Consider the following 225,399-nt stretch of genomic DNA (forward strand, 5'->3'; position numbering starts at 1 on the left):
TGATCGGTGGCTCGACGGCCGAGACCAAGAAGGTCAAGCCCCCGCGCACCCACTGGGACATGCTGCTGGAGCGCCGCTCCACCGAGGAGCTCGAGGAGCTGCTCAACGAGCGCCTGGAGCTGCTCAAGCAGCGCCGTCGCTCCTCCTGACCCAGCACTGACGCCGCCGGCCGCGCACCCCTCGGGGTGGGCGGCCGGCGGCGTCTCCGGGCTCAATCTCACCGCCGGCCGGGCCATGGCCTCGCGCTGCCGCAGCCCGCACCCCGACGGAGGAGCCGCCGGCGCCTAGCGGCGACCGGTGAGGCGCTGCACGCGGTTGCGCACGCCCCACTTGGTGACCATGAGCAGCGCCTCCCGGACGATGTTGCCGCTCATCTTCGACTCCCCCAGCTCGCGCTCGGTGAAGGTGATGGGCACCTCCTCCACGGTGAAGCCCTGCTGGATGGTGCGCCAGGCCAGGTCCACCTGGAAGCAGTAGCCCTGGGAGGCGATGGTCTCCAGGTCGAGGTCGGACAGCACCTGCCTGCGGTAGGCGCGGTAGCCGCCGGTGATGTCCTTGAGGCCAACCCCCAGCGCCAGCCGCGAGTAGAGGTTTCCGCCGCGGGAGAGCCACTCGCGGTGGCGCGGCCAGTTGACCACCTTGCCGCCGGGCACGTAGCGCGAGCCCAGCACCAGGTCGGCACCGGCGTCCACGCGGGCCAGCAGCGACGGCAGCTGCTCGGGGGCGTGGCTTCCGTCGGCGTCCATCTCCACGATCACCGCGTAGCTGCGCTCCAGCGCCCAGCGGAAGCCGGCGATGTAGGCGGCACCGAGACCGGACTTCTCCGTGCGATGCATGACGTGCACGCGGTCGTCGGCGGCGGAGAGCTCGTCGGCCAGCTGACCGGTGCCGTCCGGGCTGCCGTCGTCCACCACGAGCACGTGCGCGTGAGCCACCGACTCGTGCACCCGGCCCACGATCTTCGCCAGGTTCTCCAGCTCGTTGAAGGTGGGGATGATGACCAGCACGCTCGCGCTCGCTGGGCTACCCGCAGCCCCGTCAGTCCCGCGCGGACGATCGTGCTCCGCCATGAACATCCTCCTCGTCGGCTGTTGCCGTGTCGTGTACCGGCTCGTCGCCCCGCGACCAGCGCGGGCGAACGAGGGCTGCTCCGAGCGCGAGCACCGCGAGGGTGCTGATCGCTGCTGGCGGGAGGTTCCCGAGCCGAGTGGCCAGAGTAGTCGTGGTCCGCAGCGGAACCTGCGCAACCAGGGTAGCTGGGGTGAAGAGTGACGTTTGCGACAGCACTGCACCGTCCGGGGCGATGGCCGCGCTGGCACCGGTGGTGGCGGCCACCAGCACGGCCCGGTCGTGCTCCACCGCCCGCACCTGCGACATGGCCAGCTGCTGGTAGGTCATCTCCGTGCGCCCGAACGTGGCGTTGTTGGTGGGCACCGTGATCAGCTGCGCCCCGGCGCGCACCGAGTCGTTCACCAGGTAGTCGAAGGCCACCTCGTAGCAGGTGGCCACCGCCAGCGGCACCCCGTTGAGGTCCACCACGCCGTTGCCGTCCCCGGGCACGAAGCGCCCCGCTAGGTCGGCGTAGGAGGAGAAGTGGCGGAAGAAGTCGCGGGCGGGCAGGTACTCGCCGAACGGCACCAGCACCCGCTTGACGTGCTGCTGGCCCGGCCCGGCCGCGGGATCCCAGACGATGGCGACGTTGCTGGTGGTGCGGTCGGCGTTGACCAGCACCGCCCCCACCAGGATGGGTACCTTCACCGCCCGCGCGGCCCGGGCGACCAGCGCGGTGGCGTCGGCGTTGGCCAGCGGGTCGATGTCGGAGGCGTTCTCCGGCCAGATCACCAGCTCGGGCTGGGGCACCCGCCCGGCGGCGACGTCGGCGGCCAGGCGCTCGGTCTCGGCCACGTGGTTGTCCAGCACGGCCCGGCGCTGGGAGTTGAAGTCCAGGCCCTCCCGCGGCACGTTGCCCTGCACCAGCGCCACGGTCACCGTGCGCCCCTCGGTGGGATCGGCAGCGGTGCCGGCCAGGGTCGCCGCCAGCGCCAGCGGCACCAGCAGGCCCAGCACGCAGCCGAGCACCGCCCACGCGCGGGCACGTGGGGGCCGCAGGTGCAGCACCAGGGCGGCCAGGCAGGCGCCGATCAGCGCCACCGCCAGGCTCAGCCCCGCCGTGCCCGCCACCGACGCCAGCGGCAGCAGCGGCCCGTCGGCCTGCCCGAAGGCCAGCTTGCCCCAGGGAAAGCCGTTCAGCGGCACCGAGGAGCGCAGCCACTCGGTGCCCACCCACGCACTGGCCACCCACAGCGGAGCGCCCGGCAACCGCACCAGCACGGCGGACACCGCCCCGAACAGGCCGACCGCCAGTGCTTGCACCGCGGCCAGCGCCAGCCACGGCAGCGGCCCCACGTACACACCCACCCACGGCAGCAGCGGCACCAGGAAGCCCAGCCCGGCCAGGTACCCGTAGCCGAAGCCCGCCCGCGGCCGGGTCCCGCGCAGCACCGCGCACAGCACCGCGATGCCCACCGGCGCCAGGAACCACAGCGGTCGCGGGGGGAAGCTCAGGTACAGCAGCCCGCCCGCCACCAGCGCCGCCAGGCACCGCAGCGCCACCGCGCGGGAGGGCACCCGGGGCCGGGGCCGCCAGGAGCGGCGCCGCTGGGTGGCGGGCAGGCCGGGCACGTCAGCGCTCGTAGATGGTGCGCCCGCGGTGCACGGTGCGCACGCACTCCGGCAGGGCCGCGTCCGGGTCCAGCCGCGGCAGCGGGGCGACGCCGGCGCGGGGGTCGGTGGACCAGCGCTGCACGGAGTCCTTGGGCGCGGCCACCACCAGCTCGTCGCAGTCCCACACCGCGTAGGAGGCGGGGGCACCGGGGGTGAGGGTGCCGGCCATGCCGTCGCGCACTCCCCCGGCCCGCCAGGCCCCGCGAGTGGCGGCGGCGAAGGCGGCGCGGGCGGAGATGGCGCTGCCCGGGGTGCGGTGGTGCACCGCGGCCTGCACGGCGCGCCACGGGTCGAGGGTGGTGACGGGCGCGTCCGAGCCCAGGCTCAGCGCCACCCCGGCCGAGGCCATCGCGGAGTACGGGTTGAGCCGGGCGCCACGGTCGGGGCCCAGCCGCTGCGCGTACAGCCCGTCGCTGCCGCCCCAGAGCGCGTCGAAGCCGGGCTGCACGCTGGCCAGCACGCCCCAGCGGCCCAGCGCCTCGGCCTGCCCGGGGGTCATCATCTCCGCGTGCTCCAGGCGGTGCGCCCGTGAGGCGACCTTGGGCACGCCGAGCTCGGCCACCACGTCGCTGATGGCGTCCACCACGGCCTGCATGCCGGCGTCGCCGATCACGTGGAAGCCGGCCTGGGTTCCGGCGAGGGTGCAGGCCCGCACGTGCGCGGCGATCTCCTCGCGCTGCAGGTACGCCGCGCCGGTGCCGGCCTCGGGGAGGTCGCAGTAGGGCTCGTGCAGCCACGCGGTGTGCGAGCCGAGGGAGCCGTCCACGAACAGGTCGCCGGCCAGGCCGGCGGCGCCGGTGCGCTCGAGCAGGTCGCGGGCCTGGTCGGCGTCGGTCACCGCCTCGCCCCAGTAGCCGCGCACCTGCACCCCGTGGTCGGCGGTCAGGGTCGCGCGGAAGTCCTCCAGCCCGGCGATCTCCGCGCCCCCGCACTCGTGCACCGCGGCCACCCCGTGGGCGGCGGCGTGGTCGAGGAAGGTGAGCAGCGCGGCCCGGCGCTGGGCGGCGGTGAGGCGGACGCGGGCGGCCTCGCGCACCAGGTGGTGGGCGTCCTGGCTCAGCGGGCCCTCGTCGGACCAGCCGGTCGCCTGGCGGACGCCGGTGGCCTGCTCCACCAGCGGGGTGGACACCCACGCGGAGTGCACGTCCACCCGGGAGAGGTACACCTGTCGGCCGGGCACGCACTCGTCCAGCTCGGCGCGGCTCGGCGGACGCTGCTCGCTCCACCGCGACTCGTCCCAGCCGTGGCCCCACACCACCGCGTCGGGGTGGGCCGTGGCGTGAGCGCGCACCAGCTCCAGGCACTGCGCCTTGGAGGTGGTGCCGGCCAGGTCCAGCCCACTCAGTGCCAGCCCGGCCGCGGTGCAGTGCACGTGGGAGTCCACGAAGGCCGGGGCCACAAACCGGCCCTGCAGGTCGATCACCTCGGCGTCGGGGTGCATCGCCCGGCCGGGCGCGTCCATCCCGGTCCACACCACGGTGCCGTCGGTGACCGCCATGGCGGTGGCGTCAGGGGAAGTGGGGCTGTAGATACGACCGCCCAGCAGGAGTTGCGTGCTCACGATCGGCGAGTCTGCCCGAGCGGGGGCCGGCCACGACGAGTGGGCCGGGCGGCCGGGTGCGTCAGGAGGTCAGCGGGGTGCGCGGCGGGCCGGAGGGGCCCTCGTCGTGCACCTCCACCACCTCGCCGTCGATCACGTCGCCGTAGCCACCCTGGCGGTGGCCGCCGGGAAAGCGGCCGGCTCCACCTGCCGGGCCCGGACCCATGCCCGGGAAGCGAGCGAACGCGTTGGTGGTCATCACCTGCACGCGGCGGGCCACCACGGTCTTGAGCACCGGGCGCAGCAGCCAGCGGGTGGGCGGCAGGAGCAGCAGCAGCCCGAGCACCGCACTGACGAAGCCGGGGACCAGCAACAGCAGCGCGCCACCCGTGCGCAGCGCCACGTCGGCGTAGTCGGCCTGCGGGTGCCGCTGCGCCGGCAGCCCCTGGCGCTGCGCCTCGCGGATGGCCTGCATCCCGCGCTGGCCCTCCCGGCGCAGCAGGTACCCGCCGAGCAGGGAGCCCAGCACCAGCAGCCCGACGGTGGGCAGCACACCGAGGGCGCTGCCCACCCAGATCAGGGCAGCGACCTCGGCTACGGCGTACAGGGCGAAGATCAGGACCGGCATACGGACTCCTCGGGCGCCGCGCGGGCGACGGTGGTTGGTGTCTGTCCGTACAACGCGCCGGACACCGATTTTTCTCCCAGTCACGCGTCCCGGCGGCTGACCACCGCGACGGCGGCGGCGAAGACCACGGCCACGAAGAGGACGAAGTACACCAGGCTGCCCCACGGGCTGAGCGGGTAGTCGCCGGTGACGAAGCCGTCGGTGAGGAAGTGGTTGGCGTTGGCGAAGGGCATCCACTCGCCGATGTCGTCGCCGACCTTGGGGATGAGGGTGACCAGGCCCTCCACCAGCAGCGGCCACAGCAGCAGCAGCGCGATGGCGCCGGCGGACTGGCGCAGCAGCGCGCCCACGGCCACCGCGAGCACGGCCGACAGGCCGTAGATGACTCCGGTGCCGGCCACCAGCCGCCAGTCCTCCTCGCTGCTGACCGGCAGGGCCGTGCTGTTGAGCAGCCGCGCCAGGGCCACCGAGCCGAAGGCGAAGATCTCCCCGAGGACCAGCCCGATCACGCCCAGGAAGCCGGCCTTGGCCGCCAGCACCTGCCAGCGCCGGGGCGCGGCCTGGAAGGTGGTGCGGATGACGCCGAAGCGGTACTCGGTGGTGATGCTCAGCGCGGCCATGATCATGATCACGTACATGCCCATGCCGGATGCCCCGGTGAGCACCAGGGTGAGGTCGTAGTCGGGGACGTCCTGGGGCACGTCGCCCCGGTAGGACCACGCGAACAGCAGCGCGAAGCCGAAGCTGATCAGCGCGGCGATGGCGGCGCACCACCAGGGTGAGCGGGTGGACGTGAGCTTGATGCGCTCGACCTGCAGGAGACTCATGACTTGCTCATTTCGGTGCGGGGGGCGATCGGTGCCTGGCCAGGACCCGGCGGGGTCGCGTGGGCGGGCACGGATGACTGGTACTGCACGTCACCACCGGTCAGCTGCATGAACGCCTGCTCCAGCGAGCCGCGCTGCAGGCTCAGCTCGTGCAGCACGATGTTGCCTGCCGCAGCGAGCTCGCCCACCTTCTCGGTGCCGACGCCGTTGACCAGCAGGGCGTCGGGTCCGTCCTGCTGCAGGTCGATGCCGTGCTGGCGGAGGCTGTCCCGCAGGGCGTCCAGCTGGGGGCTGCGCACCCGCACGGTGGCGGAGCTCGCCTGGTCGACGAACTGCTGGGTGGTGCAGTCGGCGATGAGCCGGCCGCGGCCGATCACGATGAGGTTCTCGGCGGTGATGGCCATCTCGTTGAGCAGGTGGCTGGACACCAGGACGGTGCGCCCCTCGCGGGCCAGCGCCTGCATGAACTGCCGGATCCACACGATGCCCTCGGGGTCGAGGCCGTTGACCGGCTCGTCGAAGAGCAGCACGCCGGGGTCGCCCAGCAGGGCGGCGGCGATGCCCAGGCGCTGGGACATGCCCAGGGAGAAGCCGCCGGCCTTCTTGCCCGCCACCTGGGAGAGCCCCACCAGGCCGAGCACCTCGTCCACCCGGGAGGCGGGAATGCCGTTGGAGGCGGCCATCCAGCGCAGGTGCGCCCGGGCCGAGCGGTTGGGGTGCACCCACTTGGCGTCCAGCAGGGCCCCGACCTCGCGCAGCGGGTGCTTGAGCTGGTGGTAGGCCGTGCCACCGATGGTCGCGGTGCCCGACGTGGGCCGGTCCAGGCCCAGGATCATCCGCATGGTGGTGGACTTGCCGGCGCCGTTGGGGCCGAGGAAGCCGGTGACCTTCCCGGGGTGCACCGTGAAGGTCAGGTCGTCGACGGCCTTGGTGGCACCGTAGGACTTGGAAAGGTTGCGCACTTCAATCATGTGCCGGATTATTCCCTAGTTGTCGGGCGTTCTGGGGCACCCCCGAAACCTGGTGTCGCACTGGGCCCGCCGGGTCGCACCAGCCCTGTCTCGTAGGCCAGCACCACCGCCTGGGCCCGGTCGCGCAGCCCCAGCTTGGCCAGCACCCGGCCCACGTGGGTCTTGACCGTGGCCTCGGAGAGGAACATCCGGGTGGCCACCTCGGCGTTGGATAGCCCCCGGGCCACCTGGGTGAGCACCTCGCGCTCCCGGTCGGTGAGCACCTGCAGGGCACTGGTGTCCATCCCAGTGGTGCCCATCCCGCTGCCGTCCGTCCCGCGGCCGTCCGTCCCGCGGCGGCCCGTCACCACGGCGGGCGACCCCTCGACCAGGCGCTGCACCAGCCGGTGGGCGACGCTCGGCGTGATCACCCAGCCACCACCGGCGACGCTGCGCACCGCGGCCACCAGCTGCTCCGGCGGGGTGTCGTCGAGCAGGTACCCGCCGGCACCGGCGCGCAGGCACGCCAGGGCGTGGTCGCCGTGGTCGAGGGTGGTCAGCACCAGCACCGCGGCCAGCCCGGCGTCGACGATGCGGCGGGTGGCCTCCACCCCGGCCGGCCCCGGCGTGCGCAGCTCCATCAGCACCACCGACGGCCGCACCCGCTCCGCCACCCGCACCGCCTCGGCGCCGTCACAGGCCTCCCCCACCACGGTGAGGTCGTCGTGTCCGCCGAGCACCGCGCGGAGACCGCTGCGCATCAGCTGTTGGTCGTCGACGAGCAGCACGGTCACCGGGTTGACGTGCTGGACGGCCACGGCGCTCACGGTAGTGGGAGCAGGCCGGTCGTGGCGCGCTCACGGAGCCGCTAGCGTTGCCGCCATGCCCGCGACAGAGCGTGACGTTGACGCTGACTTCCTCGCCCTGCCCCTGCGCGTGCTGGCTGACGCGGCGCTGAGCCGGGCCCGCGAGCTGGGCGCCGAGCACGCCGACCTGCGGGTGCACCGCACGCAGACGCAGAGCCTGCGGCTGCGCGACGGGACGGTGCAGTCGGCCAACGACGGCGCCACCGTCGGGCTCGCGGTGCGGGTGGTGGTGGACGGCACCTGGGGCTTCGCCGCCCGAGCCGAGCTCACCCCCGACGCCGCGGCCACCGCAGCAGCGCAGGCGGTTCAGGTGGCCCAGACCCTGCGGGCGCTCAACCGTGACCCGGTGGTGCTGGCCCCGGAGCCGGTGTACGCCGACGTCACCTGGGTGTCCGGCTACGCGGTGGATCCCTTCGCGGTGCCCACCGCGGACAAGATCGAGCGCCTCACCGACTTCTCCCAGCGGCTGCTGGCCGCCGACGGCGTCGACCACGTGTCGGCGAGCTGCCTGCAGGTCAAGGAGCAGACGTTCTACGCCGACCTGCACGGCTCCACCATCACCCAGCAGCGGGTGCGGCTGCAGCCCGACGTGGAGGCCACCACGGTGGACCAGCAGGCAGGCGCGTTCGAGTCCATGGCCACCCTGGCGCCGCCGGTCGGCCGGGGCTGGGAGTACCTGGGCCAGGGCGACCCAGCTCAGGGGCGCTGGGACTGGGACGGCGAGCTGGCGCAGCTGCCCGAGCTGCTGGCGGAGAAGGTGCGGGCCCCCTCGGTGACGGCCGGGCCCACCGACCTGGTGATCGACCCGTCCAACCTCTGGCTGACCATCCACGAGTCCATCGGCCACGCCACCGAGTACGACCGCGCCATCGGCTACGAGGCCGCCTACGCCGGCACCTCCTTCGCCACCCCCGACCAGCTGGGCGCCCTGCGCTACGGCTCCGACGTCATGCACGTCACCGCCGACCGCACCCAGCCGCACGGGCTGTCCACGGTGGGCTACGACGACGAGGGGGTGGCCGCGCAGAGCTGGGACCTGGTGCGCGACGGGGTGCTGGTGGGCTACCAGCTCGACCGGGTGTTCGCGCCACGGATGGGCCTGGAGCGCTCCAACGGCTGCTCCTACGCCGACTCCGCCCAGCACGTGCCCATCCAGCGGATGGCCAACGTCTCGCTGCAGCCGGACCCGCACACCGACCGCAGCACCGCCGAGCTGATCAGCGCGGTGGAGGAGGGCATCTACGTCGTCGGCGACAAGTCGTGGTCGATCGACATGCAGCGCTACAACTTCCAGTTCACCGGCCAGCGCTTCTACCGCATCCGCAACGGGAAGCTGGCCGGGCAGCTGCGCGACGTCGCCTACCAGGCCACCACCACCGACTTCTGGGGCGCCATGGAGGCGGTGGGTGGGCCGTCCACGTGGCAGCTGCACGGGGCGTTCAACTGCGGCAAGGCCCAGCCCGGCCAGGTGGCCGCGGTCAGCCACGGTGCACCGTCGGCGCTGTTCCGCCAGGTGAACATCCTCAACACGCAGTCGGAAGGGAAGTCCGCATGATCACCGCCCCAGACCTCGTGGAGCTCGTGCTGGGCGCCTCGCAGGCGGACGGCTGCGTCGTCCTGGTCACCGAGTCCAGCGAGGCCACGCTGCGCTGGGCCAACTCAACCATGACCACCAACGGGCTCAGCTCCTCCCGCGAGTGGGCGGTGGTCTCGGTGCTCGGCTCCTCGGTGGGCGTGGTCAGCTCGTCCAGCGTGGACTGCGCCGACGTCACCGCGGTGGTGCGGGCCAGCGAGGAGGCCGCCCGTGCCGCCGGCCCCGCCCGCGACGCGGCCCCGCTGGTGGAGGGCTCCGGTGTCCCCACCGACTGGGACGCTCCGGCCGCGCAGACCGACATCGCCGTGTTCGACCGGCTGGCCACCGAGCTGGCCCAGGGCTTTGCCGGCAAGGACACGCTCTACGGCTTCGCCGAGCACCAGGTGCACACCACCTGGCTGGGCTCCTCCACCGGGCTGCGCCGGCGCTTCAGCCAGCCCGCCGGCACCGTGGAGGTGAACGCCAAGCGCGACGGCTCCAGCGCGTGGGGCGGGCTCGGCACCCGGGACTTCACCGACGTCGACCTCACCGCGCTGCTGGCCGACCTCTCCACCCGGCTGGGCTGGGGGCGGCGCACGGTGGAGCTGCCCGCCGGCCGCTACGAGACGCTGCTGCCCCCCTCGGCGGTGTCGGACCTGATGATCCTGCTGGCCTGGGCGATGGAGGGCCGCGGCGCCCAGGAGGGGCACACCGCGCTGTCGCGGCCGGGCGGCACCCGGGTGGGCGAGCAGCTGGGCACGCTGGGTCTGACCATGGCCTGCGACCCCAACCTGCCGGGCCTGGAGTACCCGCCGTTCGTGGCCACCACCCACTCCGACGACTCGATCTCGGTGTTCGACAACGGGATGGACGCCGGGCGGGTGGAGTGGATCCGCGACGGCGCCGTGCACGCCCTGGCCTACCCCCGCGCCGAGGCGGAGCGCTTCCACGCGCCGGTGGCGGTGCCCGGGGACAACCTGCTCATCACCGGCGGGTCCGGTGCGTCGCTGCAGGACATGGTGGCCAGCACGGAGCGGGGCCTGCTGCTCACCTGCCTGTGGTACATCCGCGAGGTCGACCCGGTGTCGCTGCTGGTCACCGGGCTCACCCGGGACGGGGTGTACCTGGTGGAGGACGGCAAGGTCACCGGCGAGGTGAACAACTTCCGGTTCAACGAGAGCCCGCTGGACCTGCTGCGCCGGGCCACCGAGGCCGGCGCCACCGAGCGCACCCTGCCGCGGGAGTGGAAGGACTGGTTCAGCCGTGCCGAGGTGCCGCCGCTGCGGATCCCGGACTTCCACATGTCCTCCCCCAGCCAGGCCAGCTAGCCGGGTCCCGCGCGGGCGGTCAGCTCGCGAAGTAGCGGCGCGGGTTGTCCACCAGCATGGTGTGCAGCTGCTCCTCGGTGACCCCGCGGTCGAGCAGCGCGGGGATCACGTCGTCGCTGATGTGGTTGTAGTTCCAGTGCGGCACCATCTGCTCCTTGGCGCCGGCCTCGAACCAGTCGATGAAGCACGCCGCGTCGTGGGAGAGCACCATCTTCTCGGCGTAGCCGCGGCGGGCCAGCTCCACCACGGTGCCCACGCGCTCCTCGAAGGGCAGCAGCACGTCCAGGCCGAAGCGGTCCATCCCCAGCAGCGAGCCGGCGTCGGCCAGCGCGCACAGGTGGTCCAGGTCGGTGGTGTCGCCGCAGTGGCCGAGGACCACCTTGCTCAGGTCCACCCCCTCCGATCCCAACACCTTCTGCACCACCAGCCCGGACTGGGTGTGCGGGTTGGTGTGCACGGTGATCGGCGCCCCGGTCTCCTGGTGGGCCTGGCCCACCGCCCGCATCACCCGCTCCACGCCCGCGGTGAGGCCGGGAGCCTCGATGGCGCACTTGAGGAAGGCGGCCCGGATCGCCGTGCCCGCGATGCCCTCGCGGAGGTCGCGCAGGAAGAGCTCCACCATCGGCTCCGGGGTGTCCACCAGCAGGCCGGGCCCGTTGTAGTGGAACTGGAACGGCAGGTCGTTGTAGGTGTAGATGCCGGTGGCGGCCACGATGTTGATGTCCACCTGCTCGTTGACCGCGGCGATCCGCGGCAGGTAGCGCCCGAGCCCGATCACGGTGGGGTCGACGATCGTGGCGATGCCGCGGGCCTTGAGCTCGGTCAGCTTGTGCACGGCGTCGGCGACCCGCGCGCCCTCGTCCCACCGGTCGAGGTAGTCGGGGTAGTTCTGCTGCATCTCGGCGTCGAGGACGAAGACGTGCTCGTGCATCAGCACCCGGCCCAGGCTGCTGCTGTCGACCGGACCGCGAACGGTGTGGACCTCGGACATCAGCGCGCTCCTGTCGACGGGGTGCCGCACCGGTGGGGCACCGCCGGAGTGTGTTGCAGCGGGGGCTGGTTCGTCAACGCCAACGCCCCTGGGATCAGCGCGGCAGCCGCCGCCACAGTGGACGCGGCAGCAGGCTCATCGCGGTGAACGCCACCCGCAGCACGCCGGGCACCCACACCACGTCCTTGCGCCGGCGCAGGCCGGCCACCACCGCGTCGGCCACCTGGTCGGGAGTGCTGGACAACGGTGCAGGGCTCATGCCCTCGGTCATCCGGCCCACCACGAAGCCCGGGCGCACCAGCAGCAGGTGCACGCCGGAGCCGACGAGGGAGTCGGCCAGCCCGCTGGCGAAGCCGTCCAGCCCCGCCTTGGCCGAGCCGTAGACGTAGTTGGCGCGGCGCACCCGCACCCCGGCCACGGAGGAGAACACCACCAGCTGCCCGTCGCCCTGGGCGCGCAGCAGCGTGGCCAGCACGGTGAGCACGTGCACCTGGGCGACGTAGTCGGTGTGCACCACCGCCACGGCGTGCGCCGGGTCGGTCTCCGCGCGGGCCTGCTCGCCCAGCACGCCGAAGCTGACCAGCACCACGTCCAGGTGGTGGCGGGCGGCGACGTCGGCCAGCAGCGGCTGGTGGCTGCTCAGGTCGTCGGCGTCGAAGTCCAGGCACTCCACCGTGGTGGCGCCAGCGGCCAGCAGCGCCTCCCGCTCGGCCACCAGGTCGTCGGCGCGCCGGGCGGCCAGCACCACGGTGCGGGCACCCTGGGCCACCAGCCGGTGTGCCACCGCCACGCCGATCTCGCTGCGCCCACCCAGGACCAGAACCGCTCCATCGCTCACGCCGAGGAGTCTGGCAGACCCGCTGCCGCTACCGTCGGGTCGTGCCCTCCACCTCCCCCGCCGCGCTGCCCGCCGTGGCCCTCGAGTTCCTGGCCGAGCGACAGCTCGCCTCGCTGACCACGCTGCGCGGGGACACAACCCCGCACGTGGTGCCCGTGGGGTTCACCTGGGACGCCGAGCGCTCGATCGCCCGGATCATCACCAGGGGCGGCTCGCTCAAGGCGCGCAACGCCGCCCGGGGTGGGCGCGGCTCGCTGTGCCAGGTCGACTGGGCCCGTTGGATGACCCTGGAGGGCGTGACCTCGGTGCACACCGATGCCGACGAGGTGGCCGAGGGTGAGCGCCGCTACGCGCAGCGGTACCGCCAGCCCCGGCCCAACCCGGAGCGGGTGGTCATCCAGATCGCCGTGGACCGGGTGCTCGGCTCGGCCAGCCTGCTGCACCCGGAGTAGGTCAGCCCGGCAGCACGGCCAGCTCGTGCGGGCGGACGTTCACCGGCTCGCCGCCGTCGGCGGTCACCAGCACGATGTCCTCGATCCGTGCGCCCCACGCACCCGGGAAGTAGATGCCCGGCTCCACGCTGAAGGCCATCCCCTCGGCCAGCTCGACGTCGTTGCCGCCCACGATGTAGGGCTCCTCGTGCACCGAGAGCCCGATGCCGTGGCCGGTGCGGTGCACGAACGCCTCGGCCAGCCCCGCCTGCGCCAGCACGTCCCGGCAGGCGGCGTCCACCTCCTCCGCCCGCACCCCCGGGCGCACCGCGTCCAGGCCGGCCTGCTGGGCCCGCTGCAGCACCGCGTACTGCGCGGCCACCTCGGCGCTGGGCTCACCCAGGCTGTAGGTGCGGGTGCAGTCGGAGAAGTAGCCCGGGTCCACCGGCCCGCCGATATCCACCACCACCACGTCGCCGGGCTGCAGCACCCGGTCGGACACCTCGTGGTGCGGGTCGGCGCCGTGCGGGCCGGAGCCGACGATGATGAACTCCGCCCCGGTGTGCCCCTCGGCGACGATCGCGGCCTCGATGTCGGCCGCCACGTCCGCCTCGGTGCGCCCGGGCTTGAGCCACTCGCCCATCCGGGCGTGCACCCGGTCGATGGCGGCGCCGGCGCGGCGCAGCGCGTCCAGCTCGGCGGCGTCCTTGCGCATCCGCAGGCCGCGCAGCACCGGGGTGGCCAGCACCTGCGGCGCCCCGCACGCGGCGGCCAGCGGCAGGGCGTGCAGGGCAGGCATGGCGTCGCTGACGGCCGCCCGCGCCGGGGTGGCCAGCAGCCCGGCGACCAGCGCGTACGGGTCCACGCCGTCCACCCAGTCGTGCACGGCCAGGCCCAGCTCGCCCGCCGCCGAGGGCCGCAGCGCCGCCAGCTCCAGCCGCGGCACCACCACCGCGGGCTCGCCCTGCACCGGCACCACCAGGCAGGTCAGCCGCTCGAAGGAGCTGGCCCGCGAGCCCAGCAGGTACTGCAGGTCCGGGCCGGGGGTGATCAGCAGGGCGTCCACTCCGGCGGCCTCCGCGGCCACCGCGGCGCGCTCCAGGCGGTCGGCGTACACGGAGGCGGGCAGGCGTTCGGCACTCATGCCTGCACGGTAGCCGCCCAGCACCCGCCGCCGTCCTGGCAGGATCGACTCCCATGACGCGCACCCTCATGCTGCTCGACGGCGCCAGCCTGTGGTTCCGGGCCTTCCACGGCGTGCCGGAGTCGCTCACCTCCCCGGACGGGCGCCCGGTGAACGCGGTGCGCGGGTTCACCGACATGGTGGCCACGCTCATCACCCGCACCCAGCCCGACCGGCTGGCGGTGTGCCTGGACCTGGACTGGCGCCCGGCGTTCCGGGTGGCGGCGGTGCCCTCCTACAAGGCCCACCGGGTGGCCGAGGAGCGTCCCCCCGGCCAGCTGGACGCCGAGGAGGTCCCCGACCAGCTGGCCCACCAGGTGCCGGTGATCATGGACCTGCTCTCGGCCGCGGGCATCGCCACCGCCGGCGCGCAGGGCCTGGAGGCCGACGACGTGCTGGGTACCCTGGCCGCCCGGGAGAGCAGGGACGCGGTGGTGGTGGTCAGCGGTGACCGCGACCTGCTGCAGGTGGTCTCCGACGACCCCGTGCCGGTGCGCGTGATCTACGTGGGCCGGGGACTGGCCAAGGCCGAGGTGTTCGGGCCGGAGGACGTGGCCGAGCGCTACGGCGTGCCCGTGGAGCGGGCCGGTGCCGCCTACGCGGAGATGGCCACGCTGCGCGGGGACGCCTCCGACGGGCTGCCCGGGGTGGCGGGCATCGGCGCCAAGACCGCCTCCCAGCTGCTGCTCACCTACAAGTCCATGGACGCCCTGCGCGCGGCCGCTGCCGACGAGGCCTCCGGCATGGCCCGGGCCTCGCGGTCGCGGATCACCGCCGCCGCCGACTACCTGGACGCCGCGCTGCCGGTGGTGCAGGTGGTGCGCGACGCCGACGTCGAGCTGTCCAAGGACGACGAGCTGCCCAACACCCCGGCGCGGCCGGAGGAGCTGAGCGCCCTGGCCGAGCAGTGGGGCGTGGAGAGCAGCGTGGCACGCCTGGTCAAGGCGATGGCCGCGCTGCAGCGCTAGGGCGGGGAGCGCCGCCCGGCGCGAGTCTGGCCTAGCGGTCCCGGTGCGGGAGGATGTCCTCCTCGTGGTCGAGCTCGCGCTGCAGCGCCCGCAGGTCGAGGTCGGAGAGCCGGCCGGCGTCGCGCCAGCGCAGGATCTCGGCCCGCTGGGCGTCGATCACCGCCCGCCGGGCGCGCAGACCCGCCTCGTAGGCCGGGGAGATGGGCAGCTCGCCGTCCTCGGCTGACTCCAGCAGGTCCACCCGCTTGCGGTAGCGCGCCAGTCGTCGCCGCAGGTTCGCCCGGGACCCCTCCATGATGTCGGCGGGAACCTGGTCGTCGGCGTCCAGCTGGTTCAGCCGGACCAGGCCCGCCTGGGCAGCCGCGGCCCGCGCCTCGTTGCGCAGCAGCGCCGCGCCGGTGACGTCGGCCCGGAGCCCCGTCAGCCGCACCAGCGGGGCGAAGGTGACGCCCTGGCCGACCAGCGTCACCAGCACCACCAGGTACGCGCAGAACAGCAGCAGGCTGCGGTCGGGGAACGGCTCACCCGCCTGGGTGAGCAGCGGCAGGGAGAAGATCGCGGCCAGGGTGATCACGCCCCGGGTGCCCGCCCAGCTGAGCACCAGCACCTCGCGGCCCCCGAGGCGCTGCTCGCCGCCGCTACCGCTGCCCCCGAGGCGGGTGCGCAGCCGTCGGGGCAGCCACTGGGTGAGCACCAGCCAGGCGGGCCGGATCAGCAGCACCAGCGCCACGGTCACCACCGACGCCCCGACGATGGTGGACACCGGGTACTGGTTGAGGTCGCGGACGATCAGCGGCAGCTGCATGCCGATGAGCAGGAAGACCGCCCCCTCCAGCAGGAAGTCCACCAGCCGCCACACCGCGCTGGTCTGCAGCCGGCTCGCCCCGGACACCAGCCGCGGCGTGTCGTGGCCGACCACCAGGCCGGCGATGACCACGGCCAGCACCCCGGAGACGTGCACCTCCTCCCCGAGCAGGTAGGCCAGGAACGGCGTGGCCAGCGAGATCGCGTTGAGCATCAGGGGGTCGCTGACGTAGCGGCGCAGCAGTCGCACCAGCAGGGCCACCGACACGCCGACGAAGACCCCGCCGGCCGCGGCAGCCAGGAAGTCCACCGTCGCGCTGCCGTAGGAGAACCCGCCGGTGGTGGCGGCGGTGACCGCCACCGCGAAGGTGGTCAGCGCGGTGGCGTCGTTGAGCAGACCCTCACCCTCGATGAGCGTGATCAACCGCGGCGGCAGCCCGGCCTTGCGCCCGATGGACAGCGCCGCCACCGGGTCAGGTGGGGCGACCGCGGCGCCCAGGGCCACCGCGGCAGCCAGCCCCAGCCCGGGCACCACCAGGCTCACCCCCACCCCGACGAGCAGCGCGGTGACCAGCACCAGCACCACGGAGAGGCTGATCACCGCCCGCAGGTTGGTGCGGATGGCCGACAGCGAGGAGTTCAGCGCCGCGCTGTAGAGCAGCGGCGGGAGCAGGAAGGTGAGGACCACCTCGGGATCGAGCTCGAGGTTGGGCCCGGGCAGCGCGGCGTAGATCAGGCCGCTCACCGTGAGCAGCGCCGCCACCGGCAGCCCGGACCGGTCGGCGACCACCTCGGCCAGGACGATCACGGCCACCGCAACCAGCAGGTAGACGAGGACGTGCGTCACCGGTTCTCCTCACTGGTTCCCGCCGCACCGGACGTCAGCGGTGGACCACTCTAGGCGGCCGCGCCCACCCGGTCGGGGCGAGCGCCACCGCCGCCGAGGAACTCAGTAGTAGGTGCCGCTCCAGGGCAGCCGAGGCGTGCCGAAGAGGGCGTCGGCCCTGGCGAGGACCTCGCTGCTGCCCCGCACGCGCCCGGCCGCGGCCAGCTGTGTGAAGGAGGTGCCGCCCAGGTACACCGCGGCCAGCTCACCTACCTCGCAGTGCAGCTCGGCCTCGGCGTCGGTGCGCTGCACCCCGTCGGTGCTGACCCGGTAGCGGCCGGAGTTGTCCGGCATCAGCTGGTCGTCCACCCCGATCACCACCGGCTCACCAGCGCCGTAGCTGCGCGCGGACAGCGCCGCGGGCACGTCCAGCAGCCGCAGCCAGGTCTCGTCCTCGACGTCGGTGGTGACCGCGGCACGGGGGTCCACCAGGGCCAGGTCGAGCACCGGGTCGAGCGGACGGCCGTGGGCCAGCAGGTGCTCGGAGAGGTCGATGCCGAAGGCGGCCTGCCACAGCGCGAGCTCCACGCGCTCGTCCACCGCGCGGAGGTCGAGCACCTCCACCACGGCCTGCTGCGGGTCGTCCCAGCCGTCCCGGTTGTTGACCGTGTACAGGAGGAAGCCGTCCACCTGGTCGTCGTCGTCCACGGTGCACAGCACCCACACCGGGCGGTCCTTGTGCAGGTGCCGATCGACCATCCCCGCCCACCACCAGCTGGGCCGGGACACGGTGCCCGGCCTGGCGGTGCGGATGCGCTCGTAGACCGCGGGGAGCTCGCGCACGGCGGCCTCGGGGGTGATCATCTTCAGGCGGCGCTCGGCGGCGGCGCCCGGGCGCAGCACCGCGCGGCGTCGGGTCACCTTCAGGGTGGCGTAGGTGGAGGCCACGCCGTAGCCGAACCGCGAGTAGATGGAGGCCTCGGTGGCCCGCAGCACCGCCACCAGCGCACCGTTGTCGCGGGTGGTCTGCAGCTGCGCCTGCATCAGGGCCCGCAGGTAGCCGCGACGACGACGGTCGGCGCGCACCCCCACGCTGCTGACCGCGGCGGCGGGCACCCGCCCCCCGGGCACGTCCAGCTCCACCTCCCAGGAGCGCGCGACGCCGCCGACCACGCCGTCGTCCTCGACGATGCCCTGCACCAGGCTGGCCCGGTACATGGGCAGCGACCGCTCCCACATCTGGTCGGTGACCGGCCCGATGAGGTACGCGCCGCCGAACACCTCCGCGGCCGCGCGGTGCAGGGTCTCCGGCAGGACGCGCACGGTGAGGACAGGGTTGTCGTTGGGGGTGCTCACCCCGTCATCCAATCAGCACGGCGAGCGCCGTGATCAGGGCCTGCCCACTTGGTACGTGCCGTCGTCGTCAGTGATGCTCACCTTGATGTCGGACTCCTTGCCGTCCACCGTCGCCTTGCAGGTGAAGGTGTTGCCGCTCTTGACCTCTTGCCCGTCGGGGCAGGACACCCCGGTGACCTCGCCGGTCTTGTAGGTGTCGGTGAGCACTTTCTGCACCCCGTCCTGCACGGCCGTGGGGCTCAGGGTCTTGGTGACGGCGAAGCCGGGCGCCACGAAGGCCAGCACCGCCAGCACGGCCAGCGCGACCACGGCCAGCCCGGCACCGGCGTACAGCGGCGTGCGCGACTTGGTGGTGGCCGGCGGCGGGGTGACGAAGGGTGCACCACCGAGCTGGCCGGTGGGCGGGCCGTAGGGCGGCGGACCATGGGGCGGGGCCGGCGGCTGGGCCGGCGCACCGTAGGGCTGCTGACCGGGGAAGCCCGGCTGCCCCTGGGGCTGGCCCGGCGGGCCGTAGGGCGGCTGCGGCTGACCGCGGTAGGGCGCCTGCGGCGGCGGACCCTGCGGCGGCGGACCCTGCGGGGGACCGCCGGGCTGGGGACCACCCGGACGCGGCGGAGCGCCACCCCAACCCTGCTGCTGGCTGCCGTCCGGCTGGCCGTAGCTGCCCTGGTACGGCTGCTGCGGCCCGCCCCACGGCGGCTGCGGAGGGTCGTTGGGGCCATGTGGGCTGCTCATCGAAACGCCTCCAGGTCGGGGTGTGTCAGTACGAATGTTCCGACAGCATGCCAGTTTTGGCGCTTCCCCGGATCAAGAGGTGCCGAGCGCGACCACTCCGCGGCGGACCGCGGCGACGGCGTCCCTGGCCACCGCGCCCATCGGGGTGCCCGCCGAGGCCACCCGCACCTGGTCGAGCAGGTCCACCACCTGGCGGCACCACCGCACGAAGTCACCGGCCGACAGCAGCTGGCCGTTCTCCCCTGCCGCGGCGAGCACGTTCGTCAGCGACTCCCCGCGGGCCCAGCGGTACACCGGCCACGCGAAGCCGAGGTCGGGCTCGCGGGTGGGGGCGAGCTTGTGGCGCCGCTCGTCGGTGGTGAGCGCGTCCCAGAGGTACGTCGTGTCGGCCAGCGCGGTGCTGACGGACCCGGCCGGCACTCGGGGCACCGACTCGGTCTCCCGTCGGGACTCGAAGACCACCGCCGACACCACCGCGGCCAGCTCGGCCGGGTTCAGCGACTCCCACACGCCGCGGCGCAGGCACTCCGCCACCAGCAGGTCGGACTCGCTGTAGATGCGCTCCAGCCGGCGCCCGTCCTTGCTGACCTCCTGGTCGGGCCCGGTGCCCTCCAGGTAGCCACGCTCGGCCAGCAGCGCCCGGATGCGGTCGAAGGAGCGGGCCAGGGAGTGAGTGGTGGCCGCCACCTGCTGGCGCAGCTTCTCGGTCTCGGCGGCGAGGCGGGCGTACCGCTCGCTCCACCGCGCGTGGTTCTCCCGGTCCTCGCAGCCGTGACAGGGGTGGGCCCGCAGCGCCCGGCGCAGCGCGGCCAGCTCGGCGTCGTCGGCGGCGGACGTTCGGCGCTTGCCCACCCGGCCGGGGGCGGTGATCCCGCTGGCCCGCAGGGTGGAGGCCAGGTCGCGGCGCACGCGGGGCACCTGGTGCTCCACCCGCCGGGGCAGCGTCAGCCGTCCCAGCACCTCGGCAGGGGTGGGGAAGTCCGCGGCCGACAGTCGTCCGGCCCAGCGGTCCTCGGTGAGCACCAGCGGGCGGGGGTCGGCGTCGTCGGGCCCGGTGTCGAGCACCACCGCGAGCCCGGCACGACGCCCGCCCGGCACGGCGATGACGTCGCCGCGGCGCAGCGCCTGCAGGGCTTCCTCCGCCTCGTGGCGCCGGGCCGCGCTGCCCTGCTTGGCCAGCCTGCGCTCGCGGTCGGTGATCTTGGCCCGCAGCTCCGCGTAGGAGGCGAAGTCGCCCAGGTGGCACTCCATCTGCTCCCGGTAGCCCGCCATCGCCTCGGTGTTGCGGTCGATGGTGCGGGACAGGCCGACCACCGACCGGTCGGCCTGGAACTGGGCGAAGGAGCGCTCCAGCAGCGTGCGGGCGGAGTCCGGGCCCATCGCGGCCACCAGGTTCACCGTCATGTTGTAGGAGGGACGGAAGGAGCTGCGCAGCCGGAAGGTGCGGTTGGAGGCGAGACCGGCGACCTGGGTCGGCTGCACCCCGGGCTGCCACAGCACCACGGCGTGGCCCTCGATGTCGATGCCACGGCGGCCGGCGCGGCCGGTGAGCTGGGTGTACTCCCCCGGCGTCAGGTCGGCGTGCGACTCCCCGTTGTACTTGACCAGGCGCTCCAGCACCACGGTGCGTGCGGGCATGTTGATGCCCAGCGCCAGCGTCTCCGTGGCGAACACCGCCCGGACCAGTCCCCGGACGAACAGCTCCTCCACGGCTTGCTTGAACGCGGGCAGCATCCCGGCGTGGTGAGCGGCGAAGCCGCGCATGAGAGCCTCGCGCCACTCCCAGAATCCCAGCACCGCCAGGTCGGCCTCGGGCAGCTCGGCGGCGTGCCGGCTGATGATCTCGGCGATCTCCGTTGCCTGCGCCTCGGTGGTCAGGCGCATCCCGGAGCGCACGCACTGGGTGACGGCGGCGTCGCAGCCGGCCCGGCTGAAGATGAAGGTGATGGCCGGCAGCAGCCCCTCGGAGTCGAGCTTGGCGATCACCTCCGGGCGGGGCAGCGGACGGTAGGTGAGCTGGCGGTACCCACCGCGCTGGGACTGGCGAGCGCGTTGGGCCTGACGGCCGCGCTGGTGCCGGGGCTGGAACGCGTCCTCGCGCCGCTCGCGCTGCTGGACGTGGTGCACCAGGTCGGGGTTGACCACGAGCTTGCGGTCCCCGGTGTTGTCGCGCTCGTTGAACAGGTCGAACAGCTGGCGGCCCACCATGACGTGCTGCCACAGCGGGACCGGGCGGTGCTCGTCCACCACCACCGTGGTGTCCCCGCGCACGGTGGAGATCCACTCGCCGAACTCCTCGGAGTTGCTCACCGTGGCCGACAGGCCCACCACCGCGATCTCCGGCGGCAGGTGCAGGATGACCTCCTCCCACACCGCGCCGCGGAAGCGGTCGGCCAGGTAGTGGACCTCGTCCATCACCACGTAGGACAGGTCGCGCACCGACTCCGAGTCGGCGTAGAGCATGTTGCGCAGCACCTCGGTGGTCATCACCACCACGGGCGCACCGGAGTTGATGGAGGTGTCCCCGGTGAGCAGGCCGACGTTGCGCTTGCCGTGGCGCTCCACCAGGTCGGCGTACTTCTGGTTGCTCAGCGCCTTGATGGGCGTGGTGTAGAAGCACTTGGTGCCGCCAGCCAGCGCCAGGTGCACGGCGAACTCGCCGACGATGGTCTTGCCCGCGCCGGTGGGCGCGCACACCAGCACGCCGTGCCCGTCCTCCAGCGCCTCGCAGGCCGTGACCTGGAACGGGTCGAGCTCGAACGGGATTCCAGCGGAGAACTCAGCCAGCCGCGGGTGCTGGTTGCGCTGTCGTGCAGCCGCGTAAGCGTCCGCCGGTGATTGCGTGTCGGCCACGGGCTCCAGGCTGCCACAGCAGCCCGGCCCTCGGTCCAGTGGCCGTGCTCGTCACACCCGCCGCGCGAAGCACCTGATCAGGTGGCGTCGTCGTAGCTGCGCGAGCCCACCCCGCTGGTCGACCCCACCCCGCTGGTCGGTGGCACCCCGCTGGTCGGTGGCACCGGCTCGGGCTCCGGGATGGGTGAGGCCTCGTCGTCGCTCCAGGAGTCCCAGCCCTGGTCGACGCGCTTGCGGGCCTTGCGGCGGTCGTGCAGCCGGGCCACCTGCACCGCGGCCTCGAACAGGATCACCAGGGAGAACGCCAGCGCGAGCATGCTGAACGGGTCCTGGCCGGGGGTGGCGATGGCGGCGAAGACGAACAGCCCGAAGATGAAGCCGCGGCGCCACTCCTTGAGCCGCGCGTAGGTGAGCACGCCCACCAGGTTGAGCATCACCACCAGCAGCGGCAGCTCGAAGCTGATCCCGAAGATGATGATCAGATTGATGATGAAGCTGAAGTACTGGTCGCCGTTGAGCGCGGTGATCTGCACCTCGGTGCCCACCGACAGCAGGAACGACAACGCCTCCGCGACGACGACGTAGGCCAGCACGGCGCCGCCGACGAACAGCGTGGCACCGGAGGCGACGAACGGGATGGCAAAGCGCCGCTCCCCCTGGTGCAGACCTGGGGTGATGAACCGCCACACCTGCCACAGCCACACCGGGCAGGCCAGCACCACACCGGCGGTGAGCGCCACCTTGAGGCGAAGCATGAACTGGTCGAACGGCGCGGTGGCCAGCAGCCGACAGCTGTCGTCCGGACCGATCTGCGCGCGCGACGTCGACGGGAGGGAGCAGTAGGGACCCTTCAGCAGGTCGCCGAGGCTCTGGGTGCCCAGCACGCCGTGGGAGTACCAGAGAAAGCCCAGGATGGTGGTGATGACGACCGCGATGCCGGCCTTGGTGACCCGGCTGCGCAGCTCGTACAGGTGCTCGACGAGGGACATCGAGCCGTCAGGGTTCGGTGGGCGGCGCCGTCGAATCTTGCGCCACCCCGACGGAGCGGACACCCTCGGCTCAGCTGGCCTTCTCAGAGTGCTCGGTCGGCAGCTGCTGGGCCTGGACCTGCTGCGCCTGCGCCTGCGCCTGCTGGGCCTGGACCTGCGGGGCAGGCTGGACCGGCACCTGCTGGACCGGAACCTGTTGCGCCGCGGTGCCGGCCTGCGGCACGGGCGGGATCACCGGGGGCGCGGTGGGCAGCGCCTGCGGGGCCGGGGCCGCCGCCTGGGTGGGAGCTGGCTTGTCGCCGTCGGAGCCCAGGTCCTTGATCTCGCTCTTGAAGATGCGCAGCGAGCGGCCCAGCGAGCGGGACGCGTCCGGCAGCCGCTTGGCGCCGAAGAGCACGACCAGCACGATGAGCACGATCAGCCAGTGAACGGGACTGAGAGATCCCATGAGATACCTCCGGTGTTGGGCCTGTGTTGAGGGTACGCGGCCGAGGTGTCCATCGCGTGACCCGACGCTGACCGGCAGGTGACACGCCGCGGGCTCACCCGGCGGGTTCGGTCGCCTCGTGGCGGGCGTAGGCGGCCAGCGCCGCCTGGGCCCGCTCCGTGCGGTGCTGCTCCAGCGCGGCCGGGGCGAGCACCCGCACCCCCGCACCGAGGCCCAGCACCAGCCGGGTGATCCACTCCAGGTCGGTGTAGCGCAGGGTGATGCGCAGCCGCCCCTCGCCCAGCTGGGTGAGGTCCTGCACGGGGTAGTACTCGGCCACCCAGGCGTGCTGCGGGGCCAGCTCCAGCACCGCCTCGGGCAGGTCGTCGCCCAGCTCGAAGAGCTCGTGGGCCTGGCGCTCACCGGTGGTCGCCGGCAGCACCTCGGGCAGCACCGTGACGTCGTCGATCCGGTCCACCCGGAACATCCGCTCGTCCTCCACCCGCCGGCACCACGCCTCCAGGTAGCTGCGCCCGTCCACCACCAGCAGCTGGCGCGGCTCCACCACCCGGTCGGTGACGTCGTCGCGGGAGGCGGTGTAGTACCGGATGCGCAGCGGGTGGCGCTCGGCCAGGGCGTTCTTCAGCGTCGCCGTGGTCTCGGCGGTGGCCGCGTCCTGCGCGCTCTCGCTGACCCCCACGGTCACCGCGCTGGGACCGCTGCCGCCACCGGCCGCGGCCTCCACCTTGGCCAGCGCCCGCTCCACCACGTCCCGCTCCACCAGCCCGCCGACGTCGCCCAGCGCGCGCAGCGCCACGGCCAGGGCGCCCGCCTCGGCCCGGGACAGCCGCAGCGGCCGCTGCAGCCCGGCGTCGAAGATCACGCTCACGGTGTCGCCCTCGAAGGACAGGTCGATCAGCTCGCCGGGGCCGTAGCCGGGCAGCCCGCACATCCACAACAGCTGCAGGTCCTTGCGCAGCTGGGTGGCACTGACCCCCAGCTCGGCGGCGGCCTCCTCCACCCGCACGCCGGGGTGCGCCTGCAGGTACGGCACCAGCGACAGCAGCCGGGGCAGCCGGTCGGTCAGCCCGCTCACGCCAGGGCTCCGGCGAGCAGCAGCAGCACGCGCTCGCGCAGCTCGGGCGGGGCGAGCACCACCGCGTCGGCGCCGTAGCCGGCGATGGACCGCGCGGCGACGTCGAGGTCGGACAGCTGCACCCGCACCACGTCCCCGTCGCGGGTCTGCTGCACCACCTCGGCGCCCCGGCGCAGCCCCACGGCACGGTCCGGGGCGAGCAGCAGGGTCGCCTCGACCGCGGCCTGCGGGGCCGGGCCGGCGGAGGCGGCGACCAGCGCGAGCAGGTCGGCGCCGTCGGGGACGGTGACCGCGCCGGCCGGACCGACCGCCTTGGCGTCGGCGATGCGCGAGACCCGGAAGCAGCGCACGTCCTGCCGGGCCCGGTCGTGGCCGACCAGGTACCAGCGGCCGCGGTAGGACACCACCCCCCACGGCTCGACGGTGCGCGCCGTGGGCTCGGACGCCGGGCCGCGGCGGTGCAGGAAGGTCACCACCCGGCCGGCGTCCACCGCGGCCACCAGCGGGCCGAAGGCGGGGTCGCTGGCGTGCACGCGGGGCTGCACGCCGGGCGCGGCGTCGGTGTCCACCTCCACCCCGGCCGCGCGCAGCTTCAGCACCGCGTTGTGCGCAGAGGTGGCCATCTGCGGGGAGTCCCAGAGCCGGGCGGCCAGCGCCAGCGCCGCGGCCTCGTCCGGCGCCAGCTCGATCTCGGGCAGCTCGTAGTCGCGCCGGGCGATGCGGTAGCCCTCGTTGGGGTCCAACCCTGAGTTGCGCCCGGTCTCCACCGGCACGCCCAGCTCGCGCAGCTCGGACTTGTCCCGCTCGAACATCCGGAAGAACGCCTCGTCGCTGGGGGCGTCGCTGTACCCGGCCACGGTGGAGCGGATGCGCTCGGCACTGAGGTACTGCCGCGTGGACAACAGGCAGAGCACCAGGTTGACCAGACGTTCACTGCGGGCGGAGGACACACGCATACCCTAGGTTGCTGGCAGCGAACAGTGGCGAAAGCGCGGTCGGGGGCGTGGTGCAGGTGCTGCAGCACAAGGGTTCTCGCACACGTGCGCTGCTGGCCTCCTGCCACCCCGAGCCCACCGTGGCCGTCACCGCGGTGGCCGGGCTGCTCGCGGTGGTGGCCGGGCGGGGTGCGGCGAGCCTGTGGGTGCTGGGCGCGGTGCTCACCGGCCAGCTCTCCATCGGGTGGCTCAACGACGCGGTGGACGCCGCCCGGGACCGGGCCGCGGGCCGCACCGACAAGCCGGTGGCCCGGGGTGAGCTGAGCACGCGGACCGTCGGCGCCGCCGCGGTGGTCGCGGCGGTGGTGAGCGTGCCGCTGGCGGTGGCCACGGGCTGGAACGGGCAGAGCGCGGTCGGGGTGACGCTGGGCCTGCACCTGCTGGTGGTCGGTGGGGGCTGGGTCTACGACCTGGGCGTGAAGTCCACGGTGCTGTCGGTGCTGCCCTACGCGGTGGCCTTCGGGGCGCTGCCGGCGTTCGTCGTCGCCCCCGTGGCCACGGTGCCGTGGTGGCTGGTGGCGGCCGGCGCACTGCTGGGCAGCGGGGCGCACTTCGCCAACGTGCTGCCCGACCTGGCGGCGGACGCAGCCACCGGGGTGCGTGGGCTGCCGCACGTGCTGGGCGCCCGCGGGTCGGTCACGGCCACCGTGGTGCTGCTGCTGGCCGCGTCGGTGCTGCTGGTGCTGGGCCCGCAGAACCTGCCGTGGGTGGTGGGCGCCGCGGCGCTGGTCACCGCGGTGGTGGCCGTGGGCGTCGGCCTGCTCACCTCGCTCGGGCTCTTCCGCGCGGTGGTGTGGGTGGCGCTGGTCGACGTGGTGCTGCTGGTGCTCTCCGGCAGCGCGCTGCGCTGAGCAGCTGCCCCGCGGCGCCTACATGGAGGCGATGAGGCGGTCCACCCGCTCGTCGACCGAGCGGAACGGGTCCTTGCACAGGATGGTGCGCTGCGCCTGGTCGTTGAGCTTGAGGTGCACCCAGTCGACGGTGAAGTCGCGCTCGGCGTCCTGCGCGGCGGCGATGAACTCACCGCGCAGCTTGGCCCGGGTGGTCTGCGGCGGGGTCTGCTCGGCGGTCTTGATCGCGGTGTCGTCGGTGACCCGAGCGACCAGGTCCTTGCGCTGCAGCAGGTCGAAGATGCCGCGGCCGCGCCGGATGTCGTGGTAGGCGAGGTCCAGCTGGGCGATCCGCGGGCTGGACAGGTCCATGTCGTGCTTGTCCTGGTAGCGCTGGAACAGCTTCTGCTTGATGGCCCAGTCGATCTCGGTGTCCACCTTGGACATGTCGTCGGACTCCACGGCGTCCAGGGTGCGCCCCCACAGCTCCACCACGCGGTCCATGCTCGGGTCGGGCTCGCGGCGGGTGAGGTAGTCGACCGCCTTGGAGTGGTACTCCCGCTGGATGTCCAGGGCGCTGGCCCCCTTGCCCCCGGCCAGGCGCACGGGGCGCCGGCCGGTGAGGTCGTGGCTGATCTCCCGGATGGCGCGGATGGGGTTGTCCAGCGCGAAGTCGCGGAAGACCACGCCCTCCTCGATCATCTCCAGCACCAGGGCGGCGGAACCCACCTTGAGCATGGTGGTGGTCTCGGCCATGTTCGAGTCACCCACGATGACGTGCAGCCGGCGGTACTTCTCGGCGTCGGCGTGCGGCTCGTCGCGGGTGTTGATGATGGGCCGCGAGCGGGTGGTGGCGGAGGAGACGCCCTCCCAGATGTGCTCGGCGCGCTGGCTGAGGCAGAAGCGCGAGCCCCGCGGGGTGTGCAGCACCTTGCCCGCGCCGGCGATCAGCTGGCGAGTGACCAGGAACGGCAGGAGCACCTCCGACAGCCGGGAGAACTCACCCTGGCGGCCGATCAGGTAGTTCTCGTGGCAGCCGTAGGAGTTGCCGGCCGAGTCGGTGTTGTTCTTGAACAGGAAGATGTCGCCACCGATGCCCTCGTCGGCCAGGCGCTGCTCGGCGTCGGTCAGCAGCTCCTCGAGGATCCGCTCGCCCGCCTTGTCGTGGCTGACCAGCTGCACCAGGTCGTCGCACTCGGCCGTGGCGTACTCGGGGTGCGAACCGACGTCGAGGTAGAGGCGTGCGCCGTTGCGGAGGAAGACGTTGGAGCTGCGACCCCAGGAGACCACCCGTCGGAACAGGTAGCGGGCAACCTCGTCCGGACTCAGCCTGCGCTGGCCCTTGAAGGTGCACGTGACGCCGAACTCGGTCTCGATACCCATGATTCGTCGCTGCACCTTGTCGACCCTACTCAGCCCGGAGGCTGCGGCGCTGAACGACGAGCAGCATCGCCTGGTCAGCGACGAAGAGACTTGTCAGGCAACTGGACCGGGGCCCGGCTCCGGGGTCTCGTCCGTCCCGGCGCTGGTGGTGCCCTCGCCCGCCGGCGGCGCAGGCTCGGGGCTGGTGGCGGCCTGGGCCGGCAGCAGGGTGGCCAGCTGTGCGGCGGCCAGCCGGCGGAACGCCCGGCGTGGGCGCGCCTGCTCCAGGACGGCGACCTCCAGCGAGTCCACCGGCACCGAGCGGGCGCCGCCGTTGGTGTGCTGCTGCAGCGCGGCCACGGCCAGCTCCAGCGCCGCCTTGAGCTGCAGCCCCGGCTGGTAGTGCTCCTTGAGGTAGGCCGACAGCGGCTCGGTGCTGCCACCCATCACGATGAACCGCGACTCGTCGGCGATGGAGCCGTCGTAGGTGATCCGGTAGAGCTGCGCCACCGGCTCCGACGCCTCCGGCCGGCCCACCTCGGCCACGCAGATCTCCACCTCGTAGGGCTTGGGCTGCTCGGTGAAGATGGTGCCCAGCGTCTGGGCGTAGGCGTTGGCCAGCGACTGCCCGGTGACGTCGCGGCGGTCGTAGGAGTACCCACGCAGGTCGGCGTGCTGGATGCCGGCGCGGCGCAGGTTCTCGAACTCGTTGTACTTGCCCACCGCGGCGAAGCCGATGCGGTCGTAGATCTCGCTGACCTTGTGCAGGGTGGCCGAGGGGTTCTCCGCCACGAACAGCACGCCGTCGGCGCAGGTGAGCACCACGACGCTGCGACCTCGGCCGATTCCCTTGCGCGCCAGCTCCGAGCGATCGCGCATGATCTGCTCGGCGGAGGCGTAGTACGGCATGGTCACGGCGGGGCTCCTGTGCTCGGCTCGGGTCGGGACGGGTGGGAGGTGCTCAGCCGCCGGGGTTGAGGTGCCGCTCGGCCACCACGGCCTCGGCGACCTCGGCCACCTGGGGCTCGGGCAGCCGCACCGCACCGTGCTCGGCGGTGATGGTGACCACCGACGGGTACAGCCCGCGGACCAGGTCCGGCCCACCGGTGGCGGTGTCGTCGTCAGCGGCGTCGTAGAGCGCCTCCACGGCGGCCCGCACCGCGGTGGCCTCGTCGCTGTCAGCCACGTAGCGCTTCTTCAGCGCCGAGCGCGCGAACAGCGAGCCCGACCCGACGCTGTGGAAGCCGGAGTGCTCCTCGTAGCGCCCGCCGGTGACGTCGTAGGTGATGATCCGGCCGGCGTGCACCGAGTCGGTCGCGTCCACGTCGTAGCCGACGAACAGCGGCACGACGGCCAGTCCCTGCATGGCCGCGCCCAGGTTGGAGCGGACCATCGAGGCCAGCCGGTTGGCCTTGCCGTCCAGCGACAGCGGCATGCCCTCGATCTTCTCGTAGTGCTCCAGCTCCACGGCGAACAGCCGCACCAGCTCGATGGCCACGCCGGCCGTGCCGGCGATGCCCACCGCGGAGTGCTCGTCGGTGACGAAGACCTTCTCGATGTCGCGCTGGGCAATGAGGTTGCCCATGGTGGCGCGCCGGTCACCCGCGATCAGCACGCCCCCACCGAAGGTGAGGGCGACGATCGTGGTGCCGTGCGGTGCCATGTTCTCGGTGAGGGTGCTGGTGGGGTGCCGGTTGCCCGGGAGCAGCTCCGGGGCGGTGCGGCGCAGGTAGTCCGTGAACGACGAGGTGTCCGGACTGGCCCCTTCTCTCATTCCCCACCCTTCTGCACGTAGGCGCGGACGAACTCCTCCGCGTTCTCCTCCAGCACGTCGTCGATCTCGTCCAGGATGTCGTCGGTGTCCGAGCTCTGCTGCTCGCGACGCTCCTGGCCGGCGCCACCGAGCTCCTCGGCACCCTCGTCGTCGCCACCACCACTGCGCTTGGTCTGCTCCTGGGCCATGTTCGACTCCCTCGTTCTCTGGTGCCGTTGCTGGGGGACCAGCGCGTGCACGTCCCTATCGAAACACTACCCACGCGCCCCTGCCCAGGACGCGAGGTGACCGCGGCCGGTCAGCCGTTGGTGAGCGCGTCCACCAGCTCCACGGCCGAGTCGACCGAGTCCAGCAGCGCCCCCACGTGCGCCTTGCTCCCCCGCAGCGGCTCGAGCGTGGGGATGCGGACCAGCGACTTGCGGCCGACGTCGAAGATCACCGAGTCCCAGCTCGCGGCGGTGATGTCGGCGCCGAAGCGGCGCAGGCACTCGCCGCGGAAGTAGGCGCGGGTCTCGGTGGGCGGGTTGGTGACCGCGGCCAGCACCTGCTCCTCGGTGGTCAGGCGCTTCATCGAGCCCCGGGCCACCAGCCGGTTGTACAGCCCCTTGTCCAGGCGCACGTCGGAGTACTGCAGGTCCACCAGGTGCAGGCGGGAGGCGCCCCAGCCCAGGCCCTCGCGGTCGCGGAAGCCCTGCAGCAGGCGCAGCTTGGCCGGCCAGTCCAGCAGCGACGCGCACTCCATCGGGTCGCGCTCGAGCATGTCCAGCACCCGCGCCCAGGTGGCCAGCACGTCCTCGGTGCGCTCGTCGCGCTCGCGGTCCAGCGCCACCATCTGCGACACGCGCTCGTGGTAGATCCGCTGCAGCTGCAGCCCGGTGAGGCGTCGGCCGTCGGCCAGCTCCACCCGCTGCTTGAGCGTGGGGTCGTGGCTGATCTGGTGCACCGCCTGCACGGGGTGCGCCAGCTGCAGGTCGGAGAGGTCGGCGCCGTGCTCGATGAGGTCGAGCACCAGCGCGGTGGTGCCCAGCTTGAGGTAGGTGGCGGTCTCGGCGAGGTTGGCGTCGCCGATGATCACGTGCAGCCGGCGGTACTTGTCCGCGTCGGCGTGCGGCTCGTCACGGGTGTTGATGATGCCGCGCTTGAGGGTGGTCTCCAGCCCGACCTCGACCTCCATGTAGTCGGCGCGCTGGGACAGCTGGAAGCCGTCCTTCTCGCCGGCCTGGCCGATGCCCACCCGACCGGAGCCGACGATCACCTGGCGGGAGGCGAAGAACGGGGTGAGGCCCACCACGATGGCGTCGAACGGGGTGGAGCGGGCCATCAGGTAGTTCTCGTGGGTGCCGTAGGAGGCGCCCTTGCCGTCGATGTTGTTCTTGTACAGCTGCAGCTTGGGGGCGCCGGGAACGCTGCCGGCGTGCAGCGCCGCGCGCTCCATCACCCGCTCGCCGGCCTTGTCCCAGATGACCCCGTCCAGCGGGTCGGTCACCTCGGGGGCGGCGAACTCCGGGTGGGCGTGGTCGACGTAGAGGCGTGCGCCGTTGGTGAGGATCATGTTGGCCGCGCCGACCTCGTCCACGTCGATCACCGGCGTGGGCTGGCCAGGACGGGTGAGGTCGAAGCCGCGGGCGTCGCGCAGCGGCGACTCCACCTCGTAGTCCCAGCGGGTGCGCTTGGTGCGCGGCACCGCCGCGGCGGCGGCGTAGGCCAGCACTGCCTGGGTGGAGGTCAGGATCGGGTTGGCCGTGGGGTTGCCCGGCGAGGAGATGCCGTACTCCACCTCGGTGCCCATGATTCTTCGCATGCGCACAATCTACGGCCGCACCGCGCGCAGCGACGTTCGTGGTTGGTGGTACTTGCAGACGAACCCACCACCGCGAAAGCGTCTGTGACCGCTACCAAGTGGACGTGACCGGCCTGGACACCCGCTGCCGACCGTCCGTCGCGGGCCTCAGACCTGCTCGGCCTCGGTGTGTCGGTCCACCTCGTCGGGGTCGGAGTCCCACACCACCAGCTCGGCCAGCACCTCGGACACCTCCGGTGCGGTGAGCAGTGCCAGGTGGCCGGTGCTGGGCAGCACGTGCAGCTCGTCCAGCGGACCGCGGGCGCTGTGCAGCGGCACCAGTCCGTCGCCCACGGCCGCAGCCCACCAGGTCTGCGGGTCCGCCGCCAGCGTCGCGGTGACACCCACGTGGCGCACGCCCGGCACCAGCGGCAGCCGGTTGGCGCGACGCAGGTCGTCGATGCCGACGCTGCGCACGTCGATCAGCTCGCCCCAGCTGCGGCTGCCCCACCACCAGCTCAGCGCCCGCGCCAGCCGGTGTGCGCCGTCGGCCAGCGGAGCTCCCTCGTGCGGGGTGCCCAGGTAGCAGACCGTGCGCACCCGCTCCAGCCACGTCTGCGCGTCGTCGTGGTGGCACGCCTCGCGCAGCACCAGCCCGCCCATGGAGTGCCCGACCAGGTCGATGCGCTCCACCGGCACCGGCCACGCCTGCAGCAGCTCGCCGAGCAGCCCGGCCAGGCGCGCGCCGTTCTCGGTGATCGAGCGGCCGGTGTTGTACCGCATCACCACCGGGGTGACGCCTAGCTCGGCGAGGTGCTCACCGTGGCTGCCGCGGCCCTGGTGGCGGTACCACCACGCCTGCTCGGTCTCCCCCAGCCCGTGCACGAACACCGCGAGGTGACCGGTGGCGGTGGTGTAGGAGGTGGTGAGCAGCGCGGTGTCCAGCCCCACGACCTTGCGCTGGTGGTGCGGGCCCAGCTCCACGGCCAGGTGGTTGCCGTCGGCCAACAGCTGGTCACCCAGCAGGCCGTTGACCGCGCCCACCAGCACCGAGCCGGCCGCCGTGCCGGTGACGACGTGGGACACCCGCTCCGCGGGCAGCTGGTCGCTGACCGCGGTCACGATCCCGGCCGTGGCCCGCGCACCGGCGCGCACCCCGGCGTAGGTCAGGGCGGCGATGCTGTTGTGCATCAGCCACGCGGGCAGCCCGAACGGACCGACCGCGGCGAAGACGGTGTTGGCGATCGTGCGGTGCGTGCCCTGCACCGGTCGGCTGAGCACGTCGACCGCATGGGCGAGCAGCTGAGCGGTGGCCCCGACCTCGTTCCTGGTCGGTGTCGCTCGTGTGCCCTGCTCGCCCATGCGGCCCCCTGGTGCCTGGAGTCGCCCCGGGACCTAGAGGTACTGCCCGGTGTTCGACTCGGTGTCGATCGCCCGGCTGGCTCCGGCGGACTTGCCGGTGACCAGCGTGCGGATGTAGACGATGCGCTCGCCCTTCTTGCCGGAGATCCTCGCCCAGTCGTCGGGATTTGTCGTGTTGGGCAGGTCCTCGTTCTCGGCGAACTCGTCCACGATCGAGTCGAGCAGGTGCTGCACCCGCAGTCCGGTGGCCCCGGTCTCCAGCACCTCCTTGATGGCGTACTTCTTGGAGCGGTCGACGATGTTCTGGATCATCGCGCCGGAGTTGAAGTCCTTGAAGTACAGGACCTCCTTGTCGCCGTTGGCGTAGGTGACCTCGAGGAACCGGTTGTCGTCGGTCTCGCTGTACATCCGCTCCACCACCCGCTGGATCATGCCGGTGATGCAGGCCTGGCGGTCGCCGTCGAACTCGGCGAGGTCCTCCTCGTTGATCGGCAGGTCCGGGGTGAGGTACTTGGAGAAGATGTCCTCCGCCGACTCCGCGTCGGGCCGCTCGATCTTGATCTTCACGTCCAGGCGCCCGGGCCGCAGGATGGCCGGGTCGATCATGTCCTCGCGGTTGGAGGCGCCGATGACGATGACGTTCTCCAGGCCCTCCACGCCGTCGATCTCGCTGAGCAGCTGCGGGACGATGGTGGTCTCCACGTCCGAGGAGACTCCCGACCCGCGGGTGCGGAAGATGGAGTCCATCTCGTCGAAGAACACGATCACCGGCGTGCCCTCGGAGGCCTTCTCCCTGGCGCGCTGGAAGATCACCCGGATGTGCCGCTCGGTCTCGCCGACGAACTTGTTGAGCAGCTCGGGGCCCTTGATGTTGAGGAAGAACGACTTGGCCTCGCGGGGGTTGTCGCCCCGCGCCTCGGCGATCTTCTTGGCCAACGAGTTGGCCACCGCCTTGGCGATGAGGGTCTTGCCGCAGCCGGGCGGGCCGTAGAGCAGCACCCCCTTGGGCGGGCGCAGCGCGTACTCCTTGAACAGCTCGGCGTGCAGGAAGGGCAGCTCCACCGCGTCCCGGATCTGGTCGATCTGCCGGCCCAGGCCACCGATGTCGGAGTAGTCGACGTCGGGCACCTCCTCCAGCACCAGGTCCTCGACCTCGGCCTTGGGCACCCGCTCGTAGGCGTAGCCGGCCTTGGTGTCCACCAGCAGGGAGTCACCGGGACGCAGGACCAGCGGGTCCGGGTCGTCCGGGTCGGCGATCAGCGGGTCGGCCAGCCACACCACGCGCTCCTCGTCGGCGTGGCCCACCACCAGGGCACGCTGGCCGCCGTCGAGCAGCTCCCGCAGGGCCGACACCTCGCCGACCCGCTCGAAGCCGGTGCTCTGCACCACCGTGAGGGCCTCGTTCAGCCGCACCGTCTGGCCCCGGCTGAGGTCGCTGATGCTCAGTGCCGGGGAGACCACGAGCCGCATCCGCCGGCCCGAGGTGAACACGTCCACCGTGTCGTCGTCGTTGGCGTCGAGGAAGACGCCGTAGCCACTGGGGGGCTGCGCGAGTCGGTCCACCTCCTCCTGCAGCACCAGCAGCTGTTGGCGGGCGTCCTTGAGGATCTCGAGCAGCTTGGCGTTGCGCTGGGTCAGGGAATCGATCTTTCGAGCAGAGGCCTCGGGTGCTCCCGCTTGCTCGTCGGTAGTGTCCGGCCGATCTGATGTGCTCACCGGCGTCTCCTCGCGTAGGGAACTTCTACGCTACAAGGATGCGTCGACAGGGGTCGAGTGATGGCCACCACGCGGTACTGTCCACCCTGGTCAGCGGCGGGACACGCGAAGGGGGCCCACGTGGCGCGAAGGTCCTGGCACGTTGCGGCTCTCGCGGCGTGCCTGGCGGCGGCCGGGACGAGCCTGGTGGCGTGCACCGTGGACGGCACCGCCGTGGCGGAGCCCCAGGCCACCACCACCGTGCCCACCTCCGCCGCCTCCACCGCCGCGAGCAGCACCTCCCGGGCGCCCACGACGGCTCCCAGCGCGACGACCACCCGTGCCACGACTCCGACGTCGTCGGCCGCAGCCACCCCCACGGTGCCGGAGGCGGCGCTCACCGAGGCGCCCACCCCCGCCGAGCTGGACCAGATCACTCGTTTCAGCACCGCGTTCGTGCGGGCGATCAGTGACGGTGACTTCGCCGCGATGCGCACCCTGCTGTGTGGTTCCCTGGCCGAGCAGCACAACCGGCAGGATGACCAACGGGCCACCCCGACGACCTTCGTCCGGGTCTCCGACGTCGGGCTGACCACCGACCGCACGAGCGCCGCGGTGACGGTGTGGGCCTACCGGGTGTCCAAGGGCCCGCCGGCCAAGCCGGAGAAGTTCGTGCTCACCAAGAGCGGCGACACCTGGCAGGCGTGCGAGCGCAAGACCCGCTGAGGGCCGGCTCGAAACCCCACGCGAGGGGCGCGGTGGCGGCGTACCGTCCGAGGTCGGAGAGGACGGTCGGCGACGAGAGGGTTCGCGGATGACGGGTTCGCACGACGACGACCCGGACGGCCGCCACGGGCAGGAGCCGCGTCACGACACGCCGTACTGGCCCTTCGGCGACCAGCCGCCAGCGGGCGACGACGATGCCACCGCCAGTCACCCGAGTCCGGACCAGCCGCCGACGGGCTACCCGCCACCGGACTACAGCACACCCGTCTACGGCACACCTGTCTACGGGGCGCCGGACTACCGCGCGTCCGAGTACAGCCCGCCCGAGCCCGGCACGCCGGGAGCCGGGCCGGGCGGTCAGCCACCGGGGTACGCCCCCACCTGGTACCTGCCCCTCGACGACACCGGGTACGGACCGCCCTCGTACGGCCCGGGCTCCTACGGTGGCGGTCCTGGCGGACCCGGCCAGGAACCTCCCCAGCCTCCGCCAGGGCACCGCACGCCGTCACCGTTCACCCTCGTGGTGGTGGTCGTGGCGGTGCTGGGCGCTCTGGTGGCGGTGTTCGCCCTGGGCACCCAGACTGACGACACCAGCAGTGCCACGCCCTCGCCCACGGTGACCGGGGTGACGGTGCTTCCCCCGCTGCCCACCACCACCCGCCGGAGCGTCCCACCGAGCACCGCCCCGTCGACGCCACCGTCCCGGCCGCCGACCTTCAGCACCGGCCCGTCGAGAACCGGTCCGCCAAGAACCGTCCCGCCGACCACCACCGCGGTGCCGCCGGGCACGGCCCTCACCATCCCCCCCGGTGCCGCTGCACCGGGCCTGTCGCCGAGCCCCTCGCAGACCGCGCAGATCAGTGCGCTCGGCGCGGCCCTGGTGACGGCGATCGGCGACGCCGACCAGGCCAGCCTCACCCGGCTGACCTGTGGCCCCCTGGCCGAGGAGCTGAGCCTGCAGCCCACCGAGCCCGACCCCACGGTGCTCGAGCGGGTGGACAACATCCGGGTCAGTGCCGACGGCGCCAGCGGAACCATGGACGTGTGGGCCTACACGATGGGCACCGGCCCGCCCGCCACCCAGGTCACCTTCCAGGTGCAGCTGGTCAACGGCGCCTGGCGCGCGTGCGACTACAGCTACTGAGCGGTCCACGCGGAGGTGGCGAGCACCTGCCGCGCTAGCCCTTGCTGGGGCGGCGCTGTGGGCGCGGCGTCACGGTGCCCTCCGCCAGGCGCCGGGCCCGCACCAGGAAGGCGGTGTGGCCCTGCATGCGGTGCTCCGGGCGCACGGCCAGTCCCACCACGTGCCAGCCGCGCACCAGGGTCTCCCAGGAGTACGGCTCGGTCCAGCACTCCTGCTCCCGCAGTGCCTCCACGACCCGGGACAGCTGGGTGACCGTGGCGACGTAGACCACCAGCACCCCGCCCGGCACCAGCACGTCCTTGACCTTGGGCAGCACCTGCTCCGGGGAGAGCATGTCCAGCACCACCCGGTCGACCTCGCCGTCGAACTCGTTGACGTCGGCCACGGTGAGGTCCCAGTTGGCGGGGCGCTCGCCGAAGAAGGTCTCCACGTTGCGCACCGCGTGCACGGCGTGGTCGTCGCGCACCTCGTAGGAGATCACCTTGCCCTCCGGGCCGACCGCGCGCAGCAGCGAGCAGGTGAGCGCGCCGGAGCCGGCCCCGGCCTCCAGCACCCGCGCACCGGGGAACATGTCGCCCTCGGTGATGATCTGCGAGGCGTCCTTGGGATAGATCACCTGGGCGCCGCGCGGCATCGACAGCACGTAGTCGGTGAGCAGCGGCCGCAGCGCCAGGTAGGCGGTGCCGGCCACCGACTTGACCACGCTGCCCTCGGGGGTGCCGATGAGGTCGTCGTGGGCCACGGCACCGCGGTGGGTGTGGTACTCACCACCCTCGGCCAGGACGATGGTGTAGTGGCGTCCCTTGCTGTCGGTGAGCTGGACTCGGTCGCCGACGCGGAACGGCCCGCTGTGCGCCATCGTGTAGGACTCCCTGCTGGTTGCGTGTTGCTGGTTGCTGGCTCGAGTGAGGGTGGCCCGAAGTTGTCGGGGCCAGCGCCTAGGGTGCCAGCATGAGCAATTTGACCGGGTCAGTGCCCCCGTCGGCCGCCGTCGGGGAGACCGTGCCCACGGCCGCCCAGGCAGGGACGGAGCACGGCGAGGCCGGGCCGCCGGCAGTGCACCAGGTCGCAGTGGAGGAGGCCGCAGTGGACGCCGCGGCCGGGCAGGCGGCCCCGGTGCGGGAGCGGCGCCGGCCCGCGCTGTCCCCGTCCCGGGCGGGTGACTTCAAGCAGTGCCCGCTGCTGTACCGCTTCCGCGCGGTCGACCGCCTCCCGGAGACGGCCAGCACCGCACAGGTGCGGGGCACCGTGGTGCACGCCGCGCTGGAGCAGCTCTACAGCCTGCCCGCCGACCAGCGGCACCTGGACAACGCGCGCACCCTGGTGGCCCCCGCGTGGGAGCGCACCGTGGCGGAATCACCCGAGCTGGCGCAGATGTTCGGGGCCGACGAGCTGCCGGAGTTCCTCGAGGCCGCCCAGGCCCTGGTCACCCGGTACTTCACCATGGAGGACCCCACTCGGTTCGAGCCCGAGTCCTGCGAGCTGCGGGTGGAGATCGAGCTGGACGACGGGGTGCTGCTGCGCGGGTTCGTGGACCGGATCGACGTGGCGCCGGACGGCCAGGTGCGGGTGGTGGACTACAAGACCGGTGCCGCCCCGCGCGAGATCGGCGAGGGCCGCGCCATGTTCCAGATGAAGTTCTACGCCGTCGCGCTGTGGCGGCTGCGCGGCGTGGTCCCCTCCCAGCTCAAGCTGATGTACCTCGCCGACGGCCAGGTGCTGCAGTACCGCCCCGACGAGGACGAGCTGCGCCGGTTCGAGCGCACGCTGTCCGCCATCTGGCAGGCCATCCTGGCCGCCGGTGCCACCGGTGACTTCCGACCCAACCCCAGCAAGCTGTGCGACTGGTGCGATCACAAGTCCCGCTGCCCCGCCTTCGGCGGTACCCCGCCGCCCTACCCGGGCTGGCCGAGCGATCCGGCGTCGGGTGAGACCAACCTCCTGGAGCGCGTGGGATGAGCCTGAGCGCGTCGGCCAGCCCCGCCTACTACCTGCCGCTGCCCAGGGCCGCCGACGGCGCGGAGCGCTTCGCCTCCACCGAGCACACGGTGGGTCCCTGGTCGGCGCAGATGCAGCACCTGAGCCCACCGTCGGCGCTGCTGGTGCGGGCGCTGCAGCGGTGCGCGCCCCGGCCAGGCACCCGGCTCACCCGCGTGACCGTCGAGGTGCTGGGCCCGGTGCCCCGTGCGGACCTCACCGTGCGCGCCTCGGTGGTGCGCCCCGGCCGGCAGGTCGAGCTGCTCGCCGCCGAGCTCACCGCCACCGACGACGCCGGCGACGAGCGCACCGTGGTGCGCGCCAGCGCGTGGCGGATGGCCACCACCGACACCACCGCGGTCGCGGTCAGCCACGAGGAGCCGCTCGCCCCGGCCGGCGAGGGCAGCACGCACCAGGCGCCCGCCTACTGGGTGCCCGGCTACCTCGACTCCGTGGAGTGGGCGTGGATCAGCGGCTTCCTGTCCGAGGCGGGTCCGGGGTCGGGCTGGGGACGGCCCCGGGTGCAGCTGGTGGCCGGGGAGAAGCTCGACCCGCTGGAGTCACTGTTCGCAGTGGTCGACTCCGCCAACGGCATGGCCGCGCCGCTGGACGTGCGCAAGTGGACCTTCCTCAACACCGACCTCACCGTGCACCTGTACCGGCAGCCGGTCGGCGAGTGGAGCGGCGTCTCCGCCACCACCAGCATCGGCCCGGACGGCGTGGGGCTGTGCGCCGCCACCCTGCACGACGAGGCCGGACCGGTGGGCCGCTCCGAGCAGATCCTGCTGGTCCGCCCGCGCTAGCTCAGGGGGCGCCCAGCCGGCTCACATGCGGCAGGAACGGATGTCCGAGGCCAGGATCGCCTTGACACCCAGCGCGGACAGCTCGTCCATCACGGAGTTCGACTGGGTGCGCGCCACCATCGCCCGCACCGCCATCCAGCCCTCGTCGGCCATCGGCGACAGCGTGGGCGACTCCAGGCCGGGGGTGATCTGCAGCGCCTCGTTGAGCACCGCCCGCGGGCAGTCGTAGTCGAGCATCACGTACTGCTGGGCGAACACCACACCCTGGATGCGGGCGGCCAGCTGGTCGCGGGCCCGGTCCCCGGCGGGGGCGCCGGCCTGCTCGATGAGCACCGCCTCCGAGGCGCACAGCACGTCCCCGAAGGCCACCAGGTCGTGCTGGCGCAGGGTGCGGCCCGAGCCCACCACGTCGGCGATGGCGTCGGCCACGCCCAGCTGGATGGAGATCTCCACCGCACCGTCCAGGCGGATGACGGTGGCCTCCAGCCCGCGCGCAGCCAGGTCGTTGTGCACCAGCGTCGGGTAGGAGGTGGCGATGCGCAGCCCGGCCAGGTCCTCCGGCTTCCACTCCCGGCCAGCCGGTGCGGCGTAGCGGAAGCTGGAGCGGCCGAAGCCCAGGGCCACCCGCTCCTGCACGGCGGCACCAGAGTCCAGCGCCAGGTCGCGGCCGGTGATGCCCAGGTCGAGCTCACCCGAGGCCACGTAGATGGCGATGTCCTTGGGCCGCAGGAAGAAGAACTCCACCTGGTTGGCGGGGTCGAGCACGGTGAGGTCGCGGGAGTCGGTGCGGCGCCGGTAGCCGGCCTCGCTGAGCATCTCGGCGGCGGACTCGGACAGCGAGCCCTTGTTGGGGACGGCAACACGAAGCATGGGTGGTTCCTTACGCGGTGGGGGACGAACAGGCCGAGGGACGGCGGCCGCCGTGGTGGCGGACCGGCCGTCACAGATGGCGGTAGACGTCCTCCAGGGTGAGCCCGCGGCCGATCATCAGCACCTGCGCCCAGTAGAGGAGCTGAGAGATCTCCTCGGCCAGCGCCTCGTCACTCTCGTGCTCGGCGGCGATCCACACCTCGCCGGCCTCCTCGAGCACCTTCTTGCCCTGCGCATGCACCCCGGCGTCGAGGGCCGCAACGGTGCCGGAGCCGGCGGGGCGGGTGGCTGCGCGCTCGGAGAGCTCGGCGAACAGCGTGTCGAAGGTCTTCACGAGCGCCGATTCTCCCACGAGGCCTCGACCGGGCTGACACCCGCCGACCACGCCGCGCAGAGGTCGGCCCACGTCACGCCCTCCAGCGACTCCCGCAGCACCCGGCCGGGACCCTCGGACACCTCGATCTCGCAGGGCACCACCAGCACGGGGCAGCCCGCGGCCTCGGCTGCGGCCGTGCCGGTGGGCGAGTCCTCCACCACCAGGCACTCCCCCGGCTCCAGACCGAGCAGCTCGGCGGCGCGCAGGTACGGGTCCGGGGCGGGCTTGCCGTGGGCCACCTCGTCGCCGCAGACGGTGACGGTGAAGCGCTCCGGGCCCATGGTGGCCAGCGCCTTGTCCGCCAGCATCCGGGCGGTGTTGGTGACCAGCGCCATCGGCACTCCCGCCTGCTGCACCAGGTGCAAGGTCTCCTCCGCGCCGGGGCGCCACGTCAGCGCCTCGGCGAACAGCTCGCCGGTGCGGGTGAGCATCCAGGTGGCGGCGTCGTCCATCGCCGGCTGCTCCAGCGGCAGGCCCAGGTCGGTGAACATCAGCTCGATGGCCATCGCCGTGCTGGAGCCGATCATGGCCCGGCGGGCGGTGGGGCTGAGCTCGCCGCCCAGGTCGCGGGCCAGCTCGTGCAGCGCGACGTCCCACAGCCGCTCGGAGTCCAGCAGGGTGCCGTCCATGTCCCAGAGCACGGCCCGCGGCTGGCGACTTCCCCCCTCCGGGTGCTGACCTGCAGGTTCACGAGAAAACGCGGTACTCAGAATGCCCTCCGAAGAGCGTGGTGTGACTAGTCGTGCCACGTCCCATCCTAGATCTCCCCTCAGCTGCGCTGGCGCAGGCTGGTGAGCACCAGCGCCCCGACGATGGCGACGACCCCGCCGACGAGGAGGGGCACCTCGGCCGCGACCTCGTCCACGAGGACACCCCCCACCGCCGCGCCGACAGCGATGGCGACGTTGCAGACCGTCACGATGACGCCACCGACCTGCTCGAGGTGCGCCGGCTCGGTCCTGGCTCCCCAGCTGAGCACGGTCGTCGGGATGCCGCCGAAGCCGAGGCCCCACAACAGGGCCGCGACGAACAGGGCCGCGACCGAGCCGCCGGTGGTGAACATGACGATCATCCCGGCCCCCAGGACCACGGGGAACAGGAACAGCCCCGTGCGCGGCGACCGGTCAGCCAGTGGGCCGGCGAGTGCCGTGCCGAGGAAGTTGGCCACGCCGAACACGAGGAGCAGCACGGCGAAGCTGCCGCCGTCGATCCCCGACATGCTCTCCGCGGCGGGCCGGATGTAGGTGAACCCGCTGAAGTGGCCGCTGAAGACGAGCAGGATCGCGAACAGTCCTGCCAGCACGACGCTGGAGCGCAGGACTGTACCGAGTGCTCGCAGACCACCGCCGGCGGCGGGCGTGACGTGGGGCAGCGTCGCCGCCTGCACCGCCAGTGCCACGGCCGCGACGCCGGCGCCCAGCAGGAACACCCCCCGCCATCCCCAGACGTCGCCGAGCCAGGCCCCGAGCGGAACTGCGGCGACGGTGGCTACTGCGACACCGGAGTTGACCACCGTGAGCGCACGACCGAGATGGTCTGGGGGCACCAGGTGCGCGGCCATCGCGGTGGCCATCGCCCAGAACCCGCCGAGCGCCACACCGAGCAGCAGCCGCGCCGCCAGGAGCACGTACAGGTTCGGCGCCAGCACGACGAGCAGGTTGGAGACGATGGCGAGCAGCGTGAGACCGATCATCACCCGCCGCCGGTCGGCACGCGGCAGCACCACCGCGATGAGCAGTGCGGAGAGTGCGGCGGCGAACGCGGTCACGGTCACCGTCTGGCCCGCTGCGCCAGCCGACACGGCCAGGTCCTCGGCGATCCGAGGAAGCAGGCTCGCCGGCAAGAACTCCGACATGACGATGGCGAAGATCCCCAGGCCCAGGGAAGCCACGCCACCCCAGGAAGCCGGGACGTCCGGGGCCGACACATCGGTTGGTGTGGTCGTGCTGGTCAAGGCTAGATCCCCTCGGTCGTGGTCGACGCCGGTGCTCGGCCAGGTGGCCTGAGCCGGCGTTCACCGACGCTAGGGGCGCCCGTCGGGCCCACCCAGAGCCCTGACGAGCGGGGGGTGCGGCAGGACCCCCGCACTGCGGTGTCCCTCGACCTACGCTCACGACATGACGGAGAAGTCGAACGCCCTGGGCGCCTTCCTGAGTGCCCGGCGAGCGCTGGTGACGCCGAAGCAGGCAGGCATCCCCGAGGTGGGGGTGCGGCGCGTGCCCGGTCTGCGGCGCGAGGAGGTGGCGATGCTCGCCGGCATCAGCGCGGACTACTACCTGCGCCTGGAACGAGGCCGAGATCGTCACCCGTCGACGCAGGTGCTGGAGTCGATCGCCCGGGTGCTGCAGCTCGACGACGAGCACCTGGCGCACCTGCTGACGCTCGTCGCCGACGTCCCCCGCAGGCGCAGACCCAGACCGCGCAAGGAGACCGTCCCGCGCGGCGCGCTCACGCTGCTGGACTCCCTCGTCCAGCCCGCCTTCATCGAGGGGCGGTACTTCGACATCCTGGCCACCAACGATCTCGCCGTCGCCCTGTCCCCGGGACTCGCCGTGGGAGGCAACCAGCTCCGGGACTTCTTCCTGGACCCGGCCCAGCAGGGGTACTACCCGGACTGGCTAGCCATGACGGAGTGCTTCATCGCGAACCTGCGGCAGGCCGTGGGCACGGACATCGACGACCCCCGCTTCATCGAGCTCACCGGCGAGCTCTCGCTGGCCAGCCCCACGTTCCGCCAGCTGTGGGCGCGCCACGAGGTCCGCGGCCAGCGTGGGACGGCCGTCCGGTTCCACCACCCGCAGGTCGGCGAGCTGGTCCTGCACCGCGAACGGCTGAGCATCGACGGCGCTGACGGTGTCCACCTCGTCGTCTACCACCCCGAGGCCGGCTCCAGCGACGCAGACAAGCTGTCGCTCCTGGCGTCCGCGGGGCTTCCCCACGCCCAGCGGAGCCACGAAGCGGTCCAGCAGCCGAACCGCGGCTGATCAGGCGTTGAAGTACTTGGCCTCCGGGTGGTGCAGCACGAAGGCGTCGGTGGACTGCTCCGGGTGCAGCTGCAGCTCCTCGGACAGCTCGACCCCGATGCGGCTGGGCTCCAGCAGCTCCATGATCTTGGCGCGGTCCTCCAGGTCCGGGCACGCTCCGTAGCCCAGCGAGTAGCGGGCGCCGCGGTAGCCCAGGCGGAAGAACTCCTGGACCTCCTCGGGGTCCTCCGCCGCCACGGCCTGGCCGTCGGGCATCTTCAGCTCCTCGCGCACGCGCTGGTGCCAGTACTCGGCCAGCGCCTCGGTGAGCTGCACGCCGATGCCGTGCACCTCCAGGTAGTCGCGGTAGGCGTTGTTGGCGAAGAGCTCGTTGGCGTAGTCGGCGATCGGCTGGCCCATGGTGACCAGCTGGAACGGCATGACGTCCACCTGCCCGTGCTCGCGGGCCTGCTCACGGGTGCGGAAGAAGTCGGCCAGGCACAGGTGCCGGTCGCGGCGCTGGCGGGGGAAGGTGAACCGGAAGCGCTCCGCGGCGTCGGGCTCCGGGGACTCCAGCACGATCACCGAGTCGCCCTCGGAGACCACCGGGAAGTAGCCGTAGACCAGCGCGGCGTGGGCGAGGATGCCGTCGGTGCTCAGCCGGTCCAGCCAGTGCCGCAGCCGCGGACGGCCCTCGGTCTCCACCAGCTCCTCGTAGGAGGGGCCGTCGCCACCGCGGGCGCCCTTGAGGCCCCACTGGCCGAGGAACAGCGCCCGCTCGTCGAGCAGGCCGGAGTACTCCGCCAGCCGCACGCCCTTGACCACCCGGCTGCCCCAGAACGGCGGGGTGGGCACGTCGACGTCGGCGGCCACGTCGGAGCGGGCGGGCAGCTCCACCTCCGGCTCGCTGGCCTTGCGCGCCTCGGCGATGCGCTTGGACCGCTCGTGGCGGGCCCGGCGCTCGTCGATCTTGGCCTGCTCGGCCTCGCTCACCGCGCCCAGCTCCCCGCCGCTGCGCTTGGCCTTCATGATGGCGTCCATCGAGCGCAGCCCCTCGAAGGCGTCACGGGCGTAGGTGACGTGGCCGTCGTAGACCTCGGCCAGGTCGTCCTCGACGTAGGCGCGGGTGAGCGCCGCACCACCGAGGAGCACCGGGATGTCCTTGGCGACCCCGCGGGAGTTCATCTCCTGCAGGTTCTCCTTCATCACCACGGTGGACTTCACCAGCAGGCCGGACATGCCGATGACGTCGGCCTTCTCGGTGAGCGCGGCCTCCAGGATGGCGGCGATCGGCTGCTTGATGCCGATGTTGACCACGTCGTAGCCGTTGTTGGTGAGGATGATGTCCACCAGGTTCTTGCCGATGTCGTGCACGTCGCCCTTGACGGTGGCCAGCACGATGCGGCCCTTGCCGTCCTCGTCGGTGGCCTCCATGTGCGGCTCCAGGTGGGCCACGGCGGTCTTCATCACCTCGGCGGAGGCGAGCACGAACGGCAGCTGCATCTGGCCGGAGCCGAAGAGCTCACCCACGGTCTTCATGCCCGAGAGCAGGGTGTCGTTGATGATCTCCAGCGGCGGGCGCTCCTGCATGCCGGCGTCCAGGTCGGCTTCCAGGCCGGTGCGCTCGCCGTCGATGATGCGCCGCTCCAGCCGCTCGAACAGCGGCAGCTGGGCCAGCTCCTCGGCCCGTGACGCGCGCGCGGAGGCGGCGGAGACGCCCTCGAACAGCTCCATCAGCTTCTGCAGCGGGTCGTAGCCGTCGCGGCGACGGTCGTAGACGAGGTCCAGCGCCACTGCGCGCTGCTCGTCGGGAATGCGGGCCATCGGCACGATCTTGGAGGCGTGCACGATCGCGGTGTCCAGGCCGGCCTCGGTGCACTCGTGCAGGAACACCGAGTTGAGCACCTGGCGGGCGGCGGGGTTGAGGCCGAAGGAGACGTTGGACAGCCCCAGCGTGGTCTGCACCGAGGGGTGCTGGCGCTTGATCTCCTTGATGGCGGCGATGGTCTCCAGCGCGTCGCGGCGCACCTCGTCCTGGCCGGTGGTGATGGGGAAGACCAGCGCATCGATGATGATGTCGCTCTCCTGCATTCCCCACTCGTTGACCAGGTCGCCGATGATGCGGTCGGCGATCTTCACCTTGTTCTCCGCGGTGCGGGCCTGGCCCTCCTCGTCGATGCAGGTGACCACCACGGCAGCGCCGTGCTCCACCACCAGCTCCATCGCCTGGTGGAAGCGCGAGTCGGTGCCGGTGCCGTCCTCGTAGTTCACCGAGTTGATGGCGCAGCGCCCACCCAGGTGCTCCAGCCCGGCCCGCAGCACGGCAGGCTCGGTGGAGTCCAGCATGATCGGCAGGGTGGAGGCGGTGGCCAGCTTGGCGGCCAGCCCGGCCATGTCGGCGGTGCCGTCGCGGCCCACGTAGTCGATGCACAGGTCCAGCACGTGCGCGCCGTCGCGGGTCTGGTCGCGGGCGATCTCGATGCAGGCCTGGTGGTCGCCGGCCAGCATCGCCTCGCGGAAGGCCTTGGAGCCGTTGGCGTTGGTGCGCTCGCCGATCATGAGCACGCTGAGGTCCTGCTTGAAGGGCACCGCGGAGTACAGCGAGGCGACGCCGGGCTCCTGGTGCACCTTGCGCACGCCGCGCTCGTCGTCGGGGATGGCCGAGATGGCGGCCACCACGGCGCGGATGTGCTCGGGGGTGGTACCGCAGCAGCCACCCACCAGGGCGAGGCCGTACTCGCGGACGAAGCCGGCCAGTGCCTCGGCGAGCTCGTCGGGCTGCAGCGGGTAGACAGCGCCGTTGGGGCCCAGCTGGGGCAGCCCGGCGTTGGGCATCACCGAGATGGGCAGCCGGGAGTGCTTGGACAGGTGGCGCAGGTGCTCGCTCATCTCGGCGGGGCCGGTGGCGCAGTTGAGGCCGATGAGGTCGATGCCCAGCGGCTCCAGCGCCACCAGGGCGGCGCCGATCTCGCTGCCCAGCAGCATGGTGCCGGTGGTCTCCACGGTGACGTGGCAGATGATCGGGATGACCTTGTCCAGCTCGGTCATGGCGCGCTTGCTGCCGATGACCGCGGCCTTCACCTGCAGCAGGTCCTGGCAGGTCTCGATGAGGATGGCGTCCGCACCGCCCTCGACCATGCCCAGCGCGGCCTCCTGGTAGGCGTCACGCAGGTCGGCGAAGGGCGCGTGGCCCAGGGTGGGCAGCTTGGTGCCCGGGCCCATCGAGCCGAGCACGAAGCGGGGCATCCCGTCACGGCCGGGGCCCATCTCGTCGGCGACCTCGCGGGCGATGGCCACGCCCTTGCGGGAGAGCTCGCGGATGCGGTCGGCGATGTCGTAGTCGGCCAGGTTGGGCAGGTTGCAGCCGAAGGTGTTGGTCTCCACCAGGTCGGCACCGGCCTCGAAGTAGGCGCGGTGGATCTCGCGCAGCACGTCCGGGCGGGTGTCGTTGAGGATCTCGTTGCAGCCCTCGAGACCGAGGAAGTCCTTCTCCACGTCCAGGTCGGCGGCCTGGAGCATGGTGCCCATCGCCCCGTCGGCCACGAGCACGCGCTGGCGAAGGGCTTCGAGCAGAGGGGAAGACGGAGAAGCAGGCATAACTACCAGCCTAGTCGCAGCCCCTTGTCGGGCCCGGGTCGTAGGCTGGTCGGTGTGACGCAGACTGAGCCACCCCGTCTGCTGGACCCGATACTGGTCGCGGCATTCGAGGGCTGGAACGACGCAGGGGACGCAGCCACCGGGGCGGTGGAGCACCTCGAGCTCTGCTGGGACGCCACCCCCCTGATGGAGCTGGACTCCGAGGACTACTACGACTTCCAGGTCACCCGCCCCACGGTACGCATGGTGGAAGGGGTGACCCGGGAGATCCAGTGGCCGGCCACCCGGCTGACGGTGTGCCGCCCACCGGGCTCCGCCCGTGACGTGGTGCTGCTGCGCGGCATCGAGCCGAACATGCGCTGGCGGGCGTTCTGCGCGGAGCTCATCGAGGTCTTCGACACGCTGGGGGTGCGCACGGTGGTCACCCTGGGCGCGCTGCTGGCGGACACCGCCCACACCCGCCCCGTGCCGGTGACCGGCTCGGCGTACAGCACCGCTGCGGCCAAGCAGTTCAACCTGGAGCAGACCCGCTACGAGGGCCCGACCGGCATCACCGGGGTGCTGCAGGAGGCCTGCGTGCGCGCCGGGGTGCCGGCCATCTCGTTCTGGGCCGCGGTGCCGCACTACGTGGCCCAGCCGCCCAACCCCAAGGCCACCCTGGCGCTGCTGCACCGGGTGGAGGAGGTGCTGGACGTGGAGGTCCCGCTGGTGGGGCTGCCCGAGCAGGCCGCCGAGTGGGAGGGTGCGGTCAACGAGATGGCCGAGGAGGACGAGGAGGTCATCGGCTACGTGCGCGCCCTGGAGGAGCGTGGCGACGCCGAGACCGACATGTCCGAGGCCGTGTCGCAGACCGACGGGGAGGCCATCGCGGCGGAGTTCGAGCGGTACCTGCGCCGGCGCGGCCCGGGCTCGGGGCCCTAGCCAGCACCGCCCGGGATCCGGGCCCTAGACCAGCTGCACGCCGAGCAGCGCGTCCACCGTGGCGGCCAGCGCTGCGGGCGCGGCGGCGTCGGTGCCGCGACGGTTCAGCGCCTGGCGCGCCCAGTCGTCGATGGCGGACAGCGCCCGCGGGGTGTCCAGGTCGTCGGCGAGGTACTGGCGCACCCGGGCGATGGTGTCGGTGGCGTCGGGACCGGCGTCCAGGGCCGCCGCCTCGCGCCAGCGGGCCAGCCGCTCGGTGGCCGCGGTGAGCACCGCGTCGGTCCACTGGCGGTCGCTGCGGTAGTGCGAGTCGAGCAGGCCGAGGCGGATGGCCATCGGGTCCACGCCCTGCTCCCGCAGCCGGGAGACCAGCACCAGGTTGCCGCGGCTCTTGGACATCTTCTCCCCGTCCAGGCCGATCATCCCGGCGTGCACGTAGTGGCGGGCGAAGCGCTCGCAGCCGGTGAGTGCCTCGGCGTGGGCGGCGGAGAACTCGTGGTGCGGGAAGATCAGGTCGCTGCCGCCGCCCTGCACGTCGAAGCCGACGCCGATGCGGTTGAGCGCGATGGCGGCGCACTCCACGTGCCAGCCAGGCCGGCCGGGGCCGAACGCCGAGGGCCAGGACGGCTCGCCGTCGCGCACGGCCCTCCAGACGGCGGCGTCCAGCGGGTCGCGCTTGCCGGGACGGTCGGGATCTCCCCCGCGCTCGGCGAAGTAGGTGGTCATGGTGGCGTGGTCGTAGCCGGACTCGTAGCCGAACTGCTTGGTGGCGTCGGCCCGGAAGTAGACGTCGGGGTGCTCGGGGTCGTCGACGACGTACGCCGCCCCGGAGGCCACCAGCTTCTCCACGATCTCGGTGACCTCGCCGATGGACTCCACCGCACCGATGTAGTCGCGCGGCGGCAGGATGCGCAGCGCCGCCATGTCCTCGCGGAAGAGCTGCGTCTCCCGCAGGCCGAGCTCCACCCAGTCCTCGCCGTCGCGGGCGGCGCGCTCGAACAGCGGGTCGTCGACGTCGGTGACGTTCTGCACGTAGTGCACCTCGTGCCCGGCGTCCAGCCACAACCGGTACACCAGGTCGAAGGTGAGGTAGGTGGCGGCGTGGCCGAGGTGGGTGGCGTCGTAGGGGGTGATCCCGCAGACGTACATGGTGGCGGTGGGGCCGGGTGCCACCGGCCGCACCTGGCGGTCGGCGGTGTCGAACAGGCGCATCGAGGGGCCCTCGCCGGGCACGCTGGGAACTGCCGGGGCCGGCCATGACTGCATGAGACCGACCCTACCCAGAGCGTGTGCGGGTCCCGTTCAGGAGGGGCGAGCGTCCGTGGCGTCAGCCACCCCGAGCCACGGGAGCTCTCAGCGCCGGCGACCGAGGTAGTCCGCCACCACCGCCGCGCCGAGCCCGTCCAGGTCCGGAGCCACCACGCGCCCACCGGAGCGGCGCGCCAGCTGGTCCACCACCGCCGCCAGGCGTGGCTCGCTGCCCAGCCGGAAGAAGGTGACCTGGGTGCCCAGCTTGGCCACCGCGTCCAGCTCACGCACCGTCAGCCCCAGCGTCTCCGCCAGCGGCGGGTAGTCGAACACCGCCCGGCCGTCGCGCTCCAGGTGTGCGGTGGGCTCGCCGTCGGTCACCACCATGAGCACCGGCTGGGTGCCGGGGTGTCGCCGCAGGTGCAGCCCGGCCAGCTTGAGCGCGTGGTGCAGGTTGGTGCCCTGCTCCCACACCGCGTCGAGGCCGGTGAGCTCGGCCACGCTGAGGGTGCGCGCGTGGCGGCCGAAGCCGATGAGCTGCAGGGCGTCGCCGCGGAAGCGGGTGGACACCAGGTGGTGCAGCGCCAGCGCGGTCCGCTTCATCGGCAGCCAGCGGCCCTCGGAGACCATCGACCAGGAGGTGTCCACCAGCAGCGCCACCGCCGCACGGCTGCGCTGCTCGGTCTCGGCCACCTCCACGTCGCTGACGTCCAGCCGCACGGGCAGCGGGTGCCCCGCCGTGCGCAGCACCGCGTTGGTCACGGTGCGGGTGGTGTCCCAGGGCTCGGTGTCACCGAACTGCCAGGCCCGGCTGGCCCCGGTGAGCTCGCCGGCGGCACCGGCGCGCCGGGTCTCCCGGTCGCCGCGGCGGGCGGAGAGCTGCTCGGCCACGTCCCGCAGCGCCGACTGGCCCAGCTGCCGCATGGCCTTGGGCGAGAGCCGCCAGCTGCCGTCCGGTGCCCGGTCCAGCAGGCCCTGCCGCTGCAGCTCACGCTCCAGCTCGGCCAGGGTGCGGGCGTCGGTGACGGCCTGCTCCCCCAGCTGGCGCTCCAGGGCGTCCAGGTCGACGTCCTCCATCCGGGCGCCCGGGTAGGCCTGGCTGAGCTGCTCGGCCAGCTGCTCCAGCTCGCCGATGTCGGCCATCGCCTGGGTCGCCTCCCCCAGTCCCATGCCCTGCTGGCCGCGGAAGTCCTCGCTGCCCTGCCAGTCCTCCCCGGGGCGGGCGGCCTGCAGCATGCCGTCCAGCTGCGCCAGCTGGTCGGCCAGCTCGGGGCTGCCGAAGGCCTGCTGCGCCAGGGCGTCCAGCTCGGCCCGTTGCTCCGGGGTCATGGAGTTGCGCATCCGCTGCGCCGCGGCGGCGCGCTGGGCCAGGGAGTCCAGCAGCTCCTCCACGTCCTGCGGGTCCTCCGGGAAGAAGTCACCGTGCTCGGCCATGAACTGCTCGAACTGCTCGTCGGTGTCCTCACCGCGGGCGTGCGCGGCGAGGAGGTCGTTGAGGTCCTTGAGCATCTCGGTGACCCGCTGCTTGTCGGCGTCGGTGGCCCCCTCCAGCGCCTGCTTCATCCCCTGGAACCGCTCCTCCAGCAGCTCGCGGCCCAGCAGGTCTTTGATCTTGTCGTAGTCCTGCTGCGCCTGGGGGCTGCGCCAGGAGTAGTCGCTGAGCTCGCGCACCGCCTCCGCGGGCGAGGGGCTGAGCGACTCCATCTGCAGCTCGGCGAAGCGGGCGTCGTCGTCCAGCGCGCGGGCCAGCTCCTTGCGCTCCTCGAGCACGGCGCGCTCCAGCAGCTCACGCACCTCGGCCAGTGTGCCGTCCAGGTTGTTGCGCTTGAGCAGCTCACGGCGGCGCTGGTTGGCCCGCGCCGCCAGCTGGTCGAGCCCGCGCTGGCCCGGCAGCCCGCGGCGCATCAGCTCGCGCACCGCCGACCGTGGCGAGGAGCCCTCCATGACGTCCTGGCCGAGCTCGTCCAGCGCCTCCCGCAGGTCCACCGGGGGCGCCAACGGGTCGGGCCCACCGCTGTAGGGGCCGTAGGCGAAGCGGTGCCTGCCGCGGGGAGCCGTCATGCCTGGTACACCGTCCGGCCCCGGTCGTCGGCGTCCTTGGCGATGCGCCGCGCCAGGTAGAGCCCCTCCAGGGCCAGCTCGGCGGCGGCGGCCCGCTCACCGTCGGTGTCGGCGTCCAGGCGCTCGTCCACCTCCTTGAGCGCGTCCACCGGCGGCAGCCCGGCCAGCAGCTGCGCGGCGGTGACGTCGTCGCCGGTGACCACCGCGGCGCCGGAGTCGATCGCGCCCACCAGCGCACCGAGGTCGATGCCGGCCAGGTTGGCGCGGGCGGTGTCGGCGGTGGCCCGGCGCAGCAGGTGCTCGAGCACCTCGGTCTCCCGGCCCTCCTCACCCGACTCGAACTCCAGCTTGCCGCGCAGCACGTCCACCACCGTGCCCAGGTCGACCACCCGGGCCACCGGGGTCTGCTCTCCCAGCACCGCCGAGCGCCGCAGCGCCGCGGCCGCCACGGTCTCGGCGGCGGCGATGGAGAAGCGGGCGGAGACGCCGGAGCGCTGGTCCACCGAGGTGGACTCCCGCAGGTAGCGGGTGAAGCGGGCCAGGATCTCCAGCAGGTGGTCGGGCACGGTGGCCACCAGGTCGGCCTCCTGCACCACCACGGCTACCTCGTCATCGAGCTCCAGCGGGTAGTGCGTGCGGATCTCGGCGCCGAAGCGGTCCTTGAGCGGGGTGATGATGCGGCCGCGGTTGGTGTAGTCCTCGGGGTTGGCGCTGGCCACCAGCAGCACGTCCAGCGGCAGCCGCAGGATGTAGCCGCGCACCTGGATGTCGCGCTCCTCCATCACGTTGAGCAGCGACACCTGGATGCGCTCGGCGAGGTCGGGCAGCTCGTTGATGGCCACGATGCCGCGATGGCTGCGCGGGACGAGGCCGTAGTGGATGGTCTCCGGGTCGCCCAGGCTGCGGCCCTCGGCCACCTTCACCGGGTCGACGTCACCGACGAGGTCGCCGACGCTGGTGTCGGGGGTGGCGAGCTTCTCGGCGTAGCGCTCGCTGCGGTGGCGCCAGGTGATGGGCAGGTCCTCGCCCAGCTCGGCGACCCGGCGCAGCGAGGCGGGGGTGATGGGCTCGTAGGGGTGCTCGCCCAGCTCGGAGCCGGCGATCACCGGGGTCCACTCGTCGAGCAGCCCCACCAGCGAGCGCAGCAGCCGGGTCTTGCCCTGGCCGCGCTCGCCGAGGACCACCATGTCGTGGCCGGCGAGCAGGGCTCGCTCCACCTGCGGCAGGACGGTCTCGTCGAAGCCGAGGACCCCCGGCCACGGGTCGCGGCCCTCCCGCAGGGCAGTGAGCAGGTTGTGGCGGATCTCGTCCTTCACGCCCCGCTGGACGTGGTTGCTGGCGCGGAGCGCGCCGACGGTGGTGGGCATGCTGTTGGTCGCAAGGTCGGTCACCGGTACAACGCTACGAGCGCGGAGTGAATCAGGCCACGCGGATATCCGCTGGCGGCACTACGATTGCTGGATGTCAGACACGTCACAGTCACCCGGCCCTGCTCAGCCCAGCCACGCGCAGGTGGGCACGGATCCCACCGAGGTGGTCACCGCCTTCCTGGCGGCGATGGACGCCCTCGACATCGAGAAGGCGCTGACGTACGCGGCCGAGGAGGTCGTCTACCAGAACGTGCCGCTGCCCCCGGCCCGCGGCAAGGATGCCTTCGCCAAGCAGGTGCGCTGGATGGGCAAGGTGGGCACCGGCTTCGAGGGCCGCATCCACAACATCGCGGCCAACGGCCCGGTGGTGCTCACCGAGCGCACCGACGTGCTGAAGGTGCGCTCGTGGGAGGCGGCGTTCTGGGTGTGCGGCACCTTCGAGGTGCGCGACGGCAAAATCGTGCTCTGGCGCGACTACTTCGACTGGACCACCGTGCTGGCCGCCAGCGCCAAGGGCGCAGTGCGGGCGCTGGGCAGCACCGTTCGCGGCCGGCTGAACCGCTGACGGCTGAACCGATGAGCCGCTGGGCCGGTCGCCCGCCGCTCGAGGCAACGAGCGACCGACCCCGGCGGGCTCAGGCGAACTCGTCCCGGATGCGGTCGGAGACGCCGGTGAGGTTGAGCTCGAAGGTGTAGCCCTGCTCGTAGCGGTAGCTGCGGTTGACGTCCCACAGGTCGATGCCGTTGAGGCAGGCCTTGGCCGCCCGGATCACCGTCGGGTCCTTGGCGGCGATCTGCTCCGCCAGCTCCAGCGCGGCTGTGCGCAGCTCGTCCTTGGGCACCACCGAGTGCACCGAGCCGAAGTGCAGCAGCTCCGCAGCGGTCACCGTGGCCGAGGTGTAGACCATGGCCCGCATCTTGTGCTGCGGGACCAGCCGGGACAGGTGGGTGGCGGCACCCAGGGCGCCACGGTCCACCTCGGGCAGGCCGAAGGTCGCGTCCTCGCTGGCCACGATCACGTCGGCGTTACCGATGAGACCGATGCCGCCACCGAGGCAGAAGCCGTTCACCGCGGCGATGACCGGCACGGCGCACTCGTAGACGGCCTTGAAGGACTCGTAGCAGCCCTTGTTGGCCCCGAGCAGCGCGGTGAAGCCGTCAGTGCGCTGCATCTCCTTGATGTCCACACCCGCGTTGAAGCCACGCCCCTCGGCGCGCAGCACCACCACGCGCACCTGCGGGTCAGCACCGGCGGCGCGGACCTGGTCGGCGATGGCGAACCAGCCGGCCACGGGCAGGGCGTTGACCGGCGGGTTGTCCACGACGATCTCCGCGACCCCGTTGGGGTGCACGGTGGTGGTGACCACGGAGGCCTCGGTCTGGGTCATGCGCGTGCTCCTAGCGGCTGGGGTGAGGTGGCGATCACGGGTGCTGGCTGCTGACGGAGACGACCTCGCCCGTCATGTAGCTGGAGTAGTCGCTGGCCAGGAAGACGATGACGTTGGCCAGCTCCCACGCCTCGGCCGGGCGCCCGAAGGCCTCCTTGGCGCTCAGCTCGGCGAGCAGCTCGTCGGTGGTCACCTTGGCCAGGAACGGGTGCATCACGATGCTCGGCGCCACGGCGTTGACGCGGATGCCGTGCTCGGCCACGTCCAGCGCGGAGCAGCGGGTCAGCGCCATCACGCCGGCCTTGGCGGCGGCGTAGTGGGCCTGGCCCTGCTGGGCGCGCCAGCCGATCACCGAGGAGTTGTTGATGATGACGCCGCTGCCCTGGGGCACCATGTGCCGCAGCACCGCGCGGGTGGCGCGGAAGGTGGACGTCAGCGTCACGTCGAGCACGCTGCTCCACTGGTCGTCGGTCATGTCGATCACCGAGGCGGTGCCACCCAGGCCGGCGTTGTTCACCAGCACGTCGATGCGCCCGAGCTCGGCCACCGTGGCGTCCATCAGGTGGTCGATCTGCTCCTGGTTGGTGACGTCGCACGGGATGGCCAGCGGGCGGGTGCCGGTGGTCTCCTCGATCTTGTCGGCCGCCTCGGCCAGGCGACGCTCGTGGCGGTCGCTGATGGCCACGGTGGCGCCCTCGATGGCGCAGCGCTCAGCGGTGGAGAAGCCGATGCCGGTGCCGGCCGCGGCGGTGACCAGCACGGTCTTGCCGGCCAGCAGGTTGTGGCCCGGGCCCGGCTGCAGGGCCGGTGCGGACGCGGTGGTGCTCTCAGACATCTCAGGCCTTCCCAAGTCGGTTGAGGACCTGGTCGGCCTCGGTGATGATGCGCTGGATGAGCTCCTCGCAGCTGGGGGTGTCCTCGATGAGGCCCACCACCTGACCGGTGGCCATCACGCCGAGGTCGGTGCGGCCGTCGACCAGCGCGGAGCGGTAGAGCATGGGGGCGTTGGCCGCCATCACGACCTGGCTCCAGGAGAGGTCGTGCGACTTCTTCATCGCCAGGCCCTCCCGCATCATGTGCGTCCACGGGGTGCCGGAGAGCTTCTGGAAGGCCACCGCGTTGCGCACCGAGCGGGCCATCCGGCGGGCGCCGGAGCTGGACTCGATCTGGTCGATGGTGCCGGCGCGCAGCACGCGCTGGGGCACCCCGTCGATCTGCAGCGTGAGCACGGTGTCGTTGACCGTCTTGGACAGGTAGACGTCCTTGACGTTGGCCGCCACCGGGGAGTCGCTGGTGAGCAGGAACCGGGTGCCCATGGCGATGCCCTCGGCACCGTAGGCCAGCGCCGAGACCAGGCCGCGGCCGTCGAAGTAGCCACCGGCGGCGATCACCGGGATGTCCACGGCGTCGACGACCTGGGGCAGCAGCAGGCTGGTGGGGACGTTGCCGGTGTGGCCGCCGCCCTCCCCGCCCTGCACGAGCACCGCGTCGGCACCCCAGGCGGCGACCTTCTCCGCGTGCCGGCGGGCGCCGATTGAGGGCATGACCACCACGCCGGCGTCCTTGAGCCGGCCGATGAGGTCCTGCTTGGGGGCCAGGGCGAAGGAGGCCACCTTGACGCCGGCGCGGATGACCAGGTCGATCCGCTTGGCGATGTCGGCGGAGTCGGCCCGCAGGTTCACGCCGAAGGGGTTCTCGGTGAGGGCCTGGACCTTGGTGATGTTGTCCGACAGCTCCTCGTAGCTCATCGCGCCGCCGGCGATGATGCCCAGGCCGCCGGCGTTGGCGGTGGCGGCGGTGAGCCCGGCGTTGGAGACCCAGCCCATGCCGGTCTGCACGACCGGGTACTTGACGCCGAAGAGCTCGGTGACCCGGGTGCTCAGCGCGGGGTGCAGGCTCACTGCTTGACCTCCGGCTTGACCTCGCGGTCGCGCAGGCTGCGGGGGTCGATGACCTCGCGGATCAGCTGCAGCTCGGCGTCGGTGGGCAGCCGGGTGAAGGGCACGTCCGCGGGGACCACCAGGTCGAAGCCGGTGGCCTCCTGGACCTCCTCCACGGTGACTCCCGGGTGCAGCGACTTCAGCCGCAGCTGGCCGGTGGGCTTGTCGTAGTCCAGGACGGCGAGGTTGGTGACCACGGTGCGCAGGTCGTGGAACTTCGCGGCCGCGGGGCCCGCCTTCTGCGCGTTGTCGTTGCCGACGCCGCACACCATGTCCACCGTGGGGGTGAAGATGCGGGTGCTGTGCTTGGGCACCCAGTAGCTGGTGGGGTGGTAGACGCTGTTGCCCGGGGCGCCACGGGCGCCGAGCAGCTGCACCTTGGGCTTGGCGTGGTCGCCGATGGCCGAGATGTTGGTGTTGCCGTAGGAGTCGATCTGGCTCGGGATCATCATCACGTGCCGCTTGCCGCTCCACACCACGTCGAAGATTGTGCGGAAGGGGATCCAGGACTCGACGTCCTCGGGCGCGGCGGCACCGATGGCCCAGGTGCCCTTGACCACGGCGGCCTCGCCGTCGGTGAGCAGCAGGTCCGGGGAGAAGGTGTGCCGCGCCAGGCGCACGCCGATGGCGGGGATGGTGCCGAACGCGCTGGCCAGGATCTCACCGTTGTCGCGGAAGGCCTCGGCGCAGGCGATGACGCACACCTCGGCCCTGCTCACGTCGGTCTGGGTCGCGCCGGTCTGGGTCGCCTCGCTCATGCCGAAACCTCCGTGCTGCTGGCGGCCACTGCGGCCTGGTAGTCGGCCTCGGAGCCGGAGAGGTAGCGCTCGCTGAACTCGGCCCAGGCGGTGGGGTCGGCGGCGGCGGTGGCGTAGGCCTTCTGGAACTTCTCGTCGCGGCCGTAGTCGGGCACGCAGGAGGTGAAGTGGGCGCCGTTGGGGGCCTCCACCACTCCGCGGACCATCATCCGGGAGATGCGCTGGGTGGCCGGGTGCGCCGTGGCGGAGAGCTCCTCGGTGGGCACGACCTTCTCGCAGGAGACGTAGGCCCGCTCGGCGGCCATGCAGTACAGGTCGTCGAAGTACGGGTCCGGGCCGAGGAACTGGGCGTTGCCCTGCATGTCGGCGCGGTTCATGTGCACCAGCGCGGCGTCGAGGTGCAGCGCCGGGACGGCCACCAGGTCCTCGCCGCTGCCGTAGGGGTCGGAGACCGTCTTGAGCTGGGGGTTGACGCGCATGACGTCGGAGCCCAGGCCGGCCCGGGTGGGCAGGAACGGCACGCGAATGGCCGCGGCGTACAGGCCCCACTGGAGCATGCCCTCGTCGTACTCGGTGACCTCGATGCTGCCGGCCTGGCGCGCCGCCCGGAAGTGCGGGTCGAGCGCGATGGAGTCCAGCGAGACGAAGCCGTAGACCAGGCGGCGGACCTTGCCGGCCGCGCACAGCAGGCCGGCGTCCGGACCGCCGTAGGTCACGATGGTCAGGTCGGTCAGGTCGGAGTTGAGAATCGCCCGGACCAGGGACATCGGCTTGCGCCGCGACCCCCATCCGCCGATCCCGATGGTCATCCCCGAGGACAGCTCGGCGACGACCTCCTGCTCGGTCATCCGTTTGTCAGCCACGTGCGTCCCTACCTCTGCTCGATCTACCTAGCAAGTGCTTGGTTGGGAGGCTAGCAGACGAGCGACCGCGGCTACTCGCTCTGCTGCGGCGCGCGGGGACACACCGGCGGGCCGTCCACGCCGCACTGCAGGTTCCGGTCCACCGCCAGCACGGCGGGGCTGGGCTGGCGCAGCTCGGGACGGCCGTGCACCAGCACCAGCGCCACCACGGCACCGGCCCCGAGCAGGCCCGCGCAGATGAGCATCGCGGCGTCGAAGCCGGGGTCGAACACCGCCGGCTGCAGGTAGTCCGCTCCCCCGAGGCCCACCAGTGCGGGCAGCGCCGCCACGGCCAGCAGTCCGGCGGTGCGGGCCACCGCGTTGTTCACCCCGGACGCGGTGCCGGCCAGGTGTGCCGGTGCCGCGGCCAGCACGGCGGCGGTGAGCGGGGCCACCAGGCACGCCAGGCCCAGCCCGAACACCGTCACTGCGGGCAGCACGTCGCGCAGGTAGGACGAGCCCGGCCCGATGCGCAGGGTGAGCAGCAGCCCGGCCGCGGCCACCAGCGGGCCCACCGTCATCTGCAGCCGCGGGCCGATCCGCTGGGCCAGCGCCCCCGAGTGCGCGGAGAGCACCAGCATCAGCGCGGTGACCGGCAGCAGCGCCAGCCCCGCCGCCACCGGGGAGAAGCCCGCCACCACCTGCAGCTGCAGCACCAGCAGGAAGAACACCCCGCCCAGCGCCGCGTAGACCGCCAGCGTCACCAGGTTGGCCGCGGTGAACAGCCGCGAGGCGAACAGCTCCAGCGGCACCAGCGGGTGCCGGCTGCGCCGCTCCACCACCCCGAAGGCCGCGAGCGCCACCAGGCCCACCCCCACCGGGACCCACTGCACGGCGATCAGCCCGTAGGTGAGCGCGGCGAGGCCGACCACGGTGAGCATCGCCCCGGTGAGGTCGAGCCGGCCGGGCGCCTGCGGGTCGCGGCTCTCCGGCACGTGGCGCACCCCCACCCACAGCACCAGCGCGGCCAGCGGGAGGTTGACCAGGAACACCGCTCGCCAGCTCACCTGCTCCACCAGCCAGCCGCCGACCAGCGGCCCGACGGCCGCGGCCACCCCGCCCAGGCCCGACCACGCCCCCACCGCCGCGCCGCGGTCGGACGCCCGGAAGCTGGCCGAGATCAGCGACAGGCTGCCGGGGGTGAGCAGCGCCCCGCCGATGCCCTGCAGGGCCCGAGCGGCCACCAGCATCTCCACGTTCAGCGCGAGGCCGCACAACAGCGAGGCCACCGCGAACCAGGCCACCCCCACCAGGAACACCCGGCGCCGGCCGTAGCGGTCCCCGAGCGCACCGCCCAGCAGGATGAGCGAGGCGAGCATCAGCGTGTAGCCGTTCAGGGTCCACTGCAGGCCGCCGAAGCCGGCGTCGAGCGCGGTACCGATCCGGGGCAGCGCGACGTTCACCACGGTGGAGTCCAGCAGGGCCATGCCGGAGCCGCCGATCGCGGCCAGCAGCAGCCAGCGTCCGCCCGCCGTGCCCATCGCCAGGCCCGGCTCGTCCACACCGTGCTGCTGCGTCAGGGTCCGCTCCCCCCGGTTCGGGCTGGTCAGGCCACTATCCCCCTGCTGACGCGGTGCCGGCTGGCGCCTGCCGGGGTCGCGCGGGAATTGCGCTGGGGATTGCTACGTTAGTTGACAGTGCAAGACTCAAGTAAGCGGAGCCGGGTGTCCGACACTCCGTGGTGAGAGAGGAACTTCATGCCAGGTTTTGACGACTTCTTCGGCTCAGGTTTCGGGGGCGAGCTCGGCGCGAACCGCCGGGTCGACCTCACGCGGGTGCTCAACCAGCAGTCGCACCAAATGGTCGAGGCCGCGGCCAAGCACGCCGTCGAGCAGGGCCACCCCGAGGTCGACTCGCTGCACCTGCTGTGGGCGCTGAGCGGCCAGGAGCCCACCAGCTCCCTGCTGCGCCGGGTGGGCGTGGACGTCGAGGAGCTGCGCAACGACGTCGAGGCACAGCTGCCGGCCCGCCAGGGCATGACCGGCCCCGCGGCCGCGCTGCCGTCGCTGGGGCCGGCCAGCCAGCGCGTGCTGCTGGCCGCCCACCAGATCGCCCGCGCGCTGGGCTCCACCTACGTCGACCCGGTGCACGTGCTGCTGGCCCTGTCCGCCAACCCGGCCAACACCGCCGGCCGGCTGCTGGCCGCCCGCGGCGCCAACCCGCAGACCCTGCAGGTGGCGGCTGGGGAGACCGACCACGACGCCTCCGGCGAGGAGCAGAGCGAGACGCCCACGCTGGACGAGTACGGGCTGGACCTCACCGCCCAGGCCCGCGCCGGCGAGCTGGACCCGGTGATCGGCCGCGCCGAGGAGATCGAGCAGACCATCGAGGTGCTGTCCCGGCGCACCAAGAACAACCCGGTCCTCATCGGTGAGGCGGGCGTGGGCAAGACCGCCATCGTGGAGGGCCTCGCGCAGCGCATCGTCGACGGCGACGTCCCGCCGCTGCTGCACGGCAAGCGCGTGGTGGCGCTGGAGATCTCCGGCATGCTCGCCGGCACCCGCTACCGGGGCGACTTCGAGGAGCGGATGAAGAAGGTGATCGACGAGATCGTCGCCCACCGCGACGAGGTCATCGTCTTCATCGACGAGGTGCACACCGTGGTCGGCGCCGGTGGCGCGGACGGCGCGGTGGACGCCGGCAACATCCTCAAGCCGCGGCTGGCTCGGGGTGAGCTGCACCTGGTGGGTGCCACCACCCTGAGCGAGTACCGGCGCATCGAGAAGGACCCCGCGCTGGAGCGCCGCTTCCAGCCGGTCAAGGTGGACGAGCCCAGCGTGGCCGACGCCATCACCATCCTGCGGGGGCTGCAGGGTCGCTACGAGGAGCACCACGAGGTGCGCTACACCGACGAGGCCGTCGTGGCCGCGGTGGAGCTCTCCGACCGGTACCTGCCCGACCGCCATTTGCCGGACAAGGCGATCGACCTGATCGACCAGGCCGGTGCGCGGCTGCGGCTGCGGCGCAGCAACAGCCCGGTGGCCGAGCTGGAGCAGAAGCTGGCGCGGCTGACCCAGGAGAAGGACCGCTCGGTGGCCACCGAGGACTACGAGCGCGCCTCCGCCCTGCGCGACGAGATCGCCGCGCTGGAGGTGACGATCGCCGGCGCCTCGGCCGAGGAGCCCTCCCACGAGGTGGGCGCCGACGAGATCGCCGACGTCCTCGCCCGTGCCACCGGCATCCCGGTGAACCAGGTGAGCGCGCACGACAAGGAGCGGCTGCGCCGGCTGGAGGACGAGCTGCACCAGCGGGTGATCGGCCAGGACGACGCGGTGCACGCCATCGCCAGGGCGGTGCGGCGCAGCCGGACCGGCATGGGCGACGGCAACCGCCCGGTGGGCAGCTTCCTGTTCCTGGGCCCCACCGGCGTGGGCAAGACCGAGCTGGCCAAGGCACTGGCCACGTCGCTGTTCGGCGACGAGGACAGCATGATCCGGCTGGACATGAGCGAGTTCGGCGAGCGGCACAACGTCAGCCGCCTGGTCGGGTCGCCTCCCGGTTACGTCGGCTACGACGAGGCCGGGCAGCTGACCGAGGCCGTGCGGCGTCGCCCGTACTCGGTGGTGCTGCTGGACGAGGTGGAGAAGGCGCACCCGGACGTGTTCAACATCCTGCTGCAGGTGCTCGACGACGGGCGCCTGACCGACGGGCAGGGCCGGACTGTGGACTTCAAGAACACCGTGCTGATCATGACCAGCAACCTCGGCTCGGACATCATCTCCAGCCGCTCCGGTGGCATCGGCTTTGCCACCGAGGCTCAGCAGCGGGAGGGCACCAAGGTGCGCGAGCGGCTGATGGGCCGGCTGCGGGAGAGCTTCCGCCCGGAGTTCCTCAACCGCATCGACGAGATCGTGGTGTTCGCCAAGCTGGAGCTGGAGCAGCTGCGCCAGATCACCGACCTGCTGCTGGGCGCCACCCGCAGCCGGCTGGCCGGGCTGGACATCGGCCTGGAGCTCACCCCGGCGGCGGTGGACTGGATCGCCGAGCACGGCCACGAGCCGGAGTTCGGTGCCCGCCCGCTGCGGCGGACCATCCAGCGCGAGGTCGACGACCGCATCGCCGACCTGCTGGTGGACGACGCGGTGACCGCCGGTGGCGCGGTGCGGGTGGACGTGGTGGACGGCGAGCTCACCGTCGAGCCCGTGGCGACGGCTGCGGTGGCCAGCCACGCGCTGGCGCTGGCGGGCTGAGCACCTCCGCACGCTGACGCGGAAGCGGCCGGCACCCTTCGCGGGGTGCCGGCCGTTCTCTGTTGGGGCGTCTGCAAGTACCACCGTGCGCCGCGGTGGGGGTACTGCAAGTACCCCCAAGCGGTCCGGCTAGACGCAGACCGGCTGCACCACGGCGTGCGGGAACTCCGCGTCGCGGTGCTGGAACGCCAGGATCGCCGGGTTCTGGATCACCCCGTCGCGGATCTCGATCGCCCGGCTGATGGTCTGCTCGGTGTCCCAGGACTCCTGCCCGCTGAGCACCGTGCGCAGGTGCGGCAGCAGCGCCAGGCTGATCTCCCACGTCGCGGAGTGCCACAGGTACGACGGGCTGTGGTCCACCGCGTAGTACTGCACGTGGTCGCCCACCAGGAACGTCGGCTCGGCGAACGACGTCGGCCGAGCCCAGCTGAAGCCCATCCCCTCGTCGCAGGAGACGTCCACCACCAGGCTGCCGGGCGCGAACGCCGCGAGGTCCTCCTCGAGCAGGAAGGTCAACGGCGCCGCGGTGTCCTGCAGGACGCAGTTGACCACGATGTCGTTCTCGGCCAGGAAGGGCGCCAGCGGCACCCGGCCGTCCACGGTGTTGGCGTAGCTGCGGTGCGGGTCCGTGGAGTCGTGCTCGAACTGCACGATGTCCACCGAGTGGATCGGCGAGCCGACCGCGGCCACCTCCCGGTTGGTCATCACCCGCACGTCGTCCACCCCGTGCGCGCTGAGCGCGGTGATCGCCCCGCGGGCCGTGGCGCCGAAGCCGATCACCGTGGCCCGCAGCCGGCGACCGTAGTCACCGGTCAGCCCTGCCAGCTGCATCGCGTGCAGCACGGAGCTGTACCCGGCCAGCTCGTTGTTCTTGTGGAACACGTGCAGGCTGAACCCACCGTCCTTGGTCCAGTGATTCATCGCCTCGAACGCGATGAGGGTCAGCCGCTGCGCGACGGCCTGCTCGGTGAGCGCGGTGTCCTGCACGCAGTGCGGCCATCCCCAGATCACCTGCCCGGTGCGCATCTCCGCGAGGTCGGCGGCCTGCACCTTGGGCAGCAGGATCACGTCGGAGCTGGCGATCAGCTCGGCGCGCGAGCGCATTCCCGCGATGTCGCGCGCCAGCTCGTCGTCGGTGATGCCGAAGGGCTCGCCGTACCCGTGCTCGAGGTAGATGCGTGCGCGCAGGTCAGGGTCGATCCGGGCGAGGTGTGCGGGATGGATGGGCAGACGTCGCTCGTCGGGCTTGCGGGAGTGCGACAGGACGCCCAGGGAGAGCAGCTCAGTGGTGGGGGGCCGGTCAGCGTTTCTTGACATTGGCCGTCACCTCGACGGCCGCGTTTGCGTTGTCGGCCTTCGTCTTCTTGTCGGCGCGCTTCTCTTTCAGCGACTTGCCGGACTTCTTCGACATGGTGGTGCGGGGCGACTTGTCAGACATGGGATGACCCCTAGATTGGGAACCTGAGCGGTCCCGTTGGCCTGACCGTACGGCAACGGTGCAATCGACAGTGTGAGGTCATCGCGCGGCTCGGACGGCGGACGACTCGCGGTGCCAGCCCGCTTGGTAGCGGTTGCAGACGCGGGCCGGCGCGGTGGGGGTACTGCAAGTACCACCAAGTCAGGACAGGCGCTCGCACAGGTGCACCGCCACGTCCTGCCCGGCGCTCTTGCCGATGGCCCGCCGCAGCTCCGCCCGCACCGGCAGCTTGTGCGTGCCGTCGCCGAGCGCCATGAACGCGCTCTCGAACGGCCGCTCGTCCATGGTGCCGCGCACCTTCACCAGCCCGCGGGTGCCGAAGAAGCCCGCCGAGTCGGGCATCACCACGTACGTCCACCCACCCTTGCCCGGGCTCTGCTGCAGGGTGGCGGTGAACCACTTGTCCAGGGGACGCGCAACGGTGCTCATGACAGCCGTCCTTCCACCGGGGTCTACTGGTGCAGACCGTGGAACGGCGCCGAACTCATCGCCCGAGCCCCTGGTCCCGAGCCCCGAAGCCGGCGGCTAGCTCGCCGCAGCGATCGCTGACAGCAGCGGCTGCGCCAGCTCCGGCCGACAGATCAGCAGGTCCGGCAGGTACGGGTGCGCCTCGTTGTAGCGCAGCGGCGATCCGTCCACGCGGGAGGCGTGCAGCCCTGCGGCGAGCACCACGCCCACCGGGGCCGCGGAGTCCCACTCCCACTGCCCACCGGCGTGCACGTAGGCCTCGGCGTCACCACGCAGCACCGCCATCGCCTTGGCGCCGGCCGAGCCCATGGTCACCAGCTCGCCACCCACCGCCTGCGCCATCGCGGCCGCGAACACCGGGGGACGGCTGGCGCTCACCAGGATCCGCGGACCCGAGCCGGCCGCGCCGGAGGCGGCCAGCACCGCGTCGTCGTCGGCGTACACCGCACCCAGCGCGGGCTGTGCCACGGCCGCAGCCGTGATCCCGGCTCGCTCGGTTCCGGCGCTGCGCTGCCACAGCGCCACGTGCACCGCCCAGTCGTCGTGGTCGGGCAGGCCGAACTCCCGGGAGCCGTCCAGCGGGTCAATGATCCACACCCGGTCGCTGCTCAGCCGCTGCGGGCTGTCGGCCGACTCCTCCGACAGCACCGCGTCGTCCGGCCGCAGCTGCGCCAGGCGGCGCAGCAGCATCTCGTTGGCCAGCTTGTCGCCGCGCTGGCCCAGCTGCTTGGGCGTCAGGTGAGCGGGGGCCTCGGCGCGGACCTGCAGCAGCAGCTGACCCGCCTCCTCGGCGATCTGCGCGGCCAGTCGGGAGTCGTTCACAGCTGCTCCAGCACGAGGTCGAGGATGGCGCCGGCCATGTCCGCGGGCGCGCCGTCCTCCGGGCGCAGCAGCAGGTCGGGTGACTGCGGCGCCTCGTAGGGCGAGTCGATGCCGGTGAAGCCGATGATCTCCCCCGCCCGAGCCTTGGCGTACATGCCCTTGGGGTCACGCTCCTCGCAGGTGGCCAGCGGGGTGTCCACGAACACCTCCACGAACGGCAGCCCCGCGGCCTCGTGCGCGGCGCGGGCCTTGGCGCGGTCGGCCCGGAACGGGCTGATCAGCGACACCACCGACACCACGCCGGCGTCGGCCAGCAGCACGGCCACCTCGCCCACCCGGCGCACGTTCTCCGCGCGGTCGGCGTCGGAGAACCCGAGGTCGGCGTTGAGGCCGTGGCGCAGGTTGTCACCGTCCAGCAGGTAGGCGGGGTGGCCGGCCGCCACCAGCCGGCGCTCCAGCTCCACCGCCACCGAGGACTTGCCCGAGCCGGACAGCCCGGTGATCCACACGGTCATCCCGCGGGTGCTGCGGTCGGTGCGCTCCACCGCGGCGGAGTGCCACACCACCTGCGCCTGCGGCAGCGACGGGCCGGTGATCATGCCCGCGGCCACCGTGGCGTTGGTGGCGTCGTCGATCAGGATGAAGCTGCCGGTGTCCCGGTTGCGGCGGTAGGCGTCGAAGAGCAGCGGCGCCTGGGTGCGCAGCCGTACTCGTCCGATTTCGTTGAGCGACAACGCTGTTGCTGACTCGTCGCGGTGCAGGGTGTTGACGTCGAGGCGGTAGTCGAGCTGGCGCACCACGGCCTTGGTGGCCTTGGTGGTGTGCAGGATCGTGTACTTGGCCCCCGGGGTGAGCGCGGCCGTCTCGGTCAGCCAGCACAGCATCGCGTCGACGTCCTGGCCCACGTGCGGACGGTTGGCGGGACGGCAGATCAGGTCGCCGCGGGAGATGTCGATGTCGTCGGTCAGCTGCATGGTCACCGCCGCCGGGGTGAACGCCTCCTCCAGCGGCACCCCGCCCGGGCCCCAGATCTTGTCCACCGTGGAGCTGAAGCCCGACGGCAGCACCGTCACCTCGTCACCGGGGCGGAACACTCCCCCGGCCACGGTGCCGGCGTAGCTGCGGTGGTCGTGCAGCTCGGGGTCGTCCGTTGCTGCCCCGCTCGAGCCGTCCAGGTTCTGCGGCCGGATCACGTACTGCACCGGGAAGCGTGCGTCGATGAGGTTGCGGTCCGACGACGACGTCACCTCCTCCAGGTGGTGCAGCAGCGAGGCGCCCTCGTACCAGTCCATGCTGGTGGAGCGGTTGACGATGTTGTCGCCCTGCAGCGCCGACATGGGGATGAACGTCAGGTCGGCCACGTCCAGCTTCATCGCGAAGACGCGGAACTCCTCGCGGATCTCCTCGAAGCGCTCCTGCGACCAGTCGACCAGGTCCATCTTGTTGACGCACAGCACCAGGTGCGGGATGCCCAGCAGGGTGGAGAGGAAGGCGTGCCGGCGGGTCTGCTCCAGCACCCCCTTGCGAGCGTCGATGAGGATCATCGCCAGGTCGGCGGTGGAGGCACCGGTGACCATGTTGCGGGTGTACTGCACGTGCCCGGGGGTGTCGGCGATGATGAACTTGCGCCGGGGCGTGGCGAAGTAGCGGTAGGCCACGTCGATGGTGATGCCCTGCTCCCGCTCGGCGCGCAGGCCGTCGGTGAGCAGCGCCAGGTCCGGCGTGGCCGAGCCGCGGTCACGGCTGGTCTGGGCGACCGCCTCGAGCTGGTCGGTGAAGATGGCCTTGGAGTCGTAGAGCAGTCGCCCGATGAGCGTCGACTTGCCGTCGTCGACGCTGCCTGCGGTGGCGATGCGGAGCAGCTGCGGCATCAGAAGTACCCGTCCTTCTTGCGGTCTTCCATCCCGGCCTCGGAGATGCGGTCGTCGGCGCGGGTGGCCCCGCGCTCGGTGACGCGAGTGGCGGCCACCTCGGCCACCACGGCCGCGGTGGTGGTGGCGTCGGACTCCACGCAGCCGGTGCCGGTGGCGTCGCCGACGGTGCGGAAGCGCACCTGAGCCTCGAAGGGCTGCTCGCCGGGCAGCAGCGTGAGGTGGCGGGTGACGGCGAGCAGCATCCCGTCGCGCTCGACCACCGGGCGGCGGTGGGCGAAGTAGATCGACGGCAGCGAGATCTGCTGCTCGTGGATGTACTGCCAGATGTCCAGCTCGGTCCAGTTGGACAGCGGGAACACCCGGATGTGCTCGCCGCGGTGGTGGCGGCCGTTGTACAGGCTCCACAGCTCGGGGCGCTGGTTGCGCGGGTCCCACTGGCCGAACTCGTCGCGGAAGCTGAACACCCGCTCCTTGGCGCGGGCCTTCTCCTCGTCCCGCCGCGCCCCGCCGAAGGCCGCGTCGAAGCGGTTCTCCGCGATGCCGCGGAGCAGGGTGGCGATCTGCAGCCGGTTGCGGCTGGCCCGCGGACCGGTCTCCTCCACGCTGCGCCCGGCGTCGATGTCGTCCTGCACGCTGGCCACCACCAGGCGCAGGCCCAGGTCGGCCACGGTGCGGTCGCGGAACTCCAGCACCTCGTCGAAGTTGTGCCCGGTGTCCACGTGCATCACCGGGAACGGCACCGGCGCCGGCCAGAACGCACGGGTGGCCAGGTGCAGCATGACGACGGAGTCCTTGCCGCCGGAGAACAGCAGGCCGGGGCGCTCGAAGACGGCGGCGACCTCGCGGAAGATGTGCACCGCCTCGGCCTCCAGCGCCTGCAGGTGGGTCAGCTCGTAGGTGCTGCTCACAGGGGGTGTCCCCCTCTGGCGGAGCGAGGGTCGAAGGTCATGGCTGGAAACACTGGCACAAAACTAGAATAAGTTCTAGTGTCGGCGGATGGACCTGGAAACGCTGGAAGAGATCAAGCGCCTGAAGTACCGCTACCTGCGTGCCGTCGACACCAAGGACTTCGACCTGCTGGAGTCGACGCTCACCCCGGACGCCGACGCCGCCTACGGGCACAAGCTGACCTTCACCGGGCGCGACCAGATCCTGGCGTTCATGCGCAAGTCCCTGGACCGCAACAGCATCACCGAGCACCACGTCGGTCACCCCGAGATCGACGTCGACGGCGACACCGCCACCGGCACCTGGTACCTGCAGGACCGGGTGATCGTGCCGAAGTACAAGTTCATCCTGCAGGGCGCGGCGTTCTACACCGACACCTACGTCCGGGGCGAGGACGGCCAGTGGCGGATCAGCTCCACCGGCTACGTGCGCACCTACGAGGCGACGATGTCCACCGACGACGTGCCCAGCTTCGCGCTCACCGTCAACCGCTGGGCGGACCGCAAGTGAGCACCGCGGGGGTGCTGGCCGACAAGGTGGTGGTGGTCTCCGGCGTCGGCCCCGGGCTCGGCCGCTCCATCGCCCTGCAGAGCGCGGCGGCCGGTGCCGACCTGGTGCTGGCCGCGCGCACGCAGTCGCGCCTGGACGAGGTGGCCAAGGAGGTCCGCGAGCTGGGCCGCGAGGTGCTGACCGTGCGCACCGACATCACCGACGATAGCTCCGCCGCAGGGTTGGTGCAGGCGTCGCTGGAGAAGTTCGGGCGGGTGGACGTGCTGGTGAACAACGCCTTCGGCATGCCGCCGATGAAGAAGCTGGCCGACGTGGACTTCGAGGCGATCCGCGCGGCGTTCGAGGTGACCGTGCTGGGTGGGCTGCGGCTGACCAAGCTGTTCGTGCCGGCCCTGGCGGAGAGCAAGGGCGCGGTGGTGATGATCAACTCCTCGGTCATCCGGCACACCCAGGCGCCCTACGGGCCGTACAAGATCACCAAGGCCGCGCTGCTGGCGGCCTCGCAGAGCCTGGCCACCGAGCTGGGTCCGCGCGGCATCCGGGTGAACACCGTGGCGCCCGGCTGGATCTGGGCCGACAGCCTCAAGTGGTACTTCGACCACCTGGCCGGCAAGCGCGGCGTGCCGGTGCAGCAGGTCTACGACGAGACCGCCGCGGCGATGGACCTGCGCAAGCTGCCCGAGCCGGACGAGATCGCCGACGCCGTGGTGTTCCTGGCGTCGCCGATGGCCCGGGCCATCACCGGACAGACACTGGACGTCAACTGTGGGGAGTTCCACCCGTGACCGCACCGCACACCACCGTCGGCACCGTCGAGGACCTGCACGCCTCGGCGTCCCGGTTGACCGGGCTGGACGACTTCGGCGACCAGGGCTACCTGGAGGGGCTGCGGGTCCTGCTGGACTCCTACATCACCGAGGCGGAGCTCACCCCGCTGGGCTCCAAGGTCGCGCGGGTGTTCCTGCGCGGCGCGCTGGTGGCCCGGCTGCTCAGCGAGGACGCCTGGAAGAAGAACCCGCAGCACGCCGACGTGGCCATCGAGCGGCCCATCTTCGTCACCGGGCTGCCGCGCACCGGCACCACGGCGCTGCACCGGCTGCTCACCGCCGACCCCGCCCACCAGGGTCCGGAGATGTGGCTGACGGAGTTCCCGCAGCCGCGGCCGCCGCGACAGACGTGGGGCGACAACCCGGTGTTCCAGGGCATCGAGGCCGCGTTCAGCCAGCACCACGTGGAGCGGCCGGAGTTCATGGGCGTGCACTACATGTCCGCCAGCGAGGTGGAGGAGTGCTGGCAGCTGCTGCGGCAGTCGATGCAGTCGGTGTCCTACGAGTCGCTGGCGCACATCCCGACGTACTCGCAGTGGCTGGCGGAGCAGAGCTGGACGTCGGCCTATGCCCGGCACCGCAAGAACCTGCAGCTGATCGGGCTGAACGACACCGACCGGCGGTGGGTGCTGAAGAACCCCAGCCACCTGTTCGCCTTGGACGCGCTGCTGGAGGTGTACCCGGACGCGCTCATCGTCCAGACGCACCGCGACCCGCGGACGGCGATCCCGTCCTCGTGCAGCCTCAGCGCCCAGGCGGCGCAGGGGTGGTCGGACAAGTTCACCGACGAGCTGATCGGGCGCGACCAGGTGGACCTGTGGGCACGGGGGCTGGACGCGTTCACCGAGGCACGGGCCAAGGCCGATCCGGCGCAGTTCTGCGACGTCTACTACGAGGACTTCGTCGGGGACGCGCTGGGCACGGTGGAGGGCATCTACCGCCACTTCGGCATCACCCTCAGCGACGAGGCGCGGAAGGCGCAGCAGGACATGCACGCGGAGAGCACCAGCGGACCGCGCACGCCGTCGCACCGCTACCAGCTGTCCGACTTCGGGCTCACCGAGGCCGACATCGACGCCCGCTTCGCCCGGTACGCGCGGCGCAACTGATCAGCGGGGCTCTCCCGAGGTCGGGCCGGTGCAGCGTGCTGCACCGGCCCGACTGGGGACGAGGCTCACCTCACCACCACCGCTCCCACTCCGCGATCGCCTGCGAGGCCTTTGCCGCGTCCCCGAGGTAGGTCGTGTCTGGGCACGGCGACGGCTCGACGTGACCCGACCACGTCGGGTGGACCAGAGCGAACCCGCCGTCAACCAGGCTGACGATGACGTCGTCGGACGGCCCGAAGCGTGCCTCCACCCGCACGACCTGACCCGCCAGCGGGTGGTCGGGACTCAGCTCCCGCTCGATCTCGCGAAGCACCGCAGCAAAGTTGTCCGCTGCCAACGGACCATCGCGGCTCCACCACTCGTCCGAGAGCTCGAGCACGGTCATGCGCTGATCGTGCCAGGCCGCCGGCTGGTCCCCGAGGGCTGGGGCGGCGGGTCGGCGTCGCTGAGGTCGGGTGGATGGTGAATCGGGTTGGTGCGTGGAACCTGTTGTGGGTCAACGTGTCTGGGTGCGATCCACTCGATGCGGCCGTGGGTGCCCATGCGGACGGTGAAGCCTTCGTGGGTGATGAGCCGGTGGTCGAACGGGCAGACGAGCGCGAGGTTGTGCAGGTCGGTGGGGCCGCCGTGCTGCCACTCGGCGAGGTGGTGGACCTGGGTCCACTGGGCGGGCATCTCGCAGCCGGGCCGGGTGCAGCCACGGTCGCGGGCGTACAGCGCCAACCGTTGCGCCGGTGAGGCCAGGCGTTGCCCCTGACCGAGGTGGAGCACCTGACCGTGGGCGTCGAGCACACAGGGCAGCCACTTCGCATCAGCGGCCATTCGGAGCACGTCACGCACCGGCACGGTCCCGCCTGAGGCGGTGCTGGCCGTGCCCGCTCGGCGTTCCAGGTCCGCCAGTCCCATGGTGACCACGACCGTCGCTGGCAGACCACGGTTGCTCGGCAGCGCACCGGAGGCGAGAGCGTTGCGACACAACGTGGCCAGTGCGTCATGGTTGCGCTGGGCGGCACTGCGCGGGTCCGCCATGCCGTCCTCGGTGACGGGCCGGGCGGCGGCGGAGAACGCAGCGTCCACCAGGGCTCGGGTCATCGGGTCGAGCTCACCGCTGATGCGGCTCATCCCGTCCGGGCGCTGCCGGCCGATGGTGAACCCGCGCCGCCTGGCCCGATCCACCTCGGAGGTTTCCCGCCCGTCGGGATCGAGGTAGGCCACCAGGCGCTCAGCGGCCTTGGCCAGTTCCGACGGCCGCAGTGCGCAGGCTTGCGCAGCCAGCGTTTGCTCGGCCAGGCCGATGGTCTCGGTGTCCAGCGATGCGGGCAGGTCGTGCATCGTCTTGGCGACGATCTCGGCGTGGCGCGGCGAGATCCCGCCCTCTGCTTCAGCAGCCGCGCACGCAGGGTGGGCCGGCCCGAGATCCTCACCAGTGAACGACGTGCGCGGACCCCGCACCAAGGCGGCTCGCACCCGGGCTCGTGCTTCCTGCATGTCCAGGTGCAGCACCTCCGACAACAACCCCGCCGTGCCCCGGGCCAAGAACACCGTGGCCAAGGAGCGGCACTCCATCTCCACAATCAGGCGGTGATCGACGGTGGGCTTCATCCGGTGCACCCGATCCACCTCGCGCACCACCGCCAACACCCCAGCATCGGACAGCCCGGCCACCGGCAGCTGCTGCAACCGTGCCATCACCGCGGCATGCTCAGCCAGCAAGGAGGCGACCTCGTCAGTGAGGTCCCCCGCTACACCGTTCGAACTCATGTTCGAATAGTACGAACAACCCCCGACAACGTCAGCGAAACCGCGAAAGCCGCTAGAACGCAGGCCAGGGAATCGCCGGACGCATCCCGGACGGCTCCGGCATCACCCGCGTGGCGAGCAACCGGCGCACCCGCGTGCGCAGCGCCTGCACCTCGGCGATGGTCAGGTGCTCGTCCAGCTGGTCGGCCAGCTCACCCTCCAACAGGCTGGCCAGCTTCGACAGCATCTCCACCGCCTCGTCGCCGATGGGCTCCCCTGCCCAGCCCCACAGCACGGTCCGCAGCTTGGGCTCGCTGTGCAGGCAGATGCCGTGGTCCACGCCGTACACGCCGCCGTCCAGCCCGGCGAGCACGTGCCCACCCTTGCGGTCGGCGTTGTTGAGCACCACGTCCAGCACGGCCATCCGGCGCAGCCCGGGGTGATCGGCGTGCGCGAGCACCACCATCTCCCCGGAGTAGTCCTGCGCCCGCAGGATGGGCATCCACCCCTGCGGCACCGCCCCGGGCGGGCACAGCTCCACCAGGTCGCTCACCTGCTCCACGTGCTCGCGGTGCGCAGCCGATCCAGAACCAGCGGCCAAGCCGGACCCAGCACCGGAGTCCTCGTCGTCGGAGATGCTGGCCGCAGGCGTGTCGATCCACAGCTGCACCATCCCGGAGCCAAACGGTCCGTCGCGCAGCACCGTCGGCGGCACCACCCCCCAGCCGCTGGCCGCCGACACCAGGTAGGAGGCCACCTCGCGGCCGGCCAGCGTGCCGTCCGGAAAGTCCCACAAGGGCCGCTCGCCCTGCACCGGCTTGTACACGCAGTGGCCGGTGACGCCGTCGAGCTCCACCGAGCACAGCAGCGTGGCGTTGCTCGCCTCCACGATGCGCCCAAGGATCTCGAGCTTCCCGGCGCGCAGCAGCTCGAGCGTGGCTGGGTCGTGCACCTGCACGGTCGTGATCAGTCCTGGCTGGGTTCGCCGGCCGACGGCGCGATGCCCACGCCGCGGCGGTACCCGTTGGTGCGCACGCACACGTGACCCTCGGGGTCCAGCGGCTCGTTGCACAGCGGGCAGGGCAGCCGCCCGGCGCTGATGACCAGCTCGGCGCGCGCGGCGAAGTCCCGGGCCTGCTCGGCGGAGAGGAACACCCGCACGGAGTCGGGACCCTCGTCGGTGTCGTCGAGCACCACCGACTCGTCCACCTCGCCCTCGGTGACGGCCAGCAGCTCCACCACCACGCAGCTCGCGTCGGCGTCCCAGCCCAGGCCCATGGTGCCCACCCGGAACTCCTCGTCCACCGGCACCGCCAGCGGCTCGAGGTCCTCCACGATGGGGTCGTCGTCGGGCAGCTCGGCGCCGAAGCGGCGGTGCACCTCCTCCAGCAGCGCGATGATGCGCTCCGCCAGCACCTGCACCTGCTGCTTCTCCAGGAGCACGCTGATGAGCCGGCCCTCCTGCACAGCCTGCAGGTAGAAGGCGCGGTCACCGGGCTCACCGACAGTGCCGACAATGAACCGGTCTGGGTTGCGGAAGACGTGGATTACTCGTGACATGGCAACTCCGACACTAGGTGAATCACTCTGGATCGGCACACCAGGGACCGGTGCTCCAGGCATGCGGGCACGGCGCTCACCCGCCCGTGCCTCCGCCGACCACCGCGTCGGCGGGAGCCGGCGCGGCCTCGCCATCGGCGGCCTTCTTGGGCGGGGTGATGCTGGACAAGTCTCCCCCGGTGTCGTTGCTGCGCAGCACGAACGGCCGCGTGTCGGTGTAGCGGACGACGCTCGCCGAGCACGGGTCGGCGACGATGCGCTGGAAGGAGTCCAGGTGCGTGCCCAGCGCGTCCGCCAGCACCGACTTGATGACGTCACCGTGGGTGCACGCCACCCACAGCACGTCAGCGCCGTGCTCGGCGGCCAGCGCGGCGTCGTGCTCACGGACCGCGGCCACCGCTCGAGCCTGCACCTGCGCCAGGCCCTCCCCGTTGGGGAACACCGCCGCCGAGGGGTGCTGCTGCACCACCTTCCACAGCGGCTCGGACACCAGGTTCTTCAGCTCCTGGCCGGTCCACTCGCCGTAGTCCACCTCGGCCAGGCGCTCCTCGGAGCGTGGGGGCAGGCCGCGGGCGGCGGCGAGCGGGGCCACCGTCTGCTGGCAGCGCAGCAGCGGGGAGGTGACGATGGCGGTGATGGGCAGCTCGGCGAGCCGCTGCACCAGGGCCTCGGCCTGCGCGGTGCCCTTCTCGTCCAGCGCCACGCCCTCGCTGCGCCCGGCGAGCACCCCGGCGGTGTTCGCGGTGGAGCGGCCGTGGCGCAGCAGGATGACCGTCATGCGACCACCCTAGGACCCGGCCGCCCCGCCGGTGAGCAGGCAGTGCACCAGTTCACCCTGAGCGGACAGCTTTCCGTGCTCAGGTGGCCTGCAGCCCGGTGGTGGTCAGCAGCACCAGCACCAGCACGCCCAGGGCGATGCGGTAGCCCACGAACAGGTAGATGGTGTGGTTGGCCACGTAGCGCAGCAGCCAGGCGATGGAGGCGTAGCCGACGGCGAAGGCGACCAGGGTGGCCACCAGCAGCTGTGGCCCGCTGGCCTGCAGCAGGCCCTCCTCGGCCGGCTCGAAGGCGTCGGGCAGGCTGAACAGCCCGGACGCGACCACCGCGGGGATGGCGAGCAGGAACGAGTACCGGGCCGCCGCCTCGCGGGTGAGGCCCAGGAACAGCCCCGCGCTGATGGTGCCGCCGGAGCGCGACACGCCGGGGATGAGCGCCAGCGCCTGCGCCGAGCCCATCACGATGCCGTCGCGCAGCGTGAGCTCCTTGACGGTGCGCCGCTTGGAGCCGAAGTACTCCGCCGCCGCCATCACCAGGCCGAACACGATGAGCATGGTGGCGATGAGGTAGAGGTTGCGCGCCCCGGAGCGGACCTGGTCCTTGAACAGCAGGCCCAGGATGCCCACCGGGATGGTGCCGACGATGACGTACCAGGCCATCCGGTAGTCCAGCGTCTTGCGGACGGCCGGCTCCCGGAAACCGCGGAACCAGGCGACGACGAGCCGGCCGATGTCGCGGGCGAAGTACAGCAGCACCGCGGCCTCGGTGCCCAGCTGCGTCACCGCCGTGAAGGACGCGCCGGTGTCGTGGCCGAAGAAGACCCCGGAGACGATGCGCAGGTGCGCCGAGGAGGAGATGGGCAGGAACTCGGTGAGCCCCTGCACCAGCCCCAGGACCATCGCCTGGAGCCAGGTCATGTCCAGAATCATTCGCCGAGGCCTGCCAGCTCCAGCGCCTCGGCGGCGGTGCGCAGCGCGGCGAAGCCGTCCTCGCCGGGCGGGCACGCGAGGTTCACGGTGGTGACCCCGGCCTCGGCCAGCGCCGTCAACCGCTCCGCGATGCGCTCCTTGGTGCCCAGCAGTGCGATCTCGTCGAGCAGCTCCAGCGGCAGCGCCGCCATGGCCTCGTCGTAGCGCCGGTCCAGGTAGGCGTCCTGCACCTGCTTGGCGGCGTCGGCGTAGCCCATGGACACGGCCAGGGCGTTGTAGAAGTTCTTCTCCCGGCTGCCCATGCCCCCGACGTACAGCGCGGTGTACGGGCGGGTGAAGTCGGCGCACCTGCGCCAGTCGGCGCCCGGGACGATGGGCATGGACGGGGCGACGTCGAAGCCCTCCAGCCCGGTCTTGCCCGCCTTGGTGCGGCCGGCCTGGATGTGCGCGAGGTGCTTGGGCAGGTGCTTGGGCGAGCAGAAGATGCCCAGCCAGCCGTCGGCGATCTCGCCGGTCAGCTCCAGGTTGCGGGGCCCGACGGAGGCCAGGTACACGGGCAGGTCCTTGCGGGCGCCGTGCACGGTGAGCTGCAGGGCCTTGCCCGGGCCGTCGGGCAGCGGCAGCTGGTAGTGCTCGCCGTCGTGGCGCACGCGCTCGCCGGACAGTGCCTGGCGCACCACCTCCACGTACTCGCGGGTTCGGCCCAGCGGCTTGCCGAAGCGCACTCCGTGCCAGCCCTCGGAGACCTGCGGGCCGGAGACGCCCAGGCCCAGGCGGAAGCGGCCGCCGGAGAGGGTGTCCAGGGTGGCCGCGGTCATCGCCGTCATGGCGGGGGTGCGCGCGGGGATCTGCATGACGGCGCTGCCGATGTCGATGGTGGAGGTCTGCGCCGCCACCCAGGACAGCACCGTGGGGGCGTCGGACCCGTAGGCCTCGGCCGCCCACACCACGGAGAAGCCCAGCCGCTCCGCCTCGATCGCCAGCTTGAGGTTGGACGCGTCGTTGCCCGCGCCCCAGTAGCCCATGTTCAGTCCCAGTCGCATGGTGCGGCAGGTTACCGGTAGGTAGTGCAGGGGGCGGCGAGCCTGGCCGGCAACGGTGCCGGTGCGGCCTAGGGTTCCTGTGCTGTGGAGCAGACATCAGTAGGAGCCAGTGGACTGCGGGTGTCCCAGACCGGCCTGGGCACCCTGACGTGGGGCCGGGACACCAGCTCCGACGAGGCCGCCGCACAGCTGGTGGCCTTCGTGGACGCCGGCGGCACGCTGGTCGACGTCTCCCCCGCCTACGCCGGCGGCGCGGCCCAACGGGTGGTCGGTGAGCTGATCGGCGACCTGGTGCCCCGCTCGGCGGTGGTGCTCAGCGCCGCCTCCGGGCTGCACCCCGGGGGCCTGGTGGACTGCTCTCGACGGGCGCTGCTGAGCCAGCTGGACGAGACGCTGAGCGAGCTGGGCACCGACCACCTGGACCTGTGGCAGGTGAGCAGCTGGGACCCGCACACGCCGGTGTCGGAGGTGGTGGACACCCTCGCGCACGCGGTGAGCACCGGTCGCACCCGGTACGCCGGGCTGCGCGACCACGCGGGCTGGCAGCTGGCCACCGCCGCGTCGCAGGGCCAGCGCAGCGGGGTGGTGGCGGTGCAGACGGAGTACTCGCTGCTGGACCGCACGCCGGAGCGCGAGCTGCTGCCCGCCGCCCGTCACCACGGGCTGGGACTGCTGGCCGCGGTGCCGCTGGCCCGCGGGGTGCTCACCGGCAAGTACCGCACCGGGGTGCCCGCCGACTCGCGGGGCGCGAGCGCGCACCTGGCCGCCGGGCTGGCTGCGCACCGCGGGGAGGACGCTGCCCTGGTGGTGGAGGCGGTGGTCACTGCGGCCGAGGGGCTGGGCGTCTCACCGCTGGCGGTGGCGCTGGCCTGGGTGCGCGAGCAGCCGGGCGTGGCCAGCGCCATCGTGGGCGCCCGCACCGCCGCTCAGCTCACCGGCGTGCTCGCCGAGCGCGACGTGATCCTGCCTACCGCCATCCGCGCAGCCCTGGACGACGTCAGCTCCGGCTGAGGGGACGGGGCACCCAGGCCGAGGGCACTGGGCACCCACGCCGAGGGCACACTGACAGGGCGGACACACCGCGTCGTCAAGCATGGGAGTTCTGTAATGGTCGGCTCACGACGGGCTGCGGCGGGCGCCGCTGCCCTGCTCACGGCGGTGGCCCTGCTGGCCACCGGCTGCTCCAGCGACAGCAGCACCCCGGAGAACGTGCGCGAACCGGCCGTGCCCGCCACCACGGCACCCACCGCGTCTCCCGCCGGCACCGTCACCGTGCTCGGCGCCCCCGCGCGGGGGATGGCCGTCGACCCCAGCACCCACGTGCTGGCCGTGCAGGTGGAGGGCCCCGACCGGCTGCTGCTGCGCAGCTCGGAGAACCCCGCCGGCGTCGCCCGCACCGTCGCCCTGCCGGCCCGCGCCGCCCAGGTGTCGTTGAGCAAGCCCGGCGGGCCCTTCCTGGTCTCCGTGCCCGGCGCCCTGCTGCGGGTGGACCAGCGCAGCGGTGACGTGACGACGGTGACCCTGCCCGGCACCCCGCAGGCCGCGCTGCAGATCGACGACCAGACCACCGTGGTGGGCACCGCCGAGGGCGAGGTGCTGGTGCTCGGCGCCGACGACACCGTCACCAAGACCATCGCCGGCCTGGCCGACGTCGCGGCGCTGAGCTACGCGGACGGCACGCTGGTGGCGCTGGACCGCAAGCAGACCTCGGTGACCCAGGTGAACCTCGACGACGGCGACCTCGGCACCAGCCTGCGCGCCGGGCAGGGTGCGGTGAACGGCACCACCGACCGCTACGGGCGAATGCTGGTGGTGGACGTGGAGCTGGGCCAGCTGATGGTGTTCACCGCCGACCCGCTGCTGATGCGGCAGCGCTTCCCGGTCGCCAACCAGCCCTACGCCGTGGCCTACGACCCCACCACCGACCTCGCGTGGGTCACGGTCACCGGCCGCAACCAGGTGGTGGGCTACGCGATGGGCGGCGGCGAGCCCGTGGAGCGGTACCGGCTTGACACCGTGGCCCAGCCTGAGACTGTTGCGGTGGACTCCGCGAGCGGCGCGGTGCTCGTCGCCTCCGCCTCAGGTGGTGGTCTGCAGCGAGTCGTCCCCGGAGGAGGCACCCGGTGATCGAGTACGAGTACCACCCGCTGCGCCTGCCCCCGGGCGTCTCCCGGGTCACGGCCACCATGCAGCTGTCCATCCAGGCGGAGTTCGGCGGCTGGGAGCTCTCCCGCGTGCGGCTGTACTCCGACGGCAGCCGCCGGGTGATCCTGCGTCGACGCAAGACCGGCCAGCAGCTGCCGGCGCCCAGCACCTAGCCTCTGCCTTGCGCCACTCGTTCCCACCACCGCGCTCGGCGCCGCACTGACCACCCGAGGAGAACCGTGTACCGCCTGCTGTTCAGCCTGCTGCTGCGTCGGCTGGACCCCGAGAAGGCCCACACCCTGGCCTTCGGCCTGCTCCGCCTGGTCACTGCCCTTCCGCCGCTGCGGTGGCTGCTGGCCCGGGTGTTCACGGTGCGCGACCCCGCGCTGCGCAGCACCGTCCTGGGCATCGACTTCCCTGCGCCGCTCGGCCTGGCCGCCGGCTTCGACAAGGACGCCACCGGGGTGGACGCCTGGGAAGCACTGGGATTCGGGAGCGTGGAGGTGGGCACCGTCACCGCCCACGCGCAGCCGGGCAACCCCAAGCCGCGCATGTTCCGGCTGGTCGACGACCGTGCGGTGGTCAACCGGATGGGCTTCAACAACCACGGCGCGGGCGCTGCGGCTGACGCGCTGCGCCGCCGCCGCACCCACCTGCCCGTCGGGGTGAACATCGGCAAGACCAAGGTGGTCCCCGCCGCCGAGGCTGCCGACGACTACGTGCAGAGCGCCCGGCTGCTCGCGCCGCTGGCCGACTACCTGGTGGTCAACGTCAGCTCCCCCAACACCCCGGGGCTGCGCGACCTGCAGGCGGTGGAGTCGCTTCGGCCGCTGCTGCGCGCCGTGCAGGACACCGTGTCCATCCCCGTGCTGGTGAAGATCGCGCCGGACCTCTCCGACGCCGACGTGGACGCGATCGCCGACCTGGCCGTGGAGCTGGGCGTGGCCGGCATCGTGGCTACCAACACCACCGTCTCCCGCGCCGGGCTGCGCACGCCGGCCACCACCGTGGAGGCGATCGGCGCGGGCGGGATCTCCGGCGCCCCGGTGGCCGCGCGGTCGGTGGAGGTGCTCCGGCGGCTGCACGGCCGGGTGGGCCAGGAGCTGGTGCTCATCTCCGTCGGCGGCATCGAGACCGCCGAGGACGCCTGGGAGCGCATCGCCGCCGGCGCCAGCCTGGTGCAGGGCTACAGCGGCTTCGTCTACGGCGGGCCGTTCTACGCCCGCCGCATCCACAAGGGCCTGGCGCGAATCCTGCGGCGCGAGGGCTTCACCAGCATCGAGCAGGCTGTGGGCAGCGCCGCTCGAGTGTGAGCTTTCCGGTCTAGGGTGCCCTCATGAACCTCCTCGGCCTCGTCACGCTGCCTGTTCGTGTCACCGTCGCCGCCACCCAGGTGACGCTCGGCCTCGGCCAGCTGGCCGCCGCCGAGGGACCGCTGCGCCGCAAGGGTGGCTACGCCGACCAGGTGACCGCGGTGTTCGGCGCGGGCGGGGTGGCCGAGCAGCTGGCGCGGGTGCTGCAGGACCCCCAGGGTCCGCTGAGCGCGCTGACCAAGCTGGCGGAGGCGCTGGAGGAAGACCGTCCGCTGGGCAAGGCCATCGCCCCGGGCGGGCCGCTGGAGCGGATCGTCGAGGAGGGCGTGCTGGAGCGCTTCGCCAGCCGCGGCGGGCCGATGGACCGGCTGCTGGCCGAGGGGGGCGCGCTGGAGCGGGTGCTGGCCCCGGGTGGACCGCTGGACCGGCTGCTGGTGGAGGGCGGCGCGCTCGACCGCATCACCCAGACCGGCGGTGCGCTGGAGCTGCTGCTGTCCCCCGGCGGTCCGCTGGACCGGCTGCTGGCCGAGAACGGCGCGCTCGACCGCATCACCCACGAGAACGGGCTGCTGGAGCTGCTGCTGCGCGAGCAGGGGCTGGCCGACCGGCTGCTGGCCGAGGACGGCTTCGTGGAGAAGCTCACCGCCGACGGCGGCACCCTGGACCAGCTGCTGCACCTGGGCGACGTGCTCAAGGACCTGCAGCAGTCGGTGCTGGTGCTCAACCGGGCCGTGGAGCCGCTGGGCGAGCTGGCCAACCGGGTGCCCAACAGCCTGCTGCGGCGCAAGGGCGCTGGGCCCAACCCGCAGATCATCAACCAGTAGCTCAGTCTCCGTGGGCTGACCGCATGACGTCGTCCGGCGGGGCGGCGGTGGTGGCGCCGGCGCGCGGGCCGGGCACGTTGCGGAAGCGGAACGGCTCGCTGGTGCGCCCGGGCTGGATGTACCAACACTGCGCGCTCTCCCCGCTGGCCAGCACCGCCTCGACGGTGTCCACCACGTCGTCGGCGGTGAGCAGCGGGAACCCGGCGTCGGTGAAGGCGGAGCGCTGCCCGGCGATGAGCGGGGTGTCGGCGAAACCCGGGCAGATCGCGTTGACGGCGATGCCCTCCCCCGCCAGCTGCGCACCCACCGAGCGGACGTAGCCCACCACCGCGTGCTTGGTGAGCGTGTACACCGGGTCGCCCGGGATGGCCACCAGGCCGGCCAGCGAGGCGGTGGCCACCACCTGTCCCCCGCCGGCGCGGCGCAGCGCGGGCACCACGGCGCAGGTGCCGAAGACCACGGCGTCCAGGTTCACCCCGACCACCGCCCGGTAGCGGGCCAGGTCGAAGGTGTCGTCGGAGGCGGACTGGCCGCCGATCACCCCGGCGTTGAGGAACGCCACGTCGAGGCGGCCGAAGCGCTCCTCGGTCTCGGCCACCATCCGGGTGGCGGTGTCCGGGTCGCTGACGTCGCCGACGACGGCCAGGCCGCCGAGCTCGTCAGCCAGGGCGGTGACGGCGTCGGCGCTGCGGTCGACCAGGGCCACCTGCGCGCCCTGGGCCACCAGCCGGCGGGCGGCGGTGGCGCCGAAGCCGGAGGCCCCGCCGGTGATCAGGACGGTCTTGCCGGCGACATCCATCGGACTCCTCAAGGGGGTGGCTCAGCAGGTGGGGATGGTCAGCAGGTGCGGAGGAACTGGTCGAGCACGCGGGTGCCGAACTTTAGGGCAGACACCGGAACCCGCTCGTCGATGCCGTGGAACAGCGCGGCGAAGTCCAGCTCGGGGGGCAGCTGCAGCGGGGCGAAGCCGAAGCAGCGGATGCCCAGCTTGTCGAAGGCCTTGGCGTCGGTGCCGCCGGAGAGCATGTAGGGCACCAGTCGGGCGTGCGGGTCGTGGGCGAGCAGAGCGGCGTTCATGGCGTCCACCAGCTCGCCGTCGAAGGTGGTCTCGTAGGGCTCCAGCGCGGTCACCCACTCGCGCTCGATGTCCGGCCCGAGCAGGGCGTCCACCTCGGCCTCGAAGGCGGCGCGGCGGCCAGGCAGGACGCGGCAGTCCACCACGGCCTCGGCGGTGGCCGGGATGACGTTGGCCTTGTAGCCGGCCTGAAGCATGGTGGGGTTGGCGGTGTCGCGCAGGGTGGCCCCGACGATGCGGGCGATGGAGCCCAGCTTGGCCAGGGTGCCGTCCAGGTCGGGTGAGTCGGGGTCGAAGTCCAGGCCGGTCTCCTCCCCCGTGGCGGTGAGGAACTCGCGGACGCTGTCGGTCATCACCAGCGGGAAGGTGTGGTTGCCCAGCCTGGCCACGGCCTCGGCCAGCCGGGTGACGGCGTTGTCGGAGTGCAGGAAGGAGCCGTGGCCGGGGGTGGCGGTGGCGCGCAGCCGCATCCAGGCGATGCCCTTCTCCGCGGTCTCCAGCAGGTACAGGCGGCGCTCGGCACCGTCGGGGCGGGCCACGGTGAGGGAGAAGCCGCCCACCTCGCCCACGGCCTCGGTGACGCCGGCGAACAGGTCGGGGCGGTGCTCCACCAGCCAGTGCGAGCCCCACTTGCCGCCGGCCTCCTCGTCGGCCAGGAAGGCGAAGACGACGTCGCGCGGGGGTACGACGCCCTCGGCCTTGAACTGGCGGGCGACGGCCAGCGTCATGGCCACCATGTCCTTCATGTCCACCGCGCCCCGGCCCCAGACGTAGCCGTCCTTGACCGCGCCGGAGAAGGGGTGCACCGACCACTCGCCGGGCTCGGCCGGCACGACGTCGAGGTGGCCGTGCATCAGCAGGGCGCCGCGGGCGGGGTCGGCGCCGGGCAGCCGGCAGAAGACGTTGGCGCGGCCGGGCATGCCCGACTCCACGTAGGTGGTCTCGTAGCCGACCTCCTCCAGCTGGGCGATCACCCAGCGGGCGGCCTGCTCCTCGCCCACCACGGTGGCCGGGTCGCCGGTGTTGGTGGTGTCGATGCGGATCAGCTGGCTGGTGAGCTCGACGACCTCAGCCTCAGCCCTGGACTCGGTGCTCGTGTCATCACTGGGGGCCACCGGGTCTTCCTACCACTCGGGTGGCGCCACAGGGCCTTCGGACCGGGACGGCGCAAGGTCCTCACCCGCTGACCACCCGGTTTGGGAAGCGCACACCGCGTCGGCTAACCTAGCCCAGCGCAGGCAAGCATGCCGCTGTGCGCATGTCCGAGTGGCGGAATGGCAGACGCGCTAGCTTGAGGTGCTAGTGCCCTATTAACGGGCGTGGGGGTTCAAGTCCCCCCTCGGACACCCAGAACACGAACAGCCCCGGCTCCACGGCCGGGGCTTTCTTGCGTCTAGGTCGTCTTCCTCAGAGGTGAGCGTCCGGCGATGGACTGCACCTCCGGCGAGCTGCGGCCTGCGCAGGGTCGCCGACGACAACGAGCTCCAGCTCATCATCTGTCCTTGGCACGTCGCTTTGGCGCGCGCAAAGCCTGGTTGAAGCGGATGTGCGGCTGAAGCAGCTGATCGTGGGCGGCGATGCCGGTGACGATGAGCGTCCGTGGCCAAGCAGTGTGCAAAGGTGCTGGCATGCACTCTCCGCAGTCGCTGGATGACGGTGATCGCCGACCGGTGGCCACCAGGGCGGCCGCCTGCGCTGAGCAAGCCCATCACGTCAGGCCTCCCGCTGTTGCCGCCGCTTGGGGGAACTCCAGAGGCCCTGGCCGCACCACGAACTGGAGGCCGAGATGACCGACCCACGACGGCTGCGGATCACCGGGATGGTCGACAGGTATGCCGGGGACGAGAACAGCACAGGCCTCGCCTGGGCACGGACGCTCGCGCTCAGCGAGCTTGTCCTGGACCGGCTCACCGGAGACCGTGAGGACGCAGGAGTTCAGATCCTCCAGAACCAGCTACGGCTCGCGGCGATCGTCACCTTCTCCTCCGGCGGTGGCCTCGACGTCGCCGCTGCTCATCACGACCGACTGGCAGCGGACCTCGACGCCGTGTGTCCAACCTTCACGCCGGGCACGCTCCGCGGCGCCGTCCTCGCTCACCGGCTGGCCGCAGAGATCTGCCGCGGCGACTTCACTGGGCTGCGGTCGTTTGCTTCCCACCGCAAGGACGGCAAGGACTACACCGCCGCTCTTCGGCTGCCGCCCGCCTGAACCCCCGTTTCCCCCGGTCTAACCGCAGTCTCACCAGCCGATCGGGCACCGGACGACGGCGCACCCCGACTGCCCCCGAGATTGGCAACGTGCCCGTGTCCGATAGATAGTTTGGTTCAGTGACGGTGCCTCATGTGAGACAGCCGTCACGACCTCCTCGAGCCTCCGTTGCCGGCGTCAATCCCCTTCGCGCGCCAACCCACCAGGCCGCCGCAGTTCCCTCGCCGGGACGTCCAGGTTCGCCCCGCTGCGCCGAGGCCTGCGCACACGGAGCGCACCTCGGGGAACCGCGCTGACGAACATGCAGGTCAGACACCCCTACCGCCCTCCGGCTCACTGACGGCGGATGCGGGCATCGCGCTGCCCTGCGGTGACGACACCGGTGCTCGCATGCCGAACCCGATTCCCCCCGCCGGTCGCAGCAAGGCTGTCACCCGCCCCACACCGGCCCGCAGTGTTCCCGTCCCTGTCCCTCGGGCGGCCTCCACCCGTTCTGGCGCTGCTCTCGCGCCCGGTGCGGGTACCTACCGGCCTGCCGCAGGCCTGGGGTCAGCAGGACGTGCAGGCCTTGCTGCGACCGTCCGCCGCTCCCCGGTGAACCCTCATGACTGTCCCCGTCCAGCCCAACAGGTCCTAGTACGCCGACCCCCGTTGACCATCACCGCAGGTCCGCGGAGAGAAGCGGTAGCGCGCTCGCACCGCCATGCCAACCCTCACCCGAGCGACCCCATGACAATCGAGCAGGCGAACGTGCTGCTCAGCCCGTGGAGAAGGAGTCACCGGAGCTGTAAGGCACTCGCCCCAGCATCGTCCCGCAGCCGCATGCGAGGGCGGAGGGGACGGCCCAGCAGTCCCTTCACCCGGCGGTTTTGCGACCCACCCCGCCGCTGGGCGACAGCGGCCTCGTGAGGAGCCTCAGCCATACACGGCAGCGCGGCACCGTCAGAACTCCGCCGCTGACACCATCGGGAGGGCGAAACGAGTTTGACCACACGGGGACGCCAACCACGAGATTCCCGAGGGTCGACGAGATTCTCCGAAAGACGTATGCGCACAACACATTCCCCGTACTCTTCCCCGTGCGACGACATGGGTAGCCGCTCACGGCACCACAAGACTCGACGCACTACCGCTGTGAGAGAGGCTTGCCCATGGGTCCATTTTCCTTCGCCCGCCCCCGGGCCGGGACCCGCTCGCGGCCTCAACATCTACGTCGGCGGCAAGCCGAAGGTGGTTCCGCAGCCCGGCCGCGGCTCCGGCACCACCTACGCCGATCGCAAGCCGGCCATCGTCGGGTGGGCCGCCCCGGCTCCGCCGGCGGGCAGTCTCGGATCCTCATCGGACACGAGAACTCCGCCGGCGTCGGCGCCCCTGCCGTCACCGCCCCCCTCCCCCAGCGCGGTGTGATGCAGCGGCAACAGATCGTGGGTGGCTACAGGTGGACCTGGACCTCGAGTTCGGTCATCACCCCACCAAGATCGGCATCCGCTGGCCTGTCTCCGCCCGCGCCCGACCTCTTGCTCGAGGAGAACCACTGCCGCGCCGCGCTGCAGTCCTGACCCTCGCCGCACCCGCAAGACCGCCACTACAGAAGGAGCGCCGACGGTGGAAGCACACCCCCGCGACCTCGCCAGGGTCTTCCACTCCGATCTCCGTCTGGTGGTGCCCCTGTTTCAACGGCCGTACGTCTGGACACGCGACAGCCAGTGGCTGCCCCTGTGGGAGGACGTCCTGGCCACGAAGGACCGCGCCGCGGACGGCGACACCGTCCCGCACTTCATGGGCGCCGTCGTCCTGGAGGTCAAGCGCACCGCGCATGGCGGCCTCGAGGTGCGCGAGGTCATCGACGGGCAGCAGCGACTCACGACGCTGCAGCTGCTGATCGCCGCTGTGCGGGATAGCTTCAGCACCCACGGCCTGCACGACGCGCAGATGGCGAAGCGGCTCACCAAGCTCCTCGTCAACGACCCCGATCTCGTCGAACGCCCCGAGGAACACTTCCGTCTGTGGCCGACCAACGTCGACCGGTTCGGCTACCGGTCGGTGATGACCGGCCAGCACCTGACGACGCCGTACTCCGACACCGTGACCGGGATCGTCGGTGCCTACACCTGGTTCCGGACAGCAGCGGAGCAGCTGGTCGCGGGCCTCGACGCCGAGGCAGGGGCGGCCGAGCTGACTGCCGTCAGCAACGTCCTGCTCACCCAGCTCGAGGTCGTCCTCATCGACCTCGGCAAGGACGACAACGCGCAGGTGATCTTCGAGACTCTGAACGCGCGGGGCACCCCGCTGCGCGCGTCCGACCTGATCAAGAACCTCCTCTTCCGCACTCTGCAGGACCACGACCGGCCGGTGGAGGACCTGTACGAGAAGTACTGGGCGCCGCTGGAGACCAAGGGCTGGCAGCAGCAGGTGCGGCAGGGCAGGTTGCTGCGGCCGCGGCTGGACGCGTTCATGGGATACTTCCTCACCGTATTCCTGCAGCGCGAGGTGCAGGCGCACCAGCTCTTCCCCGCCGTCCGCGCCCACGTGGGCAACGACCCGGACCGCGCCGAGGAGCTGCTGCGGGAGGTCACCCGCTACGCCGTGGTCTACGAGGAGCTCGACAACGGCCACGCCGGCGACGACCTGGACCAGCAGCGGCTGGAGCGCATGGAGATCGTCGACACCACGACGATGACCCCCCTGCTCCTCTGGCTGTTCGCGAACACCGAGGGAGTCGAGCGGGCACGCGCGGTGCAGTCCTTGGAGTCCTACGTGGTGCGGCGCAGCCTCGCCCGCCTCACCACCAAGAACTACAACCGCATGTTCCTCGAACTGCTTCGCCGGCTCGGCACGGGAGCCGGACCAGCCGGAGCGGTCGTGACCAGCTACCTCGCTGAACAGGGCTCCGACTCCGGGATGTGGCCAGCCGACGACGAAGTCACCCGGAGCCTGACGACACTGCCGCTGTACCGGTTGCTCAAGCGCGACCGGCTTCAGCGCGTCCTGCTGGCCCTCGAGATGACTGCGCGCACCGCGAGGACCGAGCCAGTGCCTCCGAGCAGGAAGCTGTCGGTCGAGCACCTGCTCCCTCAGCACTGGGAGGAGCACTGGGCGCTTCCCGCCGCGCTCGATGACGCCGAGCACGAGCGCGGGCGTCGCGCAGAGCTGCTGCACACCATCGGCAACCTGACGCTCGTCACCGGGTCGCTGAACGCGACATTGCCGAACGGCAGCTGGGCTTCCAAGCGCCGCCACCTGCTCGAGCACTCGGCGCTCACCTTGAATCGAACGCTGCCCGAGGCGTGGACCACCTCAGCCATCGAGGCCCGCTCCCGCTATCTCGCGACGCTGGCCATCGACCTCTGGGAACGGCCCGAGCCGACCGAGAGCCAGCTCAAGCCCCTATCAGACACCGACCGGGACCTCCGCCCCGACCGGGAGGGCAACGACGCCACACCGGCCCGGCCACGCGACGCCGAGTCCCCCAGCACGAGGCGCGGAGACATCGCCAAGCACATTGCCCACGTCTTCACCGAGCTCGAAACCGGTGACTTCTTGACCATTTCGGAGATCGCCCGGAGGCCGTCGCCGGAGTACGCCGACAAGCCCCCGTCAGCAGGAGCGATCAGCGCGCGTCTCTTCCCTGCCAACGGGCGGATGACGCTGCCAGGTGTCGAGCCGGGAACACGGAACGGCTACCGCGGTGCGGTCAAGAAGCCCTGACCGTCTGTCTCCAACCCCAGACGACCAAGAACCCCGCTAGATGACCGACAAACCTCAGCCAGGAGACAACATGACGAGCCCAATGGCACCTGCGTCCACCGGGATGGTGGTCATCAACAAGGTCATCTCGATCGGCATCGACGGTATAGGGCCGCTGTCGAGCGCTCGCGAGATCGCCGAGGAGAGCCTCGCCCACCACGGCGAAGTGGAGAAGGCCATCGACCGCCTCATCGCCACCCACATGCGGCTCGTCGGAGCGACCGGCTTCGCCACCGGGGTCGGAGGCGCGTTCACCATGCCTGTGACCATCCCCGCGGACATCACCCTGCTGTACGCCTACGCGGCGAGGTGTTCAGCGGGCATCGCCCACCTCCGTGGTTACGACGTGACCTCCGAGGAGGTGCGCAGCGCCGTGCTGCTCAGTCTGTTGGGGTCGGCAGGGTCGGCGGTGCTGGCTGACATAGGCATCAACGTGGCGAACAAGACCGCCATGGCCGCGTTGAACAAGCTGCCCGGCACGATCCTCATCGAGATCAACAAGAAGGTGGGCTACCGCCTGTTCACCAAGTTCGGGACCAAGGGCGCAATCAACCTCGTGAAGTGGATTCCGCTGGCCGGCGGCGGCGTGGGCTCTGCGGTGAACGTCGCCACCATGCGCAGCATTGGCAGGTACTCCAAGTCGACGTTCACGCCCGTATCCAGCCCGTCCGCAGGATTGGTCTAAGGCAGTGGACCGCACCCCTTCTCCGCTTGCCCGCGTGGTTCCGCTTGCCTCGGGCGGCGTCTGGCATCGCAGAGCAGAGCGCCAGTGGCATCAAGGAGCGGTGTGACGACCTCACCCCCGGCGGCTCGTCCGCCTACCCGCACTACCGGGCCATGAGCGCGCTTAGTCCTGTTGGTCCTTTCAGCGCGGAGTACTACCTCGAGCTCGCCGACGGTCAGCCGCTCCCCGACGATTCGACCCTCACCGCCACAGAGACCGAGATCATCGTCGGCGCGGTACTACCGAGCCCTGGCATGGCGGGAGCGCGCACCAACGGGTCCTCCGCGCACCGCCTGCGTCCCGGCTTGTCCGGGCTCGGACCGGGTCAGGGGTAGATCAACCGGGCGACTGACAGGAGGAAGTCGTTCCCCCGGCCGGTCGGGTCGTCGGCCATGAGCTCGGAGATCACGGTGATGGCCAGGTCTCGCCGCTTCGGCGCACGGCCGGGAGCGGCTGCTGCCAGGGCGGCGGACAGCTCGTCGCGGGTGAGGTCGGTGCAGTAGGCCGGCGCGCCGGGCTGCTGGCGCCACGAGTCCGCCAGGCTGCCGGCGTCGAAGCCATCGAAGCCGGTGTCCTCGACCAGTGCCATGCCCAGCGCCCGGTCGGCCTCCGCATCCGCGGCGACGGGGATCGCGATCCGACCTGGGGTGCCGGCAGCCGTGTGCTTGGTGGCGAACGAGCCCGAGAGGATGGCGTTCCACGCCTTGACGACGGGGCGGCCGAGCTGCTCTCCCACCCACACGCTCTCCACCTGTCCCTCATCGAGGGCGGGGATGCGGCGTTCGCGGAACGGGTAGTAGTTCGAGGTGTCCAGCAGGACGGCGCCGGCCGGCAGCTGGTCCACGAGCGGCCGGATGTCCGGGATGCGGATGAGCGGGATGGACACAATCAGTGCCTCGACGTCGGAAACGGCGTCGTGCGCGCGGACGGCCCGTCCGCCCGAGGCGGTCACCTCGGCCGGGATGGTCTCCGGACCGCGGGAGTTGGCCACCTTCACCTCGTGCCCGGCAGCGGTGAGTCGTTGCGCCAGGGTGGCGCCGACGTTGCCGACGCCGAGGATGCCGATCTGCATGATGTGCTCCTGTGATGTGGTGATCAGGTCAGGTCAGGTCAGGTCAAGCGCGGTCGCCTCGGCGGGCACCGATGACCGGCCCACGAAGAGGGTGCCGACGACCGCGCCGAGGCCGATGACTGCCGCGGTGACGAAGGCGGCCTGTCCCGCGGACTCGGCCTGGGCGAGGGTGAGCGTGCCGGCGCCCGCGGCGTCGGAGCCGATGGTGTAAGCGGAGATCAGCACGGCCCCGCCCGCGGCACCGGCAAGCTGCTGGATCGTCGTGAAGGCCGCGGTTCCGTGCGGGTAGAGATCGGCGCGCAACCCCGCCAGCGCCGTCGTCGTCATCGGCGCCCACATCAGGGCCTGGGAAGCGGACATGACCAGGTAGGCCACCAGGGCCGTCCCGACGGCGGTGTCCTCGTCCACGGTGCTGAGGAACCACAGCGATGCCGTCCAGACGAGCGCGCCGGGAATCGCCAGTGGTCGGGGGCCGACGCGGTCGTACACGCGCCCGCCCAGGGCCGAGACGAGCGAGATGGCCGCACCGCCCGGCACCAGGAACAGGCCGAGGGACAGCGTGCTCAGGCCGAGGACGCTGGTCAGGATCAAGGGCAGCACGATCAGGCTGCCGAAGCCGATCATCGCGATCACGAGCATCACCAGCAGCGCTAGCGTGAACGAGCGCGACCGGAAGACGCGCATGTCCAGCAGGGCGTTGCTCGACCGCTGCAGGGTGACTTGGCGCAGGACGAAGGCCGCGATGCCGGCCAGCCCCACCGCGATCGGGACGTAAGGGGCGACGGGTGCGTGACCCGAGACCGACTCGCCGATCGACGCCAGCCCGTAGACCAGTGCGCCGAAGCCGACGGCGGAGAGCACCAGGGACAGCACGTCGAGAGTGACGGGCTCAGGGGTGGTGATGTTCCGGAGCTTGAGCGCCCCGAGCCCCAGCGCGAGAACGGCGACCGGCAGCATGAGGATGAAGAGCCACCGCCAGCTCAGCGCCGACAGCACCACTCCCGACAACGCGGGGCCGACCGCCGGCGCCACGGCCGGCACGGCCGTGACGATCGCCATCACCGCGCCGCGCCGGGCGACGGGGACCAGACGCATGGCGGTGGTCATCAGCAGAGGAAGGAAGACGGCGGTACCAGCCGCCTGGATGATCCGGCCGGCGAACAGGACGCCGAATCCCGGAGCGACGGCAGCTATCGCCGTCCCCACCGTGAACAGCGACATCGCGCCCAGGAAGATCGTGCGCAGGTGCCATCGCCGCATCACGAACCCGGTGGCCGGGATGAGCACCGCCAGCGTCAGCAGGTAGCCGGTGGTCAGCCACTGACCGGTGGTGGGGGTGATGCCGAGGTCAGTGATCAGGGTCGGCAGCGCGACCCCGAGCATCATCTCGTTGAGGAGGACGGTAAACGTCGAGGCCATGAGCAGGCCGATGACGAGGGCGCTCCCCGGGGGGAGCCGGTCGCCGGGGTGGGTCTGCGGTGCGGGCGCTGCGAGGGCAGGTGCCGGTGATTCCTGGATGTCCACGCGATGTGTCTCCGTCCTTCTTGGTGGAGCCGGGTCAGCTCGACGCGTGCGCCGCTCCGGCGAGTCGCGGATCCAGTCCGTACTGGGCGGGAGCGCCGAGGTGGTCGCGCAGGGTGGCGCCCTCGTAGTCGCGGTGGAACAGGCCCCGCTCCTGGAGCAGCGGGACGACCTGGTCGACGAAGGCCTCGATTCCGTCGGCGTAGACGTCGATCGCCAGGGAGAAGCCGTCGCAGGCCCCGGCCTCGAACCACTCCTGCATGTGGTCGGCGACGTCGGCGGCCGTGCCGGGCACGACCGGGTGGTAGTCGATGACGCCGTGGGCGAGGACGTCGCGCAGCGTCCAGCCCTCGCGGGCGACCTCCAGAGCGTGCGGCGAGCGCGGGTCCCCCGGGCTGGGTCGCGCGGCGGCGAGCTGCTGCGGGGTGAGCGGCTCGTCGATCTGGTTGGGCGTCAGGCGCAGCCCGAGCATGGCGCCGAGATAGGTCACCCGCTGGTCGAGGTCGACGACCTCGTCCAGCTGCCGGCGCCGGTCCAGGGCGGCCCGCCGGGACGGCGCGATGCTGGGCATGAACCCGGCGAACAGCTTGACCTCGTCGGGATCGCGGCCGACGCTCTCGGCGGCCGCCCGCAACGCCGCGCGGTGCGCCCGGCCCTCCTCGATCGTGAACGGGTTGGCGTACACACCGCTGGCGTAGCGCGCGGCCACCTCGAGCCCGTTGCTTCCCCCGCCGGCCTGAAAGATGACCGGCTGTCCCTGCTCCGACGGGGGGATGGGCAGCGGGCCGCGGGAGGAGACGTGACGCCCCTGCAGGTTCACCGGCTGAATCTGGCTGGTGTCGGCGAACCGCCGGCCGGCGACGTCACGGACCCAGGCGTCGGGCCCCCAGCTCCCCCACAGCGCCTGGACGATCTGGATGACCTCGTGGAGGCGTTCGTACTTCTCGGCGCGGGGCGGGAGCGTCACGCCGTAGTTCGCGGCCGCAGCTGGGAGCGAGGTCGGGACGGCGTTCCAGCCGGCGCGACCGTGGCTGGCCACGTCCAGCGCCTTGAACTGGCGGGCGATCGTGTACGGCTCGTTCAGCGTCGTGGAGGCCGTCGCCACCAGGCCGATGCGCTCGGTGGCCCGCGCCATCGTGGTCAGGACCACCAGCGGGTCGATGGCGTGGTTCGGCACGCCCCGCTCGATGTCGTTCTCGAGCGCCGGCGTGTCGGCCAGGAAGACCAGCTGGATCTTCCCCCGCTCCGCCACCTGCACGTGCCGCGCGAAGACGTCCATGTCGGTGTAGCTCGACGGGTCGACTCCGGGCATGCGCCAGGAGCCGGGCTGGGAGCCGTAGCCGTTGGCCATCTGGATGGCCAGGAGCATCTGCGGGGTGGGCATGATCGGTCCTCTGCGATAAGGTGGAGAGCGTCTCCGCTTGACTTCACCGAAGATACGGAGACAGTCTCCGCATTGTCAACGAGGGGTGGTCCGACGTGTCCGAGGCGACAGCAGCCCGCGAGCGCAGGCCCCGGACGGACGCCCAGCGGAACAGGACGCACATCCTCGACGTGGCCGAGCAGTACTTCGCCGAGCACGGGATCACCGGATCCCTGGACGCCATCGCCAAGCGGGCCGGCGTGGGCGCCGGGACCCTCTACCGACATTTCCCGAACCGGGAAGCGCTGCTCGACGCACTGCTCAGAGCACGTGCGGAAGAGCTGGTGTCGCGTCGTGATGCGATCCGCGCGGAGGTGCACGACTCCACCGAGGCCCTGTCTCAGTGGCTGGAGGCGCTCGGGAACTGGGCCACCGCGTTCGACGGACTGCCAGAGCCGCTGCGGGTGGCCCTGTCCGAGGACACGAGCCCGCTGGCCCTCACCTGCCACGGCTTCGTCACGACCACCGACGAGTTCCTCGCCGCAGCGCAGCAGGACGGTGGCGCGCGGCCGGAGGTACGCGGCAGGGACCTGTTCCTCGCCGTGCTCGCGACGAGCTGGGTGGGCGGAGCGGCCATGGCCGACGAGTCCTCGAGCGCGGCCCTCAATGCCATGATGAGGGGCGGCTGGGAGCTCCCCCGGCCCTCCTCCACTTAGCGGATCGCCTCGTAGAGCGCGCTGCACCGCGTTCTCGGACAGCGGGGCGGGGCGCCGTCGAGCTCGCCTGCCCCGAGCCAGCAGCCGGTACGTGCGCGCCAGGCCTCGGGCGGTACCGATGCCGGTCGAGCTTGATGATGGCGTCGAGATGCAAACCCGGGCGCACCCGGCTGGCTGTCGTCGGCACCGGTTAGCGTCACCGAGTGACTACGGGCCGGCAGCTGATGGAACAGGCCCTGCGGGAACCGATGCAGGCGATCGGCTGGCGGCCCCGGGCAGCCGGGTGGTTCACCCGCTCGATTGCTCCCGAGTACACCGGTGTCCTCGCCGCCAGCGTCGCCTCCCGGTACGCCGCAGCTGGCACGGGCCACGCCACGTTGTTCGTCCACCTGGGCCGTGACGACGTGCAGCCGGTGGTCCGCGAGCTCCTCCAGAGCACCTACCAGGACGGCGGCTACCGCTCGACCAGCGCCGTCACCAGCATCGGCTACCTGATGCCCGCGCCCACCTGGCGGAGCTGGCTGGTGACACCGGAGACGGCGGCCCCGGTCGCCGCCGAGCTGGCCGCCGCGACCCGTGACCACGCCCAGCCCTACCTGGAGCGGCTCGCGGCCGATCCCGAGCGCGTGCTGCAGGCGGTGAAGTCCTCGGGAACGATCATGGCCTCGGCGGCGGGGCCCTGCACGGTCGCGGTGCTGCTCGCCCGCCTGGGTCGTCCGGACGAGGGCTGGGCCTTCATTCAGCAGCACCTGAGCTCGATCAGCTCGCGGACTGACCCGGCCGCGCAGGACAGCCGCCAGATGGCCGACCGCCTGCGCCACTGGCTCGACCGGCTGCCGCGGTAGCCCTCACCCGAGTGATGCACCGAGGCGACGTCAGGTCAGGGCAGGCGTGACCCGACGAGGAAGAGCTGGAGGAATCGGAGGGCCTGGCCGAGCGCGAAGCTGAACGGGTCGGTCGACGGGGCGACGGTGATCGGTGCGGCGCCGCGAGATGCCGCGTGCGTGTCGTCCCCGCTGTAGGTGGCCTCGATGACGACTTCCCCAGCGCGGTCAAAGGGGCGCTCGGGGATGCAGTAGGAGAGCCCGTTGACCACCGGCTGAAATCCGCAACCGAGAATAGGCGCGCCGTCTGCGGTGAAGGCCACCCGGCCACCACCACCGTTGGCGATCGCGACGGTGATCAAGGAACCGAGATTGCCCACCGAGGCGTTCACCGAAGGCTGGACCGTGGTGGTGGTGGGCGTCGTCGAGCCCGCCTGGGTCAGCCTGACCAGCGCGGGTCCCACTGTCGCGACCTGCACGCCGGCGGCGTCGCTGGCCAGGGCGGCCGGACTGGGCACTCCTGGGCTGCCCACCACCGTGTTGGTGTCGAGGTCGAACACCCCGACCACCCCGTTGCGCTCAGCGGCGTAGCCCGTGCGACTCATCGCGTCGATGCTCACCCCGATCGGGTCTCCGGGGACGGTGATGGTCGCCGACCGGGCCCGGGACGCCACGTCGAACACCTCGATCCCGCCAGCCGCGAACGACGCGGTGAGGAAGTTCGGGACGACGGTCCCCCGCCGCACGACGTAGGCCCGGCCCGTGGTGTCGTCGACCGCGACCGAATCCAGCAACCCGAGAATCGCGGTGTCCTCGGCGGGAAGGTCGACGAATCGACTCAGATCGACGAAACCGACGTAGGAGAACTCGCCACTGGTGCTGACGCCGGGGAAGGTGAGCACGGCCGCTCCGGTGCGCTCGTCGATGTCGACGTCACCTGCCTCGCTCTCCCGCAGCGTCGCGGTGGGCAGCAGGCTCGCCGGGTCGAGGCGGCGCAGCTGGTCGCCGACCAGGACGTAGGGAGCTCCGTCCCGGCCGTCCACCGCCACCGCCCGTGCGCCGCCGGCGAAGTCCGAGCCCGGCGGGACGGGAACCTGCTGCAGCACCGCGCCCGTGGACGCGTCGACCACCGTGATCGAGCTGGGCGCACCGTCGTTTCCGGGGGACGTGACGTAGACGCGGTTGCGGGCCTCGTCGACGGCGACGTCTGAGGCACCGCCGGCCAGCGGCACGCTCGCGCGCACCCCTGGGGGGTTACCGTCGACCACGGTGAGCACCCCGGGTCCGGTCCCGTCGCCGCTGGACACCGCGACGTAGGTGGTTCCGGTGGTGCGGTGCACGGCCACCGCGCGCGGCTGCCCCGCATCGTCAAGCACCGTGCGCTGCGCGGTGTACGCAGGAGCAGCCGGCGCCGCTGAGGCGACCGGAGCGGCGGTGAGCGCCGTCACCGCGGCGAGTGCGCCAGCACTCAGCAGGACTCGGGAACGGGCGGATCGAGAACCAATCATGGGACATCCTCACTGACCAGCGACCAACGTCGGCACCGACAGGGCTCTGCCTGCGCAGGGGCTACCCACAACCCCACCGCCAGCACGACGAACGTCAACCACGACCAGCTCCTGGACCCACGCGTCCTGTCCCGGCGGTTCACCGCGAAACTAGCAGGCCAGAGCACTGTTGTCACGCGTGTCAGCAAGGGCTGCCTGCTCGACGGGACCCACTCTGCAGGAGCCTCGGGCCTGGTTCTTGCCGGCCCGGAGGGCTGGCACCGATCCGGTCAAGAACGGGTCCAGCGGCGGTAGCCGGTGGCCCCGCCGGGAGCCGTTCGCTCCCAGTGGGACGCCATGGTTGCGGTCTCACCCAGCTGCACGACGGCCCGCCAGCGGTAGGTGGTGGGCCAGCGCCGGAACACGGGCACGAGGGTGGTCACCAGACGCATCAGCCACGGCAGGGGCCCTGGCCGCCACCGCTGCGTCACGTCCAGGCCCAGGGCCACTTGGTCGCCGCGGCGCTGCGCCAACCACGCACCACCCGTCACGCGGGCGCCGTCGACGGACACGTGCCAGTGCCCCGTCGCAGCCGCGCCGTCGGCTAGGGCGCGGACGTCGGGCAGTGCCGGGTCGAGGTCGACGCGGGCGCGGTGTCCACCGTGCTCGGCACCGACGGCCGTGATTCCCGACCGGTCGGGTGTCAGCTCCACGCGCTGCCCAGCCTTCCCAGGAGGCAGCGGGCCGTCCTGGCCGCGATTGACCCCGACGGCGCACAGCGGCGCGGCGTACTTGATGAGGTGCCTGCGATGCAGGCGCGCTCCCGGCAGTCGTCCCGTGGAGACCTGGTGCCCACCGATCCGGATGGTCGGCGGAGTGCTGGTGACGCGAACCAGGTCAAACCGGCCCAGCCACACGAGCAACAGCGCCGTTGGTCGGTCGACTCCCGCGCTGACCGGTGCGAGCAGCTGCGCCCGGCGACGCCGCCGACCGTCGCGGTCGTCCACCCGGACCTCGACCTCGCGTCCTTCCACGTCGGTGAACCGCACCTCAGCAACGACGCCGTCCTCGGCGACCTCCAGTCGCGCGACGGAGAACTCCGTCTCACCCCAGTGCCCGATCCCTCCGCCGATCTCGTAGCCGGCCGGGTCCACCCGAAGGCCCGGCTCGAGGTAGTAGTCCACGCGCCGGTCGGCCCGCCGAGACAAGAAGGCCAGCATGCCTGTGCCGTGCAGGTCGTCGTCGAACCACTGCAGCTCGAGGCCGTCGTAGGTCGGATCGTCCGACAGCTCGACGTTCAAGAAGCGGGCGATCGGCGACACCTCGAGCGAGAAGGGGCACGGCGGAGCCGCACTCGTGCACGAGTCGTCCTGGTGGTGCAGCTCTCCGGCGCTGATGGACATCTCCCCCCGCGGGCCCGTGCCGACCACCCAACCACCCCCGGGGCGACGGCGCCGAGCCGTTCCTCGCTGGGCCCGACCCGTGGCACCGGCTCGTCCTCAGGTCGCAGGTGGCACGATGCCCAGTGCAGCGGCGGGAGCACCGGGCCCCACCCCTCGGCTCAGGGATGTCTGACAGTGACCACCAGCGACGAGCAGACCTCCACCACGCCACCCACCGGCGACGGCGGAGCAGGTGCGCTAGACATCTGCGCGTCGCTGCAGCAGCTGTTCGCCGACCTCGTCGCCGAGCCTGGCGACCAGCCGCTCGTCGGCAGGCAGCTGGAGAAGGAGCTGCTGCGCCGCGCCCGAGTACCTGGCGACGGACACCTCGCCCGCGAGGTGGTCAACCACCTGCTGCGCACCACCAGCTCCGCCAAGGGCCGCGGCGACACTGCGACGCGGGTAGACGCGCTGCTGCAGTCGACCCGGGTCAGCACCACGGTGCTTGCCCAAGCGTTCGGCCCCCAGTGGGCGGAGGTCGTGGCGTTCGTGCGCCGCGCCGGGGTGCTCACCGCAGACGAGACGCAGCAGATCGCGGCGGCGTCCCGGCAGAACGCCGTGGTGCCGCACCCGACGATCGCGGTCGCCGAGCGTGCTGAGCGCGCCTACGCCACCAGGCGGGTGGCCGAGGCGGCGCTGAACGCCTCCGACGACGCCCTCTCCGCCGCGAACGGTGGCGGTGGTGAGCGGATGATGTCGCTCTTTCGTGGGTGGAGCCCGGGGCGCGACATCGAGGGCGCTGCGCGAGCCCTGGCGCTGCGAGACCTGCGGGGGAAGTTTGGCTTCTTCCAGGACCTCTACGACGAGATGACCTGGGCGTGGCGCGAGGTCGTGGGCCCCTTGCACCCGGACGACCCCGAGCTGCCCACGCGCGCCAGCCGCGCCACCGACTGAGACCAGCGAAGACGGGGAAGCAAGGTCCTCGGCCGCGACGTGGTCCGCAAGTCGGTCATGCCCGAGGAGCACCTGGCCGCCCTCACCGAGGCGGGCGTCCCCGAGCCACTGGCCGCGATGGTGGTCAGCGTGGACGCCGGGATCCGGGCCGGAATTTTGCCTTCCCGAACGGTGACCTCGCCCGCCTCCCGGGCCGCCCCACCACCCCGCTGGTCGAGGGGCTGCGGACCGTCGCCTGAGCGGCCCGACCCACCACGTGATCAGGTAGTGACGCGCACAGGTGCACTGCAGGCCTGTCGCGCAGACGGCGGATCGCCCGATCCGCGGAGCCCTCACTCGAGGGCCGTCACGCTCCGCCGCAGCTCTGCCATCGCCTCCGCAAGGCCCACTCGCGGCGCCCAGCCCCAGCCCCGTGCGCGGTCGGCCCGGAGCTGCCCGGTCCAGACCTGCTCGTCGGTCCACTCGGGCTCCACGCCCAACGCGTCGGTCACGGTGCCGAGGTAGTCCCGCCACGTCGCCGGCTCGCCCGCCACGATGACCGGCGTCACGCTCCCGTCCTCGGGGCCTCGCTCCGGGTCGTCGGAGGTCGCGACGGTGCCCGTGGCGACGTCCGCGATCAGGGCCGCCAGGTCGTCGACGTGCACCCAGGCCCAGGTCTTCGCCGGATTCGCTCGGCGTTCACCGTCTCGAACCTGTTGCGGGCGCAGCGTGTTCCACACGGACGTCTCACCTGCACCCAAGATCGCCGGCGGGCGGACCAGCACGGTCGTGAGCCCGGCGACCTGCGCCAGCGCGGCGTCGGCGGCGTTCTTGGTGTCGGGGTAGTCGCCGCTGCCCTCGGGCAGGAGTGCCCCGTCCTCGGCCACGTCCCCGACGCCCGCCGAGCGGTCGTAGACCCCAGCCGTCGACATGTGCACGAACCGGGCGACGCCGGCGTCCCGGGCAGCCCGAGCGAGCAACGCCGTCCCCTCGACCCCCACCCGGTGCTGCGCCTCCCGCGACGATCCCATCGGGTGGACCGTCGTGACTACCGCATCGGCACCCTGGACCACTGCCCGGGCCAGGCCCTCGTCGGCGAAGTCGCCGACGTGCTCGGTGACACCGGGGAGTGCAGGCGCACTGCCGGCGCGGCGGACGATGGCGCGCACCTGTGCCTCCCGCTCGACGAGCGCCCGGCACACCGCGGCACCCACCAGTCCGTTCGCACCGGTCACCACGACGACAGAAGAGTTCTCAGCCATGTCATTCACACTGCCAGCGACACGGCGCCCACTGCGCTGCGAACGACTGCCGGCAGCCAGGCGCCGACCCATCTGCTCGTGCACGGCCTGGATCGCCTGCAGGGGCCGCATCATGACGCGGAACTCCACGATCCGGCCCGTGTCGTCGCACCTGATGATGTCGACGCCGTTGACGTACTTGCCCTCCACGCTCGTCTCGAACTCGAGCACCGCGGTGTCGCCCGCGAGGACCTGCTTCGTGTACTGGAAGGCGCCGTCCGGCCCACCAGCCAGCGCGGCGGCCGCTGCCTCGAGGTACTGCGTCGTGACCGGCTTCCCGCGCTGCGGGGTGTAGACCACCGGCGAGTAGAAGACCACGTTATCGGCGAGCAGCTCGTCGAGACCGCCGGGCAGCTCACCTAGCATGTACCGGTGCCAGCGGGCGATCACGTCGTCGATCACGGAGCCTCCTCGTCGTCGCTGCGGTGCGCGGCCGCGCCCCTCGGGGGTGATCCTGCGCCATGCGCGAGCCTCACCCGCATCCCGCACGGCGGACCCGCCCCGGTGCGCCGGTTCCTGACCGACCTGACCGACCTGATCTGGTAGCGCAAGGTCCACCCCGGGGCAGGTTTTCAACCTCGAGGTGCCGCTGGACGACGCCGCCGAGGGCTACCGGGCGATGGACGAGCGGCGCGCCATCAAGGTGCTGCTGTGGTCCTGACGTCAGTGACCCGGGCAGTGCACCGAGGCGACTGGATGGGAAAATTGGAACATGAACAGCGACAAGACCGTGGAGAACTTCATCGCCCAGGTGCCCAAGTGCGAGCTGCACCTGCACATCGAGGGCACCCTGGAGGGTGAGCTCGTGTTCGAGCTGGCCCGGCGCAACGGCATCGAGATGCCTTACGCCGACGCCGCGGAGATGAAGCGGGAGAACCCCTTCAACGACCTGACCAGCTTCCTGGTCGGCTACTACCGCAACATGCAGGTGCTGGTCACCGAGCAGGACTTCTACGACCTGGCCACGGCCTACTTCACCAAGGCCGCCTCGCAGAAGGTGCGCTACGTCGAGATCTTCTTCGACCCCCAGGCGCACACCTCCCGCGGCGTGGAGTTCAGCACCGTCGTCCGCGGGCTGCGCCGAGCCATCGTGGACGCGCGTCGCACGCTGGACCTGCACGCCGAGCTGATCATGTGCTTCCTCCGCGACTTCTCCGCCGAGTACGCGATGGCCACGCTCATGGAGTCGCTGCCGTACAAGGACTGGATCATCGGGGTGGGCCTGGACTCCGACGAGCGGGGCAACCCGCCGGTGAAGTTCGAGCAGGTCTTCGCCCGGGCCCGCGCCGAGGGCTACCTGCTGACCATGCACTGCGACGTCGACCAGCCCGGCACGCTCGACCACATCCGGCAGGCGCTGGACGTCATCGGCGTCGACCGCATCGACCACGGCGTGAACATCCTGGACGACCCCGCGCTGCTTGCCGAGGTTGTCGAGCGCGGCATCGGGCTCACCGTCTGCCCCATCTCCAACAGCTTCGTGCGTGGCTCCGTCTGGGAGGGCGCCACCAAGCGGCTCCTGGACGCGGGTGTGCAGGTGAGCGTGCACTCCGACGACCCCGCCTACTTCGACGGCTACGTCGGTGAGTGCCTGCTGCGCGTGCACGAGGAGACCCCGCTGACCATCGAGGAGGCGGCCACGCTGGCCCGCAACGCCTTCAAGACCGCGTGGCTGCCGGCGACGCTGCGGGCGCAGTTCCTCGCCGAGATCGACGCCGCGCTGCCGGCCTGACCTCCCGCTCTCGCGCGCACCCGAACGGCGCTGCTGGCACCTGCCGGCGGCGCCGTTCGCCACGTCAGGTGTGCTCGGCCAGCAGCAGGGTCAACTCTTCTGCGTACGCCAGCTGGGTGCGCAGCTTGCGGCAGCTCTCCTGGGCGCGTTCGTGGCACTCCGCCACGAAGGCCGACGCCGCGGAGGCGTCGCTCCGGCCCCGAGCGCCGGACAGGATCTCCAGCGACTCCAGCAGCCGTCGCATCTCCTCCAGCGAGAACCCGAGGGGCTTCATGCGTCGGATGACCAGCAGGCGTTGCACGTCGGCCTCGGTATAGAGCCGGAAGCCACCCGTGCTGCGTGCGGTCGGCGTCACCAGGCCCACGTCGTCGTAGTGCCGGATCGTCTTGATCGACAGCTCGGTGCGCTCGGCGACCTCACCGATCTGCATGTGCGGACCCACCACGGAGCTACCTGACTGCGTCATCGTCGTTTGCCGTCTCTTCCTCGCATCACTTCATGATGTCAGTGGCTGGCACCAAGCTGTCCGCTCAGGCGCTGGTGCCGTTCGGCCGAGGCGGGGTTGAGTCCGATGATCTCGACGTTCTTGCCCTTGGCCGCGTACTTGGTGGTGATGGCGTCGAGGGTGGCGACGGTGGAGGCGTCCCAGATGTGGGACCCGGCCAGGTCAATGACCACGTTCTTCGGGTCGCCGACGTAGTCGAACTGGTAGACCAGGTCGTTGCTGGAGGCGAAGAACAACGGGCCGCGCACTGCGTACACCCGAGTGTCGACGTCGGGATGGGCCACCTCGACGACCTCCGTCAGGTGCGCCACTCGGCGGGCAAAGAGCACCATCGCGGTGACTACCCCCACGATGACGCCGTAGGCGAGGTTGTGGGTGGCGACCGTGACAGCAACGGTGGCGAGCATGACCGTGGTCTCGCTCTTGGGCATGCGGCTCAGCGTCTTCGGAGCGAGCGAATGCCAGTCCATCGTGCCCACAGACACCATGATCATGACCGCGACCAGGGCAGCCATCGGGATGAGCGCGACCACGTCACCGAGTCCCACGACGAGGACCAGCAGGAACACCCCGGCGAGGAAGGTGGAGATCCGGGTGCGCGCGCCGGAGACCTTCACGTTGATCATGGTCTGCCCGATCATCGCGCACCCGCCCATGCCGCCGAAGAACCCGGTGACCACGTTCGCGACGCCTTGACCCCACCCCTCACGGGTCTTGTTGGACCGGGTGTCGGTGATGTCGTCCACGAGCTTGGCGGTCATCAGCGACTCGAGCAGGCCAACCAGTGCCATCGCCAGGGCGTAGGGGGCGATGATGCGCAGGGTCTCGCCGGTTAGGGGAACATCGGGGAAGAACAGCGTCGGCAGGCTCGAGGGCATGTCACCTTCGTCGCCGACATCGGGCACGTTCAACCCCCCGACCACCGTCGCGGCCGTGAGCAGCACGATCGCCACCAGCGGGGCGGGGATGACGTTGGTCAAGCGGGGCAGCAGCACCATGATCAGCAGGCCGATGACGACCATGGGATACACCAGTGCCGGCACCCCCAGCAGGTGCGGGAGCTGGGAGGTGAAGATCAAGATGGCCAGTGCGTTGACGAAACCGACCATCACGCTGCGCGGGATGAACCGCATCAGCTTCGCAACGCCGATCATGCTGAGAACAACCTGCAAGACCCCCGCCAAGATGACAGCGGCAATGAAGTAGTCAAGTCCGTGCTCCCGGGCGAGAGGGGCGATGACCAGGGCGATCGCACCGGTCGCCGCCGAGATCATCGCTGGTCTGCCGCCGACGATCGCGATCGTCACAGCCATCGTGAAGGACGCGAACAGCCCAACCCGCGGGTCCACCCCGGCAATGATCGAGAAGGAGATCGCCTCAGGGATCAGGGCGAGTGCCACCACCAGGCCGGCAAGCACCTCGGTCCTCAGTCGGGATGGATCGCGGAGTGCACCGAGCACCGACCCGTCGGGTCGCGCACTGAGCTGAGGTTGTTCTGCCATCAAGGCTCCGTTCAAGACTGGGAGGCGCACCGCGCTCGATCGGCGAGCGCGCTCGTGCACCGGCGGTAAGGAGGCGACACCGCATCGGGGCGGCTGTCGTCGCCCGCACATGTGGCGGGGCTGGTGATCTTTCAGAAAACGTACACTACCCTTACGGTAGGGTAGGGTTAGGGGACGGCGACAGGCCGCACCAGGACAGGCGAGAGGCAGCACCGGCTCCGAAGGGGCAGCCACCAACCGCCACGCCCCGGCTGAGCCGAGAGGGGCGCGGCCCGTGTACCGACCTCCCAAGGCGTGGCGGGAGTCCGCTTCCGGCCACCTCGGTTGACCGAGATCACCGGGAGATCACGAGTTACGCGGTCCGTGTCGAGCTGCACCGCCGAAGAAGGGTCTAGCGGTGCCGGGGTGTTCGACGAGCCCTGACGCAGACGCCTCCGACCTCGCCGGATGGTGAACAGCTCGACCAGCAGCGCCCGCGCTGTCGCCGGGTCCAACGTGGGCAACTCCGCCAGCGCCAGCACCAGCGCCAGATCGGCCAGCAGCGCTGACGCCGTGCGGGCCGCCGCGGCGGACACCAGCTCACGATCACTCAAGCGCACTACCACGCGGTGCGGGCGTCGGCGCCATCCGCTTGACGGTGCAATAGGTACAAGTCAATATAGACGTATGTCGAATCAGATGTCGCATGTTGCCGAAACGTGCTGTGCGCCTCTGGCCCAGGAGCCGCTGACCCCAGATTGGGCCGCCGACCTGGCTCGGATGTTCAAGGCGCTGGGAGATCCGGTGCGTCTGCGCATGCTGAGCCTGATCGCGAGCCACGAGAGCGGCGAGACCTGCGTGTGTGACATCTCCCCGACCTTCGAGCTGTCGCAGCCGACGATCTCGCATCACCTCAAGGTGCTGCGGGAGGCCGGTCTGCTCGACTGTGAGCGCCGTGGCACCTGGGTCTACTACCGGGTGATCCCGTCTGCGCTCGTGCAGCTGTCAGCGGTGCTGTCGTTGGAGGCCGGTGTCGTCGCGGGTTCGGCCTGTGTGCCGGTCGACGCCGCGGTGGAGGTGGCGCAGTGACCGAGACCGCCACTCACCCTGCGGTCGTGGGCAAGCTCTCGACCCTGGATCGGTTCCTGCCGGTGTGGATCGGCGTCGCCATGGTCGCCGGCCTGCTCCTGGGCCGGATGATCCCCGGACTCGGGGACGCGCTCGGCGCCGTCGAGCTCGACGGTATCTCGCTGCCAATCGCGCTTGGCCTGCTGATCATGATGTACCCGGTGCTGGCGAAGGTCCGCTACGACCGCCTCGACACCGTCACCGGTGGCCGCAAGCTGCTCCTCGGCTCGCTGCTGCTGAACTGGGTGCTCGGCCCAGCGCTGATGTTTGCCCTGGCCTGGCTCCTGCTGCCCGACCTGCCCGAGTACCGCACCGGGCTGATCATCGTCGGGCTGGCCCGGTGCATCGCGACGGTCATCATCTGGAACGACCTCGCCTGCGGCGACCGCGAGGCCGCCGCGGTGCTGGTGGCGATCAACTCGGTCTTCCAGGTCATCATGTTCGCCGTCCTCGGCTGGTTCTACCTGTCGGTGCTGCCCGGCTGGCTCGGCCTCGAGCAGACCACCATCGACACCTCGCCGTGGCAGATCGCGAAGTCGGTGCTGATCTTCCTGGGCATCCCCCTGCTCGCCGGGTTCCTCACCCGCCGCTTCGGGGAGAAGGCCAAGGGCCGCTAGTGGTACGACTCGACGTTCCTGCCCAAGATCGGCCCCTGGGCCCTCTACGGCCTGCTGTTCGCCATCGTCATCCTCTTCGCTCTCCAAGGTGACCAGATCACCTCGCGGCCGCTGGACGTCGTGCGGATCGCGCTCCCGCTGCTGGCCTATTTCGCGATCATGTGGGGCGGCGGATACACGCTCGGTGCGGCGATGGGGCTGGGCTACGAGCGCACGACCACACTCGCGTTCACCGCGGCCGGCAACAACTTCGAGCTCGCGATCGCCGTCGCAATCGCCACCTACGGCGTCACCTCTGGGCAAGCCCTCGCCGGGGTCGTCGGCCCGCTGATCGAGGTACCCGTCCTGGTCGCACTGGTCTACGTCTCGCTCGCGCTGCGCAAGCGCTTCACCCGCACGGACTCTCCCGCATCAGTCGCATCGTGAGCTGAGAAGGCCAAGGAGACATCGATGTCCCAGCATTCCGACCGTCATCAGTCCGAGCTGCTCGTCCCCGACGCCGTCCTGCGGCGGGCCGCCGAACATCTCGCCGGCAGGTACACCGGAATCTTCTCCCCGGAGACTGTGGAGCGGGTGGTGGTCGAGTCGTACGCAGCGCTGCGCGAGACCGCCACGGTGCACACCCACCTGACGGCTCTCGCGCCACGGCTGGCAGCCGAACGCCTCACCGCCCGCGCCCACGCGGACGGTTCCGTGGCCACTACAGCGCCCGAGGTGCTGTTCATCTGCACCCACAACGCCGGACGGTCCCAGATGGCCGCGGCCCTGCTCGCCCATCACAGCGGCAGCCGTGTCTATGTCCACTCGGCGGGTTCGCCCCCGGCCGGTGAGATCGATCGTGCAGTCGTGGCGGTGATGGCCGATGCCGGCCTGGATCTGGCGGAGGCCTATCCCAAGCCGTTGACCGACGAGGTGGTCGCCGCGGCCGACGTGGTGGTCACCATGGGCTGCGGCGACGCGTGCGCCGTCTACCCGGGGAAGCGGTATCTCGACTGGTCGGTGCCGGACCCGCGGGGGCAATCGCCGCAGATGGTGCGCGATCCGCGAGGAGATCGATGTCCGTGTCCGCGGCCTGCTCACCGAGCTCACCACGCCCAGCGCTTCCGCCTGACCTCCACCCCCTCGAAAGGTTCTCGATGACCACCGCATCTCGAACGACAAGCCGTCGGTCCTGTTCGTCTGCGTGCACAACGCCGGCCGCTCCCAGATGGCCGCCGGATTCCTCACCGCCCTGGCCGGGGACGGATCGAAGTTCGCTCCGCGGGCAGCCCTGCCTCACGGACAGCGCCCACGAGGCCGGGAGCTGTCGGTTCTCCGGCCGACCGGTGGAGAACCAGCGCGAGGTCCATGGCGTCAGCACGCGGCACCGCTGGTGACCGTCCCGGCGGTGGAACGCCGTTCGAGCAAGACCGTGTCGCGCCACTCGCCGTCGAGCTGGGCGATGCGTTCGCGGACCCCGACGGTGCGGAACCCGGCCGAGTGGTGCAGGGCGATGCTGGCCCGGTTCTCCGGCAAGACCGCGGTCTGCAGCGTCCACAGCCCGGCCTCGTCGGCGGCGATCACCTGCCTCCGCAGCAGCGCCTTGCCGACGCCCCGACCGCGCATGCCGTCTGCGACGTACACCGAGTTCTCGGCCACCCCGCGGTAGCAGTCCCGCTCGGAGATGGGGGTCAGCGCCGCCCAGCCGACCACGGTGCCGTCGATCTCGGCGACCCAGCGGTGGTCCGGGAGCCACCGGGCATCCAGCGTCTTTCGTGGCGGCACCTCGGTGGCGAACGTGGCGACACGGGTGGCGATGCCCTCGCCGTAGATGCGCCGCACCGCCGCCCAGTCCTCGGCGGTCATCGACCGGACGGTGACGTCATCGGGGAGGTCCTCGGGGCAGCAAGGCCGCTGCGTGAGCAGGCCCATCACGGCATCGGCGGCACTCGGCAGGCCAGTGCAGCACGACGGGTTGACCACCACCACCGAGCTGGTCCCGTCCTTGTGCACGGTGACAAAGCCGACGTCGGCGAGCTTGCGGACGTGGTGGGAGATCGTCGGCTGCCCGATCCCCAGAGCCGACGCCAGCTGGCCGATACTCACGCCGGCCGGGCGGCTGGCGACCTCGTGGAGCAGGCGCACCCGGGTGGGCTCGGCCAGGCAGGCGAACCACGCGGCGTAGGTGACCGCATCCGCAGGCGGAAGCGACATCGACACCTCCGCACTGCCGCCCCCGGTGGCAACGCGGCGATCGACGGTGGTGGTGGAGGCGGCCATTCCCAAACTCTATCGATCTACGGCGATGGTTGCATCCATCGACTCACATCGATACTCTCGCAGGGGTGGATCGAGATCTATCTATGAAGGGCCTAGCCATGAGTGACTTGCCGGTGGTTGTGGTGGGAGCCGGTCCGGTCGGGCTCGCCGCAGCAGCCGAGCTGCGCGAGCGCGGACTCACCCCCCTGGTGCTCGAGCGCGGTTCCGCAGCGGGCGCGGCTGTGGCCGAGTGGAACCACGTCCGACTGTTCTCCCGCTGGTCGGAGGTCATCGACCCCGCCGCGCGGCGACTGCTCGACCAGGCCGGGTGGGACGCTCCCGACGACGATGCCTACCCCACCGGCCTGCAGTGGGCCCGCGAGTACCTCGAGCCCCTCGCCGCTGCGCTCGGCGACGCCGTGCGGCTCGACACCGAGGTCATCGGCGTTGCCCGCCGCGGACGCGACCGGGTGGTCGACGCCGGCCGCGACACCGAGCCACTCTCCGTCCATCTCCGCCGGGCCGACGGCACCGAGGAGCGGATGTTCGCGCAGGCGGTGATCGACGCCTCCGGCACCTGGGGCACCCCGAACCCGCTGGGCGGAGAGGGGCTGCCCGCACTCGGCGAGAAGGCCGCCGCCGACGCGATCACCTACCGCGTGCCCAACCTCGACGATCCGACCGTGCGTGCCCAGCACGCCGGCAAGCACACCGTGATCGCCGGCAGCGGACACTCCGCCCTGACCGCGATCATCGCCCTCGCCGAGCTCGAGCACGAGGCGCCCGGCACCCGCATCACCTGGGTCCTGCGTCGCGGCGACGTCGCCGCGACGTTCGGCGGCGGCCAGGCCGACCAGCTGCCCGCCCGTGGAGCACTGGGAATCAAGGCGAAGAAGGCCGTCGACGACGGGCTCCTGCACGTCGTCACCGGCTTTCGCACCACCGCGGTGGAGCGCACGGGCGAGAACCGGGTGGCCCTGCTCTCCGACGCTGGTCAGCGGATCGACGACGTCGACCGCGTCGTGGTGCTGACCGGGTTCCGCCCCGAGCTGTCCTGGCTGTCGGAGATCCGCCTGGGGCTCGACCCGGTGCTGCAGGCGCCGGTCGACCTGGCTCCGCTGATCGACCCGAACGAGCACTCCTGCGGCACCGTGTACCCGCACGGCGCCAAGGAGCTGAGCCACCCCGAGCCTGGCTTCTACCTGGTGGGGATGAAGTCCTACGGCCGCGCACCGACGTTCCTGGCGATGACCGGGTACGAGCAGGTGCGCAGCATCGCCGCCGCGATCGCCGGCGACCACGAGGCCGCGGCCCGGGTCGAGCTGACGCTGCCCGACACTGGGGTCTGCGGTGGTGCTGGGGTGTTCGACGAGCCCGACGCCGACGCCTCCACCGGTGGCTGCTGCGGCACGTCTGCACCCGAGCTGCTCACCCTCTCCGCTCCTGGCCCCGGCCGGTAGCCACTGCCCTTGAGGCACAAGGGAATGTGTGCCACGCTCGGCGCGCTCAGGTTGGGGCGCAGCCACGCGGTTGCGGGCCGGGGCGGACACAAAGGGGGCCGACCCACATGACCCACGCCCATGCTCGCACGGTCACGGTAGTGGGCACGGCCCGCGACGACGTGGTGTGCTGAGATGCGCACCTTGTGGGCCCTGGTGTGCATCTTCTTGGTGGGCGTGGTCGGCGTCGCCATGGCCGGTAGCGCAGCCGCGCGAGACGACAGCGTCGGCCTCATTCTGGGAGTCGTCTTGGTCCTGGTGTCCGTTGGATGGGCAACGACGACCATCAAGAAGAGGTAGCGGACTCCCCGGGACGAGCTCCGGCTCGATGGCGGCACGGAGGCGTCCGGTGATGCGGTGGAACTGCAGCGGCCACGCGGGCGAGTACGGGGCAACCTCGACCGCCACGTCGCGACCGTACCTATCTCGGTGAGCTTTCGAGCACGGTGCACAGCCCTTCTGCGGGAAACGCCGCAGCCAGGCCTCGAGCACGACAAGATGAGCAACCCCTCCCCCGAGCTCGTCAGGACCACCATGAGCGACAACGTCATCGCCGTTGCCCGCGAGATCGCCGAGCGGGCACACGCGGGACAGACCGACAAGATCGGCGCACCCTACATCCAGCATCCTGCGAGTGTTGTCGGCCTGGTGCAACGGTTGCCCGCCTACCAGGCTGCTGACCCCGACACCCAGCAGGACGCCGTGGGCGCCGCATGGTTGCACGACGTCATCGAAGACACTCCGGTCACCGCGGAGACCTCCTGTCGCGGGGGTTGTCGCCGCGGGCCGTCGATGCTGTGGTGGCGCTGACCCGTACCAAGGAGGTGCCGCCGGACGACTACTACGCGACCATCACCACCAAGCCGGTCGCCCTGCTGGTCAAGACAGCCGACCTCGCCACCAACCTCGACCCTGTGCGGGTGGCCCAGCTCGACGACGCCACCCGTGAGCGCCTGGACCTCAAGTACACCCACGCCTTGGCGCAGCTGAACGTCCCACGGGCGACCATCGACCAGCTGCATCGCTGACAAGCAACTTTCCGAGCTGAACTGTGACAACCCGGGAGAGGCAATGAGTGAACGCGTGACCCTCAGAGACAGCAACGGGCTGTACGTCTGGGCCGAGATCCTCGACGACGGCGTGCTCCAGATCGCCGGCCAGGACCTGGGTCCGCCCGGAGTAAAGGGCTCATCGGAGTACGAGTACTGGCTCACCGTGCAGCCAGACGAGATCAGCCGGGTGGTCGCAGCGCTCGGCGGTGCTAAAGGTGACGACGTGCTCCCGTTGCTGCAGGCCAACGGCGAGCAAATCTGTCGCACTGGGGAACAGACCTGGCTCAAGTCCTTAGGAATTGAACCCGGCTTCTTCAGCTACTCCAGCATGGATTAGGTCAGACCTGCCGAGAGTGACTTGCCAGTCACCAGCCGCTCTTCATCGCGCGCTCTGCATGGCTCACGATCTGATCTAGCATCGCGCTCAGTTGTGGGATCGGCATAGATGGCGCGTAACCCGGAATCGGCGCTTGAAATTGCACCTCTAGCATGACCGAATATGGTCCAACCGAGAATGACGTGCGCGACATGCCGATGGCAGTACCTATGAGTTTTGCTCCCCCTCGAGCCTCACCGAAGGGCACCCGCGTCCCGCCGTTATTCATGAAGTATGAGTCAGGCCTGGTGTTGTAATCCGCAGTCGACCGTGCCTCCTGGGGACTGTCATGGAGGTCGACCTGAAGCACTACATCTCCCTCGGAGTTTCCGCATGCGTACTGTCCGCTGTCCCGATAAGAGGTTGCCCTCACCGATGCGGAGTAGCCATTACGCTTAAGCACGGCTGGATCAAGCAGATTGCAGGCGTCGTGGACAGGCCCTGGCGGGCGTGATTCCGTGGTGAAAGCGGAACTCGGAGTTGGCGTCGTCGTTGTTGGCACAGGGCTGGCCGGAGTAGCGTGCGTTGTCGGGAGATCAGTGGATTGCGTTGTTGCCGTGGGTGGTTGCGTCACGCTGGTCAGCGCCGCACCTTCGGCCGCATCTCCCTCTGTGGCTCCGCAAGAGGTGAGCACCACGCTGATGATCGCGGCCCCAGTTAGCGCGACTGTCGCACGCCTGTGTGGTCGCTGGCGGTAGTCTACGGAGCGCATCAGTGGCATGTCTTGAGACTATCGAATGCGTTGTGACTCACTCAGTGCGGCCGTTCAAATGGCAGGTGCGGACCCTAGTTCCCGCCGAGACGCTTCGGGGCGAACGCCTCGCCCTTGGGAACCTCAGCCTGCTGGTCAAGTCCGCTGAGCGCGGAAAGGCACCACGATGCGCGTAACTCATGGCTGCACCCGCCGGCATGTGCCTCCGTGGTCTTTCGCGCCAGTCAGCTGTACGTCTCAGGCGCCGGGAGACGGTATGCGCCCTGATCAAGCTCTCCCCTATTTCCTAGGTCCGTTGCGCGCTGCGTCTCGGCACTGATCGAAATGATAGCCTCTCGCTGGCCGGGCATGGCGCGTGGCCTTTCGAGGAGGCCCTGTGTATCGTTCTGCTGACCGACTGCGCCGTCCCGCGATCGCCGCTATTGCGATGGTGGCAGTGCTGTCGATGTCCGGTTGCGGGAGCGATGCACCAGACGCATCAAGCGGGACGGACCTATCTCCCACCTCAAGTCAACCCGCATCGACTGTTCCGCCCGCGGAAACCTCGCCTGAATCATCCGCTCCGACTGCCGAGACAACCACGTCGATGGAGCCCGCCAAGCCACAGGCGGCAAAGTTCAGCAAAGCAATGGTGCGAGCGGTGGAGGTGAACAAAAAGCACAAGGGCGGCCAGGCGAACGTACATGTCGTTGCGGGAATCACCGAGAGCGGCGCCCTCCTTGATATCGCAAGAGACTGCGTGACGCACTACCTGGATGAGCAGAAAGCGGCGTTCTGCCACGTTTGGGGCACAGAAGCCAACTACGCGGCGCGCGACCCCCAGGGTGGTGGAGATTTGATGTGCTGGACCCATTATGTTGGAGTCCCCCTCGTCGGTGGAGATCCAATCGTGACGACACTTCCGCCCTACCTCCTGCAGGCGGAAGGCTGTCCGGACGCCGCTTCCTGAGGTCTTGGTCGAATGCGGTCATCGCGGCGCCGGCTATGGACAGGCCACGAAGCGCGGTACTGCTGCGACGACGCACCGGTAAGCCCTGTCACCCAGTCCCGGCCAGCATCAAGAGTTCGTCAACAACGGCCTGCACCGCGTCAAGATCGCGTCTGCACAGGCTCCTCCCCCGCTCCCACGGTGGTCCGATGAGGGAGCCCGACGCCGACCGGCTCGGGGTCCCTCTGCAGGAGGAATGCCGTGACTGGCTCTGGTCATCCGACCCCGCGCGTGGTGCTCTTCGTCCCCGTCCACAACGGAAACCTCGGCCCGGTGATCCGGCTGTTCCGCACCCCCATGGGCGCACCCACGGCCGTGGGGTTCACCACCGCGAACCAGCTCACTGACGTCCTCGGCGACACCCAGCAGTGGATCCGGCTGGCCGAGCCCGCGCTGCGCGCCATGGTGGGCCCGCTCGGAGTGGCCCAGCTGGTGATCGATCCCACCCTCGCGGCGCGCGCCGCCGCCCCCACCACCCACACGCCCGCCGCCGCGCCGACCACTGCAGCCGTCATCACCCACCGCGCTCCCGCCGAGGGACAGCCGGCATGACCACCCTCGACCACGACACGGACCTCTCGGTGTGGCCGGCCAGCGCCCGGCAACTGCCCGGCGGGGACGTCGCCGTCGGCGGTGTCGCCCTCGCCGAGATCGCCCGAGACTTCGGCACCCCCACCTACGTCCTCGACGAGGCCGAGGTGCGCTCGCGCTGCCGGACCTACCGGCAGGCCTTTCCCGACGCCCACGTGCAGTACGCCGCCAAGGCGTTCCTGAGCCGGACGATGGCCCGCTGGGTGCACGAGGAGGGCCTCGGCATCGACGCCTGCTCTGCCGGGGAGCAACACCTTGCCGTGGCCGCCGGCGTGCCCGCGCGGGACGTGCTGGTGCACGGCAGCGCCAAGACCCCCGCCGACCTGCACACCGCCCTCGACCTGGGGGTGGGTCGCATCGTCATCGACAGTCTCTCGGAGGTCCGACGGCTGGCCACCCAGGTGCCCGACGGCCACAAGCAGCGGGTGCTCATCCGGGTGGTGCCGGGCATCTCCGCCGGCGCCCACCACGCCATTCGCACCGGCACCGACGACCAGCACTTCGGCCTGGCGCCGGCCGACGGGGTGCTGTCCGCGGCCGTCTCCCGCATCCTGGCCCAGCCGCAGCTGGAGCTGGTGGGCCTGCACTGCCACCTGGGCTCCCAGATCACCGAGATCGCCCCGTTCCTCGCCGCGGTCACCCGGATGGTCTCCCTGACCGCGATGGTGCGCGACCGGTTCGGCCTGGTGCTGCCCGAGCTCGACCTGGGCGGCGGGCACGGGGTGGCCTACCGCCCCGGGGACCCGGCGCTGGACGTCGCCGAGCTCGGCGTCCAGGTCACCGAGGCCCTGCAGGCGCGCTGCGCGGTGCACCAGCTTCCCGTGCCGCAGCTGACCATCGAGCCCGGCCGCGCCGTGGTCGGCCCCGCCGGCATCGCCCTGTACCGGGTGGTGTCGGTCAAGCGGACCCCGCAGCACACCTGGGTCGCGGTGGACGGCGGGATGAGCGACAACCCGCGCCCCGCCCTGTACGGACAGCGCTACACCCCGCGGCTGGTCGGCCAGCGCGAGCGCCCGGCCGCACCCCTGCGCTCCGTCACCGTGGTGGGCCGGCACTGCGAGGCCGGTGACGTGATCGCCGCGGACGTGCCGCTGCCCGCCGACGTGCGGGCGGGTGACCTGCTGGCGGTGCCGGTGGCCGGCGCCTACCACCTGTCCATGGCCTCCACGTACAACATGGTGGGCCGCCCGCCGGTGGTCGCCGTGCACGACGGCGCCGCCCGGCTGCTGGTGCGGCGGGAGACGGTGGCCGACCTCATCGACCGCGACGTGGCCGACTGACCGCGTCCGCGGGCGAGGTACAGACCTATCGTTTGTCAATCGACTCGCCATGGCACTGCCGGCCAGTCCCGGTCAGGCGTCCTGGGTGGCGCGGTGCGCGGTGGCCACCGTCGTCAGGGTGCGCTGGACGGCCGCCAGCAGGGCGCCGACCGCGGCGACGTCGCTGGGCCCGGGCAGCGCGTCCGACATGCGCCGGGCCTGTCGGTGCAGGTCGGTGGCTCGCTGCAGCACGTGCTGTCCGTCCCCGGGGTTCGCACCGTCGCCGGGGCTCGCCGGGTACTGGCCGAGCAGGTGCACCGCCTCCGCGAGCGCGCCCAGCAGCTCGGCGAGGTGGTGGCGCAGCGCGCTCACGGCCTGGCCCTCGCCGAGCTGCTCCTGCTGCTGCGCCACGGCGGTCACGATGGGACTGAGCGGGGGCACCAGGTCGTCCAGGGCGGTGGCGGTTGCCTGGTACGGGGCTGCGCTCCCCCCGGTGCGCGCGCTGCGCCGCCGGGGGTTCTTGCGCAGGCTGTCCCGCCCGTCGGCCAGGGCGTCCTCCGCACTGGTGGTGTGCTCGAGCTGCCAGACGCGGTGGTGCCAGCTGGTCGTGCGCTCGGCGTCCACCCCGTCCTCGGTTCCCTCCGCGGTCTCCACCAGCAGGCCGGCGATGTCGTCCGCGCGGGCCGCCATGGCGGACAGGGCAGCGTCCAGCCGGATCGGCGGCAGGATCACCGCGTTGACGGCCACCCCCACCACGGCACCGAGGGCGACGGCGCCCACCCGCGACAGCAGGTCGGACTGCTCGGTCGCGGTTCCGTAGGTGAGCAGCAGCAGGGCGATCAGTGCCACCCAGCTGCCGTCCGGGTGCAGCGGCCGCCAGTGGCCGATCAGCAGGCCCAGGACCACCGCCACCGGGAGAGCGACCACCGTGGACGGGATGGCCAGGCCGACGCCGGCCGCGAGCAGCACCCCCAGGATCACCACCGTGACCTGTCTCGCGGCAGAGCGCATCGACTGGTGCACCGTGGTCCCGATGATGAACACCGCGGTGTAGGGCGCCAGCCAGGGCAGCCCCGAGCCGAGCACCTGGTCGGCGAGCAGCCACGCGAGCGCCGCGGCCAGTGCGGCCTTCCCCGCGTCGAGGAAGACCTGACGCTGCGGACCTCGCGACCGGACGGCTGCCTGGAAGAAGGTGATGGGCGAGGGCAACGAGCTGCGTGCTGCAGCCGTGGCGACCCGGGCGTGATCGGTGAATCCCACCCGGTCCATGGTCCCCGGTGGGCAGCAGCCGTGCCTCGTGGGTGCACCGTGGTGCCGACAGCCGTCCGTGGTAGCCCACGCCGGATCCGGAGCCTGCTACGGTCCTCCTCGCCAGCCACCCCCGCTCGTGCAGTGCGCACGAGCGGGACAGGGAACCCGGTGTGAATCCGGGACTGACGCGCAGCGGTGTGGGTGACGGGCCGAGCACACAAGCCACTGGACCTCCGGGTCTGGGAAGGCGCTCCGGCCCGGACGACCCCGAGTCCGAAGACCTGCTGGCCCTCGCGGTGACCGCCGCCTGGTCGTAGACGGGCTTCGCGCACGAGCCCAGACCTGCTGAAGGATGCCCATGTCCACACGTCTGTCGCCCCTGGTCGCCCTCGTCGCCGCGCTCACCGCGGCGACCGCGTTCGCCGGGTGCTCCAGCTCCGCCGAGACGATCGCCACCGCCTCCGCGGGCTCGGCCTACCCCGTCACCATCGAGAACTGCGGCCGGTCGGTCGTCATCGCCGAGGCGCCCCAGCGGGCCGTCTCGCTCAACCAGGGCTCCACCGAGATCCTGCTCTCGCTCGGCCTGGCCGACCGGATGGTGGGCACCGCCACCTGGACCGACCCCGTGCGGGAGAACCTCGCCGCCGACAACGCCACGGTCCCGCGCCTGGCCGACCAGGCTCCGTCCCGCGAGCGGCTGCTGCAGGCCGAGCCCGACTTCGTCTCCGCCTCCTTCGCCAGCACCCTGGGCGAGGGCGGCGTCACCACGCCGGAGGCCCTGGACAAGCTCGGCGTCCCCTCCTACCTGTCCCCCGCCGAGTGCCTCAAGAACAACCAGGGCGACGACGACGGCGTGCGCAGCTCCCCGCTGCAGATGGAGACCGTCTACCAGGAGATCACCGACCTCGCCGCGGTCTTCGACGTCCGCGACCGCGGCGCCGCGCTGGTCACCCAGCTGCGCGACCGGATGAGCACCGCAGCGGCCAGCCTGGACACCGCGGGCACCTCCGCGCTGTTCTGGTTCGCCAACCAGGAGTCGCCCTACCTGGCCGGGTGCTGCGGCGGCCCGGGCATCATCAGCCGGACCCTGGGCCTGACCAACGTCTTTGCCGACACCACCGCCGAGTGGCCGCAGATCAACTGGGAGACCGTGGCCGACCGCGACCCCGACGTGCTGGTGCTCGGCGACCTCACCCGCAAGAGCCAGACCGCCGAGACCGCTGCCGCCAAGATCGCCTTCCTCGAGTCGCACCCGGTGACCCGGGAGATGACCGCGGTGCGCCACCGCCGCTACATCCAGGTGACCGGGGCCGAGCTCAACCCGTCCCTGCGCACCGTCGACGGCGTGGAGAACGTCGTCCGGGGTCTGCGCGAGCTCTCGCCGCACCAGTGAGCACCCGTGCGGCCACTCGCTGGGCGCACGGGGTGTGGGTCGCGGGCCCGGTGGTGCTGGTGGTCTCCATCGCCGTCGCCATCACCATCGGGCCGTCCGACCTCAGCCCCGCCGACGTCCTCGGCGTGGTGGCCGACCACGCCGGCCTGGCCACCTCTGACCTCAGCCGCATCCAGCAGGGCATCGTCTGGGACCTGCGCCTGCCGCGCACCGTGCTGGCCGCGGTGTGCGGGGCCGGCCTGGCGGTGTGCGGGGTGATCCTGCAGTCGTTGCTGCGCAACCCGCTGGCCGACCCGTTCGTGCTGGGGGTGTCCTCCGGCGCCTCCACCGGCGCGGTGTCGGTGGTGGTGCTCGGCGCCGGCGCGGGCGCGGTGGGGCTGACCACCGGCGCCTTCCTGGGTGCGCTGCTGGCGTTCGGGCTGGTGCTGGTGCTCGCCGCGGCCGCCGGCGGCACCACCGACCGGGTGGTGCTGGCCGGCATCGCCGCCACGCAGCTGTTCTCCGCGCTCACCTCGTTCATCGTGTTCACCGCCGCCGACGCCGAGCAGACCCGCGGCGTGCTGTTCTGGCTGCTGGGCTCGCTGGCCAGCGCCAGCTGGGCCGACGTGGTGCTCTGCGCCGCCGTGGTGCTCGTCGGCCTGGCGGTGTGCCTGGCCGCGGCGACCTCGCTGGACGCGTTCACCTTCGGCACCGACGCCGCGGCGTCGCTGGGCGTGCACGTGGCCCGCACCCGGACGGTGCTGCTGGTGGTCACCGCCCTGATGACGGCAGTGATCGTCAGCACCTCCGGCGCCATCGGCTTCGTCGGGTTGGTGCTGCCGCACCTGGCCCGGGCGGTGGTGGGCGTCGGGCACCGGGCCCTGCTGCCGGCGGCGGCGCTGATGGGGGCGATCTTCCTGGTGTGGGTGGACACCGCCGCGCGCACGGTGCTCGACCCGCAGGAGCTGCCGGTGGGGGTGGCCACCGCGCTGGTCGGTGTCCCCGCCTTCGTGGTGATCATGCTGCGCAACCGGTCTCGGCGATGAGCGGCGCGCCCCTGGTGGCCCGCGAGGTCAGCTGGGAGACCCGCGGCCGGCTCATCGTCGACGGGGTGAGCCTGGCCCCGGCCGTGGGCGCCACGGTGGGGCTGCTCGGCCCCAACGGCTCGGGCAAGTCCACCCTGCTGCGCATGCTGGCCGGGCTGCGCCGCCCCACCCAGGGCACGGTGCAGGTGGCCGGCACCGACGCCGCGCGGCTGCCCCGCCGCCGGCTGGCGCGGCAGGTGGCGGTGGTGGAGCAGGAGGTGAGCAGCGACCAGGACCTGCTGGTGCGCGAGGTGCTCAGCCTGGGCCGGGTGCCGCACCGCCCGGCGTGGGCGGCGCCGTCCCGGGAGGACGCCGCCGCGGTGGCACGGGCCGCCGAGCTCACCGGGGTGGCCGACCGGCTCGACCAGCGCTACGCCACCCTCTCCGGCGGGGAGCGCCAACGGGTGCAGATCGCCCGCGCCCTGGCTCAGCAGCCGGAGGTGCTGCTGCTGGACGAGCCCACCAACCACCTCGACGTCCGCCACCAGCTGGATCTGCTCGCGCTGGTGCGCACCACCACGGTGACCACGGTGGTGGCGCTGCACGACCTGAACCTGGCCGCCACCTACTGCGACCAGGTGCTGGTGCTGGACCAGGGCCGCGCGGTGGCCGCCGGGCCGCCCGCCACCGTGCTCACCGCCGACCTCATCGCCACCGTGTACGGGGTGGCGGCGCGGGTGCTCAGCGACGAGCTGGGCACCTACGTCCGCTACCTCGGGGGGTGAGGCTCAGCCCGGTGGGGCGGGTGACACCGCACGGGTGGACACCACGTCGCCGATCACCGCCACCGCCGGGGCCTGCACCCCCGCTCGGACCACCGCGCCGGGCAGCTCGGCGAGAGTGCTCACCACCACCTGCTGGCTCGGGCGGGAGCCGTCGGCGACCACCGCGGCCGGGGTGGCCGGGTCCATGCCGGCGGCCAGCAGGGCGGCGACGATGGCGGGCAGCGTGTGCACCCCCATCAGCACCACCAGCGTGGTGCCGCTGCGGGCCAGGGCGGCGTAGTCCAGGGTGGACTGCGGGTGCCCCGGCGGCACGTGCCCGGAGATCACCGTGAAGCCCTGGGACAGGCCGCGGTGGGTGACGGGGATGCCGGCCAGCGCCGGTGCGGAGATGCTGGCGGTGACGCCGGGGATCACCCGGGTGGGCACTCCGGCGGCCGCGCAGGCCTGCACCTCCTCCATGCCGCGGCCGAACACGAACGAGTCGCCGCCCTTGAGCCGCACCACCCGTCGCCCGGCGGTGGCGTGCTCCACGAGCAGCGTGTTGATCGCCTCCTGGGAGGTGGAGCGGCCGAAGGGGATCTTGGCGACGTCGATGATCTCCGCGTCCGGGCGGGCCCAGGCCAGTGCACCCCACGGGGCCAACCGGTCCATCACCACCACGTCGGCCTGAGCCACGGCGTCGCGGCCGGCCACGGTCAGCAGCGACTCGTCGCCGGGCCCGCCGCCCACCAGCACCACGCTGCCCCGGCCTGCCTCACGCGTGTCGCGGCGCTGGCTCCGGGGTCGGGGCCGCAGCACCACGTCGTAGTCCGGCGGGTTCTCCGGTGCCGCCGGCTGCCAGCTGATCAGCCCGCGGGCGGCGAGGTCCTGCACCGCGGCGCACACCTCGGCGGCGCGCACGGTCACGTCGGCACCAGCGGCCAGCAGCGCCGCCACGTCGCGGGCGGCGTGCTCGTCACCCCCGGCGACCAGCACGGTGCGGCCGGCCACGTCGAGGTAGAAACCGCTGTACGACAATTGATTTGGGCGTGGGACAACGACAGGGCGCTGCGCTGGCATGTAGGGCTCCCGCTCGATCTGCCATGACGGATCCACGACCGCGGAAGTACGGCCGGGCGAGGCGCGAGGCCGGTCTTCGGACTTCCCAGGTAAGAGCCTGGGTCACCGCAGCGGGCCCTGTGCCGGATTCTCACCGGCTTCCCGATTCTCCCCGTGGCAGCTTCGCCGTGGGGCACCTCGAGCCTGCGGAAACCATAAGCCCCCGGTGGCCGGGCGCCCGGCAGGGGTGTTGGTAGCCTCCCGGGGCCAGTCAAGCTCCATGAGCAGTTGGAGTCAGGGAACCCGGTGAGAATCCGGGACTGACGCGCAGCGGTGAGGGTGACGGGCGGAACGTGTCCTTCGGGACGACCACTGGACCACAAGGTCCGGGAAGGTGTTCCGCACCGAGTGATCCCGAGTCCGAAGACCTGCTGGCCCTTGCGGTGACCACCGCGAGGTCATCGGCGGGCTTCGCGCAAGGGCCCCAGACCTCTGAGGACTCGTGTGACCCCTGTGCCTTCCCGTACCCAGCTCTCGCGCACCCGGGCCGACCGCTGCCCGGGCGTCACTCGCCCGTGGCCGGCCGCCGACGGAGCCCTGGTGCGGCTGCGCCTGGTGGGCGGCCGCCTCTCCCCCGCCCAGCTGCAGGCCGCCTCGGCCGTGGCGCAGACCCACGGCGACGGTGACCTGCACCTGACCGGGCGGGCGAACCTGCAGCTGCGCGGCCTGCCGCTGGCCGACGGGCGCCTGCCGGCGCCGGTGGTGGCCGCGGTGGAACGCACCGGGCTGCTGCCCTCCCGCGCGCACGACCGGGTGCGCAACCTGATGGTCTCGCCGCAGACCGGCCTGGCCGGTGGGCGCGCCGACCTGCGGGCCGTGGCCGCCCGGCTGGACCAGCTGATCTGCCTGGACCCCGACCTGGCCGAGCTGCCCGGGCGGTTCCTGTTCGTGCTGGACGACGGCCGCGGTGACCTCGCTGCCCGGCCCACCGACCTGGGCCTCGTGGCCCTGCATGCCAGTACCGCCCAGCTGCGGGTGGGCAGCCACCGGTGGGGTGCAATCGTCGCCCTCGCCGACGCCCCGCAGCACCTGGTGGTGCTGGCGCACGAGTTCCTCCGGGTGCGCGGGCACGGCGCCGACGCCCCGTGGCACGTGGACGAGCTGCCACAGCCGTTGACCGCCACCACGCTGCCGCACCCCCAGGTGGACGTCACCGCTGGACCGCTGGGCTACGGCCCCGTGCCCGGGGGCGTGCACGTGCCCGCCCCCGACGGCGTTCTCTCCCCGGAGCTGGTGTCCGAGCTGGTGCAGCTGGCCGGCGACGGCGACCTGGTGGTCACGCCGTGGCGCGGCGTGCTCGTCGCGGGGGTGACCCGATGATCGAGCTCCGCCGCCCCACCGGGCGCTACTCCTACGTCCACGACGGCCCGGCGATCTACGTCGACTCCTTCGCCACCATCCGCCGCGAGGCGGACCTGACCCAGGTACCTGCCGCAGCGGAGAAGCTGGCAGTGCGGATGATCCACGCCTGCGGCCAGGTGGACCTGACCGACGACCTGGTGATCCACCCGGACGCCGTGGCCACCGCCCGCGCCGCGCTCGCCGGGGGCGCCCCCATCCTGTGCGACGCGCGGATGGTGGCCATGGGCATCACCGCCGGTCGGCTGCCGGCCGGCAACCCGGTGCACTGCCTGCTGCAAGACCCCCGGGTGCCCGACCTCGCCCAACAGTGGGCCACCACCCGCACTGCCGCGGCGGTGTCGCTGTGGGAACCGCTGCTGGAGGGCGCGGTGGTCGCCATCGGCAACGCCCCCACCGCGCTGTTCCACCTGCTGGAGCTGCTCGTCGACGGCGGACCGCGCCCGGCCGTGATCATCGGCTGCCCGGTGGGGTTCATCGGCGCCGCGGAGTCCAAGGACGCGCTGGCTCGCTTCGCCGACGACCACGGCATCGACGTCCCCTACGTGACCGTCCGCGGGCGCCGCGGCGGATCGGCGATGGCCTCGGCCGCCGTCAACGCCCTGGCCCAGGAGGCGGAGTGAGCGCGGGCCTCGGCCGGTTCGCCGGCGTCGGCGTCGGGCCCGGGGACCCCGAGCTGATCACCCTCAAGGCGGCCCGGCTCATCCGTGACGCCGACGTGGTGGCCTTCCACGCCGGGGTGGGCAAGCAGTCCAACGCCCGGCGCATCGCCGCCGACCTCATCGCCCCCGGGGTGGTGGAGGAGGAGCTGCGCTACCCGGTGACCACCGGCGCCACCGCCCACCCGGGCGGGTACGCCGGGGCGATGGCGGAGTTCTACGCCGAGTCCGCCGCACGGCTGGCCGCGCACCTGGAGGCCGGCCGCGACGTGGTGCTGCTGGCCGAGGGCGACCCGTTCTTCTACGGCTCCTTCATGTACATGCACGACCGCCTGGCCGGGCGCTTTCCCACCGAGGTGGTGGCCGGGGTGCCCGCCTTCGCCGCCGCCACGGCGCTGGTGGCCGCTCCCCTGGTGCGCCAGACCGACGTGCTCACCGTGCTGCCCGGCACCCTGCCCGAGGCGGAGCTGGCGCGACGCCTGGCCGACACCGACGCCGCGGTGATCATGAAGCTGGGCCGCACGTTCCCGGCGGTGCGCCGGGCCCTGGAGCAGGCGGGGCGGCTGGAGCACGCGCTGTACGTGGAGCGGGCGTCCATGCCCAGCCAGCGCTGGCTGCCGGTGGCCGACGTCGACCCCGCGAGCGTCCCGTACTTCTCCATGATCGTGGTCCCTGGTGACACGCTGCAGGCCGATCCGCACGGACGGCGCGCAACCGCAACACCGTCCACACCGGACACTGCGGTGGCCGCCGAGGTCGTGGTGGTGGGGCTCGGGCCCGGACCGGAGCGCTGGCTCACCCCGGAGGCGGCGGCGGTGCTGGCCGAGGTGGACCACGTGGTCGGCTACGCGCCCTACGTCCACCGGGTGCCGCAGCGGGCCGGGCTGCAGCGGCACGCCTCGGGCAACACCGTGGAGGTGGACCGTGCCCGGTTCGCGCTGGACCTGGCCCGGGCCGGTGAGCGGGTGGCGGTGGTCTCCGGCGGGGACGCCGGGGTGTTCGGGATGGCCGCGGCGGTCTACGAGGCCGCCGACGATCCGGTGTACGCCGCGGTGCCCGTCCGGGTGGTGCCAGGGGTGAGCGCCGTGCAGGCGGTGGCCGCCCGGGCCGGGGCGCCGGTGGGGGCCGACTTCGCGGTGGTGAGCCTGTCCGACCGGCTCAAGCCGTGGCCAGTGGTGCAGCAGCGCCTGCAGGCGATCGCCGAGGCTGACCTGGTGCTCGCCGTCTACAACCCCGCGTCACGCTCCCGCACCCACCAGGTGGCCGACATGCAGGAGCTGCTGCTGCAGCACCGCAGCCCGGACACCGTGGTGGTGGTCGGCCGCGACGTCGGGCGCGCCGAGGAGTCGCTGGTGGTGACCACGCTGGGGCAGCTGGACCCGGCGAGCATCGACATGAAGTGCCTGCTCATCGTGGGCGCCACCCGCACGCGAGTGAGCGCCGGCGGGGCGGTCTGGACGCCGCGCTACGTGGACTGAGGATGCCCCTGCGAGCCGGGGTCACCCGAGGATGCGGTCGACGAGCTCGTTCACGACGGTGTCCACTGACAGGCCGGTGGCGAGCGGCACGGTGAGGTGGTCAAGCATGAGGCCATCGATGGCGTAGTGGAACAACGCGAGATCTGTTGCCCCTCCGGGCAGTCCGGCGTGCGCGTTGAAGGCGACGTCGTCGTCGAACGCACGCTGTCGCCACGCGCCGAGGGCTTTGGCGACGGTCGGGCGGCGCGCTGCTTCCAGTCGTAGCTCGAAGAGTGCGAGCGACACGTGCGGGTCAGCGCTGAGCCGCCGCACCACGTCGCGCACATAGTCGGCGAACAGCGACCGGTCCGGCGAACGACGTTCGAGCACAGCGAGAGTGCTGGGATCAGGAGTGAGCCGCTCTCCGATCCGGTCAACCAGTGCGGAGATGAGATCGTCGCGGGTCGGGAAGTAGTTGGAGGCGGTGCCCCGTGGCGTGCCCGCTGCCGCGTCGACGGCACGATGCGTGAGGCCACGTGCGCCCTCCTCGGCGAGAACGCGGATCCCGGCGTCGGCGAGTGACGAGCGTCGTTGGTCGTTGCGGGCCATGGAAGCACGATAGCCAAACCACGACGCCTGTTGTACTTTTTAACTACGACACACGTCGTGATGGGAGTCGCCGTGCGAGAGCTCGTCTACTACGTCGCCGTCAGCGTCGACGGGTACATCGCTGACCCATCGGGTGCCTTCGACGCCTTCCTCGTCGACGGCGACCATGCCTCGGTCGTGTTCGGCGACTACGCCGACGCGCTCCCGGCGCACGTGCACACCGCGCTCGGCACCGAGCCACCCAAGACGCGATTCGACACGGTGATCATGGGGTGGAAGACCCTCACCCCCGCGCTCGACGTCGGCATCGCCAGTCCCTACCCACACCTGCACCAGATCGTCGCGAGTCGACACCCACGCAACCTTGACCCGGCAATCACCCTCACCGATGATCCGCTCGCCACCGTTCGCGCCCAGAAGCAGCGAGACGGCTTGGACATCTGGCTCTGCGGCGGCGGAGAGCTCGCCGGCGCCCTGCTCCCCGAGATCGACCGCCTCGTGCTGAAGCGGAATCCCCTCGTCTTCGGGTCTGGGATCCCCCTGTTCGGCAACGCACCCTACGAGCCACGAACCTTCACCCTCACCGACACTCGCTCGTTCACGTCGGGCGTGGTGATCGAAGAGTACGTCTCCAACGCCGGAGCTTGACCGGCGCAATCGGGTTAAACACCTAGCCGGAGCTGCTGACCGTGTGCGAGCGCGCGAGCCGGAAGCCCACGTCGTCGAGCCGGGTGGTGGGGTGGTCGCGGCGGCGCACCGAGGCGCGGCAGCTCCAGGGCTCGTCGAACCAGCCGCCGCCGCGCAGCACCCGGTAGCCGCCGTACACCTGCACGTCGTAGAGGTCCCAGCACCACTCCCACACGTTGCCCAACATGTCGTGCAGCCCCCAGGCGTTGGGCTGCTTGCCGCCCACCGGGTGCGGCTGCTGGTCGGAGGTGCCGCGGTACCAGGCGATCTGGTCCAGCTCGCCGTAGCGCGGGCCCGTGGACCCGGCTCGGCACGCGTGCTCCCACTCGGCCTCGGTGGGTAGCCGGTAGCCGTCGGCGGCGGCGTCCAGCTCGACGTCCTCACCGTCGAGGCGGTAGGTGGCGTCGAGGCCCTCGCGGTGGGAGAGCAGGTTGCAGAACCGCACCGCGTCCAGCCACTACACCCCCTCCACGGGCATCGCGTCGCCGCACGTCGAGCTGGGGCGCTGATCGGTGACCCGCGCGTAGAGCTCCTGGGTGACCGGGAACTTCCCGAGGCGGTACGGGGCGAGCTCGACCAGCCAGCGTGACTGGGTGCGCCGGTCCGACAGGGTCAGCTGCCCGGCGGGCACGGCGATCAGGTCGGCGCTCGCGTCGAGGCTCATGACGGCGGACCGGCCGAGGGCGGACGGGTCCGCGCCGGGTCATACAGGTAGGACTCGCCACCGGAGGCCGGCTCCAGCGCCCGGCCCACCAGGATGATCGCGGCCTGGCGCAGCCCGGCGGCCTCCACCTGGTCGGCGATGTCGCCCACGGTGCCGCGCAGCACCAGCTCCTCGGGCTGGCTGGCGCGGTAGACCACCACCACCGGGCAGTCGGCGCCGTACTCCCCCGCCAGCTCGGCCATCACCGCACGGGTGCGGGCGATGGTCAGGTGCAGCACCAGGGTGGCCCGGGTGGCCGCAAACGCGCCCAGCGACTCGGTGTCGGGCATCGGGGTGGAGCGGGCCTGGGCGCGGGTGAGCACCACCGACTGCGCCACCAGCGGCACGGTCAGCTCCCGCCCCACCCGGGCCGCCGCGGCCGCGTACGCCGCCACCCCCGGCGTCACGTCCCACGACACCCCTGCCGCGTCCAGCCGGCGGGTCTGCTCGGCCAGCGCGGAGTACACCGATGGATCGCCCGAGGTCAGCCGCACCACGTCGTGACCACGCTCGTGCCCGGCCACCAGGTGCGCGGTGATGGCGTCGAGGTCGAGGTGCTGGGTGTCCACCAGCTCGGCGTCCTCGCGGCAGTGGCTGAGCACCTCGGCGTCGAGGTACGTGCCCGGGTAGAGCACCACGTCGGCGTCGGCGAGCATCCGCGCCGCACGCAGGGTGAGCAGGTCGGCGGCCCCGGGGCCGGCTCCGACGAAGTGCACGGTCACGACGGGTACTCCTCTGCGGCGGGGCGGGTCCAGGCCCACTGGGTGACGGTGCGGGCAGGGGTCCACCCGGTGAAGGTGCCCACCGGGGCGGCGTGCTCGATGGCCAGCCGGGTCAGCTCCCCGCCGTGGGTGGCGTGGGCCTGGGCGAGCACCGTCTCGGTCTGCAGGGTCACTCCGTGCACCACCAGCCGCCCGCCCGGGCGCAGCGCGGCCTGGCACCGCTCGAGCACGCCCGCCCGGGTGGCACCGCCGCCGACGAAGATCGCGTCCGGTGCGGACAGACCTTCCAGCGCGTCCGGCGCCCGAGCCTCGACCACCACCAGCCCCGGCACGCCGAGGCTCGCGGCGTTGCGCCGCACCCGTGCGGCCCGGTCGGGGTGGGACTCCACGGCGATGGTCCGGCACGTGGGGTGCGCCCGCATCCACTCGATGCCCACTGAGCCAGCGCCGGCCCCGACGTCCCACAGCAGCGCCCCGGGGTGCGGTACCAGGCGGGACAGCGCACTGGCCCGCAGGTCACGCTTGGTCAGCTGCCCGTCGTGCTCAAAATCGCTGTCCGGCAAGCCGGTTGCCCAGCTGGAGACCACCGGGCCGGCCAGCTGCAGTGCGATGACGTGCAGCCGCGGGGCCGGCCCGGACCACTGCTCGGCGGTGGCCTCGGTGCGGCTCTCGGTGGGTGCGCCCAGGTCACCGAGGACGGTCATCACCGACGCGCCGTAGCCGTGGGTGGTGAGCAGCGCCGCCAGCGCGGCCGGGGTGCGCTCGTCAGCGGAGAGCACCAGCACCCGGTGGCCGGGGGCCAGCTCGCGCAGCACCGCGTGCAGGTCGCGCCCCACCACGGTGACCACAGTGGTCGACTCCGCCGACCAGCCCATCCGGGCCCGGGCCAGCGACACCGAGGACACCGCCGGCAGCACCTGCACCCGCTCGGCCCCGAGCAGCTCCACCAGCGTGGTGGCGACGCCGGAGACCAGCGGATCACCGGAGGCCAGCGCCACCACCCGACGGCCGGCGTGCCGGGCCAGCAAGGCGGGTAGACCCGCGCGCAGCGGGGCCGGCCACGGCTCGCGCAGCGCGGTGACGTCGGAGGGCACCAACCCCAGGTGGCGGGCTCCGCCGAGCAGCACCTCGGCCTCGCGGACGCGGGCGCGGACCCCCTCCGCCAGGCTCTCCCAGCCGTCCGCGCCGACGCCCACCACCAGCAGCGGAGGCGTCGGCGGGTGACCCGCGCAACGGGGGGTGGGGGCAGGCATGGCGGCAGACGCTACCCTCACCCCACAGCCACGAGGTGCCCCGAGGTCCGACCCCGACAGGTCGGGTTGACGGGAGAATCTGGGAAGCCGGTGAGAGTCCGGCACAGGCCCGCTGCGGTGACCTGGACGAGGTGCGAACCGAGATCCAGGAAGTCCGAAGACCGGCCTTGTGGCTCCTATCCGATGGCGGACGAGCGGGAGCCTCCCATGCCACAGCACCAGCCTTTCGTGTACCCATTTTCCGCCCTGGTCGGGTCCGAGGACCTGCAGAACCTCCCCGACCTGGCCCTCGCGCTGGTGCTCAGCGCGGTCTCCCCGGAGATCGGCGGCGTGCTGGTGCGCGGGGAGAAGGGCACCGCCAAGTCCACTGCGGTCCGGGCCCTGGCGGGGGTGCTTCCGCCCATCGACGTCTGGTCCGGTGACCGGTTCTCCGCCGATCCGCACGATCCCGCCGCGGTGTCCCCGGACGGCGCGGGCGGCACCGTGCAGAGCCGGCCGGTGCGCCTGGTGGAGCTGCCCGTCGGGGCCACTGAGGACCGCCTCGTCGGCTCGCTGCACCTGGAGCGGGCGCTGGCCCAGGGTCGCGCGGAGTACGAGCCCGGCCTGCTGGCGCGCGCGCACCGCGGGATCCTCTACGTCGACGAGGTGAACCTGCTGCACGACCACCTGGTCGACCTGCTGCTCGACGCCGCCGCCACCGGACGGGCCACGGTGGAGCGCGACGGGGTGTCGCTGGCCCACGACGCCCGGTTCGTGCTGGTGGGCACCATGAACCCCGAGGAGGGCGAGCTCCGCCCACAGCTGCTCGACCGCTTCGGCCTGGCCGTGGACGTGGCCGCACCCCGCGAGGCCAAGGCCCGGGTGGCCGTGGTGCGCCGCCGCCTGGCCTTCGACGCCGACCCCGCCGGGTTCACCGCGTCCTACCAGCCGGCCGAGGACGCGCTGCGCGAGCGGATCCAGACCGCCCGAGAGCGGGTCCGTGCGGTGACGCTGACCGACTCCGCGCTGCTGGCCATCGCCGAGGTGTGCGCCGCTTTCGACGTGGACGGGCTGCGCGGCGACATCGTCACCGCCCGCACCGCCGTGGCCCACGCCGCCTGGTGCGGGCGCAGCGCCGTCACCCGGGAGGACATCCGCGCCGCAGCCCGCCTCGCCCTGCCACACCGGCGGCGGCGCACCCCCTTCGACTCCCCCGGCCTGGACACCGACCAGCTCGACCAACTGCTGGCGGAGAGCGACCCCGAGCCCGACCCGCCGACACCAGACGGCCCCGGTGACGGTGACGAGGCTGCGGATGACGGCCCCGCCCAAGCCCCGCAGGACAGCCACGACGCTGACACCGAGGCACCCGCCGGCGCTGCCCCCAGCACCGCCTCGGCGGGCACGCCGTACCGCTCCCGCCTCTTCGCCGTGGCCGGCACCGGCACCGATGCCGCGGGTCGCCGCAGTCGGGCCCTGACCAGCTCCGGTCGCCGGGTGGGGCGCCGCGCCGGCAGTGACGGCCCGCTGGACCTGCTGGGCGCCGTGCTCGCCGCGGTCCCCCACCAGGGTGCCCGCGGCCGCACCGAGGGCCGGCTGCGGCTGCAGCCGGCGGACCTGCGGGTGGCGGTGCGCGAGGGCCGGGAGTCCAACCTGGTGCTGTTCTGCGTGGACGCCTCCGGCTCGATGGCTGCGCGCAAGCGGATGGAGCAGGTGAAGACGGCCATCCTGTCCCTGCTGCTGGACGCCTACCAGCGCCGCGACAAGGTCGGGCTGGTCACGTTCTCCGGCAGCGGTGCTCAGCTGCTGCTGCCGCCCACCGGGTCCACCGACGCGGCCGCCGCCCGGCTGCAGACGATGCCCGCCGGTGGGCGCACCCCGCTGGCCGAGGGGTTGCTCGAGGCGGCCCGGGTGCTCGACGTCGAGGCGCGCCGCGACCCGGCCCGTCGCCCGCTGCTGGTGGTGGTCACCGACGGCCGCGCCACCGCCGGGGCCGACGCCGTGGCCCGCTCCCGCACGGCCGCCGATCGGCTGGCCGCCCGTGACGTCGCGAGCGTTGTCGTGGACTGCGAGAGCGGTGCGCTGCGCCTGGGACTGGCCGCTGTGCTGGCCCAGCACCTGCGCGCCGAGCACGTCTCGGTGGGCCGGGTGAGCGCGGACGTGCTCACCGGTCTCGCCCGCACCGCTGCCTGAGCGCAGCCACCATCTTCTTCCGACACCAGACGAGGTCACCCATGCCGCAAGGACAGCCCACCACCGTGCCCGACGACGGGCTCAGCACCCGCCAGCGCCGCAACCGGCCGCTGCTGATGGTCCACACCGGAGACGGGAAGGGGAAGTCCACCGCCGCGTTCGGCCTGGCCATCCGCTCCTGGAACCAGGGCTGGAACGTCGGGGTGTTCCAGTTCGTGAAGTCGGCCAAGTGGCGCATCGGCGAGCAGACCGTGCTGGAGCGGCTGGGCCGGCTGCACGAGGAGACCGGCGAGGGCGGGCCGGTGCAGTGGCACAAGATGGGCGCGGGCTGGTCGTGGAGCCGCAAGGCCGGCAGCGAGGACGACCACGCCGCCGCGGCCGCGGAGGGGTGGGCGGAGGTCAAGCGCCGCCTGGCCGCCCAGACCCACGACCTGTACGTCCTCGACGAGTTCACCTACCCGATGCAGTGGGGCTGGGTGGACGTCGACGACGTGGTGCAGACGCTGGCCAACCGGCCCGGCCACCAGTACGTGGTGGTCACCGGCCGCCGCGCCGATCCCCGCCTGGTGGAGGTGGCCGACCTGGTCACCGAGATGGCCAAGGTGAAGCACCCGATGGACGCCGGGCAGAAGGGTCAGCGGGGCATCGAGTGGTGAGCGCGCTGCCCCGGCTGGTGCTGGCCGCGCCCGGCACGGGGCAGGGCAAGACCACCGTGGCCACCGGGCTGATGGCCGCGCTCACCCGCGCCGGGCACGTGGTGAGCGGGCACAAGGTGGGCCCGGACTACATCGACCCCGGCTACCACGCGCTGGCCTGCGGGCGGCCCGGCCGCAACCTCGACCCGCACCTGGTGGGCGAGGGCCGGGTGGTCCCGCTGCTGCTGCACGGCGCTGCGGGGGCTGACGTGGCGGTGGTGGAGGGGGTGATGGGTCTGTTCGACGGGCGCAACGGCGGCCACGGCTTCGCCTCCACCGCCCACGTCGCCGCGCTGACCCGCACCCCGGTGGTGCTGGTGGTGGACATCTCCCGTGCCTCGCGCACCATCGCCGCCGTGGTGCACGGCCTGGCCACCTGGGACTCCGCCACGGAGGTCCGTGGCGTCATCCTGAACAAGGCCGGCTCCCCGCGGCACGCCGCGGAGGTGGCCGCCGCCATCGACCTGCCGGTGCTGGGCACGTTGCCCCGCGACCAGGCGGTGGCCGCCCCGTCGCGCCACCTCGGCCTGGTGCCCGCCGCGGAGCGGGAGCTCTCCGCCGCTGCCCTGGACCGGCTGGCCGAACAGATCACCGAGCACGTCGACCTCGACGCCGTGCTCGCCCTGGCCCGCACCGCCCCCGACCTGGACGCCCCGGCGTGGGACCCGGCGGCGGAGGTCACCGCAGCATCGGCGCGGCGGCCGGTGGTGGCGGTGGCCGGCGGGCGTGCGTTCACCTTCCGCTACACCGAGACTGACGAGCTGCTGGCCGCCGCCGGCTGCAAGGTGGTGCCCTTCGACCCGCTGGCCGACGCGGCGCTGCCCGCCGGGACCGCCGGGTTGTACCTGGGTGGCGGGTTCCCAGAGGTGCACGCCGCGGAGCTGTCGGCCAACGAGCCGCTGCGCCGGGCGATCGCCGCCGCCGTGGCCGACGGGGTGCCCACCGTGGCCGAGTGCGCCGGGTTGCTGTACCTCTCGCGCGCCCTGGACGAGCACCCGATGGCCGGGGTGCTGGACGCCGACGCGGCGATGACCGACCGGCTCACCCTGCGCTACCCGGTGGCGCGGGCCGCCACCGACTCGCTGCTCACCCGCGCCGGCGAGTGCGTCACCGGGCACGAGTTCCACCGCACCCACACCATCCCGCAGGCCGGGGATGCCCCGGCGTGGATCGTGGACGGCGTGGTGATCGGGCACACCGGGCCGACGCTGCACGCCTCCTACCTGCACACCCACTGGGCCGGGCACCCCCAGCTGGCGCAGCGCTTCGCCGACGCGGTGCACGCGCGGATGTGACCGGGGCAGCACTCCGAAGTTGTCAGGACTGCGGTCGGCTGAAGCCACGTGCATGAGAACGTGCACGGCGAACAGCCTCCACGGGGCAGTGCACTTCTCGAGCTGTGACGAGCAGATGCAAGGCCAGCGCTCCCCACAGTTGCCGTTGTGAACTGACAGTGAAGTGTGTACCTTTCTGATCGCTCAGGTTGGGAGCAACCCGCTTCGTGGCTAGATCCGTCCCCCCGCTGCCGGAAAATTGCTTGGACGACTTCTATCGAAAGGGTGGATGGGCGCTTCATGAGTCCGAACGGTTTACCCATGGGCATTGGCGCGGTAATTATTGGCGTTCTCATGATAATGTTCCGGCGCCCAATGGAGCGACACTCGGCGAACACGCTTGATGGCCGCCTCAGTGGTGCGGCCTACACGAGGGCCTGGATGGTCGTTGCCTGCCTCTTCTTGGCAGCCGGGCCGACCTTGGCCGTTGCCATTGGGATAATCGACAGATCTTGAGTCACCTGTGGTGGTGCTGGGCTGCCGGGTCGCACTGGTGCTCCTGCTTCGTGTTGCTGACGTCGACAAGATCGGCGACCCGACCGACATTGGCGGCGGAATGATCCTGCGCCTGGTCTACGCGCTGAGCGGCCTGGGCGTACTCCTCGTCGTGCACGACCTCCCCCGTCGCCGTCGGCAGTAGCCGGGGCTCGCTGTCGCACCCGACGACGATCCCCTCGGCCGCGACAGCGCAGGACGGAAACCCGATCCACGTGCAACAACTCTCTCAGGAGCACTGAACGATGAGCTTTCCAGCCTGGTCCATCCCAGCACTGATCGTCGCTGTCGCTGCATTGATCATCGTCTTCAGAAAACCCTATAGCAGGATGCTTGCGGACCATGCTAACAGTGCGCTAACCGTGCCACGCGCTTTCAAGAACAAGGACTCCGAGTTTTGGCTCAAGTTCACAGTTCTCGGCGCACTGGCAATGGCGGCAGTGGGAGTCGTGGCGCTCGTCATCTTCCGCAACCAGTAGCTCACGCCGCTCGCGTGCACTGCCCCCTGGATCAGGCCTTGGCGTAGACGGTGCCGCGGCGGATCAGCAGGGTGAAGGCGATGGTCAGCAGCCCACCGCCGATCATCAGCCCGCCCACCATGTTCAGACCGCTGATCGTGGGCGCGGCGCTGCCGGCGGCCGCGGCGGAGGAGGCCAGCAGCGTGGTGGCGATGGACGTGCCGATGCCTTGGCCCGCCATGCGCAGCACGGTGTTGGTGCCGGTCACCTCGCTGGTGTTGCCCTCGGGCACCGCCTCGACGATCAGGTTGGGCAGCGCGGTGTAGGCGAAGGCGGTGCCGATGGACACGGTGATCACCATCGCGACCATGCCGGCGACCGTCTCGTGCAGCACCAGCATCATCGCGCTGCTCAGGGTGAACAGCGCGGTGCCCAGCAGCATCGCCACCCGCGAGCCGACCGCCCGCGTGATGCGCCCGCTGAGCGGAGTACACACGAAGCCGAACATCGACCCGATGAAGCTCAGCCACCCAGCGTCGGTGGGTGAGATCCCCAGTCCGAACGGCGCGGTCGTCGGCGACTGCAGGATCATCGGGATGATCATCGTGGAGATGCCCAGCGGGCCGACGGCGATCGCCAGGGTCGCGCACATCGTCAGCGCGATCTTGCGGTCGGTGAACATCCGCACGTTGATGACCGGATCGGTCACCCGCAGCTCCCACTGCACCCAGAGGGCCAGCACGGCCAGGCCACCGACCACCAGGCCGAGGGTCTTGGGGTCGCTCCAGCCCCAGGCGCCGGACTTGTTGATGCCCAGCAGGATCGCCCCGATGGCCGGCGCGAACGCCAGGGTGCCGACGTAGTCCACCTGCTGCGTGGCGCCGGTCGGCCGGCGCCACGGCAGCACGAACCACACCAGCAGCAGGGACAGCACGGCGTAGACGGCGGCGACGACAAAGATCATGTGCCAGCTGGCGTGGTCGAGCATCAGGCCGGCCACCAGCAGCGAGGCCGAACCGGCGGCGACGGCGGAGCCAGAGATGATCGCGATGGCCACCGGCACCTTGGCGACGGGCAGGTGCTCCCGAGCCAGGCCGATGCACAGCGGGAGGATCGCGCCGGCGACGCCCTGGATGGCGCGGCCGATGATGATGCTGCTGATGCTGTCGCCGATCGCGCTGACGAACGAGCCGATGGCGGCGGCGGCCAGCAGGACGACGAGCACGCGCTCCCGGCCGTACATGTCCCCGAGGCGTCCGCAGACCGCGGCCGAGGCCGCAGCCACCAGCAGGAAGGCGGTGACGGCCCAGCCCACGGTGGCGGCGTCGCTGTCGAACTCCTCGATGAACGTGGGCAGCGCCGCGAACACCATCGACGTCTCGAACGCGCTGATGACCTCCACCGCCACCAGCACGGCGATGATCACCCACGCGGGGCGCTGTCGAGCGAAGCGGCCGCGCAGCGCCGGGGAGGTCTCGGTGCTGCTGCCAGCATGGTCGGCGGGCACGGGAGCGGGTGGTGGCAGCGTCACGGTGGTCCTTCGGCAGGGTGCGTGCGCACGTCAGCACAGCCGGGGCAGCAGCGCTGTCGGCCTGGGCGTCGTGCATGGTCGGATCTGCCGGCCGCCTTCGGCCGCGCGGCCAGCCGGCGGGCTGGCACAGATCGTGTTGTGGTGGTCGTCCTCAGGACGGTCGGTCGGAGGACGCGTGGTCGAGCTGCGCCGCCGTGGCGCCGACGTGAGCGAAGCTCCGCACGGTGCGGGTCACCGTGGGTGCATCAGGCCGGTGACCGTGGTCTGGCGCATGACGCCTGACGGTAGGGCGACCGCGGAGAGCCGGTCAAAAACCCTCATCCGCTGAGCGGGACGTCCCAGGTCCCCGAGGTTCGACGGCACGGGAGGTGCTGGACGAGCCAGCTGACCCGTACGATCGGAACCGGGCAATTCGCCCATAACGTGAGCTGGTTCGGGAACCAGGCGCGGCGCAGAGTCGTTGCGCTGTCGACCCTGCCCCACGACCTGAGAGAGACATGGACGCAGACAGTACGAACCCCCTTGTGCCGGCCACCAGTGCTGCGACAAGGGGGTGCAGAGCCTGATGTGGGTGTTGACACTGCTGCTGGGCGTCCTGGTGATCCTGGCCATCACCGCGGTCACGGGCTACTTCGTGGCCCAGGAGTTCGCGTACATGGCGGTCGACCGCTCCCGGCTGGGCGCGCGAGCCACCGCCGGAGACGCCGGCGCCCAGCGTGCCCTGGCGGTCACCAAGCGGACGTCCTTCATGCTCTCCGGCGCCCAGCTGGGCATCACCGTCACCGGGTTGCTGGTCGGCTACGTCGCCGAGCCGCTGGTCGGTGAGTCCATTGGTGACGCGCTCGGTGGAGTCTCGGTGCCCACCGGCGTGGGCATCGCGGTGGGCACGGTGCTGGCACTGGTGTTCTCCACGTTCATCCAGATGCTCTTCGGCGAGCTGTTCCCCAAGAACCTGGCCATCGCCCGGCCCGAACCGGTCGCGCTGTGGTTGGCTCGCTCCACCACCGTCTACCTGGCGGTCTTCGGGTGGCTCATCGCGATCTTCGACCAGGCCTCCAACCTGCTGCTGCGGGCGCTGCGGATCGAGCCGGTGCACGACCTGGAGCACTCCGCCACTGCCCGCGACCTCGAGCACATCGTGGCCGACTCCCGCCAGAGCGGGGACCTGCCGGGCGAGCTCTCCGTGCTCCTCGACCGCATCCTGGACTTCCCGGACCGCGACGCCGAGCACGCGATGGTCCCCCGCTCCCGGGTGGATGTCGTGCACGTCACCGATTCCCTCGCGCAGGTGCGCGCCCAGATGGCGAGCGGGCACTCCCGCTACCCGGTGCTCACCGACGACGAGCAGGTCGCCGGCGTGGTGCACCTGGTCGACGTGCTGAGCGCCACGCAGCCCGACTCCACCCCGGCCCGCGACTTCATGCGACCCGCGGTGGTGCTCCCGACCGCGATGAGCCTGCCCGACGCGCTGCGCGAGCTGACCGAGACCCGCAACCAGCTGGCCTGCGTGATCGACGAGTACGGCGGGTTCGCCGGCGTGCTCACCGCCGAGGACCTCGCCGAGGAGCTGGTGGGTGAGATCACCGACGAGCACGATCCCGCCACCCCCACCATCGTGCCGCGCGACGACGACGGCACGTGGGTGATGGCCGGCGACATCCACATCGACGAGGTGGAGCGCGCCATCGGCCGTGACCTGCCACGCGGTGACTACGAGACCATCGCCGGACTGGCCATCGACCAGCACGGCGCCCTGCCCGAGCCCGGGACGCGCATCGACGTCGAGCTGCCTCTGGATCCCGCCGACCTAGCCCTTGCCGACGATCCCGTGCCGGCCTGGTTGCGCGTCGAGGTGATCGAGATCGACCGGCACGTGCCGTCCCTGGTCCGCGTGGTCTTCCCGGCCGACCCAGCTGGGGAGGAAGACCGATGAGCAGCCCCTGGGTGATCGTCGCCGTCACCGTCGTCATCATCGCGCTCAGCGCGTTCTTCGTCGCCGTCGAGTTCGCGCTGCTCGCCGCCAAGCGGCACCGCCTGGAGGACGCCGCCGCCAACAGCCGCTCGGCCCGCGCCGCGCTGCGCAGCTCCACCGAGCTGACCGTGCTGCTGGCCGGCTCCCAGCTGGGCATCACCGCGTGCACCTTGGCGCTCGGCGCCATCACCAAGCCCGCGGTGCATCACTGGCTCACCCCTGCCTTCGAGTCGTGGGGGGCGCCGCTGTGGGTCGCCGACGTCGGCGGGTTCGTCCTGGCCCTGGTCATCGTGACGTTCCTGCACCTGGTGGTCGGTGAGATGGCCCCGAAGTCCTGGGCGATCGCCCACCCGGAGACCTCGGCCACCCTGCTGGCCATCCCGATGCGCGGCTTCATGTGGCTGACCCGTCCGCTGCTGACCGGGCTCAACAACATGGCCAACTGGTGCCTGCGCAAGGTGGGGGTGGAACCGACCGGCCAGGTCGAGTCGGGACAGAGCCCGGACGACCTGCGTCACCTGGTGGAGCACTCCGCCAACGTGGGAGCCCTGGACCCGTCGTACTTCGCCCAGCTCTCCGGCGCCCTGGACCTGCAGACGCTCACGGTGAGCGACCTGCTCACCGCCCCCGGCGCGCCCACCACGGTGCCGGTGGAGGCCACGGTCGCCGACGTGCAGACGGCCACCCGCTCCTCCGGGCACCTGCGCATCCTGGTGGGTGACCGACACACCGTGCACGGCGTGGTGCACGTGCGCGACACCCTCAACCAGCCCGTGGAGCGTCCCGTCGTCGAGCTCATGCGGCCGGTGTTCACCCTCGAGCCGCACACCCCGGTCTACGTGGCGCTGGCCTCGATGCGGGAGACCCGCAACCACCTGGCGGTGGTCACCGACGGCACGTCGGTGGCGGGGGTGATCACCCTCGCCGACGTGCTGGCCCGGCTGTTCCCACGCACCGTCGCGGCGGGGTGAGACGGGCGGTCACCGGGCGGCCGGGCTGCTGGCCAGCGTGAGGTCGCGGGCCAGCGCGGTGCTCGCGTGCAGGGTGTCCAGGCCGAGGGGCTGCGTGGCCAGCGCCCCCTCGTGCAGCACCAGGAGCTTCGTCGCCAGCTGATCGGGCTGGGTGCAGCCGGCCGCGGTGGCCAGGCGCTGGAAGAGGTTCAGCAGCCAGTGCTTCTGCTCGACGGCCAGGCGGTGCGCGGGGTGCGCCGGCTCGGGCAGCTCGGCGAGGGCGTTGATGAACGCGCAGCCACGGGAGCTCGTCGCGCTCCACTCCTGCAGGGCCACGAATGGCGCCGTCACCGCCGCCACCGGGTCGCCGGCGGCGGCGACAGTGTCCTCCACCAGCGCACGCCAGCGCTCCCCGCGGGCGGTGAGGTAGGCCAGCACCACGGTGTCCTTGGAGCCGAACTGGTTGTACAAGGTGCGCTTGGTGACGCCGGAGCGCTCCGCGATGAGGTCGACGCCCACAGCGGTGATGCCCCGGTTGTAGAAGAGGTCCTCGGCGGCCTCCACGATCCGCTGACCGGCCGGGGTCAGGGGTCGATCGGTCTCCATGTCGCGCTCCTTCACCGATCGGTATACCGTTGCCAGCGCAGTTCACCGATCAGTGTAGCGATGGAGGTTGGTCATGACGGTGCCCGAGACAGTGTCGGCGGCGGCAATGATGCAGGCGGTGCGGATCACGGCGCACGGTGGACCGGAGGTGCTGGAGGTCGTGCAGGTGCCGGTCCCGGCTCCGGCTGCGGGACAGGTGCTGGTGCAGGTTCGGGCGGTGGCCCTGAACAACACAGACCTGTGGACCCGCCAGGGCGCCTACGGGTTGCCCGGGGATCCGGACGCACTGGCGGGGTGGCGTGGGCCGGTCGACTTTCCGCGCATCCAGGGTGCCGACGTCGCGGGGGTGGTGACCGCCGCCGGTCCGGACGTCGCGGAAGACCTGGTGGGCCGTCGGGTAGTGATCGACCCCGCGCGCTACGACGCCGGGACGCCCGACGCGAACCCGGTGGGGTTGATGGGCAGCGAGTGGGACGGCGGGTACGCCGAGCACGTGCTCGCGCCGGCCCAGCGCATCCACGACGTGACCAGCTCCCCGCTCTCCGACGCCCAGCTGGCCGCGCTGCCCACCGCGTACGGCACGGCGCTGGGCATGATCGAGCGCGGTCGGGTGCGCGCGGGCGACACCGTGCTGGTCACCGGCGCCTCCGGTGGAGTGGGCCTCGCCGCGGTGCAGCTGGCCCGGGCCCGCGGCGCCACGGTGCTCGCCGTCAGCAGTGGCGCCAAGCTGGCGACCGTGCGCGAGGCCGGGGCCCACGAGGTGATCGACCGCGGCGCCGACGTGATCGACCAGGCGCGCGCCCTCGCCGCGGAGGGGATCGACGTGGTGCTGGACGTGGTGGCCGGTCAGCTGGTCGGCGAGGGGCTGCCCTTGCTGCGCGAGGGCGGCAGGTGGGTGATCGCCGGTGCCCTCGGCGGACACGAGGTGGCGTTCGACGTGCGCCGGCTCTACCTGCACAACATCCAGCTCATCGGCTCCAGCATGCACACGCCAGCGCACTTCGACCTGCTGATGGACATCGCGCGTGCCGGGCAGGTGCAGCCGGTGATCGCAGCGACCTTCCCGCTGGAGCAGGCAGCCCAGGCGCAGGAGGAGCTCGGCCAGCGCAACCACGTGGGAAAGATCGTGCTGCAGCCCTAGGTGTAGTGACCCGCTCCCCCACCTCTCGGTTGCTGATGACGCACGCGATCCCCTCGGCGTGTGCAGCAAGCCAGACTCGAGCACCGAGTCAAGCTCGGACCCCGCGCCGTGGGTCACGGGTACACCGGTGCTGCGCACGGACGTCGGCACGTTGGCGTCGGCAGCACGGCCCGGATCACCGGCTCCGCCTCAGCCATCACCTCGGTGGGCTTGCGGTAGTTGATGCTCAACGGCGCGACGTCCGCACGGGGCAGCCCGATCCGCGCCAAGCGTTGCTGCCACGACTCCGGGAACCCGTGCCGGGTCTGCGCGCGGTCGCCGACGATGGTGAGGCTGCGAGACGGGCAGCGCCGCAGCAGCATCTGCCACTCAGCGTCGGCCAGCTCCTGCGCCTCGTCCACCACCACGTGCGCGAACGGTCCGGCGTGCGGGTCACGCTCGGCGCGGGGCAGGGCCGCGTCGTCGACGAGCACGTCGCGCAGGTCCTCCCAACACATTCTGGCCAGGGCAGGACGTTTGCTGGAAACGCCCACGCCCCGGGCCGTTCCCCACCTAGGCTCGACGGCCATTGCCGGCGGAGAAGGTGACGACGAGGCGGGGTGCAGTGGACTACCCAAAGCTGGGGAAAGCGATCCGCAAGGCCAACTACGGGCCCCTGGGCGGCTACCTCCTCGCCGCGGTCGTGTTCGGTGCGCTCCGGGGTCCGAGCGAGCACATGCTCTTCGCGGGTGTGGTGGCGGCGCTCTTCACCGGCATCTCCATCACCCTCAAGTACCTCGAGGACGAGGAGTCACGACCCGGATCGCACCCCTCTGACCCCGAGGGCGAAGTGCAGTCCCCTCCCGCTTGCGGGCACGAGGAAGCCGGTGTGAATCCGGCGCAGTAGTGATGGTCGGGGTCGGAGTCGCGCTGCCGACGCACAGCGGTGATCCAGGCACGACGAGAGCTCGCACCGAGCTCGGAGCGCCACCGCGGCCGGGCACACCGCGCACCGCCGCCGTGTGTCTAGAGCGCGATGAAGAGCAGCACTGACAGCAGCAGCGCACCAGCGCTCAGCAGGACCAGGCTGGGTGAGTTCTGCCGACCTCGGGTGCTCTTGTAGACCAGGTTGGTCAGGGAAAACCCGATGCCGACCAGCAACAACCACCAGGCTGCGTCCTCCATGGGATTCCTACCTTCTCCGTGCACCGCTGGCGAACAATCGCACTCGCCGGTGCTGCGCAGGGTCACTGAGCAGTCGTGGGTCCTCCGGCAGTCTGCCCCAACGGCACTCGACCACGGCGGCGTTCCTTCGGTCCATCGTGGTTCGGCGACTGGGCCACCTGACGAACGCACGCTCTGGGCGCACGTGCGGTGCGGAACACGCCCCGTTCTACGCCCGACCCTGACCAACCGCGCCAGCCGGGCCCTGAGCAGTGACCCACGCCAGTGCGGCAGCGACGCCGTCCACCGTGCGCAGCCCGGCGGGCAGCGGCGGCCGGCGCACCACCACCACGGGCACTCCCAGCTCCGCCGCGGCGTGCAGCTTGGCGCGGGTGTGCACTCCGCCGGAGTCCTTGGTGACCAGCACATCCGCCCGGTGCTCGGCCAGCACCGCGCGCTCACCGTCCACTGTGTACGGGCCTCGGCTGCGCAACAGCTGCCAACCGAGTGGCAGCGGCTGCTCCGGCTCGTCCACCACCCGGGCCAGCACGGCGTGCTCCGCCAGCGGCCCCACGAACCGCCCGAGCTCCTGGCGGCCCACGGTGAGGAACGGCCGCTGGCCGGCCGCGGCCTGGGTGGCGGCCTCCTCGTGGGAGTCCACCCACGTCCAGCTCCCCGGGTCATCGGCCGCCCAGCCAGGGCGGGCCAGGCGCAGCAGTGGCGTGGCGATACAGGCGGCGGCCGCGTTGGCGGTGATCCGGGCGGCGAAGGGATGGGTGGCGTCCACCACGGCGTCGAAGTCCGCGGCACAGGCCCGCAGTCCCGCCACCCCGCCGAAGCCGCCGATGCGCACCTGCCCCACCGGCAGCCGCGGCCGCTGCACCCGGCCGGCCAGCGAGGAGACCACCTCGACGCCCTCGGCCACCAGCGCCGCGGCCAGCGCCCGGGCCTCGGCGGTGCCGCCCAGCACCAGCACCCTCACCGGCTCGCCCCCGGCTCCAGCGGCCGCAGACCCGCCGGTGCCCCCGAGCGGGCCAGCGCCAGCAGGGCGTCCACGTCCAGGTGCTGCTCCACCAGGTCACCAAGCAGGTCGAGGCGCCGCTGCCGGGCGGCGGCGAAGCTCACCCCGGACGGGGTCCACCCGGGCAGCGCTCCAGCCAGGTAGGCGCTGCGGGTGGCGTCGTCCTCCAGGCTGCCGTGCACCATCGTGCCGGTGACCGATCCCGCGCTGAGCTGGCCGGTGGGACGGCCGTGGTGGATCTCGTAGCCCGCCGGATGGTGCCGCCGCAGCACCTTCTCGGGGGTGAACTCGGTGCGCACGTCCAGCAGGCCCAGACCAGGCACCACGGCGCCGGGGCGGTCCTCCACGCCGTGCGGGTCGGCGATCTCGGTGCCCAGCAGCTGGCAGCCGCCGCAAATGCCCAGCACCGGCCGTCCGGCCCGGGCGTGGTCGAGCACCGCCCGGTCCAGACCCCGCTCGCGCAGCCAGCGCAGGTCGGCCACGGTGGCGCGGGTGCCGGGCAGCACCACGAGCTCGGCGTCGGAGAGCTGGCGCGGGTCGGAGGCGAACACCACGTCCAGGCCGGGCTCCAGGCCCAGCGCGTCGACGTCGGTGCCGTTGCTGATGCGGGGCAGCCGGACCACCGCGACCTTGCGCCCCGAGCCGCGGGTTCGACGCCCCTGCAGGTCGAGGGCGTCCTCGGAGTCCAGCCAGACGTCGGGGTGCCAGGGCAGCACCCCGTAGGTGCGCCGCCCCGTGAGCTCGGCGAGCTGGCGCAGCCCCGGCTCGAGCAGGGTGGCGTCGCCGCGGAACTTGTTGACCACGAAGCCCGCCACCAGCGCCTGGTCGGCCGGCTCCAGCAGGGCCACGGTGCCCAGGAAGGCGGCGAACACCCCGCCCCGGTCGATGTCGCCGACCACCACGGCGGGCAGGTCGGCATGCCGGGCCAGACCCAGGTTCACGTAGTCACCGGCGCGCAGGTTGATCTCCGCGGGGCTCCCCGCGCCCTCGGCCATCACCACCTCGTACCGGCTGGCCAGGTCGTCGAAGGCGGCGTGCGCAGTGGCGGCGAGGTGGCGACGACCGTCCACGAAGTCCCGGGCCGACACCTCGCCGGCGGGCCGGCCCAGCAGCACCACGTGGCTGCGCCGGTCGCTGCCCGGCTTGAGCAGCACCGGGTTCATCGCCACCTCGGGCTCGGCGCCGGCGGCGAGCGCCTGGATCCACTGCGCGCGGCCGATCTCCGCACCGTGGCCGTCCGGGCCGGTGACCACCATGGAGTTGTTGGACATGTTCTGCGCCTTGTAGGGCGCCACCCGGACGCCGCGGCGCGCCAGCGCCCGGCACAGCCCAGTGACCACCAGCGTCTTGCCCGCGTCGGAGGTGGTGCCGGCGACCAGCAGCCCGGCCATCAGGCCCGCTCCCGGCGCAGCAGCAGCAGGTCCATCACCCAGCCGTCGGCGGCGCGAGCCAGCTCCCGAGCAGCCACCAGCTGGGGCTGCACGTCGCTCACCCGGCCGGCCACCAGCTGCTCCCCCGGTGCGCCGAGGTTCGCGCCGTACCAGACCTGCCAGTCGGCCAGCCCGTCCAGCTCGACGGTGCTGTTGAGCATCACCACCAGATTGTCCTGTCCCGCGTCGACCGCCTCCCGCAGCCGTCGACCGGTGGTGACGTGCACCGGCTGGCCCACCTCGTGCAGCACCACGCGGTGCCGCGCGGCCAGCAGCTGCGGGGCGCTGATCCCGGCCACCACCTCCACCGCCAGGTCGTCGGTGGCGGCGAGGGCGTCGACCAGCCGCAGGGTGGAGTCGTACAGCGACGGGTCGCCCCAGGCGAGCAGGGCCACGTCGCCGGGCCGCTCGGTGAGCACCTGGCGGTAGGCCGCGACGCGGGCGGCGTGCCAGTCACGCACTGCCGCGGGGTAGTCGGCCGGGTCGGCGCGGTCGCGGGGCGGGTCGGGCACCACCACCAGGGGCACGTCACCGAAGCGGTGGCACACCTGCGCGCGCACCGCCACCAGCGGATCGTCAGCGCCCTTGGCAAAGGCCAACACGTAGTCCACTGAGGACAGTGCAGCCGCGGCCTCCGGGGTGACGTGCTGCGGGCCCATGCCGATGCCGATCACCACCAGCCGCCTCATGCGGGCCCGTCCTCCAGGTCGCCCTCCAGCTCCAGGTACACCTGCTGCATCGCGGCCAGCAGCTGCGGGTCCGGCTCGGCCCACAGGCCCCGCTCGGCGGCTTCGTGCAGCTTCTCCACGATGCCGCGCAGCGCCCACGGGTTGGACGTGCGCATGAAGTCCTGGTTGGTCTGGTCCAGCACGTACTCCTGGGCCAGGGCGGCGTACATCCAGTCGTGCACCACCCCGGCGGTGGCGTCGAAGCCGAACAGGTAGTCCACCGTGGCGGCCAGCTCGAAGGCGCCCTTGTAGCCGTGGCGCTGCATCGCGCCGATCCACCGCGGGTTGACCACTCGGGCGCGGAACACCCGGTTGGTCTCCTCCTGCAGGGTGCGGGTGCGCACCGCGTCGGGTGCGGTGGAGTCGCCCACGTAGGCCTGCGGTGCCGTGCCGGTGAGCGCACGGACGGTGGCGACCATGCCGCCGTGGTACTGGAAGTAGTCGTCGGAGTCGGCGATGTCGTGCTCGCGGGTGTCCACGTTCTTGGCGGCCACGGCGATGCGCCGGTAGCTGCTGCGCATGTCGTCGGCCGCCGGCACCCCGTCCAGGTCGCGGCCGTAGGCGAAGCCGCCCCAGGAGGTGTACACCTCGGCGAGGTCGGCGTCGTCGCGCCAGCTGCCCTGCTCCAGCAGCTGCAGGATGCCCGCGCCGTAGGAGCCGGGCTTGGAGCCGAAGATGCGGGTGGTGGCCCGCCGCTGGTCGCCGTGCTCGGCGAGGTCGGCGCGGCTGTGCGCGCGCACGTAGTTGTCCTCGTCGGGCTCGTCCAGGGCCGCCACCAGCCGGACGGCGTCGTCGAGCATGGCCACCACGTGCGGGAAGGCGTCGCGGAAGAACCCGGAGATGCGCACCGTGACGTCGATGCGGGGCCGCCCGAGCTCGGCCAGCGGCACCACGTGCAGGTCGCTGACCCGCCGCGACGCCTCGTCCCACTCCGGTCGCACGCCCAGCAGCGCCAGGACCTCGGCGATGTCGTCGCCGGAGGTGCGCATCGCGCTGGTGCCCCACACGCTCAGCCCCACCGAGGCCGGGTACTCACCGGTGTCGTCGAGGTAGCGCTGCAGCAGCGAGTCGGCCATCGCCTGGCCGGTCTGCCAGGCCAGGCGTGAGGGCACGGCGCGGGGGTCGACGGTGTAGAAGTTGCGGCCGGTGGGCAGCACGTTGACCAGGCCGCGCAGCGGGGAGCCCGACGGCCCCGCGGGGACGAACCCGCCGTCCAGGGCGTGCAGCACCGCGTCCAGCTCGTCGGTGGTCCGGGCCAGCCGCGGCACCACCTGCTCGGCGGCGAAGCGCAGCACCTGCTGCACCTGCGGGTCGTCGTGCAGCGCCACCGCGGCGTCGGGCACCCAGCCGGCGTCCTCCATGCCCTGCACCAGTGCCCGAGCCCGCTCCTCCACCGCGTCCACCGCGGTGACCGCCTCGTCGGCCTTGAGTCCCAGCGCCGCCCGCAGCCCGGGCACCGCCTGGGACTGCCCGCCCCACACCTGCGCCGCCCGCAGGATGGCCAGCACCAGGTTGACCCGCGCCTGCCCCTGCGGCGCCTGGCCCAGCACGTGCAGGCCGTCGCGGATCTGGGCGTCCTTGATCTCGCAGAGCCAGCCGTCCACGTGCAGCAGGAAGTCGTCGAACTCCTCGTCGCCGGGCCGCTCCTCCAGGCCGAGGTCGCGGTGCATCTCCGCGGCGTGCATCAGCTGCCAGATCTCCCCGCGCACCGACGGCAGCTTGGCCGGGTCCATGGCGGCGATGTTGGCGTGCTCGTCCAGCAGCTGCTCCAGCCGGGCGATGTCGCCGTAGGTCTCCGCCCGCGCCATCGGCGGGATGAGGTGGTCCACGATGGTGGCGTGCGCCCGGCGCTTGGCCTGCGCCCCCTCTCCGGGGTCGTTGACCAGGAACGGGTAGATCAGCGGCAGGTTGCCGATGGCGGCGTCGGTGGCGCAGGACGCTGACAGCGCCGCGTTCTTGCCGGGCAGCCACTCCATCGAGCCGTGCTTGCCCAGGTGGACCACCGCGTGCGCGCCGAAGCCGTGCTCCACCCAGCGGTAGGCGGCCAGGTAGTGGTGGCTGGGGGCCAGGTCGGGGTCGTGGTAGATGGCCACCGGGTTCTCCCCGAACCCGCGCGGGGGCTGGATGAGCAGCACCACGTTGCCGGCCTGGATGGTGGCCAGCACGATCTCGCCGGCGTCGTTGGTGAACAGCGTGCCCGGTGCGGCTCCCCACGCCGCGACGACGTCGTCCATCAGCTCCGTGGGCAGGTCTGCGGTCCACCGCTGGTAGTCGGCGGGGCTGATGCGCACGTGCGCGTCGGTCAGCTGCGCGGCGGTGAGCCACTCCTCGTCCTGACCGCCGGCGGCGATCAGCGCGTGGATCAGGGCGTCGCCGGCCTGGGTGTCAGCGGCCTGGGTGTCAGCGGCCTGGGTGTCAGCGGCCTCGGTGTCGCCGGCCTCGGTGTTACCGGCGAGGTCGAGGCCGGGGATCTCCCCCGGTGCGCCCAGGTCGTAGCCGGCCTCGCGCAGGCGCCGCAGCAGCCGGATGGTGGAGACCGGGGTGTCCAGCCCCACCGCGTTGCCCACCCGGGAGTGCTTGGTGGGGTAGGCCGAGAGCATCAGCGCCACCTTGCGCTGGGCGGGCGGGACGTGGCGCAGGCAGGCGTGGTTGACGGCGATGCCCGCCACTCGGGCGGCCCGCTCGGGGTCGGCCACGTAGCGGGGCAGGCCGTCGGCGTCGATCTCCTTGAACGAGAACGGGGCGGTGATGATGCGGCCGTCGAACTCCGGGATGGCGATCTGGGTGGCGGAGTCCAGCGGGGTCACCCCGTCGTCAGAGGCTGCCCACTCGGCGCGGGTGGACGTCAGGCACAGCCCCTGCAGCACCGGGATGTCCAGCGCCGCCATCCGCTCCACGTCCCACGCTTCGTCCGCCCCGCCGGCGGAGGCAGTGGCCGGCACGCTTCCTCCCGCAGCCAGCACCGTGACCACCAGGGCGTCCAGCCCGCCGAGCGCGGTGTAGAGCTCCTCCGGCGCCGAGCGCAGCGAACCGGCGAAGATCGGCACCCCCACGGCCCGGCCGGTGGCGTCCACCGCGTCGGCCAGGGCGTGCGCGAAGGCGGCGTTACCGCTGACCTCGTGGGCGCGGTAGTAGAGGACGCCGACGCGGGGCAGGCCGTCGGCACCGGGGGCGCGCTCGGCGAAGCCCCACACCGGAACCGTGGCCGGCGCGGCGAAGCCCTCCCCGGTGAGCAGCACGGTGTCGGACAGGAACGCGTGCAGCTGAGCCAGGTTGGCCGGCCCGCCCTCGGCCAGGTAGGAGTGCGCCTGCGCGGCCACGCCGATGGGCACGGTGGACAGCTCCATCAGCTCGGCACTGGGCTGCTGCTCCCCGCCGAGCACCACCACCGGCACGCCGCTGGCGCGCAGGGCGGTGAAGTCCGCACCGAGGTCCTGCGGGCCGCCGAGGATGCGGACCACGGCCAGGTCGGCGTCGGCGGTCACCTCCGCCCAGCTGCGCGCCGCGAGGCGAGCGGGGTTGGCCCACCGGTAGTCGGCGCCGCTGGCGCGGGCGGAGAGCAGGTCGGTGTCAGAGGTTGAGAGCAGCGCGATGCGCACGGGTTTCTCCTCGGGGTTCTCGCCCCTGGTCGACGGAGGTCCCGTGGCCAGTGTCTGGCTGAGCCGGCCTCCACCCTGAGGTGGGAGCCGGCTTCACAGTGGCGGAACCGCCCCGGAGTCACACCGGGTTCCTGGGTCCACGAGACGTTGTGCGAGCAGCGTAAGCCACCGGGCTGCGGGGACTAGCCCCGCAGCCCGGTGACGCCGGCCCTCACTGGTGGCGGGAGGGCTTCGCCGTCACCTCGACACCGCCGAAGACCGCCACCGCGCGCAGTCGGATCACCGGCGCCCCGGGGACCGCCGACGCTCCGCTCGCCGTGACGCTGCGACCGCCGAAGAGGGAGAAGCCGGTCATCTCCACCCGCGTCCCCTCTGGCACCGTCACCTGCACCCCGCCGAAGGCGGCGTAGCACTGCAGGTCCAGGATCTCTGGGGGCAGCTCCGCCTCCCGGAGGTCCAGGGTCACCCCGCCGAACAGCGCGACTGCGGCCACTCGCTGCGCCGGACGCCACCGCCCGCGGCGCTCCGTGCCGCCGAACACCGCGACGATGGGGGCGGACCGGGCCGGCCGCTCGTCGGAACGCTTGCTCAAGTCCATGGTGGACACCGTAGCGTCCGGGTTGATGTGAGGGTTGGCTAACCTGACGTGGTGCAGTCCCTCGAGCGGCCCGCGGTGACGGCGGCGCCTCCGCCCGGCCGGGTCACGCTGGCGGCGGCGACCTTCGCCCAGCAGCTCGCGGCCGTCGGGACTGACCTGCCGATGGGCTCCGACGCCTGGTGGCAGCGGGTCGCCGCCCTGGGTACCCCGCTGCGCGCGCAGCTGCCCGGCGCAGGTGAGGTCCTGGTGCTGGTGCACCGGTCCACCGCGCCCGTGGTCTACGCCGACCTGGCCGGGTACACCGACCGCACCGACCTGCGCCACGGGGTGATGGACCGGGTGCCCGGCACCGACGTCTGGACCGCCTGCTTCCGCCTGGAGCCCGGCTGGATCGGCAGCTACACCTTTGTGCCGCTGCCGGAGGTGCCCCGGGCACCGGGCCCGCGCAACACGCCGGAGACCCGCGCCTGGTGGGTGGGGCTGATCAGCAGGGCCTGTCCCGACCCGCTGAACCCTCGGCCGCCGCTGCCCTCGCTGCGCACGCACCCGCACCCGGAGCTGCGCTCGGTGGCCGCCGACCGCCTCGAGGACGTCGAGGCGGCGACGAGCACCACCGCCGGGCAGCCGGGGATGGTGCAGCAGGTCACCTGGACCCGGCCGGGGGCTGGGCTCGAGCACCCGGTCTGGCTGTACGCCTCGCCGACCACCGCCGGAGCCGGTGAGCTGGCCGTGGTGGTGGTGTTCGACGGTCAGGTGTGGGCGGAGCTCGGCCTGCCGGCGCTGCTGGAGGACCTCGTCACTCGGGGCGTGCTGCCCCCACTGGTTGCCGTGCTGGTCAGCTCGGTGGACCTGCCGCGCCGGGCGGCCGACCTCACCTGCAACCCCGCCTTCATCGACGAGGTGAGCGACCACCTGCTCGGCGGCGTCGTCACGAACTGGGCCCACGACCACGGCCTGGTGGTGACCACCGATCCCGCGCGCACGGTCGCGGTCGGGCAGAGCTACGGCGGACTGGCTGCGTTCTTCGCCGGCATGCACCGCCCCGACCGCTTCGCCCGAGTGCTCAGCCAGTCCGGCTCCTTCTGGTGGCCGAGCCCCGGCAACGCCGCCGCCCGGCCCATCTCCCATTGGCTGCGCCACGCCGAGCCGCGTCCCACCCGGACCGTGCTGCAGCACGGCACGCACGAGGAGCAGGTGGCCGACGGCAACCGCGAGGTGGCCGCCCTGCTCGCCGAGCGGCAGGAGTGGCACCAGGTGCTGGCGCAGCCGGGTGGACACGACTGGGCGTGGTGGCGGGCGAAGCTGGGTGCGGGGCTGGCGGCGCTGCTCGCATCCTGACGCGCCGGCCAGCGACCGTGACGGGCACGCCGGGAACAACATAGGCTCGTGTCCTGTTGGGCGTGGTTGACGCCGCCCCACGGCCCTCCTCTGTCCCCGAAAGGCATCCCTTTGACTTCGCCTGTCTCCACCACCTCCGCTGCTCCACCTCGGACTGGGCGGTTGATCGCCCTCCTGGTGGCCGCCGCCTTCGTCGTGATCCTCAACGAGACGATCATGAGCGTGGCGCTGCCCGACCTGATGGTCGAGTTCGAGGTCGGCGCCTCGACCGCGCAGTGGCTGACCACCGGCTTCATGCTCACCATGGCGGTGGTCATCCCCGTCACCGGCTACCTGCTGACCCGGCTGTCGCTGCGCACGGTGTTCGTGATCGCGATGTCCAGCTTCGTGGTCGGCACCCTGGTCGCGGCCTCCGCGCCGGTGTTCGGCGTGCTGGTGCTGGGCCGGATCATCCAGGCCGTGGGCACCGCGATCATGCTGCCCCTGCTGTTCACCACCGTGCTCAACGTGGTCCCCGCGGAGCGCCGTGGGCGCACCATGGGCGTCATCTCGATCGTCATCGCCGTCGCCCCCGCGGTCGGCCCCACCATCGGTGGAGTGGTGCTGGACCAGCTCAGCTGGCGCTGGATGTTCTGGCTCGTGGTGCCGATCGCGGTGCTCGCCACCGTGCTGGGTGCGATCTGGGTCCGCAACGTCACCGAGCCGCAGCGAGTGCCGCTGGACGTGGTGTCGGTGGTCTTCTCCGCGTTCGCCTTCAGCGGTCTGATCTTCGGGCTCAGCAGCATCGGCCAGGACGCCGAGGGCGCCGCGCTCATGCCGCCGGTGATCCCGCTGGCAGTGGGTGTGGTCGCGCTGGCGCTGTTCGTCTGGCGCCAGCTGCGCCTGGGTGACAAGTCGCTGCTGGACCTTCGAGCCTTCCAGACGCGGGACTTCTCCGTCGCCGTCGTGCTGGTGGCCATCAGCATGATGGCGCTGTTCGGCACCTTGATCCTGCTGCCGATCTACCTGCAGAACGTTCTCGACCAGTCCACCCTCACCACCGGCCTGATGCTGCTGCCCGGTGGTCTGGCGATGGGCTTCCTCGGCCTGGTGGTCGGCGCGCTGTTCGACAAGATCGGCCCGCGCCCGCTGGTCCTTCCCGGTGCCATCATCTCCAGCGCCGCCCTCTGGGGCATGACCACGCTGGGCGTGGACACCGGCATCGGCACCGTCATCGCGTGGCACATCCTGCTGAACATCGGCCTGGCGTTCATGTTCTCGCCGCTGCTCACCGCCGCGCTCGGCGCCCTGCCGCAGCGGCTGTACTCCCACGGCAGCGCGATCGTCAGCACGCTGCAGCAGGTGGCCGGTGCCGCCGGTACCGCGCTGTTCATCACCGTGATGACGCGCACCACCGTGGCCGGCGCCGAGGACGGCACCGACCCGGTGACCTCCCTGAGCGAGGGCATCCACGGTGCGCTGGTCTGCGGCGCGGTCATCTCGCTGCTGGCCATCGTGGGATCGTTGTTCGTCCGTCGCCCCGCGGCTCCGGTGGACCCGCTGGCGATGGCCACCGCAGGCAAGACCAACCAGGTGGACGCCGACCGCGAGGCCTCCCCGGTCGGCTGACCTGGCGCTGGACGCAACCCCCAAGCCGCAGCCCCCAACCTCTCGTCCCCGTTCGGCGCCTACAGCGCCAGCGCGGTCTCGGTGAGGTCGGGGGCTGCGTCGCGCTTGCGGAACCACTCCCTGCCGAAGGCGGCGGTGAGCTGCTCGGTGGGCATGTCGAGGAACGGGCCGAAGTCGCCGACCTGGGAGGGGTAGGCGTGCATCGCGGCGCGCTTGGCCGCCATCACGGCGCTGACGTCCACCGTCGTGGTGATCTCCGAGGCGGGCAGGCCGAAGGTCTCCACGTCGATCGGCGGCGCCCCCTCCTCCGACCACTCGCCGGCCATGGCCAGCAGCTGCCGCATGTGGTCGCGGTCGGTGGTGGCCTCGTAGACGTGCGCAGTGCCGGCCAGCTCGGCGGCGCGCACCCCCACCCGGTGCACCTGGACGTGGTCGGGGTGGCCGTAGCCGCCGTGCGCGTCGTACACGGTGAGCACGTCGGCGCCCTCCTCACGCAGCACGGCGGCCAGGCGGGTGGCGGCCTGCTCCACGTCGGCGTTGCAGAACGCCTCCGTGTTGTGGTTGCCCTCGGTGCCCGCCATGCCGGAGTCGGCGTAGCCGAGCAGCACCAGGCGGTCAGCACCCAGGATGCGCACCGACTCGGTGACCTCCTTCTCGCGGCGGTCGGCCAGGCGCTCCCCCGGCGCGAGCAGGCCCTCCGGGAACTCGCCGAGCGCGCCGTCGGTGGCCGTCACCACCACCACCCGGTGCCCGGCGTCGGCGGCCAGGCGCATCACCCCACCGGTGTTGAACACCTCGTCGTCGGGATGGGCGTGGAAGCACACCAGCACACTCATGCGCGTGAGTATCGCCCATGCCCTCCCCTCGCCCCCGGAGGGCGGGACGCCGGCATTGACTGCCGCGGTACTTTTCGGTGCACCACCACGAGAGGAACCCGCCGTGAGCGAGGTCGAGTTCGTCCTGAGCGACGTGCCCAGCAGCGAGATCGACCGCCTGGAGTCCTTCTACGTGCCGCTGGCCGACTCCGTGCGCGAGCTGGTCGACGCCACCATCCGCACCACGGTGGACGAGGACGAGGCCAGGGCGGTGCACGCCGAGGTCACCACCCTGGTGCGCCGGCTGCGGGCAGCGCAGATCGACGGGCCCACCGGAGTGCACGTCAACGAGCAGGGCCGCAGCTGGAGCTGGGGCAACGCGGTGATCGGCAGGCGCAACGCCGCCGCCCCACCGCTGACGATCGTGCACGACCCCGACGGCCTGGTGCACTGCGACGTGGTGCTCGGCGCAGCGGCCGAGGGGCCACCCGGCCACGTCCACGGTGGAGTCACGGCCCTCATGCTCGACCACCTGATGGGCGAGACCGCCAGCGCCTTCCGCCGGCTCACGATGACCGGGACGCTGACCATGCGCTACCGCCGCGCCACCCCGCTCGGCGGGCTGCGCCTGGAGGGCCGCATCGACCGCGAGGAGGGCCGCAAGGTCTACGTCGTCGCCACCGTCGCCGACGCCGAGGGCGTCACCGTGGAGGCCGAGGGCGTGTTCATCGTGCCCAGCTGGTCGGTCTAGCCCTGCTGCAGCGGCCGCTGCGGGTCGGCCGTCCAGGCGTTCATCGACCCGTCGTACACCGCGACGTCGTCGCGACCGGCCTCGGCCAGGGCCAGCGCCGCCGCGGTGGCGGCGATCCCGCCGCCGCAGTAGGTGACCGGCTGCTTGTCCGGGTCCAGCGCCCCGGCCGCGGCGAACAGCTCCCGCAGCTCCTGCCGCGACTTCAGCTCCCCGTGGGCGTCCACCAGGTCACCGAAGGGCACGTTGACGCTGCCCGGGATGTGACCCTTGGCGTAGGTCTCCGCGTCCAGGGCGTTCACCAGCAGCACGTCGGGGTCGGCGATCGCGGCCTCCACGTCGGCGGTGGAGCGCAGCATCTCCGGACGCCGGTGGGCCACGAAGCTCGCCGGCGGGTAGGACTCCACCCCGGTGGCGGTGTCGAACCCGGCGCGCTGCCAGGCCTGCAGACCGCCGTCGAGGATGACCGCGTTGTCTAAGCCCTCCAGGGCGAGCTGCCACCACATCCGGGTGGCCCAGATGCCGTTGGCCTGGTCGTAGGCCACCACCGTGGACTCGTTGGAGATGCCGAGCGTGCCCATGACGGTGGCGAACTGCTCCGACGGCGCCGCGGCGAAGGGGGCCTCACCGGCGGCGTCGGACAGGTCGCTGATGAGGTCGGCGAACACCGCGCCGGGCACGTGCGCCTGCTCGTAGGCGGCGCGGCCGGACTCCATCCGCCACCCGTTGGCCTCGGAGGGCAGGAAGACGGTGGCGTCGATGACGCGAACGTTGCTGTCGTGCAGGTGCTCGTGCAGCCACTCGGCCGACACGTGGCGCAGGTTGTCAGGCATGGCCTCCACGCTACTCACGCCGCACGCACCCAGCGCGCGCCGAGGAGCCGCGAACATTCGGCCACCTCCCGTGGTGGCCGCCAGGCCAACTGGGTGGCGCCCGGTGCGCAATGCCCCCACCAGGGACGCTGCTGCGCGTGCGCCCTGCGTCACATCTACGATCCGCGCATGGATCTGTGGGAGTCGTTGGACCCGTTGAAGAATCCGCTGACGTACGCGGCTCCGTTCTTCGCGCTCTGCATCGTCATCGAGCTGCTCGCGCTGCGGTGGCTGGACGACGACGAGCACCAGCCGCGCACGGGCTACGACGTCAGGGACGCACGCACCAGCATCTCCATGGGCGTGGGGTCGATCGCGGTGCTGACGGCGTACAAGATCGTCACCTTCTTCGCCTTCGTGGCGGTGTACTCCTACCTGGCGCCCTGGCACCTGCCGACCAACACCTGGTGGTACTGGGTGCTCGTCGTCCTCGGCGTCGACCTGGCCTACTACTGGCACCACCGCTTCTCCCACCGCGTGCGGCTGGGGTGGGCCGGCCACCAGGCGCACCACTCCAGCGAGTACATGAACCTGGGCACCGCGCTGCGGCAGAAGTGGAACCCCTGGTTCGAGTTCTTCTTCTGGCTGCCGCTGCCGCTGCTGGGCTTCTCGCCGTGGACGCTGTACGTGGGGTTCTCGCTCAACCTCGTCTACCAGTTCTTCACCCACACCGAGGCGGTGGGGCGCCTGCCGGCGCCGGTGGAGTGGGTGTTCAACACGCCCTCGCACCACCGGGTGCACCACGGCAGCGACGCCGAGTACCTGGACACCAACTACGGCGGCATCCTCATCGTCTGGGACCGGCTGTTCGGCACGTTCGTCCGCGAGGGCCGGCGGCCGCGGTACGGCCTGACCAAGCCGGTGGGGACCTACAACCTGCTGCGCCTGCAGTACGGCGAGTACGCCCGGATGGCTCGGGACGTCCGCGCGGCGAGCACGTGGCGGGAGCGGATGGGCTACGTGTTCGGCCCGCCGGGCTGGACGCCCTCCGAGCGTGGCCCGGCCACCCCGACCGTCGCCGTCGCGGCGGCCACCGCCGGTGCCGGTGGAGCCCACCCGTAGCCTCTGCCGGATGAGCACCCTTGCCGAGGTCGGCGACCGCGACGGCTGGCGCTGCTGGCTCTGCGACGAGCCGGTGGACCCGGACGCGTCCGTGAACACCGACCTGGGCCCGAGCGTCGACGGCGGCGCGGTGAAGAAGGGCAAGAAGTCCAGCGTCGGCGTGGAACGCCTGGCGCACCGCGCGTGCAACACCCGCAAGGGCGCCGTCAAGCCCGTGGTCGCGTGGTCGCCGGAGCTGTTCGTCGTCGACCCCGCCCCCATCGCGCCCACGGTGGAGCGGCTCAGCCGCAAGGGTGGCCGCGAGGTGGTCGCCCGGTGCCCCAGCCGGGAGGACGCCGACCAGGCCGCCGAGTGGCTCCTGGACCGACTCTCCCGCTTCGCGCCCGACCTCTCGGTCACCACCCAGGTGGACACCGGTGGCGGGCAGTTCCTGCTGGTGCTGCGCACTCTCTAGGGCACCTGCTGGGCAACGGTCCAGCCAGGTCGCCCGCAGCGGTGGACCATGGCGGACATGCACGCGTCCGACCTGCTGACCGGCCCCGGACAGGGCTGGGTGCAGCTCGTCGAGCTGGGTATCGCGTTCGTCCTGTCCGCACTGATCGGCCTGGAGCGCGAGGTGCGCGGCAAGAGCGCGGGGCTGCGCACCCAGGCCATCGTCGGCACGTCCTCGGCGCTGATCCTGCTGGTCGGCAAGTACGGGTTCACCGACGTCGTGGCCGAGGGCGTCAGCGTCGACCCCACCCGGGTCGCCTCCCAGATCGTGTCCGGCATCGGGTTCCTCGGCGCCGGGCTGATCATCACCCGGCAAGGTGCGGTGCGCGGGCTGACCACCGCGGCGGCCGTCTGGGAGACCGCCGCCATCGGGATGGCGGCCGGTGCCGGACTGGTGCTGCTGGCCGTCGTCGTGACCGCGCTGCACTTCGTGATCGTGCTGGGCTTCGCACCGGTGATCGCCCGGATCCCCCACCTGCACCAGGCCGTCCAGCTGCACATCACCTACCGCGACGGCGAGGGTGTGCTGCGGCGCCTGCTGAGCACCTGCGGCGTGCACGGGTGGACGGTGAACGCCATGACCGCGGACGCGCCGGGGCGCCGCGACGTCAGCGAGTCGCTGGCCCTGCACGAGCCCGGCCAGGTGGGCGTGATGATGATCCTGGCCGGAGCCAGGGTCGGGGACGCCTCCCGGGTGCTGGCCGGGGTGGACGGAGTCACCTCGGTGACCGTGGTCGACGAGGAGTCCGAGTGACCCTGGGTGCGCTGGCGGCGTGCTAGTCGTCGAGCCGTGCGTGCCTGCCGCGGTTGGTCGGCCTGGTGGTCTCGGCCATGGCCAGCGCCCGTTGGGCCCGATCGAGGTAGTCCCGCAGGTCCCGACGCTGCCGCGGCTCGAAGCCCGGGTCGATATGCTGCCCGGCAGGGACGTCGATCTCGATGCCCAGGCTGAGCACGGTGCCGTTGGGGGCCGGGTCCACCAGGTGCACCATTCGGTGCGGCACCGCCGGCCGCGGTGAGATGGTGCGGGTGACGGCCCGCCGGCCCGCCTCGTGCTCGATCACCTCCAGGATGCTGGTGTTGCCGGCCACGTCGGTGAAGCACTGCTGGTGACCGACCCCCACCGTGGGTGTCCCGGGCACGGCGAAGCCGCGCACGATGTTCGGGGACAGCACCGGGGCGTGCTCGGCCGGAAAAATCAGCTCCCAGACCTGCTCTGGCGGGTGCCGCAGCAGCACGGCCTCGCTGATGCGCACGGTGCGGGCGGGCAGCGTGCCGACCGAGATGCGGTCGGCGGTCCCCTGCGGTTGCGGTTTCCTGAAGCGCCCCTTGGTTTCCCCCTCATGACTGGTCATCTAAGCGGTTGACCAGACACGGAGCAGGGCGCGACGTGCCGGAGGGCAGTCCTTCGTGATCGACCAGTGATCAAATGGCTGTCGCCACGAACGCTCTGGCACGAACGAGCCGATCCGCCGAACCAGTCGTACCGTTTTCAGGGTGACCACGCTCACCGCAGCGCACGGCGTCCTGCCCCCGCACTGCTACCCGCAGGAGCAGATCACCGAGACGTTTGCGCAGCTGTGCCTACCGGACGACCGGTCCCGGTTGCTACTCAACCGGTTCCACGAGAGCGCCCACGTCTCCACCCGGCACCTCGTCCTGCCCCTCGAGCGCTACGCCGGCCTGGACGGCTTCACCGCGGCCAACAACGTCTTCCTCCAGGAGGCCGTGGACCTCGGCGCGCAGGCATTGCTCGGCGCCCTCGCCGACTCCGGGCTCACCCCCGAGGACGTCGACCTGATCATGTCCACCACGGTTACCGGCATCGCCGTGCCCTCGCTGGACGCGCGCATCGCCGCCATGGTCGGGCTGCGCCCGGACGTCAAGCGGGTCCCGCTGATGGGCCTGGGCTGCATGGCGGGGGCGTCCGGAGTGGCTCGACTGCACGACTACCTCCGCGGCGCCCCGGACGAGGTGGCCGTGCTGGTGTCGGTGGAGCTGTGCTCGCTCACCCTGCAGCGCGGGGACGCCAGCGTGGCCAACATGGTGGCCTCCGGGCTCTTCGGCGACGGCGCGGCCGCGGTGGTCGCCGTGGGCGCCGAGCGCGCCACCGCTCACCAGGGTCCGCAGGTGGTCGACTCCCGCAGCCACCTCTACCCCAACACCGCCGCGGCCATGGGCTGGGACGTGGGCACCACCGGGCTGGCCATCGTGCTGGGCGCGGAGGTGCCCGAGCTGGTGGACACCTACCTGGGCGAGGACGTGCGGGGCCTGCTCGCCGCGCACGAGCTGAAGGTCGAGGACGTGACGCGCTGGATCAGCCACCCTGGCGGGCCCAAGGTGCTGCGGGCGGTGCAGGCCGCGCTGGGCCTGGGCGACGACGCGCTGGCCCTGACCTGGCACTCGCTGAGCACCGTGGGCAACATGTCCTCGGCCTCGGTGCTGCACGTGCTGCGCGACACCCTGCAGCAGCGCCCCGCCGGGCCCGGTGACCTCGGGGTGCTGATGGCGATGGGCCCGGGCTTCGCCGCCGAGCTGGTGCTGCTGCAGTGGTGAGCCAGGTCTGGTTCACCGTCCTGGTGGCACTGGTCGGCGTGGAGCGGCTCGCCGAGCTGGTGATCGCCCGGCGCAACCTGGCCTGGAGCCGCCAGCGCGGCGGGCGGGAGAGCGGGGCCGGCCACTACCCCGCCATGGTGGTGCTGCACACCGGGCTGCTGGTGGGCTGCTTGCTGGAGGTGTGGCTCGCCGACCGGCCGTTCATCCCCGGCCTCGGCTGGCCCATGCTGGCGCTGGTGGTCGCCGCGCAGGGCCTGCGGTGGTGGTGCATCACCACGCTGGGTCCACAGTGGAACACCCGGGTGGTGGTGGTGCCGGACCTGCCGCGGATCACCCACGGCCCCTACCGGCTGATCCCCCACCCCAACTACGTCGCGGTGGTGGTGGAGGGGGTCGCGCTGCCGCTGGTGCACACCGCCTGGGTCACCGCGGTGGTGTTCACGGTGCTCAACGCGGCGCTGCTCACCGTGCGCATCCGCAGCGAGAACCACGCACTGGCGGCGCTGGATGCATGACCTGCTCGTCGCCGGCGGCGGGCCCGCCGGGCTGGCGGTGGCCCTCGGCGCAGCCCGTGCCGGGCTGGACGTGGTGGTGTGCGAGCGGCGCGGAGGGACCCTGGACAAGGCGTGCGGCGAGGGGCTGATGCCGGTGGCGCTGCACGCGCTGCAGGCCCTCGGCGTCGATCCGCCGGGCCACGCCATCCGCGGCATCACCTACCGCCAGGGCAGCCTGGCCGCCCACGCCGCGTTCACCGCCGGGCCCGGACGCGGGGTGCGGCGCACCGAGCTCCACCGAGCGCTGCGCGAGGCTGTGCAGCAGCAGGGCGTGTCCGTCCTGGACCGCACCGTGCACGCCCCCGTGCAGCACGACGACCGGGTGGAGGCGGCAGGGCTGTGCGCGCGGTACCTGGTGGCCGCCGACGGGCTGCACTCCCCCCTGCGCCGCGCCCTGGGGCTGCAGGCGCCGACCACCGCGGCACCTCGGTGGGGCCAGCGCCGCCACTACGCGCTGGCTCCCACCACCGACCACGTGGAGGTGACCTGGGGCGAGCACTCCGAGGCCTACGTGACACCCGTGGCGCCGGACACCCTCGGGGTGGCGGTGCTCTCCGCCACCCGCGCCGGCTTCGCCGAGCAGCTGCGGGAGTTCCCGCTGCTGGCCGAGCAGCTGGCCGGGGCCACCCCGGTGTCGCCGGTGCGCGGTGCGGGGCCGCTGCGCCAACCGGTGCGCCGGCGGGTGGCCGGCCGGGTGCTGCTGGTGGGCGACGCCGCGGGCTACGTGGACGCGCTCACCGGGGAGGGCCTGGCCGTGGCGCTCGGGGCAGCCGCCGAGCTGGTGCGCTGCGTGCGGGCGGGCCGGCCACAGGACTACGAGCGCGCCTGGGCCCGGGTGTCGCGCCGCTCGCGGCTGATCACCAGCGGACTGCTCTGGGCCCGAGACAGACCGGTGCTCGCGCGGCGTGTGGTTCCACTGGCCGCGCGAGCACCGGGGTTGTTCGCTGCCGGGGTGTCCCGGCTGGCTTACTGATCGAGCGTCAGAGCTGAGGGAGCGTCAGAGCGCCACGCCCGCCGCGTCCTTGGCCGCGATGTAGCCGAAGGCGATGGAGGGGCCGATGGTGGCGCCCGGGCCGGCGTACTCGTTGCCCATCACCGACGCGGTGGTGTTGCCGGTGGCGTAGAGCCCGTCGATGACCGACTCGTCCTCGCGCAGCACCCGGGCCCGCTCGTCGGTGACCAGGCCACCCTTGGTGCCCAGGTCGCCCACCTCCACGCGGATCGCGTAGAACGGCGCCTTCTCGATGGTGTCGAGGTTGGGGTTCTTCAGCGTCGGGTCGCCGTAGTAGCGGTCATAGGCGCTGTCGCCCCGGTTGAAGTCGAGGTCCTTGCCGCTGCGGGCGAAGTCGTTGAAGCGGCTCACCGTCTGGGTCAGCGCCTCGGCCGGCAGCCCGACCTGCTCGGCCAGCTCGGCGAGGGTGTCGGCCTTGTGCACGATGCCGGCGGAGTAGAAGTCGTCCGGGAAGGGCATGCCGGGCAGGATCTGCGCGAACGGGTAGCGCGCGCGGGCCTTGGCGTCCATCACGAAGTACGCCGGCAGGTGCTTGCCCTCCAGCTGGTCGTGCACGAAGTTCACGTACGGCGCGGCCTCGTTGGTGAAACGCTTGCCGTCGGCGGCCACGATGACCTGGCCGGGGATGGCCCGCTCGGACACCAGCGGGATGGTGGCACCGGAGGGGTGCTCCACCGAGGGCATCCACCAGGCGTCGTCCATGAGGTCCACGGCCGCGCCGAGCTGGGTGCCGACGTTGATGCCGTCACCCTTGAGCTCACGGGCGCCGAGGCTGTGGTTCTCCTTACCACCCTCGGGCAGGTACTTCTCCCGCATCTCGGTGTTGTGGTCGAAGCCACCGGTGGCCAGCAGGACACCGCGGCGAGCACCCACCCGCACCGACGTGCCGTCGCGCTGGACCACCACGCCCACCACGCGGCCACCCTCGACCACCAGCTCGGTCATCGGGGTCTTCAGCCACACCGGGACGCCGGCATCCTTGAGGGCCATCCGCATCCGCGCGACCAGGGCGCGGCCACCGGTGGCCATGTGGCGACGCAGGACCATGTTGGACGACACCCGCCAGGCGGCGACCATGGATGCTCGACGGCCGGCCCACGTGCGCTTCACCATGGCCAGGTCGTGGTAGTCCTTGGCCGTCACCCACAGGCCCAGCGGGCCCTTCATGCTGTTGGGGCGCTGGTACTTCTCGTCCTCGCGCAGCTTGCGGGTGTCGAAGGGCTTGGCCTCGATGGAGCGGCCGTCGGCCTTGCCGCCCTCCAGCTCGGGGTGGTAGTCGGAGTAGCCCTTGGTCCAGAAGAACTTCATCCACTTGCTCTGCTCGAGCAGCTCCATCGCCTTGGGGCCGTGCTCGATGTAGGCGTCCAGGCGGGCGCCGGGGACGCGCCCCTCGGTGAGCAGGTCGAGGTAGCGACGGATGGAGCCGGTGCTGTCGTCGTGGCCCTTCTTGCGCAGCGTGGGGTTGTTGGGGATCCAGATCCCGCCGCCGGAGATGGCGGTGGAGCCGCCGTACTTGGAGCCCTTCTCGATCACCACGGTGGACATGCCCGCGTCCTTGGCGGTGAGGGCCGCAGTCATGCCGCCACCCCCGGAACCCACGACCACGAAGTCGAAGGTCTCGTCCCAGCTGGTGCTATCCACAGTCATTCCCGCGCCTCGCCTCACATCGTCGGTCAACGGTGCGAACGCTAGGCCAGCCCACCACCGCTCCCGAGCGCGGTCCCGTTGGGCGAGACAGCTGTCCGGTTTTCTCCCGATCAGCGGGACTCGTCTCGCCTAAACCCTGGTGATCCATGACACTGCAAGCAGGCTCGCGGGCGTACTGCCTCGCGGCGCAGACCCTGGTACGTCAGGAATGGAGACCCGAACATGAGCATTGTCGAGGACGAGGTCCGCCAGATCGAGAACGACGGCGTGCCGGACCGCTACGCCCGTGGCTGGCACTGCCTGGGCCTGCAGCGCGACTTCGCCGACGGCAAGCCGCACTCCATCGAGGCCTTCGGCCAGAAGCTGGTGGTCTTCGCCGGCGAGGACGGCAAGATCAGCGTGCTCGACGCCTACTGCCGTCACATGGGTGGCGACCTCTCCCAGGGTGAGGTCAAGGGCAACACCATCGCCTGCCCGTTCCACGACTGGCGCTGGGGCGGCGACGGCAAGTGCAAGGCCGTGCCCTACGCCAAGCGCGTCCCGCTGCGCGCCCGCACCGCCGCGTGGCCCACGCTGCTGCAGGACGGCATGCTCTTCGTCTGGAACGACCCCGAGGGCAACCCCCCGCCGGCGGACGTGACCATCCCGCGCATCGCCTCCTACGACGACCCGGAGTACACCGACTGGGTCTGGTACACCACCAAGATCGAGGGCTCCAACTGCCGCGAGATCATCGACAACGTCGTGGACATGGCGCACTTCTTCTACATCCACTACTCCTTCCCGACGTACTTCAAGAACGTCTTCGAGGGGCACACCGCCACCCAGTGGATGAACGGTGAGGGCCGCGACGACATCCAGCGCGCCGCCGCGGCCGACCCCAACGCGCCGATCAGCACGGGCAACTCATCGGTCGCCTCGTACCACGGACCGTCGTTCATGATCGACGACCTCGTGTACCACTACCAGAACGCTGAGGACGTCCCCAGCGTGCTCATCAACTGCCACTACCCGATCGACGCCAACTCCTTCGTGCTGCAGTACGGCGTCATCGTCAAGAAGCTGCCGGGCCTGGACGACGCGGCCGCCGAGGCGATGGCCCGCAAGATGGGTGACTTCATCCGGCTCGGCTTCGAGCAGGACGTGCACATCTGGAAGCACAAGGCCCGCATCGACAACCCGCTGCTCACCGAGGAGGACGGCCCGGTCTACCAGCTGCGTCGCTGGTACGAGCAGTTCTACGTCGACGTCGCCGACGTGACGCCGGACATGACGGACCGGTTCGAGTTCGAGATCGACACCACGCAGCCGAACCAGGCGTGGCGTGCCGAGGTCGCCCAGAACATCGCCACCCGGGACGCCGCCGATCGCGAGACCGCCGAGAGCCAGCCGGTCTGATGAGCGTTCGGCCCGACAACCGTCTCGAGGACACGCCGATGCAGCAGGTGCGCTGCCGGGCGTGCACCGCATCGGTCACGGCACGCAAGAGCAGCTGGGACCAGACGACCATCCAGTGGCACGACGACGCGGTGGAGGCCTGCCTGGAGCGTCGGGCGGCCTCCCCGCGTCCCGGCCCCAACGGTGGCACGTTCTCCGGCTGCCAGGAGCTGCGGCAGAGCATCCGGGAGGCAGCAGTGGCCGGGACGCTGGAGGTGGTCTCCCACGAGCCGCTTCCGGTCAACCCGGAGGCAGCCTTCGCCGGTCACGACCAGGCCGCGCACTGATGCGGGTAGGCCTCGGCTCTCCCATCGTGGCGCTCTCGGGCAACCGCCCGGCGTGGGAGAGCGAGGCCGGCCCGGCCGAGCTGGTGCGGGTGGCCCAGGCCGCCGACCAGCTCGGCTACGACTTCATGACCTGCGGCGACCACGTGGCAGTGCCCCCGGGCCTGCCCCGTGGCGAGCGGTTCTACGACCCGCTGGCGACGTTCGCGTTCCTGGCCGGCCAGACCAGCCGCATCCGGTTCCTGCCGTACGTGCTGGTGCTGCCCTTCTACCACCCGCTGGAGCTGGCCAAGCGCTACGGGACGCTGGACCACCTCAGCGGTGGCCGGCTGGTGCTGGGCCTCGGGGTGGGCAACCTCGAGGAAGAGTTCGACCTGCTCGGCAAGCCCTTCGCCGACCGCGGTCCCCGGGCCGACGACGCGCTGCGGGCGCTGCGCGCCGCGCTGGGCAAGCGGGTGGTGTCCTACGACGGGCCGTACTACTCCTTCGAGAACCTGGTGATCGACCCGCACGCGGCGCAGGAGAAGCTGCCCATGTGGATTGGTGGGCACAGCAAGCGGGCGCTGCGGCGTGCCGTGACGCTGGCTGACGGGTGGTCGCCCGCGCCGCAGGCGTTCCGCGGCCCCTCCCCGGAGCTGATGCGCCAGATGCTGGACGAGGTGGACCCGCCGGCCGGGTTCGACGTGGTCTTCACCCCCGGTGGGCGCATCGACGCCATCGGCGCGCCCGACTCGGTCGGCGAGATGCTGGAGACGGCGGAGAAGGCGGGCGGCACGCTGGTGAACCTGACGCTGCGCCACGAGTCGCTGGAGCACTACCTGGAGCAGCTCGCGGCCTTCGCCGAGCTCGCCGGCCTCCCCGGCTGAGCACCGCACCGCCGCCGGAATACCGGCGTCTGCCCGTGGTGTTGCCCCGGGCATGAGCAGCCCGCTGAAGGTAGACATCTGGTCCGACATCGCCTGCCCCTGGTGCTACGTCGGCAAGCACCGCTTCGAGGAGGGGGTGCGCCGCTACCAGCAGGCCGGTGGCGGCGAGGTGGAGGTGGAGTACCACTCCTTCGAGCTCGCCCCGGACACCCCGGTGGACTACGAGGGCAGCGAGGTCGACTTCCTCGCCCAGCACAAGGGCATGCCCGTCGAGCAGGTCCGCCAGCTGCTGGAGCAGATGACCGCCACCGGCGCCGCCGAGGGCATCACCTTCGACTACGCGGCCGTCCGGCACACCAAGACCCTCAAGGCGCACGAGGTGCTGCACGTGGCCAAGGCCCACGGGCTGCAGGTGCAGCTCAAGGAGCGGCTGCTGCACGCCTACTTCACCGAGGGCCGCCACGTCGGCCACGACGACGACCTCGCCGAGCTGGCCGCGGAGGTGGGCCTGGACGCCGCGCAGGTGCGTGCCGACCTGGCCGAGGGCACCTACCGCGACGCGGTGCAGGCCGACATCGACCAGGCCCGCGCCTACGGCATCAGCGGCGTGCCGTTCTTCGTCATCGACGGCCGCTACGGCGTCTCCGGCGCCCAGCCGGCCGAGCTGTTCGAGCAGGCGCTCACCCAGGCCGCCGCGGAGGTGCCGGCGTGACCTCGCCGTTCGAGATGGTCGGTGACGGCGCAGGCGCGGTGTGCGTGGACGGCGTGTGCGCGCTGCCCGAGCAGCCGGAGCCGGCGCCTGACCAGGACGCCGGACCGGCCGAGACCCAGGCCCGCTGAGCTAGTCGGCGGGGGCCAGGTGGCGGGTCAGGAACGCCACCTGGTGGGCCACGGTGGTGTCGAACCACTCCTTGCCGGGCCACACGTCGAAGTGGTCGCACGGGTAGTGGCGCACCTCGGCCCGGCCCGCGAAGGCAGCGGTGGCGGCAGCCTGCGGCGGGGCACTGCGGTCGAAGTCGCCGATCTGCACCAGCAGCGGGCAGCGCAGCCGGTCAGCCTGCTTGCCCGGCTTGTAGCTGCCCAGCTCCACGCCCACCGCGGCGTCGATCTCGTTGCGCCACGACGGGCCGGCGAGGGAGAGGTAGTCCTCGTAGCAGCCGTCCAGCGACAGCGCGGCCATCTCCCCCGGCCGGCCCACCACCGGCATCATCACCGGCGCCCTGCCGACCAGGCCCGACACCCGGCTGCGCACCGCGGCCGCGCCGGAGCGCAGCAGCTCGGTGGGCTTGTGGTGGACCATGGCGTGGCGCCCCGCGGACGTGCCGTCCACCAGCGGGGTCAGCGAGATGACGGCGGCCACGTCGTCGCGGTCGGCGCCGGCGGCCAGCACGTGCCCGCCCGACAGCGACACCCCCCACAGCACCAGCCGGTGCGCGTCCACCCCGTCCAGCGCCGCGGCGGCCCGCATGGCGGCGCGGTAGTCGGCCAGCTGGCCGGTGGGTGACACTCGCTGGCGGGGGCTGCCGCCGCTGGTGCCGAAGCCGCGGTAGTCGAAGGCGAACACGTCCAGCCCCGCGGCGGCCAGCGCCTCGGCGAAGGGCTGCAGCCCAGAGTCCTTGGTGCCACCCAGCCCGTGCGCCATCACCACCACTGGCCGTCCCGCCGCGGTGGTCAACGCGTCGGAGCCGGCGGTGAAGTGCCAGGCGTCGCAGGTGGTGCCGGCCGAGGAGAAGGAGACCTGCTGGTAGCCGGCTTCCTGGCGGGTGGGGAGCTCGTGCGTGGTCATTCCGGTGTCCCTTGCTGTGTGGTCAGGTGGGTGCTCGCGTGCAGCAGGTCGGTGCGTCCGTAGATGGTGGCCAGCCAGATGGCGGCCACGGCGTCGGTCAGCGCGGTGGGGTCGGCGTCGGTGACGAAGGTGAGCCGCTCCAGCAGTCGTTCGTTGAGGTCGAGGAGCATGGTGGCCAGGGCCTCCGCGGGTGCGCCCGCGGCGGCGCGGCCCGCGGCCCGCTCGTCGGTGATCATCGCCGCGATCGGGGCGACGAACTGACGGCGGTCAGCCTCCCAGAGAGCCCGGACCTCCGCCGAGGTGTTGCGGGCCTGCAGCATGGCCCGGTAGAGGTGGCGGTGGTCGCGCCCGGCGCGCACCAGCGCCGCGAGCGTCCGGGTGATCCGGGTGGCCGGGTCCCCCTCGCCGAGCAGCACCGACGTCGCGGTGGAGACCTCGCCGTACATCTCGTCGGCCGCGGCGGCCACGGCAGCCGCCTTGCTCTCGAAGTAGAAGTAGAACGCCGGCCGCGTCACCCCGGCCTGCTTGGTGAGGTCGCCGACGTTGACCGCGTCCAGGTCCCCGTCGGTCTGCCGCAGCTGCTCGTCGAGGGCTCGCAGCAACGCGGTCCTGCGGAGGTCGCCGGCGGCGCCAGCGCGGCGGTCGGTCAGCGACCGTGCGCTCACGTGGTCCGGCCGGCGAGCAGGGGCGCGCCCTCAGCGGTGGCGCGCTGCAGCCCGGCGGGCAGCTCCTTGGTGCGCATGTCGTGCTCGTAGAGGAAGAAGTCCACCTGCTGGGTGTGCCGTGCCGAGGCCACCATGTGTCCGGTGTACTTCTGCTCCTCCGCCACGATCACCTGCTCCATCTCGGCCACCGACGGCAGCCGGTAGCGCCCGGCCGCGTAGGCCGCGACGAGGCGGGCCTGGCACTCCACGAACGGGAACAGGGTGGGCGTGGACTGGGCGAACCCGACGAAGGCGAGGTCGTCGATGCCCGGCTTGAACATCCGCTTGTACAGCGGCACGTGGTTGTCCGGCGCGCTGAGGAAGCTCTCGTCGAAGAACGGGAAGGTGATGTTGTAGCCGGTGGCGTAGACAATGACGTCGAAGTCGCTGCTGGTGCCGTCCTCGAAGTGCACCGTCTCCCCGTCCAGCAGGGTGACGTTGGGCTTGGCCACCACGTCGCCGGAGCCCAGCCGCAGCGGCAGCTCCACCGACTGGGTGGGGTGGGCCTCCATGAACTTGTGGTTGGGCTTGGGCAGGCCGTAGTCCTCGGGGTTGCCGGCGATCAGCGGCGCGGTGAGCTGGGTGAGCTTGCGCTGCCAGCGCGCCGGGATGGTGGGCGAGGTCTTGAAGTACTTGTCGGCCGGCTTGCCCGCCAGGTACTTGGGCACGATCCAGGCGCCGGAGCGGGTGGAGAGGGTGACGTCGTTCTGCAGGGTGCGCGAGGACAGCTCGACGGTGATGTCGGCGGCGCTGTTGCCCAGCCCCACCACCAGGATCCGCTTGCCGGTGAGGTCCAGCGGGCTGCGCGGGTCGATGTAGTGGTGGGAGTGCATCTCCACCCCGGAGAACGTGCCGGGGAAGCTGGGGGTGCGCGGGTCCCAGTGGTGGCCGTTGCCGACCACGAGGAAGTCGAATCGTCGAGTCTCGCCGCGTCCGGTGGTGAGCTCCCAGCCCCCACCGGCGAGCCGCTCGGCGTGCTCCACCCCGTTGTCGAACTCGATGTGCTGCTTGAGGTCGAACGCCGTGGCGTAGTCCTCCAGGTAGGCCTTGACCTGGGTGTGGTGCGGGAAGTCCGGGTAGGTCATCGGCATCGGGAAGTCCCGGAAGGACAGCTGGTGCTTGGAGGTGTCGATGTGCAGCGACCGGTAGGCGCTGCTGACCCCGTTGGGGTTGCCGAACGCCCAGTTGCCACCGATGCGGTCGGACATCTCGAAGCAGGTGTACGGCACGCCGTAGTCGCCGAGCATCTTGCCCGCGGTGAGACCGCTGATGCCGGCGCCGATGACGGCAGTGGTGGGACGGGACACGTGTCCTCCTGGAGGTGAGCCGCAGCCGGCCCTGGGCGGGAAAGATGGTGCGCAGCAGCCGGAGTGAGGCTGGTCACAGCAGAACCTAGGTCGAATTGTGACGTGCGTCAACTATTGCTTACAGACGTCAGGGCGGCCGGAGGCGCTGCGCGTCGCCCGGGGCGCTCGGCGAGGGCAACGCACCCGCACTGGCCAGCGTTCGGTCACTGGCGCGGAAACTGTCGGTGGTTCGAACTAGGGTTCGAATCATGGACTTGGCCACCGCGCTCGCCTCACCGGCATCAGTGGAGCTGTGGCGCCTGGGGTCGGACGAGCTGGTGACGTTCGCTCGCGACCTCGGCACCGCCACCTCCGCCATCCATGGTCTGCAGCTACGAACCATCACCGAGATCGATCGGCGGGGAGCAGCAATCGAGCTGGGCGCCGCGAACACCGCGCGGTGGCTGACCGACGTGAGCCGCGTGTCCCCGGGTGCGGCATCGCGAATGGTGCGGTTGGGCCTGGCCCTGGATCGGCTGCCCGATGTGGCCGCGGCGCTGGACTCCGGCGCCCTGCTGAGCGAGCACGCCGAGGTGATCGTCCGGGTGCTGCAGCAGCTGCCCAACGACCTGCCCGATGACGGTGTCGGCGCCTGCCGCACCTACCTGCTGGACGCCGCCCGCCTGGAGGACCCACAGGCCCTGAATCGGCGCGGTCGCGACCTGCTGGCACGCATCTGCCCCGACGATGCTGAGCTCACCGAGGAACACGCCGTCGCGCGCCGGGAGCTGCGCATCAGTGACTGCGGCGACGGCCTGCACAAGATCACCGGCTGGCTGGACACCGAAGCCGCCGAGCTGGCCCGCTCCGTCCTCTCCCCCCTGGCCAAGCCACGATCGGAAGAAAACGGAGAGAAGGACCCCCGCTCACCCGGCCGACGCCTCGGAGATGCGCTCGTCGATCTGTTGGGGCGCGCGGCCGATCACGCCTGCGTGCCCGGGGAGGGCTACGCCCGCCCGCACCTCACCCTGCACGTGCGCGCCGACGCCCTCGCCGCCGGCCATGGCCCGGCCGCCGAGCTCACCTTCCTCGGCCCCTTGTCCATCGCCGCCGCCCGCCGGTTGGCCTGCGACGCCGAAGTCACCCCGATAACCCTGGACGAGAACGGCGTACCCCTCGACGTCGGACGCACCACCTACGTCGTGTCCGGTGGCCTGCGCAGGGCCCTCATCGCCCGCGACCGGGGCTGCGCCTTCCCCGGCTGCGGCCGGCCACCAGGCTGGTGCCACGCCCACCACATCATCCACTGGGCGGACAACGGCGACACCGCGCTAGACAACCTGGTTCTCCTCTGCGGCCACCACCACCGGGTCGTGCACCACCAAGGCTGGTCCGTAGCCACCGGTGACGACCGCCAACCCTGGTTCACCCCACCGGCCTGGATCGACCCCGGCGGCACCCCACGACCGTCGCACCAGCGAAGACCACAGCCTGCTCACCCACCGGGTGATTACAGGGGGGCGGCCTAGCCGGGAAACAGCCAGGTGAGGCTGCGCCGCGCCGCCACCGCGTACTCCGCGCGACCGGTGGCCCGCGCGTGGGCGAGATCCTCCAGCGCGGCGCAGCGGGCATAGAAGTAGATCCGCGGCATCGCGTCGCCGCCCAGGTCGCCGTAGCCGTCCAGCACCTCGTCCAGGAAGCGCGGCCCGAAGTCGCGGAGCAGCCGGGACAGGTCGATGGCCGGGTCGGTGATCGCCGCGTCCGACCAGTCGAGGATGCCGGTGAGCTCGCCGCCGTCGGCCAGCAGGTGCTCAGCTCCCAGGTCGTTGTGGCACAGCACGGGGTGCTCCGGTGCATCAGGTACGGCGGCGTGGAGGAGGTCGAGGTGCTCGGCGGGGCCGCGCAGGTCGGCCAGCCACTCCAGTCCCGGATCGACCTCCCGGGGGACGAGACCCGCCACCGTCGCCGCGTTCACCCGGTGCAGCCTCCGCAGCGCCCGCGCGAGCGTCCTCGCGCTCCCCCGCGGCGGCGGCTGCCCCAGCAGCGGGGCTCCCGGCAGCAGCGGGTAGGCCAGCACCGCAAGCTCGGCCTCCACCAGCACGGGGCAGGGCACCGCCACCCCGAGCTCGGCCGCCACGAGGACGGCGAGCAGCTCGCTCTCGTGGGTGACGTCGACGTCTCGGCCCACGCGCACGGCCAGGTCGCCGGCCCGGAACACCACGTGGTCCAGGCCGTTGCCCCACAGCGCCGGCGGAGCCCACCGACCGAGGCCGTGCCGCCGCAGCGCCTCGCTCGCTCGGTCCAGTGGCGTCGACACTCGAGACCGACCCCTTTCCCGCACGGTCCGAGAGACCACCGTGGCACGGCCGCACCGGGCTGTCCAGCGGTTGACCGCGACGCCATGTCAGCCGGTCAGCGGGCCATTTCGGGTATTCGTTCCAGGGTGCTATGGCTTGGTGCCGGTACCTCGCGACAAAGCTGGCGTTGATAACGTCCGCACTGTCCGACAAGGGTGGGTTTGCCACCGTCTGCGAAGAATCACACCGTTGGACGGCCTCGCAGCCCACCGACACCTGGCGCGACCCGACTCTGTGACCACACCGGAGGGAACGGGTCCGAGCTCGAAGTTGATGAAGGAGGTGGCGTGTGCCTGATTCAGGTTTCACGCAGCTCAGCGTGGTGGCGATCGTCGGCCTCCTGGTGTTCTTCTACGGTGGCACCTTCTGGGTCTCGCTGCGCATCGGAAAGCGCGAGGAGAACGCCGACGGGTACATGACCGCCGGGAACAAGCTTGGATTCGGCATCTCGGCCGCGAGCATGACCGCCACGTGGATCTGGGCGTCGTCGCTGTACGCCTCGGCCACCTCCGGCTACACCTACGGCATCTCCGGTCCCATTCACTACGGGCTGTGGGGTGCGCTGATGATCCTGTTCATCTACCCCTTCGGACGCCGCATCCGCGCGGTGGCGCCCAAGGCCCACACCTTGGCCGAGGTGATGCGCGTGCGTCACGGTCGTCCAGCCAGCTGATGCTGGCCGGGTCCAACGTGGTCGGCAGCGTGATCAGCCTGATGTCGAACTTTCTGGCCGGCGGAGTCCTCATCTCCATGCTGTCGCCGTTCAACTTCATCCAGGGGGTGTTCATCGTCGCCGGCGGGGTCCTGCTCTACACGCTGTGGTCGGGCTTTCGGGCCTCGGTGCTGACCGACTTCATCCAGGTGGTCGCCATGCTCGGCGCCGTGGTGGTGATCGTGCCGTTCATCTTCTTCGCCGCAGGTTTCCCCGCCGCGTTCGAGAGCGGCGCAGGCAACCTCACCGCGCAGCAGGGCAGCTTCTTCTCCAGCGACGCGTTCCTCAACCAGGGCGCCCCCTACATCGCCGCGGTGCTGGCCTACGCCATCGGCAACCAGACCATCGCGCAGCGCTTGTTCGCGGTGCGCGAGAACCTCATCAAGCCGACCTTCATCACGGCGACCATCGGCTACGGCGCCACCGTGATCGGCGTCGGCATGCTCGGGGTCCTGGCGCTGTACCTCGGGATCGAGCCGATGGACGGCGACGTGAACAACGTGATCCCGCAGATGGCCATGAGCTACCTGCCGGCCGTGCTGCTGGCGGTGTTCTTCGTGATGATCATCGGAGCGCTGTCGTCCACAGCGGACTCCGACCTCGCCGCGCTCGCCTCCATCGCGATGGCTGACGTCTACGGGCAGAACCTCGCCGGCAAGAAGGGCGCGAACCCCCGGACCATGGTGCTGGTCGGCCGCACCACGATGGTGGTGGCCACCGCGGTCGCGGTCGCGCTGGCCAGCCTCCAGCTGAGCATCCTGGACCTGCTGGTCTTCGTGGGCGCGCTCTGGGGGGCGCTGGTCTTCCCGGTGATCGCCAGCTTCTACTGGGACAAGGTGACCAACCGGGCCTTCACCACCTCGGTGCTCGCCGCACTTGCCGTCTTCCTGCCCATCCGATTCAGCTGGGTACCCGTGAACGGTGCGGTGGGGCTGCTCACCGACGTCCTCTCCGTGGTGGGGATCGGGGTGGTTCTCGGCCTGATGGCCTTCGGGTTCTTCGGCCTGCGCGTCGCGCAGGTGGTGGCCGTGCTATCGGCGCTGGCCTCCGCCCCGTTCGTGCTCGGCTTCTTGCACGACTACGCCACGCTCAGCGCCTCGCTGGCCGCGTACGCCGTCAGCACGCTGGTCTGCTTCGGCATGTCGGTGCGCCAGCGCACCCGCTTCGACTTTGCCCTGATCGCCGAGGGCACCGGGGACTTCGATCCTTCCCGCGCCGACCCCTCCCGCGCCGGCCCCTCCACCACGGCACCCACGACGGAAGGAACCCGCGCATGAGCACCGTTGCGCTCACCCTCTACATGCTGGTCTGGCCGGTCCTGGTTGCCGGCGTGCTGTTCGTGATCAGCAGGGCGTTCCTCCGGGACTACCTGGAGGCACGGCGCGAGGGTCGCGACATGATCTGACCCCACCGGGAGCGTCAGTCCTGCTCCGGGCTCTCGGTCGGACGACGGCATGGGCAGCAACAGCATGTACGTCAGCATGGCCTGGATCATGGCGGGCTTCCTGATCATGGCGGTGTTCCGCGGCGGAGCACCGGAGCTCACGCGGCTGCGCCAGCGCCTGCCGCTGCTCGCCGGCTGGTCGGTGGGCATGGCCCTGTGGCTGTGGTTCCTGTTCGACGTCCTCATCGGCGCGGTCAACGGCCACGCCTGGGAGCTGACCGGTGTCGGCTCGCTGACCATCTTCGCCATGGCGCTGGTCACCGGGGCCTTCACCCGCACGTTCGGACTCGCCGCGATCGTCCCAGTCATGCTGGGTGGTGTGCCTGCCTCCGGTGGTGGCTTGTCGGTCTACTTCGACGGGCACGGTGTCGGCGGCAACCTGCTGGTGATCGTGGTCTGGGGTGTGGTCGGTGCGCTGCTCAACCTGGCGGCCGACCGCTGGGTGGCGCACCGCGCGAAGCGCCACGGCGACGTCACCACGATCCCCGCGGGCACCGGCGTCCCACAGCCGGCGGTCACGTCTGAGCCGAGGCCATTGACGCTGATCCCATTGACACTGCCGCTCCCCGCAATACCGTGGCTCTAACCAACAGGCAAGGAGCCGGTCATGGTGTTGCGGGTAGTGCAGTGGGCCACCGGTTCCGTGGGACGAGCCGCGATCGGGGCCATCGTGGCCCATCCCGAGCTCGAGCTGGTCGGCTGCTGGGTGCACTCGGCGGACAAGCACGGCTGTGACGCCGGCGAGCTCGCGGGCCTCGACCCGCTCGGCGTCCGGGCCACCAGCAGCGTCGAGGAGATCCTGGCGCTGGAGGCCGACGCAGTGGTCTACGCGCCCCTGGTCCCCAGCTCGCGGGAGGTGGCAGCGCTGCTGCGCTCGGGCAAGAACGTGATCACCCCGGTGGGCTGGTACTACCCCACCGACAAGGAGACGACCAAGGTCGAGCAGGCCTGTCTCGACGGTGGGGTGAGCCTGCACGGCACCGGGATCGACCCCGGTGGCGTCACCGAGGTGTTCCCGCTGCTGCTGTCGTCGATGTCCTCGGCGGTGACCTTCGTGCGTGCGGAGGAGTTCTCCGACATCCGCACCTACGGCGCACCGGACGTGGTCCGCTCGATCATGTTCTTCGGCTCCACGCCGGAGCAGGCGCGCACCGGACCGATGCTGGACCTGCTCAGCCGCGGGTTCACCCAGTCGGTGCGCATGGTGGTCGACACCCTCGGTATCGGCGGTGACGTGGACATCCGTCCGCGCCACGAGCTGGCGGTGGCCACCGCCCCCATCGACTCCCCCATCGGGGTGATCGAGCCCGGCCAGGTCGCTGCGCAGAAGTTCGTCTGGGAGGCCTTCGTCGGCGACCGGCTGGTGGTGCAGATCGGCGTGAGCTGGTTGATGGGCGAGGAGCACCTGGAGCCGGCCTGGACGCTCGGCGAGGAGGGTGAGCGCTTCGAGATCGAGGTGCGCGGCAACCCCGACACCTTCGTCACCATCCGCGGCTGGCAGCCGGAGAGCGTGGAGGCGGGGCTGGCCAGCAACCCCGGCATCGTCGCCACGGCGGCGCACTGCGTCAACGCCGTGCCCTACGTGTGCGCGGCCGCCCCTGGGGTGGTCACCTCGGTGGAGCTGCCCATGGTGGCCGGCCGGGCACACCCAGATCTGCTGCGCGCCTAGGCCTCGCCGTGGGTGAGCCCTGGGACGCCCACCAGCCGGGCGTGCTGGAGCTGCCCTCGGGGCGGCTGGTGCGGGGGCGCGCGCTGCGCCGGCCGCCGCCTCCCGGCCCGGTGCCCGAGCTTGGCGTGTACCTGCTGGGCCGCGAGCCGCAGCCGACTCCGTGGCCCTCGCGCTGGGTGCGCTGGCCGGACTTCGGGCTGCCCCGCGACCGCGACGCCGCGCGCCAGGCACTGGTGCAGGCGTGGGAGCAGAGCCCGCACGTGCGGGTGGAGATCGGCTGCGGCGGCGGGGTGGGGCGCACCGGCACCGCGCTGGCCTGTCTCGCCGTGCTCGACGGGGTGCCGCCCACCGAGGCGGTGCGCTACGTGCGCACCCACTACCACCGCCGGGCGGTGGAGACGCCGTGGCAGCGGGGCTACGTGCAACGCTTCGCCCCCGCGGGGTGAGGACCGGTGAGCCGGGTGCTCCGGCCCGCGGCGGTGCGGGCAGAGTGGGGGCCGTGCACCCGGAAGACCCCGCTGATCGCCCCGTCCTGCTCGCCGTGGACGGCAACTCGCTGATCCACCGCTCCTACCACGCGCTCAAGCACTCCGAGCTGCGTGCCGCCGACGGCTCCCCCACCTGGGCGCTGAAAGGCCTGCTGTCGCAGCTGGTCGGCGGAGTGCGCCGGGTGGGCGCCGACGCGGTGGTGGTGGGCCTGGACGACTCCACCAGCAACGTGCGCAAGACGCGCTACCCCGCCTACAAGGCGCACCGAGCCGACAAGCCGGAGGACCTGCTGGTGCAGCTGGCCGCGGCGGGACCGCTGCTGCACGCGGCCGGCGTGCACACCGTCGTCGCCCCGGGCATGGAGGCCGACGACGTGGTGGCGTCAGCGGCGGCGCACGCGGCTGTCGCCGGGTGGGACACCGTGGTGATGACCTCGGACCGGGACGCCTTCGCCCTGGTCTCCGACACGTGCAAGGTGCTGCGCCTGATCAACGGCGGAGTGGACGCCTCACCCCTGCTCAACCCCCAGCGCATGCACATCCTCAACGGCGTGCACCCGCACCAGTACCGCGACTACGCCGCCATGCGCGGGGACACCTCCGACAACCTGCCCGGCATCCGTGGGGTGGGCCCCAAGAGCGCGGTGAAGCTGCTGGCCGAGTTCGACACCGTGGAGCAGGCCTTCGCCGACGTCGACGACAACGACGGGCTGCGGGTGGCCAAGGCCGCCGGACAGTCCATGGTGGCCAAGCTGCGCGACGCCGACTCCCGTGCGGCCTACCGGCGCAACGTCGAGCTGATGACGATGGCCACCGACCTCGAGCTGGGCCTGGCGCTGTCGGCCGTGGACGGTGCCGGACGGCTGCCGGTGGCGGAGGACGCCCTGCGCGCCGCGCTCGCTGACGCGCAGCTGGGCGCGATGGCCGAGAGCGCGGCGGTGGCGCTGGCGCACTGCGAGCCGCGTCCCCGCTTCATCCAGGCTGGCCCCGCCAGCCAGGGCGCGCCGCACCCGGCGGAGGCTCCCCCAGCCCGCACCCGCACCCGCACCACAGCCCGTGCACCGGAGCCGGAGAGCCTGCAGCTCAGCCTGTTCGGCTAGCGCGCCGCCATGGCCCAGCCCAGCCGGTGGCGGCGTCAGCCGTGGGCCTTGGTGAGGCGGCCGTTGGTGGGCGCACGGCTGACGCCCGCCTCGGTGCGGGCCGCCAGCAGCGCGGCATCCACCAGGCGCCCCACCAGGGCGGTCACCCGCGGCACCGGCCACTGCGGTCGCACCAGATGGCTGAGGGTGAGCCGCACGATGGCGTCGACCAGCTCGTGCAGCTCGTCGGTGGAGCCGGCCAGCCCGGACCAGTGCTCGTCCGCGAAGGTCGTCAGCATCATCACCGAGCTGTCCAGCACGGGTGCCGACCGGATGGTGAGCAGGGGCAGCAGGCCGTCAGCCTTGCCGTGCGCCGCCGAGATGATGGCCCGCAGCAGCGGGTTCTCCTCTCCCATCCGCAGCGCGGAGTCCACCGCCGCCATCGTCGCCGTCGTCATGTCCTCGGGGTGGCTGAGCAGCTGCAGCTGCACGGTGTCCAGGAATCGCCGGGTCTCCCTGGCGACCAGCGCCACCGCCAGCTTGTCCTTGCTGCCCAGCTCGTTGTAGACGCTCTGCCTGCTCACCTGCACCGCCGAGGCCAGCCGGCCCATCGTCACCGCCGACCAGCCCTCGTCGATGACGATGGCGGCGGTGGCGTCCAGGAGCAGGTCGCGGCGCTTCGTCCTGGTCGATCCACGCGCGTCAGCGGGAGTCATGGCGCGACGTTAGCGTGAACTGGCGGTTAGTGATGCATTTCACGACCGCTGTTTTTCTAGCCCCGGTTCAACAACCCGAGCAGAGCGCTGGTGACCCGTCGCCGGGGCAGGCCCAGGAGTCCCTGCTCGCCCAGTGCCGCCTTGGCCGCGTTGAGGCCGCACACCCCGTGCACCCCGCCGCCGGGGTGGGCACCCGCACTCCCCAGGTACAGACCGGAGATCGGGGTCTCGGCCCGGCCCAGGCCGGGGGTCGGCCGGAAGATCAGCTGCTGCTGCAGCTGCGCGGTGCCCCCGTTGACGGTGCCGAAGAGCAGGTTGGCGTCCGCGCCGGCGAGGTCGCTGGGCTTCTGCACCACGCGGCCCACCACCTGCCGGGCGAAGCCGGGGGCGTGCGCCTCCAGCACCTCGTCCATCCGCTGGGCCAGGGTCTCGGCGGAGTCGTCGTCGGTGACCTCCCGCGGCAGGTGGCTGTAGGCCCAGGCGCTCTCGGTGCCCTCGGGCGAGCGGGTGGCGTCAGCGGTGGTCATCTGCCCGAACAGCATGAACGGGGTGCGCGGCACCACCTCCGTGTTGAGGTCGGCCATCCACTGCACCAGGCCGCGCTCGTCGGCGCCCAGGTGCACCGTGCCGGCGCCGTGCAGGCCCCGGGCCCGCCACGGGATGGGCGCGTCCAGTGCGTAGTTGACCTTGACCACCGGGGTGTCCCACTCGAAGTGCTCCAGATCGCGCAACAGCCGCGGGGGCACCACTGCGGCGGGCAGCAGGTCGCGGTAGAGGCTCAGCGCCGACGTGTCGGCGATGACGGCCCGGCGCGCCCGTACCTGCATCCCCTCCGCGGTGCGCACCCCCACGGCCCGGCCACCGCGCACCTCGATGGCCTCCACGTGCTGCCCGGTGTGCACCTGCACACCCACCGACTCTCCGCGGCGGGCCATGGTCGCGGTCAGCTCGCCGGCCCCGCCCACCGGCACGGGAAAGCCGGCGTCCTGGGCCAGCATCGTCATGAGGAAGCCGAAGGCGCCGCTCACCGGCGCGTCCACCGGGACGTCGGCGTGCATCGCGTTGCCCAGCAGCAGCAGCCGAGCCGCCTCGCTGTGGAAGAGCTCGCGACCCATCCGCCGGGCCGGCAGCAGCATGAAGCGCAGGAACCGCAGCGTCTCGGCCGGGCCCAGGCTGGCCAGCATCGCGGTGGGACCCTGCACCGGCGGGAACGGCCGGAACAAGGTGTCCAGCAACGGCTTGCGAATCTGCTGCCAGCGCTCCACCAGCTCCAGCCACGCCTTGCCGTCGCGGGCGTCGTGCTGGGCCAGACCGTCGGCGGTGCGCTGCGGGTCGCGGTGCAGCACCACGCCCTCGGTGTCGTCAGGGCCGGTGGGGTGCGCCACCACCGTGGGCGCGTGGGTCCAGATTAGACCGTGCTGCTCGAGCCCCATTGCGGTGATGGCCGGCGACGCCGCGCCCAGCGGGTAGAACGCGCTGAACAGGTCGCTGGTGTACCCAGGAACCAGCTCAGCCGAGCGCACCGCTCCCCCGACGTCGTCGTTGCCCTCGAGCACCACCACGTCCCAGCCCGCGTCAGCGAGCGCCGCGGCGGCCACCAACCCGTGGTGCCCGGCTCCGACGATGACCGCATCCGCTGTTGTGGTGACCACCCGGTCAGTTTCCCAGAAGGTCGTTCAAGTCGTCGGCGTGTTCCTCCTCCTCCTCCAGGATCGACTCCATCAGGCGGCGCGTGGTGGGGTCGCGGTCACCGATCCAGCGGGCGATCTCCTGGTAGGAGGTGATGACGATGCGCTCGGCGACGAGGTTCTCCTCCAGCATGCGGGTGAGGTCGTTGTCCTCGGTCTCCACGTACTGGGTGTGCGAGCGCTCGCGCAGGGTCACGGGGTCGAAGTCGGGGTTGCCGCCCAGCTGGCTGATCCGCTCCGCCGCCCGCAGGCCGTGCTTCATCTCGTCGGCGGCGTGCTCGGTGAACTCCGCGGCAACCTGGGCCCGGTCCACGCCAGTGGCCACGATGGCGTGCTGGGTGTAGCGCAGGTAGCAGACGATCTCGGTGGCCACCACCTGGTTGAGGATGTCGATCAAGTTGTCCCGGTCGATCATGTTGCCCTCGGTGACCGCGCCGGCGGCCATCCTTGCGCGGGCGTCGTCGCGGATCCTGGTCACGTCCAGGGCGAACTGGTTGGCCATCGCGGTCTCCTGAGGGTCGGTCCGACGGATGCCTCGCCTCCATCGTGCAGCCGGACCCATCGGTGCGCTGAACGGACGTGCTCGTCACGCTGTGCACGGGCCGCGGCCGTCCTGCGGTCACGCCCTGTGACCGGGAAAAACTACCGGGTTCGGAGGTCGTTTCTTCGTCTACGATCAGCACCCAACGCGGGGATGGGGCGCGGGCGAGCGAGCGAAGGAAATGAGTCGGGCATGACGAACGGGATCCACCTCGCCTCGGACGAGCTGGGGCGCCTGCTGGCTGCTCGACCCAAGGAGATGGCCGACGTCCTGAGCACGCTGCGGCATCCCGTGCACACCAACGACGACCTGCTCGACCTGCTCACCGCCACCGCCCACCTCGCGGTGCGGCTGATCGACGGGGCGGACTGGAGCGGCGTCACGGCGCAGTTCGACAAGAGTGCCTTCACCGCCGCCCTCACCGACGAGCGCGTGCAGGCGGTGGACGACGCGCAGTACCACCTCGACGACGGCCCGTGCCTGCAGGCGATGCGCACCTGCAGCGTGGTGTGCATGAGCGCACGGGACGTGCAGCGCGAGTTCCCGGCCATGGCGGAGCCTGCGCGCGCGGCCGGGGTCCACTCCTTCCTCGCCGCACCCCTGGTGGCCGAGGGTGTGGCGATCGGCGCGCTCAACCTCTACAGCGCCGAGGAGCACGGCTTCGAGGGCACCGACCAGGACTTCATCGCCGCCCTGGTCGAGCACGCCGGCCGTGGGCTCACCGAGTACGCCACGGTGCACTCCGCCAACCAGCTCGCCGCCCAGCTCCAGCACTCCATCCAGACCCGTGCCCCCATCGAGCAGGCCAAGGGCATCCTGATGGCCGTGCACCAGATCGGCCCCGACGCGGCGTTCGAGGTGCTGCGCGAGCGCTCGATGAAGCGGAACATCAAGCTGCGCGACGTCGCCATCTCCTTCATCGCCGAGATCGCAGCTGCCACAGCGACATCGGAGTCGGCCCAGTAGCTTCGAGGTCGACCTGTCCAACGAGAGCCCGCACCGGTTGCTGCCGTGCGGGGAGGAGGAGACCCATGGCTGACGCCGACCGGGCCGGTGTGTTGCTCGACATCGACGGCACGCTGCTGGACAGCACGTACCACCACGGTCTGGCGTGGCTGCGGGCCTTCCAGCGCAACGGCCACCCCGAGGTGACCGCCGCCCAGGCGCACCGGGCGATCGGGCTGGGCGACGACCAGCTGGTGCCGCACCTGATCGGCAGCTCCGACTCCGCCTTCGCCGAGGCGCACTCCACCGAGTACGAGCAGCTGAAGGACGAGGTGCGCGCCCTGCCCGGCGCCGCCGACCTGCTCGCCCGGTGCGCGCAGGCGAACCTGCGGGTGGCCCTGGCGACCAGCGGCAAGGCGAAGGACCTCGACTGGATGCTGCCGCGCATCGGCGGCGCCGAGCACGTCGAGGCCACCATCACCTCCGAGGATGTCGAGGACACCAAGCCCGAGCCGGACCTGCTGCAGACCGCCGTGGACACCCTGGGGCTGGCCGCCGAGCGAGCCGTCACCATCGGCGACTCCGTCTGGGACGGCGAGGCCGCGGCCAGGGCGGGCGTCCGGTTCATCGGCGTGCTCAGCGGCGGGTTCGCCGAGTCCGAGCTGCGCGAGGCCGGGGCAGTGGAGGTCTACCGGGACGCCGCCGACCTGGTGGAGCACTTCGACCAGTCGCTGCTGAGCAGCCTGTAGCCGGCCCGATCACCCGGCGCTGGGCGCACGGGGCTGCACAACGGTGCAGGCATGCGCCACAATCGGCGCATGCGATCACTGTGGAAGGGTGCCATCTCCTTCGGTCTGGTCTCGATTGCGGTGCGGCTGTACACCGCAACGGATGAGCACGACTTCCGCCTGCACCAGGTGCACGAAGCCGACCAAGGCCGCATTCGGTACAAGAAGGTCTGCTCGGTGTGCGGCGAGGAGGTCCCCTACGACCAGATCGCCAAGGCCTACGAGATGGAGGACGGGCGGATGGTGGTGCTCGACCAGGCCGAGCTGTCCAACCTCCCGGTGAGCACCGACCGCGCCATCGACGTGCTGGAGTTCGTGGACGGCGCCGACGTGGACCCCATCTTCTTCCAGAAGAGCTACTACGTGGAGCCTGACCCGGCCGCCGAGCGGCCCTACGTGCTGCTGCGCCAGGCGCTGATCGACTCCGGCAAGATGGCGATGGTCAAGATCACCCTGCGCCAGCGCGAGTCGCTGGCCATGCTGCGCGCCCGCGAGGACGTGCTGGTGCTGCACACCATGATGTGGCCCGACGAGATCCGCAAGCCCGAGTTCGCGTTCCTGCAGAAGGACATCGGGGTGCGCAAGAACGAGCTGGCGATGGCGGAGTCGCTGGTGGAGACGATGTCGGGCGACTTCGAGCCGGAGGAGTTCCACGACGACTACCGCGACGCCATGGCGGCCCTGATCGAGGCCAAGGCCGAGGGCGCCGAGCTGCCGGAGGCCGAGGAGCCCAAGGAGTCGGCTCAGGTGGTGGACCTGATGACCGCGCTGCAGCGCAGCATCGACCGCTCCAAGCCCAAGGCAGTAGGCGCGGGCAAGGCCACCGACCAGGACACCGACTCGGACCCAGAGAAGAGCACCGACGCCGAGCCCGACGCCAAGCCCGCCCGCAAGAGCCCGGCCAAGAAGAGCACCGCCAAGGCAGCCCCGGCGAAGAGCAAGAAGGCCAGCGCCGCGGAAGCCGACACCGACACCGACACCGACGCTGACGCAGCTGAGACGAGCGCCGGGGAGACGAGCACGGCGAAGAAGCCGGCCGCCAAGAAGGCCGCCCCGGCCAAGACCGCCGCGGCCAAGAAGTCCAGCCCGCGCAAGCGCAGTGCCTGAGTCCGACCAGCTCGACCGCTACCGCGCCAAGCGCGACACGGCCAGGACGCCGGAGCCGATGGGTGAGCAGGCCCAGGTCGGCGTGGGCGGCGACGAGACCGGGCCGATCTTCGTGGTGCAGGAGCACCACGCCAGCTCGCTGCACTGGGACCTGCGTTTGGAGCACGATGGCGTGCTCGCCTCGTGGGCGGTGCCCAAGGGCGTGCCGCCGGGCCCGGGCGTGCAGCGCCTGGCCGTGCAGACCGAGGACCACCCGCTGTCCTACGCCCAGTTCGAGGGCGAGATCCCGGCGAACGAGTACGGCGGTGGCTGGATGCGCGTCACCGACCGCGGTCCGGTGGAGATCACCGCGTGGGGACCCAAGAAGGTGGAGTTCACCCTGCACGGGCAGGTGCTGCAGGGCCGCTACGCGCTGTCGCACCGGCCGGGCGAGAAGAGCGACCAGTGGACGCTGCGCCGGCGGGACGCCCCCACCGACCCCGACTACGAGCCCCTCCCCGAGGAGCTCTCCCCCATGCTCGCCGTTCCGGGCGAGCCACCCACGCGCGGCAGCTGGTTCTACGAGGTCAAGTGGGACGGCTACCGGGCGCTGGCCCGGGTGGAGGGCGGCCGGGTGAAGCTGCTCAGCCGCTCCGGCCAAGACCTCACCAAGCCGGTGCACGGCATCGCCGGGCTGGGCGAGGCGCTGGCCGGCCACGAGGTGCTGCTGGACGGCGAGCTGGTGGTGCTCGGTCCCGACGGACGGCCGGACTTCGGGCTGCTGCAGCAGCTGGCCGGCACCAAGACCGGCAGCACGCCGCGCACCAAGAGCATCGCCGGGGCGGCCATCACCTACCTGATCTTCGACCTGCTGCACCTGGACGGCCGGTCGTTGCTGCGCCGCCCGCTGTCGGAGCGGCGCGAGCTGCTGGACTCGCTGGAGCTGGCCGGGCCGGTGTGGTCGGTGCCGCCCCCGCTGACCGGTGACGCGGCGGACGTGGTGGCGGCCGTGCGTGCGCAGGGGCTGGAAGGGGTGATGGCCAAGAACACCGCCAGCCACTACCTGCCCGGGCGGCGCAGCGAGCAGTGGCTCAAGCTGGTGAACCTGCGCAAGGCCGACGTGGTGATCGGCGGGTGGCAGCCGGGAAACGGTCGCCGCGCCGACGGCCTGGGCGCGCTGCTGCTCGGGGTGTGGACCGACGACGGGAGCCTGCGGTACGTGGGCAACGTGGGCACCGGCTTCACCGACCGGGCGCTGCGCGAGCTGCACGAGCGGCTGCAGCCACTGGCCGCGGACACCTCGCCGTTCGCCGGTCCGCTGCCCCCGGCGCGGCGGCGCACCGCGCGCTGGGTGCGGCCGGAGCTGACCGGTGAGGTGGAGTTCGCCACGTGGACCGGTGACGGCATGCTGCGCCAGCCGCGGTGGAGGGGGTTGCTCGATGAGTGAGGCCCGAGATGAGTGAGGCCCAGTCGGTGTCCTTCGGCGGACGCACCCTGCGCCTGTCCAATCTGGACAAGGAGCTCTACCCCGACGGCTTCACCAAGGCTGAGGTGATCTCCTACTACGCCGGCATCGCCGAGGCGCTGCTCCCACACGTGCGTGACCGCCCGGTGAGCCTGTTCCGCTGGCCCAACGGCACCGGCGCCAAGAGCTTCGTGCACAAGAACGTGGCCGCCGACGCCCCGGACTGGCTGCGCACCGAGGAGGTGCACGGCAAGGGCTCCGACGCCGTCACCTACGCGGTGCTGGACGAGCCGGCGGCCCTGGTGTGGGCGGCCAACCTGGCCGGGCTGGAGCTGCACGTGCCGCAGTGGCGCTTCGCTGGTGCGGGTTCAGCCGAGCACCCCGCCGAGGCGCTGCCGCCGGACCTGATGGTCTTTGACCTCGACCCGGGGGCGCCGGCGGACGTCGTGGACTGCTGCGCGGTGGCGCTGCGGGTGCGCGACCTGCTCGCCGAGGACGGGCTGACGGCATGGCCCAAGACCAGCGGCTCCAAGGGTCTGCACCTGCTGGTGCCGGTGCAGACCACCGACAGCGCCACCACCTCCGCCTACGCCAAGCAGCTGGCCCAGGACCTCACCGCCGAGCTGCCCGACACCGTGCTGTGGCGGATGGCCCGCGACGCCCGGCCGGGCAAGGTGTTCCTGGACTGGAGCCAGAACAACCCGGCCAAGACCACCGTCGCGCCGTACTCGCTGCGGGGCCGGCCGAGCCCCACGGTGTCCACCCCGCTCACCTGGGACGAGGTGGCCGCGTGCGAGAAGCCTGAGCAGCTGGTGTTCACCGCTCCCGACGTCCTGGCCCGGGTGGCCGAGCTGGGTGACCTGCTGGCCGACCTGGAGTCGAGCGCCCAGCCGCTGCCCGAGCGGGCGAAGCGGCCGTGAGCCCGGCGGAGGGCAGCCGCTACGTGGCCCTGCTGCGCGGCATCAACGTGGGTCGCAACAAGCGGGTGGCCATGGCCGACCTGCGCGAGCTGCTCACCGGCTACGGCCACCAGGCGGTGCGCACCCACCTCAACAGCGGCAACGTGGTGTTCAGCAGCGACCAGCCCGACCCGGCGACGCTGGCCGCGCAGATCGAGCAGGGCCTGGCCGACCAGCTGGGCGTCACCGCGGCCTGCCACGTGCTCCCCGGCACCGACCTGCAGGCGGTGGTCGACGGCGACCCGTTCGGGCCGCGGGCGACCAACGGCTCGCGGTACCTGGCGCACTTCCTGTTCCCGGCGCCGGATCCCGCGCTGCTCGCCGCGCACGACCCGCGCCAGCTGGACCCAGAGAACACCGCGCTGGGCGAGCGGGTGATCTACCAGTGGTGCCCGGACGGCATCTTGCAGGCGCCGCCGGTGGGCGGCCTCGCGGAGAAGCACCTCGGTGTGGCAGCCACGGCGCGGAACTGGAACACCGTCACCAAGCTGGCCACCCTGCTCTGACCCGGCCCCGCTGTGGGCTACTTCGCGACGCGCTCGGCGTGGCGCAGGTTCTGCAGCCGCACCTGGCCCTTGGCCACCAGGTGCCCCTCGCCGTCGGTGATGTGCACCGCCCACAGCTGCTGGGAGCGGCCGCGGTGGATCGGCGTGCCCACGGCGGTGAGCACCGCACCCTCCTTGGTGGCGCGGAGGAAGTCGGTGTTGTTGTTCACCCCGACGACCACCCCGGCGTCGCGCAGCCACAAGGTGCCACCCACGCTGGCCACGCTCTCCACCACCGAGCAGAGCACCCCGCCGTGCAGGATGCCGTGCGGCTGCAGCAGCTCCGGGCGCACGGTGAGCTGCGAGCGCACCTCGTCGCCGGAGGCCTCCACCACCGACAGCCCGATCGTGGCGTCGAAGCCCCTCGTCGCCTGGTCGCGCAGCTCTGCTGGAATGCCCGTCGTCGCCACTGGTGCTCCTCGTCGTCGCGCAGGCCACCGACTGACCTGACCCGTCGACCTTGCCATGCGGCTGGCAGGATGCCGATGGGCGCCCTGTCCACCCCAAGTGGGCCGGACTCGCTGACCTGCAGCGTCTCCGCTCGTCGGGCGGCGACTGTTCGCCCGTGCTTGGTTCAGGGGGACGACGACGCTCGCGCCGTCCCTACCAGCTTCCGGAGGACAACCATGATCACCAGGCAGGACCTCGGCACCATCGGCAACGGCACCGTGCACGACGGGGACGGACACAAGATCGGCGCCATCGGGCAGATCTACCTCGACAACTCCACCGGCGAGCCCGCCTGGGTGACGGTGCGCACCGGCCTGTTCGGCACCCGCGACTCGTTCGTGCCGCTCGCCGAGGCCTCCGTGGACGGCGACGACCTGCGGGTGCCCTACCCCAAGTCGATGGTGAAGGACGCCCCCAACGTGGAGGCCGACGGCGAGCTCACGCCGGCGGAGGAGGACCAGCTCTACCGCTACTACGGCGTGGACAACGCCACCGGCCAGGACACCACCACCGGCCAGGCGGCGGGGCAGGACCAGGGTCGGCACGCAGCCCCCGTCGCACCGGGCCACGGCCAGGACGCGGGCCAGCAGCACTCCGGCCAGGATGACCAGCACCGGGACCACTCGGAGCAGGACCGCTCGGAGCAGGGCGAGGAGAGCGGTCGTCGGATCCGGCGCTACCTCGTCACCGAGGAGACCATCGTGCGGCGCGAGGAGATCCCCGACGCCGACGCCCCGGACTCCCACCGCTAGGCACTTCGGACGCAGACACACAACAGCGTGGCCGCCCCTCCGGGCGGCCACGCTGCTGTGTGTCTGCCTACCGGTCAGGGCTTGAGCAGCACCTTGACCGCGCCGTCCTGCTTCTTCTGGAAGATCTCGTAGGCGTGCGGCGCCTGCTCCAGCGGCAGGGTGTGGGTGGCGAAGGTGTCCACGCCCAACGGGTCGGCGTCGGTGAGCAGCGGCATGATGTCGCCGACCCACCGCTTGACGTTGGCCTGACCCATCCGCAGCTGGATCTGCTTGTCGAACATGGTGATCATCGGCATCGGGTCGGCCGCGCCGCCGTAGACGCCGATCACCGAGATGGTGCCGCCGCGGCGCACGATGTCGATGGCGGAGTACAGCGCGTTGAGCCGGTCCACGCCCGCCTTCTGCATCAGCGGCGCGCCGATGGCGTCGGGCAGCATGCCGACGACCTGCTGGGCCAGCTTGTTGATGGGCGAGCCGTGTGCCTCCATGCCGACGGCGTCGATCACCGCGTCGGTGCCGCGGCCGTCGGTCATGTCCCGGATGACGTCGCCGACGTCCTTGGCGTGCTCACGCAGGTCCACCACCTCGATGCCCCGGGCCCGGGCGCGCTCCAGGCGCTCGGGCACCAGGTCCACGGCGATGACGCGGCTGCCCTGGTGCTGGGCGATGCGGGCGGCCATGTCGCCGATCGGGCCCAGGCCCAGCACGGTGACCGAGCCGCCCTTGGGCACGTCGGCGTAGGCCACCGACTGCCACGCGGTGGGCAGCACGTCGGAGAGGTAGGTGAAGCGCTCGTCGGACGGGCCCTCGGGCACCTTGATGTGGGTGAACTGGGCCTGCGGCACGCGCAGGTACTCCGCCTGCCCGCCGGGGACCTCGCCGTAGAGCTTGGAGAAGCCGAAGAGCGCCGCCCCCGTGCCCTGCTCGCGCACCTGGGTGGTCTCGCACTGGGTGTACAGGTGCCGGTCGCACATGAAGCAGCTGCCACAGGAGATCTGGAAGGGGATGACCACGCGGTCGCCGACCTTGAGGTCGCCGGTCTCGCTGCCGACCTCCTCCACGATTCCCATCGGCTCGTGGCCGAGGATGTCGCCCTGGCCCATGAACGCACCGAGGGTCTCGTACAGGTGCAGGTCCGACCCGCAGATGTTGGTGGTGGTCACCTTGATGATCGCGTCGGTGGGGAGCTCGATCTTGGGATCCGGGACGGTGTCCACTCGGACATCGCGCTTGCCTTGCCAGGTAACGGCTTTCATCGCAATCCTCTCAATGGTGCTGAGGCTGCCCCACTCGGGAGCAAGCTGGTGCGCTGCTGCTCAGCGCTTGGTCCCATGGCACCGTCCGCACGGGGGGTGCGCAACTCGGGGAGAGCCTGGGCACATCTGGGAATGCGCTGCTGGCATGCTGGGCGCGCGAGTGTCAGGCGCCACAAAGGGGGAGAAAGATGCGTTCCACCGTCCGCTGGGCCCTGCAGCACGGGCTGCCCCGCGCGCTGATGCGCCGCGCCGCCGCCGGTGGCGACCTGCAGGCGCGGCTGCTGGCCGACCCCACCACCGCCGCCGCCGAGGACCCGTTCCTGCTGCACGACGAGGTGCGGGCCCAGGGCCCGGTGATCCGCGGGCGCCTCACCTACCTCACCGCTACCCACAGCGTGGTGCGCGACGTGCTGCGCAGCGACGACTTCCGCGCCGGCAACATCTCGGCGGTGTTCCCGTGGCCGCTCAACCGGCTCAACGACTGGGCCCAGGACGCCCGCATCCTGCACCCCATCGAGCCGCCGTCCCTGCTGGCCGTGGAGCCGCCCGAGCACACCCGCTACCGCCGCCAGGTCTCCCGGGTGTTCACCGCCCGGGCGGTGGAGGCGCTGCGCCCGCAGGTGCAGGCCCTGGCCGACGGGCTGCTGGACGACCTCCTCGCCGCGGGCCCCACCAGCGAGATCGACCTGGTGGCCGACTACGCCACCCTGCTGCCGGTCGCGGTGATCGCCGAGATCCTGGGCGTGCCCGCCGCGGAGCGCGCCGAGGTCCTCGGCTACGGCGCCGGTGCGGCCCCCAGCCTGGACATGGGGCTGCCCTGGCGGGAGTTCCGCCACGTGGACGCCTCGCTGCGCGCCTTCGACGCCTGGCTCGGCCGGCACCTGCAGCGGCTGCGCCGCGACCCCGGCGACGACCTGCTCAGCCAGCTGGTCACCCTGACCGACGACGGCGAGCGCCTGAGCGAGACCGAGCTGCGGGCCACCGCCGGGCTGCTGCTGGCCGCCGGCTTCGAGACCACCGTGAACCTGCTCAGCAGCGGCGTGGAGCTGCTGCTGCGCCACCCCGACCAGGTGGCCGTGCTGCGCACCGACCCGAGCCTGTGGGGCAACGCCGTGGAGGAGGTGCTGCGGATGGAGTCCCCCGTGCAGCTGACCGCCCGCAGCGCGGTGCGCGACACCGAGATGGCCGGGATGGCGGTGCCCGCGGGCCAGCGGGTGGTGACCCTGCTCGGCGGGGCCAACCGCGACCCGGCGGTGTTCACCGACCCGCACACCTTCGACGTGGCTCGGTCCAACGCCCGTGAGCACCTGTCGTTCTCCGGCGGCCGGCACTTCTGCCTGGGTGCCTCGCTGGCGCGGATGGAGGGGGAGATCGGGCTGCGTGCGCTGTTCGAGCGCTTCCCCGACCTGCAGCTCGGCGCTCCCGGGGCCCGGCGGCACACCCGCGTGCTGCGCGGCTGGCAGCAGCTGCCGGTGGTGCTCGGGGCACCCTCGCGGGGCGAGGCGACGGCGCTGCCCGGACCGCCGTCTGACTAGGCTCCGGACAACCCACCCGCGCCACAGGAGGACACGTGAGCACTGCCGCTGACACCACCGGAGCTCCCCTTCCGGAGCACGTCGACCCGGACGCGCTGCGCGACGTCCTCGACGGCCGCTGGGCCCACGTCCGCCAGCAGGCGCGCACCCACCTCACCGGCACCAAGTGGGCCCCGGTCTACGGCGAGGACATCGAGGCCGCCCGCACCCGCACCACCGCGCTCGCCCGCGACCTGGCCAAGACCGGCCAGACCGCGCTGGGCTTCAGCAAGGAGCACGGCGGCGGTGACGACCTGGGTGGCTCGGTGGCCTCCATCGAGATGGTCGCGATGACCAACCTGTCGCTGATGGTCAAGGTCGGCGTGCAGTGGGGCCTGTTCGGCGGCGCCGTGCAGGCACTGGGCACCGACGAGCACCACGCGGCCCTGGTGCCCGACATCATCAGCATGGAGCTGCCCGGCTGCTTCGCGATGACCGAGACCGGCCACGGCTCGGACGTGCAGCAGCTGCGCACCACCTGCACCTACGACCCGCAGACCCAGACCTTCGACCTGCACACCCCGCACGAGGCCGCGCGCAAGGACTACATCGGCAACGCCGCCCGGGACGGGCAGATGGCTGTGGTCTTCGCCCAGCTGGTCACCCAGGGCAAGCCCCGCGGCGTGCACGCCTGGGCCGTGCCAATCCGCGACAAGGAGGGCAACCCCGCACCCGGCGTCACCATCACCGACGACGGCTACAAGGAGGGCCTGGCCGGTGTGGACAACGGCCGCCTGAGCTTCGACCACGTCAAGGTCCCCCGCAGCGCGCTGCTCAACCGCTACGGGCAGGTCGCCGAGGACGGCGGGTACACCTCGCCCATCGAGAGCGAGACCGGCCGCTTCTTCACCATGCTCGGCACCCTGGTGCGCGGGCGCGTCAGCGTCGGTGGCGCCTCGGGCAGCGCGGCCAAGGTCGCCCTGGACATCGCGGTGCGCTACGGCGAGACCCGTCGCCAGTTCAGCGCCCCCGGCCGCGACCGGGAGATCGTCATCCTGGACTACCTGGCCCACCAGCGGAAGCTGCTGCCCGCGCTGGCCAAGACCTACGCGCTGCACTTCGCCCAGGAAGAGCTGACGGCGATGATGCACGACGTCCTCACCGCCGGGGACGACGCCGAGCCGGAGGTCAAGCGCGAGCTGGAGTCGCTGGCCGCCGGCCTCAAGGCCACCAACACCTGGCACGCGAACCAGACCATCCAGACCTGCCGCGAGGCCTGCGGCGGTGCCGGCTACCTGGCGGAGAACCAGCTGCCGCTGCTGAAGTCCGACATCGACGTGTTCACCACGTTCGAGGGCGACAACACCGTGCTCATGCAGCTGGTGGCCAAGGGCCTGCTCACCGGCTACGCCGACGACTTCGGCGACCTCTCCGGCTGGGGCAAGGCACAGTTCGCCGCGAACATGGTGGTGGACCAGGTGCTCGAGCGCACCGCGGCCCGCCGCCTGGTGCAGCGCCTCGTCGACGCCGTCCCCGGCAACGACGAAGAGGCCTCGGTCCGCGACCGCGACTGGCAGCTGCACATGTTCGAGGACCGCGAGAAGCACGTGCTGGAGGGCGCGGCCAACCGGCTGCGCCGCGCCGGCGACGAGGACGCCGACGCCTTCGAGGTGTTCAACGACGCCCAGGACCACGTGCTGCGCACCGCCCACGTGCACGTGGAGCGGGTGGTGCTGGAGGCCTTCATCACCGGCATCGACCGCTGCACCGACCCGGAGGCGCGCGCTCTGCTGGAGCGGCTGTGCGACCTCTACGCGCTGCACACCATCGAGGCCGACAAGGGCTGGTTCCTGGAGCACGGCCGGATGAACGCCGCGCGCAGCAAGGCCGTCACCGCCACGGTCAACCAGCTGTGCAAGGAGATCCGCCCCTACGCGACCACCCTGGTGGACGGCTTCGCCATCCCGCGCGAGTGGATGAACAGCGCCATCGTGCGCGAGGAGCCCGCCCGGCAGGAAGCCATGTGGGAGGAGGACCGTCGCGTCCTCGACCAGGGTCAGCCCGGGGCCGAGGCACCCGGCACGTCCAACACCGCCACCGCCGCCGACGTCCCGCCTGGGCAGTAGGCACCAAGACGTCCGTCTCGCCCGAATAGTCGGGGACGTCACACCGCGGGATGCGGGTACATCCCGCGGTGTGCCGTACTGTCAGTTCAGTCGCACTCGCGACAGATCAATCCACCGGCACACAGTCCCGCCCAAGCTGGCGAAGATGAGCGTGTGTCTGGCTCGTCTCACTGCGTGCTGCATGACAGCTCCCGCTCCGCGACGCGCCGCTGTCCCGGAGAGGTTCTTCCGTGTCTCAGGCTGTCCTGAATACCCCCGCCAACGACGAGTCCGCCGAGAGCGAGCCGACCACGTTCGGCGCCCTCGGCCTTCCCGACGCCCTGGTGAACGCCCTGGCGAAGACGGGCATCACCGCCCCGTCCCCCATCCAGGCGGCGGCGATCCCCGACCTGCTCGCCGGCAAGAACGTGCTCGGCCGCGCGCAGACCGGCTCCGGCAAGACGCTGGCCTTCGGGCTGCCGATGCTCAACCGGCTCGCCTACGGCCCCAACGCCAGCCGCGCACAGGCCAAGCGGCCCCGCGCCCTGGTGCTGGTCCCCACCCGTGAGCTCGCCTTCCAGGTGGTCGACTCCCTGCAGCCCTACGCCGACGCGCTGGGCCTGAGCGTCAAGCCCGCCGTCGGTGGCACCCCCTTCGGCCGCCAGGCCGACCAGCTGCGCCGCGGCGTGGACATCCTGGTCGCCACCCCCGGCCGCCTCGGCGACCACCTGCGCCAGGGCACCTGCATCCTCGACGCCATCGAGATGACCGCGCTGGACGAGGCCGACCAGATGACCGACCTGGGCTTCCTGCCCGAGGTCAAGGCCCTGCTCAGCGCCACCCCGGCGGACGGGCAGCGGCTGATGTTCTCCGCCACCCTGGACCGGGAGATCCAGTCGATCGTGCGGCAGTTCCTGCCCGACCACGTGGAGCACTCCACGCAGGACGGCAAGGCCAGCGTGGACACCATGTCCCACCACGTGCTGCTGGTGGACCGCGGCCAGAAGGACGCTGTGCTCGCCGAGATCGGCGCCCGCAACGGCCGCACCATCATGTTCGCCCGCACCAAGCTCGGCGTCGAGGGCATCACCGACCGGCTGCGCGCCCTGGGCATCCGCGCCGAGTCGCTGCACGGCGGCAAGGCGCAGAACCAGCGCACCCGCGTGCTGGACCGCTTCAAGACCGGCCGCACCCCGGTGCTGGTGGCCACCGACGTCGCCGCCCGCGGCATCCACGTCGACGGCGTCAGCCTGGTCGTGCACGTCGACCCGCCGGCCGACGCCAAGGACTACCTGCACCGCGCCGGCCGCACGGCCCGCGCTGGTGAGTCCGGCACCGTGGTCACCATCGTGCTGCCGAACCAGCGCCGCACGGTGCGCCGGATGACCGGCATCGCCGGCATCGACCCCAAGGCCACCAACGTCTCCCCCGGCTCCTCCGAGCTGAGCGAGATCACCGGTGCGCAGACGCCCAGCGGCGAGCCCCTCCCCGCCCAGGAGCGCGACCGCAGCGAGCGTCCGCGCAGCGGCGGCTACCAGGGCCGCAACCCGCGTCCCGCCGGCAGCGGCTACCAGGGTTCGCGCGACAACGCCCGTGGCCCGCGCCGCGAGGGTGGCTACCAGCGCGAGGGTGGCTTCAACCAGGGCGGCCCCCGTCGGGACGGCGTCCGCCGCGAGGCACCGCGCCGTGACGGCATGGCGGCGCGCCCGGCGGCCGCTCGGCCGGCTGCGGCCCGTCCGGAGCCCACCGCGGGTGGTTTCCGCTCGCGGACCGAGACCCGCTCGTATGATGGCTTCGACGGTCCGGCCCGCAACCAGGATTGAGGACACCATGGCGTCACTGTTTGACAAGGCCGCCGCGTTCGCGCGCAGCCCCAAGGCGCAGCAGGCGGTGAACCAGGCTGTCACCAAGGGCAAGCAGTTCGCCGCGAAGCCTGAGAACAAGCAGAAGATCGACAAGGCCGTCGCGAAGGGCAAGGAGTTCGCGGCCAAGCCGGAGAACAAGCAGAAGATCGAGCAGGTGCGCAAGAAGCTCACCGGCAAGGACCGCCCCACGGGCGCCTAGCCACCAGCGCACACTCAGCCCGGCCCACCGCTACTGGTGGGCCGGGCTGACGTGCTTTGGTGCGTCTGCAAGTACGCCCATGCGCACCCCAGGGCGTCTGCAACCGCTACCAAGCTGCGCAACCCGCCACCTCCGGGGCTACTTCCGCAGCACGCACCAGGCGCGGTGGCCGGTGGTCGCCGACTGGCTGCTCGACCGGGTCGCAGCCGCCTAGCGCCAGCCGTAGCCCGGTCGTCCAGCTCCTGGCGGGCCAGCGCCCCCAGTCCCGCGCCCCCCAGTCCCGCGCCCCCAGTCCCGCGCCCCGGCGCCTGCTTGGTAGCAGTTGCAGACGTCGGAGCGCGGTGATGGTGGTACTTGCAGACGCCCCCAGCTCAGTCGAGGAAGATGTCCATCGCCAGCTCGGACTCCTCGCCCGTGGAGTACTGCGACAGGTCCGTCACCCCCGCCGAGGCCAGCACCTCGTCGTCGATCAGCGTCTGCCCGGTGAGCGTGCGCCCAGCAGTGGTGAGCACCACGTGTGCGGCGTCGGCGACGATCTCCGGGCTGCGCGAGCGGGCGATGCTCTCGTCGCCGCCCAGCAGGTTCTGCACCGCGGCGGTGGCGATGATGGTGCGCGGCCACAGCGCGTTGGCGGCGATGCCCTGCTCGGCCAGCTCGGTGGCCCAGCCCAGCGTCAGCAGGGTCATCCCGTACTTGCTCAGCGTGTAGGCCGGGTGCCCGCCCAGCCACTTGGGGTCCATGTTCACCGGCGGCGAAAGCGTGAGGATGTGCGGGTTGGTGCCCTGCGCCAGGTGCGGGATGCAGTACTTGGTGAGCAGGAAGGTGCCGCGCACGTTGATCTGCTGCATCAGGTCGAAGCGCTTCATCGGCAGGTCCACCGTGCCGGAGAGGTTGATGGCGCTGGCGTTGTTCACCACCACGTCGATGCCGCCGAACTCGGCGACGGCCTGCTCCACCACCCGCTGCACGTCCTCCTCGTTGCGGACGTCGCCCACCACCGGCAGCGCCTGCCCGCCCGCGGCGCGGATCTCCTCGGCGGCGCTGTAGACGGTGCCGGGCAGCCGTGGGTCGGCCTCTGCGGTCTTGGCCATCAGCGCCACGTTGGCTCCCTCGCGCGCCGCCCGCAGCGCGATGGCCAGCCCGATGCCGCGGCTGCCGCCGGACATCACGATCGTGCGGCCCCGCAGGGAACCCTGGGCCGGCGAACCCGAGGCCTGCGAGCCTGCTGCCTGGTCCGTGTGTCCGTCGCTCGTCATGAACCTCTCCTCACGCTGTGTCTACGGCGTGGGCCCACACCGAGATTCACCGACGGTAGCGGGAAGCAGCAGCCACTAAGGTGGCAGCCATGACTGCTCCGGACAGCCCAGCCTCACCCCGCGCCCAGATCGGTGTCACCGGGTTGGCGGTGATGGGGTCCAACCTCGCCCGCAACCTCGCCCGCCACGGCCACACCGTCGCGGTGCACAACCGCAGCGCCGCCAAGACCGACCGGCTGCTCGCCGAGCACGGCGACGAGGGCGACTTCGTCCGCGCCGACTCCCTGGCGGAGCTGGTCAACAGCCTGGAGAAGCCCCGCCGCGTGCTCATCATGGTGCAGGCCGGCGACCCCACCGACTCGGTGATCAACGACCTGGCCGACCTGATGGAGCCGGGCGACATCATCATCGACGGCGGCAACGCCCTCTACACCGACACCATGCGTCGCGAGGCCGCCATGCGCGAGCGCGACCTGCACTTCGTCGGCACCGGCGTCTCCGGCGGCGAGGAGGGTGCGCTCAACGGCCCGTCGATCATGCCCGGCGGCTCGAAGGAGTCCTACGAGGCGCTCGGACCGCTGCTGGAGTCCATCGCCGCAGAGGTCGACGGCACGCCGTGCTGCGTGCACGTCGGCCCCAACGGTGCCGGCCACTTCGTCAAGATGGTGCACAACGGCATCGAGTACGCCGACATGCAGCTGATCGGCGAGGCCTACGACCTGCTGCGCCACGCCCTCGGCAAGACCCCCGCCGAGATCGCCGCCATCTTCCGCGAGTGGAACGGCGGGGAGCTGGAGAGCTACCTGGTGGAGATCACCGCCGAGGTGCTCGACCACGTGGACGCCAAGACCGGCAAGCCGTTCGTCGACGTGGTGGTGGACGAGGCGGGGCAGAAGGGCACCGGCCGCTGGACGGTGAAGTCCGCGCTCGACCTGGGCATCCCCGTCAGCGGCATCGCCGAGGCGGTGTTCGCCCGCGCGCTGTCCAGCCACACCGACCAGCGCGCCGCCGCCCGCGAGCTCACCGGCGGCACCCTGAGCTGGACGGCCGAGGACGCCGACCAGTTCGTCGAGGACATCCGGCTGGCGCTCTACGCCTCCAAGGTGGTCGCCTACGCCCAGGGCTTCGACCAGATCGCGGCCGGCAGCACCGAGCACGGCTGGGACGTCGACCCGGCCGCCATGGCCACCATCTGGCGCGGCGGCTGCATCATCCGGGCCCGCTTCCTGGACCGCATCCGCGAGGCCTACACCGACAACGCCGAGCTGCCCTCGCTCATCGTCGACCCCTTCTTCCGGGAGGCCGTGGAGAACGCCCAGGACAGCTGGCGCCGCGTGGTGGTTGCCGCCACCCTGCGGGGCATCCCGGTGCCCGGCTTCGCCTCCGCGCTGTCCTACTACGACGCCCTGCGGGCCGAGCGGCTGCCGGCCGCCCTCACCCAGGGCCTGCGTGACTTCTTCGGCGCGCACACCTACGGCCGGGTGGACACCGACGGCAAGTTCCACACCCTCTGGGGCGGCAACCGCTCCGAGCTCCCTGCCTGACCCACCACCTGCTGAGCAGGGGCTTTCGCAGCGCACGCCCGGTCCCGGCAGCCGCCGGCGACCGGGCGTGTCGCTGAACACCCTCGCCGCGCCGTCACTCTCCGCCCAACGGCCTGTATGATTACCTCAGGCAAGCACGATGATCGTGCTGCTCCAGCGCGGCGTCACCGCCGCGCACTCCCGAGCACTCCGCTGGCGTCAGTCCGGCGATGCTCGGACACATCCGCTGCAACGGCTGATCCAGCTGCTGCGCGACGTCCTCGTGACTGTCCACACCTCGTTGTGTGCCGCCGGGACGTGACCACGTACCGGAGGTACACCCTTGACCGCACCGCAGTCCCCGTCCCGCCCCCGCCGACGCTCGGGCCGACGTCCGGCCGGCGCCCCCGCCGCAGCCGAGACCACCGCCACCCCGAGCACCGGTGGCCACGCCGCAGCGGCTCCCCGCACCGCCGCCCCTCGCGCGGCGGCCCCCCGCCGGGCCACCAAGGCCCAGGCTGCACCGGCCACCGCTGCCCCGGCCGCCTCGACCGTGCCCGACCACGACGCGTCCAGCACGCCGACGCCGACCCGCACCTTCGCCGAGATCGGCCTGCCCGAGGCTCTCGTGGCTGCGCTGGTCGCCCAGGGCAAGCCCGCCCCGTTCGCCATCCAGACGGTCACCATCCCCGACTCCCTGGCCGGCCGCGACGTGCTCGGCCGCGCGCAGACCGGCTCGGGCAAGACCCTGGCCTTCGGCCTGCCGATGCTGGCCAAGCTGGCCGGCGCCCGCTCCACCCCGCGCAACCCGCGCGGGCTGGTGCTGGTGCCCACCCGCGAGCTCGCCTCGCAGGTCACCGCTGAGCTGGAGCCGCTCGCCAAGGCCCTGGGCCTGCGCATCGGCACCGTGGTCGGTGGCGTGAACATCGGCCGCCAGGTCAGCCAGCTCGCCGACGGCATCGACCTGCTCGTGGCCACCCCCGGCCGGCTGGCCGACCACGTGCAGCAGCGCACTGCCGGCCTGCAGGACGTGGTCATCACCGCGCTCGACGAGGCCGACCACATGGCCGACATGGGCTTCCTGCCCCAGGTGACCAAGCTGCTGGACAAGACCCCGCGCGGGCAGCGCCTGCTCTTCTCGGCCACCCTCGACGGTGAGGTCGACAAGCTGGTCAAGCGCTACATGACCAACCCCGTGACGCACTCCACCGCGCCGCCGTCGGCCAGCGTCACCACGATGGAGCACCACCTGCTGATGATCGACCCCGACGACAAGAAGAACGTCGTCGCCCACATCGCCGCGCGCGAGGGTCGCACCATCATGTTCGTGCGCACCAAGCACGGCGTGGACCGGCTCGCCAAGCAGCTGCGGGCCACCGGCGCGATGACCGGTGCCCTGCACGGCGGCAAGGCGCAGAACAACCGCACCCGCACGCTGGACGCCTTCAAGGACGGCACCACCCCGGTGCTGGTGGCCACCGACGTCGCCGCCCGCGGCATCCACGTCGACGACGTCAGCCTGGTCGTGCACGTCGACCCGCCGGCCGACCCCAAGGACTACCTGCACCGCGCCGGCCGGACGGCACGGGCCGGCGACCAGGGCATCGTGGTCACCCTGGTCACCCACCCCGAGCGGCGCGAGGTGGAGGCCATGACCCGCAAGGCCGGCGTCAAGGCGATCAGCACCCCGGTGCGCGCCGGTGACACCGACCTGGCCCGGATCACCGGAGCCCGCAGCCCTAGCGGCACCCCGGTGATGGCACCGGCTCCCCCGCAGCAGCAGGTCAGCCGGGCCGGCGGTCGTCGGGGTGGTGTGGGCGGCGGCGCAGCAGCACCGCGCCGCTCCGGCTCCGGGCAGGCCCGCCGCGGCGGCAGCGCCGGCGGTGGGGGCGGCCAGCGCCGCTCCCAGGGCCGCTAGCCCCTCCAGCACCTCGACACCAGGCCGCTCCTGCTCAGCAGGGGCGGCCTGGTGTCGTCAGCGCACCTCGCTGGGTACCGGCGGGTCGTCCTCGGCCGCCGCCTGCAGCGCCTGGCGCTCGCCGTCGAGCTGCTCGCCCTCGATGTCCACCCGCGGCAGGACCCGGTCGGCCCAGGCCGGCAGCCACCACGCCCGCCGGCCGAACAGCGCCAGCACGGCCGGCACCAGCGTCATCCGCACCACGAAGGCATCGATCAGCACCCCGATGGCCAGGGCGAGGGCGATCGACTTGGTGATGGGGTCGTCCGACAGGGCGAACCCGACGAACACCGAGGTCATGATCAGCGCCGCCGCGGTGACCACCCGGGCGCCCTCGCGAAAGCCCACCCGGACCGCCTCGTCCGGGTCGGCGCCGTGCACGTGCTCCTCGCGCATGCGGGTCACCAGGAACACCTCGTAGTCCATGGCCAGGCCGAACAGCAGCCCCACCAGCAGCACGGGCAGGAAGCTGGTGATGGGGCCGGGGGTGTCCACCCCGAGCAGCCCGCTCAGCCAGCCCCACTGGAAGACGGCGACCACGCAGCCCAGCGAGGCGCCGACGGTGAGCAGGAACCCCGCCGCCGCCTTCAGCGGCACCAGCACGGAGCGGAACACCACCGCCAGCAGCAGCAGCGCCAGGCCGACCACCACCACCAGGAACAGCGGCAGCGCCGAGGACAGCCCCTGGGAGACGTCGATGCCCAGCGCGGTCGGGCCGGTGACCTGGACGACCGACCCGGTGTCGGCGCCCAGCCCCGGAGCTGCGTCCCGGATGGTGCGCACCAGCTCGGTGGTCTCCTCGGAGTCGGGACCGCTGCGGGGCACCACGTTGACCAGGGCGAGGTCGCCCGAGGGCGCGGCCATCGGTGCGGTCACCTGCGCCACGTCCGGGCTCACCGCTCGCAGCGCGGCAGCCACCCGGGAGGCCGACTGGGTGACGTCGGCGCCGGATCCGCGGGTGTCCACCACGATGGTGAGCGGGCCGTTGACGCCCGGTCCCAAGTGCTGGGCCACCAGGTCGTAGGCCTTGCGCTGAGTGCTCTCCGGCGGGGCGGTGCCCGCGCTCGGCAGGCCCAGCTGGATGTCCTGCACGGGCAGGGCGAGCGCCCCCAGCCCGGCAACCACCCCGATCACCACCAGCACCGGGAAATGGGTGACCAGCCGCACCCACCGCTCCCCCATGGTGTTGCCGCGGGCCTGCCGACGGGCCACCCGTGATCCCGGCACGGGCACCAGGCGCTCACCCGCCAGACCCAGCATCGCCGGCAGCAGGGTGAGCGCCACCAGCACGGTGATCAGCACCGTCGCCGCGGCCACCAGACCCATCGAGCCGAGGAACGGGATGCCCACCAGCGTGAGCCCCACCAGCGCGATCATCACCGTGAGGCCGGCGAACACCACCGCGCTGCCGGCGGTGCCCACGGCCAGCGCCGCCGAGTCTTCCGGGCGCATGCCGGTGGCGAGCTGGCTGCGGTGCCGGGAGACGATGAACAGCGAGTAGTCGATGCCCACGGCCAGCCCGAGCATGAGGGCGAGGATCGGCGCGGTGGAGGACACCTCCACCACCCCGGACAGCGCGACCAGGCCGCCCACGCCCACCGCCACCCCCACCAGCCCGGTGAGCAGCGGCATGCCGGCGGCCAGCAGCGAGCCGAAGGTGACCACCAGGACCGCCAGGGCCAGCAGCAGCCCCACGCCCTCCAGCGGTGAGATCGCACCCTGCCCGCCCTGCACCAGCTCACCGCTGACCTCCACCGTCAGCCCGGCCGCCCGCTCCGGCCCGCCCAGGGCCTTCAGCGCGGTGCGGTCGGAGTCACCGAGCTCGGCGGTCTGCACGTCGTAGCGCAGCTGGGCCATGAGCACGGCGCCGTCCGGGGAGGTCACGGTGGTGACGCCGGCCGGGCCGGGAACCACGTGCGGCAGCTGCTGGGCGGCGGCGAGCACCCGCTGCGCCTGGGCCTGCACGGCCGGGTCGGTCACCGTCGTGCCGGCCGGGCCGGTGATGACGATGGTGGCCGAGGAGCCGCTGGCCGCGGGGAAGCGCTCGGCCAGCGTGTCGATGGCCTGCTGTGACTCGGTACCGGGGATGGAGAAGGAGTTCTCCGGGGTGGGGCCCTTGAACAGGGCGGCGCTGGTGCCGACGACGGCCACCAGCACCACCCAGGCGGCCACCACCGTCCACCGGTGCAGAAAGCTCCACCGGCCGAGCTGGGCGAGCAGTGTGGCCATGGGTGTCCTCCGGGAGCTCGTCAGGCGCGGGTCGGAGCGGGGGCAGCAGGGTCCGGTGCAGCAGGGTCCGGCGCAGAGGGATCCGGCGCAGAGGGATCCGGCGCAGAGGGATCCGGCGCAGAAGGATCCGGCGCAGCAGAGCCGGGAGCGAGCACCGGCAGGGCGGCGGCGAGCAGCGCAGGACCCAGCTCCTCGTCGGGCACGTCCAGCAGAACCATGGCGGTCTCCGCCACTCCCGTGATGGCCACCCGGACCGCGACCTCCTCGGCCAGCCCGGCGCCGGGCCCACAGAACAGCGCGCGCACGCGGTCGGTGTACTCGTCCAGGCGCAGGGCGGGCTCCAGCTGGTGCAGCCGCTCCCCGTGACGCAGCATCAGGAACACCTCGTAGCGGTGCGACACGATCAGCCGCACCAGGTCGGTGGCCTGCTGCGCACGGTCGGTGTGCGCGGCGACGGCCAGGTACTCCTGCATCCGCTGCAGCGGCTCGAGCAGCGCCTGCGCCACCAGTGCCTCCTTGGACGCGAAGTGGTAGAGCAGCGCCGACTTGGAGTACCCCACCGAGGCCGCGATCTCCTGCAGGGTGGTCGCCTCGTAGCCCTGCGTGGCCACCAGCTCGAGGGTGCGCGCGCGAATCTCGCCGAGCACTTCCTCGCGGGTCTGGCGCACGGCAGCTCCCCGGGGCGGCGGGTGGTGACGTGGCACACCCTACCCAGAAACTGACCCCGTGGTCAGGATCTGACCACGGGGTCCACTACCACTCCAGCCCCCGTCGGTGCTGGTCACCGCCCTGCGAGGCTCAGACGTCGGCGATGACGGAGAAGTCCTCGCCGCCGCGCCCGTCCTCCTGCGCCGCCTCCAGGGCGTCGTGCGCGGCCTGCACCGCGTGCAGGCCGAGCGTGGCCGAGAGGATCAGGTCGGTGTCCTTCAGCAGCGCGTCCGCGGTGAACTGCGCCTCCTCGAAGTCGCGCTCGGAGAGCTGGCGCTTCTTGGCCGCCACGGCGGGAGCGAGCATGGAGCCGGCCAGCAGCGACAGCGTGACGTCGCGGTCCAGGCCGGTGTCCGACGCCAGGGTCAGCGCCTCGGACACGCCCTGCATCGCCACGGCCAGCGCCAGGTTCACCACCAGCTTGCCGGCGGCGGCCTCCCGCTGGGTGGGGAAGGTGCGGATCTTGGCCGGGTCGCCCCACAGCAGCGCCAGCTCCCGGGCCTCGGCCACGTCGCCGGCGTCGCCGCCGAGCAGCACGCCCAGCTCGCCCGCCGCCGCCGGGACCATCGACCCGATCACCGGCCCGGCCACGTAGCGCACGCCGCGCTCACGGGCCGCCGCGGCGAAGCGGTCGGTGTCGTCGGGCCCGACCGTGCTCACGTCCAGCCAGAGCGTGCCCTCGGGCAGCAGGTTCGGACCGATCACCGTGTCACGCACCGAGGGCGGACCGAAGAGCACGGTGACGACGGTGTCCGCGCCCGCCACCGCCTCCTGCGGGGTGTCCACGGCGCGCGCCCCGGCAACCACCAGGGCCGCGGTCTTGTCCGAGGTTCGGTTCCAGACGGTCAGCTCGTGGCCCGCGGCGAGCAGGTGCCTGCCCAGCTGAGTGCCCATCAGTCCAGTTCCGAGCAGCGCGATGCGCACGCGAGAGCCCCTTTCGGCGAAGCGCTTGATCCATGACGTCGTTGCCGCGGCCCCGCACGGGCCGGCGACCGTCATTGTTCACGAGCCGGCTCAGCCAGCATCGTCAGGGCTGGGCGGCAGCCGCCCGGTCAGCGACGGCCGGGCCGCGGTGTCCGCCACCCATCTCCATGGACGTCCTAGCATTTTTTGCGTGGACGTCCTACTATCCGTGTATGGCTGACATCACACCTCCCCCGCTGCACGTGCCTGCGCACCCGGTGCGGTTCGTCACCGCGGCGAGCCTGTTCGACGGGCACGACGCGGCCATCAACATCATGCGCAGGGTGCTGCAGGCCCAGGGGGCGGAGGTGATCCACCTCGGCCACGACCGCAGCGTGGACGCCGTGGTCACCGCGGCGCTGCAGGAGGACGCCCAGGGAGTGGCGATCTCCTCCTACCAGGGCGGGCACGTGGAGTACTTCAGCTACCTGGTGGAGCGCCTGCGCGAGGTCGGCGCCGGGCACGTGCAGGTCTTCGGCGGGGGTGGTGGCGTCATCGTGGCCGAGGAGATCAAGCTCCTCGCCTCCCGCGGGGTGAGCATCTTCGCGCCGGAGGACGGCCAGCGACTGGGACTGCCCGGCATGATCAACGAGCTGGTCCGCAAGTGCGACGTCGACCTGGCCGCCCAGGGCCCCGACGTGGACGCCCTGCTCGCCGGCGACCCGGCCGCCCTGGCTCGCACCATCACCGTGCTCGAGGCCGGCCGCTCGCCCGAGCTGGTGCAGCGGGTGACCGAAGCCGCCGCCGGGCGCACCGTGCCCGTGCTCGGCATCACCGGCACCGGAGGGTCGGGCAAGTCCTCGCTCACCGACGAGCTGCTGCGCCGCCTGCGGGTGGACAACGAGGACAAGCTGCGCATCGCGGTGCTGGCCATCGACCCCACTCGCCGACGCGGCGGCGCCCTGCTGGGCGACCGCATCCGGATGAACGCGCTCACCGAGGACACCGCCGGCGGCGGCTCCACCACCTACTTCCGCTCGCTGGCCACCCGCACGCCGGGCGCGCAGGTCCCGGAGAACCTCGAGGCGATCATCGCCTCGTGCAAGGCCGCCGGCTTCGACCTGGTGATCGTGGAGACCCCGGGCATCGGCCAGGGTGACGCGGCGATCGTGGACTTCTGCGACGTCGCCCTCTACGTGATGACGCCGGAGTTCGGCGCCGCCTCGCAGCTGGAGAAGATCGACATGCTCGACTTCGCCGACGTGGTCGCCATCAACAAGTTCGAGCGCCGCGGCGCCGAGGACGCCCGCCGCGACGTCGCCCGCCAGCTGGTCCGCAACCGGGAGGCGTTCGGCCAGCAGTGGCAGGACATGCCCGTCTACGGCACCAGCGCCGCCCGGTTCAACGACGACGGCGTCACCGCGCTCTACCAGCAGCTGCGCGAGCTGCTCGCCGGCAAGGGACTGGCCCTCGGCGAGGGCGTGCTGCCCACGGTGGACGTGATGGCCTCCACGGGCCTCACCAGCGCCATCCCGGCGCAGCGCTCCCGCTACCTGGCCGACATCACCGAGGCGGTGCGCGGCTACCACGCCCAGACCGCGGAGAACGTCGAGGTCGCCCGCCGCCGGCAGCACCTGCGCACCGCCGCCGAGCTGCTCTCCGGGGACGCCGCCGAGCAGGCCAGCGAGCTGGCCGCGCAGGCCGGCGACGCGCTGCACCCCGAGGTGGCCCAGCTGCTGGTGGACTGGCCCGCCCGGGTGCAGGAGTACTCCGGCGACGAGCTGATCTACACCGTGCGGGACAAGGAGATCCACACCCCGCTGCGCCGACCGACGCTGTCCGGCAGCTCGGTGCCCCGCGTGGCGCTGCCGCGCACCACCGACGAGGGCGAGCTCACCCGCTTCCTGCGCGCGGAGAACCTGCCCGGCTACTTCCCGTTCACCGCCGGGGTGTTCCCGTTCAAGCGCGCCGGGGAGGCGCCGGCCCGGATGTTCGCCGGCGAGGGTGACGCCTTCCGCACCAACCGGCGCTTCCGGCTGCTCTCCGACGGCAACGAGGCCACCCGGCTGTCCACCGCGTTCGACTCCGTCACCCTCTACGGCCGCGACCCCGACCGGCGTCCGGACATCTACGGCAAGGTCGGGACCTCCGGGGTGTCCATCGCGACCCTGGACGACATGCAGGTGCTCTTCGACGGCTTCGACCTGTGCTCGCCCACCACCTCGGTGTCGATGACCATCAACGGTCCCGCCCCGGCGATCCTGGCCATGTTCCTCAACACCGCCATCGACCAGCGCCTGGCCGTGTTCCGCGACGAGCACGGCCGCGAGCCGAGCCAGGACGAGGCCGCCGAGCTGCGCGCCTGGGTGCTGGCCAACGTCCGCGGCACCGTGCAGGCCGACATCCTCAAGGAGGACCAGGGCCAGAACACCTGCATCTTCTCCACCGAGTTCGCGCTGCGCTGCATGGCCGACATCCAGCAGTACTTCATCGAGAACGCGGTGCGGAACTTCTACTCGGTGTCCATCTCGGGCTACCACATCGCCGAGGCGGGGGCCAACCCCATCAGCCAGCTGGCGTTCACCCTCGCCAACGGCTTCACCTACGTGGAGTCCTACCTGGCTCGCGGCATGTCGATCGACGACTTCGCGCCCAACCTGTCGTTCTTCTTCTCCAACGGCATGGACGCGGAGTACTCGGTGATCGGCCGGGTGGCGCGGCGCATCTGGGCGGTGGCCATGCGGGAGCGCTACGGCGCCGGCGAGCGGTCGCAGAAGCTCAAGTACCACGTGCAGACCTCGGGACGCTCGCTGCACGCGCAGGAGATGAACTTCAACGACATCCGCACCACCCTGCAGGCGCTGTGCGCGATCTACGACAACGCCAACAGCCTGCACACCAACGCCTACGACGAGGCCGTCACCACGCCGAGCTCGGCGTCGGTGCGGCGGGCGCTGGCCATCCAGATGATCATCGACAAGGAGTGGGGGCTGTCGGGCAACGAGAACGCCCTGCAGGGCTCCTACGTCATCGACGAGCTCACCGACCTGGTGGAGGAGGCGGTCCTCGCCGAGTTCGACCGGATCGCCGAGCGCGGCGGGGTGCTGGGCGCGATGGAGACCGGCTACCAGCGCGGGCGCATCCAGGATGAGTCGATGCTCTACGAGCACCGCAAGCACGACGGCTCGCTGCCCATCGTGGGTGTGAACACCTTCCTCAACCCCGACGCCGACGACGAGGCGCACGGCTCGCTGGAGCTGGCCCGGGCGACGGAGCAGGAGAAGCAGTCCCAGCTGGACCGGCTGCACGACTACCACGACCGCCACCGCGGCGGCGCCGAGTCGGCCATCACCGAGCTGCAGCGCGCGGCCATGGGCGAGGGCAACGTGTTCGCCGCGCTGATGGAGGCGGTGCGGCACTGCTCGCTCGGCCAGATCAGCGACGCGTTCTTCGAGGTGGGCGGACAGTATCGGCGCAACGTCTGAGCGGGATAGGTTGACAGCCGTCATGGCTGACTCCCCCAAGCTCGACCCCATCGCCGAGGCGCACCGCCAGTGGGTGGCGCACGGCTGGGGCGAGGTGGCCGACGGGATGGCGGCGGTCACCTCGCTGATGCGGGCACAGCAGATCATGCTGGCCCGGGTGGAGGACGTGCTCAAGCCGCTGGGGCTGACCTTCTCCCGGTACGAGCTGCTGATGCTGCTCACCTTCACCCGCAGCGGTGCGCTGCCGATGAACAAGGCCAGCGCCCGCCTGCAGGTGCATCCCACCAGCGTCACCAACGCCGTGGACCGGCTCTCCGCTGCCGGGCTGGTGGTGCGGGTGCCGCACCCCAGCGACGGTCGCGCCACGCTGGTGGAGATCACCGAGGCCGGCCGGGAGCTGGCGCAGCAGGCGACGGAGCGGCTCAACACCGAGGTCTTCGCGCGCCCAGGGCTCTCCCCCCGCCGGGTGAGCACGCTGGTGTCGGCGCTCACCGAGCTCCGCCGGGACGCCGGCGACCTGGATGGCTGACCCGGAGACCTCGACGGCCGGGGCCCAGCCGAGCAGCAGCGTGACCGAGGAGCCCGACGGTCCGGCCCGGCTGGCTGGGCTGCGCCGGGAAGGTGCGGGGTTGCTGGCCGTGGTCCAGCACCGCCTCGCCGACCGGGACCTCGCGCTGCTCGCCGCCGGGCTCACCTTCTTCGCCGGGGTGGCCATCGTCCCGCTGTTCGTGGTGGCCTTCGGCCTGACCGCCTGGCTCAGCTCGGCGGAGCGGGTGCGCGAGCTGGGTGGGCGCCTGGCCGAGCTGCTGCCCGACGAGCTGGGCGCGCCGGGGGCCGTGCAGCGGCTGGTGTCGGCGGGTGTCGAGGTGGGGCCGTGGGGGGTGGTGCTGGCGCTGCTGCCGATGTCCTTCTACGGCGAGGGCCTGCGGCGCGCGCTGCTGCGCTTCTCCGCGCGCCGGGAGACGCTGGCCGGTTGGCGGGGACGGCTGCTGGCCCTGCCGCTGCTGCTGCTCACGCCCGCGCTGCTCTACCCGCTGCTGCTGGTGGTGCAGGTGATGGCCGACCTGGCCCGCACCGGCGGGGTCCTGGCCACCACCGGGCAGGTCGCGGTGGGCTTCTACGCCGTGCTGGCAGCGCTCACCGTCGTGCTGGCGTGGGGGTTCCGGGTGGTCGCCCCGGGGCGGATCGGCTGGCCGGCGCTGCTGGTCGGCGCCCCGTTCACGGCCGCCTGCCTGTCCGGGTTCCTGCAGGGCTTCGTGCTGTTCCTGTCCCTGCCGCTGGATCTCGGCGCCCCGTTCGGCGGGCTCGACGTGGTCGGCGGCATGGTGGCGGTGGGGCTGTGGATGTTCCTGCTGCACGTGGTGCTGATCGTCGGGTGGCTGCTCACCCAGGCGGTGGACGAGCGCCTGGCCGAGCGGGCGGGCCGCGCCTGAGCGCCACCTGGCTGGCCAGCCAGTACCATTGCGCCACGTGCGATTCCTCCACGAGCTGCCCCCGCCCTACGACCTGACCTACGACGACGTCTTCCTGGTGCCCAACCACACCGAGGTGGCGTCGCGCTTCGACGTCGACCTGGCCACCACGGACGGCTCCGGGACCACCATCCCCGTGGTGGTGGCCAACATGACGGCCGTCGCCGGCAAGCGGATGGCCGAGACGGTGGCCCGCCGCGGCGGTCTGGTGGTGCTGCCCCAGGACGTGCCCACCGAGGCGGTGGCCGACACCATCGGCTTCGTCAAGAGCCGCCACCTGGTGGCCGACACCCCGGTGGTGCTCTCGCCCGACGCCGCGGTCTCCGACGCCCTGGCCCTGCTGCCCAAGCGTGCGCACGGCGCGGTGGTCGTGGTGGAGGCCGGCCGGGCCGTCGGCGTGGTCACCGAGGCCGCGTGCGCCGGGGTGGACCGCTTCGCCCGGCTCTCCGACGTCGCCGACACCGACTTCGTCACCGTGGGCGTGGACTCCACCCCCCGCGAGGTGTTCGACACCCTGCACGCCGACGGCGCCACCCTCGCCGTGCTGGTGCACGACGATGGAACCCTCGCCGGCATCCTCACCCGCACCGGCGCCCTGCGGGCCGGCATCTACTCCCCCGCCCTGGACTCCCGCGGCGCGCTGCGGGTGGCGGCGGCCGTGGGCGTCAACGGCGACGTGGCCACCAAGAGCCGCGCCCTGGTGGAGGCCGGCGCCGACCTGCTGGTGCTGGACACCGCGCACGGGCACCAGGAGAAGATGCTGCAGGCCCTGCGCGCGGTGCGGGCCCTCGACCTGGGGGTGCCGCTGGTGGCGGGCAACGTGGTCTCCGCCCAGGGCACCGTCGACCTCATCGAGGCGGGTGCGGACATCGTCAAGGTCGGCGTCGGACCCGGCGCGATGTGCACCACCCGGATGATGACCGGGGTGGGCCGGCCGCAGTTCTCCGCCGTCGCCGACTGCGCGGTCGCCGCCGCCGAGCGGGGTGGACACGTGTGGGCGGACGGCGGTGTCCGCCACCCCCGCGACGTGGCGCTGGCCATCGCCGCCGGCGCCGCCAACGTCATGATCGGCTCCTGGTTCGCCGGCACCCACGAGTCCCCCGGCGACCTGCACCACGACGAGGCCGGCCGCGCGTACAAGGAGAGCTTCGGGATGGCGTCCAAGCGGGCGGTCGCTGCCCGCACCAGCGCCGACAGCGCCTTCGACCGCGCCCGCAAGGGCCTCTTCGAGGAGGGCATCTCCAGCTCGCGGATGCGCCTGGACCCCGAGCGCCCCGGGGTGGAGGACCTGCTCGACCACATCACCGCCGGGGTGCGCAGCACCTGCACCTACGCCGGGGCGCGCACCCTGGCGCAGCTGCACGAGCGGGCGGTGCTGGGCGTGCAGTCCGCCGCCGGCTTCGCCGAGGGCCGTCCCCTGCCCGCCGGCTGGTGACCGCGCTCGGCCGCGCGGGCCGCTGTCGCCTCCGCGCGGCAGCGGCCCGCGCCGGCCGCTAGCGTGAGCGTCATGGCCAAGATCGCGACCGCTGACGTCGTCTCCCGGGCAGAGCTGCTGGAGTTCCTCCGCCCCCGGCACAAGGCGATCTACGCCTGCACCCGGGCCGACGGGCGCCCCCAGCTGTCCCCGGTGACGTGCGGGGTGGACGAGCAGGGACGCATCGTGATCTCCACCTACCCGCAGCGCGCCAAGACCACCAACACCCGCCGCGACCCGCAGGTCAGCCTCTGCGTGCTCTCCGACGACTTCAACGGTCCCTGGGTGCAGGTCTACGGCACCGCCGAGGTGCTCGACATGCCCGAGGCGGCCGAGCCGTTCGTGGACTACTACCGCTCCATCGCCGGCGAGCACCCCGACTGGGCGGAGTACAAGCAGGCGATGGCCACCCAGGGAAAGTCGCTGATCCGCGTGGTCCCCACCGACTGGAGCCCGGTGGCCACCGGCGGCTTCCCGCCCGAGGTCGCCGAGCGGATGGGCTGAGCCGCTCCCTGGGCTGTGCCGGATTCGTCCTGTTGGGCGGAGCGCACCTCGCTGTCCACCCGTTACGATGAACTGACCTCCTGTCTCGCTTCCGGGGCAGGACCCTCGAGAGGAAGGACCCCGGTGCCTGCGGCGCCTACCCGCGTCCCCACGACCACCGTCGTGTCCGCCACAGCTGTTCCCGTCACCCCCGCCCAGGGGGCTGGCACCTCCGAGTCGTCGGACACCTCCCCGGAGGGGGCGAGTACGGAGCCGGGTCAACCCCCGGCTGCCCACCGCGTCGCGGGTGACCCGCGATGAACGTCCTGCTCCCCATCCTCGGACTCATCGGCTTCCTGGCGCTCACCGCCGGAACCGCGGTGTTCGTCGCCGCCGAGTTCTCCCTGACCGCGCTGGAGCGCAGCACCGTGGACGACGCGGCCGCCTCCCACGGCGACCGCCGCGCCAAGCAGGTGCAGCACGCACACCGCACCCTGTCCTTCCAGCTCTCCGGGGCCCAGCTGGGCATCACCATCACCACGCTGGTCACCGGCTACATCGCCGAGCCGGTGCTGGCCGGGCTGTTCTCCAAGCCGCTCACGGCCATGGGTGCGGGCGAGCCGCTGGCCGACGGCATCTCGCTGGCCCTGGCCCTGCTCATCGCCACCTCGGTCTCCATGGTCTTCGGCGAGCTGGTGCCCAAGAACCTGGCCATCGACCGGCCCCTCACCGTCGCCCGGGCCACCGCCGGCCTGCAGGCCGGCTTCTCCGCGGTGTTCAAGTGGGTCATCAACCTGCTCAACGACACCGCCAACCGGGTGGTGCGGATGTTCGGCGTGGAGCCCGCCGACGAGCTGCGCTCGGCCCGCTCCCCGCAGGAGCTGGGCTCGCTGGTGCGCACCTCCGCCCGGCACGGCTCGCTCAACGCGGGCACCGCGAACCTGCTCGACCGCTCGCTGCGCTTCGGCGAGCGCAACGCCGACGAGCTGATGACCCCGCGCGTGCGGATCGACACCCTGAACGCCGACGACACCGTGGACGACCTGCTGGCCGCCGCTCGGGCGACCGGGCACTCCCGGTTCCCGGTGGTCAACGGGGACCTGGACGACCCGCTCGGCGTGGTGCACGTCAAGCAGGCCTTCACCATCCCCGACGACCGCCGCCACGACACCCCGCTGGAGCGGATCGTGCGCCGCGTCGCCACCGTGCCCGCCACCCTGGACGGCGACGCCCTGATGGACCGCCTGCGCGGCGACGGGATGCAGGTCGCGTTCGTGGTGGACGAGTACGGCGGCACGGCCGGCATGGTCACCATGGAGGACCTCATCGAGGAGATCGTCGGCGACGTGCGCGACGAGCACGACCCCACCGAGCGGGACGTGCAGGCCACCGAGCGCGGCTGGGAGCTCTCCGGGCTGCTGCGCATCGACGAGGTGGCCGAGGCCACCGACTTCGACCCACCCGAGGGCGAGTACGAGACGATCGGCGGCCTGGTGCTCGCCGAGCTCGGCCGCATCCCCGAGGAGGGCGACGTGGTGCGGGTCGACGGCTGGCAGGTCGAGGTGCGCCGGATGGACGGGATGCGCGTCGACGTGGTCGACCTGGTCCGCCCGTCGGCCGCCCGCACCGACAGCGACATCGAGCGGAGCGAGAATGCCTGACTACGCCGCCATCCTGCTCGCCGTCCTGCTGCTGGCCCTCAACGCCTTCTTCGTCGGCGCGGAGTTCGCCCTGATCAGCTCCCGCCGCGACCGCCTGGAGGCCCTCGCCGACCAGGGCATCGCGCGCGCCCGCCTGGTCATGCGGGCCAGCGAGCAGCTGTCCCTCATGCTCGCCGGGTCCCAGCTGGGCATCACCATCTGCTCCATCGCCCTGGGCCGGGTCGGGGAACCGGCAGTGGCCCACGTGCTGGAGGGGGCGCTGCACCCGCTGGGGATTCCCAGCTCGGTGCTGCACGCCATCAGCTTCGCCATCGCCCTGAGCGTGGTGGTGGTGCTGCACATCCTGCTCGGCGAGATGGTCCCCAAGAACATCGCCATCGCCGGGCCGGAGAAGGCCGCGCTGCTGCTGGTGCCGGTGATGCTCATGTGGGTGCGCCTGGCCGGCCCGCTGATCGCCGCCTACAACTGGATGGCCAACGCGGTGCTGCGCGCGTTCGGGGTGCACGCCGCCGACGAGCTGGACACTGCCTACACCACCCGCGAGCTGGCCGGGATGATCGCCGAGTCACGGTCGGAGGGGCTGCTGGACGCCCAGGAGCACCGCCGGCTGAACCAGGCGCTCACCACCGCCGGGCGCACCGTCACGGAGGTGCTCATCCCGCTGGAGAACCTGCGCACCCTGGAGCCGACGGCCAAGGGCGGCGTGCTGCTGGGTGCGCTGGAGCAGGCGGTCAGCGAGACCGGCTACTCCCGCTACCCGGTGCGCAACCCCGACGGCACCCTCTCCGGCTACCTCCACGTCAAGGACGTGCTCGACTCGGTGATGGACGACGACGCCGGGCCGGAGACGGTCATCCCGCGCTCGCGCATCCGGGTGCTGCCGCCCATTCCGGCCAACCAGGAGCTGGACGAGGCGCTCGCCGGTCTGCGCCGCGCCTCCAGCCACCTGGGCCGGGCGGTGGACGCCGGCGGCAACACCATCGGGGTGGTGGCGCTGGAGGACCTGGTGGAGGAGTTCATCGGCACCGTCCGCGACGCCACCCACCGCGGTGAGCCGTGACGAGCGGGCGCCGGCCGTGAGCACTGGTCCGCTGCACGTGCTGCCGCCAGCGCGGTGGACCGCGCTGGCCGAGGGGCACGCCGCGCGGGCTGACGCCATGACCGCCGGGCACCGGGCCCGCCGCGCTGCCGGTGAGAAGCACGTGGTGGAGGACTTCCTCTACGACTACTACGGCACCCGGCCGACGCTGCTGCGCCGCTGGCACCCCGGCGCGGGAACCGGGCTGCGACCCGGTCTCGACCAGCAGCCGCCGCAGGCGCAGTGGCGCTGGTACGCCACCGACGCCGACGGAGTGGTCGCCCTCGACGTGGACGCGTACCTGGCCGACCGCGGCGAGGCGGTGCGGTTCATCCACCGCATCCTCAGCGCCACCGCGGCACGTCCGGCGTTCACCGGCTGCTTCGGCATGCACGAGTGGGCGATGACCTACCGCGGCGACGAGCACCGCCACCCCCTGCCCCTGCGGCTGGGCCAGGCGGGCACCGACGCGGTGGTGGAGTCCGCACCCGTGCGGTGCACCCACTTCGACGCGTTCCGCTTCTTCACCCCTGCGGCGGTACCGCTGAACCAGGTGCAGCTCAGCCGCGCCACCCAGGTGGAGCACGAGCAGCCCGGCTGCCTGCACGCGGCGATGGACTGCCACCGGTGGGTGCTCAAGCTGGGGCCCGCGGTGCCCGGCGAGCTGGCGCTGGACTGCTTCGCCCTGGCCGCGGACGTGCGCACCCTGGACATGCAGGCCTCGCCCTACGACCTGTCCTCCTACGGGCTGTCCGCCGTGCCGGTGGAGACCCCCGAGGGCAAGGCGCAGTACGTCGCTCGGCAGCGGGAGTTCGCACACCGCTCGACCGCGCTGCGTCATCGTCTCATCGCGGTCTGTGACGCCTTGTTGACCGTCCGTGAGCGAGTCGCCTGACCAGTCCGCCACCGCGCGAACGCATCCGAACGTTGCGCGTGCTCCCCTCGCGCACCGGCCCTGAACTGCCCCAACGTGGTTAGTAGGGTGTGCCGAACCCCCCACCAACCGCAGGAGGCTCTTCCGTGGCTCGCCACCGCGACAATTCCAAGCGACGCAGCGTGAGCCGTGGCCCGATCATCGCCCTGGGCGTGATCGTGGTGCTGGTGCTCGGTGTGGTCGGGTGGAGGTCGGTCGGCGACCGCATCGACGACCAGCGCGCCTCGGCCGAGGACGCCTGCGTCAGTGGTGAGACGGTGCTGACCGTCGCCGCCGACCTGGCCGTCACCCCCGCGCTGACCGAGCTGGCCACCCGCTACACCGACAGCAACCAGGTGGTGCGCGACCACTGCGTCCGGGTGCAGGTGCACGCCGCGGCCGACGACGAGGTGCTCGCCGGTCTGCAGGGCGAGTGGGACGCCACCCGGTCGGGCCCACCACCGGCGGCGTGGGTGGCCAAGGACAGCTCCTGGACGGCCGAGCTCGCCGCGGCAAAGCCTGCACTGCTGGGCAAGTCCCGCTCCGTGGCCACCAGCCCGGTGCTGCTGGCGGTGCCGCAGCCGGCCGCGCAGGCCATGACCACCGCGGGCGTGAGCTGGGCCGACCTGCCCCGGCTGCAGGGCGCACAGGGCTGGGCCGGCTACGGCCACCCCGAGTGGGGCACCACCACCATCGCCCTGCCCACCGGCAACGACAGCAGCACCGCCACCGCGCTCGCCGTGCAGGGCGTGGTCACCGCCGCCACCGGCACCGCCGCGGTGACCACCGAGACCCTCGCCCGCCCCGAGGCACAGGAGGCCCTGCGCCTGCTGCGCGCCGCGGGTGCGCAGCCGGGCAGCACCGCCACTGCTCTCACCACGATCCGCGGTCTCGGCTCCGTGGCGGGCAGTCCGTACCAGGCAGTGCCCGCCACCGAGCAGCAGATCTACGCCGCCGCGCAGCAGCCCGGCAGCACCGCGCTCGCCGGTGTCATCCTCGCCGGCGCCACCCCGGTGGCCGACTACCCCTACGTCGGGGTGAAGGCCGCCTGGGTGGACGAGACCCAGAGCCGGGCCGCCGAGGCCTTCGGCGAGTACCTCGGACAGCCGGAGCAGCAGCAGACCCTGGCCGCGGCCGGCTTCCGGGCCGGCGACGCCACGCCGCCCAGCAGCGACGCGGTGTCCTTCGCCCCGCTGACCACCACCCTGCCCGCGCCCGATGCCGCGACCGGCACCGCGCTGCGCACGCTGCTCGCCACCCCCGCACCGGCCTCCCCGCCGGTCGCCCCGGCCGCCGCACCCGCCGCCACCACACCCGCGGCAGCGACCACCGTGCTGCTGGACATCTCTCGCACCATGGCGGCCAGGGAGGGCGACCGCACCCGGCTGACCGCGGTCACCGAGGCACTGCGCGGGCGGATCGGCCAGCTGCCGGAGACCAGCCGGCTCTCGTTGTGGACCTTCTCCGGCAACCTAGACCGGGGAGCCCCCTACCGGGTGGACGTGCCCATCGGCACGCTCGGCGCCCCGGACAGCGAGCTGCGGCGCCAGCTCGACGGCACCCTCGGCGCGCTGAGTCCCCGCACCAGCACCTCGCTGTACTTCTCCGTCGGTGACGCCTACCAGGCAGCGGTGCGGGCCCACGTCCCGGAGCAGGCCACCTCCCTGCTGGTGGTCACCGGTGGCCGCGACGACGGGCGCGCCACCCTGCGCCAGCTGCTCGCCAAGATCGACGCCGCCAAGGACCCCGCCCGGCCGGTGCGCATCGACGTCGTGGCCGTCGGCGACAACCCCGACCTGGCCGCGCTCACCGAGATCACCGCGCGCACCGGCGGCACCGTGGTCCGCTCGTCCGCAGCCGAGCTGCCGGGCGCCCTCGCCCCGCTGATGGGCTGACCGGCCACGCTCACCGCGACCGGCCGCAGGAGCCGGCTGAGCGCTCGGCCGCTAGCTGCTGAACGCTCGTGCCCTAGCTGCTGAACGCAGAGATCGGCGGGCAGGAGCAGACCAGGTTCCGGTCGCCGTAGGCCCCGTCGATGCGCCGCACCGGCGGCCACACCTTGGGCCGCGGACGCGCCCCGGCGCCGGCGAGCTGCTGGGCCGGGAACACCGCGGTGGCCCGGTCGTAGGGGTGCTCCCACTCCCCCACCAGGCACTGCGCGGTGTGCGGGGCGCCGCGCAGCGGGTTGTCGTCCACCGGCCACTCGCCCGAGCCCACCCGGTCGATCTCCCTGCGGATGGCGATCATGGTGTCGCAGAACTGGTCGATCTCGTCCAGGTTCTCGCTCTCGGTGGGCTCCACCATCAGCGTGCCGGCCACCGGGAAGCTCATGGTGGGCGCGTGGAAGCCGTAGTCGGCCAAGCGCTTTGCCACGTCGTCCACGGTCACGCCGGTCGCCTTGGTGAGGGGACGCAGGTCCAGGATGCACTCGTGGGCCACCATCGCGTGCTCACCGGTGTAGAGCACCGGGAAGTGCTCGTCCAGGCGCCGGGCCACGTAGTTGGCGGCCGCCACGGCGGTCAGCGTGGCGCGCCGCAGGCCGTCCGCGCCCATCATCCGGATGTACGCCCAGGAGATCGGCAGGATCGACGCCGAGCCCCAGGGTGCGGCGGAGATCGCCGCCCCGGAGCCCAGGCCAGGAGCGTCCGGGTGGCCGGGCAGGAAGGGCGTCAGGTGTGCGCGCACCCCGACGGGGCCGACGCCCGGGCCACCGCCACCGTGCGGGATGCAGAAGGTCTTGTGCAGGTTCAGGTGGCTGACGTCGGCGCCGAAGCGGCCGGGTCGGGCCAGGCCCACCAGCGCGTTGAGGTTGGCGCCGTCCACGTAGACCTGGCCGCCGTGGTCGTGCACCACCGCGCAGATCTCCCGGATGGCGTGCTCGTAGACGCCGTGGGTGGAGGGGTAGGTGACCATGATCGCGGCCAGGTTCTCCGCGTGCTGCTCAGCCTTGGCGCGCAGGTCGGCCAGGTCCACGTCGCCGTCGGCGCTGCAGGCCACCACCACCACGCGCATGCCGGCCATCACCGCCGAGGCGGCGTTGGTGCCGTGCGCCGAGGACGGGATCAGGCAGACGTCGCGCTGCGTCTCGCCGCGGCTGTGGTGATAGGCCCGGATGGCCAGCAGGCCGGCGTACTCACCCTGGCTGCCCGCGTTGGGCTGCAGGCTGACGGCGTCGTAGCCGGTGATGTCCACCAGCCACTGCTCCAGCTGGCGGACGATCTCCAGCAGCCCCGCCGCGTCGGACTGCGGCGCGAAGGGGTGCAGGCGGGAGAACTCCGGCCAGGTGATCGGCTCCATCTCCGCGGTGGCGTTGAGCTTCATGGTGCAGCTGCCCAGCGGGATCATGCTGCGGTCCAGGGCCACGTCCTTGTCGGAGAGCTCGCGCAGGTAGCGCAGCATCGCCGTCTCGGAGTGGTAGCTGGTGAACGCCGGGTGGGTGAGGTACTCGCTGGTGCGCAGCAGCCCGGCGGGCAGCGCGTCCACCGCGACGGCGTCCAGCCCGGCCAGGTCGGGCGCGTCCACGCCGAAGGCGCGCAGCACCGCGACCAGGTGCTGGGGGGTGGTGGCCTCGTCACAGGCGATGCCCACGTGGTCGGCGTCCACCCGGCGCAGCGTGATGCCGGCCGTGCGGGCGGCGGCCACCACCGCGTCGGCGGTGCCGGGCACCTGGGCCAGCACGGTGTCGAAGAACGCCTCGTGCACCACGGTCACCCCGCCGGCGCGCAGGCCCTGGGCCAGCACCGTGGCGCAGCGGTGCACCCGGGTGGCGATGGCCCGCAGCCCGTCGGCACCGTGGTAGCTGGCGTACATCGCGGCGACCACGGCCAGCAGCACCTGTGCGGTGCAGATGTTGGAGGTGGCCTTCTCCCGACGGATGTGCTGCTCGCGCGTCTGCAGCGCCAGCCGGTAGGCCGAGGCTCCGTCGGCGTCGCGCGACACCCCGACCAGGCGCCCGGGCAGCTGGCGGGCCAGCCCCTGGCGCACGGCCAGGTAGCCGGCGTGCGGGCCGCCGTAGCCCATCGGCACGCCGAAGCGCTGGCTGGTGCCCAGGCAGGCGTCGGCCCCCTGCTCCCCGGGCGGGGTGAGCAGGGTCAGCGCCAGCAGGTCGGCGGCCACGGCCACCAGCGCGCCCCGCTCGTGCGCGGCGGTGATCAGGGGGGTGTGGTCGAGCACCCGGCCGGAGGCACCCGGCAGCTGCAGCAGCACGCCGAAGAACTCCCCGTCCGGCAGCCCGGCGGTGGCGGCGTCCACCTCGACCAGCTCGATGCCCAGCGGCTCGGCGCGGGTGGCCAGCACCGCCTTGGTCTGTGGCAGCACGTCGGCGTCCACCACGAACCGCGGGGAGCGGGACTTGCCCGCGCGACGCAGCAGGGTCATCGCCTCGGCGGCCGCGGTGGCCTCGTCCAGCATGGAGGAGTTGGCCAGCTCCATGCCGGTGAGGTCGGTGACCATGGTCTGGAAGTTCAGCAGCGCCTCGAGCCGGCCCTGGCTGATCTCCGGCTGGTAGGGCGTGTACGCGGTGTACCAGGCGGGGTTCTCCACCACGTTGCGCAGGATGACCGGCGGGGTGAGCGTGTCGTGGTAGCCCAGCCCGATCATCGAGGTGGTCACCGTGTTGCGTCGCGCCAGCTCGGCCAGCTCGGCCAGCGCCTCGTGCTCCGAGGCCGCCGGGGGCAGGGTCTGCAGGCCGGCGCCGGCGGGCTCCAGGATGCTGGCCGGCACCGCGGCCGCGGCCAGGGCGTCCAGGGACTCCACGCCGATGACCTCGAGCATCCGGGCCAGCGACGGGGCGTCCGGGCCGACGTGACGGTCAGCGAAAGTGCGCGCCGCCCGGCTCAGCGCCGGGGGAACCAGCCCCGCGGTGGGTGGCACGGCAGCGACGCCGTTGGTGGCGAGCGAGTGGTTCACGAGGACCTCCGGCAAGGGGCAGCACGAGCACAGGACCCCTCCCCCTCTGTCGTCGTGCCCGCAGGGGCGCCTGAGAGATTCACCCGGCAGCGCTGCCGGGCTTTCCCCGTGGGCGGGTGGTTGACCACCGCTTTCCAGAGGCGTCGTAGCCCGCGCGGTCCTGGCTGCCTGAGAGGTTGACGGGGAGGTGCTGCTCCTTCGGCGTCCGGGTTGCCGAGCCGTTGGCCGTGGCCGTGGCACTGCACCCGAAGCTCTCCCGCGCGACGTCGACGCGGGGGAAGTCTAGCCCGTCTTGCGGCTGCCGCGATCCTTGCGGCGCGAGGCGAGCTCGTCCTCGGGGGCGGACTCCACCTGGCCGCCGTCGGCGCGCTCGGCGGGGAAGTCGGCGATGGTGCCGCTGAGCTCACGCATCGCACCGCTGACGGCGATGCCGAACACGCCCTGACCGCCCTGCAGCAGGTCCACGACCTCCTCGGCGGAGGTGCACTCGTAGACGGTGGTGCCGTCGGAGAACAGCGTGATCTTGGCCAGGTCGGCCACGCCACGACGACGCAGGTGGTCGACGGCGACGCGGATGTTCTGCAGGGAGACCCCGGTGTCCAGCAGCCGCTTGACCACCTTGAGCACCAGGATGTCCTTGAAGGAGTACAACCGCTGGCTGCCGGAGCCGGCCGCGCCGCGGATGGAGGGCACCACCAGGGAGGTGCGGGCCCAGTAGTCCAGCTGGCGATAGGTGATGCCGGCGATCTGGCAGGCGATGGGCACGCGGTAGCCGACCAGCTCGTCGGGCAGGGAGTCGTCAGGGAACAGGCCGTCCTGGCCGTCCCCGCCACCGCTGGCCATCAGGCCGGGTCCATCTACCACGGACAATCTCCCTACTTGCTTGCCCAGTCTGACACGTCGCGGAGAAACGGGCCAGAGCAGACAACGTCCATCGGCGGGTGAATCCCACCGATGTCATTCACGTTGACGGTAGGGGTGGGCGAAAGCCGGGTCAACGCGACGCGCGGCAGGGTGAACCTTGACTTGAGGGTGAGATCGAATCGAGACCCGACGGCCCTGTCAGGAGGGGCTCAGCTGTCGCCGGCGCCGAAGTCCTCGGGGGAGACCGAGTCCAGGAACTCCTTGAACTTCTCCACCTCGTCCTCCTGCTCGTCCGGGATGAGCAGGCCGGCCTCGCTGAGCACGGCCTCGTCGGCGTGGATCGGCACCCCGCTGCGCAGGGCCAGCGCGATCGAGTCCGACGGTCGCGCCGAGACGTGCAGGTCGCCGTCGAAGACCAGCTCGGCGAAGTAGGTGCCGTCCTGGATGTCGGTGATCCGGACCTGCTCCAGCTCGCGGCCCAGGGCGCCGATCACGTCCTTCATCAGGTCGTGGGTCATGGGGCGCGCAGGCTTGACCCCCTGCTGCTCGAGCGCGATGGCCGCAGCCTCGCCCTGACCGATCCAGATGGGCAGGTAGCGGTCACCCTCGGACTCCCGCAGCAACAGGATGGGCTGGTTGGCCGGGAGCTCTACCCGGATACCGACGACCCGCATCTCACCCACCGTGACCGCCTTCCGACTGACTCTCTCGCTCCAGCGGGACAACGCCCGGAGCGTGTTTCACCGTCAGTGTTGACGCTACACGGGCGGGTTTGGCTTTGCCGCTCGCACGTGGCCGAGGCCGTCCGTTGATCGGCCACAGCGCCAAACGTCTTGCGCGCTAACGGCCCAGCGCGTCGCGCAGGGCGACCTTGACCAACATCGCGTGCACCGTGACCGACAGCGAGGTGAGCTCGCGAACCAGCTCGTCCGCGCGGGCGCTGGCCCCGGAGTCACGCTGGCGAGCCACCGGGGCGGCGACCTGCGCGAGCAGTCCCGCCTCCCGCTCTGCCGAGGCCCGGAAGGCCCGCAGGTGCCGCGGCTCGATGCCGTGCGCAGCCAGTGCCTGCGCGGCCTTGGCCAGCTCGACGGAGTCGGCGTCGTAGAAGCCGGCCGACCCGGTGCGCAGCACGCCGCCACGCTGCAGCTCGTCCAGCACCTCCGGCTCCAGGCCGGACTGCGCCAGCAGCTCCTCACGGGTGATGCGCACCTCGTGCGTGCCGGACTCGCGCTGGACCAGGGCGTCGGTGGCCCCGGCCGAGGCGTCGGCCAGCGACAGCGGGCGCGAGGAGCGCAGCGGGTGCGCGGGCACCATGCCCTTGTCCATCGCGTCGAGCTGCTCCTTGATCACCTTCAGCGGCAGGTAGTGGTCCCGCTGAGCAGTGAGCACGAACCGCAGGCGCTCGCAGTCGGCACGCGAGAACTGGCGGTACCCCGCCGGCGTGCGCTGCGGGGTGACCAGTCCCTCCGACTCGAGGAAGCGGATCTTGGAGATGGTGACGTCAGGGAAGTCCGGCCGGAGCTCGTCGAGGACGACTCCGATGGACACTCCCCCGCGCTGCGCGCGCCCGGCTGCGGTCACTGTCCGTCTGCGCCGGCTGACTGCTCAGCGTCTGCGGCGTGGCGCGGTCCGGCCAGGAAGACCAGGCGGAACTTGCCGATCTGCACCTCGTCGCCGTTGGCCAGCACCGCGGAGTCCACCGGCTCGCGGTTGACGTAGGTGCCGTTCAGGCTGCCCACGTCGACGACCACGAAGTCGCTGCCGTCCTGGCGGAACTCGGCGTGCCGGCGAGAGACCGTCACGTCGTCGAGGAAGATGTCGCTGTCCGGGTGGCGCCCGGCCGAGGTCATCGGCTGGTCGAGCAGGAACCGAGAGCCGGCGTTGGGGCCACGCTTGACCACCAGCAACGCGGAACCGGCCGGCAGGGAGTCGAGCCCGGCCACCGACGGCTCGGCCGAGCCGGTGCCCGACGCGCCCTCCATCTCGACCAGGAAGTCGGCGCGGAACACCGAGGTGGTTTCCGGCGATCCCGCCGCGTGCTCGCCGGGCTCGTTGCTCTGACTCACCTGTTCTCCTTCTCGTGTGCGGCCCGCCAGTGACTGAGGAGCGTGCACTGACCGTACCGTGATCTCTTGCCGTGGACACCACCACCGGGACTGCTCCGCTGGTGCGCGTCCGGGTTGGACGCCTCCCTGGGGAGCGGGACGAGCGTGGTGCGCTCAGTCCCCGGAGGTCAGCGCCCGGTAGCCGTCGGCGTCCAGCATCGCGGCCAGCGCCTCGTCCAGGTCGGCGGCGGTGGCCACGTCCAGGTCCACCAGCCAGCCGGCCCCGTAGGGATCGGTGTTGACCACCGCGGTGTCCTCGTCCAGCGCGTCGTTGCGCGCGGAGACGGTGCCGGTCAGCGGGGTGAAGACGTCGGAGACGCTCTTGGTGGACTCGATCTCGCCGATCGCGGTGCCGGCGGCGTGCTCGGAGCCCACGTCGGGCAGCTGCACGAAGACCACGTCACCCAGCTGGGCCTGTGCGAAGTCGGTGATGCCGACGCGGGCGGTGGTGTCGCCGGTGCGCAGCACCCACTCGTGCTCGGCGGTGTAGCGACGATCGGTCGGTACCTGCTCATCGGACACTGGCGATCGACTCCTGCTTCCGGGGACCGGGGACGGACGGGCCTGGGCTGCACCCCGCACCGATGGCCAGATTACCTGCGCGCCCAGGGGTTCCCGCCACCAGGAGGGCGGGGCCCTTGCCGCCGGCCCGCGCGGCTCACCGACCGGCCGGGCGGGCGTGCTGCGCGACCTTGGGCGTGCGCAGGGCGTCCACCAGCACCTGGGGCGGCTGCTCCACCGCCACGCCTCCCCCGGCCCGGGCGACGGTGTCGATCACCCCACCAGGGATGTTCAGCGCCGCGGCCAGGGTGGGCGCGTCGCCGATGGCCGTGACCCGGTAGGGCGCGCTCAGCGTGCTGCCGTCCACCCGCAGCGCACCGGCGGTGCCGGTGACGGCGGTGTCCATGCCCACCCGCACCGCGCCGCCGTCGGCGCCGCTCACCTGGATGGCCTCGGCCCCCGCCGCCCGCAGCTCCTGCACCACGTCCAGCAGGACCTCCGGACCCACCCGGGCCTGGGGGTCGCGCACCGTGAGCACCACTCCGGGGCCGCTGGCTGCGGCGGTGCCCACCAGCACCGCCAGCGCCTGCGCCCTGGCCCGGGCCTCGGCCAGCGCCGACGCCGAGCCCTGCCCGAAGCTCTGCTGCGCGGCGATGCTGTCCTGCAGCTGGGTGATCTCCCCGCGCAGGGTGGCCTCGCGCTGGTGCAACGTGTCGAGCAGGACCACCAGGTCGCTGGGGCGGGCGGTGTCCAGCGAGTCGCCGGAGGCGGTGTCGCGCACCTGGGTGGCGATGGCCAGGCCCAGCCCGGCGCAGAGCGCGCAGACCAGCACCGAGGACAGCACCCGGGTGCGCCGCGGCACCACCGGGCTGGGCGGCTCTGCGGCCGGGCTCGCGTCGGCCGTCTCGGCCGTGTCGGCCGCGTCGGGCACCTCCGGCGCCTCGGGCACGGCTCAGACCCCGAACACGCTGCGTCGAATGGCTGCGGCGTTGCCGAAGATCCGGATGCCCAGCACCACCACCACGGCGGTGGACAGCTGCGTGCCCACCCCCAGCTGGTCGCCCAGGGCCACGATCAGCGCGGCGACCACCACGTTGAACACGAACGACACCACGAACACCTTGGCGTCGAAGATCTTGGCCAGTCGTGCGCGCAGCCCGCCGAACACCGCGTCCAGCGCGGCGATGACGGCGATGGGCAGGTAGGGCTGGAACAGGTCGGGGACCTCCGGCTGCAGCACCAGGCCCAGCACCACGCCGGCGACCAGCGCCAGCACGGCGATCATCGGGGCACCTGCGGGATCGCGAAGCGGGGCTCCACCGGGGTGGCGGCGGGCAGCTGCAGGGACTCGGCGGCGCGGACGTCGAAGCGGGTGCCGTAGGACCGGGACACCGCCGACATCGCCCGGTAGGCGTCGCTGACCACGAAGCCGGTCTGCAGCGCGTTGGGCCGGCCCACCGCCGCCACGGTGTAGGGCGCGGGCACCGGCTGGTTGTTCACCAGCATCGCCCCGCCCGCCTGGCGGATGGTGGAGCGCGGGTCCAGCCGCACCCCGCCCACGGCGACCGCCTCGGCTCCCGAGGCCCACAGGGCGTTGACCACCTGCTGCACGTCGCGGTCGAGGACGCTGCCGCGCGACAGGGCGCCGTTGCCGGCCTCGGCGTCGTCCAGGGTGATCTCCAGGCCGGGGCCGACCACCGCGGTCGCGCCGGCCGCGGTGGACAGGGCGCTGAGCTGGTCCAGGGCGGCGCGGCCCTCGGCGTTGCCGGTCAGCGCGCTGCGGCGGGCTGCCTCCGCCTGCGCCGACAGCGCAGCCTCGCGCTGGGTGAGCTCCTGCTGCGTGGTGCGCGCCTGGCGGACGTCGGCGGCCAGCCCGGTGCGGACCACGTCGGCGTCCGGGGCGCTGGAGGTCGCCTCAGCCGCCCCCACGCCCAGCACCAGCCCCACCAGCACGGCACCGCCCGCCAACCAGGTCCGGCGACGTCCTTGCCCGCGCGGCTGCTGGGCGGCAGCGGCGTAGCCGGGGTCGAGGTGGTCGGTCTGCAGGGCGGCGAGCAGCGACGGGACCGGGAAGCGCGGACCGCTCATGGACGCCAGGTCCAGGGCACCCGCGGCAGCTCGCGCAGCACCAGCCGCAGCTGCACCAGGTAGAGCACCCCGGCCCACAGGTACATCGCGGTGCCCCAGACGGTCAGCGCGTAGGCCAGTGGCCCCAGCACGGTGGCCAGCCAGGAGTCCATCTGGGCGATGAGCAGCCCGGGGAAGGCGTAGAGCAGGCAGAAGGTGGCGGCCTTGCCCAGGTAGTGCACCGGCAGCACGGTCAGCCCCCGGCTGCGCAGCGCCGGCACCGTGCACAGCAGCACCAGGTCACGCCCGACGATGAGCGCCGCCACCCACCAGGGCACCACGTCGCGCACCACGAAGGCGAAGAGGGTGGACAGCACGTACAGGCGGTCCGCGGCGGGATCCAGCAGGGCGCCGAGCTTGCTCGTCTGGTTGAGCACCCGGGCGAGCTTGCCGTCGAGGTAGTCGGTGGCGCCGCTGACCATCAGCACCACGATGGCCCAGCCGTCGGCCTGCGGGCCCAGCAGCAGGTACAGGAACAGGGGGACCCCGAGCAGGCGCAGCGTGCTCAGCGCGTTGGGCAGCGTCCACACGTGGTCCGAGGTGGGCGCCGCGTGCTCGGTGTCAGCGACGATGGCTGCTGCATCGTCGGCTGCCTCACCGGCTGCCTCGTGCCGCTCCACGCGTGTCCTCCCCCTGCCGACCAACGGCGGCCAGCCTGCCACAGCGCGCCGGCGCGCTCGGTCAGGGTCGTCTGACCAAGCGCTTGTTAGGGTTCCCGCATGACTCTGAGCAACCCCCTGGACTTCAGCGGCCGCAGCGTGGTGGTCACCGGTGGCACCAAGGGCATCGGGCGCACCATCGCCGAGACCTTCCTGGCCGCAGGCGCCCAGGTGCTGGTGTGCGGCCGCTCCGCACCGGAGACGCTGCCCGCCGCGGACGGCCGCGAGGCGCTCTTCCTGGCCACCGACGTGCGCGACCCTGCTGCCGTGGACGCCCTGCTGGCGCACGCGGTGGACCAGCTCGGCCGCGTGGACGTGCTGGTGAACAACGCCGGCGGCTCGCCCGACGCTGATGCCGCCACCGTCTCCCCGCGCTTCGTGGAGAAGATCGTGGCGCTGAACCTGCTGGCGCCGTTCTACGCCGCCCAGGCCGCCAACCGGGTGATGCAGGGCCAGGACAGCGGCGGCACCATCATCAACATCGGCAGCGTCTCCGCCCACGACCCGCAGCCGGGCACCGCCGCCTACTCCGCGGCCAAGGCCGGCCTGCTGGTGCTCAGCCGCGCGCTGGCGCTGGAGTGGGCGCCCAAGGTCCGCGTCAACCACGTCACCACCGGGCTCATCCGCACCGAGGCCGCGGCGGAGGTCTACGGCGCCGACGGCGGTGCCGCAGTGGCGCGGACCATCCCGATGCAGCGCATGGCGGTGCCTGCCGACGTGGCCCGCGCGTGCCTCTACCTCGCCGGGGACCTCTCCGACTACGTCACCGGTGCCGACCTGGCCGTGCACGGCGGCGGCGAGTACCCGGCCCGCTACGTCGCCACCCACCCCGCCGCGGCCGAGGACGCCCCCGCGGCACGGTGAACCCCGACGCCCGCGGCCGTCTCGGTGACTGGAACCACCACCGCTGCGCCCCGGACGCTGTGGCACGGTGCGGCTGGCAACCCGGTGTGCCCTGGCGCACACAGGCACGACGATAAGGTGTGTGTGATGACCGCTCCAGCTGACCTGCAGGCCTACGTGGCACAGGTGATGGGCAAGCTCACCGGTCCCGGCGGACCCTTCGAGATCGCCGAGGAGGACGTGCTCGGCACCCGGATGCCCGTGATCACCACCCGCAACCGGTCCCTTCCCGAGCTACTGGCCCAGGCCGAGAGCTACGGCGAGCGCGACTACCTGGTCACCGAGGACCGACACGTCTCCTTCGCCGAGCACGGCGCAGCGGTGCGGTCCCTGGCCCAGGAGCTGGCCGACACCTACGGCGTGGGCAAGGGCGACCGGGTGGCCATCCTGGGCGCCAACTCTCCGGAGTGGGTGGAGGCGTTCTGGGCGGTGGCCAGCCTCGGGGCGATCGCCGTGGGCTTCAACGCCTGGTGGACCCCGCCGGAGATCACCTTCGCCATCGGGCACAGCGAGCCCACCGTGATCCTGGTGGACCGCAAGCGCGCGCCGCTGCTGGAGCAGGCCGCCGTGTCCCTCCCCCCGCTGCCGGTGCTCGGCCTGGAGGACGACGTGCCGCGCCTGGCCGCCGCGCACCCCGACGCCGTCGCACCCGTGGTGGAGCTGGACGAGGACGACCCCGCCGTCATCCTCTACACCAGCGGCACCAGCGGACGACCCAAGGGCGTGGTGCACTCCCAGCGCAACCTGCTGGCCGTGGTCAGCTACCACCAGCTCAACGACGCCCTCCTCGCCGCCTTCGGCCAGACCGGGCCGGAGCCGCTGCGCTACCTGCTCACCTCGCCGCTGTTCCACATCGCGAGCCTGCACAACCTGGCCGTGCCGCGGCTGGGCACGGGCAGCGTGGTGGTCATGTACCAGGGCGCCTTCGACGTGGACCGGGTGCTCTCGCTCATCGAGCGCGAGCGCGTCACCAACTGGGGCGCGGTGCCCACCATGGCCAGCCGGCTGCTCGAGCAGGGTGACTTCACCAAGTACGACACCTCCTCGCTCACCGCGTTCGCGCTGGCCTCCGCGCCGTCCTCCATCGCGCTCAAGGACAAGCTGCGCAAGCACGTGCCGTTCGCCAAGGACGCCCTGGTGGACAGCTACGGCATGACGGAGAGCAGCACTGCCGCCACCGTGGCCACCGCCGCGGACCTGGCCGCCAACCCGGGAACCCTGGGTCGGCCGATCGTGACCGTGGCGCTGGAGATCCGCGACCCCTTCGGCGACCGCCTGCCCGACGGCGAGGAGGGCGAGGTGTGCGTCCGCAGCCCGTTCGTCATGCTCGGCTACTGGAACAACCCCGAGGCCACCGCCCAGGCCATCGACTCCGGTCGCTGGCTGCGGACGGGCGACATCGGCGTGTTCGAGAACGGCATGCTGCGGCTGACCACCCGCCGGTCGGACCTCATCCTGCGCGGCGGCGAGAACGTCTACCCCGTGGAGGTCGAGCAGTCCCTCGACGAGTGCCCGGGCGTGGTGGAGTGCGTGGTCTACGGCGTTCCGCACGCCGACCTGGGCCAGGAGGTGGCCGCCGTGGTGGTCACCGATCCGGCGAACCAGGTGACCGAGGACCAGCTGCGCACCTACGCCGAGGAGCACCTGGCCTACTACAAGCGCCCGGTGCGCTACCGGATCACCACGGATGCCTTGCCGCGCAACGCGACCGGCAAGATCATCCGGCGCGAGGTCACCGGCTGAGCGCTCCGCCGAGCCGGCACCACCGCTTGCACCGCCCGAGCCGCGCCAGTGCACAGACGTGCACCGGTGCGGCTCGTGGTCAATACTGGACCACCATGACCCAGCTGATGTTCCACGACCTGCACGGCGACCGCCTCGCCTACCGGATGGCCGGTACCGGCGAGACGCTCCTGCTGGTGCACGGCATGGCCGGCAGCTCGGCGACCTGGCGGTACCTGATTCCCGAGCTGAGCAAGCGCTACCGGGTGGTGGCCCCGGACATGCCCGGGCACGGTGAGTCAGACAAGCCGCGCGGCGACTACTCCCTGGGTGCGTACGCCGCCACGCTGCGTGACCTGCTCGACGCGCTGGACATCGACCGGGTCACCGTGATCGGGCAGTCCCTCGGCGGCGGGGTGGCGCTGCAGATGGCCTACCAGTACCCCGAGCGCTGCGAGCGCCTGGTGCTCATCTCCAGCGGTGGCCTGGGCCGGGAGGTCAGCTGGACGCTGCGGGTGCTGTCCACGCCGGGCTCGGAGCTGGTGCTGCCGCTGCTGGCCCCGCCGTTCGTCCGCGACGCCGGCAACACGATCCGCGGCTGGCTGGGACGCCGGGGGCTGCGCGCCGGCGCGGTCGAGGAGATGTGGAGCGCGTACGCGTCGCTGGCCGACGGCCCGTCCCGGCGGGCGTTCCTGCGCATCCTGCGCTCGGTGGTGGACCCCGGTGGTCAGGCGGTGAGCGCCACCAGCCGGCTCTACCTCAGCGCCCGGCTGCCCATGCAGCTGATCTGGGGCGACCACGACCCGATCATCCCGCTGTCGCACGGAGTGGCCACGCACGAGGCGATGCCCAGCTCGCGGCTGGCGGTGCTGCCCGGCATCGGCCACTTCCCGCACGTCGAGGCGCCGCAGGAGGTCGTCGAGATCATCGACACCTTCCTGCGGGAGACCAAGCCCGCGCAGCCCGAGACCGCCCGAGGTGAGTACCGGGCGCCGCACGCCGACGGGGTGGTCTCGACGCGCTAGCGTCCCTGTCCCGCCAGCTCCGGCACTCGCAGCGAGGCGAGCAGCAGCCGGCAGCCGTTGCGCAGGTCCTCCTCCGCCTGGGCGGCGTCCAGCTGACCGCTGAGGCTGGCCCGGACCACTCCGTACCACTGCTGGTTCACCATCCGCACGAGGGCGAGCTGCTCCTGGTTCGGCTCCTTCAGGTGCGCGGCCGAGAGGAGCGCGCGCCGGAACTCGTGATCGATCTTGTCCACGTCGGTCACCACGGCCGGGCCGGTGGTGATCACCGCCTGGATCATCGACGAGGCCAGCATCGGCTGGCTCATCAGCGCCCGCAGCGAGCGCACCAGCATGCGAGCCACCCGCTCCGCGGGGTCGTTGCTCTCGTCCAGCTGCGGGGCCTCGTTCATCCGCTCGATCTGGCCCGCCATCACCGCCACGAACAGGTGGTTCTTGGACGGGAAGTAGCGGTACAGGGTGCCGATGGCCACCCCAGCCCGCCGCGCGACCTCCGTCATCTGGACGCGCTCGAGCTCCTTCTCCGTACCCAGCTCCGACGCCGCCCTGAGCATCCGTCGGTACTTGGTGTGCTGCAGCACCGAGCTCGGCTCTGCCGGCGCACGCATCACGGCGATCCTGGCCACTGACCCACCCCCTCCCCACTCCTCGAGCCGCTGCGCTGCACCGACCCGCTCCCCTGTGACGACAATCATCGACAGGTGTCGGGTGCCGCCGCGCGCTGCAGTTCCGCTGAGTAAGACTTTCTGTGCTGCACCCCACACTCGGAGGCGCCACCGACCCGCTGTCCTCCTCTCCCATCCAGTGAGACGCGCGTCCGACATCACCGCCCCCGGCCCTACCGTCAGGTGCGAGACCATCGCTCGGTGCCGCGGGCAGCACGCCCGGCCGGCTCGAGCACGCGCCGCACAGCGACGGCACATCCCGACACCACCCGAGGAGCACGGTGACCGACACAAGCACCATCGACGCAGCCAAGTACGGACCCTGGGCAGTCATCGCAGGCGGCTCGGAAGGCGTCGGATCCTCCTTTGCCGAGCAGCTCGCCGCCGCGGGGATCAACCTCGTCCTGCTGGCCCGCAAGCCCGGCCCGCTGGAGGAGACCGCGGAGAAGGTCCGCGCCCTGGGCGTGGAGGTGCGCACCCTCTCGGTCGACCTCATCGCCCCCGGCGCGGTGGAGCAGATCCGCGCCGTCACCGACCCGCTCGAGGTCGGCCTGTTCATCTTCAACGCCGGCGCCAACACCTACGCCAACGAGTTCGTCACTGCCGACCTCACCAAGGTCCAGGAGGTCATCGACCTCAACATCACCCGCCAGCTCGAGCTATCCCAGCACTTCGGCGCCCTGATGAAGGAGCGCGGCCGCGGCGGCATCATCCTGCTCGGCTCGATGGCCGGCTACCTCGGCACCGAGATGATCGGCATCTACGCCGCCGCCAAGGCGTTCAGCCGGGTCTTCGCCGAGGGCCTGTGGCTGGAGCTCAAGGCTCACGACGTGGACGTGCTGCACCTGGTGCTGGGTGTCACCCGCACCCCGTCCATGGAGCGTCACGGCCTGAAGATGGACCTGCCCGGTCTGGACGTGGCCGCCCCGGCCGACGTGGCCGCCGAGGGCCTGGCCCGCATCACCGAGGGCCCGGTGTGGGTCGCCGGTGGCGAGGCCAACTTCACCAACGCGAAGAAGCGCCTCGGCTTCCCCCGCGGCCCCATGGTGGAGGCCAGCGCCAAGGCCTCCCGCAAGATGATGGGCTTCGACGAGTAGCACCCGCGCCCGCTGCGACGAGCCCGCCCCCGGTCACCGACCGGGGGCGGGCTCGTTGCTACTCGAGGTCGTGGTGGGTGGTGCGCAGGCCGACCACGGAGAGCAGGCCGGCCACCAGCACGAACCCGGAGCAGGTGAGGAACGCGGCGCCGAAACCCTCGGCCAGGGCCGGAACGCGCTCGGTGCCGGCGCCGTCGGTCACCCGGGTGGAGACCAGCACCAGCACCGCCAGCCCGATCGCCCCACCCATCTGCTGCACCACGTTGACCACGGCCGAGGCGGCCCCGGCGTCGCGGGTGTCCACCCGCGTCACCGCCGACATGGTCAGCGGGATCATCATCAGGCTGAAGCCGGCGGCGATGAGGATCATCGGCCCGAGCAGGTCGCGCACGTAGCCTGCGTCCACCGGCATGCGTGACGCCCAGGCGAACCCGATGGCCATCACCACCGAGCCCGGCCCGATGATCCACCGGGGACTCACCCGTGAGGTGAGCGCCGAGGTCAGCTGTGAGGCCAGGCCGGAGGCGACGGCGAACGGCAGGAAGGCGATACCGGTCTTCAGGGCCGAGTAGCCCAGCACCTCCTGCACGTAGCGGCTGAGGAAGTACGCCATGGCGAACAGCGAGGCACCGGTGATGAAGGTGGCCAGGTAGGTGACCGCGCGGTCCTTGTCGGTGAACAGCCGCAGCGGCACCAACGGGTTCTCCGTGCGGGCCTCCAGCACCACGAAGACCGCCACCAGCACCACTCCCGCCACGATCCACGGCCAGCCGCTGCCGCCGGCGGTGAACCCGTAGACCAGCGCGGAGAAGCCGGCGGTGGCGGTGATCGCGCCACGCAGGTCGAAGCTGGACCGGTCGGGGCGAGTGGTCGGCAGCGCTCGCGGAGCGAGCACCAGCACCAGCAGGCCCACCGGCACGTTGATGAAGAACGTCCACCGCCAGGAGATGTCGGTGAGCACTCCACCCAGCAGCAGTCCTGCGGCCGAGCCCACCCCGGTCATCGCGGCGTAGACGCCGAACGCCTTGTTGCGCACCGGCCCCGGCGCGAAGGTGGTGGACACCAGCGCCAGCGCGGTGGGCGAGGCCACCGCGGCCCCGGCGCCCTGCAGGACCCGGGCGGCGATCATCGACCACTCGCTCCACGCGCAGGCGCCCAGCAGCGAGGCCAGGGTGAACACCGCGATGCCGACGATGAACATCCGCCGCCGGCCCAGCGCGTCGCCGGAGCGCCCGCCCAGCAGCAGCAGGCCGCCGAAGGCCAGCGCGTAGCCGTTGACCA

Annotated in this window: 205 protein-coding genes, 1 tRNA gene, 9 pseudogenes and 6 riboswitches (2 of these 221 only partly in view); of the genes and pseudogenes, 107 read left to right on the top strand and 108 right to left on the bottom strand. The window is 72.0% G+C overall.

Annotation, left to right across the window (positions count from 1 at the left end; translation table 11 throughout):
* On the top strand, positions 1–149 hold the 3' portion of the coding sequence (locus AC3YO9_RS11225) for an RNA polymerase-binding protein RbpA (RefSeq protein ID WP_127782941.1). The gene continues 193 nt to the left of window position 1, outside the view; only the last 149 of its 342 coding nucleotides appear in the window; its start codon lies beyond the left edge, outside the window; it ends in the stop codon at positions 147–149.
* A 135-nt stretch (positions 150–284) separates the two neighbouring features.
* On the opposite strand, the gene AC3YO9_RS11230 is transcribed toward AC3YO9_RS11225, so the two are convergent.
* From AC3YO9_RS11230 to AC3YO9_RS11260, 7 genes are all read right to left on the bottom strand, one after another.
* Positions 285–1,070, bottom strand: a complete 786-nt coding sequence (locus AC3YO9_RS11230) for a polyprenol monophosphomannose synthase (RefSeq protein ID WP_127782940.1) — start codon at positions 1,068–1,070, stop codon at positions 285–287.
* The gene (gene lnt, locus AC3YO9_RS11235) at positions 1,039–2,673 is read right to left on the bottom strand and encodes an apolipoprotein N-acyltransferase (RefSeq protein WP_489983470.1); all 1,635 of its coding nucleotides are present in this window, start codon (positions 2,671–2,673) and stop codon (positions 1,039–1,041) included. The genes AC3YO9_RS11230 and lnt overlap by 32 nt, the downstream gene beginning before the upstream one ends.
* Positions 2,674–2,683: 10 nt before the next feature.
* Complete coding sequence (locus AC3YO9_RS11240) at positions 2,684–4,285, bottom strand: amidohydrolase (RefSeq protein WP_489983198.1); 1,602 nt, start codon at positions 4,283–4,285, stop codon at positions 2,684–2,686.
* A gap of 61 nt (positions 4,286–4,346) precedes the next feature.
* The gene (locus AC3YO9_RS11245) at positions 4,347–4,892 is read right to left on the bottom strand and encodes an FxsA family protein (RefSeq protein WP_489983199.1); all 546 of its coding nucleotides are present in this window, start codon (positions 4,890–4,892) and stop codon (positions 4,347–4,349) included.
* Positions 4,893–4,972: 80 nt separating this feature from the next.
* On the bottom strand, positions 4,973–5,719 hold the full coding sequence (locus tag AC3YO9_RS11250) for an ABC transporter permease (RefSeq protein ID WP_489983200.1): 747 nt from the start codon (positions 5,717–5,719) through the stop codon (positions 4,973–4,975).
* Positions 5,716–6,690: an ABC transporter ATP-binding protein gene (locus AC3YO9_RS11255; RefSeq protein WP_489983201.1), complete on the bottom strand. Its 975-nt coding sequence runs from the start codon at positions 6,688–6,690 to the stop codon at positions 5,716–5,718. Before AC3YO9_RS11255 ends, AC3YO9_RS11250 begins: the two co-directional genes overlap by 4 nt.
* A gap of 8 nt (positions 6,691–6,698) precedes the next feature.
* Complete coding sequence (locus AC3YO9_RS11260) at positions 6,699–7,487, bottom strand: LuxR C-terminal-related transcriptional regulator (RefSeq protein WP_489983202.1); 789 nt, start codon at positions 7,485–7,487, stop codon at positions 6,699–6,701.
* A 64-nt stretch (positions 7,488–7,551) separates the two neighbouring features.
* Between AC3YO9_RS11260 and AC3YO9_RS11265 the strand changes: the two genes are divergently transcribed.
* Positions 7,552–9,090, top strand: coding sequence for a TldD/PmbA family protein (locus AC3YO9_RS11265; protein WP_489983203.1), 1,539 nt, complete (start codon positions 7,552–7,554; stop codon positions 9,088–9,090).
* The gene (locus tag AC3YO9_RS11270) at positions 9,087–10,436 is read left to right on the top strand and encodes a metallopeptidase TldD-related protein (RefSeq protein WP_489983204.1); all 1,350 of its coding nucleotides are present in this window, start codon (positions 9,087–9,089) and stop codon (positions 10,434–10,436) included. The genes AC3YO9_RS11265 and AC3YO9_RS11270 overlap by 4 nt, the downstream gene beginning before the upstream one ends.
* A 19-nt stretch (positions 10,437–10,455) precedes the next feature.
* Here AC3YO9_RS11270 and AC3YO9_RS11275 read toward each other — a convergent pair whose 3' ends face one another.
* Complete coding sequence (locus AC3YO9_RS11275; protein WP_489983205.1) at positions 10,456–11,427, bottom strand: phosphotriesterase family protein; 972 nt, start codon at positions 11,425–11,427, stop codon at positions 10,456–10,458.
* Positions 11,428–11,521: 94 nt separating this feature from the next.
* Positions 11,522–12,265, bottom strand: a complete 744-nt coding sequence (gene dprE2, locus AC3YO9_RS11280) for a decaprenylphospho-beta-D-erythro-pentofuranosid-2-ulose 2-reductase (RefSeq protein ID WP_489983206.1) — start codon at positions 12,263–12,265, stop codon at positions 11,522–11,524.
* A 41-nt stretch (positions 12,266–12,306) separates the two neighbouring features.
* Between dprE2 and AC3YO9_RS11285 the strand changes: the two genes are divergently transcribed.
* Positions 12,307–12,717: a PPOX class F420-dependent oxidoreductase gene (locus tag AC3YO9_RS11285; protein WP_489983207.1), complete on the top strand. Its 411-nt coding sequence runs from the start codon at positions 12,307–12,309 to the stop codon at positions 12,715–12,717.
* Between the two features lies 1 nt (position 12,718).
* Here the strand turns inward: AC3YO9_RS11285 and AC3YO9_RS11290 are convergent, their stop codons facing one another.
* Positions 12,719–13,840: a M24 family metallopeptidase gene (locus AC3YO9_RS11290; protein ID WP_489983208.1), complete on the bottom strand. Its 1,122-nt coding sequence runs from the start codon at positions 13,838–13,840 to the stop codon at positions 12,719–12,721.
* A 53-nt stretch (positions 13,841–13,893) separates the two neighbouring features.
* On the opposite strand from AC3YO9_RS11290, the gene AC3YO9_RS11295 reads away from it, so the two are divergent.
* Positions 13,894–14,847 (top strand): 5'-3' exonuclease, encoded by a 954-nt coding sequence (locus AC3YO9_RS11295; RefSeq protein ID WP_489983209.1) that lies wholly within the window; start codon positions 13,894–13,896, stop codon positions 14,845–14,847.
* A 31-nt stretch (positions 14,848–14,878) separates the two neighbouring features.
* Here AC3YO9_RS11295 and AC3YO9_RS11300 read toward each other — a convergent pair whose 3' ends face one another.
* The 8 genes from AC3YO9_RS11300 to AC3YO9_RS11335 form a co-directional block, all read right to left on the bottom strand.
* Positions 14,879–16,498, bottom strand: coding sequence for a Na+/H+ antiporter (locus AC3YO9_RS11300; protein ID WP_127782930.1), 1,620 nt, complete (start codon positions 16,496–16,498; stop codon positions 14,879–14,881).
* A gap of 102 nt (positions 16,499–16,600) precedes the next feature.
* Positions 16,601–17,833 carry a GNAT family N-acetyltransferase gene (locus tag AC3YO9_RS11305; protein ID WP_489983210.1) on the bottom strand — a complete coding sequence of 411 codons (1,233 nt, stop codon included), beginning with the start codon at positions 17,831–17,833 and terminating at the stop codon, positions 16,601–16,603.
* A gap of 33 nt (positions 17,834–17,866) precedes the next feature.
* Positions 17,867–18,568 carry a DUF4333 domain-containing protein gene (locus AC3YO9_RS11310; protein WP_489983211.1) on the bottom strand — a complete coding sequence of 234 codons (702 nt, stop codon included), beginning with the start codon at positions 18,566–18,568 and terminating at the stop codon, positions 17,867–17,869.
* Between the two features lie 72 nt (positions 18,569–18,640).
* Positions 18,641–21,355: a DEAD/DEAH box helicase gene (locus AC3YO9_RS11315; RefSeq protein ID WP_489983471.1), complete on the bottom strand. Its 2,715-nt coding sequence runs from the start codon at positions 21,353–21,355 to the stop codon at positions 18,641–18,643.
* Positions 21,356–21,498: 143 nt separating this feature from the next.
* Entirely contained in the window at positions 21,499–22,497 is a 999-nt protein-coding gene (tatC, locus tag AC3YO9_RS11320; RefSeq protein WP_489983472.1) for a twin-arginine translocase subunit TatC, read from the bottom strand.
* Positions 22,481–22,858 carry a Sec-independent protein translocase subunit TatA gene (gene tatA / locus AC3YO9_RS11325; protein ID WP_489983212.1) on the bottom strand — a complete coding sequence of 126 codons (378 nt, stop codon included), beginning with the start codon at positions 22,856–22,858 and terminating at the stop codon, positions 22,481–22,483. Before tatA ends, tatC begins: the two co-directional genes overlap by 17 nt.
* A gap of 94 nt (positions 22,859–22,952) precedes the next feature.
* Positions 22,953–23,933 carry a helix-turn-helix transcriptional regulator gene (locus tag AC3YO9_RS11330; RefSeq protein ID WP_489983213.1) on the bottom strand — a complete coding sequence of 327 codons (981 nt, stop codon included), beginning with the start codon at positions 23,931–23,933 and terminating at the stop codon, positions 22,953–22,955.
* Positions 23,930–24,883, bottom strand: coding sequence for a helix-turn-helix transcriptional regulator (locus AC3YO9_RS11335; RefSeq protein WP_489983214.1), 954 nt, complete (start codon positions 24,881–24,883; stop codon positions 23,930–23,932). The genes AC3YO9_RS11330 and AC3YO9_RS11335 overlap by 4 nt, the downstream gene beginning before the upstream one ends.
* Before the next feature lie 53 nt (positions 24,884–24,936).
* On the opposite strand from AC3YO9_RS11335, the gene AC3YO9_RS11340 reads away from it, so the two are divergent.
* Positions 24,937–25,779: a UbiA family prenyltransferase gene (locus AC3YO9_RS11340; protein WP_489983215.1), complete on the top strand. Its 843-nt coding sequence runs from the start codon at positions 24,937–24,939 to the stop codon at positions 25,777–25,779.
* Between the two features lie 18 nt (positions 25,780–25,797).
* On the opposite strand, the gene pafA is transcribed toward AC3YO9_RS11340, so the two are convergent.
* From pafA to arc, 7 genes are all read right to left on the bottom strand, one after another.
* Positions 25,798–27,156, bottom strand: a complete 1,359-nt coding sequence (pafA, locus tag AC3YO9_RS11345; protein ID WP_127782922.1) for a Pup--protein ligase — start codon at positions 27,154–27,156, stop codon at positions 25,798–25,800.
* 78 nt (positions 27,157–27,234) lie between these two features.
* The gene (gene prcA / locus AC3YO9_RS11350; RefSeq protein ID WP_489983216.1) at positions 27,235–28,035 is read right to left on the bottom strand and encodes a proteasome subunit alpha; all 801 of its coding nucleotides are present in this window, start codon (positions 28,033–28,035) and stop codon (positions 27,235–27,237) included.
* Between the two features lie 46 nt (positions 28,036–28,081).
* On the bottom strand, positions 28,082–28,894 hold the full coding sequence (gene prcB, locus AC3YO9_RS11355; RefSeq protein ID WP_127782920.1) for a proteasome subunit beta: 813 nt from the start codon (positions 28,892–28,894) through the stop codon (positions 28,082–28,084).
* Positions 28,891–29,082 carry a ubiquitin-like protein Pup gene (locus AC3YO9_RS11360; protein WP_127782919.1) on the bottom strand — a complete coding sequence of 64 codons (192 nt, stop codon included), beginning with the start codon at positions 29,080–29,082 and terminating at the stop codon, positions 28,891–28,893. The genes prcB and AC3YO9_RS11360 overlap by 4 nt, the downstream gene beginning before the upstream one ends.
* A gap of 110 nt (positions 29,083–29,192) precedes the next feature.
* On the bottom strand, positions 29,193–30,695 hold the full coding sequence (gene dop / locus AC3YO9_RS11365; RefSeq protein WP_127782918.1) for a depupylase/deamidase Dop: 1,503 nt from the start codon (positions 30,693–30,695) through the stop codon (positions 29,193–29,195).
* Positions 30,696–30,842: 147 nt separating this feature from the next.
* Positions 30,843–32,036, bottom strand: a complete 1,194-nt coding sequence (locus tag AC3YO9_RS11370) for a PGAP1-like alpha/beta domain-containing protein (protein ID WP_489983217.1) — start codon at positions 32,034–32,036, stop codon at positions 30,843–30,845.
* A gap of 33 nt (positions 32,037–32,069) precedes the next feature.
* Positions 32,070–33,752, bottom strand: coding sequence for a proteasome ATPase (arc, locus tag AC3YO9_RS11375; RefSeq protein ID WP_127782916.1), 1,683 nt, complete (start codon positions 33,750–33,752; stop codon positions 32,070–32,072).
* 120 nt (positions 33,753–33,872) lie between these two features.
* On the opposite strand from arc, the gene AC3YO9_RS11380 reads away from it, so the two are divergent.
* Positions 33,873–34,457 (top strand): hypothetical protein, encoded by a 585-nt coding sequence (locus AC3YO9_RS11380; protein ID WP_489983218.1) that lies wholly within the window; start codon positions 33,873–33,875, stop codon positions 34,455–34,457.
* 88 nt (positions 34,458–34,545) lie between these two features.
* The gene (locus AC3YO9_RS11385; RefSeq protein ID WP_489983219.1) at positions 34,546–35,601 is read left to right on the top strand and encodes a hypothetical protein; all 1,056 of its coding nucleotides are present in this window, start codon (positions 34,546–34,548) and stop codon (positions 35,599–35,601) included.
* 34 nt (positions 35,602–35,635) lie between these two features.
* Here the strand turns inward: AC3YO9_RS11385 and AC3YO9_RS11390 are convergent, their stop codons facing one another.
* Complete coding sequence (locus AC3YO9_RS11390) at positions 35,636–36,460, bottom strand: tRNA (adenine-N1)-methyltransferase (protein WP_127782913.1); 825 nt, start codon at positions 36,458–36,460, stop codon at positions 35,636–35,638.
* Between the two features lie 92 nt (positions 36,461–36,552).
* Here AC3YO9_RS11390 and AC3YO9_RS11395 point away from each other — a divergent pair, with 92 nt between their 5' ends.
* Both AC3YO9_RS11395 and AC3YO9_RS11400 read left to right on the top strand, forming a co-directional pair.
* Positions 36,553–37,560 carry a RecB family exonuclease gene (locus tag AC3YO9_RS11395; RefSeq protein ID WP_489983220.1) on the top strand — a complete coding sequence of 336 codons (1,008 nt, stop codon included), beginning with the start codon at positions 36,553–36,555 and terminating at the stop codon, positions 37,558–37,560.
* The gene (locus AC3YO9_RS11400) at positions 37,557–38,381 is read left to right on the top strand and encodes a thioesterase family protein (RefSeq protein ID WP_489983221.1); all 825 of its coding nucleotides are present in this window, start codon (positions 37,557–37,559) and stop codon (positions 38,379–38,381) included. The genes AC3YO9_RS11395 and AC3YO9_RS11400 overlap by 4 nt, the downstream gene beginning before the upstream one ends.
* A gap of 21 nt (positions 38,382–38,402) precedes the next feature.
* Here AC3YO9_RS11400 and hisG read toward each other — a convergent pair whose 3' ends face one another.
* The 4 genes from hisG to AC3YO9_RS11420 form a co-directional block, all read right to left on the bottom strand.
* Positions 38,403–39,251, bottom strand: a complete 849-nt coding sequence (gene hisG / locus AC3YO9_RS11405) for an ATP phosphoribosyltransferase (RefSeq protein ID WP_127782910.1) — start codon at positions 39,249–39,251, stop codon at positions 38,403–38,405.
* A 70-nt stretch (positions 39,252–39,321) separates the two neighbouring features.
* A complete protein-coding gene (locus tag AC3YO9_RS11410; RefSeq protein ID WP_127782909.1) occupies positions 39,322–39,585 on the bottom strand; it encodes a phosphoribosyl-ATP diphosphatase in 264 nt (87 codons plus the stop codon).
* Positions 39,582–40,268: an HAD family hydrolase gene (locus tag AC3YO9_RS11415; protein WP_277601722.1), complete on the bottom strand. Its 687-nt coding sequence runs from the start codon at positions 40,266–40,268 to the stop codon at positions 39,582–39,584. Before AC3YO9_RS11415 ends, AC3YO9_RS11410 begins: the two co-directional genes overlap by 4 nt.
* Positions 40,269–40,396: 128 nt before the next feature.
* The gene (locus tag AC3YO9_RS11420; protein ID WP_489983222.1) at positions 40,397–41,518 is read right to left on the bottom strand and encodes an MFS transporter; all 1,122 of its coding nucleotides are present in this window, start codon (positions 41,516–41,518) and stop codon (positions 40,397–40,399) included.
* 226 nt (positions 41,519–41,744) lie between these two features.
* Here AC3YO9_RS11420 and AC3YO9_RS11425 point away from each other — a divergent pair, with 226 nt between their 5' ends.
* Positions 41,745–42,611 carry a helix-turn-helix transcriptional regulator gene (locus AC3YO9_RS11425; RefSeq protein WP_489983223.1) on the top strand — a complete coding sequence of 289 codons (867 nt, stop codon included), beginning with the start codon at positions 41,745–41,747 and terminating at the stop codon, positions 42,609–42,611.
* Here AC3YO9_RS11425 and metH read toward each other — a convergent pair whose 3' ends face one another.
* Entirely contained in the window at positions 42,612–46,187 is a 3,576-nt protein-coding gene (gene metH / locus AC3YO9_RS11430) for a methionine synthase (protein ID WP_489983224.1), read from the bottom strand.
* A 45-nt stretch (positions 46,188–46,232) separates the two neighbouring features.
* Here metH and AC3YO9_RS11435 point away from each other — a divergent pair, with 45 nt between their 5' ends.
* Positions 46,233–47,108, top strand: coding sequence for a PAC2 family protein (locus AC3YO9_RS11435; RefSeq protein ID WP_164860704.1), 876 nt, complete (start codon positions 46,233–46,235; stop codon positions 47,106–47,108).
* Positions 47,109–47,132: 24 nt separating this feature from the next.
* On the opposite strand, the gene mshC is transcribed toward AC3YO9_RS11435, so the two are convergent.
* The 3 genes from mshC to AC3YO9_RS11450 all read right to left on the bottom strand — a co-directional run bounded on the left by mshC (position 47,133) and on the right by AC3YO9_RS11450 (position 51,784).
* Positions 47,133–48,374: a cysteine--1-D-myo-inosityl 2-amino-2-deoxy-alpha-D-glucopyranoside ligase gene (gene mshC, locus AC3YO9_RS11440; protein ID WP_489983225.1), complete on the bottom strand. Its 1,242-nt coding sequence runs from the start codon at positions 48,372–48,374 to the stop codon at positions 47,133–47,135.
* A gap of 87 nt (positions 48,375–48,461) precedes the next feature.
* Positions 48,462–50,417, bottom strand: a complete 1,956-nt coding sequence (locus tag AC3YO9_RS11445) for a VWA domain-containing protein (protein ID WP_127782904.1) — start codon at positions 50,415–50,417, stop codon at positions 48,462–48,464.
* Positions 50,414–51,784, bottom strand: a complete 1,371-nt coding sequence (locus AC3YO9_RS11450; RefSeq protein ID WP_489983473.1) for a sigma 54-interacting transcriptional regulator — start codon at positions 51,782–51,784, stop codon at positions 50,414–50,416. The genes AC3YO9_RS11445 and AC3YO9_RS11450 overlap by 4 nt, the downstream gene beginning before the upstream one ends.
* A gap of 94 nt (positions 51,785–51,878) precedes the next feature.
* Between AC3YO9_RS11450 and AC3YO9_RS11455 the strand changes: the two genes are divergently transcribed.
* Entirely contained in the window at positions 51,879–52,352 is a 474-nt protein-coding gene (locus tag AC3YO9_RS11455) for a limonene-1,2-epoxide hydrolase family protein (protein ID WP_489983226.1), read from the top strand.
* Between the two features lie 70 nt (positions 52,353–52,422).
* Here AC3YO9_RS11455 and AC3YO9_RS11460 read toward each other — a convergent pair whose 3' ends face one another.
* The 6 genes from AC3YO9_RS11460 to AC3YO9_RS11485 all read right to left on the bottom strand — a co-directional run bounded on the left by AC3YO9_RS11460 (position 52,423) and on the right by AC3YO9_RS11485 (position 58,256).
* Entirely contained in the window at positions 52,423–53,175 is a 753-nt protein-coding gene (locus AC3YO9_RS11460; RefSeq protein ID WP_127782902.1) for an enoyl-CoA hydratase family protein, read from the bottom strand.
* 34 nt (positions 53,176–53,209) lie between these two features.
* The gene (locus tag AC3YO9_RS11465) at positions 53,210–54,010 is read right to left on the bottom strand and encodes an SDR family oxidoreductase (RefSeq protein WP_127782901.1); all 801 of its coding nucleotides are present in this window, start codon (positions 54,008–54,010) and stop codon (positions 53,210–53,212) included.
* A gap of 1 nt (position 54,011) precedes the next feature.
* Entirely contained in the window at positions 54,012–55,076 is a 1,065-nt protein-coding gene (locus tag AC3YO9_RS11470; protein WP_206518141.1) for an NAD(P)H-dependent flavin oxidoreductase, read from the bottom strand.
* Positions 55,073–55,873: a CoA-transferase subunit beta gene (locus tag AC3YO9_RS11475; protein ID WP_127782900.1), complete on the bottom strand. Its 801-nt coding sequence runs from the start codon at positions 55,871–55,873 to the stop codon at positions 55,073–55,075. The genes AC3YO9_RS11470 and AC3YO9_RS11475 overlap by 4 nt, the downstream gene beginning before the upstream one ends.
* Positions 55,870–56,736 (bottom strand): CoA transferase subunit A, encoded by an 867-nt coding sequence (locus tag AC3YO9_RS11480; protein ID WP_489983227.1) that lies wholly within the window; start codon positions 56,734–56,736, stop codon positions 55,870–55,872. Before AC3YO9_RS11480 ends, AC3YO9_RS11475 begins: the two co-directional genes overlap by 4 nt.
* Positions 56,737–56,807: 71 nt before the next feature.
* Positions 56,808–58,256 (bottom strand): DHA2 family efflux MFS transporter permease subunit, encoded by a 1,449-nt coding sequence (locus tag AC3YO9_RS11485; protein WP_489983474.1) that lies wholly within the window; start codon positions 58,254–58,256, stop codon positions 56,808–56,810.
* A gap of 216 nt (positions 58,257–58,472) precedes the next feature.
* On the opposite strand from AC3YO9_RS11485, the gene AC3YO9_RS11490 reads away from it, so the two are divergent.
* The gene (locus tag AC3YO9_RS11490) at positions 58,473–60,965 is read left to right on the top strand and encodes an ATP-dependent Clp protease ATP-binding subunit (protein ID WP_489983228.1); all 2,493 of its coding nucleotides are present in this window, start codon (positions 58,473–58,475) and stop codon (positions 60,963–60,965) included.
* 129 nt (positions 60,966–61,094) lie between these two features.
* Here AC3YO9_RS11490 and AC3YO9_RS11495 read toward each other — a convergent pair whose 3' ends face one another.
* From AC3YO9_RS11495 to cysD, 6 genes and pseudogenes are all read right to left on the bottom strand, one after another.
* Positions 61,095–62,282, bottom strand: a complete 1,188-nt coding sequence (locus AC3YO9_RS11495) for a N(5)-(carboxyethyl)ornithine synthase (RefSeq protein ID WP_489983229.1) — start codon at positions 62,280–62,282, stop codon at positions 61,095–61,097.
* Positions 62,266–62,403 carry a hypothetical protein gene (locus tag AC3YO9_RS11500; protein WP_164860612.1) on the bottom strand — a complete coding sequence of 46 codons (138 nt, stop codon included), beginning with the start codon at positions 62,401–62,403 and terminating at the stop codon, positions 62,266–62,268. The genes AC3YO9_RS11495 and AC3YO9_RS11500 overlap by 17 nt, the downstream gene beginning before the upstream one ends.
* A gap of 180 nt (positions 62,404–62,583) precedes the next feature.
* Positions 62,584–62,871: a DUF1905 domain-containing protein gene (locus AC3YO9_RS11505; RefSeq protein WP_127782896.1), complete on the bottom strand. Its 288-nt coding sequence runs from the start codon at positions 62,869–62,871 to the stop codon at positions 62,584–62,586.
* A gap of 108 nt (positions 62,872–62,979) precedes the next feature.
* Positions 62,980–63,732 (bottom strand): annotated as a pseudogene (locus AC3YO9_RS11510) (3'(2'),5'-bisphosphate nucleotidase CysQ); the annotation flags it as partial.
* Positions 63,729–65,603: an adenylyl-sulfate kinase gene (gene cysC / locus AC3YO9_RS11515; RefSeq protein ID WP_489983230.1), complete on the bottom strand. Its 1,875-nt coding sequence runs from the start codon at positions 65,601–65,603 to the stop codon at positions 63,729–63,731. The gene cysC and the pseudogene AC3YO9_RS11510, both read right to left, overlap by 4 nt.
* Complete coding sequence (gene cysD / locus AC3YO9_RS11520) at positions 65,603–66,514, bottom strand: sulfate adenylyltransferase subunit CysD (RefSeq protein ID WP_489983231.1); 912 nt, start codon at positions 66,512–66,514, stop codon at positions 65,603–65,605. Before cysD ends, cysC begins: the two co-directional genes overlap by 1 nt.
* An 88-nt stretch (positions 66,515–66,602) precedes the next feature.
* Here cysD and AC3YO9_RS11525 point away from each other — a divergent pair, with 88 nt between their 5' ends.
* Genes AC3YO9_RS11525 through AC3YO9_RS11535 form a run of 3 tightly spaced genes read left to right on the top strand, consistent with a single transcriptional unit; the run spans position 66,603 to position 69,000 of the window.
* Positions 66,603–67,064 carry a nuclear transport factor 2 family protein gene (locus AC3YO9_RS11525; protein ID WP_489983232.1) on the top strand — a complete coding sequence of 154 codons (462 nt, stop codon included), beginning with the start codon at positions 66,603–66,605 and terminating at the stop codon, positions 67,062–67,064.
* Entirely contained in the window at positions 67,061–67,849 is a 789-nt protein-coding gene (locus tag AC3YO9_RS11530) for an SDR family oxidoreductase (protein WP_489983233.1), read from the top strand. Before AC3YO9_RS11525 ends, AC3YO9_RS11530 begins: the two co-directional genes overlap by 4 nt.
* Positions 67,846–69,000: a sulfotransferase family protein gene (locus AC3YO9_RS11535; RefSeq protein WP_489983234.1), complete on the top strand. Its 1,155-nt coding sequence runs from the start codon at positions 67,846–67,848 to the stop codon at positions 68,998–69,000. Before AC3YO9_RS11530 ends, AC3YO9_RS11535 begins: the two co-directional genes overlap by 4 nt.
* A 70-nt stretch (positions 69,001–69,070) precedes the next feature.
* On the opposite strand, the gene AC3YO9_RS11540 is transcribed toward AC3YO9_RS11535, so the two are convergent.
* From AC3YO9_RS11540 to AC3YO9_RS11570, 7 genes are all read right to left on the bottom strand, one after another.
* Positions 69,071–69,385 carry a hypothetical protein gene (locus tag AC3YO9_RS11540; protein ID WP_127782890.1) on the bottom strand — a complete coding sequence of 105 codons (315 nt, stop codon included), beginning with the start codon at positions 69,383–69,385 and terminating at the stop codon, positions 69,071–69,073.
* Positions 69,382–70,761 carry an HNH endonuclease signature motif containing protein gene (locus AC3YO9_RS11545; protein WP_489983235.1) on the bottom strand — a complete coding sequence of 460 codons (1,380 nt, stop codon included), beginning with the start codon at positions 70,759–70,761 and terminating at the stop codon, positions 69,382–69,384. Before AC3YO9_RS11545 ends, AC3YO9_RS11540 begins: the two co-directional genes overlap by 4 nt.
* Positions 70,762–70,813: 52 nt before the next feature.
* On the bottom strand, positions 70,814–71,692 hold the full coding sequence (locus AC3YO9_RS11550; protein ID WP_489983475.1) for an SCO1664 family protein: 879 nt from the start codon (positions 71,690–71,692) through the stop codon (positions 70,814–70,816).
* A gap of 14 nt (positions 71,693–71,706) precedes the next feature.
* Entirely contained in the window at positions 71,707–72,300 is a 594-nt protein-coding gene (locus tag AC3YO9_RS11555) for a DUF3090 domain-containing protein (protein WP_127782886.1), read from the bottom strand.
* A 76-nt stretch (positions 72,301–72,376) separates the two neighbouring features.
* On the bottom strand, positions 72,377–73,078 hold the full coding sequence (locus AC3YO9_RS11560) for a histidine phosphatase family protein (RefSeq protein ID WP_489983236.1): 702 nt from the start codon (positions 73,076–73,078) through the stop codon (positions 72,377–72,379).
* A gap of 79 nt (positions 73,079–73,157) precedes the next feature.
* Entirely contained in the window at positions 73,158–73,994 is an 837-nt protein-coding gene (locus AC3YO9_RS11565) for an undecaprenyl-diphosphate phosphatase (RefSeq protein WP_489983237.1), read from the bottom strand.
* Between the two features lie 8 nt (positions 73,995–74,002).
* Positions 74,003–75,049, bottom strand: a complete 1,047-nt coding sequence (locus AC3YO9_RS11570; RefSeq protein WP_127782883.1) for an LLM class F420-dependent oxidoreductase — start codon at positions 75,047–75,049, stop codon at positions 74,003–74,005.
* 84 nt (positions 75,050–75,133) lie between these two features.
* On the opposite strand from AC3YO9_RS11570, the gene AC3YO9_RS11575 reads away from it, so the two are divergent.
* The 5 genes from AC3YO9_RS11575 to AC3YO9_RS11595 all read left to right on the top strand — a co-directional run bounded on the left by AC3YO9_RS11575 (position 75,134) and on the right by AC3YO9_RS11595 (position 79,331).
* Positions 75,134–76,060: an aldo/keto reductase gene (locus tag AC3YO9_RS11575; protein ID WP_489983238.1), complete on the top strand. Its 927-nt coding sequence runs from the start codon at positions 75,134–75,136 to the stop codon at positions 76,058–76,060.
* A gap of 96 nt (positions 76,061–76,156) precedes the next feature.
* Entirely contained in the window at positions 76,157–77,176 is a 1,020-nt protein-coding gene (locus AC3YO9_RS11580) for a YncE family protein (protein ID WP_127782881.1), read from the top strand.
* Positions 77,173–77,367 carry a DUF5703 family protein gene (locus AC3YO9_RS11585; protein WP_127782880.1) on the top strand — a complete coding sequence of 65 codons (195 nt, stop codon included), beginning with the start codon at positions 77,173–77,175 and terminating at the stop codon, positions 77,365–77,367. The genes AC3YO9_RS11580 and AC3YO9_RS11585 overlap by 4 nt, the downstream gene beginning before the upstream one ends.
* Positions 77,368–77,433: 66 nt before the next feature.
* A complete protein-coding gene (locus AC3YO9_RS11590; RefSeq protein ID WP_127782879.1) occupies positions 77,434–78,507 on the top strand; it encodes a quinone-dependent dihydroorotate dehydrogenase in 1,074 nt (357 codons plus the stop codon).
* A 23-nt stretch (positions 78,508–78,530) separates the two neighbouring features.
* Positions 78,531–79,331 (top strand): ABC transporter, encoded by an 801-nt coding sequence (locus AC3YO9_RS11595; RefSeq protein WP_489983239.1) that lies wholly within the window; start codon positions 78,531–78,533, stop codon positions 79,329–79,331.
* A 1-nt stretch (position 79,332) separates the two neighbouring features.
* Here the strand turns inward: AC3YO9_RS11595 and AC3YO9_RS11600 are convergent, their stop codons facing one another.
* Positions 79,333–80,130, bottom strand: coding sequence for an SDR family oxidoreductase (locus AC3YO9_RS11600; protein WP_489983240.1), 798 nt, complete (start codon positions 80,128–80,130; stop codon positions 79,333–79,335).
* Positions 80,131–80,168: 38 nt separating this feature from the next.
* Entirely contained in the window at positions 80,169–81,521 is a 1,353-nt protein-coding gene (locus tag AC3YO9_RS11605; protein ID WP_489983241.1) for a M20/M25/M40 family metallo-hydrolase, read from the bottom strand.
* Between the two features lie 145 nt (positions 81,522–81,666).
* On the opposite strand from AC3YO9_RS11605, the gene AC3YO9_RS11610 reads away from it, so the two are divergent.
* From AC3YO9_RS11610 to AC3YO9_RS11625, 4 genes are all read left to right on the top strand, one after another.
* Positions 81,667–81,752 (top strand) — tRNA-Leu (locus tag AC3YO9_RS11610).
* 440 nt (positions 81,753–82,192) lie between these two features.
* Positions 82,193–82,615 carry a hypothetical protein gene (locus AC3YO9_RS11615; protein ID WP_489983242.1) on the top strand — a complete coding sequence of 141 codons (423 nt, stop codon included), beginning with the start codon at positions 82,193–82,195 and terminating at the stop codon, positions 82,613–82,615.
* A gap of 1,605 nt (positions 82,616–84,220) precedes the next feature.
* On the top strand, positions 84,221–86,323 hold the full coding sequence (locus tag AC3YO9_RS11620) for a DUF262 domain-containing protein (RefSeq protein WP_489983243.1): 2,103 nt from the start codon (positions 84,221–84,223) through the stop codon (positions 86,321–86,323).
* A 70-nt stretch (positions 86,324–86,393) separates the two neighbouring features.
* Entirely contained in the window at positions 86,394–87,047 is a 654-nt protein-coding gene (locus AC3YO9_RS11625) for an EcsC family protein (protein ID WP_164860609.1), read from the top strand.
* A 364-nt stretch (positions 87,048–87,411) separates the two neighbouring features.
* Here the strand turns inward: AC3YO9_RS11625 and AC3YO9_RS11630 are convergent, their stop codons facing one another.
* The 3 genes from AC3YO9_RS11630 to AC3YO9_RS11640 are packed head-to-tail and all read right to left on the bottom strand — an operon-like array spanning position 87,412 to position 91,063.
* Complete coding sequence (locus AC3YO9_RS11630) at positions 87,412–88,158, bottom strand: NADPH-dependent F420 reductase (RefSeq protein ID WP_489983244.1); 747 nt, start codon at positions 88,156–88,158, stop codon at positions 87,412–87,414.
* A gap of 33 nt (positions 88,159–88,191) precedes the next feature.
* A complete protein-coding gene (locus AC3YO9_RS11635) occupies positions 88,192–89,682 on the bottom strand; it encodes a DHA2 family efflux MFS transporter permease subunit (protein ID WP_489983245.1) in 1,491 nt (496 codons plus the stop codon).
* Between the two features lie 34 nt (positions 89,683–89,716).
* Positions 89,717–91,063 (bottom strand): NtaA/DmoA family FMN-dependent monooxygenase, encoded by a 1,347-nt coding sequence (locus AC3YO9_RS11640; RefSeq protein WP_489983246.1) that lies wholly within the window; start codon positions 91,061–91,063, stop codon positions 89,717–89,719.
* Between the two features lie 170 nt (positions 91,064–91,233).
* Here AC3YO9_RS11640 and AC3YO9_RS11645 point away from each other — a divergent pair, with 170 nt between their 5' ends.
* Positions 91,234–91,758, top strand: coding sequence for a TetR/AcrR family transcriptional regulator (locus tag AC3YO9_RS11645; protein ID WP_489983247.1), 525 nt, complete (start codon positions 91,234–91,236; stop codon positions 91,756–91,758).
* Between the two features lie 203 nt (positions 91,759–91,961).
* Complete coding sequence (locus tag AC3YO9_RS11650) at positions 91,962–92,603, top strand: hypothetical protein (RefSeq protein ID WP_489983248.1); 642 nt, start codon at positions 91,962–91,964, stop codon at positions 92,601–92,603.
* A gap of 35 nt (positions 92,604–92,638) precedes the next feature.
* Here the strand turns inward: AC3YO9_RS11650 and AC3YO9_RS11655 are convergent, their stop codons facing one another.
* Positions 92,639–93,958, bottom strand: a complete 1,320-nt coding sequence (locus AC3YO9_RS11655; RefSeq protein ID WP_489983249.1) for a hypothetical protein — start codon at positions 93,956–93,958, stop codon at positions 92,639–92,641.
* Between the two features lie 401 nt (positions 93,959–94,359).
* On the bottom strand, positions 94,360–95,499 hold the full coding sequence (locus AC3YO9_RS11660) for a hypothetical protein (protein WP_489983250.1): 1,140 nt from the start codon (positions 95,497–95,499) through the stop codon (positions 94,360–94,362).
* A gap of 147 nt (positions 95,500–95,646) precedes the next feature.
* Between AC3YO9_RS11660 and AC3YO9_RS11665 the strand changes: the two genes are divergently transcribed.
* On the top strand, positions 95,647–96,405 hold the full coding sequence (locus AC3YO9_RS11665; RefSeq protein ID WP_489983251.1) for a hypothetical protein: 759 nt from the start codon (positions 95,647–95,649) through the stop codon (positions 96,403–96,405).
* Positions 96,406–96,737: 332 nt separating this feature from the next.
* On the opposite strand, the gene AC3YO9_RS11670 is transcribed toward AC3YO9_RS11665, so the two are convergent.
* Positions 96,738–98,087 carry an NAD-dependent epimerase/dehydratase family protein gene (locus AC3YO9_RS11670; protein WP_489983252.1) on the bottom strand — a complete coding sequence of 450 codons (1,350 nt, stop codon included), beginning with the start codon at positions 98,085–98,087 and terminating at the stop codon, positions 96,738–96,740.
* Between the two features lie 84 nt (positions 98,088–98,171).
* Here AC3YO9_RS11670 and AC3YO9_RS11675 point away from each other — a divergent pair.
* Both AC3YO9_RS11675 and add read left to right on the top strand, forming a co-directional pair.
* Positions 98,172–98,346, top strand: a pseudogene (locus AC3YO9_RS11675) (IMP dehydrogenase); the annotation flags it as partial.
* Between the two features lie 51 nt (positions 98,347–98,397).
* On the top strand, positions 98,398–99,417 hold the full coding sequence (gene add / locus AC3YO9_RS11680) for an adenosine deaminase (protein WP_127782862.1): 1,020 nt from the start codon (positions 98,398–98,400) through the stop codon (positions 99,415–99,417).
* A gap of 64 nt (positions 99,418–99,481) precedes the next feature.
* On the opposite strand, the gene AC3YO9_RS11685 is transcribed toward add, so the two are convergent.
* Both AC3YO9_RS11685 and AC3YO9_RS11690 read right to left on the bottom strand, forming a co-directional pair.
* Positions 99,482–99,847: a MerR family transcriptional regulator gene (locus tag AC3YO9_RS11685; protein ID WP_489983253.1), complete on the bottom strand. Its 366-nt coding sequence runs from the start codon at positions 99,845–99,847 to the stop codon at positions 99,482–99,484.
* A gap of 74 nt (positions 99,848–99,921) precedes the next feature.
* Positions 99,922–101,424: a SulP family inorganic anion transporter gene (locus tag AC3YO9_RS11690; protein WP_489983254.1), complete on the bottom strand. Its 1,503-nt coding sequence runs from the start codon at positions 101,422–101,424 to the stop codon at positions 99,922–99,924.
* Between the two features lie 666 nt (positions 101,425–102,090).
* Between AC3YO9_RS11690 and AC3YO9_RS11695 the strand changes: the two genes are divergently transcribed.
* The 4 genes and pseudogenes from AC3YO9_RS11695 to AC3YO9_RS11710 form a co-directional block, all read left to right on the top strand.
* Positions 102,091–102,492, top strand: a complete 402-nt coding sequence (locus AC3YO9_RS11695; protein WP_489983255.1) for an ArsR/SmtB family transcription factor — start codon at positions 102,091–102,093, stop codon at positions 102,490–102,492.
* Positions 102,489–103,535, top strand: a pseudogene (arsB, locus tag AC3YO9_RS11700) (ACR3 family arsenite efflux transporter); the annotation flags it as partial. The gene AC3YO9_RS11695 and the pseudogene arsB, both read left to right, overlap by 4 nt.
* A gap of 63 nt (positions 103,536–103,598) precedes the next feature.
* Positions 103,599–104,259, top strand: a pseudogene (locus tag AC3YO9_RS11705) (arsenate-mycothiol transferase ArsC).
* 45 nt (positions 104,260–104,304) lie between these two features.
* A pseudogene (locus AC3YO9_RS11710) lies at positions 104,305–104,456 on the top strand (arsenate reductase/protein-tyrosine-phosphatase family protein); the annotation flags it as partial.
* Positions 104,457–104,501: 45 nt separating this feature from the next.
* On the opposite strand, the gene AC3YO9_RS11715 reads toward AC3YO9_RS11710, so the two are convergent.
* Positions 104,502–105,341 (bottom strand): helix-turn-helix domain-containing GNAT family N-acetyltransferase, encoded by an 840-nt coding sequence (locus AC3YO9_RS11715; protein ID WP_489983476.1) that lies wholly within the window; start codon positions 105,339–105,341, stop codon positions 104,502–104,504.
* 164 nt (positions 105,342–105,505) lie between these two features.
* Here AC3YO9_RS11715 and AC3YO9_RS11720 point away from each other — a divergent pair, with 164 nt between their 5' ends.
* The 7 genes and pseudogenes from AC3YO9_RS11720 (at position 105,506) to lysA (ending at position 111,884) form a co-directional block, all read left to right on the top strand.
* Entirely contained in the window at positions 105,506–106,846 is a 1,341-nt protein-coding gene (locus tag AC3YO9_RS11720) for an NAD(P)-binding domain-containing protein (RefSeq protein ID WP_489983256.1), read from the top strand.
* A gap of 573 nt (positions 106,847–107,419) precedes the next feature.
* A complete protein-coding gene (locus AC3YO9_RS11725) occupies positions 107,420–107,695 on the top strand; it encodes an HD domain-containing protein (RefSeq protein WP_489983257.1) in 276 nt (91 codons plus the stop codon).
* On the top strand, positions 107,686–107,913 hold the full coding sequence (locus tag AC3YO9_RS11730; protein WP_489983258.1) for a hypothetical protein: 228 nt from the start codon (positions 107,686–107,688) through the stop codon (positions 107,911–107,913). The genes AC3YO9_RS11725 and AC3YO9_RS11730 overlap by 10 nt, the downstream gene beginning before the upstream one ends.
* Before the next feature lie 55 nt (positions 107,914–107,968).
* Positions 107,969–108,274 (top strand): hypothetical protein, encoded by a 306-nt coding sequence (locus AC3YO9_RS11735; RefSeq protein ID WP_489983259.1) that lies wholly within the window; start codon positions 107,969–107,971, stop codon positions 108,272–108,274.
* A gap of 1,337 nt (positions 108,275–109,611) precedes the next feature.
* Positions 109,612–109,974, top strand: a complete 363-nt coding sequence (locus AC3YO9_RS11740) for a hypothetical protein (protein WP_489983260.1) — start codon at positions 109,612–109,614, stop codon at positions 109,972–109,974.
* Between the two features lie 240 nt (positions 109,975–110,214).
* Positions 110,215–110,565 (top strand): SAV_915 family protein, encoded by a 351-nt coding sequence (locus tag AC3YO9_RS11745; RefSeq protein WP_489983261.1) that lies wholly within the window; start codon positions 110,215–110,217, stop codon positions 110,563–110,565.
* Positions 110,516–111,884, top strand: a pseudogene (lysA, locus tag AC3YO9_RS11750) (diaminopimelate decarboxylase). Before AC3YO9_RS11745 ends, lysA begins: the two are co-directional and overlap by 50 nt.
* A gap of 72 nt (positions 111,885–111,956) precedes the next feature.
* On the opposite strand, the gene AC3YO9_RS11755 reads toward lysA, so the two are convergent.
* Positions 111,957–113,123, bottom strand: a complete 1,167-nt coding sequence (locus AC3YO9_RS11755; RefSeq protein WP_489983262.1) for an FUSC family protein — start codon at positions 113,121–113,123, stop codon at positions 111,957–111,959.
* Between the two features lie 123 nt (positions 113,124–113,246).
* Positions 113,247–113,397, top strand: a riboswitch (cobalamin riboswitch).
* 75 nt (positions 113,398–113,472) lie between these two features.
* Between AC3YO9_RS11755 and AC3YO9_RS11760 the strand changes: the two genes are divergently transcribed.
* Genes AC3YO9_RS11760 through AC3YO9_RS11770 form a run of 3 tightly spaced genes read left to right on the top strand, consistent with a single transcriptional unit; the run spans position 113,473 to position 116,296 of the window.
* A complete protein-coding gene (locus AC3YO9_RS11760) occupies positions 113,473–114,507 on the top strand; it encodes an ABC transporter substrate-binding protein (protein WP_489983263.1) in 1,035 nt (344 codons plus the stop codon).
* Positions 114,504–115,532 (top strand): FecCD family ABC transporter permease, encoded by a 1,029-nt coding sequence (locus tag AC3YO9_RS11765; protein WP_127782855.1) that lies wholly within the window; start codon positions 114,504–114,506, stop codon positions 115,530–115,532. Before AC3YO9_RS11760 ends, AC3YO9_RS11765 begins: the two co-directional genes overlap by 4 nt.
* Entirely contained in the window at positions 115,529–116,296 is a 768-nt protein-coding gene (locus AC3YO9_RS11770) for an ABC transporter ATP-binding protein (RefSeq protein ID WP_489983264.1), read from the top strand. The genes AC3YO9_RS11765 and AC3YO9_RS11770 overlap by 4 nt, the downstream gene beginning before the upstream one ends.
* 3 nt (positions 116,297–116,299) lie before the next feature.
* Here the strand turns inward: AC3YO9_RS11770 and cobA are convergent, their stop codons facing one another.
* Positions 116,300–117,313, bottom strand: coding sequence for a uroporphyrinogen-III C-methyltransferase (gene cobA, locus AC3YO9_RS11775; protein ID WP_489983265.1), 1,014 nt, complete (start codon positions 117,311–117,313; stop codon positions 116,300–116,302).
* Positions 117,314–117,405: 92 nt separating this feature from the next.
* Positions 117,406–117,550, bottom strand: a riboswitch (cobalamin riboswitch).
* Positions 117,551–117,585: 35 nt separating this feature from the next.
* A riboswitch (cobalamin riboswitch) is annotated at positions 117,586–117,784 on the top strand.
* Positions 117,785–117,838: 54 nt separating this feature from the next.
* Here cobA and AC3YO9_RS11780 point away from each other — a divergent pair.
* Genes AC3YO9_RS11780 through AC3YO9_RS11790 form a run of 3 tightly spaced genes read left to right on the top strand, consistent with a single transcriptional unit; the run spans position 117,839 to position 120,890 of the window.
* Positions 117,839–118,714 carry a nitrite reductase gene (locus AC3YO9_RS11780; RefSeq protein WP_489983266.1) on the top strand — a complete coding sequence of 292 codons (876 nt, stop codon included), beginning with the start codon at positions 117,839–117,841 and terminating at the stop codon, positions 118,712–118,714.
* Positions 118,711–119,376, top strand: a complete 666-nt coding sequence (locus AC3YO9_RS11785; RefSeq protein ID WP_489983267.1) for a precorrin-8X methylmutase — start codon at positions 118,711–118,713, stop codon at positions 119,374–119,376. Before AC3YO9_RS11780 ends, AC3YO9_RS11785 begins: the two co-directional genes overlap by 4 nt.
* The gene (locus AC3YO9_RS11790) at positions 119,373–120,890 is read left to right on the top strand and encodes a precorrin-2 C(20)-methyltransferase (RefSeq protein WP_489983268.1); all 1,518 of its coding nucleotides are present in this window, start codon (positions 119,373–119,375) and stop codon (positions 120,888–120,890) included. The genes AC3YO9_RS11785 and AC3YO9_RS11790 overlap by 4 nt, the downstream gene beginning before the upstream one ends.
* 21 nt (positions 120,891–120,911) lie before the next feature.
* Here AC3YO9_RS11790 and AC3YO9_RS11795 read toward each other — a convergent pair whose 3' ends face one another.
* On the bottom strand, positions 120,912–121,478 hold the full coding sequence (locus tag AC3YO9_RS11795; RefSeq protein ID WP_489983269.1) for a TetR/AcrR family transcriptional regulator: 567 nt from the start codon (positions 121,476–121,478) through the stop codon (positions 120,912–120,914).
* Between the two features lie 72 nt (positions 121,479–121,550).
* Between AC3YO9_RS11795 and AC3YO9_RS11800 the strand changes: the two genes are divergently transcribed.
* Complete coding sequence (locus AC3YO9_RS11800; protein ID WP_489983270.1) at positions 121,551–122,126, top strand: dihydrofolate reductase family protein; 576 nt, start codon at positions 121,551–121,553, stop codon at positions 122,124–122,126.
* Between the two features lie 22 nt (positions 122,127–122,148).
* On the opposite strand, the pseudogene AC3YO9_RS11805 reads toward AC3YO9_RS11800, so the two are convergent.
* The 3 genes and pseudogenes from AC3YO9_RS11805 to cbiE form a co-directional block, all read right to left on the bottom strand.
* Positions 122,149–122,805: pseudogene (locus AC3YO9_RS11805) on the bottom strand (formylglycine-generating enzyme family protein).
* Positions 122,806–122,825: 20 nt separating this feature from the next.
* Complete coding sequence (gene cobM, locus AC3YO9_RS11810; protein WP_489983271.1) at positions 122,826–123,590, bottom strand: precorrin-4 C(11)-methyltransferase; 765 nt, start codon at positions 123,588–123,590, stop codon at positions 122,826–122,828.
* On the bottom strand, positions 123,587–124,843 hold the full coding sequence (gene cbiE, locus AC3YO9_RS11815; protein ID WP_489983272.1) for a precorrin-6y C5,15-methyltransferase (decarboxylating) subunit CbiE: 1,257 nt from the start codon (positions 124,841–124,843) through the stop codon (positions 123,587–123,589). The genes cobM and cbiE overlap by 4 nt, the downstream gene beginning before the upstream one ends.
* Positions 124,844–124,869: 26 nt before the next feature.
* Positions 124,870–125,027, top strand: a riboswitch (cobalamin riboswitch).
* A 23-nt stretch (positions 125,028–125,050) separates the two neighbouring features.
* Here cbiE and AC3YO9_RS11820 point away from each other — a divergent pair.
* From AC3YO9_RS11820 to AC3YO9_RS11840, 5 genes are all read left to right on the top strand, one after another.
* Entirely contained in the window at positions 125,051–127,015 is a 1,965-nt protein-coding gene (locus AC3YO9_RS11820; protein WP_489983273.1) for a VWA domain-containing protein, read from the top strand.
* A 41-nt stretch (positions 127,016–127,056) separates the two neighbouring features.
* Positions 127,057–127,671, top strand: a complete 615-nt coding sequence (gene cobO, locus AC3YO9_RS11825; protein ID WP_489983274.1) for a cob(I)yrinic acid a,c-diamide adenosyltransferase — start codon at positions 127,057–127,059, stop codon at positions 127,669–127,671.
* Positions 127,668–129,005 (top strand): cobyrinic acid a,c-diamide synthase CobB, encoded by a 1,338-nt coding sequence (locus tag AC3YO9_RS11830; protein WP_489983275.1) that lies wholly within the window; start codon positions 127,668–127,670, stop codon positions 129,003–129,005. Before cobO ends, AC3YO9_RS11830 begins: the two co-directional genes overlap by 4 nt.
* A gap of 502 nt (positions 129,006–129,507) precedes the next feature.
* Positions 129,508–129,684: a hypothetical protein gene (locus AC3YO9_RS11835; protein ID WP_489983276.1), complete on the top strand. Its 177-nt coding sequence runs from the start codon at positions 129,508–129,510 to the stop codon at positions 129,682–129,684.
* Positions 129,685–129,784: 100 nt separating this feature from the next.
* Positions 129,785–130,018, top strand: coding sequence for a hypothetical protein (locus AC3YO9_RS11840; RefSeq protein ID WP_489983277.1), 234 nt, complete (start codon positions 129,785–129,787; stop codon positions 130,016–130,018).
* A 31-nt stretch (positions 130,019–130,049) separates the two neighbouring features.
* Here AC3YO9_RS11840 and AC3YO9_RS11845 read toward each other — a convergent pair whose 3' ends face one another.
* Entirely contained in the window at positions 130,050–131,423 is a 1,374-nt protein-coding gene (locus AC3YO9_RS11845) for an MFS transporter (protein WP_127784754.1), read from the bottom strand.
* A 667-nt stretch (positions 131,424–132,090) separates the two neighbouring features.
* Between AC3YO9_RS11845 and AC3YO9_RS11850 the strand changes: the two genes are divergently transcribed.
* Complete coding sequence (locus tag AC3YO9_RS11850) at positions 132,091–133,461, top strand: hemolysin family protein (protein WP_489983477.1); 1,371 nt, start codon at positions 132,091–132,093, stop codon at positions 133,459–133,461.
* Positions 133,458–134,471 carry a hemolysin family protein gene (locus AC3YO9_RS11855; RefSeq protein ID WP_489983278.1) on the top strand — a complete coding sequence of 338 codons (1,014 nt, stop codon included), beginning with the start codon at positions 133,458–133,460 and terminating at the stop codon, positions 134,469–134,471. Before AC3YO9_RS11850 ends, AC3YO9_RS11855 begins: the two co-directional genes overlap by 4 nt.
* Before the next feature lie 9 nt (positions 134,472–134,480).
* Here AC3YO9_RS11855 and AC3YO9_RS11860 read toward each other — a convergent pair whose 3' ends face one another.
* Entirely contained in the window at positions 134,481–135,056 is a 576-nt protein-coding gene (locus AC3YO9_RS11860; RefSeq protein ID WP_489983279.1) for a TetR/AcrR family transcriptional regulator, read from the bottom strand.
* Between the two features lie 73 nt (positions 135,057–135,129).
* On the opposite strand from AC3YO9_RS11860, the gene AC3YO9_RS11865 reads away from it, so the two are divergent.
* Positions 135,130–136,197: a zinc-binding dehydrogenase gene (locus AC3YO9_RS11865; protein ID WP_489983280.1), complete on the top strand. Its 1,068-nt coding sequence runs from the start codon at positions 135,130–135,132 to the stop codon at positions 136,195–136,197.
* Between the two features lie 28 nt (positions 136,198–136,225).
* On the opposite strand, the pseudogene AC3YO9_RS11870 reads toward AC3YO9_RS11865, so the two are convergent.
* Positions 136,226–136,685: pseudogene (locus AC3YO9_RS11870) on the bottom strand (AAA family ATPase); the annotation flags it as partial.
* A 116-nt stretch (positions 136,686–136,801) separates the two neighbouring features.
* On the opposite strand from AC3YO9_RS11870, the gene AC3YO9_RS11875 reads away from it, so the two are divergent.
* On the top strand, positions 136,802–137,083 hold the full coding sequence (locus tag AC3YO9_RS11875) for a hypothetical protein (protein WP_489983281.1): 282 nt from the start codon (positions 136,802–136,804) through the stop codon (positions 137,081–137,083).
* 119 nt (positions 137,084–137,202) lie between these two features.
* Here AC3YO9_RS11875 and AC3YO9_RS11880 read toward each other — a convergent pair whose 3' ends face one another.
* The 6 genes from AC3YO9_RS11880 to AC3YO9_RS11905 all read right to left on the bottom strand — a co-directional run bounded on the left by AC3YO9_RS11880 (position 137,203) and on the right by AC3YO9_RS11905 (position 144,716).
* Positions 137,203–137,361, bottom strand: coding sequence for a hypothetical protein (locus AC3YO9_RS11880; RefSeq protein WP_489983282.1), 159 nt, complete (start codon positions 137,359–137,361; stop codon positions 137,203–137,205).
* Positions 137,362–137,569: 208 nt separating this feature from the next.
* A complete protein-coding gene (locus AC3YO9_RS11885) occupies positions 137,570–138,322 on the bottom strand; it encodes a cobalt-precorrin-6A reductase (RefSeq protein ID WP_489983283.1) in 753 nt (250 codons plus the stop codon).
* Complete coding sequence (locus tag AC3YO9_RS11890) at positions 138,319–139,752, bottom strand: cobyric acid synthase (protein WP_489983284.1); 1,434 nt, start codon at positions 139,750–139,752, stop codon at positions 138,319–138,321. The genes AC3YO9_RS11885 and AC3YO9_RS11890 overlap by 4 nt, the downstream gene beginning before the upstream one ends.
* Entirely contained in the window at positions 139,752–140,480 is a 729-nt protein-coding gene (gene cobF / locus AC3YO9_RS11895) for a precorrin-6A synthase (deacetylating) (protein WP_489983285.1), read from the bottom strand. The genes AC3YO9_RS11890 and cobF overlap by 1 nt, the downstream gene beginning before the upstream one ends.
* Complete coding sequence (gene cobN, locus AC3YO9_RS11900; protein WP_489983286.1) at positions 140,477–144,118, bottom strand: cobaltochelatase subunit CobN; 3,642 nt, start codon at positions 144,116–144,118, stop codon at positions 140,477–140,479. The genes cobF and cobN overlap by 4 nt, the downstream gene beginning before the upstream one ends.
* 28 nt (positions 144,119–144,146) lie before the next feature.
* Positions 144,147–144,303, bottom strand: a riboswitch (cobalamin riboswitch).
* Between the two features lie 26 nt (positions 144,304–144,329).
* On the bottom strand, positions 144,330–144,716 hold the full coding sequence (locus AC3YO9_RS11905) for a hypothetical protein (protein WP_489983287.1): 387 nt from the start codon (positions 144,714–144,716) through the stop codon (positions 144,330–144,332).
* Positions 144,717–144,767: 51 nt separating this feature from the next.
* Between AC3YO9_RS11905 and fes the strand changes: the two genes are divergently transcribed.
* Both fes and AC3YO9_RS11915 read left to right on the top strand, forming a co-directional pair.
* Positions 144,768–146,054: an enterochelin esterase gene (fes, locus tag AC3YO9_RS11910; protein ID WP_489983288.1), complete on the top strand. Its 1,287-nt coding sequence runs from the start codon at positions 144,768–144,770 to the stop codon at positions 146,052–146,054.
* Positions 146,055–146,165: 111 nt separating this feature from the next.
* A complete protein-coding gene (locus AC3YO9_RS11915; protein WP_489983289.1) occupies positions 146,166–147,662 on the top strand; it encodes an MDR family MFS transporter in 1,497 nt (498 codons plus the stop codon).
* 59 nt (positions 147,663–147,721) lie between these two features.
* On the opposite strand, the gene AC3YO9_RS11920 is transcribed toward AC3YO9_RS11915, so the two are convergent.
* Positions 147,722–148,498, bottom strand: coding sequence for a PIG-L family deacetylase (locus tag AC3YO9_RS11920; protein WP_489983290.1), 777 nt, complete (start codon positions 148,496–148,498; stop codon positions 147,722–147,724).
* A 103-nt stretch (positions 148,499–148,601) separates the two neighbouring features.
* Between AC3YO9_RS11920 and AC3YO9_RS11925 the strand changes: the two genes are divergently transcribed.
* Complete coding sequence (locus AC3YO9_RS11925) at positions 148,602–149,228, top strand: PaaI family thioesterase (RefSeq protein ID WP_489983291.1); 627 nt, start codon at positions 148,602–148,604, stop codon at positions 149,226–149,228.
* Here the strand turns inward: AC3YO9_RS11925 and AC3YO9_RS11930 are convergent.
* Positions 149,225–150,058: a sulfurtransferase gene (locus AC3YO9_RS11930; RefSeq protein WP_489983292.1), complete on the bottom strand. Its 834-nt coding sequence runs from the start codon at positions 150,056–150,058 to the stop codon at positions 149,225–149,227. The genes AC3YO9_RS11925 and AC3YO9_RS11930 overlap by 4 nt on opposite strands.
* 168 nt (positions 150,059–150,226) lie before the next feature.
* Here AC3YO9_RS11930 and AC3YO9_RS11935 point away from each other — a divergent pair, with 168 nt between their 5' ends.
* Genes AC3YO9_RS11935 through AC3YO9_RS11945 form a run of 3 tightly spaced genes read left to right on the top strand, consistent with a single transcriptional unit; the run spans position 150,227 to position 152,405 of the window.
* On the top strand, positions 150,227–151,159 hold the full coding sequence (locus AC3YO9_RS11935; RefSeq protein ID WP_489983293.1) for a sterol desaturase family protein: 933 nt from the start codon (positions 150,227–150,229) through the stop codon (positions 151,157–151,159).
* Between the two features lie 10 nt (positions 151,160–151,169).
* Positions 151,170–151,613 carry a hypothetical protein gene (locus AC3YO9_RS11940; protein ID WP_489983294.1) on the top strand — a complete coding sequence of 148 codons (444 nt, stop codon included), beginning with the start codon at positions 151,170–151,172 and terminating at the stop codon, positions 151,611–151,613.
* A 57-nt stretch (positions 151,614–151,670) separates the two neighbouring features.
* The gene (locus tag AC3YO9_RS11945; RefSeq protein ID WP_489983295.1) at positions 151,671–152,405 is read left to right on the top strand and encodes an MgtC/SapB family protein; all 735 of its coding nucleotides are present in this window, start codon (positions 151,671–151,673) and stop codon (positions 152,403–152,405) included.
* A 22-nt stretch (positions 152,406–152,427) separates the two neighbouring features.
* Here AC3YO9_RS11945 and AC3YO9_RS11950 read toward each other — a convergent pair whose 3' ends face one another.
* On the bottom strand, positions 152,428–153,003 hold the full coding sequence (locus AC3YO9_RS11950) for an SRPBCC family protein (RefSeq protein ID WP_489983296.1): 576 nt from the start codon (positions 153,001–153,003) through the stop codon (positions 152,428–152,430).
* Between the two features lie 142 nt (positions 153,004–153,145).
* Here AC3YO9_RS11950 and AC3YO9_RS11955 point away from each other — a divergent pair, with 142 nt between their 5' ends.
* Genes AC3YO9_RS11955 through AC3YO9_RS11965 form a run of 3 tightly spaced genes read left to right on the top strand, consistent with a single transcriptional unit; the run spans position 153,146 to position 155,731 of the window.
* On the top strand, positions 153,146–154,204 hold the full coding sequence (locus AC3YO9_RS11955) for a type III polyketide synthase (RefSeq protein ID WP_489983297.1): 1,059 nt from the start codon (positions 153,146–153,148) through the stop codon (positions 154,202–154,204).
* Positions 154,201–154,719, top strand: coding sequence for an isoprenylcysteine carboxyl methyltransferase family protein (locus AC3YO9_RS11960; RefSeq protein WP_489983298.1), 519 nt, complete (start codon positions 154,201–154,203; stop codon positions 154,717–154,719). The genes AC3YO9_RS11955 and AC3YO9_RS11960 overlap by 4 nt, the downstream gene beginning before the upstream one ends.
* Complete coding sequence (locus AC3YO9_RS11965; protein ID WP_127782820.1) at positions 154,712–155,731, top strand: NAD(P)/FAD-dependent oxidoreductase; 1,020 nt, start codon at positions 154,712–154,714, stop codon at positions 155,729–155,731. The genes AC3YO9_RS11960 and AC3YO9_RS11965 overlap by 8 nt, the downstream gene beginning before the upstream one ends.
* Positions 155,732–155,755: 24 nt before the next feature.
* Here AC3YO9_RS11965 and AC3YO9_RS11970 read toward each other — a convergent pair whose 3' ends face one another.
* Positions 155,756–157,417 (bottom strand): FAD-binding protein, encoded by a 1,662-nt coding sequence (locus AC3YO9_RS11970; RefSeq protein WP_127782819.1) that lies wholly within the window; start codon positions 157,415–157,417, stop codon positions 155,756–155,758.
* A gap of 222 nt (positions 157,418–157,639) precedes the next feature.
* On the opposite strand from AC3YO9_RS11970, the gene AC3YO9_RS11975 reads away from it, so the two are divergent.
* From AC3YO9_RS11975 to AC3YO9_RS11995, 5 genes are read left to right on the top strand one after another with little or no spacing between them, the layout of a single operon-like run.
* Positions 157,640–158,815 carry a 3-ketosteroid-9-alpha-monooxygenase, oxygenase component gene (locus AC3YO9_RS11975; RefSeq protein WP_489983299.1) on the top strand — a complete coding sequence of 392 codons (1,176 nt, stop codon included), beginning with the start codon at positions 157,640–157,642 and terminating at the stop codon, positions 158,813–158,815.
* The gene (locus AC3YO9_RS11980) at positions 158,815–159,141 is read left to right on the top strand and encodes a ferredoxin (protein WP_127782817.1); all 327 of its coding nucleotides are present in this window, start codon (positions 158,815–158,817) and stop codon (positions 159,139–159,141) included. Before AC3YO9_RS11975 ends, AC3YO9_RS11980 begins: the two co-directional genes overlap by 1 nt.
* Positions 159,141–160,004, top strand: a complete 864-nt coding sequence (locus tag AC3YO9_RS11985; protein WP_489983300.1) for a TIGR03619 family F420-dependent LLM class oxidoreductase — start codon at positions 159,141–159,143, stop codon at positions 160,002–160,004. Before AC3YO9_RS11980 ends, AC3YO9_RS11985 begins: the two co-directional genes overlap by 1 nt.
* A gap of 52 nt (positions 160,005–160,056) precedes the next feature.
* On the top strand, positions 160,057–160,716 hold the full coding sequence (locus AC3YO9_RS11990) for a DsbA family oxidoreductase (RefSeq protein WP_127782815.1): 660 nt from the start codon (positions 160,057–160,059) through the stop codon (positions 160,714–160,716).
* The gene (locus AC3YO9_RS11995) at positions 160,713–160,844 is read left to right on the top strand and encodes a hypothetical protein (RefSeq protein ID WP_489983301.1); all 132 of its coding nucleotides are present in this window, start codon (positions 160,713–160,715) and stop codon (positions 160,842–160,844) included. Before AC3YO9_RS11990 ends, AC3YO9_RS11995 begins: the two co-directional genes overlap by 4 nt.
* Position 160,845: 1 nt before the next feature.
* On the opposite strand, the gene AC3YO9_RS12000 is transcribed toward AC3YO9_RS11995, so the two are convergent.
* The 3 genes from AC3YO9_RS12000 to AC3YO9_RS12010 are packed head-to-tail and all read right to left on the bottom strand — an operon-like array spanning position 160,846 to position 163,801.
* Entirely contained in the window at positions 160,846–161,790 is a 945-nt protein-coding gene (locus tag AC3YO9_RS12000; protein WP_489983302.1) for an alpha/beta hydrolase, read from the bottom strand.
* Entirely contained in the window at positions 161,787–162,455 is a 669-nt protein-coding gene (locus AC3YO9_RS12005) for a TetR/AcrR family transcriptional regulator (RefSeq protein ID WP_489983303.1), read from the bottom strand. The genes AC3YO9_RS12000 and AC3YO9_RS12005 overlap by 4 nt, the downstream gene beginning before the upstream one ends.
* A complete protein-coding gene (locus tag AC3YO9_RS12010) occupies positions 162,452–163,801 on the bottom strand; it encodes a flavin-containing monooxygenase (protein ID WP_127782812.1) in 1,350 nt (449 codons plus the stop codon). Before AC3YO9_RS12010 ends, AC3YO9_RS12005 begins: the two co-directional genes overlap by 4 nt.
* 248 nt (positions 163,802–164,049) lie before the next feature.
* Here AC3YO9_RS12010 and AC3YO9_RS12015 point away from each other — a divergent pair, with 248 nt between their 5' ends.
* Positions 164,050–165,309 carry an HNH endonuclease signature motif containing protein gene (locus AC3YO9_RS12015; protein WP_489983304.1) on the top strand — a complete coding sequence of 420 codons (1,260 nt, stop codon included), beginning with the start codon at positions 164,050–164,052 and terminating at the stop codon, positions 165,307–165,309.
* Here the strand turns inward: AC3YO9_RS12015 and AC3YO9_RS12020 are convergent.
* Positions 165,306–166,097, bottom strand: a complete 792-nt coding sequence (locus AC3YO9_RS12020) for a phosphotransferase (RefSeq protein ID WP_489983305.1) — start codon at positions 166,095–166,097, stop codon at positions 165,306–165,308. The genes AC3YO9_RS12015 and AC3YO9_RS12020 overlap by 4 nt on opposite strands.
* Positions 166,098–166,426: 329 nt before the next feature.
* Between AC3YO9_RS12020 and AC3YO9_RS12025 the strand changes: the two genes are divergently transcribed.
* From AC3YO9_RS12025 to AC3YO9_RS12055, 7 genes are read left to right on the top strand one after another with little or no spacing between them, the layout of a single operon-like run.
* Positions 166,427–166,810, top strand: coding sequence for a hypothetical protein (locus AC3YO9_RS12025; protein ID WP_489983306.1), 384 nt, complete (start codon positions 166,427–166,429; stop codon positions 166,808–166,810).
* Positions 166,810–168,126, top strand: coding sequence for a sodium:solute symporter family transporter (locus tag AC3YO9_RS12030; RefSeq protein ID WP_489983307.1), 1,317 nt, complete (start codon positions 166,810–166,812; stop codon positions 168,124–168,126). The genes AC3YO9_RS12025 and AC3YO9_RS12030 overlap by 1 nt, the downstream gene beginning before the upstream one ends.
* On the top strand, positions 168,123–168,254 hold the full coding sequence (locus AC3YO9_RS12035) for a putative transporter small subunit (RefSeq protein ID WP_241249825.1): 132 nt from the start codon (positions 168,123–168,125) through the stop codon (positions 168,252–168,254). Before AC3YO9_RS12030 ends, AC3YO9_RS12035 begins: the two co-directional genes overlap by 4 nt.
* 49 nt (positions 168,255–168,303) lie before the next feature.
* Positions 168,304–168,879 carry a hypothetical protein gene (locus tag AC3YO9_RS12040; RefSeq protein WP_489983308.1) on the top strand — a complete coding sequence of 192 codons (576 nt, stop codon included), beginning with the start codon at positions 168,304–168,306 and terminating at the stop codon, positions 168,877–168,879.
* Between the two features lie 21 nt (positions 168,880–168,900).
* Positions 168,901–169,962: an NAD(P)H-dependent amine dehydrogenase family protein gene (locus AC3YO9_RS12045; protein ID WP_489983309.1), complete on the top strand. Its 1,062-nt coding sequence runs from the start codon at positions 168,901–168,903 to the stop codon at positions 169,960–169,962.
* Between the two features lie 8 nt (positions 169,963–169,970).
* Complete coding sequence (locus AC3YO9_RS12050; protein ID WP_489983310.1) at positions 169,971–170,408, top strand: phosphatase domain-containing protein; 438 nt, start codon at positions 169,971–169,973, stop codon at positions 170,406–170,408.
* A 53-nt stretch (positions 170,409–170,461) separates the two neighbouring features.
* Positions 170,462–171,550 carry a 5'-3' exonuclease gene (locus tag AC3YO9_RS12055; RefSeq protein WP_489983311.1) on the top strand — a complete coding sequence of 363 codons (1,089 nt, stop codon included), beginning with the start codon at positions 170,462–170,464 and terminating at the stop codon, positions 171,548–171,550.
* Between the two features lie 35 nt (positions 171,551–171,585).
* On the opposite strand, the gene AC3YO9_RS12060 is transcribed toward AC3YO9_RS12055, so the two are convergent.
* The 3 genes from AC3YO9_RS12060 to AC3YO9_RS12070 are packed head-to-tail and all read right to left on the bottom strand — an operon-like array spanning position 171,586 to position 174,435.
* A complete protein-coding gene (locus AC3YO9_RS12060) occupies positions 171,586–172,245 on the bottom strand; it encodes a TetR/AcrR family transcriptional regulator (RefSeq protein WP_489983312.1) in 660 nt (219 codons plus the stop codon).
* A 56-nt stretch (positions 172,246–172,301) separates the two neighbouring features.
* Entirely contained in the window at positions 172,302–173,897 is a 1,596-nt protein-coding gene (locus AC3YO9_RS12065) for a phytoene desaturase family protein (RefSeq protein ID WP_489983313.1), read from the bottom strand.
* A gap of 4 nt (positions 173,898–173,901) precedes the next feature.
* A complete protein-coding gene (locus tag AC3YO9_RS12070; protein WP_127782803.1) occupies positions 173,902–174,435 on the bottom strand; it encodes a ferritin-like domain-containing protein in 534 nt (177 codons plus the stop codon).
* Between the two features lie 231 nt (positions 174,436–174,666).
* On the opposite strand from AC3YO9_RS12070, the gene AC3YO9_RS12075 reads away from it, so the two are divergent.
* The 6 genes from AC3YO9_RS12075 (at position 174,667) to AC3YO9_RS12100 (ending at position 180,223) form a co-directional block, all read left to right on the top strand.
* On the top strand, positions 174,667–175,440 hold the full coding sequence (locus AC3YO9_RS12075; RefSeq protein ID WP_489983314.1) for an ANTAR domain-containing protein: 774 nt from the start codon (positions 174,667–174,669) through the stop codon (positions 175,438–175,440).
* Between the two features lie 65 nt (positions 175,441–175,505).
* Positions 175,506–176,168 (top strand): HAD family hydrolase, encoded by a 663-nt coding sequence (locus AC3YO9_RS12080; RefSeq protein WP_489983315.1) that lies wholly within the window; start codon positions 175,506–175,508, stop codon positions 176,166–176,168.
* Between the two features lie 69 nt (positions 176,169–176,237).
* On the top strand, positions 176,238–177,314 hold the full coding sequence (ku, locus tag AC3YO9_RS12085; protein WP_489983316.1) for a non-homologous end joining protein Ku: 1,077 nt from the start codon (positions 176,238–176,240) through the stop codon (positions 177,312–177,314).
* Positions 177,307–178,740, top strand: coding sequence for a non-homologous end-joining DNA ligase (ligD, locus tag AC3YO9_RS12090; RefSeq protein WP_489983317.1), 1,434 nt, complete (start codon positions 177,307–177,309; stop codon positions 178,738–178,740). The genes ku and ligD (AC3YO9_RS12090) overlap by 8 nt, the downstream gene beginning before the upstream one ends.
* 8 nt (positions 178,741–178,748) lie before the next feature.
* Positions 178,749–179,678 carry a non-homologous end-joining DNA ligase gene (ligD, locus tag AC3YO9_RS12095; protein WP_489983318.1) on the top strand — a complete coding sequence of 310 codons (930 nt, stop codon included), beginning with the start codon at positions 178,749–178,751 and terminating at the stop codon, positions 179,676–179,678.
* Positions 179,675–180,223 (top strand): DUF1697 domain-containing protein, encoded by a 549-nt coding sequence (locus tag AC3YO9_RS12100; RefSeq protein WP_489983319.1) that lies wholly within the window; start codon positions 179,675–179,677, stop codon positions 180,221–180,223. Before ligD (AC3YO9_RS12095) ends, AC3YO9_RS12100 begins: the two co-directional genes overlap by 4 nt.
* Before the next feature lie 17 nt (positions 180,224–180,240).
* On the opposite strand, the gene AC3YO9_RS12105 is transcribed toward AC3YO9_RS12100, so the two are convergent.
* Positions 180,241–180,672 carry a PaaI family thioesterase gene (locus tag AC3YO9_RS12105; protein WP_489983320.1) on the bottom strand — a complete coding sequence of 144 codons (432 nt, stop codon included), beginning with the start codon at positions 180,670–180,672 and terminating at the stop codon, positions 180,241–180,243.
* A 216-nt stretch (positions 180,673–180,888) separates the two neighbouring features.
* On the opposite strand from AC3YO9_RS12105, the gene AC3YO9_RS12110 reads away from it, so the two are divergent.
* Positions 180,889–181,464 carry a PRC-barrel domain-containing protein gene (locus AC3YO9_RS12110; RefSeq protein WP_489983321.1) on the top strand — a complete coding sequence of 192 codons (576 nt, stop codon included), beginning with the start codon at positions 180,889–180,891 and terminating at the stop codon, positions 181,462–181,464.
* Positions 181,465–181,538: 74 nt separating this feature from the next.
* Here AC3YO9_RS12110 and AC3YO9_RS12115 read toward each other — a convergent pair whose 3' ends face one another.
* Positions 181,539–182,720: a zinc-dependent alcohol dehydrogenase gene (locus tag AC3YO9_RS12115; RefSeq protein ID WP_127782795.1), complete on the bottom strand. Its 1,182-nt coding sequence runs from the start codon at positions 182,718–182,720 to the stop codon at positions 181,539–181,541.
* A 188-nt stretch (positions 182,721–182,908) separates the two neighbouring features.
* Here AC3YO9_RS12115 and AC3YO9_RS12120 point away from each other — a divergent pair, with 188 nt between their 5' ends.
* The 4 genes from AC3YO9_RS12120 (at position 182,909) to AC3YO9_RS12135 (ending at position 188,403) form a co-directional block, all read left to right on the top strand.
* On the top strand, positions 182,909–184,255 hold the full coding sequence (locus AC3YO9_RS12120; RefSeq protein WP_489983322.1) for a cytochrome P450: 1,347 nt from the start codon (positions 182,909–182,911) through the stop codon (positions 184,253–184,255).
* 35 nt (positions 184,256–184,290) lie between these two features.
* A complete protein-coding gene (locus AC3YO9_RS12125; RefSeq protein WP_489983323.1) occupies positions 184,291–186,360 on the top strand; it encodes an acyl-CoA dehydrogenase family protein in 2,070 nt (689 codons plus the stop codon).
* 230 nt (positions 186,361–186,590) lie between these two features.
* Positions 186,591–188,162: a DEAD/DEAH box helicase gene (locus AC3YO9_RS12130; RefSeq protein WP_127782792.1), complete on the top strand. Its 1,572-nt coding sequence runs from the start codon at positions 186,591–186,593 to the stop codon at positions 188,160–188,162.
* Between the two features lie 7 nt (positions 188,163–188,169).
* The gene (locus AC3YO9_RS12135) at positions 188,170–188,403 is read left to right on the top strand and encodes a hypothetical protein (RefSeq protein WP_127782791.1); all 234 of its coding nucleotides are present in this window, start codon (positions 188,170–188,172) and stop codon (positions 188,401–188,403) included.
* A 371-nt stretch (positions 188,404–188,774) separates the two neighbouring features.
* Here the strand turns inward: AC3YO9_RS12135 and AC3YO9_RS12140 are convergent, their stop codons facing one another.
* Positions 188,775–189,659, bottom strand: coding sequence for an SDR family oxidoreductase (locus AC3YO9_RS12140; RefSeq protein WP_489983324.1), 885 nt, complete (start codon positions 189,657–189,659; stop codon positions 188,775–188,777).
* 89 nt (positions 189,660–189,748) lie between these two features.
* Between AC3YO9_RS12140 and gndA the strand changes: the two genes are divergently transcribed.
* The 3 genes from gndA (at position 189,749) to AC3YO9_RS12155 (ending at position 193,100) form a co-directional block, all read left to right on the top strand.
* The gene (gene gndA / locus AC3YO9_RS12145) at positions 189,749–191,203 is read left to right on the top strand and encodes an NADP-dependent phosphogluconate dehydrogenase (RefSeq protein ID WP_489983325.1); all 1,455 of its coding nucleotides are present in this window, start codon (positions 189,749–189,751) and stop codon (positions 191,201–191,203) included.
* Between the two features lie 139 nt (positions 191,204–191,342).
* Positions 191,343–191,504 (top strand): hypothetical protein, encoded by a 162-nt coding sequence (locus AC3YO9_RS12150; protein WP_164860602.1) that lies wholly within the window; start codon positions 191,343–191,345, stop codon positions 191,502–191,504.
* 231 nt (positions 191,505–191,735) lie between these two features.
* Positions 191,736–193,100, top strand: a complete 1,365-nt coding sequence (locus AC3YO9_RS12155; RefSeq protein ID WP_206518214.1) for a DEAD/DEAH box helicase — start codon at positions 191,736–191,738, stop codon at positions 193,098–193,100.
* Positions 193,101–193,157: 57 nt separating this feature from the next.
* Here the strand turns inward: AC3YO9_RS12155 and AC3YO9_RS12160 are convergent, their stop codons facing one another.
* The 3 genes from AC3YO9_RS12160 to AC3YO9_RS12170 all read right to left on the bottom strand — a co-directional run bounded on the left by AC3YO9_RS12160 (position 193,158) and on the right by AC3YO9_RS12170 (position 197,000).
* Complete coding sequence (locus AC3YO9_RS12160) at positions 193,158–195,368, bottom strand: MMPL family transporter (RefSeq protein WP_489983326.1); 2,211 nt, start codon at positions 195,366–195,368, stop codon at positions 193,158–193,160.
* A 20-nt stretch (positions 195,369–195,388) separates the two neighbouring features.
* Positions 195,389–196,036: a TetR/AcrR family transcriptional regulator gene (locus tag AC3YO9_RS12165; RefSeq protein ID WP_489983327.1), complete on the bottom strand. Its 648-nt coding sequence runs from the start codon at positions 196,034–196,036 to the stop codon at positions 195,389–195,391.
* A gap of 130 nt (positions 196,037–196,166) precedes the next feature.
* Positions 196,167–197,000 carry an NAD(P)-dependent oxidoreductase gene (locus tag AC3YO9_RS12170; protein ID WP_241249821.1) on the bottom strand — a complete coding sequence of 278 codons (834 nt, stop codon included), beginning with the start codon at positions 196,998–197,000 and terminating at the stop codon, positions 196,167–196,169.
* 212 nt (positions 197,001–197,212) lie between these two features.
* Between AC3YO9_RS12170 and icmF the strand changes: the two genes are divergently transcribed.
* The 9 genes from icmF to AC3YO9_RS12215 all read left to right on the top strand — a co-directional run bounded on the left by icmF (position 197,213) and on the right by AC3YO9_RS12215 (position 209,440).
* On the top strand, positions 197,213–200,464 hold the full coding sequence (gene icmF, locus AC3YO9_RS12175) for a fused isobutyryl-CoA mutase/GTPase IcmF (protein ID WP_489983328.1): 3,252 nt from the start codon (positions 197,213–197,215) through the stop codon (positions 200,462–200,464).
* A gap of 22 nt (positions 200,465–200,486) precedes the next feature.
* Positions 200,487–200,993 (top strand): MarR family winged helix-turn-helix transcriptional regulator, encoded by a 507-nt coding sequence (locus AC3YO9_RS12180; protein WP_127782783.1) that lies wholly within the window; start codon positions 200,487–200,489, stop codon positions 200,991–200,993.
* On the top strand, positions 200,986–201,897 hold the full coding sequence (locus AC3YO9_RS12185) for a YhjD/YihY/BrkB family envelope integrity protein (protein ID WP_489983329.1): 912 nt from the start codon (positions 200,986–200,988) through the stop codon (positions 201,895–201,897). Before AC3YO9_RS12180 ends, AC3YO9_RS12185 begins: the two co-directional genes overlap by 8 nt.
* 37 nt (positions 201,898–201,934) lie before the next feature.
* Complete coding sequence (gene guaB1, locus AC3YO9_RS12190; protein ID WP_489983330.1) at positions 201,935–203,371, top strand: GMP reductase; 1,437 nt, start codon at positions 201,935–201,937, stop codon at positions 203,369–203,371.
* A 72-nt stretch (positions 203,372–203,443) separates the two neighbouring features.
* Complete coding sequence (locus tag AC3YO9_RS12195; protein WP_127782780.1) at positions 203,444–203,914, top strand: PPOX class F420-dependent oxidoreductase; 471 nt, start codon at positions 203,444–203,446, stop codon at positions 203,912–203,914.
* A 296-nt stretch (positions 203,915–204,210) separates the two neighbouring features.
* Entirely contained in the window at positions 204,211–205,554 is a 1,344-nt protein-coding gene (locus AC3YO9_RS12200; protein WP_489983331.1) for a hemolysin family protein, read from the top strand.
* The gene (locus AC3YO9_RS12205) at positions 205,547–206,614 is read left to right on the top strand and encodes a hemolysin family protein (protein ID WP_127782778.1); all 1,068 of its coding nucleotides are present in this window, start codon (positions 205,547–205,549) and stop codon (positions 206,612–206,614) included. The genes AC3YO9_RS12200 and AC3YO9_RS12205 overlap by 8 nt, the downstream gene beginning before the upstream one ends.
* Before the next feature lie 16 nt (positions 206,615–206,630).
* On the top strand, positions 206,631–207,527 hold the full coding sequence (locus AC3YO9_RS12210) for a 3-methyladenine DNA glycosylase (RefSeq protein WP_489983332.1): 897 nt from the start codon (positions 206,631–206,633) through the stop codon (positions 207,525–207,527).
* A 161-nt stretch (positions 207,528–207,688) separates the two neighbouring features.
* A complete protein-coding gene (locus AC3YO9_RS12215; protein WP_489983333.1) occupies positions 207,689–209,440 on the top strand; it encodes a substrate-binding domain-containing protein in 1,752 nt (583 codons plus the stop codon).
* A 73-nt stretch (positions 209,441–209,513) separates the two neighbouring features.
* Here the strand turns inward: AC3YO9_RS12215 and gcvP are convergent, their stop codons facing one another.
* The 10 genes and pseudogenes from gcvP to clsA all read right to left on the bottom strand — a co-directional run bounded on the left by gcvP (position 209,514) and on the right by clsA (position 218,670).
* Positions 209,514–212,318, bottom strand: coding sequence for an aminomethyl-transferring glycine dehydrogenase (gcvP, locus tag AC3YO9_RS12220; RefSeq protein ID WP_489983478.1), 2,805 nt, complete (start codon positions 212,316–212,318; stop codon positions 209,514–209,516).
* A gap of 280 nt (positions 212,319–212,598) precedes the next feature.
* Positions 212,599–212,722: riboswitch (glycine riboswitch) on the bottom strand.
* Positions 212,723–212,735: 13 nt separating this feature from the next.
* Positions 212,736–213,275, bottom strand: a pseudogene (locus AC3YO9_RS12225) (MerR family transcriptional regulator); the annotation flags it as partial.
* A gap of 251 nt (positions 213,276–213,526) precedes the next feature.
* On the bottom strand, positions 213,527–214,000 hold the full coding sequence (locus AC3YO9_RS12230; protein WP_127782775.1) for a bifunctional nuclease family protein: 474 nt from the start codon (positions 213,998–214,000) through the stop codon (positions 213,527–213,529).
* Between the two features lie 157 nt (positions 214,001–214,157).
* Positions 214,158–214,898: a transcriptional regulator FtsR gene (ftsR, locus tag AC3YO9_RS12235; RefSeq protein WP_489983334.1), complete on the bottom strand. Its 741-nt coding sequence runs from the start codon at positions 214,896–214,898 to the stop codon at positions 214,158–214,160.
* Positions 214,895–215,383 (bottom strand): glycogen accumulation regulator GarA, encoded by a 489-nt coding sequence (garA, locus tag AC3YO9_RS12240; RefSeq protein ID WP_241249820.1) that lies wholly within the window; start codon positions 215,381–215,383, stop codon positions 214,895–214,897. The genes ftsR and garA overlap by 4 nt, the downstream gene beginning before the upstream one ends.
* 153 nt (positions 215,384–215,536) lie before the next feature.
* Positions 215,537–215,944, bottom strand: a complete 408-nt coding sequence (gene gcvH, locus AC3YO9_RS12245; protein ID WP_127782773.1) for a glycine cleavage system protein GcvH — start codon at positions 215,942–215,944, stop codon at positions 215,537–215,539.
* Positions 215,945–216,080: 136 nt separating this feature from the next.
* Positions 216,081–216,872, bottom strand: coding sequence for a DUF881 domain-containing protein (locus tag AC3YO9_RS12250; protein WP_489983335.1), 792 nt, complete (start codon positions 216,870–216,872; stop codon positions 216,081–216,083).
* A 3-nt stretch (positions 216,873–216,875) separates the two neighbouring features.
* Complete coding sequence (locus AC3YO9_RS12255) at positions 216,876–217,208, bottom strand: small basic family protein (RefSeq protein ID WP_127782772.1); 333 nt, start codon at positions 217,206–217,208, stop codon at positions 216,876–216,878.
* Positions 217,205–218,011 carry a DUF881 domain-containing protein gene (locus tag AC3YO9_RS12260; RefSeq protein WP_489983336.1) on the bottom strand — a complete coding sequence of 269 codons (807 nt, stop codon included), beginning with the start codon at positions 218,009–218,011 and terminating at the stop codon, positions 217,205–217,207. The genes AC3YO9_RS12255 and AC3YO9_RS12260 overlap by 4 nt, the downstream gene beginning before the upstream one ends.
* On the bottom strand, positions 218,008–218,670 hold the full coding sequence (gene clsA / locus AC3YO9_RS12265; protein ID WP_489983337.1) for a cardiolipin synthase ClsA: 663 nt from the start codon (positions 218,668–218,670) through the stop codon (positions 218,008–218,010). The genes AC3YO9_RS12260 and clsA overlap by 4 nt, the downstream gene beginning before the upstream one ends.
* Positions 218,671–218,769: 99 nt before the next feature.
* Here clsA and AC3YO9_RS12270 point away from each other — a divergent pair, with 99 nt between their 5' ends.
* The 3 genes from AC3YO9_RS12270 (at position 218,770) to AC3YO9_RS12280 (ending at position 222,359) form a co-directional block, all read left to right on the top strand.
* Entirely contained in the window at positions 218,770–219,573 is an 804-nt protein-coding gene (locus tag AC3YO9_RS12270; protein ID WP_489983338.1) for an SDR family oxidoreductase, read from the top strand.
* Between the two features lie 126 nt (positions 219,574–219,699).
* A complete protein-coding gene (gene casG, locus AC3YO9_RS12275; RefSeq protein ID WP_489983339.1) occupies positions 219,700–221,355 on the top strand; it encodes a steroid-24-oyl-CoA synthetase in 1,656 nt (551 codons plus the stop codon).
* Between the two features lie 95 nt (positions 221,356–221,450).
* Positions 221,451–222,359 carry an alpha/beta fold hydrolase gene (locus AC3YO9_RS12280; RefSeq protein ID WP_127782768.1) on the top strand — a complete coding sequence of 303 codons (909 nt, stop codon included), beginning with the start codon at positions 221,451–221,453 and terminating at the stop codon, positions 222,357–222,359.
* Here the strand turns inward: AC3YO9_RS12280 and AC3YO9_RS12285 are convergent.
* Entirely contained in the window at positions 222,356–222,964 is a 609-nt protein-coding gene (locus AC3YO9_RS12285; protein WP_241249819.1) for a TetR/AcrR family transcriptional regulator, read from the bottom strand. The two genes, AC3YO9_RS12280 and AC3YO9_RS12285, sit on opposite strands and share 4 nt — an antisense overlap.
* Positions 222,965–223,302: 338 nt before the next feature.
* Between AC3YO9_RS12285 and AC3YO9_RS12290 the strand changes: the two genes are divergently transcribed.
* Complete coding sequence (locus tag AC3YO9_RS12290; RefSeq protein WP_127782766.1) at positions 223,303–224,118, top strand: SDR family NAD(P)-dependent oxidoreductase; 816 nt, start codon at positions 223,303–223,305, stop codon at positions 224,116–224,118.
* Between the two features lie 58 nt (positions 224,119–224,176).
* On the opposite strand, the gene AC3YO9_RS12295 is transcribed toward AC3YO9_RS12290, so the two are convergent.
* A protein-coding gene (locus AC3YO9_RS12295; protein WP_127782765.1) for an MFS transporter crosses the window boundary here: on the bottom strand, positions 224,177–225,399 show its 3' portion. 211 nt of this gene lie beyond the right edge of the window; the window shows 1,223 of its 1,434 coding nt (coding positions 212–1,434); its start codon lies off the right edge, out of view; its stop codon occupies positions 224,177–224,179.

This window comes from Rhodococcus sp. Z6_132, assembly GCF_058133635.1.

Excerpts from the sequence above, each read along its gene's own strand:
- AC3YO9_RS11965 (WP_127782820.1), top strand. The coding sequence starts at position 154,712 with ATGCATGACCTGCTCGTCGCCGGCGGCGGGCCCGCCGGGCTGGCGGTG.
- AC3YO9_RS12260 (WP_489983336.1), bottom strand. The coding sequence starts at position 218,011 with ATGAGCGGTCCGCGCTTCCCGGTCCCGTCGCTGCTCGCCGCCCTGCAG.
- AC3YO9_RS11725 (WP_489983257.1), top strand. The coding sequence starts at position 107,420 with ATGAGCGACAACGTCATCGCCGTTGCCCGCGAGATCGCCGAGCGGGCA.
- casG (WP_489983339.1), top strand. The coding sequence starts at position 219,700 with ATGACCGCTCCAGCTGACCTGCAGGCCTACGTGGCACAGGTGATGGGC.
- AC3YO9_RS11460 (WP_127782902.1), bottom strand. The coding sequence starts at position 53,175 with ATGACCCAGACCGAGGCCTCCGTGGTCACCACCACCGTGCACCCCAAC.
- AC3YO9_RS11720 (WP_489983256.1), top strand. The coding sequence starts at position 105,506 with ATGAGTGACTTGCCGGTGGTTGTGGTGGGAGCCGGTCCGGTCGGGCTC.
- hisG (WP_127782910.1), bottom strand. The coding sequence starts at position 39,251 with ATGCTTCGTGTTGCCGTCCCCAACAAGGGCTCGCTGTCCGAGTCCGCC.
- AC3YO9_RS12080 (WP_489983315.1), top strand. The coding sequence starts at position 175,506 with ATGGCTGACGCCGACCGGGCCGGTGTGTTGCTCGACATCGACGGCACG.
- AC3YO9_RS12000 (WP_489983302.1), bottom strand. The coding sequence starts at position 161,790 with ATGACCACGCACGAGCTCCCCACCCGCCAGGAAGCCGGCTACCAGCAG.
- AC3YO9_RS11930 (WP_489983292.1), bottom strand. The coding sequence starts at position 150,058 with ATGCCTGACAACCTGCGCCACGTGTCGGCCGAGTGGCTGCACGAGCAC.
- AC3YO9_RS11860 (WP_489983279.1), bottom strand. The coding sequence starts at position 135,056 with ATGGAGACCGATCGACCCCTGACCCCGGCCGGTCAGCGGATCGTGGAG.
- AC3YO9_RS11980 (WP_127782817.1), top strand. The coding sequence starts at position 158,815 with ATGAGCGTTCGGCCCGACAACCGTCTCGAGGACACGCCGATGCAGCAG.
- AC3YO9_RS12015 (WP_489983304.1), top strand. The coding sequence starts at position 164,050 with ATGGACTTGGCCACCGCGCTCGCCTCACCGGCATCAGTGGAGCTGTGG.
- gcvP (WP_489983478.1), bottom strand. The coding sequence starts at position 212,318 with ATGCTCGAGGTCATCGGCGTGGAGTCCCTGGACGCCCTGGCCGCGGCC.
- AC3YO9_RS11785 (WP_489983267.1), top strand. The coding sequence starts at position 118,711 with ATGATCGAGCTCCGCCGCCCCACCGGGCGCTACTCCTACGTCCACGAC.
- AC3YO9_RS11540 (WP_127782890.1), bottom strand. The coding sequence starts at position 69,385 with ATGACCGTGCTCGAGCTCTCGGACGAGTGGTGGAGCCGCGATGGTCCG.
- AC3YO9_RS11250 (WP_489983200.1), bottom strand. The coding sequence starts at position 5,719 with ATGAGTCTCCTGCAGGTCGAGCGCATCAAGCTCACGTCCACCCGCTCA.
- AC3YO9_RS12255 (WP_127782772.1), bottom strand. The coding sequence starts at position 217,208 with ATGATCGCCGTGCTGGCGCTGGTCGCCGGCGTGGTGCTGGGCCTGGTG.
- AC3YO9_RS11245 (WP_489983199.1), bottom strand. The coding sequence starts at position 4,892 with ATGCCGGTCCTGATCTTCGCCCTGTACGCCGTAGCCGAGGTCGCTGCC.
- AC3YO9_RS11950 (WP_489983296.1), bottom strand. The coding sequence starts at position 153,003 with ATGACCAGTCATGAGGGGGAAACCAAGGGGCGCTTCAGGAAACCGCAA.
- AC3YO9_RS11580 (WP_127782881.1), top strand. The coding sequence starts at position 76,157 with ATGGTCGGCTCACGACGGGCTGCGGCGGGCGCCGCTGCCCTGCTCACG.
- AC3YO9_RS11990 (WP_127782815.1), top strand. The coding sequence starts at position 160,057 with ATGAGCAGCCCGCTGAAGGTAGACATCTGGTCCGACATCGCCTGCCCC.
- gndA (WP_489983325.1), top strand. The coding sequence starts at position 189,749 with ATGACTGCTCCGGACAGCCCAGCCTCACCCCGCGCCCAGATCGGTGTC.
- AC3YO9_RS12110 (WP_489983321.1), top strand. The coding sequence starts at position 180,889 with ATGATCACCAGGCAGGACCTCGGCACCATCGGCAACGGCACCGTGCAC.
- AC3YO9_RS11600 (WP_489983240.1), bottom strand. The coding sequence starts at position 80,130 with ATGGATGTCGCCGGCAAGACCGTCCTGATCACCGGCGGGGCCTCCGGC.
- AC3YO9_RS11625 (WP_164860609.1), top strand. The coding sequence starts at position 86,394 with ATGACGAGCCCAATGGCACCTGCGTCCACCGGGATGGTGGTCATCAAC.
- AC3YO9_RS12185 (WP_489983329.1), top strand. The coding sequence starts at position 200,986 with ATGGCTGACCCGGAGACCTCGACGGCCGGGGCCCAGCCGAGCAGCAGC.
- AC3YO9_RS11295 (WP_489983209.1), top strand. The coding sequence starts at position 13,894 with ATGACGCGCACCCTCATGCTGCTCGACGGCGCCAGCCTGTGGTTCCGG.
- AC3YO9_RS11840 (WP_489983277.1), top strand. The coding sequence starts at position 129,785 with ATGAGCTTTCCAGCCTGGTCCATCCCAGCACTGATCGTCGCTGTCGCT.
- AC3YO9_RS11695 (WP_489983255.1), top strand. The coding sequence starts at position 102,091 with ATGTCGAATCAGATGTCGCATGTTGCCGAAACGTGCTGTGCGCCTCTG.
- AC3YO9_RS11760 (WP_489983263.1), top strand. The coding sequence starts at position 113,473 with ATGTCCACACGTCTGTCGCCCCTGGTCGCCCTCGTCGCCGCGCTCACC.
- AC3YO9_RS11905 (WP_489983287.1), bottom strand. The coding sequence starts at position 144,716 with ATGGACTTGAGCAAGCGTTCCGACGAGCGGCCGGCCCGGTCCGCCCCC.
- AC3YO9_RS12285 (WP_241249819.1), bottom strand. The coding sequence starts at position 222,964 with ATGCGTGCGCCGGCAGAGCCGAGCTCGGTGCTGCAGCACACCAAGTAC.
- AC3YO9_RS11920 (WP_489983290.1), bottom strand. The coding sequence starts at position 148,498 with ATGAGTGTGCTGGTGTGCTTCCACGCCCATCCCGACGACGAGGTGTTC.
- AC3YO9_RS11360 (WP_127782919.1), bottom strand. The coding sequence starts at position 29,082 with ATGGCCCAGGAGCAGACCAAGCGCAGTGGTGGTGGCGACGACGAGGGT.
- AC3YO9_RS11820 (WP_489983273.1), top strand. The coding sequence starts at position 125,051 with ATGCCACAGCACCAGCCTTTCGTGTACCCATTTTCCGCCCTGGTCGGG.
- AC3YO9_RS12160 (WP_489983326.1), bottom strand. The coding sequence starts at position 195,368 with ATGGCCACACTGCTCGCCCAGCTCGGCCGGTGGAGCTTTCTGCACCGG.
- AC3YO9_RS11970 (WP_127782819.1), bottom strand. The coding sequence starts at position 157,417 with ATGACTGTGGATAGCACCAGCTGGGACGAGACCTTCGACTTCGTGGTC.
- add (WP_127782862.1), top strand. The coding sequence starts at position 98,398 with ATGAACAGCGACAAGACCGTGGAGAACTTCATCGCCCAGGTGCCCAAG.
- AC3YO9_RS12280 (WP_127782768.1), top strand. The coding sequence starts at position 221,451 with ATGACCCAGCTGATGTTCCACGACCTGCACGGCGACCGCCTCGCCTAC.
- AC3YO9_RS11425 (WP_489983223.1), top strand. The coding sequence starts at position 41,745 with ATGACGGAGAAGTCGAACGCCCTGGGCGCCTTCCTGAGTGCCCGGCGA.
- AC3YO9_RS11935 (WP_489983293.1), top strand. The coding sequence starts at position 150,227 with ATGGATCTGTGGGAGTCGTTGGACCCGTTGAAGAATCCGCTGACGTAC.
- AC3YO9_RS12040 (WP_489983308.1), top strand. The coding sequence starts at position 168,304 with ATGGGCAGCAACAGCATGTACGTCAGCATGGCCTGGATCATGGCGGGC.
- AC3YO9_RS11290 (WP_489983208.1), bottom strand. The coding sequence starts at position 13,840 with ATGAGTGCCGAACGCCTGCCCGCCTCCGTGTACGCCGACCGCCTGGAG.
- AC3YO9_RS12035 (WP_241249825.1), top strand. The coding sequence starts at position 168,123 with ATGAGCACCGTTGCGCTCACCCTCTACATGCTGGTCTGGCCGGTCCTG.
- AC3YO9_RS11570 (WP_127782883.1), bottom strand. The coding sequence starts at position 75,049 with ATGCGACTGGGACTGAACATGGGCTACTGGGGCGCGGGCAACGACGCG.
- mshC (WP_489983225.1), bottom strand. The coding sequence starts at position 48,374 with ATGCAGTCATGGCCGGCCCCGGCAGTTCCCAGCGTGCCCGGCGAGGGC.
- AC3YO9_RS11715 (WP_489983476.1), bottom strand. The coding sequence starts at position 105,341 with ATGTCGCTTCCGCCTGCGGATGCGGTCACCTACGCCGCGTGGTTCGCC.
- AC3YO9_RS12270 (WP_489983338.1), top strand. The coding sequence starts at position 218,770 with ATGACTCTGAGCAACCCCCTGGACTTCAGCGGCCGCAGCGTGGTGGTC.
- AC3YO9_RS12120 (WP_489983322.1), top strand. The coding sequence starts at position 182,909 with ATGCGTTCCACCGTCCGCTGGGCCCTGCAGCACGGGCTGCCCCGCGCG.
- AC3YO9_RS11500 (WP_164860612.1), bottom strand. The coding sequence starts at position 62,403 with ATGTCTGACAAGTCGCCCCGCACCACCATGTCGAAGAAGTCCGGCAAG.
- icmF (WP_489983328.1), top strand. The coding sequence starts at position 197,213 with ATGGCTGACATCACACCTCCCCCGCTGCACGTGCCTGCGCACCCGGTG.
- AC3YO9_RS12030 (WP_489983307.1), top strand. The coding sequence starts at position 166,810 with ATGCTGGCCGGGTCCAACGTGGTCGGCAGCGTGATCAGCCTGATGTCG.
- AC3YO9_RS11685 (WP_489983253.1), bottom strand. The coding sequence starts at position 99,847 with ATGCAGATCGGTGAGGTCGCCGAGCGCACCGAGCTGTCGATCAAGACG.
- AC3YO9_RS11400 (WP_489983221.1), top strand. The coding sequence starts at position 37,557 with ATGAGCCTGAGCGCGTCGGCCAGCCCCGCCTACTACCTGCCGCTGCCC.
- AC3YO9_RS12180 (WP_127782783.1), top strand. The coding sequence starts at position 200,487 with ATGGCTGACTCCCCCAAGCTCGACCCCATCGCCGAGGCGCACCGCCAG.
- AC3YO9_RS11560 (WP_489983236.1), bottom strand. The coding sequence starts at position 73,078 with ATGACGGTCATCCTGCTGCGCCACGGCCGCTCCACCGCGAACACCGCC.
- AC3YO9_RS11945 (WP_489983295.1), top strand. The coding sequence starts at position 151,671 with ATGCACGCGTCCGACCTGCTGACCGGCCCCGGACAGGGCTGGGTGCAG.
- AC3YO9_RS12045 (WP_489983309.1), top strand. The coding sequence starts at position 168,901 with ATGGTGTTGCGGGTAGTGCAGTGGGCCACCGGTTCCGTGGGACGAGCC.
- ku (WP_489983316.1), top strand. The coding sequence starts at position 176,238 with ATGCGATCACTGTGGAAGGGTGCCATCTCCTTCGGTCTGGTCTCGATT.
- AC3YO9_RS12070 (WP_127782803.1), bottom strand. The coding sequence starts at position 174,435 with ATGGCCAACCAGTTCGCCCTGGACGTGACCAGGATCCGCGACGACGCC.
- AC3YO9_RS11385 (WP_489983219.1), top strand. The coding sequence starts at position 34,546 with ATGACGGGTTCGCACGACGACGACCCGGACGGCCGCCACGGGCAGGAG.
- prcB (WP_127782920.1), bottom strand. The coding sequence starts at position 28,894 with ATGAGAGAAGGGGCCAGTCCGGACACCTCGTCGTTCACGGACTACCTG.
- AC3YO9_RS11485 (WP_489983474.1), bottom strand. The coding sequence starts at position 58,256 with ATGGGCACGGCGGGCGGACGCTGGCTGCTGCTGGCCGCGATCGGCGGC.
- AC3YO9_RS11310 (WP_489983211.1), bottom strand. The coding sequence starts at position 18,568 with ATGAGCAGCCCACATGGCCCCAACGACCCTCCGCAGCCGCCGTGGGGC.
- cobF (WP_489983285.1), bottom strand. The coding sequence starts at position 140,480 with ATGAGGCGGCTGGTGGTGATCGGCATCGGCATGGGCCCGCAGCACGTC.
- AC3YO9_RS11370 (WP_489983217.1), bottom strand. The coding sequence starts at position 32,036 with ATGGGCGAGCAGGGCACACGAGCGACACCGACCAGGAACGAGGTCGGG.
- AC3YO9_RS12150 (WP_164860602.1), top strand. The coding sequence starts at position 191,343 with ATGATCGTGCTGCTCCAGCGCGGCGTCACCGCCGCGCACTCCCGAGCA.
- AC3YO9_RS11450 (WP_489983473.1), bottom strand. The coding sequence starts at position 51,784 with ATGCCCACCACCGTCGGCGCGCTCCGCGCCAGCAACCACGTCCAGCGG.
- AC3YO9_RS11455 (WP_489983226.1), top strand. The coding sequence starts at position 51,879 with ATGTCAGACACGTCACAGTCACCCGGCCCTGCTCAGCCCAGCCACGCG.
- AC3YO9_RS11770 (WP_489983264.1), top strand. The coding sequence starts at position 115,529 with ATGAGCGGCGCGCCCCTGGTGGCCCGCGAGGTCAGCTGGGAGACCCGC.
- AC3YO9_RS11595 (WP_489983239.1), top strand. The coding sequence starts at position 78,531 with ATGAACCTCCTCGGCCTCGTCACGCTGCCTGTTCGTGTCACCGTCGCC.
- cobO (WP_489983274.1), top strand. The coding sequence starts at position 127,057 with ATGCCGCAAGGACAGCCCACCACCGTGCCCGACGACGGGCTCAGCACC.
- AC3YO9_RS11465 (WP_127782901.1), bottom strand. The coding sequence starts at position 54,010 with ATGTCTGAGAGCACCACCGCGTCCGCACCGGCCCTGCAGCCGGGCCCG.
- AC3YO9_RS12195 (WP_127782780.1), top strand. The coding sequence starts at position 203,444 with ATGGCCAAGATCGCGACCGCTGACGTCGTCTCCCGGGCAGAGCTGCTG.
- AC3YO9_RS11890 (WP_489983284.1), bottom strand. The coding sequence starts at position 139,752 with ATGGCCGGGCTGCTGGTCGCCGGCACCACCTCCGACGCGGGCAAGACG.
- cysC (WP_489983230.1), bottom strand. The coding sequence starts at position 65,603 with ATGCCGCAGCTGCTCCGCATCGCCACCGCAGGCAGCGTCGACGACGGC.
- AC3YO9_RS11445 (WP_127782904.1), bottom strand. The coding sequence starts at position 50,417 with ATGACGGCTCCCCGCGGCAGGCACCGCTTCGCCTACGGCCCCTACAGC.
- cbiE (WP_489983272.1), bottom strand. The coding sequence starts at position 124,843 with ATGCCTGCCCCCACCCCCCGTTGCGCGGGTCACCCGCCGACGCCTCCG.
- AC3YO9_RS11525 (WP_489983232.1), top strand. The coding sequence starts at position 66,603 with ATGGACCTGGAAACGCTGGAAGAGATCAAGCGCCTGAAGTACCGCTAC.
- AC3YO9_RS12135 (WP_127782791.1), top strand. The coding sequence starts at position 188,170 with ATGGCGTCACTGTTTGACAAGGCCGCCGCGTTCGCGCGCAGCCCCAAG.
- AC3YO9_RS11555 (WP_127782886.1), bottom strand. The coding sequence starts at position 72,300 with ATGTCACGAGTAATCCACGTCTTCCGCAACCCAGACCGGTTCATTGTC.
- AC3YO9_RS11865 (WP_489983280.1), top strand. The coding sequence starts at position 135,130 with ATGACGGTGCCCGAGACAGTGTCGGCGGCGGCAATGATGCAGGCGGTG.
- AC3YO9_RS11475 (WP_127782900.1), bottom strand. The coding sequence starts at position 55,873 with ATGAGCGAGGCGACCCAGACCGGCGCGACCCAGACCGACGTGAGCAGG.
- tatA (WP_489983212.1), bottom strand. The coding sequence starts at position 22,858 with ATGGGATCTCTCAGTCCCGTTCACTGGCTGATCGTGCTCATCGTGCTG.
- AC3YO9_RS11545 (WP_489983235.1), bottom strand. The coding sequence starts at position 70,761 with ATGAGTTCGAACGGTGTAGCGGGGGACCTCACTGACGAGGTCGCCTCC.
- AC3YO9_RS11975 (WP_489983299.1), top strand. The coding sequence starts at position 157,640 with ATGAGCATTGTCGAGGACGAGGTCCGCCAGATCGAGAACGACGGCGTG.
- ligD (WP_489983318.1), top strand. The coding sequence starts at position 178,749 with ATGAGTGAGGCCCAGTCGGTGTCCTTCGGCGGACGCACCCTGCGCCTG.
- AC3YO9_RS11395 (WP_489983220.1), top strand. The coding sequence starts at position 36,553 with ATGAGCAATTTGACCGGGTCAGTGCCCCCGTCGGCCGCCGTCGGGGAG.
- AC3YO9_RS11880 (WP_489983282.1), bottom strand. The coding sequence starts at position 137,361 with ATGGAGGACGCAGCCTGGTGGTTGTTGCTGGTCGGCATCGGGTTTTCC.
- AC3YO9_RS11230 (WP_127782940.1), bottom strand. The coding sequence starts at position 1,070 with ATGGCGGAGCACGATCGTCCGCGCGGGACTGACGGGGCTGCGGGTAGC.
- AC3YO9_RS11690 (WP_489983254.1), bottom strand. The coding sequence starts at position 101,424 with ATGGCAGAACAACCTCAGCTCAGTGCGCGACCCGACGGGTCGGTGCTC.
- AC3YO9_RS12205 (WP_127782778.1), top strand. The coding sequence starts at position 205,547 with ATGCCTGACTACGCCGCCATCCTGCTCGCCGTCCTGCTGCTGGCCCTC.
- AC3YO9_RS11615 (WP_489983242.1), top strand. The coding sequence starts at position 82,193 with ATGACCGACCCACGACGGCTGCGGATCACCGGGATGGTCGACAGGTAT.
- AC3YO9_RS11640 (WP_489983246.1), bottom strand. The coding sequence starts at position 91,063 with ATGCCCACCCCGCAGATGCTCCTGGCCATCCAGATGGCCAACGGCTAC.
- dop (WP_127782918.1), bottom strand. The coding sequence starts at position 30,695 with ATGCGAAGAATCATGGGCACCGAGGTGGAGTACGGCATCTCCTCGCCG.
- AC3YO9_RS11630 (WP_489983244.1), bottom strand. The coding sequence starts at position 88,158 with ATGCAGATCGGCATCCTCGGCGTCGGCAACGTCGGCGCCACCCTGGCG.
- AC3YO9_RS11495 (WP_489983229.1), bottom strand. The coding sequence starts at position 62,282 with ATGTCAAGAAACGCTGACCGGCCCCCCACCACTGAGCTGCTCTCCCTG.
- AC3YO9_RS11565 (WP_489983237.1), bottom strand. The coding sequence starts at position 73,994 with ATGACCTGGCTCCAGGCGATGGTCCTGGGGCTGGTGCAGGGGCTCACC.
- AC3YO9_RS11270 (WP_489983204.1), top strand. The coding sequence starts at position 9,087 with ATGATCACCGCCCCAGACCTCGTGGAGCTCGTGCTGGGCGCCTCGCAG.
- AC3YO9_RS12075 (WP_489983314.1), top strand. The coding sequence starts at position 174,667 with ATGACGAACGGGATCCACCTCGCCTCGGACGAGCTGGGGCGCCTGCTG.
- AC3YO9_RS11390 (WP_127782913.1), bottom strand. The coding sequence starts at position 36,460 with ATGGCGCACAGCGGGCCGTTCCGCGTCGGCGACCGAGTCCAGCTCACC.
- AC3YO9_RS11275 (WP_489983205.1), bottom strand. The coding sequence starts at position 11,427 with ATGTCCGAGGTCCACACCGTTCGCGGTCCGGTCGACAGCAGCAGCCTG.
- AC3YO9_RS11505 (WP_127782896.1), bottom strand. The coding sequence starts at position 62,871 with ATGAGCACCGTTGCGCGTCCCCTGGACAAGTGGTTCACCGCCACCCTG.
- AC3YO9_RS11940 (WP_489983294.1), top strand. The coding sequence starts at position 151,170 with ATGAGCACCCTTGCCGAGGTCGGCGACCGCGACGGCTGGCGCTGCTGG.
- metH (WP_489983224.1), bottom strand. The coding sequence starts at position 46,187 with ATGCCTGCTTCTCCGTCTTCCCCTCTGCTCGAAGCCCTTCGCCAGCGC.
- AC3YO9_RS11490 (WP_489983228.1), top strand. The coding sequence starts at position 58,473 with ATGCCAGGTTTTGACGACTTCTTCGGCTCAGGTTTCGGGGGCGAGCTC.
- AC3YO9_RS12060 (WP_489983312.1), bottom strand. The coding sequence starts at position 172,245 with ATGACTCCCGCTGACGCGCGTGGATCGACCAGGACGAAGCGCCGCGAC.
- AC3YO9_RS12115 (WP_127782795.1), bottom strand. The coding sequence starts at position 182,720 with ATGAAAGCCGTTACCTGGCAAGGCAAGCGCGATGTCCGAGTGGACACC.
- AC3YO9_RS12140 (WP_489983324.1), bottom strand. The coding sequence starts at position 189,659 with ATGACGAGCGACGGACACACGGACCAGGCAGCAGGCTCGCAGGCCTCG.
- AC3YO9_RS11740 (WP_489983260.1), top strand. The coding sequence starts at position 109,612 with ATGGAGCCCGCCAAGCCACAGGCGGCAAAGTTCAGCAAAGCAATGGTG.
- AC3YO9_RS11265 (WP_489983203.1), top strand. The coding sequence starts at position 7,552 with ATGCCCGCGACAGAGCGTGACGTTGACGCTGACTTCCTCGCCCTGCCC.
- AC3YO9_RS11255 (WP_489983201.1), bottom strand. The coding sequence starts at position 6,690 with ATGATTGAAGTGCGCAACCTTTCCAAGTCCTACGGTGCCACCAAGGCC.
- AC3YO9_RS11855 (WP_489983278.1), top strand. The coding sequence starts at position 133,458 with ATGAGCAGCCCCTGGGTGATCGTCGCCGTCACCGTCGTCATCATCGCG.
- AC3YO9_RS11985 (WP_489983300.1), top strand. The coding sequence starts at position 159,141 with ATGCGGGTAGGCCTCGGCTCTCCCATCGTGGCGCTCTCGGGCAACCGC.
- AC3YO9_RS12200 (WP_489983331.1), top strand. The coding sequence starts at position 204,211 with ATGAACGTCCTGCTCCCCATCCTCGGACTCATCGGCTTCCTGGCGCTC.
- AC3YO9_RS11795 (WP_489983269.1), bottom strand. The coding sequence starts at position 121,478 with ATGGCCCGCAACGACCAACGACGCTCGTCACTCGCCGACGCCGGGATC.